Origin of the sequence: Vreelandella zhanjiangensis DSM 21076 (genome assembly GCF_000377665.1) — a bacterium.
Lineage (GTDB): Bacteria > Pseudomonadota > Gammaproteobacteria > Pseudomonadales > Halomonadaceae > Vreelandella > Vreelandella zhanjiangensis.
Map to the genome: position 1 here is coordinate 176,572 of NZ_KB898647.1, position 230,686 is coordinate 407,257.

Annotated in this window: 206 protein-coding genes, 3 tRNA genes, 2 pseudogenes and 1 riboswitch (2 of these 212 running past the window's edge); of the genes and pseudogenes, 135 read left to right on the forward strand and 76 right to left on the reverse strand. The window is 54.3% G+C overall.

Annotated elements, in window-relative coordinates; genetic code table 11:
* Window positions 1-2,504, reverse strand: partial view of an ATP-binding protein gene (locus D467_RS0105025; RefSeq protein ID WP_018916419.1) — the 5' portion only. The gene continues 109 nt to the left of window position 1, outside the view; the window shows 2,504 of its 2,613 coding nt (coding positions 1-2,504); its start codon is at window positions 2,502-2,504; its stop codon lies beyond the left edge, outside the window.
* A 66-nt stretch (window positions 2,505-2,570) separates the two neighbouring features.
* Window positions 2,571-3,926, reverse strand: coding sequence for an aldehyde dehydrogenase family protein (locus D467_RS0105030; protein ID WP_018916420.1), 1,356 nt, complete (start codon window positions 3,924-3,926; stop codon window positions 2,571-2,573).
* Between the two features lie 174 nt (window positions 3,927-4,100).
* Between D467_RS0105030 and D467_RS0105035 the strand changes: the two genes are divergently transcribed.
* The 12 genes from D467_RS0105035 (at window position 4,101) to lpxL (ending at window position 14,783) form a co-directional block, all read left to right on the forward strand.
* Entirely contained in the window at window positions 4,101-5,246 is a 1,146-nt protein-coding gene (locus tag D467_RS0105035) for a GNAT family N-acetyltransferase (RefSeq protein ID WP_018916421.1), read from the forward strand.
* Window positions 5,247-5,357: 111 nt separating this feature from the next.
* Window positions 5,358-5,699, forward strand: a complete 342-nt coding sequence (gene ftsB, locus D467_RS0105045) for a cell division protein FtsB (protein ID WP_018916423.1) — start codon at window positions 5,358-5,360, stop codon at window positions 5,697-5,699.
* Window positions 5,700-5,760: 61 nt separating this feature from the next.
* Entirely contained in the window at window positions 5,761-6,459 is a 699-nt protein-coding gene (gene ispD, locus D467_RS0105050) for a 2-C-methyl-D-erythritol 4-phosphate cytidylyltransferase (RefSeq protein WP_026285616.1), read from the forward strand.
* Window positions 6,460-6,468: 9 nt separating this feature from the next.
* Entirely contained in the window at window positions 6,469-6,957 is a 489-nt protein-coding gene (gene ispF, locus D467_RS0105055) for a 2-C-methyl-D-erythritol 2,4-cyclodiphosphate synthase (protein ID WP_018916425.1), read from the forward strand.
* The gene (gene truD / locus D467_RS0105060) at window positions 6,950-7,990 is read left to right on the forward strand and encodes a tRNA pseudouridine(13) synthase TruD (protein WP_018916426.1); all 1,041 of its coding nucleotides are present in this window, start codon (window positions 6,950-6,952) and stop codon (window positions 7,988-7,990) included. Before ispF ends, truD begins: the two co-directional genes overlap by 8 nt.
* Before the next feature lie 36 nt (window positions 7,991-8,026).
* Window positions 8,027-8,773, forward strand: a complete 747-nt coding sequence (surE, locus tag D467_RS0105065; RefSeq protein ID WP_018916427.1) for a 5'/3'-nucleotidase SurE — start codon at window positions 8,027-8,029, stop codon at window positions 8,771-8,773.
* Window positions 8,760-9,437, forward strand: a complete 678-nt coding sequence (locus D467_RS0105070) for a protein-L-isoaspartate(D-aspartate) O-methyltransferase (RefSeq protein ID WP_026285617.1) — start codon at window positions 8,760-8,762, stop codon at window positions 9,435-9,437. The genes surE and D467_RS0105070 overlap by 14 nt, the downstream gene beginning before the upstream one ends.
* Entirely contained in the window at window positions 9,434-10,402 is a 969-nt protein-coding gene (locus D467_RS0105075) for a DUF368 domain-containing protein (RefSeq protein WP_018916429.1), read from the forward strand. Before D467_RS0105070 ends, D467_RS0105075 begins: the two co-directional genes overlap by 4 nt.
* Before the next feature lie 7 nt (window positions 10,403-10,409).
* Entirely contained in the window at window positions 10,410-11,504 is a 1,095-nt protein-coding gene (locus D467_RS0105080) for a peptidoglycan DD-metalloendopeptidase family protein (protein ID WP_018916430.1), read from the forward strand.
* A 162-nt stretch (window positions 11,505-11,666) separates the two neighbouring features.
* Window positions 11,667-12,641: an RNA polymerase sigma factor RpoS gene (rpoS, locus tag D467_RS0105085; RefSeq protein WP_018916431.1), complete on the forward strand. Its 975-nt coding sequence runs from the start codon at window positions 11,667-11,669 to the stop codon at window positions 12,639-12,641.
* 117 nt (window positions 12,642-12,758) lie between these two features.
* Window positions 12,759-13,859: an alanine racemase gene (gene alr / locus D467_RS0105090; RefSeq protein ID WP_018916432.1), complete on the forward strand. Its 1,101-nt coding sequence runs from the start codon at window positions 12,759-12,761 to the stop codon at window positions 13,857-13,859.
* Window positions 13,860-13,868: 9 nt separating this feature from the next.
* On the forward strand, window positions 13,869-14,783 hold the full coding sequence (gene lpxL, locus D467_RS0105095; protein WP_018916433.1) for an LpxL/LpxP family Kdo(2)-lipid IV(A) lauroyl/palmitoleoyl acyltransferase: 915 nt from the start codon (window positions 13,869-13,871) through the stop codon (window positions 14,781-14,783).
* Window positions 14,784-15,036: 253 nt separating this feature from the next.
* Here the strand turns inward: lpxL and speD are convergent, their stop codons facing one another.
* The 4 genes from speD to D467_RS0105115 all read right to left on the reverse strand — a co-directional run bounded on the left by speD (window position 15,037) and on the right by D467_RS0105115 (window position 18,263).
* Entirely contained in the window at window positions 15,037-15,831 is a 795-nt protein-coding gene (gene speD, locus D467_RS0105100; protein ID WP_018916434.1) for an adenosylmethionine decarboxylase, read from the reverse strand.
* Between the two features lie 238 nt (window positions 15,832-16,069).
* Window positions 16,070-16,489: an OsmC family protein gene (locus tag D467_RS0105105; protein ID WP_018916435.1), complete on the reverse strand. Its 420-nt coding sequence runs from the start codon at window positions 16,487-16,489 to the stop codon at window positions 16,070-16,072.
* A gap of 107 nt (window positions 16,490-16,596) precedes the next feature.
* A complete protein-coding gene (gene murU, locus D467_RS0105110; protein ID WP_018916436.1) occupies window positions 16,597-17,256 on the reverse strand; it encodes an N-acetylmuramate alpha-1-phosphate uridylyltransferase MurU in 660 nt (219 codons plus the stop codon).
* The gene (locus D467_RS0105115; RefSeq protein ID WP_018916437.1) at window positions 17,253-18,263 is read right to left on the reverse strand and encodes an aminoglycoside phosphotransferase family protein; all 1,011 of its coding nucleotides are present in this window, start codon (window positions 18,261-18,263) and stop codon (window positions 17,253-17,255) included. The genes murU and D467_RS0105115 overlap by 4 nt, the downstream gene beginning before the upstream one ends.
* Window positions 18,264-18,333: 70 nt before the next feature.
* Between D467_RS0105115 and D467_RS0105120 the strand changes: the two genes are divergently transcribed.
* Genes D467_RS0105120 through apaG form a run of 5 tightly spaced genes read left to right on the forward strand, consistent with a single transcriptional unit; the run spans window position 18,334 to window position 24,142 of the window.
* On the forward strand, window positions 18,334-20,781 hold the full coding sequence (locus tag D467_RS0105120; RefSeq protein WP_018916438.1) for an LPS-assembly protein LptD: 2,448 nt from the start codon (window positions 18,334-18,336) through the stop codon (window positions 20,779-20,781).
* Between the two features lie 35 nt (window positions 20,782-20,816).
* The gene (locus tag D467_RS0105125; protein WP_018916439.1) at window positions 20,817-21,842 is read left to right on the forward strand and encodes a peptidylprolyl isomerase; all 1,026 of its coding nucleotides are present in this window, start codon (window positions 20,817-20,819) and stop codon (window positions 21,840-21,842) included.
* A complete protein-coding gene (gene pdxA, locus D467_RS0105130) occupies window positions 21,842-22,894 on the forward strand; it encodes a 4-hydroxythreonine-4-phosphate dehydrogenase PdxA (protein ID WP_018916440.1) in 1,053 nt (350 codons plus the stop codon). Before D467_RS0105125 ends, pdxA begins: the two co-directional genes overlap by 1 nt.
* A 43-nt stretch (window positions 22,895-22,937) precedes the next feature.
* Window positions 22,938-23,768, forward strand: coding sequence for a 16S rRNA (adenine(1518)-N(6)/adenine(1519)-N(6))-dimethyltransferase RsmA (gene rsmA, locus D467_RS0105135; protein ID WP_018916441.1), 831 nt, complete (start codon window positions 22,938-22,940; stop codon window positions 23,766-23,768).
* Window positions 23,765-24,142 carry a Co2+/Mg2+ efflux facilitator ApaG/CorD gene (gene apaG / locus D467_RS0105140; RefSeq protein WP_018916442.1) on the forward strand — a complete coding sequence of 126 codons (378 nt, stop codon included), beginning with the start codon at window positions 23,765-23,767 and terminating at the stop codon, window positions 24,140-24,142. Before rsmA ends, apaG begins: the two co-directional genes overlap by 4 nt.
* 21 nt (window positions 24,143-24,163) lie before the next feature.
* Here apaG and D467_RS0105145 read toward each other — a convergent pair whose 3' ends face one another.
* Window positions 24,164-25,609 carry a GMC oxidoreductase gene (locus D467_RS0105145; RefSeq protein ID WP_018916443.1) on the reverse strand — a complete coding sequence of 482 codons (1,446 nt, stop codon included), beginning with the start codon at window positions 25,607-25,609 and terminating at the stop codon, window positions 24,164-24,166.
* A complete protein-coding gene (locus tag D467_RS19655; RefSeq protein WP_026285618.1) occupies window positions 25,609-25,800 on the reverse strand; it encodes a hypothetical protein in 192 nt (63 codons plus the stop codon). Before D467_RS19655 ends, D467_RS0105145 begins: the two co-directional genes overlap by 1 nt.
* Before the next feature lie 308 nt (window positions 25,801-26,108).
* Here D467_RS19655 and D467_RS0105155 point away from each other — a divergent pair, with 308 nt between their 5' ends.
* On the forward strand, window positions 26,109-26,927 hold the full coding sequence (locus tag D467_RS0105155) for a symmetrical bis(5'-nucleosyl)-tetraphosphatase (RefSeq protein ID WP_018916445.1): 819 nt from the start codon (window positions 26,109-26,111) through the stop codon (window positions 26,925-26,927).
* Window positions 26,927-28,051, forward strand: a complete 1,125-nt coding sequence (locus tag D467_RS0105160) for a tRNA nucleotidyltransferase/poly(A) polymerase-related protein (RefSeq protein ID WP_018916446.1) — start codon at window positions 26,927-26,929, stop codon at window positions 28,049-28,051. The genes D467_RS0105155 and D467_RS0105160 overlap by 1 nt, the downstream gene beginning before the upstream one ends.
* Before the next feature lie 18 nt (window positions 28,052-28,069).
* Here the strand turns inward: D467_RS0105160 and folK are convergent, their stop codons facing one another.
* Together folK and folB are read right to left on the reverse strand one after the other, a co-directional pair.
* Window positions 28,070-28,615 (reverse strand): 2-amino-4-hydroxy-6-hydroxymethyldihydropteridine diphosphokinase, encoded by a 546-nt coding sequence (folK, locus tag D467_RS0105165; RefSeq protein ID WP_018916447.1) that lies wholly within the window; start codon window positions 28,613-28,615, stop codon window positions 28,070-28,072.
* A complete protein-coding gene (folB, locus tag D467_RS0105170) occupies window positions 28,612-28,992 on the reverse strand; it encodes a dihydroneopterin aldolase (RefSeq protein WP_018916448.1) in 381 nt (126 codons plus the stop codon). Before folB ends, folK begins: the two co-directional genes overlap by 4 nt.
* A 78-nt stretch (window positions 28,993-29,070) precedes the next feature.
* Between folB and plsY the strand changes: the two genes are divergently transcribed.
* Window positions 29,071-29,643: a glycerol-3-phosphate 1-O-acyltransferase PlsY gene (plsY, locus tag D467_RS0105175; RefSeq protein WP_018916449.1), complete on the forward strand. Its 573-nt coding sequence runs from the start codon at window positions 29,071-29,073 to the stop codon at window positions 29,641-29,643.
* On the opposite strand, the gene tsaD is transcribed toward plsY, so the two are convergent.
* Window positions 29,640-30,698: a tRNA (adenosine(37)-N6)-threonylcarbamoyltransferase complex transferase subunit TsaD gene (tsaD, locus tag D467_RS0105180; RefSeq protein ID WP_018916450.1), complete on the reverse strand. Its 1,059-nt coding sequence runs from the start codon at window positions 30,696-30,698 to the stop codon at window positions 29,640-29,642. The two genes, plsY and tsaD, sit on opposite strands and share 4 nt — an antisense overlap.
* Window positions 30,699-30,903: 205 nt before the next feature.
* Here tsaD and rpsU point away from each other — a divergent pair, with 205 nt between their 5' ends.
* The 3 genes from rpsU to rpoD all read left to right on the forward strand — a co-directional run bounded on the left by rpsU (window position 30,904) and on the right by rpoD (window position 35,213).
* Window positions 30,904-31,119: a 30S ribosomal protein S21 gene (gene rpsU, locus D467_RS0105185; RefSeq protein ID WP_008956349.1), complete on the forward strand. Its 216-nt coding sequence runs from the start codon at window positions 30,904-30,906 to the stop codon at window positions 31,117-31,119.
* A gap of 175 nt (window positions 31,120-31,294) precedes the next feature.
* Window positions 31,295-33,133 carry a DNA primase gene (gene dnaG, locus D467_RS0105190; protein ID WP_018916451.1) on the forward strand — a complete coding sequence of 613 codons (1,839 nt, stop codon included), beginning with the start codon at window positions 31,295-31,297 and terminating at the stop codon, window positions 33,131-33,133.
* Between the two features lie 223 nt (window positions 33,134-33,356).
* On the forward strand, window positions 33,357-35,213 hold the full coding sequence (gene rpoD / locus D467_RS0105195; protein WP_018916452.1) for an RNA polymerase sigma factor RpoD: 1,857 nt from the start codon (window positions 33,357-33,359) through the stop codon (window positions 35,211-35,213).
* A gap of 142 nt (window positions 35,214-35,355) precedes the next feature.
* Here rpoD and D467_RS0105200 read toward each other — a convergent pair whose 3' ends face one another.
* The 3 genes from D467_RS0105200 to D467_RS0105215 form a co-directional block, all read right to left on the reverse strand.
* Complete coding sequence (locus D467_RS0105200) at window positions 35,356-36,927, reverse strand: AbgT family transporter (RefSeq protein WP_018916453.1); 1,572 nt, start codon at window positions 36,925-36,927, stop codon at window positions 35,356-35,358.
* Between the two features lie 183 nt (window positions 36,928-37,110).
* The gene (locus D467_RS0105210) at window positions 37,111-37,755 is read right to left on the reverse strand and encodes a hypothetical protein (RefSeq protein WP_018916455.1); all 645 of its coding nucleotides are present in this window, start codon (window positions 37,753-37,755) and stop codon (window positions 37,111-37,113) included.
* Between the two features lie 174 nt (window positions 37,756-37,929).
* Window positions 37,930-38,826 (reverse strand): LysR family transcriptional regulator, encoded by an 897-nt coding sequence (locus D467_RS0105215; protein ID WP_018916456.1) that lies wholly within the window; start codon window positions 38,824-38,826, stop codon window positions 37,930-37,932.
* 159 nt (window positions 38,827-38,985) lie between these two features.
* Between D467_RS0105215 and D467_RS0105220 the strand changes: the two genes are divergently transcribed.
* The 3 genes from D467_RS0105220 (at window position 38,986) to mtgA (ending at window position 41,864) form a co-directional block, all read left to right on the forward strand.
* Window positions 38,986-40,095, forward strand: coding sequence for an S-(hydroxymethyl)glutathione dehydrogenase/class III alcohol dehydrogenase (locus D467_RS0105220; protein WP_018916457.1), 1,110 nt, complete (start codon window positions 38,986-38,988; stop codon window positions 40,093-40,095).
* A gap of 187 nt (window positions 40,096-40,282) precedes the next feature.
* Complete coding sequence (gene fghA, locus D467_RS0105225) at window positions 40,283-41,137, forward strand: S-formylglutathione hydrolase (RefSeq protein WP_018916458.1); 855 nt, start codon at window positions 40,283-40,285, stop codon at window positions 41,135-41,137.
* Window positions 41,138-41,147: 10 nt separating this feature from the next.
* Complete coding sequence (gene mtgA, locus D467_RS0105230) at window positions 41,148-41,864, forward strand: monofunctional biosynthetic peptidoglycan transglycosylase (RefSeq protein ID WP_018916459.1); 717 nt, start codon at window positions 41,148-41,150, stop codon at window positions 41,862-41,864.
* A 1-nt stretch (window position 41,865) separates the two neighbouring features.
* On the opposite strand, the gene D467_RS0105235 is transcribed toward mtgA, so the two are convergent.
* Window positions 41,866-42,774: a DMT family transporter gene (locus D467_RS0105235; protein ID WP_018916460.1), complete on the reverse strand. Its 909-nt coding sequence runs from the start codon at window positions 42,772-42,774 to the stop codon at window positions 41,866-41,868.
* A 173-nt stretch (window positions 42,775-42,947) separates the two neighbouring features.
* Between D467_RS0105235 and D467_RS0105240 the strand changes: the two genes are divergently transcribed.
* The 3 genes from D467_RS0105240 (at window position 42,948) to D467_RS0105250 (ending at window position 46,218) form a co-directional block, all read left to right on the forward strand.
* Window positions 42,948-43,340, forward strand: coding sequence for a DUF4168 domain-containing protein (locus D467_RS0105240; protein WP_018916461.1), 393 nt, complete (start codon window positions 42,948-42,950; stop codon window positions 43,338-43,340).
* Window positions 43,341-43,580: 240 nt separating this feature from the next.
* Complete coding sequence (locus tag D467_RS0105245; RefSeq protein ID WP_018916462.1) at window positions 43,581-45,491, forward strand: DUF294 nucleotidyltransferase-like domain-containing protein; 1,911 nt, start codon at window positions 43,581-43,583, stop codon at window positions 45,489-45,491.
* Window position 45,492: 1 nt separating this feature from the next.
* Window positions 45,493-46,218 (forward strand): 3'-5' exonuclease, encoded by a 726-nt coding sequence (locus D467_RS0105250; RefSeq protein ID WP_018916463.1) that lies wholly within the window; start codon window positions 45,493-45,495, stop codon window positions 46,216-46,218.
* 66 nt (window positions 46,219-46,284) lie between these two features.
* On the opposite strand, the gene D467_RS0105255 is transcribed toward D467_RS0105250, so the two are convergent.
* The 4 genes from D467_RS0105255 to D467_RS0105270 form a co-directional block, all read right to left on the reverse strand.
* Complete coding sequence (locus tag D467_RS0105255) at window positions 46,285-47,925, reverse strand: BCCT family transporter (protein WP_018916464.1); 1,641 nt, start codon at window positions 47,923-47,925, stop codon at window positions 46,285-46,287.
* Between the two features lie 177 nt (window positions 47,926-48,102).
* Window positions 48,103-48,975, reverse strand: a complete 873-nt coding sequence (locus D467_RS0105260; protein WP_018916465.1) for a glycine betaine ABC transporter substrate-binding protein — start codon at window positions 48,973-48,975, stop codon at window positions 48,103-48,105.
* Window positions 48,976-49,109: 134 nt separating this feature from the next.
* Window positions 49,110-49,940: an ABC transporter permease gene (locus tag D467_RS0105265; RefSeq protein WP_018916466.1), complete on the reverse strand. Its 831-nt coding sequence runs from the start codon at window positions 49,938-49,940 to the stop codon at window positions 49,110-49,112.
* Entirely contained in the window at window positions 49,940-51,142 is a 1,203-nt protein-coding gene (locus D467_RS0105270; protein ID WP_018916467.1) for a quaternary amine ABC transporter ATP-binding protein, read from the reverse strand. Before D467_RS0105270 ends, D467_RS0105265 begins: the two co-directional genes overlap by 1 nt.
* A 378-nt stretch (window positions 51,143-51,520) precedes the next feature.
* Here D467_RS0105270 and D467_RS0105275 point away from each other — a divergent pair, with 378 nt between their 5' ends.
* Entirely contained in the window at window positions 51,521-51,919 is a 399-nt protein-coding gene (locus tag D467_RS0105275) for a Clp protease/crotonase-like domain-containing protein (protein WP_018916468.1), read from the forward strand.
* 267 nt (window positions 51,920-52,186) lie between these two features.
* Complete coding sequence (locus D467_RS0105280) at window positions 52,187-52,402, forward strand: hypothetical protein (protein WP_018916469.1); 216 nt, start codon at window positions 52,187-52,189, stop codon at window positions 52,400-52,402.
* Window positions 52,403-52,476: 74 nt separating this feature from the next.
* Here D467_RS0105280 and D467_RS0105285 read toward each other — a convergent pair whose 3' ends face one another.
* From D467_RS0105285 to D467_RS0105315, 7 genes are all read right to left on the reverse strand, one after another.
* Window positions 52,477-53,877 (reverse strand): sigma-54-dependent transcriptional regulator, encoded by a 1,401-nt coding sequence (locus D467_RS0105285; protein ID WP_018916470.1) that lies wholly within the window; start codon window positions 53,875-53,877, stop codon window positions 52,477-52,479.
* Window positions 53,878-53,888: 11 nt separating this feature from the next.
* On the reverse strand, window positions 53,889-55,334 hold the full coding sequence (locus D467_RS0105290; protein ID WP_018916471.1) for a sensor histidine kinase: 1,446 nt from the start codon (window positions 55,332-55,334) through the stop codon (window positions 53,889-53,891).
* Window positions 55,335-55,384: 50 nt separating this feature from the next.
* Window positions 55,385-56,560: a PQQ-dependent sugar dehydrogenase gene (locus D467_RS0105295; RefSeq protein WP_018916472.1), complete on the reverse strand. Its 1,176-nt coding sequence runs from the start codon at window positions 56,558-56,560 to the stop codon at window positions 55,385-55,387.
* A 147-nt stretch (window positions 56,561-56,707) separates the two neighbouring features.
* Complete coding sequence (locus D467_RS0105300; RefSeq protein ID WP_018916473.1) at window positions 56,708-57,583, reverse strand: AEC family transporter; 876 nt, start codon at window positions 57,581-57,583, stop codon at window positions 56,708-56,710.
* 77 nt (window positions 57,584-57,660) lie between these two features.
* The gene (locus D467_RS0105305; RefSeq protein WP_018916474.1) at window positions 57,661-58,575 is read right to left on the reverse strand and encodes a LysR family transcriptional regulator; all 915 of its coding nucleotides are present in this window, start codon (window positions 58,573-58,575) and stop codon (window positions 57,661-57,663) included.
* Window positions 58,576-58,755: 180 nt separating this feature from the next.
* On the reverse strand, window positions 58,756-60,813 hold the full coding sequence (locus D467_RS0105310) for a TonB-dependent receptor domain-containing protein (RefSeq protein WP_018916475.1): 2,058 nt from the start codon (window positions 60,811-60,813) through the stop codon (window positions 58,756-58,758).
* A 344-nt stretch (window positions 60,814-61,157) separates the two neighbouring features.
* Window positions 61,158-63,368 (reverse strand): TonB-dependent receptor domain-containing protein, encoded by a 2,211-nt coding sequence (locus tag D467_RS0105315; RefSeq protein WP_018916476.1) that lies wholly within the window; start codon window positions 63,366-63,368, stop codon window positions 61,158-61,160.
* 244 nt (window positions 63,369-63,612) lie between these two features.
* On the opposite strand from D467_RS0105315, the gene D467_RS0105320 reads away from it, so the two are divergent.
* From D467_RS0105320 to D467_RS0105335, 4 genes are read left to right on the forward strand one after another with little or no spacing between them, the layout of a single operon-like run.
* Complete coding sequence (locus tag D467_RS0105320) at window positions 63,613-64,536, forward strand: ABC transporter substrate-binding protein (RefSeq protein WP_018916477.1); 924 nt, start codon at window positions 63,613-63,615, stop codon at window positions 64,534-64,536.
* On the forward strand, window positions 64,533-65,546 hold the full coding sequence (locus D467_RS0105325; protein ID WP_018916478.1) for a FecCD family ABC transporter permease: 1,014 nt from the start codon (window positions 64,533-64,535) through the stop codon (window positions 65,544-65,546). The genes D467_RS0105320 and D467_RS0105325 overlap by 4 nt, the downstream gene beginning before the upstream one ends.
* A gap of 8 nt (window positions 65,547-65,554) precedes the next feature.
* Complete coding sequence (locus D467_RS0105330; protein ID WP_018916479.1) at window positions 65,555-66,703, forward strand: FecCD family ABC transporter permease; 1,149 nt, start codon at window positions 65,555-65,557, stop codon at window positions 66,701-66,703.
* Complete coding sequence (locus D467_RS0105335) at window positions 66,700-67,509, forward strand: ABC transporter ATP-binding protein (RefSeq protein WP_018916480.1); 810 nt, start codon at window positions 66,700-66,702, stop codon at window positions 67,507-67,509. The genes D467_RS0105330 and D467_RS0105335 overlap by 4 nt, the downstream gene beginning before the upstream one ends.
* Window positions 67,510-67,528: 19 nt before the next feature.
* Here D467_RS0105335 and D467_RS0105340 read toward each other — a convergent pair whose 3' ends face one another.
* Window positions 67,529-68,119 (reverse strand): hypothetical protein, encoded by a 591-nt coding sequence (locus tag D467_RS0105340; RefSeq protein ID WP_018916481.1) that lies wholly within the window; start codon window positions 68,117-68,119, stop codon window positions 67,529-67,531.
* A gap of 112 nt (window positions 68,120-68,231) precedes the next feature.
* Here D467_RS0105340 and D467_RS0105345 point away from each other — a divergent pair.
* A tRNA-Ile gene (locus D467_RS0105345) sits at window positions 68,232-68,308 on the forward strand.
* 172 nt (window positions 68,309-68,480) lie between these two features.
* Here the strand turns inward: D467_RS0105345 and nadS are convergent.
* The 3 genes and pseudogenes from nadS to D467_RS0105360 form a co-directional block, all read right to left on the reverse strand.
* Window positions 68,481-68,765, reverse strand: a pseudogene (gene nadS, locus D467_RS20135) (NadS family protein).
* On the reverse strand, window positions 68,762-69,091 hold the full coding sequence (locus D467_RS0105355) for a type II toxin-antitoxin system RelE/ParE family toxin (RefSeq protein WP_018916484.1): 330 nt from the start codon (window positions 69,089-69,091) through the stop codon (window positions 68,762-68,764). The pseudogene nadS and the gene D467_RS0105355 overlap by 4 nt, the downstream one beginning before the upstream one ends.
* A 106-nt stretch (window positions 69,092-69,197) precedes the next feature.
* Complete coding sequence (locus D467_RS0105360) at window positions 69,198-71,228, reverse strand: NADH:flavin oxidoreductase (protein ID WP_018916485.1); 2,031 nt, start codon at window positions 71,226-71,228, stop codon at window positions 69,198-69,200.
* 143 nt (window positions 71,229-71,371) lie between these two features.
* On the opposite strand from D467_RS0105360, the gene D467_RS19055 reads away from it, so the two are divergent.
* The 4 genes from D467_RS19055 (at window position 71,372) to D467_RS0105390 (ending at window position 78,263) form a co-directional block, all read left to right on the forward strand.
* Entirely contained in the window at window positions 71,372-72,058 is a 687-nt protein-coding gene (locus D467_RS19055; protein ID WP_018916486.1) for a TetR/AcrR family transcriptional regulator, read from the forward strand.
* On the forward strand, window positions 72,021-72,806 hold the full coding sequence (locus tag D467_RS0105370) for a pyrroline-5-carboxylate reductase family protein (RefSeq protein WP_018916487.1): 786 nt from the start codon (window positions 72,021-72,023) through the stop codon (window positions 72,804-72,806). Before D467_RS19055 ends, D467_RS0105370 begins: the two co-directional genes overlap by 38 nt.
* A gap of 1,294 nt (window positions 72,807-74,100) precedes the next feature.
* Window positions 74,101-76,995 carry a DUF8426 domain-containing protein gene (locus tag D467_RS20070; RefSeq protein WP_018916490.1) on the forward strand — a complete coding sequence of 965 codons (2,895 nt, stop codon included), beginning with the start codon at window positions 74,101-74,103 and terminating at the stop codon, window positions 76,993-76,995.
* Entirely contained in the window at window positions 76,992-78,263 is a 1,272-nt protein-coding gene (locus D467_RS0105390) for an McrC family protein (protein WP_018916491.1), read from the forward strand. Before D467_RS20070 ends, D467_RS0105390 begins: the two co-directional genes overlap by 4 nt.
* Before the next feature lie 284 nt (window positions 78,264-78,547).
* Here the strand turns inward: D467_RS0105390 and D467_RS0105395 are convergent, their stop codons facing one another.
* From D467_RS0105395 to D467_RS0105400, 3 genes and pseudogenes are all read right to left on the reverse strand, one after another.
* On the reverse strand, window positions 78,548-80,113 hold the full coding sequence (locus D467_RS0105395) for an endo-1,4-beta-xylanase (RefSeq protein ID WP_244147804.1): 1,566 nt from the start codon (window positions 80,111-80,113) through the stop codon (window positions 78,548-78,550).
* A 274-nt stretch (window positions 80,114-80,387) separates the two neighbouring features.
* A pseudogene (locus tag D467_RS20235) lies at window positions 80,388-80,480 on the reverse strand (hypothetical protein); the annotation flags it as partial.
* Between the two features lie 57 nt (window positions 80,481-80,537).
* Window positions 80,538-81,461 (reverse strand): LysR family transcriptional regulator, encoded by a 924-nt coding sequence (locus D467_RS0105400; protein WP_018916493.1) that lies wholly within the window; start codon window positions 81,459-81,461, stop codon window positions 80,538-80,540.
* Between the two features lie 283 nt (window positions 81,462-81,744).
* Between D467_RS0105400 and D467_RS0105410 the strand changes: the two genes are divergently transcribed.
* Together D467_RS0105410 and D467_RS0105415 are read left to right on the forward strand one after the other, a co-directional pair.
* Window positions 81,745-82,551 (forward strand): aldo/keto reductase, encoded by an 807-nt coding sequence (locus tag D467_RS0105410; RefSeq protein ID WP_018916495.1) that lies wholly within the window; start codon window positions 81,745-81,747, stop codon window positions 82,549-82,551.
* A gap of 38 nt (window positions 82,552-82,589) precedes the next feature.
* Window positions 82,590-83,384 (forward strand): SDR family NAD(P)-dependent oxidoreductase, encoded by a 795-nt coding sequence (locus tag D467_RS0105415; protein WP_018916496.1) that lies wholly within the window; start codon window positions 82,590-82,592, stop codon window positions 83,382-83,384.
* Between the two features lie 218 nt (window positions 83,385-83,602).
* On the opposite strand, the gene D467_RS0105420 is transcribed toward D467_RS0105415, so the two are convergent.
* The 4 genes from D467_RS0105420 to sstT form a co-directional block, all read right to left on the reverse strand.
* Complete coding sequence (locus D467_RS0105420) at window positions 83,603-83,941, reverse strand: AzlD domain-containing protein (RefSeq protein WP_018916497.1); 339 nt, start codon at window positions 83,939-83,941, stop codon at window positions 83,603-83,605.
* On the reverse strand, window positions 83,938-84,660 hold the full coding sequence (locus D467_RS0105425) for an AzlC family ABC transporter permease (protein WP_018916498.1): 723 nt from the start codon (window positions 84,658-84,660) through the stop codon (window positions 83,938-83,940). The genes D467_RS0105420 and D467_RS0105425 overlap by 4 nt, the downstream gene beginning before the upstream one ends.
* Window positions 84,657-85,187, reverse strand: a complete 531-nt coding sequence (locus D467_RS0105430) for a helix-turn-helix domain-containing protein (protein ID WP_018916499.1) — start codon at window positions 85,185-85,187, stop codon at window positions 84,657-84,659. The genes D467_RS0105425 and D467_RS0105430 overlap by 4 nt, the downstream gene beginning before the upstream one ends.
* A 145-nt stretch (window positions 85,188-85,332) precedes the next feature.
* A complete protein-coding gene (sstT, locus tag D467_RS0105435; RefSeq protein WP_018916500.1) occupies window positions 85,333-86,553 on the reverse strand; it encodes a serine/threonine transporter SstT in 1,221 nt (406 codons plus the stop codon).
* Between the two features lie 257 nt (window positions 86,554-86,810).
* On the opposite strand from sstT, the gene D467_RS0105440 reads away from it, so the two are divergent.
* The gene (locus tag D467_RS0105440) at window positions 86,811-87,140 is read left to right on the forward strand and encodes a hypothetical protein (RefSeq protein ID WP_018916501.1); all 330 of its coding nucleotides are present in this window, start codon (window positions 86,811-86,813) and stop codon (window positions 87,138-87,140) included.
* Window positions 87,141-87,204: 64 nt separating this feature from the next.
* Here D467_RS0105440 and D467_RS0105445 read toward each other — a convergent pair whose 3' ends face one another.
* Window positions 87,205-87,516 (reverse strand): hypothetical protein, encoded by a 312-nt coding sequence (locus D467_RS0105445; protein ID WP_018916502.1) that lies wholly within the window; start codon window positions 87,514-87,516, stop codon window positions 87,205-87,207.
* 189 nt (window positions 87,517-87,705) lie between these two features.
* Window positions 87,706-87,885, reverse strand: a complete 180-nt coding sequence (locus tag D467_RS0105450; RefSeq protein ID WP_018916503.1) for a hypothetical protein — start codon at window positions 87,883-87,885, stop codon at window positions 87,706-87,708.
* Between the two features lie 521 nt (window positions 87,886-88,406).
* Here D467_RS0105450 and D467_RS0105455 point away from each other — a divergent pair.
* The 6 genes from D467_RS0105455 (at window position 88,407) to D467_RS0105480 (ending at window position 96,715) form a co-directional block, all read left to right on the forward strand.
* Window positions 88,407-90,047: a DASS family sodium-coupled anion symporter gene (locus tag D467_RS0105455; RefSeq protein ID WP_018916504.1), complete on the forward strand. Its 1,641-nt coding sequence runs from the start codon at window positions 88,407-88,409 to the stop codon at window positions 90,045-90,047.
* A 195-nt stretch (window positions 90,048-90,242) separates the two neighbouring features.
* On the forward strand, window positions 90,243-90,752 hold the full coding sequence (locus D467_RS0105460; protein WP_018916505.1) for a CinA family protein: 510 nt from the start codon (window positions 90,243-90,245) through the stop codon (window positions 90,750-90,752).
* A 78-nt stretch (window positions 90,753-90,830) separates the two neighbouring features.
* Window positions 90,831-91,655, forward strand: a complete 825-nt coding sequence (nadE, locus tag D467_RS0105465; protein ID WP_018916506.1) for an NAD(+) synthase — start codon at window positions 90,831-90,833, stop codon at window positions 91,653-91,655.
* An 80-nt stretch (window positions 91,656-91,735) separates the two neighbouring features.
* Complete coding sequence (locus D467_RS0105470) at window positions 91,736-92,884, forward strand: exonuclease SbcCD subunit D (protein WP_018916507.1); 1,149 nt, start codon at window positions 91,736-91,738, stop codon at window positions 92,882-92,884.
* Window positions 92,881-95,943 carry an AAA family ATPase gene (locus D467_RS0105475; protein ID WP_018916508.1) on the forward strand — a complete coding sequence of 1,021 codons (3,063 nt, stop codon included), beginning with the start codon at window positions 92,881-92,883 and terminating at the stop codon, window positions 95,941-95,943. The genes D467_RS0105470 and D467_RS0105475 overlap by 4 nt, the downstream gene beginning before the upstream one ends.
* Window positions 95,944-95,995: 52 nt before the next feature.
* Window positions 95,996-96,715 carry a tellurite resistance TerB family protein gene (locus tag D467_RS0105480; protein ID WP_018916509.1) on the forward strand — a complete coding sequence of 240 codons (720 nt, stop codon included), beginning with the start codon at window positions 95,996-95,998 and terminating at the stop codon, window positions 96,713-96,715.
* Window positions 96,716-96,819: 104 nt separating this feature from the next.
* Here D467_RS0105480 and D467_RS0105485 read toward each other — a convergent pair whose 3' ends face one another.
* Together D467_RS0105485 and D467_RS0105490 are read right to left on the reverse strand one after the other, a co-directional pair.
* Window positions 96,820-98,202, reverse strand: a complete 1,383-nt coding sequence (locus D467_RS0105485; protein ID WP_018916510.1) for an NAD-dependent succinate-semialdehyde dehydrogenase — start codon at window positions 98,200-98,202, stop codon at window positions 96,820-96,822.
* A 236-nt stretch (window positions 98,203-98,438) separates the two neighbouring features.
* A complete protein-coding gene (locus D467_RS0105490) occupies window positions 98,439-99,335 on the reverse strand; it encodes a LysR family transcriptional regulator (RefSeq protein WP_018916511.1) in 897 nt (298 codons plus the stop codon).
* Window positions 99,336-99,464: 129 nt separating this feature from the next.
* On the opposite strand from D467_RS0105490, the gene D467_RS0105495 reads away from it, so the two are divergent.
* The 10 genes from D467_RS0105495 to D467_RS0105540 all read left to right on the forward strand — a co-directional run bounded on the left by D467_RS0105495 (window position 99,465) and on the right by D467_RS0105540 (window position 112,296).
* On the forward strand, window positions 99,465-100,976 hold the full coding sequence (locus D467_RS0105495) for a CoA-acylating methylmalonate-semialdehyde dehydrogenase (RefSeq protein ID WP_018916512.1): 1,512 nt from the start codon (window positions 99,465-99,467) through the stop codon (window positions 100,974-100,976).
* Between the two features lie 37 nt (window positions 100,977-101,013).
* On the forward strand, window positions 101,014-102,669 hold the full coding sequence (locus D467_RS0105500) for a GMC family oxidoreductase (protein ID WP_018916513.1): 1,656 nt from the start codon (window positions 101,014-101,016) through the stop codon (window positions 102,667-102,669).
* Between the two features lie 208 nt (window positions 102,670-102,877).
* Window positions 102,878-103,084, forward strand: coding sequence for a cold-shock protein (locus tag D467_RS0105505; protein WP_018916514.1), 207 nt, complete (start codon window positions 102,878-102,880; stop codon window positions 103,082-103,084).
* A 192-nt stretch (window positions 103,085-103,276) separates the two neighbouring features.
* Window positions 103,277-105,046, forward strand: a complete 1,770-nt coding sequence (locus tag D467_RS0105510) for an SLC13 family permease (protein WP_018916515.1) — start codon at window positions 103,277-103,279, stop codon at window positions 105,044-105,046.
* A 92-nt stretch (window positions 105,047-105,138) separates the two neighbouring features.
* Entirely contained in the window at window positions 105,139-105,804 is a 666-nt protein-coding gene (locus D467_RS0105515; RefSeq protein WP_018916516.1) for an alpha/beta hydrolase, read from the forward strand.
* 121 nt (window positions 105,805-105,925) lie between these two features.
* Window positions 105,926-106,558 carry a Na(+)/H(+) antiporter subunit B gene (locus D467_RS19530; protein ID WP_018916517.1) on the forward strand — a complete coding sequence of 211 codons (633 nt, stop codon included), beginning with the start codon at window positions 105,926-105,928 and terminating at the stop codon, window positions 106,556-106,558.
* Window positions 106,555-108,045 (forward strand): complex I subunit 5 family protein, encoded by a 1,491-nt coding sequence (locus tag D467_RS0105525; protein ID WP_018916518.1) that lies wholly within the window; start codon window positions 106,555-106,557, stop codon window positions 108,043-108,045. The genes D467_RS19530 and D467_RS0105525 overlap by 4 nt, the downstream gene beginning before the upstream one ends.
* Window positions 108,042-109,547, forward strand: a complete 1,506-nt coding sequence (locus D467_RS0105530; RefSeq protein ID WP_018916519.1) for a proton-conducting transporter transmembrane domain-containing protein — start codon at window positions 108,042-108,044, stop codon at window positions 109,545-109,547. Before D467_RS0105525 ends, D467_RS0105530 begins: the two co-directional genes overlap by 4 nt.
* Entirely contained in the window at window positions 109,544-111,313 is a 1,770-nt protein-coding gene (locus D467_RS0105535; protein WP_018916520.1) for a proton-conducting transporter transmembrane domain-containing protein, read from the forward strand. Before D467_RS0105530 ends, D467_RS0105535 begins: the two co-directional genes overlap by 4 nt.
* Complete coding sequence (locus D467_RS0105540; protein ID WP_018916521.1) at window positions 111,313-112,296, forward strand: YihY/virulence factor BrkB family protein; 984 nt, start codon at window positions 111,313-111,315, stop codon at window positions 112,294-112,296. Before D467_RS0105535 ends, D467_RS0105540 begins: the two co-directional genes overlap by 1 nt.
* Window positions 112,297-112,396: 100 nt before the next feature.
* Here the strand turns inward: D467_RS0105540 and D467_RS0105545 are convergent, their stop codons facing one another.
* Window positions 112,397-113,806 (reverse strand): PhoH family protein, encoded by a 1,410-nt coding sequence (locus D467_RS0105545; protein ID WP_018916522.1) that lies wholly within the window; start codon window positions 113,804-113,806, stop codon window positions 112,397-112,399.
* 179 nt (window positions 113,807-113,985) lie between these two features.
* Window positions 113,986-114,855: a LysR family transcriptional regulator gene (locus D467_RS0105550; protein ID WP_018916523.1), complete on the reverse strand. Its 870-nt coding sequence runs from the start codon at window positions 114,853-114,855 to the stop codon at window positions 113,986-113,988.
* 126 nt (window positions 114,856-114,981) lie between these two features.
* Between D467_RS0105550 and D467_RS0105555 the strand changes: the two genes are divergently transcribed.
* Together D467_RS0105555 and D467_RS0105560 are read left to right on the forward strand one after the other, a co-directional pair.
* Window positions 114,982-115,848, forward strand: a complete 867-nt coding sequence (locus tag D467_RS0105555) for a cation diffusion facilitator family transporter (protein WP_018916524.1) — start codon at window positions 114,982-114,984, stop codon at window positions 115,846-115,848.
* Window positions 115,849-115,973: 125 nt separating this feature from the next.
* Complete coding sequence (locus D467_RS0105560) at window positions 115,974-116,243, forward strand: hypothetical protein (RefSeq protein WP_018916525.1); 270 nt, start codon at window positions 115,974-115,976, stop codon at window positions 116,241-116,243.
* Window positions 116,244-116,330: 87 nt separating this feature from the next.
* On the opposite strand, the gene D467_RS0105565 is transcribed toward D467_RS0105560, so the two are convergent.
* Window positions 116,331-116,516: a DUF3008 family protein gene (locus tag D467_RS0105565; RefSeq protein WP_018916526.1), complete on the reverse strand. Its 186-nt coding sequence runs from the start codon at window positions 116,514-116,516 to the stop codon at window positions 116,331-116,333.
* Between the two features lie 122 nt (window positions 116,517-116,638).
* Here D467_RS0105565 and ybaK point away from each other — a divergent pair, with 122 nt between their 5' ends.
* From ybaK to D467_RS0105595, 6 genes are all read left to right on the forward strand, one after another.
* Window positions 116,639-117,106, forward strand: a complete 468-nt coding sequence (gene ybaK, locus D467_RS0105570; RefSeq protein WP_018916527.1) for a Cys-tRNA(Pro) deacylase — start codon at window positions 116,639-116,641, stop codon at window positions 117,104-117,106.
* 93 nt (window positions 117,107-117,199) lie between these two features.
* Entirely contained in the window at window positions 117,200-118,597 is a 1,398-nt protein-coding gene (dbpA, locus tag D467_RS0105575) for an ATP-dependent RNA helicase DbpA (RefSeq protein WP_018916528.1), read from the forward strand.
* Window positions 118,598-118,748: 151 nt separating this feature from the next.
* Window positions 118,749-119,624, forward strand: coding sequence for a PA4780 family RIO1-like protein kinase (locus D467_RS0105580; RefSeq protein ID WP_018916529.1), 876 nt, complete (start codon window positions 118,749-118,751; stop codon window positions 119,622-119,624).
* 93 nt (window positions 119,625-119,717) lie between these two features.
* Entirely contained in the window at window positions 119,718-120,755 is a 1,038-nt protein-coding gene (locus tag D467_RS0105585) for an AbrB family transcriptional regulator (protein WP_018916530.1), read from the forward strand.
* A gap of 37 nt (window positions 120,756-120,792) precedes the next feature.
* Complete coding sequence (locus tag D467_RS0105590; RefSeq protein ID WP_018916531.1) at window positions 120,793-122,661, forward strand: ATP-binding cassette domain-containing protein; 1,869 nt, start codon at window positions 120,793-120,795, stop codon at window positions 122,659-122,661.
* A 60-nt stretch (window positions 122,662-122,721) separates the two neighbouring features.
* Window positions 122,722-123,729 carry a zinc-dependent alcohol dehydrogenase family protein gene (locus D467_RS0105595; protein ID WP_018916532.1) on the forward strand — a complete coding sequence of 336 codons (1,008 nt, stop codon included), beginning with the start codon at window positions 122,722-122,724 and terminating at the stop codon, window positions 123,727-123,729.
* Between the two features lie 77 nt (window positions 123,730-123,806).
* Here the strand turns inward: D467_RS0105595 and D467_RS0105600 are convergent, their stop codons facing one another.
* A complete protein-coding gene (locus D467_RS0105600) occupies window positions 123,807-124,073 on the reverse strand; it encodes a hypothetical protein (protein WP_018916533.1) in 267 nt (88 codons plus the stop codon).
* Window positions 124,074-124,228: 155 nt separating this feature from the next.
* Between D467_RS0105600 and D467_RS0105605 the strand changes: the two genes are divergently transcribed.
* Both D467_RS0105605 and D467_RS0105610 read left to right on the forward strand, forming a co-directional pair.
* Window positions 124,229-125,416: a hypothetical protein gene (locus tag D467_RS0105605; RefSeq protein WP_018916534.1), complete on the forward strand. Its 1,188-nt coding sequence runs from the start codon at window positions 124,229-124,231 to the stop codon at window positions 125,414-125,416.
* Between the two features lie 8 nt (window positions 125,417-125,424).
* Window positions 125,425-126,270 (forward strand): mechanosensitive ion channel family protein, encoded by an 846-nt coding sequence (locus tag D467_RS0105610; RefSeq protein WP_018916535.1) that lies wholly within the window; start codon window positions 125,425-125,427, stop codon window positions 126,268-126,270.
* An 84-nt stretch (window positions 126,271-126,354) separates the two neighbouring features.
* On the opposite strand, the gene D467_RS0105615 is transcribed toward D467_RS0105610, so the two are convergent.
* On the reverse strand, window positions 126,355-127,086 hold the full coding sequence (locus tag D467_RS0105615; RefSeq protein WP_018916536.1) for a YebC/PmpR family DNA-binding transcriptional regulator: 732 nt from the start codon (window positions 127,084-127,086) through the stop codon (window positions 126,355-126,357).
* A gap of 203 nt (window positions 127,087-127,289) precedes the next feature.
* Here D467_RS0105615 and D467_RS0105620 point away from each other — a divergent pair, with 203 nt between their 5' ends.
* Complete coding sequence (locus tag D467_RS0105620; RefSeq protein ID WP_018916537.1) at window positions 127,290-127,913, forward strand: LysE family translocator; 624 nt, start codon at window positions 127,290-127,292, stop codon at window positions 127,911-127,913.
* Between the two features lie 108 nt (window positions 127,914-128,021).
* Window positions 128,022-128,507 carry a glutathione peroxidase gene (locus D467_RS0105625; protein ID WP_018916538.1) on the forward strand — a complete coding sequence of 162 codons (486 nt, stop codon included), beginning with the start codon at window positions 128,022-128,024 and terminating at the stop codon, window positions 128,505-128,507.
* 21 nt (window positions 128,508-128,528) lie between these two features.
* On the opposite strand, the gene D467_RS0105630 is transcribed toward D467_RS0105625, so the two are convergent.
* Window positions 128,529-128,915: a DUF7079 family protein gene (locus D467_RS0105630; RefSeq protein ID WP_018916539.1), complete on the reverse strand. Its 387-nt coding sequence runs from the start codon at window positions 128,913-128,915 to the stop codon at window positions 128,529-128,531.
* A gap of 160 nt (window positions 128,916-129,075) precedes the next feature.
* Between D467_RS0105630 and fabV the strand changes: the two genes are divergently transcribed.
* The 12 genes from fabV to astB all read left to right on the forward strand — a co-directional run bounded on the left by fabV (window position 129,076) and on the right by astB (window position 142,323).
* On the forward strand, window positions 129,076-130,272 hold the full coding sequence (gene fabV / locus D467_RS0105635) for an enoyl-ACP reductase FabV (protein WP_018916540.1): 1,197 nt from the start codon (window positions 129,076-129,078) through the stop codon (window positions 130,270-130,272).
* Between the two features lie 219 nt (window positions 130,273-130,491).
* Window positions 130,492-130,743 carry a hypothetical protein gene (locus D467_RS0105640; RefSeq protein ID WP_018916541.1) on the forward strand — a complete coding sequence of 84 codons (252 nt, stop codon included), beginning with the start codon at window positions 130,492-130,494 and terminating at the stop codon, window positions 130,741-130,743.
* A 33-nt stretch (window positions 130,744-130,776) separates the two neighbouring features.
* Complete coding sequence (locus tag D467_RS0105645) at window positions 130,777-132,273, forward strand: FAD-dependent oxidoreductase (protein ID WP_018916542.1); 1,497 nt, start codon at window positions 130,777-130,779, stop codon at window positions 132,271-132,273.
* A gap of 96 nt (window positions 132,274-132,369) precedes the next feature.
* Window positions 132,370-132,933, forward strand: a complete 564-nt coding sequence (locus D467_RS19535) for a PRC-barrel domain-containing protein (RefSeq protein ID WP_018916543.1) — start codon at window positions 132,370-132,372, stop codon at window positions 132,931-132,933.
* Window positions 132,934-133,176: 243 nt separating this feature from the next.
* A complete protein-coding gene (locus D467_RS19980; protein WP_018916544.1) occupies window positions 133,177-133,743 on the forward strand; it encodes a hypothetical protein in 567 nt (188 codons plus the stop codon).
* Between the two features lie 201 nt (window positions 133,744-133,944).
* Window positions 133,945-134,769, forward strand: a complete 825-nt coding sequence (locus D467_RS0105660) for a PRC-barrel domain-containing protein (RefSeq protein ID WP_018916545.1) — start codon at window positions 133,945-133,947, stop codon at window positions 134,767-134,769.
* 204 nt (window positions 134,770-134,973) lie between these two features.
* Window positions 134,974-135,948: a GlxA family transcriptional regulator gene (locus tag D467_RS0105665; protein WP_018916546.1), complete on the forward strand. Its 975-nt coding sequence runs from the start codon at window positions 134,974-134,976 to the stop codon at window positions 135,946-135,948.
* A 151-nt stretch (window positions 135,949-136,099) separates the two neighbouring features.
* Window positions 136,100-137,314 carry an aspartate aminotransferase family protein gene (locus D467_RS0105670; protein ID WP_018916547.1) on the forward strand — a complete coding sequence of 405 codons (1,215 nt, stop codon included), beginning with the start codon at window positions 136,100-136,102 and terminating at the stop codon, window positions 137,312-137,314.
* Window positions 137,315-137,352: 38 nt separating this feature from the next.
* A complete protein-coding gene (gene astA, locus D467_RS0105675) occupies window positions 137,353-138,435 on the forward strand; it encodes an arginine N-succinyltransferase (RefSeq protein WP_018916548.1) in 1,083 nt (360 codons plus the stop codon).
* Window positions 138,435-139,463 (forward strand): arginine N-succinyltransferase, encoded by a 1,029-nt coding sequence (astA, locus tag D467_RS0105680; RefSeq protein ID WP_018916549.1) that lies wholly within the window; start codon window positions 138,435-138,437, stop codon window positions 139,461-139,463. The genes astA (D467_RS0105675) and astA (D467_RS0105680) overlap by 1 nt, the downstream gene beginning before the upstream one ends.
* 17 nt (window positions 139,464-139,480) lie before the next feature.
* The gene (gene astD, locus D467_RS0105685; RefSeq protein WP_018916550.1) at window positions 139,481-140,953 is read left to right on the forward strand and encodes a succinylglutamate-semialdehyde dehydrogenase; all 1,473 of its coding nucleotides are present in this window, start codon (window positions 139,481-139,483) and stop codon (window positions 140,951-140,953) included.
* Window positions 140,950-142,323 carry an N-succinylarginine dihydrolase gene (gene astB, locus D467_RS0105690; RefSeq protein WP_018916551.1) on the forward strand — a complete coding sequence of 458 codons (1,374 nt, stop codon included), beginning with the start codon at window positions 140,950-140,952 and terminating at the stop codon, window positions 142,321-142,323. Before astD ends, astB begins: the two co-directional genes overlap by 4 nt.
* A gap of 64 nt (window positions 142,324-142,387) precedes the next feature.
* Here the strand turns inward: astB and D467_RS0105695 are convergent, their stop codons facing one another.
* Window positions 142,388-143,314 (reverse strand): DMT family transporter, encoded by a 927-nt coding sequence (locus D467_RS0105695; RefSeq protein WP_018916552.1) that lies wholly within the window; start codon window positions 143,312-143,314, stop codon window positions 142,388-142,390.
* Window positions 143,315-143,422: 108 nt separating this feature from the next.
* Between D467_RS0105695 and D467_RS0105700 the strand changes: the two genes are divergently transcribed.
* Window positions 143,423-143,911 carry a MarR family winged helix-turn-helix transcriptional regulator gene (locus D467_RS0105700; protein ID WP_018916553.1) on the forward strand — a complete coding sequence of 163 codons (489 nt, stop codon included), beginning with the start codon at window positions 143,423-143,425 and terminating at the stop codon, window positions 143,909-143,911.
* Window positions 143,912-143,947: 36 nt separating this feature from the next.
* Here D467_RS0105700 and D467_RS0105705 read toward each other — a convergent pair whose 3' ends face one another.
* Window positions 143,948-144,826 (reverse strand): LysR family transcriptional regulator, encoded by an 879-nt coding sequence (locus tag D467_RS0105705; RefSeq protein ID WP_018916554.1) that lies wholly within the window; start codon window positions 144,824-144,826, stop codon window positions 143,948-143,950.
* A gap of 88 nt (window positions 144,827-144,914) precedes the next feature.
* Between D467_RS0105705 and D467_RS0105710 the strand changes: the two genes are divergently transcribed.
* Window positions 144,915-145,667: an NAD(P)H-dependent oxidoreductase gene (locus tag D467_RS0105710; RefSeq protein WP_018916555.1), complete on the forward strand. Its 753-nt coding sequence runs from the start codon at window positions 144,915-144,917 to the stop codon at window positions 145,665-145,667.
* A gap of 128 nt (window positions 145,668-145,795) precedes the next feature.
* On the opposite strand, the gene D467_RS19075 is transcribed toward D467_RS0105710, so the two are convergent.
* The 4 genes from D467_RS19075 to D467_RS0105725 are packed head-to-tail and all read right to left on the reverse strand — an operon-like array spanning window position 145,796 to window position 150,467.
* Window positions 145,796-146,767 (reverse strand): YncE family protein, encoded by a 972-nt coding sequence (locus D467_RS19075; protein ID WP_208596462.1) that lies wholly within the window; start codon window positions 146,765-146,767, stop codon window positions 145,796-145,798.
* Window positions 146,768-146,787: 20 nt separating this feature from the next.
* Window positions 146,788-147,171: a COG1361 family protein gene (locus tag D467_RS19985; protein WP_208596463.1), complete on the reverse strand. Its 384-nt coding sequence runs from the start codon at window positions 147,169-147,171 to the stop codon at window positions 146,788-146,790.
* Window positions 147,172-147,216: 45 nt separating this feature from the next.
* Complete coding sequence (locus tag D467_RS0105720) at window positions 147,217-148,224, reverse strand: alpha/beta hydrolase (protein WP_018916556.1); 1,008 nt, start codon at window positions 148,222-148,224, stop codon at window positions 147,217-147,219.
* An 11-nt stretch (window positions 148,225-148,235) separates the two neighbouring features.
* Window positions 148,236-150,467, reverse strand: coding sequence for a TonB-dependent siderophore receptor (locus D467_RS0105725; protein ID WP_018916557.1), 2,232 nt, complete (start codon window positions 150,465-150,467; stop codon window positions 148,236-148,238).
* A gap of 259 nt (window positions 150,468-150,726) precedes the next feature.
* Here D467_RS0105725 and D467_RS0105730 point away from each other — a divergent pair, with 259 nt between their 5' ends.
* Both D467_RS0105730 and bluB read left to right on the forward strand, forming a co-directional pair.
* Window positions 150,727-151,185 (forward strand): GNAT family N-acetyltransferase, encoded by a 459-nt coding sequence (locus D467_RS0105730; protein WP_018916558.1) that lies wholly within the window; start codon window positions 150,727-150,729, stop codon window positions 151,183-151,185.
* A 27-nt stretch (window positions 151,186-151,212) separates the two neighbouring features.
* Window positions 151,213-151,902 (forward strand): 5,6-dimethylbenzimidazole synthase, encoded by a 690-nt coding sequence (gene bluB, locus D467_RS0105735; protein WP_018916559.1) that lies wholly within the window; start codon window positions 151,213-151,215, stop codon window positions 151,900-151,902.
* Between the two features lies 1 nt (window position 151,903).
* On the opposite strand, the gene D467_RS0105740 is transcribed toward bluB, so the two are convergent.
* Window positions 151,904-153,394, reverse strand: a complete 1,491-nt coding sequence (locus tag D467_RS0105740) for a sensor domain-containing diguanylate cyclase (protein WP_244147805.1) — start codon at window positions 153,392-153,394, stop codon at window positions 151,904-151,906.
* Window positions 153,395-153,592: 198 nt separating this feature from the next.
* On the opposite strand from D467_RS0105740, the gene D467_RS0105745 reads away from it, so the two are divergent.
* The 4 genes from D467_RS0105745 (at window position 153,593) to D467_RS0105760 (ending at window position 156,870) form a co-directional block, all read left to right on the forward strand.
* A complete protein-coding gene (locus D467_RS0105745) occupies window positions 153,593-154,081 on the forward strand; it encodes a GNAT family N-acetyltransferase (RefSeq protein WP_018916561.1) in 489 nt (162 codons plus the stop codon).
* 9 nt (window positions 154,082-154,090) lie between these two features.
* On the forward strand, window positions 154,091-155,002 hold the full coding sequence (locus tag D467_RS0105750) for a LysR family transcriptional regulator (protein WP_018916562.1): 912 nt from the start codon (window positions 154,091-154,093) through the stop codon (window positions 155,000-155,002).
* A 154-nt stretch (window positions 155,003-155,156) separates the two neighbouring features.
* On the forward strand, window positions 155,157-155,384 hold the full coding sequence (locus D467_RS0105755) for a hypothetical protein (protein WP_018916563.1): 228 nt from the start codon (window positions 155,157-155,159) through the stop codon (window positions 155,382-155,384).
* Entirely contained in the window at window positions 155,377-156,870 is a 1,494-nt protein-coding gene (locus D467_RS0105760) for a sodium:solute symporter family protein (RefSeq protein WP_018916564.1), read from the forward strand. The genes D467_RS0105755 and D467_RS0105760 overlap by 8 nt, the downstream gene beginning before the upstream one ends.
* A gap of 36 nt (window positions 156,871-156,906) precedes the next feature.
* Here D467_RS0105760 and D467_RS0105765 read toward each other — a convergent pair whose 3' ends face one another.
* The 3 genes from D467_RS0105765 to D467_RS0105775 all read right to left on the reverse strand — a co-directional run bounded on the left by D467_RS0105765 (window position 156,907) and on the right by D467_RS0105775 (window position 160,685).
* Window positions 156,907-158,760: a diguanylate cyclase gene (locus tag D467_RS0105765; protein WP_018916565.1), complete on the reverse strand. Its 1,854-nt coding sequence runs from the start codon at window positions 158,758-158,760 to the stop codon at window positions 156,907-156,909.
* A gap of 369 nt (window positions 158,761-159,129) precedes the next feature.
* Entirely contained in the window at window positions 159,130-160,188 is a 1,059-nt protein-coding gene (locus D467_RS0105770) for an SPFH domain-containing protein (protein ID WP_018916566.1), read from the reverse strand.
* A gap of 2 nt (window positions 160,189-160,190) precedes the next feature.
* On the reverse strand, window positions 160,191-160,685 hold the full coding sequence (locus D467_RS0105775; protein ID WP_018916567.1) for a nodulation efficiency, NfeD-like protein: 495 nt from the start codon (window positions 160,683-160,685) through the stop codon (window positions 160,191-160,193).
* A 271-nt stretch (window positions 160,686-160,956) separates the two neighbouring features.
* On the opposite strand from D467_RS0105775, the gene D467_RS19080 reads away from it, so the two are divergent.
* On the forward strand, window positions 160,957-161,673 hold the full coding sequence (locus D467_RS19080; RefSeq protein ID WP_018916568.1) for a trimeric intracellular cation channel family protein: 717 nt from the start codon (window positions 160,957-160,959) through the stop codon (window positions 161,671-161,673).
* A 12-nt stretch (window positions 161,674-161,685) separates the two neighbouring features.
* Here the strand turns inward: D467_RS19080 and D467_RS0105785 are convergent, their stop codons facing one another.
* Window positions 161,686-164,646, reverse strand: coding sequence for a translocation/assembly module TamB domain-containing protein (locus D467_RS0105785; protein ID WP_018916569.1), 2,961 nt, complete (start codon window positions 164,644-164,646; stop codon window positions 161,686-161,688).
* A 108-nt stretch (window positions 164,647-164,754) separates the two neighbouring features.
* On the opposite strand from D467_RS0105785, the gene D467_RS0105790 reads away from it, so the two are divergent.
* Window positions 164,755-165,462 (forward strand): DUF3581 family protein, encoded by a 708-nt coding sequence (locus D467_RS0105790; protein WP_018916570.1) that lies wholly within the window; start codon window positions 164,755-164,757, stop codon window positions 165,460-165,462.
* Between the two features lie 73 nt (window positions 165,463-165,535).
* Here D467_RS0105790 and D467_RS0105795 read toward each other — a convergent pair whose 3' ends face one another.
* Together D467_RS0105795 and D467_RS0105800 are read right to left on the reverse strand one after the other, a co-directional pair.
* The gene (locus tag D467_RS0105795) at window positions 165,536-167,275 is read right to left on the reverse strand and encodes a potassium/proton antiporter (protein ID WP_018916571.1); all 1,740 of its coding nucleotides are present in this window, start codon (window positions 167,273-167,275) and stop codon (window positions 165,536-165,538) included.
* Between the two features lie 88 nt (window positions 167,276-167,363).
* Entirely contained in the window at window positions 167,364-167,753 is a 390-nt protein-coding gene (locus D467_RS0105800; protein WP_018916572.1) for a hypothetical protein, read from the reverse strand.
* Between the two features lie 227 nt (window positions 167,754-167,980).
* Here D467_RS0105800 and D467_RS0105805 point away from each other — a divergent pair, with 227 nt between their 5' ends.
* Window positions 167,981-169,480: a CoA-acylating methylmalonate-semialdehyde dehydrogenase gene (locus D467_RS0105805; protein WP_018916573.1), complete on the forward strand. Its 1,500-nt coding sequence runs from the start codon at window positions 167,981-167,983 to the stop codon at window positions 169,478-169,480.
* A 165-nt stretch (window positions 169,481-169,645) separates the two neighbouring features.
* On the opposite strand, the gene D467_RS0105810 is transcribed toward D467_RS0105805, so the two are convergent.
* Window positions 169,646-170,338 (reverse strand): hypothetical protein, encoded by a 693-nt coding sequence (locus tag D467_RS0105810; protein ID WP_018916574.1) that lies wholly within the window; start codon window positions 170,336-170,338, stop codon window positions 169,646-169,648.
* Between the two features lie 316 nt (window positions 170,339-170,654).
* Window positions 170,655-170,758, forward strand: a riboswitch (TPP riboswitch).
* Between D467_RS0105810 and D467_RS0105815 the strand changes: the two genes are divergently transcribed.
* From D467_RS0105815 to D467_RS0105835, 5 genes are all read left to right on the forward strand, one after another.
* Entirely contained in the window at window positions 170,748-172,133 is a 1,386-nt protein-coding gene (locus tag D467_RS0105815; protein ID WP_018916575.1) for an SLC5/6 family protein, read from the forward strand. (Overlaps the previous riboswitch by 11 nt.)
* Window positions 172,134-172,188: 55 nt before the next feature.
* Window positions 172,189-173,592, forward strand: a complete 1,404-nt coding sequence (locus D467_RS0105820; protein ID WP_018916576.1) for a sensor domain-containing diguanylate cyclase — start codon at window positions 172,189-172,191, stop codon at window positions 173,590-173,592.
* A 49-nt stretch (window positions 173,593-173,641) separates the two neighbouring features.
* Window positions 173,642-174,610, forward strand: coding sequence for a magnesium/cobalt transporter CorA (gene corA / locus D467_RS0105825; RefSeq protein WP_018916577.1), 969 nt, complete (start codon window positions 173,642-173,644; stop codon window positions 174,608-174,610).
* A gap of 80 nt (window positions 174,611-174,690) precedes the next feature.
* Complete coding sequence (locus D467_RS0105830; RefSeq protein ID WP_018916578.1) at window positions 174,691-175,872, forward strand: alcohol dehydrogenase catalytic domain-containing protein; 1,182 nt, start codon at window positions 174,691-174,693, stop codon at window positions 175,870-175,872.
* The gene (locus D467_RS0105835; protein ID WP_018916579.1) at window positions 175,869-176,924 is read left to right on the forward strand and encodes a proline racemase family protein; all 1,056 of its coding nucleotides are present in this window, start codon (window positions 175,869-175,871) and stop codon (window positions 176,922-176,924) included. The genes D467_RS0105830 and D467_RS0105835 overlap by 4 nt, the downstream gene beginning before the upstream one ends.
* Here D467_RS0105835 and D467_RS19670 read toward each other — a convergent pair.
* The 3 genes from D467_RS19670 to D467_RS0105845 all read right to left on the reverse strand — a co-directional run bounded on the left by D467_RS19670 (window position 176,921) and on the right by D467_RS0105845 (window position 178,567).
* Window positions 176,921-177,106, reverse strand: a complete 186-nt coding sequence (locus D467_RS19670; protein ID WP_081621229.1) for a DUF1289 domain-containing protein — start codon at window positions 177,104-177,106, stop codon at window positions 176,921-176,923. The two genes, D467_RS0105835 and D467_RS19670, sit on opposite strands and share 4 nt — an antisense overlap.
* 26 nt (window positions 177,107-177,132) lie before the next feature.
* Window positions 177,133-177,549: an alternative ribosome rescue aminoacyl-tRNA hydrolase ArfB gene (gene arfB / locus D467_RS0105840; protein ID WP_018916580.1), complete on the reverse strand. Its 417-nt coding sequence runs from the start codon at window positions 177,547-177,549 to the stop codon at window positions 177,133-177,135.
* A 70-nt stretch (window positions 177,550-177,619) separates the two neighbouring features.
* Entirely contained in the window at window positions 177,620-178,567 is a 948-nt protein-coding gene (locus tag D467_RS0105845; RefSeq protein ID WP_018916581.1) for a D-2-hydroxyacid dehydrogenase family protein, read from the reverse strand.
* Window positions 178,568-178,671: 104 nt separating this feature from the next.
* Here D467_RS0105845 and D467_RS0105850 point away from each other — a divergent pair, with 104 nt between their 5' ends.
* The 9 genes from D467_RS0105850 (at window position 178,672) to D467_RS0105890 (ending at window position 188,314) form a co-directional block, all read left to right on the forward strand.
* On the forward strand, window positions 178,672-179,286 hold the full coding sequence (locus tag D467_RS0105850; protein WP_018916582.1) for a flavin reductase family protein: 615 nt from the start codon (window positions 178,672-178,674) through the stop codon (window positions 179,284-179,286).
* A 369-nt stretch (window positions 179,287-179,655) separates the two neighbouring features.
* Window positions 179,656-181,791 carry a methyl-accepting chemotaxis protein gene (locus D467_RS0105855; protein ID WP_018916583.1) on the forward strand — a complete coding sequence of 712 codons (2,136 nt, stop codon included), beginning with the start codon at window positions 179,656-179,658 and terminating at the stop codon, window positions 181,789-181,791.
* A gap of 318 nt (window positions 181,792-182,109) precedes the next feature.
* Window positions 182,110-183,264, forward strand: a complete 1,155-nt coding sequence (locus D467_RS0105860) for an ABC transporter substrate-binding protein (protein WP_018916584.1) — start codon at window positions 182,110-182,112, stop codon at window positions 183,262-183,264.
* Between the two features lie 39 nt (window positions 183,265-183,303).
* Entirely contained in the window at window positions 183,304-185,418 is a 2,115-nt protein-coding gene (locus D467_RS0105865; protein WP_026285626.1) for a methyl-accepting chemotaxis protein, read from the forward strand.
* Between the two features lie 138 nt (window positions 185,419-185,556).
* The gene (locus D467_RS0105870) at window positions 185,557-186,186 is read left to right on the forward strand and encodes an SDR family oxidoreductase (protein WP_018916586.1); all 630 of its coding nucleotides are present in this window, start codon (window positions 185,557-185,559) and stop codon (window positions 186,184-186,186) included.
* On the forward strand, window positions 186,170-186,673 hold the full coding sequence (locus D467_RS0105875; RefSeq protein ID WP_018916587.1) for a metallophosphoesterase family protein: 504 nt from the start codon (window positions 186,170-186,172) through the stop codon (window positions 186,671-186,673). Before D467_RS0105870 ends, D467_RS0105875 begins: the two co-directional genes overlap by 17 nt.
* A 124-nt stretch (window positions 186,674-186,797) precedes the next feature.
* The gene (locus D467_RS0105880) at window positions 186,798-187,367 is read left to right on the forward strand and encodes a DJ-1/PfpI family protein (RefSeq protein ID WP_018916588.1); all 570 of its coding nucleotides are present in this window, start codon (window positions 186,798-186,800) and stop codon (window positions 187,365-187,367) included.
* A gap of 147 nt (window positions 187,368-187,514) precedes the next feature.
* Window positions 187,515-187,877 carry a ribbon-helix-helix domain-containing protein gene (locus tag D467_RS0105885; RefSeq protein ID WP_018916589.1) on the forward strand — a complete coding sequence of 121 codons (363 nt, stop codon included), beginning with the start codon at window positions 187,515-187,517 and terminating at the stop codon, window positions 187,875-187,877.
* A 95-nt stretch (window positions 187,878-187,972) separates the two neighbouring features.
* Window positions 187,973-188,314 (forward strand): hypothetical protein, encoded by a 342-nt coding sequence (locus tag D467_RS0105890; protein WP_018916590.1) that lies wholly within the window; start codon window positions 187,973-187,975, stop codon window positions 188,312-188,314.
* A 2-nt stretch (window positions 188,315-188,316) separates the two neighbouring features.
* Here the strand turns inward: D467_RS0105890 and D467_RS0105895 are convergent, their stop codons facing one another.
* Window positions 188,317-188,535, reverse strand: coding sequence for a DUF3820 family protein (locus D467_RS0105895; protein WP_018916591.1), 219 nt, complete (start codon window positions 188,533-188,535; stop codon window positions 188,317-188,319).
* A 143-nt stretch (window positions 188,536-188,678) separates the two neighbouring features.
* Between D467_RS0105895 and mqo the strand changes: the two genes are divergently transcribed.
* Entirely contained in the window at window positions 188,679-190,382 is a 1,704-nt protein-coding gene (gene mqo / locus D467_RS0105900; protein WP_018916592.1) for a malate dehydrogenase (quinone), read from the forward strand.
* A gap of 95 nt (window positions 190,383-190,477) precedes the next feature.
* Here mqo and D467_RS0105905 read toward each other — a convergent pair whose 3' ends face one another.
* Window positions 190,478-191,353 carry a LysR family transcriptional regulator gene (locus D467_RS0105905; protein WP_026285628.1) on the reverse strand — a complete coding sequence of 292 codons (876 nt, stop codon included), beginning with the start codon at window positions 191,351-191,353 and terminating at the stop codon, window positions 190,478-190,480.
* Window positions 191,354-191,483: 130 nt separating this feature from the next.
* On the opposite strand from D467_RS0105905, the gene D467_RS0105910 reads away from it, so the two are divergent.
* Window positions 191,484-191,909 (forward strand): VOC family protein, encoded by a 426-nt coding sequence (locus D467_RS0105910; RefSeq protein ID WP_018916594.1) that lies wholly within the window; start codon window positions 191,484-191,486, stop codon window positions 191,907-191,909.
* A gap of 20 nt (window positions 191,910-191,929) precedes the next feature.
* On the opposite strand, the gene D467_RS0105915 is transcribed toward D467_RS0105910, so the two are convergent.
* On the reverse strand, window positions 191,930-192,823 hold the full coding sequence (locus D467_RS0105915; protein WP_018916595.1) for an AraC family transcriptional regulator: 894 nt from the start codon (window positions 192,821-192,823) through the stop codon (window positions 191,930-191,932).
* 204 nt (window positions 192,824-193,027) lie between these two features.
* Here D467_RS0105915 and D467_RS0105920 point away from each other — a divergent pair, with 204 nt between their 5' ends.
* Both D467_RS0105920 and D467_RS0105925 read left to right on the forward strand, forming a co-directional pair.
* The gene (locus D467_RS0105920) at window positions 193,028-194,080 is read left to right on the forward strand and encodes an NAD(P)-dependent alcohol dehydrogenase (protein WP_018916596.1); all 1,053 of its coding nucleotides are present in this window, start codon (window positions 193,028-193,030) and stop codon (window positions 194,078-194,080) included.
* A 178-nt stretch (window positions 194,081-194,258) separates the two neighbouring features.
* Complete coding sequence (locus D467_RS0105925) at window positions 194,259-195,941, forward strand: methyl-accepting chemotaxis protein (protein WP_018916597.1); 1,683 nt, start codon at window positions 194,259-194,261, stop codon at window positions 195,939-195,941.
* Window positions 195,942-196,031: 90 nt separating this feature from the next.
* Here the strand turns inward: D467_RS0105925 and D467_RS0105930 are convergent, their stop codons facing one another.
* The gene (locus D467_RS0105930; RefSeq protein WP_018916598.1) at window positions 196,032-196,799 is read right to left on the reverse strand and encodes a class I SAM-dependent methyltransferase; all 768 of its coding nucleotides are present in this window, start codon (window positions 196,797-196,799) and stop codon (window positions 196,032-196,034) included.
* A 347-nt stretch (window positions 196,800-197,146) separates the two neighbouring features.
* Here D467_RS0105930 and D467_RS0105935 point away from each other — a divergent pair, with 347 nt between their 5' ends.
* From D467_RS0105935 to D467_RS0105960, 6 genes are all read left to right on the forward strand, one after another.
* A complete protein-coding gene (locus D467_RS0105935; RefSeq protein WP_244147806.1) occupies window positions 197,147-197,944 on the forward strand; it encodes an IclR family transcriptional regulator in 798 nt (265 codons plus the stop codon).
* A 5-nt stretch (window positions 197,945-197,949) separates the two neighbouring features.
* The gene (locus tag D467_RS0105940; protein ID WP_018916600.1) at window positions 197,950-199,239 is read left to right on the forward strand and encodes an NAD(P)/FAD-dependent oxidoreductase; all 1,290 of its coding nucleotides are present in this window, start codon (window positions 197,950-197,952) and stop codon (window positions 199,237-199,239) included.
* 33 nt (window positions 199,240-199,272) lie between these two features.
* Window positions 199,273-200,679 carry a Na+/H+ antiporter NhaC family protein gene (locus D467_RS0105945; RefSeq protein ID WP_018916601.1) on the forward strand — a complete coding sequence of 469 codons (1,407 nt, stop codon included), beginning with the start codon at window positions 199,273-199,275 and terminating at the stop codon, window positions 200,677-200,679.
* A 189-nt stretch (window positions 200,680-200,868) separates the two neighbouring features.
* Window positions 200,869-201,135, forward strand: coding sequence for a DksA/TraR family C4-type zinc finger protein (locus D467_RS0105950; protein WP_018916602.1), 267 nt, complete (start codon window positions 200,869-200,871; stop codon window positions 201,133-201,135).
* A 113-nt stretch (window positions 201,136-201,248) separates the two neighbouring features.
* Window positions 201,249-201,980 carry an oxygen-insensitive NADPH nitroreductase gene (gene nfsA, locus D467_RS0105955; RefSeq protein ID WP_018916603.1) on the forward strand — a complete coding sequence of 244 codons (732 nt, stop codon included), beginning with the start codon at window positions 201,249-201,251 and terminating at the stop codon, window positions 201,978-201,980.
* A 131-nt stretch (window positions 201,981-202,111) separates the two neighbouring features.
* On the forward strand, window positions 202,112-202,690 hold the full coding sequence (locus D467_RS0105960; RefSeq protein WP_018916604.1) for a hypothetical protein: 579 nt from the start codon (window positions 202,112-202,114) through the stop codon (window positions 202,688-202,690).
* A 20-nt stretch (window positions 202,691-202,710) separates the two neighbouring features.
* On the opposite strand, the gene D467_RS0105965 is transcribed toward D467_RS0105960, so the two are convergent.
* Window positions 202,711-203,235 (reverse strand): helix-turn-helix domain-containing protein, encoded by a 525-nt coding sequence (locus D467_RS0105965; protein WP_018916605.1) that lies wholly within the window; start codon window positions 203,233-203,235, stop codon window positions 202,711-202,713.
* Between the two features lie 287 nt (window positions 203,236-203,522).
* Here D467_RS0105965 and gltX point away from each other — a divergent pair, with 287 nt between their 5' ends.
* The 3 genes from gltX (at window position 203,523) to D467_RS0105980 (ending at window position 205,303) form a co-directional block, all read left to right on the forward strand.
* Window positions 203,523-205,001: a glutamate--tRNA ligase gene (gltX, locus tag D467_RS0105970; protein WP_018916606.1), complete on the forward strand. Its 1,479-nt coding sequence runs from the start codon at window positions 203,523-203,525 to the stop codon at window positions 204,999-205,001.
* A 129-nt stretch (window positions 205,002-205,130) separates the two neighbouring features.
* Window positions 205,131-205,206, forward strand: a tRNA-Ala gene (locus tag D467_RS0105975).
* A gap of 21 nt (window positions 205,207-205,227) precedes the next feature.
* Window positions 205,228-205,303 (forward strand) — tRNA-Glu (locus tag D467_RS0105980).
* Between the two features lie 618 nt (window positions 205,304-205,921).
* On the opposite strand, the gene gltA is transcribed toward D467_RS0105980, so the two are convergent.
* Window positions 205,922-207,208: a citrate synthase gene (gltA, locus tag D467_RS0105985; protein ID WP_018916607.1), complete on the reverse strand. Its 1,287-nt coding sequence runs from the start codon at window positions 207,206-207,208 to the stop codon at window positions 205,922-205,924.
* Between the two features lie 536 nt (window positions 207,209-207,744).
* On the opposite strand from gltA, the gene sdhC reads away from it, so the two are divergent.
* From sdhC to sucD, 9 genes are all read left to right on the forward strand, one after another.
* On the forward strand, window positions 207,745-208,122 hold the full coding sequence (sdhC, locus tag D467_RS0105990; RefSeq protein ID WP_026285629.1) for a succinate dehydrogenase, cytochrome b556 subunit: 378 nt from the start codon (window positions 207,745-207,747) through the stop codon (window positions 208,120-208,122).
* The gene (sdhD, locus tag D467_RS0105995) at window positions 208,116-208,463 is read left to right on the forward strand and encodes a succinate dehydrogenase, hydrophobic membrane anchor protein (RefSeq protein ID WP_018916609.1); all 348 of its coding nucleotides are present in this window, start codon (window positions 208,116-208,118) and stop codon (window positions 208,461-208,463) included. The genes sdhC and sdhD overlap by 7 nt, the downstream gene beginning before the upstream one ends.
* 3 nt (window positions 208,464-208,466) lie before the next feature.
* Window positions 208,467-210,239: a succinate dehydrogenase flavoprotein subunit gene (gene sdhA, locus D467_RS0106000; RefSeq protein WP_018916610.1), complete on the forward strand. Its 1,773-nt coding sequence runs from the start codon at window positions 208,467-208,469 to the stop codon at window positions 210,237-210,239.
* A gap of 27 nt (window positions 210,240-210,266) precedes the next feature.
* Complete coding sequence (locus tag D467_RS0106005) at window positions 210,267-210,977, forward strand: succinate dehydrogenase iron-sulfur subunit (RefSeq protein WP_018916611.1); 711 nt, start codon at window positions 210,267-210,269, stop codon at window positions 210,975-210,977.
* 323 nt (window positions 210,978-211,300) lie between these two features.
* On the forward strand, window positions 211,301-214,135 hold the full coding sequence (locus D467_RS0106010) for a 2-oxoglutarate dehydrogenase E1 component (protein WP_026285630.1): 2,835 nt from the start codon (window positions 211,301-211,303) through the stop codon (window positions 214,133-214,135).
* A 39-nt stretch (window positions 214,136-214,174) separates the two neighbouring features.
* Complete coding sequence (gene odhB / locus D467_RS0106015) at window positions 214,175-215,755, forward strand: 2-oxoglutarate dehydrogenase complex dihydrolipoyllysine-residue succinyltransferase (RefSeq protein WP_018916613.1); 1,581 nt, start codon at window positions 214,175-214,177, stop codon at window positions 215,753-215,755.
* 119 nt (window positions 215,756-215,874) lie between these two features.
* Window positions 215,875-217,311: a dihydrolipoyl dehydrogenase gene (gene lpdA / locus D467_RS0106020; protein WP_018916614.1), complete on the forward strand. Its 1,437-nt coding sequence runs from the start codon at window positions 215,875-215,877 to the stop codon at window positions 217,309-217,311.
* A 145-nt stretch (window positions 217,312-217,456) separates the two neighbouring features.
* Window positions 217,457-218,623 (forward strand): ADP-forming succinate--CoA ligase subunit beta, encoded by a 1,167-nt coding sequence (sucC, locus tag D467_RS0106025; protein WP_018916615.1) that lies wholly within the window; start codon window positions 217,457-217,459, stop codon window positions 218,621-218,623.
* Window positions 218,623-219,495, forward strand: coding sequence for a succinate--CoA ligase subunit alpha (gene sucD / locus D467_RS0106030; RefSeq protein ID WP_007111115.1), 873 nt, complete (start codon window positions 218,623-218,625; stop codon window positions 219,493-219,495). The genes sucC and sucD overlap by 1 nt, the downstream gene beginning before the upstream one ends.
* Window positions 219,496-219,584: 89 nt before the next feature.
* On the opposite strand, the gene gpgF is transcribed toward sucD, so the two are convergent.
* Together gpgF and gpgS are read right to left on the reverse strand one after the other, a co-directional pair.
* Complete coding sequence (gpgF, locus tag D467_RS0106035; protein ID WP_018916616.1) at window positions 219,585-220,628, reverse strand: glucosaminyl phosphatidylglycerol flippase; 1,044 nt, start codon at window positions 220,626-220,628, stop codon at window positions 219,585-219,587.
* Window positions 220,612-221,730, reverse strand: coding sequence for an N-acetylglucosaminyl phosphatidylglycerol synthase (gene gpgS, locus D467_RS0106040; protein ID WP_018916617.1), 1,119 nt, complete (start codon window positions 221,728-221,730; stop codon window positions 220,612-220,614). The genes gpgF and gpgS overlap by 17 nt, the downstream gene beginning before the upstream one ends.
* A 342-nt stretch (window positions 221,731-222,072) precedes the next feature.
* Between gpgS and D467_RS0106045 the strand changes: the two genes are divergently transcribed.
* Window positions 222,073-222,489, forward strand: coding sequence for a ribbon-helix-helix domain-containing protein (locus D467_RS0106045; RefSeq protein WP_018916618.1), 417 nt, complete (start codon window positions 222,073-222,075; stop codon window positions 222,487-222,489).
* A gap of 23 nt (window positions 222,490-222,512) precedes the next feature.
* Window positions 222,513-223,691: an extracellular catalytic domain type 1 short-chain-length polyhydroxyalkanoate depolymerase gene (locus tag D467_RS0106050; RefSeq protein ID WP_026285631.1), complete on the forward strand. Its 1,179-nt coding sequence runs from the start codon at window positions 222,513-222,515 to the stop codon at window positions 223,689-223,691.
* An 82-nt stretch (window positions 223,692-223,773) separates the two neighbouring features.
* Here D467_RS0106050 and D467_RS0106055 read toward each other — a convergent pair whose 3' ends face one another.
* Complete coding sequence (locus D467_RS0106055; RefSeq protein ID WP_040460202.1) at window positions 223,774-225,714, reverse strand: exoribonuclease II; 1,941 nt, start codon at window positions 225,712-225,714, stop codon at window positions 223,774-223,776.
* Window positions 225,715-225,874: 160 nt separating this feature from the next.
* Here D467_RS0106055 and D467_RS0106060 point away from each other — a divergent pair, with 160 nt between their 5' ends.
* Window positions 225,875-226,684 (forward strand): Cof-type HAD-IIB family hydrolase, encoded by an 810-nt coding sequence (locus D467_RS0106060; protein WP_018916621.1) that lies wholly within the window; start codon window positions 225,875-225,877, stop codon window positions 226,682-226,684.
* Window positions 226,685-226,700: 16 nt separating this feature from the next.
* On the opposite strand, the gene D467_RS0106065 is transcribed toward D467_RS0106060, so the two are convergent.
* The 3 genes from D467_RS0106065 to D467_RS0106075 form a co-directional block, all read right to left on the reverse strand.
* Entirely contained in the window at window positions 226,701-227,756 is a 1,056-nt protein-coding gene (locus tag D467_RS0106065) for a YcjF family protein (protein WP_018916622.1), read from the reverse strand.
* Window positions 227,753-229,141: a YcjX family GTP-binding protein gene (locus D467_RS0106070; RefSeq protein WP_018916623.1), complete on the reverse strand. Its 1,389-nt coding sequence runs from the start codon at window positions 229,139-229,141 to the stop codon at window positions 227,753-227,755. The genes D467_RS0106065 and D467_RS0106070 overlap by 4 nt, the downstream gene beginning before the upstream one ends.
* Before the next feature lie 82 nt (window positions 229,142-229,223).
* Window positions 229,224-230,093 (reverse strand): D-hexose-6-phosphate mutarotase, encoded by an 870-nt coding sequence (locus tag D467_RS0106075; RefSeq protein ID WP_018916624.1) that lies wholly within the window; start codon window positions 230,091-230,093, stop codon window positions 229,224-229,226.
* A 129-nt stretch (window positions 230,094-230,222) separates the two neighbouring features.
* On the opposite strand from D467_RS0106075, the gene D467_RS0106080 reads away from it, so the two are divergent.
* Window positions 230,223-230,465, forward strand: a complete 243-nt coding sequence (locus D467_RS0106080) for a GlsB/YeaQ/YmgE family stress response membrane protein (RefSeq protein WP_018916625.1) — start codon at window positions 230,223-230,225, stop codon at window positions 230,463-230,465.
* Window positions 230,466-230,657: 192 nt separating this feature from the next.
* Window positions 230,658-230,686, forward strand: the 5' portion of a protein-coding gene (locus D467_RS0106085; RefSeq protein ID WP_018916626.1) for a DUF1266 domain-containing protein. Its footprint extends 2,437 nt past the window's final position; only the first 29 of its 2,466 coding nucleotides appear in the window; it begins with the start codon at window positions 230,658-230,660; its stop codon lies off the right edge, out of view.

Here is a 230,686-nt window from a genome sequence, read left to right on the forward strand (position 1 = left end):
TTTTTAATATCGCGCTCCATCGCGTTGGCCGATAGCGCAATGATGTAGATGCCGCGGAACTGCTTATCTTTTTGAATGATATCCAGTGCCTGGAAGCCATTCATGCCGGGCAGATGTATATCCATTAATACCACGTCGGGCGGCGATTGGCGCATCAACTCTAAACCAATTTCGGCACTGGAAGCGATCACTAGCTGAAGCTCTTCAAATTCCTCAAGGACATCTTCCATAAGTCGCTGGTTAGTCGGATTATCTTCGATATAAAGCAACGTATAAGCACGTTGGTTATTGATCGCGAAGCTGGTATCACCTGACATATGGCGCGCATTGTTGCATGCCGAAGGATCAGCTATGGGTAAGGTGAACCAGAACGTGGCACCGCTGCCCAACTCGCTTTCCACACCCACCTGCCCGTTCATGCGCTCAATCAGTTGGCGTGTAATCGCCAGGCCTATGCCCGTGCCTTCAATGGCTCCGTATTCAGCATCCAGGCGATTAAAGGGTTCGAACAGCTCATGATGACGATGCGGCGGAATCCCAAACCCAGTATCGGTAATGTTAATACGGATACTGTCACTACTCTGTTCGACGGTAATGGTAATTTTGCCCGCCTTGCAGTTGTACTTAATTGCATTGGATAGCAGATTCAAAAGGACCTGTTTAGCTCGCGTATAGTCTGCAATGACCCGGCAGGTCGCTGGCAGAGGCGTGCGAATCAGGGTGATATTGGCCGCCTCCATCGTCGCTTCCAAGGTGGAGCAGGCGTCGTCTATGACGTTCTCGATCAGCATGGGCTCAATCGATAACGCCATTTGGCCAGCCTCGATTCTGGCTAAGTCGAGCACTTCATTGATAAGGCTAAGCAAGTGTTGACCGCTTTTTTCAATCTGATTGATCTGGCGCTGCTGTTTACTGCTCAGCGGGTCGCGGCGAGCCTTGCCCAGAAGCTGTGAGAAACCAATGATAGCGTTGAGCGGGGTGCGTAACTCGTGGCTCATCGACGACAGAAATTCGCTTTTACTTCTATTGGCTTTTTCAGCCTGATCGCGGGCGGCGGCCAGGTCATGCATTACCTGTTCGCGCTCTGCCATTTGGCTATAAAGATTAATTAATAGGGCGCAGGTATCGGTAAACGGCTGAAGCCAGTCGAGCAGTCCCTGATTGAGAGGCTGCTTGCTGTTGGCAATCGCGTACATGCCAATAAGCTTTTCACCACTGAAAATCGGCACGCCCAGGTAGTTGGATAACGTCGGATGTCCCAGAGGAAAGCCGCCCCGCAGGGTGTGGGTATAAACGTCGTTGGTCATGACGACTTCGCCAAAGGCAAACACGCGACCCAGAAGCGAATTAGGGTTGGTCAGCATCATATCGCCGCTGCGCAGGCGCTCCATCAGCTGACGTGATTCATCGTTCCAAGAAAGATCGGTAATCGCATGAATTTTAAGCGCATTGGTTTTGTCGGTAGGTAGCACTTCGCCAATCAACGCATAGTCGCTGTTGGTCAGCTCGCGCAGTGCTTCCATTAGAAACGTCCATAAGCGCTCGCCCGACATCAGCGCCTGATAGTCGGTTATGCCGTGGTGCAGCACTTTAAGCAGGCCCTGCTCTTTGTTGATGCGCTGATTGGCCGCGTGCATGTCACTTAAATCGGTCAAGATGCCTAAAAATTCGACGACCTCTTCCTGGTCATTGGTAATGGCGTTAATCGCCAAATGTACAGGAATGTAGCGACCATCCTTATGCTGGGCATTCACTTCACGGCCTCGCCCGATCACCTTAGGCTCGCCGCCAGCAAGATAGCGGGCGATAAAATCGTTATGTAGGGCTGCAATATCGGGAGGTGTCAAAATGGCAACGTTTTTGCCAATCAATTCATCTTCGCTATAACCGAGTAAACGCAGGGCAAACGGGTTAACGGCAATGATATTGCCAGCCCGATCAATACGCACTTTGCCGGTCGCGCTTTTGGTAAACAGTGCTTCAAAGCGACGCGCCGTACTGGTTAATGCATCTCTCATCGTGCGCTGGCGCAGCAGCTCTTCAACCTGCTGCGCGAGGCCTTGCAGAATTTTTTGTTCGCGCGCTGAAAAGCTTCTGGGCTTTCGATCAATCAGGCAAAGAGTGCCCACGGGCAGGCTGCCGTTGGGGCGTAACGGATGGCCTGCGTAAAAGCGGATAAACGGGGCATCACTGACCAGGTCGTTATCATCAAAGCGGAGATCGTTGTACGTATCTTCCACCACGAGAGGTGCATTGTGGGCAATAGCGTGAGCGCAAAACGAGACGCGGCGCTCTGTTTCACAGGCATCAATGCCTTGGCGTGATTTAAACCACTGACGGTCTTTATCGACTAAAGAGACAAGCGCAATGGGAACATCAAAGATTTCCCTGGCCAGCTGAGTGATGCCGTCAAACGCTGCTTCAAGCGGGGTATCGAGAACATTCAGAGCCTGCAAGGCCGCGAGACGTTGTGCTTCGTTATGGGGCGTATCGGCGGCTTGCATAAGCTTCCTAAATGAAGAGCAGGTAAAATTAATATATTTCTATTATCGGTCGCTGGTGGGCGAGCTTTAACCAAGTCGAAGTAATTTTATTAACCAGCGTCGGTAGGGGGGATGTAGAAAACGGCTTGTGGTACGCTTTGCCTGATAAAATACACTACGCAAATGGCTAAAACGATCAAATCCGCTACGTCCGTGATAGGCACCCATACCGCTTTCGCCCAAGCCCCCAAACGGCAGGGTGGGAACGGCGTGATGTAGCAGCGTTTCATTAAACACCAAGGCGCCGGAGCGCGTGGTTTGTAGTAGCCGCGATTGTAGCGCTTTATCGTCGGTAAAGGCATAAAGGGCGAGCGCATGCGGGCGCGCATTAATAAAGTTAAGTGCCGCGTCGATGTTTATAACACTGATTACCGGCAGGCCGCGGCCAAAAACCTCCTCGCGCATGATGTGAAGATCCTGAGTTGGATCTATGACCAAAGCGGGTGCGTAGTTACCATGATCGATAACACGGCAGCCGTGGTCACGCGCTTCTGCCAACATTGCTTCAATGCGCTGCTGGTGTGCTTCATTGATCGGCTGGGTTGCCTCGCGGCTATCCGGGCGCTGCTGCAAAATAGCGCGGTTTAGGGCGCTAATCAGTGCCTCCAAATGACGGCTTTCCACCAGCACATAGTCCGGCGCTAGGCACGTTTGACCACCGTTAAACGCTTTGCCGAAGATAATCGCGGCGGCGGCTTTATCCATATCAGCATCGCCTGCCACCAGCGCAGGCGATTTGCCGCCAAGCTCCAGGGTGACCGGGGTAAGGTTTGCCGCTGCGGCGCTGGCTACCTGGCGCCCCACGCTGGTCGAACCGGTAAATACCAAGTGATCAAAGGGCAGCGCACTAAATTCCTGCGCGATTGATGCGTCGCCCTGGATCACCGAGAGTTCATCCTGGGTAAAATATTGCGCGACCAAGCGTGCAAGCAAAGCGCTGGTGTGCGAAGACAACTCACTGGGCTTCAGCATCACCACATTACCTGCCGCAAAGGCGTCAATGACGGGCATTAATGCCAAGCTCCACGGGTAGTTCCAAGGCGAGATAACCCCCACCATGCCTAGCGGTTGAGGTGAAATGCGCGCTCGGGCGGGCAGTAAGCGCCAAGGCATGCTGGCGCGCCACGGTCGCATCCAGTGCCACAGGTGACGGCGCGTATAGCTAATCGCTTGTAACACGCTATTAATTTCTACCAGGCGAATTTCAATGGCACTGCGCTGACCGAAATCTGCCTGAATGGCGCGAACAATATCGTGCTGATGCCGCTTGGTCATTTGCGCTAAGCGCGCCAAGCGCTTGCGCCGCATGCTTAACGTTGGGAAAGGCGTCTGATTAACAGCATGTCGCTGGGCATTAAAAATGCCTGTTAAATCGTGCGTCATAGCCTCTCCTTATTTGTACCTGTTTATTCGTGCCTGGATGTCATGGGCTAAATAACCGCTGCTGGTAAGCGTCAGATTAACTGTATTTAGCGTCTGTATTAAGCGTAAAACAGGGTTGATGATAAAGTAACGCCAGACGACAAGAGGCGACCACCTCGCATTTCGGGAGATACCATGCCTGCATGTCCGCTAAAGCTCTCTAGTTTATCTGCCATGAGCGATATTAAGGCAAGCCAGTGGGACGCCTTGGCTGGCGATCAGCCTTTTTTGCGCCACGCCTTTTTAAATGCGCTGGAGGTCAGCGGCTCTGTAAACCGTGAGACGGGATGGGAGCCATGTCATGCCTGTGTTTGGCAGGGCGACCAGCTGGTCGGCGCACTGCCAATGTACCGTAAGCATCATTCATACGGTGAATACGTATTTGATTGGGGGTGGGCTGAGGCTTTGGAAAGGGCTGGTGGGCAGTACTACCCTAAGGTGCTCAGCGCTATTCCGTTTACTCCCGTTCCAGGCGTGCGCACGTTGCTGGCCAAAACGCCCAAGGCAGATGCGATTCGCGCGCTGCTGGCCTCCGCTTGGCAGTCACTCTGTGAACAACAGTCGCTCTCCAGTTGGCATTTACTGTTTGCCGATGAGCACGACGTGGCGGCCTGGCAGGCCCAGTTCCCCAAGCTCATTGCCCGTGAAGGCGTGCAGTTTCAGTGGCGGGATGCAGGCTTTGGCGACTTTGATGGCTTTTTGGCAAGCCTCACCTCCAAGCGGCGCAAAATGATCAAGCGCGAACGACGTCTGGTGGCTGAGCAGGGCCTCACCTTGGTTCGTCTGGAAGGCGAGGACATTACGTCGGAGGCGATGACCCACTTTTATCGCTGCTATTCGATGACGTACCTCGAGCGTGGTCGCTCTCCCTATCTGAACAAGGCATTTTTTGAGCAGTTGCGCCAAACCATGCCTGAAGCGCTGATGCTGGTACAGGCGTGCCTGGATGGTAAGCCGGTCGCGTCTGCCCTTTACTTTCGCAGTGAAAAAACGCTTTATGGCCGCTACTGGGGCAGTGAGGTGGTCGCAGACTGCCTGCATTTTGAAGCCTGTTACTATCAGGGCATTGAGTACTGCTTACAGCGGGGATTGACACTTTTCGACCCAGGAACCCAAGGCGAGCATAAGTTAATACGCGGTTTTGCGCCCCAGCGCATACGTTCGCTGCACTATTTGGCTCATCCTGGCCTCGCGGCGGGCGTTGCCCAGTTCTGTCAGGAAGAAGGCGTGCATATCAACGCTTATCGGGAAGCGGCCTATCAAGCATTGCCATTCAAATGATGTGTGGCTCGCTGATGGTTCTGCATAATGGCATAATGCGCGCCGTTACCGTGGGTGGCTGTACCTTCTTTAACCCTTATATCATTTAGCCTTTATGTCAGGAGATCGGTGATGCACAAATGGCTGGTGGTTGCGCTACTTGCCGTGCTGGGCTTGCTCCAATATACGCTGTGGTTGGGCAATGGTGGCTTACGTGATCTGCAAGTAGTGGAACAACGCGTTGCGATGCAAGAGGCCGATAACCTGCCCATGCGTGAACGTAACGCCCGTCTGGCGGCCGAGGTCACCGATCTTAAAAACGGCTTGGATGCTATCGAAGAGCGTGCCCGAAGCGATATGGGCATGGTGCGCAGCGATGAGCAATTTTTCTGGGTACCCGGTGTGGCGATCGCGACCGAGCTGATAGGCATTAACGCAGGCTTGGTGACCCAGCCTCGGCTGAACCGAGAGTAATCTGCACAGTGAATGCATTTGCGATGAGTCAGCACGGGATGAGTAAGCTCGGAGAGTGGCGGTGAGCCGTGCATTGTGGTTAGTAGTGCCCGCTGCGGGCCAAGGGCGACGCATGGGCGCCGATAAACCCAAACAGTATTTGACGTTGGATGAGCGACCCATCCTGGCGCACACTCTAGCGAGGCTTTATCAGGCGTTTCCTGACGCCACGCTGGTGCTGTGCCTGGATGCCGATGACCGCTGGTTTCAGCCTGACTGGGTGCCCTTTGCCCACTGGCAGCGCGTGCCCGGCGGAACGGAGCGTATGGACAGCGTATTGAATGCGCTGCATGCCATGCAGGCACGCGACAATGACATTGTGATGGTGCACGACGTGGCGCGCCCGTGTATTACCCCGGGGGATCTGCGGGCGCTTTATCAGGCCGCATCAACTCACGCAGGCGGTGCGCTATTGGCGATGCCCGTGGCCGATACTATGAAGCGGGCCAATGCCGAGCAACTGAGCACCCATACCGAACCCCGCGATGGGCTTTGGCATGCTCTGACGCCTCAGGGGTTTTCCTACGCGCTGCTGCGTCAGGCGCTCGAGAGCGCCCGGCATCAAAAGCGTGTAGTGACCGATGAAGCTTCGGCGGTCGAAGCGCTGGGCCATCAGCCACGCTTAGTCAGCGGGCGGCGGGACAATTTAAAAGTCACCCATCCTGATGATCTTGCCCTTGCCGCCGCTATTTTAGCAGCACAAACAGACCCGCTTATTTAGGAGCGCCTAATGCGAATTGGCCATGGATTTGACGTTCACCGCTTCGGACCCGGCGACCATTTAATGATCGGTGGCGTTAAACTGCCGTTTTCGCAGGGCTTTGTAGCCCACTCCGATGGTGATGTGTTGCTGCATGCGATTAGCGACGCGCTTTTAGGCGCCTGCGCGCTAGGCGATATCGGTCACCACTTCCCTGATACGGACGCCGAATGGGAAGGCGCGGACAGCCGAGCGCTGCTGCGCCACGTCATGGATCTGGTTCAGGCAGAAGGTTTTGGCATTGTTAACCTGGACGCCACGCTAATGGCTCAGGCGCCTAAAATGGCGCCGCATATTGAAACAATGCGCCAAACCATCGCTGATACGCTGAGCGTATCGCTGGGTCAGGTGAATGTTAAGGCGACCACTACCGAGCGGTTAGGGTTTACCGGGCGTGGGGAAGGGATTGCCGCTGAAGCCGTGGTATTGCTCGGCCGGCTTGAGGGATCCAATGAGTAAGCTTCCTAGCTGGCAGCGCCGTCTGGATGACGCCTTTGGGCCGCCCAAGCCCGGCCAGTATCGTGCCCAGCCTGAAGATTTTCTGGTTGATGAACACTTGGACTTTACCCCGGAAGCGCACGGAGAACACCTTTGGCTGCGGCTTGAAAAGCGCAATCAGACCACGTTGGATGTGGTGAAAAGCTTAAGCCGACTGTGTGGCGTTACCCCGCGGGATATCGGCTATTCGGGCATGAAGGATCGGATTGCCGTTACGCGCCAGTGGCTAAGCGTGCATTTGCCTGGGCGCGAAGCGCCTGACGATCTGGCTGCCTCGCTTGCGGCGCTAGGTATTAAGGTGTTGGAGCAGGCCCGCCATCCGCGCAAGTTAAAGCGTGGCGTTCATCGCACTAATGGTTTTACGCTGCGCTTAACGGGTGAGGCCATCCAGGCTGATGATTTTGAAAACCGTTGGCAGGCGCTATGCAGGCAGGGAGTACCCAACTATTTTGGCCCCCAGCGCTTTGGCCCTGAGGGGCGCAATTTACACCGCGCCGAGGCACTGCTGGCGCGCGGTTGGCGTAAGCGCGATGATCGACAAGGAATGCTGCTTTCCACCGCGCGAAGCTTTCTGTTTAACGAACTGTTAAGCACCCGGCTGGCGGACGGTACCTGGGATCAGCCTGTTGCAGGCGATACGCTGATGTTAGACGGTACGCAAAGCGTGTTTAACGTGGATTCAGTGGATGAAAGCCTGATATCCCGCGCCGCTGAGCTGGACGTGCATCCAACCGGCGTGCTGTGGGGCGTGGGTGACAAAGACTCTGAAGATGCAGCGAGCTATGAAGCGCAGCTATCCCAGCAGTATCCTGCGCTGTGTGCCGGTTTAGAACAAAGCGGTGTGAAGCGAGCGCGCAGAGCCTTGCGCATGCGATTAACCGCGCCCCAGCTCACCTGGGAATCCGATGCCGTGCTACTCTCGTTTGCGTTACCGCGAGGCAGCTTTGCTACTGCCGTCATCGGTGAGTTAATTCACCACCCCGATATGGCGTGATAGACACGGCTACGCTTGATTAACAAGGAGACTTCCATGCGGCGACTGCTGCTTTCCAATGACGACGGCGTCCATGCCCCTGGGCTTAAAGCGCTGCATGACGCGCTGCAGGCGCATGCCAATCTGCGTGTTGTAGCGCCGGATCGCGATCGTAGCGGGGCAAGTAACTCCTTGACGTTATCGCGGCCGCTCTCGTTGACGGCGCTGGATAATGGTTTTTATAGCGTTGACGGCACGCCCGCTGACTGCGTTTATTTAGGCGTTAACGGCGTTTGGGACGAGCATCCCGATCTGGTGATATCAGGCATTAATCATGGCAGTAATCTAGGCGATGATGTGCTTTACTCAGGCACCGTTGCCGCCGCCATGGAAGGGCGTAATCTGGGCATGACCGCGATTGCCATGTCGCTATGCGGTGAGCGCTACTTTGATACCGCCGGTAAAGTGGCTGCCAGCCTGATCGGCGCGGCCGACAGGCTCTCCCTACCCCCCAGAACACTGTTGAACGTTAACGTACCGGATGTGCCCTGGTCATCCATCAAGGGCGTCAAGGTGACGCGTCTGGGGTATAGGGGGCCGGCTGAAAAGCCGCTGCCCGTTGAAGACCCTCGCGGACGTACACGCTACTGGATTGCGCCGGTGGCTGCTAATGCCGACGATGGCGAAGATACCGACTTTGCAGCTATTGAAGCCGGTTACGTGTCGATTACCCCGTTGCAAACCGATTTAACGCGCCATCCAGCGCGCCGTGATGTACAGGACTGGTTGGATGCCTTTGCCTGAGCTTTCACTCACTGAGCGTCTGGGACGAGGGATGACCTCCCAGCGCACACGAGACCGTATGGTTGATCGCCTGATTGAGCAGGGGATTCGCCACCCAAAGGTGTTGGACGTGATGGCCAGCGAACCTCGCCATCTGTTTGTCGATGAGGCCCTGGCTCATCGCGCCTATGAGGACACTGCGCTACCAATCGGGTTTGGGCAGACGCTCTCCCAGCCGCTTACGGTTGCCCGTATGACCGAGCTGGTGGTGAAAGCCGAGCCGCGTCGCGTGCTGGAAGTCGGCACAGGCTCTGGCTATCAAACGCTGATTTTATCGCGCTTAGTGAAAGAGCTTTACTCGATTGAGCGTATTTATGCCCTGCACGAGCGGGCAAGCGAGCGGTTGTGGCGGCTGGGCGCTGAGGCCAGATTGACCGTGGCCGACGGCGGTGAAGGGTGGTCAGCGGCGGCTCCCTTTGATGTTATTTTGTTGACCGCCTGTGCTCAGACGCTGCCAGAATTGCTGCTTGAGCAGCTCAGCCGTGATGGGGTCTTAATTGCCCCACTTGAGGAATCTGACGGCAGCCAATGGCTTACCCAAATAAAGCGCATTGGCGGTGCCTTTGAAAAGCGGCGGCTTGAGCCCGTTCGCTTTGTACCCCTATTGCAAGGAGTGGTGGATTGAAGCGTAAAGCCTTGGGAATCTTTTTAAAAGGCGCCGGGATGGGCGCCGCTGATGCCGTACCCGGGGTATCTGGTGGCACGATTGCCTTTGTGACCGGTATTTATGAAGAACTGATCAATACCATCAAGCAGTTTAGCCCCCGTGCGCTGGTGGTGTGGCATCGCAACGGCTGGCGCGCCTTATTTCAGCATTTAAACCTGGCTTTCTTGATCCCTCTGCTTGCGGGTGTCGGGATCAGTCTGGTGAGCGTGGCGCACCTGGCGTTATGGCTGATGGAAGAACACCCGCTACTGCTCGATGGATTTTTCTTTGGTTTGGTCGCCGCTTCGGCGCTTGTCGTGGGGCAAGCCGGGAAGCGCTGGCGGTTCTGGTTTGTGATTCCACTGTTAGCAGGCCTGGTGCTGGCCAGCATGTTGCCGAGCTTAATGCCGCTGGTACTATTGATCGGCAATGAAGCGCTCGTTGTCATGGTGGCCGGCTGTATCGCGATTAGCGCCATGCTGTTGCCTGGCGTCTCAGGCAGCTTTTTGTTGCTCACGATGGGACTCTACGGCACGATTATGGGAGCTATTCGCAGCTTCGATATCACGATCATTGTGCTGTTTGGTATGGGATGTGTGGTTGGCTTGGCATCGTTTTCACGTCTGTTATCCTGGCTGTTAAAACGCCATCATGACTTTACCATGCAGCTACTTTTAGGGTTTATTATCGGCTCATTGCCAGTTCTCTGGCCGTGGCGTGAGCTGTTACGCTATCAAATAGGCCCTAGCGGGCAGATGATTCCATTGGATTATCGTTATTTGCTGCCGAGTGATTATGCGATGTTGACCGGCACTTCAGCGCAGGTCATTGGCGTGGTGGCGCTAATGGCTATTGGCGCACTGCTGGTCGTATTGTTAAATCGTCAGGCAGGGCAGGCGACCACGTCTGATTCAAAAATACCGCGCAGCGCTGAAAAGGAGTAGGGTTTGCATGCGTAAAATCTTCATGATGTCAGCGTTAGTATTGGCGATTAGCGGGTGTGCCAATCAGCAGCATGGCGCTCCACAGGTACGTGATTTAAGCGAAGCGCGCAGCGCCGTGGAAAATTCGCCTCAATATACTGTAAAGCCCGGCGATACCCTGTATGGCATTGCCTGGCAGCATAATCTGGATTATCGGCAGTTGGCCGCGATGAACAATATCGAGGCACCCTATCAGATTCGTCCTGGGCAGATGATTGCCTTGCGTGATGGGGGCTCACGCTCTAATAATTCACCGTCCAATAATGCTCAGCCTAATAATCAGCCGCAAAATGCCCGCAGTGAATCGCGGGGCGTAGTGGCGACGGGGTTAAATCCCCCGACGACGGCGGTAGCCAGTAATGACCAGGAACTCGATTGGCTGTTGCCTGACGAGTCGGCGATTGAGCGCAATCAACGTTTAAACGCTGAGGGTCAGACACAAGAGCGTGCTAATCGTCAGGCCGTTGAGAGCGCTGAGCAGGTAGCTGCTAGCAGCAATACGCCGCGTGAAGAGCCGGCCAAGCCAGAGGTCGTCGCAGCGGCTGAAGTAGAAGAGCCAAAACCTGAACCAGAGCCGGCGGCAGCGCCTGTACGCGAACCGGCGGAACAGTCCGTTGCCCAATCCGCGACACCTGCTGCCACGCCTCCGGCACGTCCAGACCGTTCATCGCGTACTTTCACGCCTGCAGAGACGATAAACTGGCAGTGGCCGACCGATGGTCAGGTCACCGGCAAGTTTGGTGAAGGAGACTCGATTACCGCCGGGATTGATATCGCCGGACAAAAGGGGCAACCTGTTAAAGCGGCTGGTCCTGGAATTGTCGTTTATGCAGGCAGCGGCGTACGTGGATATGGCAACCTCATCCTTCTTAAACACAATGATCAGTTCTTGAGTGCCTACGCGCACAACGACAGTTTAAGCGTTAAAGAGAATGATGTAGTGGAAGCGGGCGAGGTAATTGCCACCATGGGTAATAGCGATGCAGGAAGTGTCAGGCTGCATTTTGAGGTGCGTCGCGATGGACAGCCTCAGGACCCATTGGACTTTCTCCCCTCACGTTAATCACGGCCTGCAGTTAGGCAAATGAATAACGGCAAGCTTTTTTGAATCAGCGTTAAGTCGCTGATTCAACATAATAACAATAATGGTATTGCGCACCGACAGTGCGACTACCTTTTAATTTTTTGGAAAAAGGCGGGCAGGCGATACTACGGGGGTAAGACCATGAGTATGCTGGAGAAGGATCTACAGGAGGTTGACCTGGATGCTGCCGAAGAAGCGTTGGATGACGCTGACGATGATGCCGCAGTGGAAGAGGATGCCTTTGAAAAAGCATTGGGGCGCGAGGATCGGCAGTCAACTCAAAGCTTAGATGCTACGCAAATCTACCTCAATGAAATAGGGTTTTCGCCACTATTAACGCCAGAAGAAGAGGTCTACTACGGCCGCTTGGCACGCAAGGGAGATGCGCTGGGTCGTTCACGAATGATCGAGTCCAACCTGCGGCTGGTGGTTAAAATTGCACGGCGCTACCTTAACCGGGGGCTAACGCTGCTTGACCTGATCGAAGAAGGTAACTTAGGCCTTATTCGTGCAGTTGAAAAGTTTGACCCTGAACGTGGGTTTCGCTTTTCAACGTATGCAACGTGGTGGATTCGTCAGACTATCGAACGTGCGCTGATGAACCAGACGCGGACGATTCGTTTGCCGATTCACGTTGTTAAAGAGCTTAATATTTATCTGCGCGCAGCACGAGAACTGACCCAAAAGCTTGACCATGAAGCAACCGCAGAAGAAATTGCTGAGCATCTCGACAAGCCGGTTGATACGGTTAAGAAAATGCTGGGCCTCAACGAGCGTGTCTCCTCGGTCGACTACCCGATGGGTGGCGAGAGCGATAAACCGCTGATCGATACCCTGGCCGATGACGATGTACAAGGCCCCGAAGGCAGTCTGGTCGATGGTGATGTGCGTGAACACGTGGATCACTGGCTGGATGAGCTAAGTGATAAACAGCGCGAAGTCGTTGTGCGGCGTTTTGGTTTACGTGGGCATGAAGCGGCAACTCTTGAGGAAGTGGGGGCAGAAATTGGCCTGACCCGTGAGCGTGTTCGACAAATTCAGGTGGAGGCGTTAAAGAAACTGCGCCGCTCGCTTGAGAAGCAGGGCCTTTCATTAGAGGCTATTTTCGAAAGCTAGCCGATACGACCCATTCAGTAGGCACTGCCTTGACGCACCGAGTTTATGCTCGGTGCGTTGTCGTTAGGGCTAGGGTTTATTGAGCATTTATTATGTTATGTATAAGCGAGATATGTGATGCGCCCGCTCGTGGCCCATATTGATCTAGACGCGCTGCGTCACAACTATCAGCTGGCGTGCCGCTGCGCACCGCAAAGCCGCTCTGTGGCGGTTATCAAGGCCGATGCTTATGGGCACGGTGCCGTAGAATGCGCTCGCGCACTTGAAAGCCAAGTGCCGGCCTTTGCGGTCGCGTGTATCGAAGAAGCCATTGCCTTGCGTGACGGCGGTATCAATAAGCCCATCGTGCTGTTGGAAGGCATTTTTAGTGCTGATGAGCTGCCGCTGGTAGACCGCTATGGGTTGTGGACGGCCGTGCATAGCGCGTGGCAAGTTGAAGCGCTGATGGCATTTTCGCCTAGCCAGCCGATTCCCGTTTGGTTGAAGGTTGATTCGGGCATGCATCGACTGGGGTTTGATGTAGATAAAGCTCAGGCTGTCTGGCAGCGTTTGGTCAATGCGCCTCAAGTGACTGCGCTGCACTTGATGAGCCATTTTGCGACGGCGGATGCGAGCGACGGGCGCTATTTCAACCAGCAGATGCAGCACGTGCAGACGCTGGCAAAAGCGCTTGATGCGCCCTTATGCCTGGCTAATTCACCTGCCACACTTGCCTGGCCTGCCGCGCATGGCGACTGGAATCGCCCTGGAATTATGCTGTACGGCAGCGACCCGCTGGAAGCTGCCAACGACATCACCCGGCAGTTGCGCCCAGTGATGAGCTTGCGCTCGGAAATTATTGCCCTACGTGAGCTGGATGAAGGCGAGCAGGTAGGTTATGCGGGACGCTGGCGCGCCAAGCGTCGTTCGCGTATTGCCGTGGTCGCTGCGGGCTATGGCGACGGCTATGATCGTCACGCGGTGGATGGTACGCCGGTGCTGGTCAATGGGCAGCGCTGCGCTATCGCCGGTAAGGTGTCGATGGACATGCTGACCATCGACGTTACCGATTTGAAAGAGGCTGACATTGGCAGTGAGGTAGTGCTCTGGGGTACCGCAAGCACAGGTGAACTGCTGCCAGTCGACGAGGTGGCAGGCTACTGCGATGCGATAAGTTATACTTTGCTGGCCGGGGTGTTGCCACGCGTACCCAGACGTTATCAAGAGTCCTTAGTGTAGGTGGTACGTATGTCGAAAAAAGAATACCCACGTTCGTTTGCCCATCCGCGCTACTGGGGCACCTGGCTTGCCATCGGCGCAATGTACGTAGCCGCCTGGTTGCCTTGGGGCGTCAAACTTTGGGTGGGAAAGATCATCGGGTTACTCGCGTGGCGCTTTGCCAAGCGTCGGCGTGATATTACTGCCACCAATCTGGCGCTGTGTTTTCCAGAAAAAAGTGCCGATGAACAGCGCAAACTAGTGAAAGATACCTTTATTGCTAACGGTATTGGCCTGGTCGAAACGGCCACCGGCTGGTGTCGCAAAGCCGAAGGGTTTCGTCATCGCGTGGCTTATCATGGTCAGGAGCATCTGGCGCATGCCAAAGCGCAGGGAAAGGGCGTGCTGGTCGTTGGTATCCACTTCTCCACGCTAGATTTGGGCGGAGCGCTGCATTCGCTGTTTTTCCCTGCGGATGTGGTTTATCGGCCACACAATAACCCACTTTTTGAGCGCTTCATGACCCGCGCTCGGTCACGCATTTTCGGTCAGGCGATTGATCGGCACGACCTGCGAGGCGTGGTGCGGCGTATCAAGGCCGGACATATTGTCTGGTACTCACCGGATCAGGATTTCGGTCGCGATGTCAGCGTGTTTGCACCGCTGTTTGGTCAGCAGGCGGCCACCATCCGTCTGACATCAAAAATCGCCAGGATGACCGGGGCGCCGGTAGTGCCGTTGATGTTTCACCGTAATCCCGATAACCGCACCTATACCATCGAGTGCTTGCCAGCGTTCGAGAACTTCCCAAGTAGGGATGAAGTGCTGGACGCCACTCGGGTGAATCAGTTTATCGAGCGGGCGATTCGCAAGCACCCTGAACAATACCTGTGGCTGCACCGGCGTTTCAAGACCCGTCCTGAAGGGGAAGAGGGGTTCTATTAACCCTTGTATGAAGCCTCTCACTAATCGAGAGGCGGTCTTGAGCAACCCTACGCGGGGGCACTGTTAATACCTCCTTGTACGCTACTTTCGCCATCTGACCGCCATGGATGGCGGAAATGCCGGAAATGTCAGGAACTGTTTTCCGGCCTTGGCGAAAGACCCCCGCTACGGGTTACTCAAGACCACGCTACCTGTGACAGGTACTATCAGCAAAAAGCCGACTCGCGTCGGCTTTTTTTCGTCTACTCGGCGATTAGTCGAGGTTGCGCGAGTAGAAGATTTCCAGCATCTCTTTACGCAGACGGCTCTCGATGTCGCGGGCCTCTTCAAAGGTAATATCGCGACGCGAAGTGCCGAACAGGTAATTATCGAGTTCGAAATCCTTGAGCAGCATCTTGGTATGGAACATGTTGTCTTGATACACGTTCACATCCATCATTTGATACGCTTGCTTGGTATCTTCTGCCAAGTAGTCCTGGATCGAAGCAATATTGTGATCGATAAACAGCTTTTTGCCATCCACATCGCGTGTGAAGCCACGCACACGGTAGTCCATGGTCACGATGTCGGAATCAAAACTGTGGATCAGGTAATTAAGCGCTTTCAGCGGGCTGATATGGCCACACGTTGAAACATCGATATCCAGGCGGAACGTACTGATGCCGTTATCGGGATGCGACTCCGGATAGCTATGTACGGTGACATGGCTTTTATCCAGGTGGGCAACCACGGTTTCAGGCAAGGGGCCCGGGCCTGGTTCCGTTTGCTCTGGATTGGCCTCATCAAGCTCATGCTCAGCGATGAGGATGGTGACGCTCGCTCCGTGAGGTTCATAATCCTGACGGGCGATGTTTAGCACATGCGCACCGATAATATTGGTGACATCTTTCAAGATCTGCGTCAGCCGTTCGGCATTGTAAAGCTCATCGATATAGTCGATATAAGCTGCACGCTGCTCTTCGGTTTTGGCATAACAGATGTCGTAAATATTAAAGCTCAACGAGCTTGTCAGGTTATTAAACCCGTGGAGTCGGAGATTATCTGTCATGTCCGAACCTCCCTATGGCAGATGAAAATACCCCGACGAGCCAGCGCCGGAACCGAAAAGTACCTATTGCTACCCTCGCAACACCGCTTATATAAACGCGTAGGCAAGACAGTAGGGGGTAATACAAGCCGGCGTATTATGCCCGGCCCTGACGCGCTATGCATCCGACCGATGCATTTTTTTAACTTATCAGGCGTGACGGGCCGTAAGGGCAGGCGCTGGGCGCTACTCGCGTGGCTCAAGCTTCTTTGATCTCAAACGAGTGGGTAATCTCAACACCGCCTTTAACCAGCATGATGGAAGCGCTGCAGTATTTTTCTGCGGAAAGCTCTACCGCGCGTGCAACCTGCTTCTCTTTTAGCGCCCGGCCAGTGACCACGAAATGCACATGAATCTTGGTAAATACCGCAGGCACTTCGTCAGCGCGCTCAGCGTCGAGTTCGGCAACGCAGTCGGTGACATCCGCGCGCGCTTTATCCAGAATATTCAGGATATCAAACGCGGTGCAGCTACCCATGCCCATCAGCAGCATTTCCATAGGGCGCGGGCCCGTATTGCGGCCGCCGTGGTCGGGTGGGCCGTCAATGATAACGCTATGCCCGCTACCTGACTCCGCGACAAACTGACGACCATCTGTCCATTTTACCTTTGCTTTCACGTAGCTCTCCTCATCTAGGCAACGACAGGTAAGTCGCGCAGCATAACATTTCTATGCCGGGGCGCACTGCTTGAATCCTCGCCCCGGCGTTCTTTGATAGGTGATGGTTATGGGCTTAAAAAGTGCTCCAGAGCGGCAAGGCGCTCAGGTGTGCCTACATCCACCCAGTGCCCGGTAAAACGCTTGCCGCTAACGCGCCGTTCGTTCATGGCGTGTTTAAACAGCGGTGCCAGTGCAAATGCTCCTGTGGGTTGGCCTGCCAGTAAAGCAGGATGAATAATGCTCACTCCTGCGTACGTGTAGCGCGGTGTGCCGTGAGTTAACGCGCGGCCATGCTCAAGGGCAAAGTCGCCATCTACATGATGTGCAGGGTTATCTACCAGCACCAGGTGTGCCAGGTCGTCGCCTTTGAGCATGGCCTGGGAAGGCAGGTAGTCACACCAGATATCACCGTTGACCAGTAAAAAAGGCGCTTCGCCCAGCAGCGGTAGGGCGTTTTGAATACCCCCACCTGTTTCAAGCGGCGTGGATTCCTGGCTCCAGTGAATGCGTAGGCCGTAAGTCTGCCCATCGCCCAGCGCTTGAATGATCTGCTCTGCGCGGTAGCTAACGTTGATCACTACCTCTTTAAAGCCTGCCTTTTGAAGCCGCTCAAGGTGATGAACAATCAGCGGCTTACCTGCCACAGGCAATAACGGTTTGGGGCAGTGATCGGTTAAAGGGCGCATCCGCTTACCTAACCCGGCCGCTAAAATCATGGCTTTCATTGTGTGCTTTCCGCCAGACGTTGGGTAATCGCGGGGCGCAGGGTGTGGTTGACCCATTTTGCAAACGCTGTGTGCTCGGGCAGTGCGGCCAGGCTGTCTTCCAGGTGATCTAGAAAATGCGGCAGGCGTTCCAGATAGCCCTGTTTATGATCGCGTATGGTCAGGCGGCAAAAGATCCCCAGTACTTTGAGCGAACGCTGAGCCGCCATGGCGTGGCACTGGGTTATAAACGTAGCCGCTGTCAGCGAGCCTGGAAGGCGGCCGTCGCGGCGTGCCTGCGCATAAAAAGTGTTGGCTAGCTGGGTAAATTGAGGCTTGGTAAATCGCCAGTAGCGGCCGCACAATAACGAAATGACGTCATAGCTGATCGGGCCAGCCACGGCGTCCTGAAAATCAATCATATACAGGCGGTCGTGACTGACCATAATGTTCATGGCGTCAAAGTCGCGGTGTACACTCACGAAGGGCTGCACAAGCGCTTGCTCAATAAGCGCCGCACGTAGTGGCTCCCAGCTGGGCGGAGTGGGTAGCTTCAGCCAACTGCCCAGGCACCATTCGGTAAAAAGATCGAGTTCGCGGGCGAGTAGCGGTGCATCATAGGCAGGCAGTGCGGTGGGGCCGGCTCGATTTTGCAGCTCGGCAATCAGTGCCAGCGCTTTTTCGTGGTAGTTAAGCACGCTAGCTTCATCGCTAAACAGGTCTTGCATAGGCGTGCTGCCCAAGTCGTCCAGCAGTAAAAAGCCGTCATCTAGATTGACGGCATGAATTTTGGGCACGGGCAGCCCTGCTGCATACCAGCGGTTGCCAATGGCTACAAAAGAGGAAGAATCCTCTTGAACAGGGGGCGCATCCATCACAATCTGTGTGCGGCCATCAGGAAGCGTTAGACGAAAATAACGCCGGAAACTGGCGTCGCCACCCGCCGGTGATAGAGTAATAGCGGCCTGATTCAGGCTATTTTGTTCAGCGGCCCATCGGGTGAGGGCATTTATCCGGGAAGAGGACATGCAAGCTCCTTGCTGGTCGGGCATCATGCGGGCTGTATAATACCTATTCTGGATGCCAAGGATAACGAACATGGGCAAGCGATTTTCGCGCACTTTACCGGTTGCGCATACGCTGATGGGCAGTTTGCTCGCGGGCGCCTCGTTTTCGGCGGTGGCGCAGGATCAAACGCTGCCCGCCGAAGCACTCGACTGGCAGGCCTGGGAGCAGGGGGAAGCGTCACAACAATTATGCCGTGGGCGCTATGTGATGCCCGGCTACCGGTTGCCCGCTGAGCAAGACCCGGAGACGCTGTCGGTTGAAACGCAAGAAGCGGATTATGCCTCCGACGGTGAAGCACTGCTACGCGGTGATGTGGTATTAAGGCGCGCCAACACCGAGCTTGAAGCCGACCGCATTTTTCTACCTGCCAACCGCGAGCAGGTAGATGCCGAGGGAAACCTTGCGCTGCGCGATGGTCAGGCCCTGCTGCGTGGCGATAGTGCGACCCTGATGCTCAACGAGGACCGGGGCACTATAAACAATAGCCACTATGTGCTGTATGAAGCGCATATGCGTGGTCAGGCAAACCAGCTTGAGCAGACGGGCGAATCCCAGTATCGCCTGCATGATGCGTCCTTCACGGCGTGTGATCCCGGTGCTAATACCTGGCAATTGGTGAGTAGCGATATCCGGCTGGATCAGGCCAAAGGCTTCGGCACCGCACGACATGCACGCCTGGAAGTAAAAGACGTGCCTATCTTTTACTGGCCGTGGCTGCGCTTTCCAATTGATGATAATCGCCATACGGGCTTGCTGGCACCAGCGATCGGTTTCTCCTCGGATGGCTTTGATTACGCCCAGCCGTTTTACTGGAATATTGCCCCTAACCACGATGCCACCATTACGCCGCGCTGGATGACCGATCGTGGTTTGCTGCTTAACGGTGAATACCGCTACCTGTTTTCCGAGAGTGCCGGCACCGTCGAGGGCGGTTACTTAAGTAGTGATGATGGCGGTACCAGCGGCGATAACCGCTTTGCCGGTCAGGATCGCTGGTATATCGATGCGCAGCATGCCGGACGTATCAATAACCGCAGTAATTACCGTTTGCGCTATGGTGCAGCCAGTGACGGCCGCTATTTTGATGATTTCGGCGGCCAGTTCGGAGATAGTGACCGGGTCAGTATGGAAAGGCTTGCCCAGGTAGACTATCAAGGCGAGCGCTGGCAGCTGGACGCCCGTGCACAGGGCTTCCAGCGCCTTGAAGACCCGCTCAATGATACCGACAAGCCGTTTTATCGCCTGCCCAGTTTGACCGCCAATTCCAACTGGCAGCTGGGTAGCGGAATCTATAGCGAATGGCGCTCCAATGTTACTTACTTCTGGCGGGATGTGGATGAGCGCCGCGTACCCGAACAAGAAGCCGCGACCGGTAGCCGTTTGCACTTGACGCCCGCGGTCGGCTGGCGTGCCGAGAACAGTTGGGGGTATGTAGAGCCGCGTACCGAGCTTTGGCATACGACGTATGATCTGGATTATGGCGAGCGGGAAACCGATCGGGGTACGACCCCCAGCCGCAGCATAGCGGTTACCTCGGTGGATAGTGGCCTGGTATTTGAGCGCGAACTGGAGCTGGGAAGCCGTGATTATCGGCAAACTCTGGAACCGCGCCTCAACTACGCCTATGTGCCGCGTACCAACCAGACCCAGCTACCCGATTTCGATAGTCGTGAGCGTGCGTTCTCCTGGGATCAGCTGTGGTCACCTCACCGATTTTCCGGAGCCGACCGGGTCGGTGACCTGAATCGCGTATCGTTGGGCGTGCAGTCGCGCTTGATTGAAGACAGCAGCGGTCGGGACCGTTTGACGTTCGGGGTTGGGCAAAGCGTCTATTTTGCCGAGCGCCGCATCGATAGTGAAGGGGACCCGGACACACTGCCTGCGCGTCCCGAAGAAGACCCTAACGTCAATCCGCAGCGCTACTATCAGGCCACGCGTGATCGCTCGCCGCTGGTCACCCGGCTGGACTGGCAGATCAATGACCGCTGGAGTACGGGCTACGAGTGGCTTTACGATGACCATCGCGAACAGACCGAGCGCTCAAGCGTTGACGTCAATTATCGCCATCCGGCAGGCCATGTAGTGAACCTTGGGTACCGTTGGGAGATCGAAGGGTTTGATCCAGATTCGGTACCTGGCGATGACGGCTTTCGCAATTACAACCGCGAAGAGTGGGATCTGTCGTTCGCCTGGAAAGCCAATACCAGGATTGATTTGATTGGCCGCTACCTTCACGATCAAACCAACGACCGTGCGCTTGAACAAATGGCCGGCGTACAGTGGAACGACTGCTGCTATGGTGTGCAGCTTGTCTGGCGTGAGTGGGTAGATGATAACGATACGGCACGCATTGAAGATGACTTTAACGATCGCGGGCTATTTTTACGCTTTGTATTCCGTGGCTTAGGTGGCGTTGGCCAGCAGGCCGATAGCTATTTTGAACGGACCATTCCGGGTTACCGTCCTACGCCTTTGTAATGACGTTCTTGAATGGCGACTGAAAGAGACCTTTTATGAAGACCAGAAATACGCTGCTAGCCCATGCAAAAATCGTATCGGCCACGGGTGTCATGGCCCTTTGCATTGGTGCCGGTGCGCTCGTTACGCCGCTTGTATCGCAGGCGCAAGATTTTGCGTCTACCCAGCGCCAGCCGATCGATAGCGTCGTCGCCGTGGTAAACGAGGGCGTTATCATGCGTAGCGAGCTTGATGGCCGGGTTGCCCAAATACAGCAGCAGGCCCAGGCGCAGGGCGGCTCGCTTCCGGCGCGCTCAGCGCTTGAAGCCCAAGTGCTTGAGCGGATGATCATGGATGAAATCCAGATGCAGCTAGCCCGCCGCAGCAACTTGAGCGTTGATGATACTGAGCTTAACCGTCAGCTACGCACGATTGCTGAATCCAACGATATGACCTTGGAGCAGTTTGCTGACGAGGTGGAATCTGAAGGCATGACGCTTGCCGACGTACGTGAAGATATCCGCCGTGAAATGCTGATGCGCCAAGTGCAGCAACGTCAGGTAGGTCAGCGCGTATCGGTAAGCGACCGCGATGTGCAGCGTGTGCTGGAACAGCAGGGCAGCCAGGCGAGCGATCAGGCATTTGTCGAAGAAATCCGTGCGCGCCACATTCTGATAGAGCTGACGCCGACGCGCAGCGAAGATCAGGCCCGCGCGCGTGCCCAAGAAGCTCGCCAGCGTCTACAGCAAGGCGCTGATTTTGCGTCAGTGGCGCGTGAGTTTAGCGATGATCGCGGCAGCGCCCTCAACGGCGGCGAACTTGGCTGGGTACGGCCTGGTCAAACCGTTCCAGCGTTTGAGCAGGCGATGCAGTCACTGAACGTTAACCAGATTTCTGAGCCCGTGCGTTCTCAGTTTGGTTATCACGTTATCGAAGTAGAAGAGCGTCGTCGTCAGAATGTCACCGAAGAGAGTCGTCGCGAGCAGATTCGCCAGGCGATTTTCCAGCGCCGTGCCAACGAAGAACTGCAAACCTGGCAGCAGGAAATTCGCTCGGAAGCCTTTGTGGATATTCGTCTCTAATGACTCAAAACGCTGGCCTGCCGCTGCTGATCACTACCGGCGAACCCGCGGGCGTTGGGCCTGAACTGGTGCTGATGTTAGCGTCGCAGGGCAACCTGCCTGAACAGACCGTGGCGATCGGCGATGTAGATATGCTGCGCCAGCGTGCGGCTGAGCTTGCGCTTGATGTAACGCTGGTGGAAGCCCGTCCCGGTGAGCCGGTCAAGGCATCGGCTGGCAAGCTTCCGGTATGGCCGGTCGCACTCAAGGAGCCTGCGATGCCGGGAGTACTTAATCCGGCTAACGCAGGGTACGTGCTGGCAACGCTCGAACTGGCTGTTAACGCATGTATGGCCGTTCAGGCGGCGGCTATCGTTACGGCGCCGCTGCATAAGGGCGTAATTATCGAAGGCGGCTATCCAGACTTTACCGGGCATACGGAGTGGCTGCGCGATGCCTGTGGCGTCGATGAGGTGGTCATGATGTTGGCAACCGATGCGGCACTTCATGCACAGGCACCTGATTGGCAGGGCAGCGGTGATTTGCGCGTTGCCTTAGTGACTACGCACCTGCCGCTGCGCCACGTCGCCGATGCGATTACCTTTGATCGGGTGACGCGTATTAGCCGTCTGCTGGCGGCCGACCTGAAACGCCAGTTTGGTATCGCATCGCCACGTATTGCAGTGTGCGGTTTAAACCCCCATGCGGGCGAGGACGGTCATCTTGGTCGTGAAGAGCTGGACACTATTATTCCAGCGCTTGAAGCCCTGCGTGCGGATGGACTTAAGATCGAAGGGCCACTGCCCGCTGATACCCTGTTTACCCCACGCCATTTGGCGGGTGTGGACGCCGTGCTTGCGATGTATCATGACCAGGGCTTGGCAGTACTTAAATACGCTGGTTTTGGCCAGGCGGCCAATATTACCCTGGGCTTGCCGTTAGTGCGCACTTCGGTAGATCATGGCACGGCGCTTGATCTGGCCGGTAAAGGTGTGGCCGACCCCGGTAGTCTGCGTATCGCGCTTTCGCTTGCACGACGCCTTGCCACTCAGCGGGCCAATGCTGCCTGCTAGTCTTATGCTTCACGTTTGAAAAACCTCCAAGGAACTCTGTTAGATGTCTCAAGTGCCCCAGCAGCACCGTGCTCGCAAACGCTTCGGTCAAAACTTTCTACGTGACCTGGGTATCATCTCGCGTATTGTGCGCTCTATTGGGCCGCGGGAAGGCGACCGGCTGGTTGAAATTGGGCCAGGGCAGGGCGCGTTAACCGCCCCTTTGCTTGAGGCCGCAGGGGGGCTTGAGGTGATTGAGCTGGACCGTGATTTGATTCCCGGTCTGCGGGTGCAGTTTTTCAACTATCCCGACTTTATTATTCATGAAGGCGACGCGCTGAAATTTGATTTTGCCGCGCTTAAAGGCGATGGCCCGGCCCTGCGCGTGGTCGGCAACCTGCCCTATAACATTTCAACGCCGTTGATTGTGCATTTGCTAACTGCCGGTAATGCCATCGCCGATATGCACTTCATGCTGCAAAAAGAAGTTGTCGAACGGCTCGCCGCTGAACCGGGCGGTACCGATTGGGGGCGGCTTTCGGTGATGGCGCAGTACTACTGCCAGGTGGATCAGCTGTTTATCGTCCCGCCCGAGGCCTTTGTTCCGCGTCCGAAAGTCGACTCAGCCATTGTGCGCCTCACGCCCCACGCTGCCTTACCGCATGTTGCCGATGACCCGGCGCTACTTTTTGAGCTGGTAAAGCTTGCATTTGGTCAACGGCGCAAGACCCTGCGCAATAATTTCAAAGGCCGCGTTAGCCCGGAAACCCTGGAAGAACTAGGGATTGATCCGGTGCGTCGTCCGCAAACGCTAACCGTGGCCGAATATGTGGCCATTGCCAACCGCGTCGCGGCGGATGACGCGCTAAACGCTGGCGGGAGTGATATCGGGTGAGTGGTTTAGCCATTGAAGTCAGCGTGACGCCGGAATACTGTGCGGCGGAGTCTAGCGATGTTGAGACGCGCTACGTCTTCAGCTACACCGTTACCGTACATAATCAAAGCCCACACAGCGTACAGCTGATGGCCCGCTACTGGAAAATCACCCAAGGCGGTGGCGATAGCCAGGAAGTGCGCGGCAAAGGCGTGGTAGGGCAGCAGCCGCTTATCGGGCCCGGTCAGCGCTTTCGCTATACCAGCCGCGCCATTCTACAAACGCCGGTTGGGGTGATGGAAGGCGCCTACACGCTGCTCAATACCTATAGCCAGCGTGCGTTTGAAGTGTCGATCGCTCCCTTTCGTCTGGCCGTGCCGCGCCAGCTGCACTGAACGCGGCTATGACGCTTAGTCCTACGCCTGAGTTAAACGCTGGTTCAAGTGATCGCATAAGCGAAGGGCAAGCTGAACCAGCGTCAGAGTCGGATTGGCGTGCCCGGCGCTGGCAAACACGCTGGAACCTGCCACGTACATATTATCCTGGGCAAACAGTCGGCAATCGGCGTTGACGATGCCTTGCTCAGGGTGATGGCTCATGCGCGTACCGCCCATATGATGGCGACCCGCGAGCTCGCCGTCGGTGGGCAGCGTGACAGGAAGTTCAGCAAGCCAGTCCGCCAGCTGTACCCGGCCAATATCCGTGTCCACTAGGTACTCGCCCAGCAACAGCAAGCTTTCGCGAATAGTGTGCCGGTCAAGCGCGGACTGTTGCCATACCAGTCGGCTACGCGGAATACCCAGTGCATCAAGCTCATCGGAAAGCTCGATGTGGTTTTCAAAGCGCGGCTCCTGCTCCCAGGCGGCTCTTAACATCGCACCATGCAGCACACGGCCTTGGGCTTGCCACTCGACAATACGCTCCCCCAGTGAAGGCGCCTGCAGGCTAAGCTCATCGATTAGCGCCTGGGACGCCTCAGGATTCATGCGGTGTAAACGCAGGCCGCAGTTGAGTATCTCCCGGTTTGCGAGTGCCTGCTCATTGGGGGATAGGAAAACGTTGTAGGTCTCATCCAGCCCTAACGCCTCCGGCTCAAAGATAAGCGCCTGGCCGACCGTTGCGTGAGGATGCTCCATCCAGTAGCGCCCCAACGTCTGGGCCTGAGGAATCAACTGGCCGCCCGCCTGTTGATTGCACCAGAGCAGTAAGCGGGCATTATCAATGCCTCCACAGGCCAGAATGAAGTAGCGGGCGCGAACCTGGTGCTGCTCGCCCTGGTAGTTAGCAAACGTCGCGCTGGCAACTCGGCCGTCGGTCGTTTCCAGTGCGACGAGATTGGCGTTTAAGCAGCACAGCAGATTGTCTGACTCACTCAGCGTATCGGCGTACTTCAGCTGTACGCGAGTGGGGCCTCCCAGCGAGAAGTAGATACGGCTAAGCGCGGACGACTCAATGGGCTCATCCGCTGGGATAGGGTCTAAATCAAGCAGATCAGCCGCGGCGCTAAAGTAGGGCGTAAGCTCCGTATGGCTAATCGGCCAGGCGGTCTCGGGAGCGGCGGTTTTGGCGGTGAAATCATACGGATCAAGCGGGCGACACACACCACCCCAATGGTTCGTCGAGCCACCCAGCTGACGCAGTCGGCTGGCTTCAAGAGGAAGATACGCATCACCGACGACCTCGCCACGGTAGCTATCCTGGGAGCGTTCGCTAAATACTTCATCGCCCCCTTCGCACATCAGAATGCGGTGCCCCTGGCGGGCAAGCGTTACACCAATCGATACGCCTGCGGCCCCGCTGCCAATAATGCACACATCCACTGTACCGCCCAGCTCAGCGAGCTTATCGAAAGGCAGGTACATTAGCGGTCACTCGCGCGTAGCAGCCAGCCGTTAACCATAATGCTGTCTGGGGTATGGCGTGAGGGTGACGCGGGCGGTTGGCTCTGTGCGCTGGCAGCCGGGAGCAGAGCGCTAACCGGTACGAGCACTACACCCATGCCGGCAAGCGTTGCAGCTTTTAATAGCCGACGCCGTGTATAAGTAGGCAGCATAATCGTTATATTGTCCCTGGCCTTGGATGGTTTACTTTGCAAGGTGTTATAAGCGTTATGAAAAGCAGCATTCTGAAAAGTAACCGCGCCTACATTACCGACGCTTAATTTATATTGATGCAAATTTGCCCATCCCACCAGAGCAAATTTGCGAATACTGCTAACGTACAATAAGTAGTAGGTTTTGATGAGTAGCACGTTTGGGTTAGTGCGATATGGGGTATTTTTCATGCTGGTTATTTTTCAACACTCTTTATTTTCAATAGTGTTTTGCAGCACTCTTTTTTATTCAACATAAGGCCCCGCGCATGAGTACCTACGCGATTGGCGATCTGCATGGCTGCTACGCCGAGTTTGTGGCGTTGCTTGAGAAGCTCAATTTTAATCCCACCCAAGATACCCTGTGGCTGGTGGGGGATGTGATTAACCGTGGCCCCGGCTCGCTTGAGTGCTTGCGTGAAGCACAGGCGCTAGGCGGCGCAGTACGCTGCGTGCTGGGTAACCACGATTTTCACCTGTTAGTGGTGGCGCGTGGCGGTGGCAAGCAGAAAAGACACGATACGCTCAGCGAGATTTTAGCCGCGCCCGACCGCGAACCAATGCTTGACTGGCTGCAAGGCCAGCCACTCGCCGTATATCAGGGCAATACCTTGATGACCCACGCCGGATTATTGCCCCAGTGGAGTGTCGAACAGGCGGTGACCTATAGCCGTGAAGTCGAGCAGGCCCTGGCCGGCGAGCAGTCGGGGCGTTTTCTAACCGAGCTGTTTGGTAATCAGCCTGATCGTTGGCGGGAAGACCTTGAAGGAATGGATCGGCTGCGCTTTATCGTTAATGCCATGGCACGCATGCGTTTCATCAACGCTCAGGGGCAGCTGGATTTTGCAGCGAAAGAAGGGCTTGAAAGTGCCCCGGCAGGTTTTGCACCGTGGTTTCAGTACCCGCGTGACGATGACCCGCATCTACTGTTCGGCCATTGGGCGGCTCTGGAAGGCAAAACGCCTGACGCCAAGGTGCGTGTCGAAGCACTGGATACCGGCTGCGTATGGGGAGGGGCGTTAACCGCGCTTGATCTGGACACCGGTGAGCGGGTCAGCGTACCCAGCCAGCAGCAAGGAGCGCGCTAGTGGCGGCGAGTCCCAACGATCCGTGTATTGCCGGGCTGGACGTTTACCGCGTAGGTGGTGCCGTGCGTGACGCGCTTTTAGGTTGGCCTGTTTTTGATAACGACTGGGTCGTGGTCGGCGCGACGCCAGATGCCATGCGCCAGCGGGGCTTCAAGCCAGTGGGGAGAGATTTTCCGGTATTTTTACATCCTGAAACCGCCGAGGAGTACGCCTTGGCGCGTACCGAGCGCAAGTCCGGCTACGGCTATTCAGGCTTTGAGGTGCACGCAAGCCCCGATGTCACCCTGGAAGAGGACTTGCTGCGTCGCGATCTTACCGTTAATGCGATTGCTCAGCGGGTAGATGGGCCGCTCATTGATCCCTTTAACGGTCAGCGCGATATCGAAAAGCGCGTGCTGCGGCATGTTTCCCCGGCATTTAGCGAGGACCCGCTGCGTGTACTGCGCACGGCGCGCTTTTTAGCCCGCTATAAGCCGCTGGGGTTTTGTATCGCCGATGAAACGCTGGCGCTGATGACGCAGGTGAGCCGTAGCGGTGAACTTGAACATCTGGCGGCTGAGCGAGTGTGGGTGGAAACCGAGAAGGCGCTTGGCGAGCCGGACCCGCAGGCCTACTTTACGACGCTAATGCAGTGCGAAGCGCTGTCGGTATGGTGGTCGGCATTAGCGGATGGCAGGCTTGAGCAGGGGCTCGCAGCAATGCACAGCGCCCCAGGCGATAGCCAGACGCCGCAAGCCCACTGGCGCTACGCATTGCTCGTCAGCGTGCTTGAGGATGCTGAGCGTGAGACGCTGGCTAAGCGACTACGACTGCCCAACGCTGTGGCTCAGCTGGCACGCTATGTAGCCTTGACCCTGCATCTGCTAAAAGCGCCATTGGAACCAGCCGCCGTACTTCACTGGCTGGAGCGCCTGGACGGTTGGCGCAAGCCTGAGCAGGTCGAAACCCAGCTTCAGCTAGTGGGGGGCGTTGCCAAGGCAAGCGTGGCGCCATTAAGCGCTGCCTGGGAAGCTGCGCGTAACGTAAGCCCGCAGGCATTGATAGCTCAGGGTTTCAAAGGAGCGGCGTTAGGCGAGGCGTTGCGTGAACAGCGCCAGCAGGCGGTGATGAATGCACTGGGATAGGCTGTCAATTGGTCTGGCTTATCTTCCCAACGCCTTTTGCGGCATGGTGTCTGCATGGGATATCCAGGCACCGCCCCAAGTGAAGTCAATTGGCCAAAGGCGTTGGCTGCCCAGCGTGAAGTTATGCCAAAGCGCCGCGTAAGGCGTATCGCAAGCGGGGTGTCGTTCATCGGGGAGTAGCTCAGCCAGGGGCTGTAGCACAAAGGCGTTATAGGTGATTTCGTCGCGGGGCAGGGAAATGCCATTCACAACGCCACACAGGCTGCCGACGGTTAACAGGTCGATATCCAGCACCTTGGCGCTATATTTGGTCATGCCGGGCTTGCGGCCGTGAAGGATCTCGACGCTTTTAGCCCACGCCTGTAGCTGGCGCGGTGACCAGTCGCTTTCAAACGCAACGACCAGGTTATAAAAGTTGTGTTTATCGCTAAACCCCACGGGCTCACTTTCAAACACGCGCGAGACCTGTAAAGGTCCAAAAGTGTCAAACAGGGCGTCAAGGCACGAGCGTATATGGCGCACGGGGTTAACATTACTGCCTAAACTAACGGTAACCAGGCTCATAGGGTAACGTCCTTGGTGGCCTCCGGTAGCTCACCGCGGGTAATCTCAAGGCCTACGCTGGTGGCCTGAGGGACTGCGCCGGGTTTGCGCACTCTTAAGCGTAACCATGAAATTGAAAACTCGCTGCGCAAACATTCCGCCAGACGCTCTGCAAAGGTTTCGACCAAGGCAAACTGGTGGGCGTCGGCAAAGCGCTGGATCCGCTGGCAAATGGCGGCATAATCCAACGTCAGGCTTAGATCATCGGTGGCAGCAGCCGGGCGAATGTCAGTCGCCAGCGTTAAATCCAGGCTAAGCGACTGTTGAATGGTGCGCTCCCAATCGTACACACCGATAACGGTGTCTACTTTTAACGCTTCGATCAAAATGCGATCCACGAGCTTTTCCTCAGCGGCAACAAGCCGGCGATTGTACGTTAGGATGAGATGAAACGACAGTAAGACGGGAACAGCGCCATGACATGGGTAGTAATCGGCTATTTAAGCGGTAGCTGGCTGGCAGCGATCAGCGTTTGCCGGATGGCTGGCGTGCGTGACCCGCGTCGCTGTGGTTCCGGTAATCCTGGGTTTTCCAACGTGCTGCGCCTTTACGGGCCGCGTCTGGCCGGCGCTACGCTGTTTCTTGATGCGCTTAAAGGCATGCCCGTGGTGCTGGCAAGTAAAATGCTGGCATTGCCGGTTAGTTGGCAGGGGCTTATCGGGTTGGCCGTGCTCGTCGGGCATAGCTATCCCGTGTGGTACGGCTTTCGAGGCGGTAAGGCCGTGGCCTGTGCGCTGGGTGTACTGCTGGTGCTAGTGCCCGGAGTGGCCTTGTTGAGTGCCGTGACGTGGGCGCTGCTGGCATGGCGGTTAAAAACCGCCGCGATAGCCTCATTGGCCAGTGCTTTGGTAGCACCCCTTGCGTGTATCTGGCTGGCGCCTGCCTATATAGGCGTGGTGGGTGGCTTGAGTCTGTTAGTGGTTTTACGACACGGGCTTAATATTCGCAGGCTAAGACGCGGCGAGGAGCCGCGCCTGCGAAAGCCTTAATCGTTAAGAGGTGCCTTGGGTGGCGCTAGGCGATCCAGCGGCCAGCGCGGTGTGGCCTGCATGATGCCATCGCTATCCTGCTCGCCGGCGGCCAGCCGTTGTGCGCCGACATAGGCAATCATGGCGCCATTGTCCGTACAGAAACGGCCACGCGGATAATAGGCTTTTGCCTGACGTTTTTGGCATTCAAGTGCCAGACGTTCGCGCAGCCGGTGATTGGCGCTAACACCACCCGCTACCACTAGGCGCTTGAGCCCAGTTTGATCCAGCGCCCGGCGGCATTTAATGACCAGCGTATCGACCACGGCTTCTTCAAAAGCGCGGGCTACGTCAGCACGCGCCTGTTCGTCAAGCTCACCGGCGTTTTCCAGCTGGCGGATCGCGGTTAACGTATGCGTCTTTAAACCTGAAAAGCTGAAGTCCAACCCAGGGCGGTCGGTCATTGGGCGGGGGAAACGAAACCGTTTGGGGTCACCCTGCTCGGCAAGCTTGGCCACCAGGGGGCCGCCTGGGTAAGCCAGCCCCAGCATTTTAGCGGCTTTATCAAAGGCTTCACCCGCAGCGTCGTCCACGGATTCGCCCAAGAGTTCATAGCGACCCAGCCCCTGAACTTCCACCAGCTGGGTATGGCCGCCGGATACCAGTAGCGCCACAAAGGGGAACTCCGGTGCATCATCTTCAAGCATCGGCGCGAGCAGGTGGCCTTCCATATGATGGACGCCCAGCACGGGGATCTCTAACGCCCGCGCCATGCCGTGAGCTGTGCTTGCGCCCACCATCAGGGCGCCCACCAAGCCAGGGCCTGCGGTATAGGTGATGCCATCCAGATCGTGCCGGGTCAGGTTGGCATCTTTTAATACCTGCTCAATGAGCGGTAGCAGCTTTCGCGTATGGTCTCTCGACGCCAGTTCAGGTACTACGCCGCCGTACTCAGCATGCATGGCAATTTGGCTATACAGCGCGTCGGCCAGCAGGCCGTCGCCGCCTGAACGGGAAGTGTCATACACAGCGACGCCGGTCTCATCGCAAGACGTTTCAATGCCCAATACGCGCATAACGGGAAAACTCTTTGGAAAAAATGGTAGAGCGCTCAAGTCTAACACTGTCCCTCTTGGAGGGCGTAAGCATTTGCAAAGATGGTTATTCACGACTAAACTATCGTGCGCTGTAAAACTGGGTCGTACACTGTAGCCGCAATAATGCGCTAGAAGCTGTACGTACTATCCGAACTCAAGACTCCTTAAGGTAGGTGAGTGCTTAATGCCTTCTGTAAAAGTACGTGATAACGAGCCGTTTGACGTCGCCCTGCGTCGCTTCAAGCGTTCTTGCGAAAAAGCCGGTGTTCTTTCTGAAGTACGCCGCCGCGAGCACTATGAGAAGCCGACTGCTGAGCGTAAACGCAAAGCGGCAGCTGCCGTAAAACGTCACGCTAAGAAAGTTCAGCGTGAGCAAAAGCGTTTCGAACGGCTCTATTGATCCGTACCTGGGGAGAGCCAGAGTAGTTAGCTGGTTGTCTCAAGAGGGATGCCAAACGGCCGCCACTAGGTGGCCGTTTGTTTTTCAGGTTTTTGCGCTGTTCAAGGCCATTGGGAAAATTGCCTAATGACGTTAAACAGCCGCCCAGCGCACTGCGCGAGGATGCTCGTCGTTCATGGCAGGCCAGATTCCACAGCGTTTTATTGACGACCTTCTCAGCCGCGTTGACGTGGTGGAAGTGGTTGGTGAGCGCGTGCAGCTTAAAAAAGCTGGCCGGAATTACTCAGGTCTTTGCCCTTTCCATCAGGAAAAAACACCGTCTTTCACCGTGAGCGCTGACAAGCAGTTTTATCACTGCTTTGGCTGTGGAGTACACGGGAATGCGCTACGCTTTCTGATGGAGTACGACAAGCTGCCGTTTCCTGAGGCAGTCGAGCAGCTGGCGGGGCGTTTAGGGCTTGATGTACCGCGTGAAGGCGCCGATGACCCGCGTGCCCAGCAGCGAGAAAAAAAGCGCAAAGAGGGCGTTAACCTGCTCGAACTTGCCGCTAGTTTTTATCGCGAGCGGCTAAAGATGCGCGAGGGGCAGAGCGCTCAGCGCTATCTGGAAAATCGCGGGCTGTCTGCTGAAGTGATTCAGACCTACGGCATAGGCTATGCGCCGGGAGGTTGGGAGGCGCTTAAGCAGCACCTGAGCGAGCGTGAAATTTCAGAGCCTGTTCAGGTTGAGTATGGCCTGCTGATCCATCGCGAAGATACCGGGCGTACCTACGACCGTTTTCGTGATCGAGTAATGTTCCCGATCCGTGACTTGCGTGGGCGGACTATCGCGTTTGGCGGTCGAGTGATGGGCGACGAGCAGCCTAAATACCTCAACTCGCCGGAAACGCCGGTGTTCCATAAAGGGCGTGAGCTTTATGGCCTTTATGAAGCGCGCCAAGCGTCAAGCAAGCTTGAACAGCTGGTCATGGTTGAAGGCTATATGGATGTCGTTGCGCTGGCGCAGTATGGCATCCATAACGCTGTCGCTACCCTGGGTACTGCGACGACCGAAGATCATCTGAGCCGCTTGTTTCGCCTGGTTAGCCGGGTGGTATTCTGTTTCGACGGCGACCGGGCTGGCCGCCAGGCCGCGAGCCGGGCGCTTGAAACCGCGCTGCCGTTGATGATTGATGGCCGCGAGGCGCGTTTTCTGTTTCTGCCGGAAGGCGATGACCCCGATACGCTGGTACGCCGTGAGGGAAGCGAGGCTTTTAAAGACCGCGTAACCTGTGCGATGCCGCTTTCGGAGTTTTTGTTTGAGCAGGCCGCGCAAGGGCGTGACCTGAATACGGTGGAAGGGCGCGAACGTTTTGCAAGCCAGGTGCTCGAAGCATTGAACAAAGTGCCTGACGGGATGCTCAAATCATTGCTGCTTGAAGCCTTGGCTAAGCGCAGTGGTTTGGCGCAACAACAGCTTCAAGTGTTGTTGGAAAAGCGCGCAGCGTCACCCAAAGAGCAGGCGTATTGGGAACCCGTCGCGGAACCTATGGTTGAAGAGGATATAGGTCAGGCAACTCCTCAGCCGCCCAAGCCGCGGACGCGTAGCCAAGTGCTTACTCCGGTGGGGCGCATTGTACAGCTGCTGCTTCACGAACCGAGCGTTGTGTCAGCCGTACCCGAGAGCCTGGATTGGTTGCCGGAAGATGATGATACGCCGCTATGTCGCGATTTGATCGCGCTTTTGCAGGCCGGGCGTTATCGCAGTCCGCAGGTAGTATTGGCGCATTTTCAGGGCAGTCCGCAAGGTCAGGTCCTGGCAGTGTTCGCCAAGCGGGAGCTGCTGATTCCCAAGGCCGCACGAGAAGCAGAGTTAACGGGGTTGATTGAGCATTTACAGCAAAAGCAGCGTAAACGTTCGCCCCAGGAAGAGTACGAGGCGTTGTTGGCTCAGGAACGTGCCGGGCAGAAGCTCGATAAGCAGCAGCGTCAGCGCTTGGCCAGTTTGGTAGTCGAATTGGCTCAGCGGTTTTAAGCGGTGTTGAAAGCGGGGGGTTGAATTTTGCCCTTGCCAACACCAGATATAGGGTCAGTCACCAAGTGCTGGCCTAACCGAACAACCTAACACACCTGAATGACCGCGCAAATACGTTTCGCTGGAAAAAATACAGCAATTTACGCTATACTGTTCGGCTTGTTGAGTTTAATCGATTCAGCGCTCCAGGTGTTTCATTCTTCTTCGTCGAGATAGGGTTTCTATGGCTGGAAATGCGCAGCAGCAGTCACGTCTGAAGGAGTTGATCGCGCGCGGCAAAGAGCAGGGTTACCTGACTTATGCCGAGGTCAACGACCATCTACCCGAGGATATCGCCGACCCGGATCAAGTGGAAGACATCATTGGCATGATCAACGACATGGGTATCCGTGTTGCTGAAGAAGCGCCAGATGAAGACACTTTGATGATGTCGGATCACTCCACGGATGAGTCCGCTGCGGAAGAGGCCGTTGCGGCACTCGCCGCCGTGGAAAGCGACGTGGGTCGCACCACAGACCCTGTACGCATGTATATGCGTGAAATGGGTACAGTAGAACTCTTGACCCGTGAAGGCGAAATTGAAATTGCCAAGCGGATCGAAGAGGGCACCCGTGAAGTGATGTCGGCGCTGGCGTACCTGCCGGGAGCCGTCGCCTCAATTCTGGATGCCTACGACGCCACTCAGGATGAAGAAGCTCCTGGTCGTTTGTCGGATCTCTTCTCGGGGTTTATCGACCCGGATGAAGGTATCCCCGGCGTTGCCGAAGCGGATGTGCCTGAACCTGAGGTAGAGACCGAGCTAAGCGACGACGAAGACGCTGAAAGCGATGGCGATGAGGACGACGAAGACTCCACCGCCAGCGAAGGTGGCCCGGATCCGGAAGAGGCGCGCGCACGTTTTGAGCAGATTCGTGAGCAAAACGCGTTAGCCCAGGCGGCACTTGCCAAGCATGGCCGCGGTAGCGCTGAGCTGAAAGCCGAGCAGGCACGTCTTGCCGAGCTTTTCTCGCCGATCAAACTGGTGCCGAAACACTTTGAGCGTCTGGTAGGCCAGGTGCGCATTAGTGTTGAGCAAGTGCGGGCCCAGGAAAAAGCGGTCATGCAGCTTTGTGTCAAAAAAGCTAAAGTGCCGCGCAAGACGTTTATCAAGTCGTTCCCGGGTAGCGAATCTAACCCCAAGTGGTTGGATGCTTTCCAGGAAGCGCAGCCCAAGTACGCTGATCGTCTTGAGCCGCTACGTTCTGATATCGCCCGTTCGCAGCGTAAAATCGCTTTCGAAGAAGACATGGTGCAGCTCACCGTGGCGGATTTGAAAGAGGTGAACCGCAAGCTGTCTATTGGTGAGGCGAAAGCGCGTCGTGCCAAGAAAGAGATGGTTGAGGCTAACCTGCGTCTGGTTATCTCGATTGCCAAGAAGTACACCAACCGTGGCCTGCAGTTCCTGGATCTGATTCAGGAAGGCAACATCGGTTTGATGAAGGCGGTAGACAAGTTCGAATATCGTCGGGGTTATAAGTTCTCTACTTATGCTACCTGGTGGATTCGTCAGGCGATCACCCGCTCGATTGCCGACCAGGCACGGACTATCCGTATTCCGGTTCACATGATCGAGACGATCAACAAGCTTAACCGCGTGTCGCGCCAGATGCTGCAGGAAATGGGCCGCGAGCCGACGCCGGAAGAGCTGGGCGAACGTCTGGAAATGCCGGAAGACAAAGTACGCAAGGTGCTTAAAATTGCCAAAGAGCCGATCTCCATGGAGACGCCGATTGGTGATGATGATGACTCGCATCTGGGTGACTTTATCGAGGACGGCACAATGCTGCTGCCCATCGATATGGCGACCGGTGAAGGTCTTATCGAAGCGACCCGCAACGTACTCGGCGGCCTGACAGCGCGTGAAGCCAAGGTACTGCGCATGCGGTTCGGTATTGATATGAATACCGACCATACGCTGGAAGAAGTTGGCAAGCAGTTTGATGTAACCCGTGAACGGATTCGTCAGATTGAGGCCAAGGCTCTGCGTAAGCTTCGCCATCCGTCGCGCTCTGAGCCACTGCGCTCGTTCCTTGATGAGTAAGTAGTTGCTGAGTAAGTAACGTGTAGTCAGCAGGCGTTAGTTGCCTAGCGTAAAAAAGCCCGCCGTTTAAAAACGGCGGGCTTTTTGCTGTCTGAACTATACGGATCTTAACCGTTGGGTCTGTGCCACAGTGTGTAGTGCGTCACAGAGTATAGTACGTGGCGGAACCTGGGCCGACGGGCAGGCCAAATACGAATACCCAGATAAAGAACAGCAAGGTCCAGCCGATCAGCATAAACAGTGTATAGGGCAGCATTAAGGCAACCAGCGTGCCGATGCCCATGTCTTTGCGGTAGCGAGTGGCGACGGCCAAAATCAAGCCGAAGTAGCTCATCATCGGAGTGATCAGATTGGTGACTGAGTCACCGATACGGTAGGCGGCCTGGATAACCTCTGGGGCGTAACCCATGAGCATCAACATGGGAACGAAGATGGGCGCCGTCACTGCCCACTGAGCCGATGCGCTTCCGAGCGAAAGGTTAACGAAGGCGCACATAAGAATGAACAGAGCAAACAGGCCAGGCCCACGTAAGCCAAGAGAATCAAGCAAGTCAGCGCCTGCAACAGCGGTGACGGTACCAAAGTTGCTCCAGTTGAACAGCGCTACAAACTGGGCGGCAAAGAAAACCAGTACGATATAAAGCCCAAGGCTGCTCATACTTTTGGCCATGGCGTTTACTACGTCACGGTCGTTATGCATCGTGCCTGCCAAGCGTCCGTATATGAAGCCCAGCAACGTGAAAGCAACCGCTACGATAACCACAATGCCGCGCAAAAACGGCGATCCACTGACTAAACCGGTTTCTGGATTACGCAGAATACCGCCTTCGGGCACCACCATGACGGCGATCACAGCCGCCAGAGCAAGGGCCGCTAAACCAGTGCCTTTTAATGCACGCTTTTCGCTGTCTGAAAGTCCTTCCATGCGCTGCTGGTCAATACTGCTATCAGCATAAGAGGCGTCAAACTTACCTAACTTTGGTTCCACAACACGCTCGGTGACCAAGCCGCCAATTAATGTCACCAGGAATGTGCTGGCAAACATGAAGAACCAGTTCGCCTCGGCACCTACTATGTAGGCTGGGTCCAGTAGCCGGGCAGCTTCTTGCGTAATACCTGAAAGCAGAGGATCGACGGTACCAATCAAAAGGTTAGCGCTATAGCCGCCGGATACCCCACAAAAAGCAGCCGCAAGGCCCGCCAAGGGATGGCGGCCCAGTGAATGAAAGATCATCGCCGCGAGAGGAATGAGCACCACGTAGCCAAGCTCGGCCGCCATATTGGACATGATGCCCGCAAATACGACGGCGTAGGTAACGATGCGCGGCGAGCGATTAAGCACTAGAGCGCGCATGCTTGCAGACAGTAGCCCTGAGTGTTCAGCCACCCCAACGCCCAGCATGGCTACCAAAACGGTACCTAGCGGCGCAAAGCCTGTGAAGTTCGTCACCATCTCGGTCACTAAGCGACGTAAGCCTTCCGCGTTAAGCAGCGAATTAACCGCAATCAGTTCGCCCTCATTGGCGGGTCGCGGATCAGCCACCGATACGCCTAAAGCCCCGGCGATACCGCTGGCAACCACCACCAGCACGCATAGAATGGCAAACAGGGTAACCGGATGCGGAAGTAGGTTGCCTAGCCACTCCACGCTATCAAGAAAGCGAGTAAAGGCACCACGCTTCAGGTGTTCTTCGCGATTTTTGGAATTTGTCATATGTTTTATATCGTCAGTAGGTGGTTTTTTAGTAAAAAACGCCCAGGGGGCCTGATGGGCGACACTACGTTGAAGCGTCAAGCGGCGCAAACGGCTTTGCGTATAGCGGGATTTAAAAAATGAAACGCCGCCTGAATAGGCTTCAGGCGGCGTTTATCCACATGCGGGAATTAGCAGGTGTTGCTAGACGCTAGACGCTTTGCGAATGCGTAGGGCGAGAAGTAGAAGCTCAATAACGGCAAACAGAATCAGGCTATAGCCTAAAAGCTCGATCACCTCTTCAGCGACATCTTTAAAAATGCGTACGTAGTTATCTTCAAGCACGGCACGCCAAAAAATCTGGCGTCCATAGAGACGCGAGAAGATGTAGGTAGTCAGCACGCCGCCCGCAAACAGGCCAAATGAAAAGGTGTTGCTGTAGTGGGCAAACTCAGCGATAAAGCGTCGACGTTGATATACCACCCAGCCAATAGAGGGCAGGATGATTAATGCAACAAGGACCTTCCAGCTATTATCGGCCACAAACTCATCGAAAAAATAATCCTGCTCGCGGATTAGCGAGGCTGCAACAAAGGCCAGCATAAGCAGAGTGACATTGGGCCATACCTTGAGCACCTGACGAATATAGATCAACAGCCCGCAGCAGCTGGCAAGCGTGAGCGTTTGGGAAAATTCAGTAAAACCCAGCTCGGTAAAGCGTACCGAAGGTAAATACACAGCTTCCAAATAAGCGCCTTGAGCTATGCCGCCAATAAACAGCACATAAAGAGTGGCCCGCAGTAACGTAGTGCGAAAATCGATAGGCCAGTTAGGTGGGGGAAGTTGCATGCCTTATCCTTCAGGGTCGTGGGTCACGGTTTTACTGACAGAAACATTCAATTCTGAATGTTCATTATATCGTCACCTTTGTGTGCTCGCCCACTACCCTTGTTAATAATCTTTCGACGAATGGACTATAGCGCTGTGCCATGAGTGCTGAATGAGCAGTCAGCGCTAAAATCGTTAATGCGGTTGAGTGTTTGGCAACACCTGGGCGATATTGGCCACCAGGTAATCGACCAGCTGGCGAATCTTGGGAGAAAGATGGCGATGGCGGGGGTAAACTGCCCAAACCGCCGTATCATAATGTTGAAAAGGCTCCAGCACTGCCACAAGCTCGCCGCTTGCCAGGTGGGGCGCTACGTAATAATCGGGCAGCTGGGCCAAGCCTAATCCTTTAAGCGCTGCATCCAGCAGGGCAGGGCCGGAGTTACCGGTCCAGCAACCTTCCACTCGTACTTCACGGTGCTGGCCGTTTACATCAAACAGCCAGCTTGGCCGTGAGCCCACCAGACAGCGGTGTTGGCTAAGTTCGGCCAGCGTATGCGGGGGCGGTGTCTGGCGAAAGTAGGCCTGCGAACCCACAACATATTCGCGCCGCTCGCACAGACGCCGGGCAATCAAGCTTGAGTCCTTTAAAACTCCCATACGAATGGCGATATCAAAGCCTTCCTCAATCAGCTCGACGGGCCGATTGGTAAAATGCATATGCACTTCAAGCTCCGGGTGCAGGCATTGAAAGTTATTAACCAGTGGCGCTATATAACGTTCGCCAAACGTCGTTGCAGAGGTAAGCCTGAGCATGCCACGTGGCTTGGCCTGTAGCTCACTGATGGCTTGCTCGGCATCTTTCAAGCCATCAAACAGGTGCTGACAGTGCTCAATATACAAGGCACCCGCATCGGTTAAGCGGATCTGGCGCGTGGTACGGTATAAAAGTTGAATGCCCAACTGGTTCTCGAGCTGGCTTACCAGGCGACTAATATGCGAAGTGGAAACTTTAAGATGACTGGCCGCGGCTGAAAATGTGCCTAGGCGAACCACTTCAATAAAGGCTTCGACGCGATCCCAACGCTGCATGGCTATCCTATAGTCGGTGATTGTTGCTCAGCGGCAATAATATTATGAGTATATCCCGCTTTTTCTCGAGCCCCTAGCTGCCTTACACTGGCAGCACCAAGGTTATTTAGCTATTCGTTTAGGCGGCCTATCGCCGTTGCTGTATTGAGGAATCAACTGATGAAATCACGTGCTGCCGTTGCATTAGAAGCGGGTAAACCTTTAGAGCTGGTTGAAATTGATGTCGAAGGCCCGAAAGCGGGCGAAGTGCTGGTCAAAATGGCCGCCACCAGCGTCTGTCATACCGATGCATATACGCTTTCAGGCGCTGACCCGGAAGGGCTGTTTCCCTCGGTGCTGGGTCACGAAGGTGCCGGTGTGGTTCAAGAAGTCGGTGAAGGAGTTACCAGCCTTAAGCCGGGCGACCACGTTATTCCGCTGTATACCGCTGAGTGTGGTAAATGTAAGTTCTGTCTTTCCGGCAAAACCAACCTGTGTGGCAGCGTGCGCGCCACCCAGGGTAAAGGCGTGATGCCTGACGGCACCTCGCGTTTCTCGCTGGATGGCAAAATGCTTCATCACTATATGGGCACGTCGACATTCAGCGAATATACCGTACTGCCGGAAGTCTCCCTGGCGGTGGTTTCCAAAGAAGCTCCGATGGATAAAATTTGCCTGCTGGGCTGCGGCGTAACCACCGGTATCGGCGCGGTACTCAATACCGCCAAAGTAGAGCCAGGCGCCACCGTTGCTGTATTCGGTTTAGGCGCGATTGGTTTAGCGGTTATCCAGGGCGCAGTGATGGCTAAAGCCGGCCGGATTATTGCGATTGATGTTAACGCAGATAAATTTGAGTTGGCCAAGCAGTTTGGTGCGACTGACTTTGTAAATCCCAAGGATTACAGCGACTCCATTCAGCAGGTCATTGTTGATTTGACCGATGGCGGCGTGGACTACTCGTTTGAATGTATCGGTAACGTCAACGTCATGCGCTCAGCGCTTGAGTGCTGCCATAAAGGCTGGGGCGAGTCGATCGTTATTGGCGTTGCCGGTGCGGGCGAGGAAATTTCCACACGTCCGTTCCAGTTAGTGACCGGACGCGTCTGGAAAGGATCTGCGTTTGGCGGCGTTAAGGGGCGTAGCGAGCTTCCAGGCTATGTTGAACGTTATATGAACGGTGAAATCAATATTGATGATTTCATTACTCACGATATGCCGTTTGAAAAGATCAACGAAGCGTTTGAGCTGCTGCATGCCGGTAAGAGTATTCGTACCGTCCTGCATTACTGAGTACTATCTTTTGAGTGCTATCTTTTGAGTACTATCTTTTATAGATCAGCGTTTATAGATTTGCGTTTATAAATTAGCACTTACAGATCAGCGCTGATTGACCATCGCGAATAGTATGTTGTTAATCGTATGTTAAAGCGCGGCAGGCAGCTCTGCCGCGCTTCTCTTTTCGCAAGGAGCCTGCCCCATGAGCATGAGTGAAACCTTAGAACTGGTGTCTGCTAACCGTAGTTTTGGTGGCTGGCACAAGCGCTACCGCCACTACTCCCGGGCGCTGGATTGCGATATGGAGTTTGCGGTTTATCTGCCGCCTCAAGCTGAAAGCGAACGAGTACCGCTTTTATGGTGGCTGTCCGGGCTTACCTGTAACGACGAAAACTTTATGCAGAAAGCGGGCGCGCAGCGGATAGCCGCTGAGCTGGGTATTGCCATCGTTTGCCCTGATACCAGCCCGCGTGGCACGGACTTACCGGGCGAGCACGAAAGCTACGACCTGGGGTCGGGGGCAGGGTTTTACGTCAATGCTACCCAGGCTCCGTGGAAGTCGAACTACCGTATGTACGATTATATTATCGAAGAGCTGCCGTCGGTGGTGCGCCAGCATTTTCCGGTTAACGGCCGCGAGTCGATTAGCGGTCATTCGATGGGTGGCCACGGCGCATTGATTCTTGCCTTGCGCCATCCCGGGCGTTTTAGCTCGGTCTCGGCTTTTTCACCGATCGTGAATCCGATGAACTGCCCCTGGGGGCAGAAAGCATTTACCAGCTACCTTGGGGATGACCCGTCCAGCTGGCGCCAGTATGACGCCTGCGAACTGGTTGCCAATGGCGCGTCGCGTCAGCGGCTATTTATCGATCAGGGGGAAGCGGATCAATTTTTGGAAGAGCAGCTCAAACCCGAGCGCTTAGAGGCTGTATGTGAAGAGCATGATCATCCGCTAACGCTACGTCGTCAGCCGGGTTACGACCATAGTTACTTCTTTATTGCCTCGTTCATTGAGGACCATCTGCGTTATCATGCGGAACATCTCATGAAGCGTTAAGGATACCGAAATGCTCAATCGCGCGCTGCGCCGCTTTCTTCGTCAGCTATGGCGTCTTGTGTGGCGCGGCGCGCTGTTGTTTGCGCTTCTTTCTGTGGCGCTGGTGCTGCTATTTCGTTTCGTTCCACCGCCTGGGTCAATGGTAATGGTGGAGCGCAAGATACAGAGTTGGATCAATAGCGAACCGATTACGATACAGCGCCAATGGCGTAGCTGGGACAACCTTTCCAGCAGCGCCAAACTTGCCGTTATTGCTGCCGAAGACCAGCGTTTTCCAGTACACCGTGGCTTTGATCTCGTCGAACTGCGTCGTGCCTGGCAGGCAAGCCAAGACGGTAGCCGCCTACGTGGGGCGAGTACGCTGAGTCAGCAAACCGCCAAAAACGTTTTCCTGTGGAGCGGGCGCAGCTGGGCCCGAAAAGGCCTGGAAGCCTGGTTTACCCTGCTGGTGGAAACGTTCTGGAGCAAGCAGCGCATTCTTGAAGTGTATCTTAACGTGGCGGAGTGGGACCGCGGCGTGTTTGGCTTGGAAGCTGCGTCCCAACACTATTTTGGGGTATCGGCAAGTGCGCTTTCTGAGCGTCAGGCAAGCCTTTTGGCCGCTATTTTGCCCAGCCCACGAACCCGCAGTGCCTCGCGGCCGGATGCCCAGGTCGAGAGACGCAGTCAGTGGATTCTTCAGCAAATGCGCAACTTGGGCGGTGTCGGCTATATAGAGCGGCTTTAGGCTAGTCAGCCGGGGCCGCTTTTTTGGCACTGCGAACCACCATCAGCACGCCCGCCAGCGCAATCACCATGCCCGCTATCCCCAGCAGGGGAAGTCGCTCATCGAACAACCACCAGGCTTGAAGAGCGGTAACCGGAGGCACCAGGTAGAAAAGGCTGGCGACGCGCGATGCCTCGCCTTTTTTGATTAACGCCATGAGCAGCAAAATGGCCGCAATCGATAATACCAGCACCAGCCAGCCCAGGGTCATAATAAACGTGCTGCTCCACTCGATCTGGCGCGTTTCAAACAGCATCGCCCCGCCACCCAGCAGCACGCTTGCCCCCAGATATTGAATAATCGTCCCTGACAGTAACGGCATGTGTGTGCAGTAACGCTTTTGATAAAGCGTTCCCAGCGAGATGCCCAATAGAGCCGCGAATACGCACAAAAGCGCCTCACCGCCAAACCCTGCAAACAGGGCGTCACCTAGTTCAAGCTTGCTGCCCAGCACCAGGCAGATACCGATCAAGCCCAGCGCCAAACCCAGCCATTGGCGTTTGGATAAGCGCTCGCCCAATAAGGGGCCCGCACAGGCCGCCGTTAATAGCGGTTGCAGGCCAACAAGCAAAGCGGCGAGCCCTGCGGGCATGCCCAAGTAAATACCGTAGAACACGCCGCCTAAATAGATGCCATGTACCAATATGCCTGACAGCGCGATATGGCCCCATAACGTAAGCGGCGATGGCCATGGGATTCGCATGACGAGCACCAAAGGCACCAATAGCAGCAGGGTGAGCGCAAAACGGATGGATAAAAAGCTGAACGGTTCGGCGTAAGGAAGACCAAATTTTGCGCCGATAAACCCAGTGCTCCATAAAAGTACAAAAATTCCTGGCATTGCTGCTCGGCTAAGCGAAGATCCGCTCATTTTTTCATCTCCTTGAAAATTTTGAATAATTGTAGATTTTAGACAGCTGGCGTAAGCCGGAAAAATTAACGTTATCGAATTTTTTACATTCTTTTACTTAAAAAATTTGAACCTGTGCTGAATCATCGCGTCACACTTCACACATTCACAACGCGTCAATGAGGTTTCTTTCTATGCAACGTTTAACTGCTTTGTTCTCAGCTGCCCTACTCGCTACTGGTTTAATGGCAACTACGGCCAACGCCCAGCAAGCACAGGATCCGGCTCAAGATCCAATGGCCACCCAGCAAGCCGCACCGGCCCAGGATTTTTCTGATGAGCAGCTACAGCAGTTCGCCGATGCTTCCCAAGAAATCGCCGTGATCTCGCAAGAGTTCACACAGCGTCTGCAGGAAGCAGAAGACGAAGCTGCACAACAGGAAGTTCGTGAAGAGGCTAATGACCGCATGATTCAGGTTGTTGAAGACAGCGGCCTTGATGTCGATACCTTCAATGCTATCGGTCAGTCCATTCAGCAAGATCCGGAAATGATGCAACGTGTTCAGGAGATGGCAAGCGAGTCTTAAGTTATTAGGCGCTACGTTATCAAATCCTACGTCATTAACAGGATTGCTAAACCCGCCTAACGGTACTATCAGTTATCTTAGCTCTGCTTAATAGCTGAAAGATATCCCACCGGCGGGGGATAACCACTCGAAGCCCGGCACATCATGTGCCGGGCTTTTTATTGCCTGCAGGGTTTACGGTGGAGGTGAACCCATCCAAACTCTACGGACTTGCTTACCGAGTTCATCTTAGGAGATCGCATGGACGTTGAGCTACTCGAAATACGCCAGTTTATGGGCCAGTTTCCTCCCTTTGATGGGCTCTCTGACGAGCTGCTCGATGCGATTGCTGAACGGGTAGAGGTCAGCTACTTCAAAACCGGGAGCGACATCCTGGTGGTAAATGACACCATTAATGAACTGTGCTTTATAAGAAGCGGCGCCGTTGAAGTTTATCGCCGCAAGGGCGAGCTTTATAACCGGCTGGGGGAGGGCGATATTTTTGGCCACTTCAGCTTGCTGCGTAATCATAAAGTGCGCTTCCCCGCGCAGGCGATTGAAGACACGCTCATCTACTTTATCCCCAAGGATGTGTTTCAACGTCTGTGCGAAGAGGACGATGACTTCGCTGACTTTGTCGAGCTTGAACGCCCCCGGCTTGAGACGGCTGCCGAGCAGCAAAAAAAATCCAACGACATGATCGTCACGCGAATCCGCAAGCTGGTGACCCGCTATCCGGTCATGGTCGAAGCGACTACCAGCCTGCAGCAGGCGGCTCAGCAGGTCAGCGATGCCCAGGCGTCCGCCGCGATTGTGATCAAGCAGTATGCAGGCAATCCGCGCTATAGCTTTCAGGATAGCGAAGGCAAGACATGGCATATGGTGGGGATTTTTACCGATAGCGATTTTCGCACGCGCGTCGTGGCAGAAGGACTGTCTTCTCAAACGCCGATTGGCGATGTGGCGTCGCCACACCTGATTACCGTCCAGTCGGATGCCTCGGTATACGAGGCGATGCTCACCATGCTGCGTAATAATGTCCACCACTTGCCGGTGCTTTACCGCCAGCGCCCTGTTGGGGTTGTGCATCTTTCCGATATTATTCGCTATGAAACGCATAGCGGACTTTATCTGGTCAGCAATATTTTTAATCAGTCCAGTGTCCAGGGGCTTGCTCGCCTGGCGCCGGATGTCCGCGCATCGTTTGTCAGGATGGTGCAGGAAGACGCTAACTCACAAATGGTGGGCAGTGCGCTTTCAACGATAGGGCGAAGCTTTACCCGGCGCCTGCTGGAACTTGCCGAGGCGGAGCTTGGCCCGCCTCCCGTGCCTTACTGCTTTATGGTCAATGGCTCAATGGCGCGCAATGAGCAAAGCATTGTGACCGACCAGGATAACGCGCTGATTCTGTCGGATGACTTTGTACCCGAAGAGCATGATGCTTACTTCTATGCGCTCGCCAAGTTTGTCAGCGATGGGCTAGATGCCTGTGGCTATACCTATTGCAAAGGCGACATCATGGCCACCAATACGCAGTGGCGTCAGCCACTGAGTGTCTGGAAAAGCTATTTTGAAGACTGGATTTCAAATCCTACGCCTAAAAAGTTGCTGCAAAGCTCGATCTTTTTTGATTTAGACAGCATCTATGGCGAGGATCATTTTGTCGAAACCCTGCAGGATTTAATTGCCAGTCGCGCGGCGGAATCCCCGCTATTTTTGGCGGCGATGGCGCGTAATGCGCTGGGCCGTACCCCGCCACTTGGATTTTTCCGCACCTTTGTGATGGAAAAGGATGGCAAGCATAATAACTCGATTAACTTAAAGCGGCGGGGTACTGCGCCGATGGTAGATCTGGTTCGCATTCATGCGCTGGCCTGCGGTTCCAAAGCTCAAAATACGTTTCAGCGCTTAAATGACATCAACCATACACAGCTGCTGGCGACCGGGGTCAGCGACAAGCTGAGCTATGCGTTTGAGTTTTTATGCATGTCACGGTTACGTCATCAAATGATTGATATTCAGGAAGATCGGGCACCCGATAATAATATCGAGCCTGAGAACGTGGAAGACAGCGAACGGCATACGCTAAAAGATGCCTTTCAGGTGTTGAGCAACGCCCAGAAGTTTTTGAAGTTCCGTTATCCTATGCCCGCCCAGCGGCAGAGGACGTAATATGCGAGGTATTCGTCCACGTCAAAAAGTGACCCAGGCCGATTGGGCCGGTTATATGGCGCAACGCGCGGGCAGTGCAAAAGACCCTGATATCAAGCGATTTTTCTCTGCGCCTTTGCCCGCACCCGATACGCCGATTGCCGATGTGCCTATGGTGGCGCTGGATGTAGAAACCACCGGTTTGGATGAGCGACGCCATGCGATTGTGAGTATCGGCGTGGTGCCGTTTACACTTAATCGTATAAAGCTTGCAAAACGTCGTTACTGGGTTGTTAATCCCTCACGCCCGCTGGCAGAGACCTCCATTGCTTTTCATCATATTACCCACTCCGAAGTCGCTGAAGCGCCCGACCTGGACGTTGTTCTCAATGAGTTGCTGGAAATGCTGGCAGGCCACTTGGTGGTCGTTCACTTTCGCAATATCGAACGCCCGTTTCTAGACGCCGCTATACAGGATCGGCGTGGGGAAGGGGTAATGTTTCCGATGATCGATACGATGTCGCTTGAAGCAAGAATGCATCGTCAAACGCTATGGGCGCGGTTTCGACGCTGGCTGGGACGGCCGCCTGTTTCAATACGCTTGAATGCGAGCCGCGAGCGCTATGGGTTACCCAGCTATCAAGGTCATCATGCCTTGACTGACGCACTAGCGACGGCAGAGCTACTGCAGGCGCAGATTGCGACCCATTACCGGCCAGATACGCCCCTGAAGGATATATGGTGTTAGTGCCTCGCTAAACAACGCAAAACGGGCAGCCTAAGGCTGCCCGTTTTAGTCGTACGCGTAGATTTATTACACCGCTTTGGGTTCGCTCATCAACCCTTTGATGATCGCGTAGCACGCCACCAGCAAGATTATGGTGAACGGGAACCCGGTGGAAACCGCCATGGTTTGCAGTGCCGTCAACCCGCCACCCAGCAGCAGGGCAATGGCAATGGCGCCTTCAATAATCGCCCAGAACACGCGTTGTGGCGTTGGAGCATCCACTTTGCCGCCCGCCGTAATCGAGTCAATGACGAGAGAGCCTGAGTCGGATGAGGTCACAAAGAACACAATTACCAACAGGATTGCGATGAAGGACGTGATTTGTGACAGCGGTAGCTGCTCCAGCATGATGAACAGCTGCAGGTCGACGCCCGCATCACGCACGGCGTTAATACCCTGGCTCACATATTGATCGATCGCCGTGCCGCCAAACGTGGTCATCCACAGAACTGATACCATTGACGGTATAATAAGTACGGAAATCAAGAACTCACGAACCGTGCGGCCACGTGATACGCGGGCGATAAACATGCCGACGTACGGTGACCAGGAGATCCACCAGGCCCAGTAGAAGGCTGTCCAGCCTTGGCTGAAGTTAGCATCTTCGCGACCAAACGGATTTGAAAGCGCGGTGAAATTAGCCGCATAGCTCCATAGGTTTTCAAAGAAGCCCGTCGCAATGAACAAGGTCGGGCCAACAGCAATCACAAAGAACAACAGCAGCGCCGCCATGGCGATGTTGATCTTGGAGAGCAACTGCACGCCCTTATCGACACCGGCAACGATGGAGGCGATAGCCACCAACGTAATACCGACAATCAACAGGATCATCGTGATGTCGCCTTCCGGCGCGCCAAACAGATAAGTTAGGCCCGCAGCCGCCTGGCTAGCGCCCAGCCCCAATGACGTGGCCAAACCAAATAGCGAAGCGAATACCGCCAGAATATCAATTACGTGGCCAGGCCACCCCCAAACGCGCTCGCCCAGGATAGGGTAGAACACCGAGCGCATGGAAAGCGGTAAACCCTTGTTGAACGAGAACAGGGCTAGCGAAAGTGCCACGATTGCGTAAATCGCCCAAGGGTGAAGGCCCCAGTGGTAAATAGTCGCTGCCATGGCAAGTGATGTGGCTGCTGCCGCATCGCCTTCAGCACCCCCCAGTGGTGCCCAGGCACCGCCTTCAAGCGAGGTTCCAAAGTGAGTGAGCGGCTCGTTCACGCCAAAGAACATTAAGCCAATGCCCATGCCCGCGGCAAACAGCATCGAGAACCAACCCATATAGGTATAGTCGGGTTTGGCGTCGGCGCCCCCAAGACGTATTTTACCCAGCGGGGAGAAAATCAGACCAATACATAAAATAACGAATATGTTGGCAGCTGCGATAAAGAACCAGGATAGATTACCGGTCAAAAAGCTAAAGATGGCGTCATATATGGGCGCGATAGTGTCTTGCAGCGCCAGCGTTAACACTACAAATATCAGTACAACAACCGCAGAAATGCTGAATACCTTGCCATGCAAATCAAGGTCAAAGCCCATTTTATTGGTCGTAATATTATCCTGACCGATCACATAATCGGTATCGATCAGATTTGCTGCCCCCTCAGGAGCAGGAATGCCCTCTGAGCCCGGTTCATCCGGGGAGTGATTAGGTTCTTGCTTATCCACGAGTGCCTCTCCGTTTTGATTAGAAAACACGCGCGTATGCGTCGTGTAGCTTTTGATTAACTATATATTAACAAACGTTGTATTGCCGTTATCTTGAGATTGTTTTTTGTAGAACTTTCTTAAAACAAACGTGCCGGCCACAGCGTTTACTGGGGCCGGCACACGATAGACAAGCGCTTAGCTATTTAGCCACTGCTCTACAACATCCTGATTATCTTCTACCCATTGCTTGGCATTTTCATACGGTTCGCTGCCATCTTCCTGATTCATAAGCATAATTTCGCCCATTTGTTCCGGGGTCCATTCAAAGGCCTCAAGAATTGCATAAGCTTCCGGCATATCGTCTTCTAGGCCATTGCGCACAACGGTGTGGATCTGCTCTGCACCGCCAAATACGTTTTCGGGGTCTTCGAGGTACTTAAGATCCCAGCGTGCAAACATCCAGTGCGGCGTCCAGCTGGTGATCACGATATCTTCTTCGTTATTAATGGCATTGCTAAGAGCAGCTACCATGGTGGCGTCACTGCCGCTACGTAAACGAAGATCAAGATCATAGGTATCCACGACTTCTTCGGTCAGTCCCATCAGACCTGCACCGGGGTCGATACCGATAATCTCGCTATTGAATATATCTGCATTGTCATTCAGCTCAGCGATCGAATCGACCTCTGTATAGGAAGGAACGACAAGGCCAAGCTTTGTACCGTCAAGATTAGCGCCTAAATCCTCGACCGTATCGCCAATGCGTTCCATGTATTCAGCATGAGTCGTGGGTAGCCAAGCTGCCACAATGGCATCGGCATCGCCGGTGGAAAGCGCCTGGAACATGGCCGCCGCGGAAAGTGAGGTCATTTCTACGTTATAACCTGCCTGTTCAAGCACGGCGGCTATCACATTAGTAGAGGCTACCTCTGACGACCACTCGACATAGGCGAGGTTAATCGTTTCCTGATCTTGCGCCTGGGCTGCGCCACCAATTGCCAAACCAGTGCCGGCAATCAGCATTGCCGAGGCTAGGCGAATACGACGATTCAACGTTTGGGTTTTCATTCACTTGCTCCCTTTTATAGTAAGTGCCTTTGCAAAAGGCGGTTTCAGCATGGTCGTGAAAATCTAGCTAATCAAGTTATCTGCGTTAACGCACCCTTCAACCAATCTTAATTGCGTATTATGGGCTGCCTAGGTTACTTAGAAGATCTGCGCAGTGACTGAGTTAAGCGATCCAGCAGCATGGCCAGAATAACAACGGCAATACCTGCTTCAAAACCATCGCCTGGGCGCAGTCGCTGAATGGCGCGCCACACTTCGCTACCCAAGCCATCAGCCCCAATCATCGCCGCAATAACCACCATGGAAAGTGCCAGCATAATCGTCTGGTTGATGCCCGCCATCACGGTGGGTAGTGAAAGCGGCAGCTGTACCTTGAACAACTTTTGGCTGCGGGTAGCGCCATACGCATCGGCGGCTTCAATAAGCTCGACGGGTACCTGGCGAATCCCCAGCGTTGTAAAACGGATTGCCGGCGGCATGGAAAATATGACGGTGGCAAAAATCGCCGAGACAGAACCGATTCCGAAAAAGGGAATCGCCGGTATCAGGTAAACAAACGCAGGCATCGTCTGCATAAAATCAAGTAGCGGCATGATTACCCGATAAAGCCGCTCTGAAAGCGCCGCCGCAATACCCACCGGCAGCGCAATGATGACGGCCACGAGCGTTGCAATTACCACTAGCGTCAGGGTTTCGATCATCGGGTTCCAGAGACCCAGGTTCCAGATTAGCGCAAGGCCAGCAGCGCCGCCTATGGCTAAACGAGGGCCCGCGAGCTTCCAGCAAATCAGAGCAATAATCGCCAGTAGCGCCCACTCGGGCAGCCACATCAACCCGTCGTTAAGAGTATTGATACCAGTTTGTGTAAAGCGCGAAATACCGCGGGTAACCACGGAGTATTCGCTTGTCAGCCAAGTCAGGCCGCCTTCAATCCAACTGCCCAGCGGGATACGAGGAATGTCCATTACTGCTCTCCTGCTCGTGCCAATTCATCCAATACCGCACCTTTCACCACAACGCCCAGTAAGCGTTGTTCTTCATCTACCACGGCGATCGGGAAGCTTTTTTCACTAAACATGGCAAACAGGTTCTGCAGCGGCTCCTGAGGGGAGACTTTGCGAAAGTCCTGCGTCAGGTGGCCGGTGATTTTCTCAGTCCCAGCCTGGATAGCGGCATTGGCGGCGTCGGCTTCAAGTAAACCAAGCAGACGACGGTCTCGATCAGTGACATAGATAGAGTCGATGGCGTGTTCGCGCATGCGGTGTAGCGCTGTGCGCGGACCGTCGCTCTCGCGTGCGGTGGTGCGCAGTGGGCGCATGGCGCTTGCCGCGGTTAATATCCGGGCCCGGTCGACCCCTTCGATAAAGCGGCGCACATAGTCATTGGCAGGCTGGGTGAGGATTTCTTCAGGGGTTCCGATCTGAACCACTTCGCCATCTTTAAGCAGTACGATCCGATCGCCAATATTGAGCGCTTCATCCAGGTCATGGGTGATAAACACCGTCGTTTTTTGCATCTTGGTCTGAAGCTGCAAAAGCTCTTGCTGCATATCCTTGCGGATCAATGGATCAAGAGCTGAAAATGCCTCATCCATCAACAGTACGCTGGAGTCGTTGGCAAGCGCGCGCGCCAAGCCGACGCGCTGCTGCATACCACCCGATAACTGGTTGGGGTAGGCGTCTTCCCAGCCCTCCAGGCCCACTTGCTTGAGCGCGGTATGGGCGATCTTCTGACGTTCAGTCTTATCGATACCGCGGATTTCCAGTCCAAACTCTGCATTCTGCTGAACGGTTCGGTGAGGGAAAAGCGCGAAATTCTGAAAGACCATGGAGAAATGACGGCGGCGGCACTCCAGTAAAGCCTTTTCTCCCAGGGTGGGAATATTCTCGCCATCAATGATTATCTCACCTTCTGTTGTATCAATCAGGCGGTTAAGGCAGCGAATAAGGGTCGACTTTCCAGAGCCCGAAAGGCCCATGATGACGAGTAGCTCACCTTCATAAACATCGAAAGATATATTGGAGAGGCCTAATGTCTGGCCTGTTTTTTCTAGAATGTCAGGACGTTTAAGACCTTGATCGCGTAGCTCCAAGGCTCTTTTAGGTTGTTTACCAAATACCTTGCTTAAGCCGCGTACTTTAATTTTGACAGGACGTTGCTCATCCATCGTGATCCCTTTTATTTGTATGAGGTGCTTTGTCTCAATGCTCTCTTTTTATTGCCGATCTTTCCTCATCTAAAGCAGTCCCACAAAGCAGTTATAAGAAAAAAAGAGAATATGTTTAGTTATTTATTAAAAATTATTATACATAAATGGGGTGATTGTGTCACAACGCCCCTTTCAACGCGGCCATAAACTGCCACATGTGCCATTTTGCACCCAGCTAGTCTTTCGCTTAAGGTGGTTTTTGTTTTCTATAAGCTATTGATATATAGGTTTTTTTATTTTTAATTGCGCGATTGGCCTGCTAGATGCAAGGTTTAGGTAGAAGCGAAGTTAGGCAAAATGAAATGTTTTGCACAAGTATTAATGGAGGTGGATTTTATGGATAGCCAAGTTAGTGTGAAAATGAAACGTCCGCGCATTATGACATTGTGCATGGCAGCCACGGCGGCGAGTGTCTTACTCCTGGCTGGTTGTGGTGATAACGAAGATGATATGCCCCCGGCACAACAGCCTGAGTCTATGGAACAAGGCACTATTGCTCCTGAGCAGGATGCAGCCGTTACTCAAGAGCCTACTGAGTCTTCTCCTATTGAACAGTCATCAGATGAGGCTGGTTCGGCGATGGATGAAGAACCAGTTGTGCCTCAGGAATCCATGCAACCAGAAGATGAAGCGCGTACTCAAGACGTGCAAGAGGATCCTGGTTTTGGTGAAGGTACCGACCCCATGCCCGGTGCTAATGAAGAAAATGACGATGAGTTAACCAATAGTCAGTAAGCAGTAAGTGTAATGAGTAAGTAAGTAGTTACCGCTCCCTACGATGATAAGCCGCTTCAGCTGTTCGTTCCCTGCGGCTGCTCCATACGGTTTATCATCCTTCCCCCCGCGCCCGCGGGGGTTTTTTTATCTTTAATTTAATGCTCGTTTAATATCGGCTAGCGGCTTGCATCGTCGATAGGCTTGGCTATGTTGATAGGGCGAGGATACGTTTTTGATTGGTAACATCAGGACTTATATCCACTGTGATATGCAAAGGAGAGCAACATGGTGACAATGAATAAACTGAGTATGGATAAGCACCGCATAAAAGCGCTGCTATTAGCAGCTATTTTTGCGTTAAGCACGCTGGGATTGGCTGGCTGTGGCGAGGATAATCCTCCTAATGAGAATGCTCAGCCCGAGCCTGAAGAGCCTCTAAACCAAGGGCCAATGGCCAATGATGATGCCAACGGCGTTCCCCCTACAGAAGATGGCACCTGATCCATTAGCCAGATCCATTAAGAAAAATGGCCAAATTAGCGATGGTTAATTTGGCCTTTGAGGTAGGAGGAGTATTACTCCTCGGTATCTTCAAGACGCCGATACAGTGTGCGTCGGGCAATCCCCAAAAGCTCTGCTGTACGGCGTTTATTTCCGCCCGTTGCTTCAAGCACTTTACGTATATAGCGCTTTTCTACTTCCTCAAGGCTTGGCCAGCGGGTAGGTGAGGGGGCCGGAAGCTGTGTGCCAGGAAGTATCTCACCGCTTAATGTAGGCGTGATTTCCACACTGGTTTCTTGGGAAGCGTGTTCACGCAGTCGCTCAGGCAGGTCTTGGTGCTGCAGAATGCCGTCTTCGCTAAGTGTGACGGCGCGCATCACCGCGTTTTCCAGCTCGCGCACGTTACCGGGATAGGTGTAGTTCAGAAGGCTATTTAAAGCATCGGGCTCAATTTGTTCAATCTGCTTGTTCTGCGCTTCTGAGTGCTTATCAATAAGCGCAAAAATCAGATGTTCAATATCGGTGCCCCGTTCACGCAGGGGCGGAATCCGCAAAGAAAAGGTTTCCAGCCGGTAAAAAAGGTCGCTACGAAAGCTTTCCTGCTCGATTTCTTTATCCAGATTACGGTGCGTGGCGGCAATAATGCGCACATCCACCGGCTCTTCGCGCTCGCCGCCTACCGGGCGTACGGTTTTTTCCTGAAGCGCACGGAGCAGCTTTGCCTGCAGATTAATCGGCATTTCTCCGATCTCATCTAGAAACAGGCTCCCCCCCTGGGCGGTATGAAACAGTCCTTTACGCGCTTCGTTAGCACCTGTGAAGGCGCCTTTTACATGACCAAAAAACTCGCTTTCCATTAGATCAGCAGGAATGCTGGCGCAGTTGACCGCTATAAAGGGAGCGTCATGGCGAGGGCTTTCCTGATGGATAGCACGCGCCAGTAGCTCCTTGCCGGTACCGCTTTCGCCGAGAATCAAAATGGGGGCATTGCTTTTAGCCAAGCGTGAGGCGTCATGAAACAGCGACTGCATGACATTACTTTTGCCCACAATGCCATGAAAGTGGCTGAGCTCCGTATCATGAGAGAGCGACAGGCGCTGGCGCTCCAGCACCCGAAAGACGGCTTCACGAATAGCGTCAAGATCAAGCGGCTTGGTCAAAAAATCATCCGCGCCCAGCTTGAGTGCTTCTACCGCCTGGTCAATCGTGCCAAAGGCCGTAATCACGATAATGCCCAGCTCGCTGCCACTTTGGCGGAGCTGTTGAAGCAGCTGAATGCCGGTCATTCCGGGCAGGCGCACATCGGTAATCATCATGGCCACTGGCGTATGGCTTAATAGTGCAATTGCCTCTTCAGCGCTAGGTACGCCAAGCGTTTGATAACCCGCATCGTTCAACTCTTCTTCTAATAACTCTCGTATCGCGGGGTCATCTTCCACTACCAACAACGGTAAAGGGTGTTCCTGATGGGTCACAAATGTTGTCCTCAAGCGGATGCGGTTTCACTAAGGGGTAGCGTGATTTCAAACCCAGCACCGCCAAGAGTACTGTCAAATACGCCAATCGTACCGCCGTGATCATTGATAATACGGTGCACCATAGAAAGTCCTAAGCCGCTGCCTTGGCCCACCGGCTTGGTGGTAAAAAAGGGATCAAAAACATGCTGATGATTTGCGACGGGAATCCCGGGCCCGTTGTCTTCCACCCAGAGCGTTAGTTCATGCTCATTCTTGCGCGCTCGAACGCGAACGTGGGAAACCTCAGGCGCCTGCGCGGCATTGCGCAATAAATTGGTAAGCACCTGAACGATTTGCTGACCATTCGCTAATAAATGGGGGGTGGGAACGGGGAGATCAACATCCAGTCGAATATTTCTTGGCTCCAGCTCCTCTTCCACTAACTCGCTGGCGTTTTGAATAAGTTGATCTAATGCCAGTTCGCCTTTTTCGACATTGTGCTGGCGCCCTAATTCCATCAATTGGCGCACGATTTCAACAATGCGCTCAACTTCATTGCGAATACGCCCCAGTTTTGCTCGCTCATCGTCGCCAATCACATCACGGCGCGCTAAGCGCTGGGCCTGTCCGTTGATCACCGTCAGCGGCGCCCCGATTTCGTGGGCAACCCCCGCGGCCAAAACGCCTAGCTCAGCTAGTTTCTTGGATTTGCGCAGGCGTTTTTCAAGCTCGATCTCTCGGTGTTGCCTAACTTCGATATCGCGATCTTTTTCTGCCATGGCGTCCAGCATGCCGTTTAAGCCTGAGGCCAGCCGACGATACTCCGCAGGTCCGTCTATGGTAGCACGCTGGCTCCGATCACCGTCTTCCACCAAAAGCATAACGTGCAATAGACGGTTAAGCGGACGCTCTATATAGCGCCTGAACCCCCACCAGATGCTGAACACGATACCGGCCGCACCAATCACAAACACAAGAACCGCCACAATACTGATGAACCCAGTGTAGTTCTCGATACCGGTATTCAAACGGTTTACCTGGAGTACGCCGTGTACCGTGCCGTCTTGGGTGCGCAGCGGCGTGATGGCTGAGTAATAAGTCCAGCCCTCTTGCTGTCGGTAATTGCTGTAAAGGTCGTCACGTTCGATAACCTGACGAATCTCCTCGGGTGTGAAGAGATCCTTGCCTAACCCCAGCCCGTAAACTTCACGCCCCTGCAGATCAAAAACATAGGCGCCATAGATACGGTGAAAAGAGAACGCTGACTGTAGCGCCTCTTCCAAAGGGGTCGGGCTTTCCCGCGTGACGGCATAGCTTAAAGAGGTACTCAGCGCCCGAGTAATAATTTCAACTTCGGTTTGCAGTTTGGAACGAACATTGTCTTCCAACGATTTGATGGCGACGATGCTGAATACCACCAATACAACAAACAGCGGTACGATAACGGTTAATATAATTAAATTACGAAGTCGCATGCTGCTTCCGTATGGGTATCAAGCCTTTCATCAATGAAAAGCACAGTGTTTTAAGGTTGCTCTGTGGGCAGAAGACGGTAAAGGCTGCCTTGGCTCTCGTCAGTTAGCAAGTAAATTGCACCATCGGGGCCTTGGCGAACATCGCGAATACGGCCGATCTGACCATCCAGGAGGCGCTCGTTTTCCGTCACTTCCTCGCCGTCAAGACGCAGGCGCAGCAGTTGCTCACTACTTAAGCCACCGGCGAGTAAATCACCTTCCCAGTCGCTAAAGCGCTCGCCACTGACTTCCGCCAAACCTGAGGGCGCAAAGCGGCCTTCAAAAGGGTAGTGCGGATCGATCATGTCGGGGTGCGAATCTACCCCTAGCGGCTCATTGGTAGCGTAATCGTTGCCCAGCGTGACTTCCGGCCAGCCATAGTTAAGGCCTGCCTGAATATGATTCAGCTCATCGCCGGTAAGCGGGCCATGTTCTGTTACCCATGCCTCGCCGTTGCTGCGTACGATCATGCCTTGAATATTACGATTCCCTATGGAGTAAATCTCATCCAGGGTATCGGCATCGCCGACAAACGGGTTATCTTCTGGCACACCGCCGGTTTCCGTCAGACGCAGCGTAGAGCCCGCATGATCGTCGCGTGCCTGAGCTCTTGACGGGTCGGAGCCGCGATCGCCAATGCTCATCAACAGCGTGCCATCGGTTAACCAGGCAATACGTGAACCGTAATGGCGGCCGGGGCCGGATGCGCGGTCCTGTTCAAACAGGTGTTCCACATCGCCCAGCGCATCACCCTGCCATTTTACCCGGGAGAGCGCGCTGCGGCTGCCATTGTCGTCTGGCTTGCTCCAAGTGAAGTAAATCCAGTCGTGCTCGCCGCTGGCGTCACCAAACCCAGGGTGCAGCACAACATCCAGCAGCCCGCCCTGACCGTGATGGTTGACGCGGGGCATACCCTCAAGCGTCCGTGATTGGCCATCTTCATCAACCAGATTCAACTGGCCGTTACGCTCGCTGACCAGAAAACGGCCATCCGGTAAAAACGCCACCGCCCAGGGGTGTTCAAAATCTCCGGCTACCCGCTCAATCGTAAAATCAAGATACTCGCTCTGGACCACCTCACCCACGGTTTCTGCGTGGGCGCTATTTATGCTTGCAGCTAGGCAGAGTGTGGTAAATCCAGGCGCTAGCCAGCGGGGTAGCGCATAAGCCTTGTTTGCATCTTGCATAAAAGAGCTCTCCGGTAATGAAGTGACCGCACTGAAACCGTCGTTGAAACCTTTATTAAAACCGTTTTCGTAACGGTCAGTGTAGCGATAGTTGCCAGACTTTTAGTTTAGCAGTGACGCATTGCCTTTCGGGAAGGCTCTTCCAGACTACATCAATAGAGCCAATAGAACAGGAAGATAAAACAGTGCTAATAGGGTAGAGCAAAATACCAGACTCGCTACATAGGCAGGCTCACGCTGGGCGCGCTGGGCAAACAAATAGTTGAACACGGCCACTGGCATGCACATCTGCACGACCAAAATACTCTGCGCGAGCGGCGGAAGTCCCAGCCAACCGGCAATTAGCCAAGCGGCACCAGCCGCCAGGGGAATACGCACCAGGCTAAAGCCAAGCCCTGAGCGTAGGTTTTTGACCTGAATACTTGCTAGAGAAACGCCTAGGGTAATCAGCATCAACGGTACGGTAAAACCGGACATGAGGCCCACGGTGTTGGCGAGCCAGGGCGGCAACGAGGTATTGGTCAGCAGCAGCACCATAGACATTAATATGGCGTACACCGTGGGCGTCTTGACCAGGGTTTTAAGCGGATTGCCCCGGCTTTGGAGGGCGGCGCCCAGAGTGAACTGAAACAGCGATACGGTAATCATCGCCGTGATGCCATATGCAAAGCCAGCGCTACCAAACGCATAAAGCACCACGGGAAGGCCCATGTTGCCGGTATTGGGGTACATCATGGGCGCCAATAGAACTCGCCAATCACGGCGCAGCAGCTTGGCAACACCGAACGTTGCTATCCCCATCGTGATGATCACCAGCGCGGTGGCAAGCATGGTGCGACCAAAGGTACTGGCATCGATGTCGGCACCCGCTAATGAAGCGAGTACAAGCGAAGGGGTTCCGATGTTGAAAACCAGGCGGGTCACGAAATCGACGGGGTATGGATGCCCTAGGCGAATCCATAAAAATCCCAGCCCCGCGCCAGCAAGTACGGGGGCCATGACGGCAAAAAGTTCGGCAAGCATTGATGATCCCTGGCAATCGTTCGTTGCCCATTGTCGTTAATGAGCAGACTAACTGGCAAGGTAAATAGATAAATTGATTAAGTAGCGCTTACCGGTATACGCCACTGCTTTGGTGCGTGCTCGCGCAGAAAATCAAGCAGTGCGTTGGTGCGCCGAGACTGATAGCCATAGGCATAAAGTAGCGTGATAGGCAGTGGCGCTGGCTCCCAACCCGGCAGGCAGTTGATTAAATCGCCGGGATGATGTTGCTCCCGCCTTTCTACCAGCCAATGGGGCAGCAGCCCTATGCCCTGGCCACTGGCAATCGCATCAATATGCAGTGCGGTTAAATCTACCCGCAGGCGCGAACGGGGCGGAGTGAACAGGTACTCGCCATGTTCTGAATGGCTTAATAACAGCCCATTGGGTGCGCTATCTAGTAAATCAACCCATGCATGGTGTTCAAGCTCATCTGGGTGGGTTAGCGCGCAGGCCCCGGCTAAATAGCGCGGGCTGGCATATAGGCCGCGGGTTAAATGGCCGAGCCGTTCCTGATTAAGGCCGCATTCGTGCGTATGGCCAAGCCACACGTGCACGCTATTGCTGTGCATCTTGGAGGGCGGGGTTTCGCGTGTATGAAGGGCCAGCTCTACCTTTGGGTAACGATTTAAAAACGCGTTGACGGTTTCTGACATCCAGCTGCGTGCCAATGCGCCATGCGCCTCAAGCGTAACGAGACCGCTGATCTCTTCGCGCAGCTCCGCCAGGGCTTCTTGGCTGTGATTTGCCATTGCCAGCAGTTCAGTACAGTACGTATGAAACAGTAGGCCAGCTTCAGTAGGAATCAGCCGGTTAGCCTGGCGCCTTAATAGCGGTTGATTGAGCCGCGCTTCCAATTGGCTGATGCGGCGGCTCAGGGTCGATTTGGCTAACCCCAGCTTTTGGGCACTGCGTGTCAAGCTACCGGTTGCCATTACGTCAGCGAAAGCAGCGAGTTCGTCAAAGTCGTACATCGTCAGATCACACAGCAATTAAGGATGGTCTATTGTGCCACTTAACATCGGGGATGCAAATAATATGCATTTCAGGCTTGGCGGTTAGCTATATTTTATAATTAAAGTTGGATAAAAATGAAAAGGCCCCGTGTTGAGCGGGGCAAAAGAACCGAGAATGTCCTGCCAGTTAAGCAGCCCTTAGAAGTCAAACGTAAGGCCCAGGTTGTACTGACGGCCATCCAGTACAACGCCATACTCATCGTTGGTTACTTCTTTGTTGGCAATGTTATAGATGCCGGCTTTAACCTGCGCGCGGTCAGTCAGGCTATAAACCAGGCCAGCATCGACAAAACCATACCCTGGCGTGCCGTCGTCCATGCTGGTGCGTGACAGGTAATCGCTCGTGGAACCGCGATAATTACCTTGGGTCCACAGATTCAACTCAGGGGTTGCCTGCCAATTCACCGCGAGATTGAACATATGCTCGGGGATCTTGTTCAAAGGCTCGCCAGCAAACTCACCTGATTTCTGTTCTGAGTCGGTATAGGTATAGCTGGAGCTCAGGCGTACATCCTGGGTAACGTCGTAATCGAATGTGAACTCTACGCCCTGCATTTGCGCTTCGTCGATATTGCGGTAGGTGCTGATGAACACATACTCGTTACCGGCGTAGGGGCACTCCCAGGTGGATGGGTCGCTGCGATCGGCATTCGCCGTGTTGCAGTAACGGTCTTCCGCGATCTTGTCCTCAAACTGGGTATGGAACAGCATCATGCTTGAAGTAAGGCGACGATCATCGCTGGTAAAGACAAACCCGGCTTCATAGTTGGTGCTGGTTTCAGGATCGAGATTTTCATTACCGATAATCAGCGCGCGTGCATGGGGGGCCGGAGAACCACCACCACCGGTGCCTCGACCAAAGCCCTCAGTGGCCGCGGCAAGGCCAGGCTGGGAGTAGCCGGTAGATACACCGCCCTTGAACGTCCACTCGGGCGTCAGGTGATAGTTGGCATAGATACGTGGAGAAAGATGGCCGCCGAAGAGCTCGTCGTCGTCGTAACGCATACCGGTTGTGACACTGAAGGCATCCGTAAGACTCCACTCCATCTCGACGAACAGCGCGGCAATCCAACGGTCAACGCTGCGCATGGCGTTAGGACTATTACCGAGGAGCCCGTTGGTGTCGTCGACCAGATCTTCTACCCGGTACTGACCGCCAAAGGTCAGCATATGGTCGCCCCAGAAGTAGGTCGACTGGTTATTGAATGTGGTGACTTGTTCGCGCTTCTCATCGGGAGTGGTGTTTACCCGCTCTGAAATATCATGCTGCAGGTAGGTGTCTGACATAAAGGCGCCATACGTGCCTTTATGGCCTAACGTAAATACATCCTTGTCATAGCGATAGGTGCTAGCGCTGGCAGGATTGCCTCGGCTGTCAATTTCCGGAACGCTTCGCCCAGGCGTGTGGGTGAATTCTTTGGTGGAAGCGGTATAGCCGAAGCTGTATTCGTTCAGCTCATCTGGGGTCAAAACGAGTTCGGCGCCGATCTGGCGCGTATCGCTGTCCGGCGTGCTTTCAGCGTTGTCACCTCCGCCCTCGTAATCACTCTCTTCCGTGCCGCGCCAGCTACCATGCACGCGTAAGCCGAGCAGTCCTTCGATCAGAGCACCCCCAGTATAGAAGCTGATCTGTTGCGAGTCGTTGTTGATATCGTTGAGCGAGTGGGTATATTCAGTCGTCACCTGGCCCGACCATTCATCCGGCACGCGTTTGGTGATGATGTTGATCACACCGCCCATTGCCTGCGAGCCATAGAGCGAGGACATGGGGCCACGGATGACTTCAACACGTTCAATCATTGAGATGGGCGGAAGACCGATCTGTTTGCCTCCGTCCTGCCCATTGGTATTGACGGCTCGTCCGGCCGAAATGGGGCGTCCATCGATCAGGTACAGCGTGTAGCTATTGTCCATTCCGCGAATGCTGATGTCCTGCGCTTCACCCCCACCGGTCACATAGACGCCCGGAATATTTTTAACCGCATCGGTAATATCGCTATAGGACTGACGGTTCAGTTCTTCAACGCTGATCACCGAAATACTCGCAGGCGCATCCGCAATGGACTGCTCAAAGCCCGAGGCAGTGACCACAACCGGATCGAGCGAAGTGTTTTCCTGAGCGATAGCAGCGGCAGTGATGGCCATCGAAGACAGGCTGACAGCCTTAGCCAAAGCGCGACGTGAAAAATAAGCCATGTTTTTCCCTTGAGATGATATTGCTTTGTGCTTTTATGAATAGCGTTAACATATGGTATTTATTCTCATATGAGATTTGTATTCTATTGTTAAGAATTCCATAAATCGAGGGGGAAACCATGAACATGGCGTTGTTATGTACGCAACTGTAATAAATTCGTAAATTTTTAGTGACGGTTATGTAATGGTGCGTCGCGGTCTGTGGAGATGACGGTTGGGTCGTCTAATTAAACAGCCCATAAAAAAGCCCCGGTACTAGGCCGGGGCATCCAATCAGCATTGAAACAATAAGTGGAACGTTGCGAGCGATTTTCGAAGAGCGATTTCTAGTGAACTATCGACGGTTAGAAGTCATAGGTTGCCGAAACCCACAGGCTGCGGCCATCAAGTGCCACGCCGTCAGTGGCACGGCCTGTCTGGGTATATTCATAAGCAATGTAAGTATCACCGTCGTATTGATAAGTGTCGTACGCGGAGAAATCCTTATCAAAGAGATTATAAATGGTGCCGGCCAAACGAACGTTGTCAGAAACCTGGTAGGAGCTGCGCAGATTAAACAGTGTGTAGCCATCCAGGTTATTGCCCAGTTGATCGACCAGGGCAGCCGATGAGCCAGATACACCACTGCTAAAGCGTTCGCGTGAAGAGTAGTACTCTCCTTCCAGAGCAGTGCTCCAACGATCGTTGATTGCCCAGTTAAGATCGGCCGTCAGCTTGTGCTTGGGCGCATTGGTGAGCGCCTGGCCTTCATTCTCACCAGATGTGATTTCGGTATCGGTGTAAGTATAGCCACCGCTGATGCTCCAGGCAGGTGCAAACTGGTAGCTACTGGTCAGTTCGATGCCGCGGGTTTCCGCCCGATCAACGTTGATAGACTGACCGAAGCTGTCCTGCTGGGTAAAATTACCCACGCTCAGACAGTTAGCGACATTGGCAAACGGCTGATTACCATTGGAATCGATGAATTGGCAGTTAGGCAGTTCGTCACCGTCGGCGATGCGATCACGGAACTGAGTGAAGAAGGCCGTGGCACCTACAGAAAAGCCATCGAGGTTGTCGTAAATGGCGCCCAGCTCATAGTTGGTGCTTTTTTCAGGCTTGAGGTCGGGAGAGCCGAGGCTGATCGACTGACCCTGATTAGTGAAGCCATTAATGCCATTGTGAAGCTGGTTGAGCGTAGGCGTTTTGTAACCTTGGCTAACGCCGCTTTTCAGTGTCCAGTTATCCGTGGTTTCCCAGACCAGATAGCTACGTGGGCTAAAGTGACCCCCAAAAGCATCATGGTGCTCGTAACGCCCACCCAGCGTTAGTGCCAGGTCGTTACGCAGAAACCACTCATCTTCAAGGAACATTGCCCAACTTGACTGGGAAAATGTTTCGTTACCTGCCGTGCCATCCTTGAGTTCGGCATCAATGTACTGGCCGCCGATGGTGACCATATGGTCATTCAGCGGCGCAACAAATTTGCTGTCGACCACGATATCGCGATTTTCCAGAAGGCGTGATTCGCCTCCTTGGGCGACATAACCGTAGTCGGGAGCGTCACCCGCAGGCAGAGTGCGCCCAAGCGATTCGGTAAAGTTGTGAGTAACGCTACTCTCCAAGGTGCCTGCGGCGTATCGGCCGGTGTGGCCTACGGCAATCTGGTCGCGGTTAAAGCGCAGTTCATCTTCATAGCCGAAAACCTCGCTTGGTTGAGGAGTTGAGCAGTCATTACGTCTCAAACCGTCCAGGCTGCCCAGACGGCAATCTGAATTGTCGTAAACCTGGCGGGAGCGTTCGGCATCCAGCCACAACTCATTGGTATCATCCGGCGTGATGTTCAAGCGCCCGCCAATCGAGTAGATGCGTGCTTCAGAAGGACGCGGGTCGCGCCCTACACTGTTTTCCACCATGCGCTCAGAGCTGTCGCGATCATATACGCGGCCACGGAGCTGTAGGCCCACAGTGTCTTCGACTAGCGGACCTGAGGCATAGAGATTGATCGCTGAGTCGTTGCCCGCATCGCGATCCTGTTGAAAGGTGTTCTCTACCGTGACGGAGCCTGCCCAGTCGGTACCCACGCGGCGGGTGATGATGTTGATAACACCGCCCATGGCATCCGAACCGTACAAGGTCGACATTGGGCCGCGAATCACTTCGATACGCTCAATTGCTGAAAGCGGCGGCATAAAGCTTGTTGAGGTTTCACCAAAACCGTTGGGCGTAACATCGCCGGAGGTATTTTGGCGACGGCCATCAATCAGAATCAGCGTATAAGCACTTGGCATGCCGCGGATGGAGATGTTGTACCCGCCGGTTTTACCCGTGCCGGAACGCACATCGACACCTGGTACATCGGCAATCGCCTCAGCGATATTGGAGAACTGCTTTTGCTCTAATTCTTCTCGCGTTACCACAGAGATACTCGCAGGGGCGCTATTCAGCGACTGCTCATACCCAGCAGCGGTAACCACCATATTATTAAGCTGAGTATTTTCCTGGGCATTGGCCGCTCCGGCAGCAAACCCAAGAGCAACAGCGCTGGCTAAAGCATTACGAGTAAAGCGTGGCATAGCGATCCCCCATGTTTATAATTTACTTGCTAATGATATTTATTATCAAATAAGGCGGGGATTCTAAGAAGAAAAGTTCCCATACGCGAGTCAATACCAAGGAACAATTTGTTGCAATAATAGCAACGCTTTCAGTAATGTTTGGTGTTGCTATAAATGGAACAAACTATTCTATGAAATAGTACTGCATTTGCTTTTGAGAATCGTTACTATTAAAGAAATAAATTAACAGTAAGGGTACACAATGCTGCGTACAGTACTGCGCCTTAGCCTGACCGGTGTGTTATTAAGTAGTTTGGCTGCCAATGCGCAAGCGCGGGAACTTGATACCGCGTTCGGCGAAGTGGCAGTGCCCGACACGCCAGAGCGTATCGTGACGCTCTACGAAGGCGCACTGGATGCATCAGTCGCGGCGGGTGTCACGCCGATTGGCGCAATTGCGACGCGTGGCGGCAACGAAGTGGCGACTTACATGGGTGAGCACATCGATACCAGCCAGTTGGAAATGGTAGGCGTTGCCCGTGAAGCCAACATTGAAGCTATCCTCCGCCTGCAGCCGGACCTGATTCTTGCCGCTCCCCAGCTTCCTGAAGAGCAGTACCGTCTACTTTCCCGCATTGCTCCTACTGTTGTGCCCAACAGCACAGGTCTTTCCAAGGAGGGCTGGAAAGATGAATCACGCATTTTCGGCCAGGCTCTGGGTAAGGACGCTGAGATTAATGAGGCGCTTGAAGCCGTTGAGCAGCGCGCCGCTGAACTTAATCAGCGCCTTAGTGAAGCCAAGGTTGGCGGCACCGCTTACATCGTACGCTGGATGCCGGCAGGCCCGATGGTCATGTCGTCAGAACTGTTCTCGACCGGTGTTCTTGCCTCTGCCGGATTAACGGTTGATGACCAGGGTCTGGTTAAAGAGGACAGTGCACACAGCGATATTTTGAGCCTTGAAAACCTTTCGCTAATTGATGGTGACTGGCTGTTCCTTGCCACGCTCAACGAAGAAGGGCAGCAGGCTTTAGACGCCGCCAAGCAAAGCAGCGCCTTTACTCGCCTGAACGTGGTGGAGCAGGACCACGTGGTGCCCGTCAATGGTCAGGTCTGGAGCAGCGCATCGGGCCCCTTGGCCGCGCAGGCACTTCTTGACGATATCGAAGAAGCCTTATTGCCGTGAAGGTTGCGCTGATAACGCGGCGTCTTGAACAACGAACGCTGCTCGCATTACTACTCACCGCCCTTGTGGCGGTGAGTGTCGTTAGTCTACTCGTTGGCGCCGGCACCGTTTCGCCTTCTCAGGCGCTTTCGATGCTGCTGGGCAGTGATGACAGTGAGGCGTATTTCGTGGTCTGGGAGCTGCGTGCGCCGCGTACTCTGATTGGCATTGCTGTGGGTATGGCACTGGGTGTATCCGGAGCACTGCTTCAGGCGGTGGCGCGCAACCCGCTTGCCGAACCTGGCCTATTGGGAGTAAGCGCAGGCGCCGCTTTTGCCGTGGCGCTGGCGTTGGTGCTGGGTGCCAGTGCTGCTACGCTGCGAATTTCCGTCGCGCAGTTAGGCGCGCTTGTGGGATGCCTGTGCGTATTGGGCGTCGCCCGCTGGCGCGGGGTCGGTAATGATCCCATACGCCTTGTACTGGCCGGGGCTGCCTTTTCTGCACTCCTGGGTGCAATGACATCCATGATACTGCTGTTCGATCAGCGCTCGGCCGATGAAGTGCGCTTCTGGGTCATTGGAAGCCTGGCCGGGCGTCGCCTGGAAGACCTGTGGGCCGTTTTACCTTCCATGGCGTTTTGTACCGTGCTTATCGCCCTGATTGCCCGGCCTCTTTCGGCGCTGGCGCTGGGTGAGCGCATGGCTTCAGGGCTTGGCCATCATCCCCAGCTTATCCGTGCAATGGTGGTTCTTTGTGTTGCCCTGCTGGTGGGCGCGGCAACGGCGATTGCCGGGCCAATCATTTTTGTGGGCCTGGTCGTGCCGTTTATCGCCCGCGCCTTTGCCGGACCGGATATCCGGCGTACCCTATGGTTCTGCCTGCCGATTGGTCCCTTGATTATTTTGGCGGCTGACATCATTTCGCGTGTAGTAGTGTCGCCTTCTGAGCTGCCGCTCGGCGTGCTGACCGCCTTGTGTGGAGCGCCTGTGCTGATCGCCGCCGTACGTGCCCGCCGGTTACCCATGTTATGAGCTTGCCTATGACGCTGCGCTGGTTAAAACCTGCCTTCCGAAAACAGGGCGCTGCCGCGCTGGTATCTAAACACTCTTCCATAGGAATAGCAGCGCATGATGACGTGCCGGTAAAACCACCCAGCGGTTACTGGCGGTTGGGGGAGCGTAGTGGCAGTGGTGTCAGTATCCTGATTGAGCGGCGCGCGGTTTGGGTCAACAGTGTACTAATACTGGCGCTGGTTTTGGCCGGTATTACCTATCTCTGCCTTGGCAGCCTGACCCTCGGTCCGCGTGAGGTGATCAGCGCATTGGCTGGGCAGGGCGATATGATGACCGGGTTCATGGTGCAGGAGCTGCGCCTGCCGCGGCTTATAGCGGCGTGTCTCACCGGCGGAGCATTCGCGCTGGCGGGTATCCTTATGCAGACCCTGGCCCGCAACCGGCTGGCGACACCGGGCATTATTGGAATCGATAACGGCGCCACTGCGTTTGCGGTGGCCTCTGTGGTGGGGATGAGTGTTTCATTGGCGCCCTCTGCCATGGCCTTGACCGGCGCGGTTACCGCCGCCGTACTGACCTTTGGGTTGGCGGCAGGCAGTGGCACCCAGGGCTACCGTTTTATTGTCGCGGGTATCGGCGTGGGGGCCGTTTTTGGCGCGATCACTCAGCTGCTGCTGGCGCGGGTAGCGATTGATACCGCCAACGCCGCTTATCCCTGGACGGTCGGTTCACTGAATGCCCGTTCCGGTGGCTCGGTTCAACTGCTGGGTATTGGCTTGGCGCTGGGTTTTGTGGCGGCATTGGCGCTGGCCCGCTCGCTGACGGTTTTACGCTTTTCAGAAGCCACGGCCAGCGGGTTAGGCATCAATACCGGCGCACGACGTATTCAAATATTGCTGCTCTCGGTGGTTCTCACGGCACTGGCTGTAGCCGTGGCCGGGCCTGTGGGCATGGTGGGGCTAATCGGCCCTGAAATTGCCCGGGCGCTGTCTACTCCGCGCCATGTGCCGGTGGTCGCTGCTACGCTTGCCGGCGCGTTAGTGATGGTACTGGCAGATCTGGCCGGGCGCACGCTATTGGCGCCCATTGAGCTTCCGGTAGGGATTGTCACCGCAATTATTGGTGGCCCCTGGCTTTTATGGATTTTGATGCGCCCGCAACGGAGTCACGCATGAACAATTTTCGAACCCCGCCGACCCTTGCCACCGAGGCGCTGGATATGGGCTATGGCACGCGGCGGGTTATCGACGGCCTAGACGTGATGCTGCCCAGCGCTAAAGTGACGGCGATTGTCGGGCCTAACGGATGTGGAAAATCGACCCTGCTGGCAGGGCTCGCGCGCCTACATAAACCCGATGGCGGAAACGTATTGCTTAACGGTGAGGATATTCAGCGCCTGCCGTCGCGCCAGCTTGCCACGCAACTGGCGTTACTGCCCCAGGAAGCCGTTGCTCCCGAAGGGCTGACGGTCACCGAACTAATTCGTTTTGGACGCCAGCCGCACCAGGGCTGGCTACGCCAATGGTCGGCGGAAGACCAGCGCGTTGTACAGCATGCGCTGACCGCGGCGGGGCTTGAAAATTTGGCTGATCGGCCCATCGATGCGCTTTCTGGCGGCCAGCGTCAGCGCGCCTGGATCGCCATGACCATCGCCCAGCAAACCCCGCTTTTGCTGCTGGATGAACCTACCTCGGCGCTGGACCTGGGCCATCAGATTGAAGTGTTCGAGCTGGTGCGCCACCTGGCAGGGCACGGGCGCACCGTAGTGATGGTACTACACGATTTAGCCAGCGCCTGTCGTTACGCCGATCATTTAATCGCCATGTGCGATGGCAAGATTATCGACCAGGGCGCACCCGCCACAGTGGTTACCCCTCAGCTGGTACGCAAGCTATATCAGGTGGATTGCACGCTGCTGTCTGACCCTGATACCGGTAGCCCGTTACTCGCAAACGTGCGCCGGGCTACCGAACCTGCTTGAAGGAGTGGCGCGCAGAAAACTAGCGGTTGATCAGCAGGGCGTCCAGCGTAATGGGAACGTGGTCATCAATTTGCTGATAACCCAGCATGGTAAGAAGTGTGCGAACCGTACTGTTAGCCATTAACGCCTTGCCATCCAGCGCCATCGGTTCTGCGTGAGTCACCCGCACCTGATTCAAACCTTCACGAGTAAAGCGTAAGGGCACCGACTCCTCCTGATTCACCATATCGCTCTGTACGCGAAAGTTAATGGTCTCGACCAGCGACTCATTAATATCCAGCGCATCTAGCCGCTCCGGTGACATCTGTCCAACCAGAGTGACCAGGGTAGTATTGGAAAGCAAAGCGACCCACGGCGGCAGGTCACTAAAACGCGAAAGCAGGTCGGTCTGGCTGAGTTTCAGCGGCAAGCGCAGTGTGCCATCCGGCGAAATATCCCCCTGTAGATCGCGCACCTGATGATGATGCGTTTGGGGCGTCGCCCCGTTTAACTGGGTAATTGCCGCCTCAACGCGCGACTGACCAGGATCGAGCTGCCAATCTGCCTGAACAGGCACCGTTAGCAGCAGCGGGAAAAGAGCAATCAAAGCTTTCAAGGCGCGTCTCCGCATAAAGGACTTCCTTCAAGACCCACAATACTGCAAAAAGTGCCATTAGTGCGCCAAGATACGCGCGTAGGGGTAGCCTCGCCCCGCCACATTCGCTATTATATGCACGCTTTTCGGGCCTATAGCTCAGTTGGTTAGAGCAGGGGACTCATAATCCCTTGGTCGTAGGTTCAAGTCCTACTGGGCCCACCATTTCTATGTTATCTGCTTCTTCAAAGCAGGGGATTATGAGTCCCTTGGTCCTTGGCTCCCCGCCGCTTGTTTTATCTATTTATTGTTTGCATCTCTTTTGCGCATGGCTGACGCTGAAGCAGCGCCTCCGGATATGTATGATATCTACCACTTATTAGATTTTTTTAATATGCTAATGCGAAGCCTGTTCATTGAAAAAAGCGGGGCTGCCCTGAATCGTCGCTAGTACCTTCGCTGCCAACCCAGTAGGGTTACGGCGCTTGGTTGCCCAGCTTTTAATGGTGTCCACACTGGTCCCAATAGTCTCTGCAAACTATGCTTGAGAGACGTGCAGCTCGGCTCGAATGGCTCTAATATCGGCTACTTCATGGCGTGTGATGCGGCTCGCTTGCGCTTTGCCTTGTTTAATTTCAATGGCTTCCTGCAGCGATGTTTGGAGTTCGTCAAAAATGCTCATTTGGAAACCTCCTCTTTTAATTGGTGGGTCAGTGTTTTCAGTGCGGCCTTTTCAGCGAGCGTTAAGCTGTCCTTCACGCTCTTGGGGTGGGCCTGTATCAAGTAGACTCTTTCTACCGTTGCTAAGAAGTAAATAACTTTAGCTCCACCGCCTTTTCCTTGGTTGCCCAACGCTATACGGATCTTTCGCAGCCCGCCAGTGCTCTGAATAAGGTCACCTTTATCGGGTTGAGCAATAAGGATACGTTGCAGTTCCTTCAATTCATCGTCAGTGGCAATGGTCTGAATCTGGCGCGTGAGCATTGGGGGCACGGTCAGCTTTGTCATACCCCATCTTCTAAGTATTTTAGCGAAGCTACAGCGTTATGCGACTGGCTGCTACGCCTTCCAAATTAGTTAGCTGCCAACGGCGGCTAACTCTCGCGCCAGGCCCTTACAGATCTTTGATGATGCGCAGCGCATCATAAATTGCGGCGTGGGTATTGCGGTGCGAAATGGCATCCCCAATTCTGAACAGCTGGAACTTGCCTTCGGTAGCGATAGGCTGTGGCGTGCCCACAATGAGGTTGTCATAGTTGACGGCCCCTTGGTTGCTCGACAGCGGCTTCAGCTCTTCATATAGATCGGCCATGGGCAAGGTGCCGAAATTGACGACGACTTGGTCTACGCGCCGCTCTTTAGCAACGTTTGTGTAATCGCTGCTGACCGAGGCAACTAGCTCACTGCCGTCACGTTTGATGCCAGTTAGACGGAAGGTGGGGGTGAACGTGGTATCCAGCATTTGTAGCGTACGCATGTAAGGCACCAGGTTCATGGCCATGACTTCCGGCGCCAAGGCGCGGTCGGCTGTCATGTATTCGACCTTGCCGCCTGCTTTGGCAATAATCTCAGCCGCTTGCAGAGCGGTATGGTCGCCTGCATCGTCATACACCAGCACGTTGTTGCCTGGCGTCACATGACCTGAGAGCAGATCCCAGCCTGTGACGGCCAGCTCGTTGCCCTCTTGAAGTGCCTCTTCATTAGGCTGCCCGCCCGTTGCCACAATGACCACGTCCGGTGATTCGGCGAGCACTTCATCCTGTTCGGCAAAGACATTGAAGTGAAACGTGACACCCATGGTCTGACAGCGCTCAAAGCGCCAATCGATGATGCCCATCATTTCTCGACGGCGCTCGCTCTGTGCCGTTAAACGAATTTGCCCTCCGGGGGCATCTGCCGCTTCGAATACGACGACTTCATGACCGCGTTCGGCAGCCACGCGGGCGGCTTCTAGTCCGCCGGGGCCTGTGCCAACGATCACCACCTTACGTTTGGTATTGGCAGGGGAGATGGTGTGGGGCATGGTGGTTTCGCGCCCAGTTGCGGCGTTGTGAATACAGTATGCAGCGCCGCCCTGATAAATGCGGTCCAGGCAATAGTTGGCGCCCACGCAGGGGCGGATCTCTTCTTCCCGGCCTTCGATGACTTTCTTCATCAGGTGCGGGTCGGCCATATGGGCACGGGTCATGCCGATCATATCGACCTTACCGGATGCAATCGCATGGCGAGCCGTCGCAACATCCTGAACTTTGGCCCCATGGAAAGTGGGGAAGTCGACTTCGCGCTTAATATCACCTGCAAAATCCAGATGTGGCGCGCTGGGCATGCCTTGGATAGGAATTACGTCCGTTAGACCTGGGTCGGTATCGATATGCCCTTTAACGATATTAAGGAAGTCCACCAAGCCGCTGTCTTTCAATCGGTGCGAAATGACCATGCCATCCCGGGCATCGAAGCCGCCGGGTAAGCACTCGTCACCGGTATAGCGCACGCCAAGTAAGAACTTCTCACCGACACGCTCACGGATGCTTTGGAGCACTGCAAAGGTGAACCGTAGTCGGTTATCCAGGCTGCCGCCATACGGCGCATCAAGCTCGTTGGTCAACGGCGACCAGAACTGATCCATTAAGTGGCCGTACGCCTGAATCTCCATGCCGTCCAAGCCTGCTGCGTACATACGCTCGGCGGCGTCGGTGTAATCCTTGATTAATCGCTCAATATCCCAAAGCTCGGCTTTTTTCGGATAGGCACGGTGAGACGCTTCCCTATGATTGGAGGCTGATACCGCAGGCAGCCAATCGCCTTTGTCCCACCGGGTGCGGCGGCCCAAGTGTGTTAGCTGAATCATTACCGCCGTACCGTGTTCGTGGCACGCCTCGGTGAGGTCGCGCATCCACGGCACCACTTCATCTTTATAAGCCAGAATGTTGTTAAACACCGGCGGGCTGTCTCGGGAAACCGCTGCCGATCCGGCAGTCATGGTCAGGGCAATACCTGCCTTGGCACGTTCAACATGATAAGCCCGGTATAGCTCTTTAGGCATGCCATCTTCGGGGTAAGCCGGTTCGTGAGAGGTCAGCATTACCCGGTTTTTCAGAGTTAAATGTTTGAGTTGTAACGGCTGGAGCAAAGGGTCGTTTTTCACGGTCGTCTTCCCTTGTTGTTTTGATGGTTGACACAAGCTAGCCTTCACTGTACATATTTGTCAACCTAGTTGACAGTGTTGTACATAAATATGACAAGCTTGCTGTATGATCGATTGCATCGCCATGGCAAAGAGAGAAATACGTGAAAAACGGACACGCCTCGATTAACCAAACTGCTTGGATTGATGCTGCTTACGAGCTGCTGATTACCTCGGGAGTCAGTGCAGTCAAGATCGTACCGTTAGCTAAGAAATTAAAAACATCGCGCACCAGTTTTTACTGGCTATTTAAAGATCGTGAAGAGGTGCTTGCTGCCTTGCTGGAGCGGTGGGAGCGACAAAATACTCAGGCCCTAATTAAGCAATCAGAAAAATATGCATCTTCCATCGTGGAAGCCACGCTCAATATCTTTGATTGTTGGTTTGACCCGGCGGTATTTGATTCTGAGTTCGAGTACGCCATTAGAAGTTGGAGCCTGCAGGATCAAGCGGTTGCTACGCGTGTCAGCCAAGCCGATAGCCTGCGGCTACAAGCGCTCCAAGATATGTTTATTCGCTATGGCTACGACACACTGGAAGCCGATACCCGTGGGCGTACGGTGTATTTGATTCAGATCGGCTACATCTCGATGCATACCCAGGAGACGCAGGATACGCGGATCGCTCGAGTAGCTCAGTACATCAATATTTTTACTGGGCAGATGTGCACCCATGCCGATCTTGAGCGGTTTGCTGCGCGGCATAGAGCGCGGTTTACGCCCGAAGAGATGGCGGCTCAACAGGAGATGACAGATGAAACCGACATTAACGCTCGGCATTATCGGGGGTAATGGCTGGCTGGGGAGTGCGCTGGGTCGTTGCGTATTGGCTAGTGGGCTTATCGCGCCAAGCCAGCTGGTGGTAACGGCCAGTCGGCAGCATAACCGCTATCAGGATTGGCCAGGCGTAACCTGTGTTGAGAGCGCTGATGCACTGACTGAAATTGCTGAGATCATTGTGGTGTCTGTTCGGCCTGAGCAGTTTTCCCAGCTTACGCTTTCGCTTGAAAACCAGCTGGTGATTTCGCTAATGGCCAAAGTGCCAATGGTAGCGCTTGCTTCAATAACAGGCAGTGATCGAATCGTGCGTGCCATGCCCAACGCAGCAGCAGCGGTAGGGCGCTCCTATACCCCGTGGTGCGCAACGCCAAGCTTGAGTGCGGCTGATCGAGACTTCGTTCAGCGTCTGTTTTCTGCCTGTGGCGTAAGCGATGAAGTAGAAAACGAATCGCAAATCGATTATCTGACTGCGCTAACGGGCAGTGGCCCTGCGTTTCCTGCGCTGTTAGCTGATGCGCTCATCCATCATGCCATCAAGCAAGGAATTTCTCCGGAGGTAGCCCAGCGCGGCGTACTGCACACGTTGTCAGGCGCTAGCCAACTGATGTTGGAAGAAAACGCGTCGCCCACGGAGATGGTTGCCCGCTTTCTGGATTACAACGGAACTACCACCAAAGGCTTGAATGCCATGCTGCAGCATGGTTTTCGGGAGGCGGTACAGCAGGGGATTGAGGCCGCCTACGGTGCCGCCAAGTCCTGACCGAATGACGCGTAACAATAAATGCTTTAGCAAACGCCCAGCCATGTAACGCATTCAACACATTATAAAAAAGGAGAGGGTATGAATCTTCAAAAATAAACGCCAAGCAGTGTGGGGTCCTTCAGATAAGCCGACTAAACGACGATGGGGTTAATAAAGCCCCTGATTGAATAAACGGCCCCTTATTAATAATAAACCGTAGCGCTATCGCGTGCTGTCAGACCTGCTTGGTGTTTAAAAGGAGACAGTTCCATGCTGGATAACAATAACGCAGTCGTGATTACCACATTTGCTCTTTATTTTGTCTTGATGCTTGTCATTGGTGCCCGTAACGTTGTCCCCCTTAGTGCCAAGGCAATTTCGGTACATTGCCGATCTTCCAAATTTTTCGTTAGTTTCCTCAATGTCTCTTCTGAAAGCTGATAGACCGTTATTCTAAGATCGGCAGTTTCACTACTGCTAAAACCTTTTGTACCAAACGTGATGCCTAATACTGAATACGCCGCACTGAAGATGAAAGGGTAGGCGGTTTTATATTCAGCTTAGTGCTCCAAACGAATGACGCTTGAAGCAGCGCTAAAGCGCTACTTGGCCGATATAATCCCTACCAAGAAGCCCTGCAGCCAGAAAAGCGAACGCCATGCGGCGAATACGCTTATAAAACATTTGGGAAAATATTCTTTAGCAGTCCTCACGCCAGAGCGTATCGCTATCTACCGCGACAAGCGTTTAAACAGTTTGGGACGCCGAGGGGAGCTAATCAGCCCCAATACCGTGCGCCCACTCGACTGCTGCAACTTGGTGTTTTTCGGTGAGCCTGGCAAAGAAGGCAAACAGAGTCCTTAGGTTTATACGAAGGTTTGGAATCAGGCCAAGAGAATGGTTTGATGTCGAGCTTGATACCATACGGCAAGTGGTTACCAGAATTGTCGATGGCAGCATTACTAAGCATCGGATGGATAAAACCATTGGACGATTGGTTTTGAAGAAAGGTGGGGAGTGACTGCATATCTTGCCAGTGTGCTTATGAAAAACGGAATTGATGTACGCAGCGGCTTAGTACGCACGAAAGTATGCGCGGAATTAAGGATTATGGTAGGGAGCCAGCGCCGAAGTTACCAAGGTGGTTACCACATAAACTTGGGTTTGAACGCGTAGGTGCCGGCAAAGAAATATGGCGTCATTCAAGCGTGGTATCCACGGAAATCAAGGTAAAACATGAGACGCTCTGCACGAGTCCTGAATCTGCTAGCTCTAGTAATTTACTACTTTAAAGAACAAACGAGACAATGATATGAGTCGAATCACCCCAGCCGAAGCTTATCAAATATGGGATCGTTTCCTGGAGCAGTGGCCATTAGAGCACCTCGATAAAATGAGCCTTGAGGAGTACACCTTCGCAGGCGATACCAGTACCTTCACTTATTGGATAGAGAGTGAAACTGAAGCATTGGGCTCAATTTGGGGAGGCTCTGCTTTTAAGTTTGGAATTTATTCACGACGAAACAAGTCTCCGCGCACAAACAACGCTCGTGCAACTTATAACGATATTTACGGCTGGGGAACGAAGTACGGTGCAACCCCGGATGTAGCGTTTGAAGCGGTACGCACAACTGTCGCTGAAATAGCTAGAGCGGCTCGTTCCGGTGATTTAAACGCAATCGACCAAGCTAATCTTGGTGTAGCTACAAAATGGAAAATCGCATTTCTCTATCAAGATCGTAACAACCCCTGCGTTTTGCCTTTGTATCGAGAAGAGTCATTGCGCATTGTCAGCGGGGCCGTGAAAACAGCCTCTCCTGCGAGCATGCATAAAAGCTTGCTAGCCGATCGGAATGATAGTGACATTTTTGAATACGGTCGGCAGGTTTGGGAGAAGGCCTCGAAGCTCCTTGCAGAGCAGTGGTCAGGGCAAAGAGCGCTACAAATCCTGCAGGAGCATGAGGACCTGGTTCCCTATAAAGAATCGACGGACAAAATTGCTGGTTTTAAGCTGGACGATGACCGTCAACTGGCTTTGGACCTTTCGGCAAAAACACCTGCGCTTTATCTTCAGCCAGGTAACTGGTTAGAAATTGCTAATCACTTTCAATCCAAAGCAAAGGAATATGCTCCGGAAGATAGCCGCAACAGCAACCTACAAGCTAATGCTCCACAATTAGCGCAGGGAAATGCTGCAATAAAAATATCAGTATCTGATGAAGAAGCTCTTTACGACTTGCTTGCTGCTTACCTCGAGCTATCAAGCAAGCATTCGTCTTCTAGCTCATCTGGTAGTGGCTCTTTAGTTTTGTCCAAACAACCTCTTAACCAGATCCTTTTCGGTCCTCCCGGAACAGGTAAAACGTACAACACTGTTAATAAATCATTAGCCATTCTCGCGCCTGAGTATTTGGCCCAACATAACGATGACAGAGCAGCCTTAAAGGAGCGTTTTGATCAGTTACTTCAACAGGATCGCATTAGATTCATAACTTTCCATCAAAGCTTCAGCTATGAAGATTTTGTGGAAGGTTTAAGTGCAAGTGTCGATAAAGATAGTAAACAGCTTAACTATGAAGTCGTAGATGGTGTTTTCAAATCGTTCTGTATCGCTGCGGCTGCAAAAGTAACGCAGCGCGCGGAGGCGCCCACGGATTTAGGTAAGCGCAGGGTATGGAAGATGTCTCTTGGCAACACTTTGGGAGAAGATGCTTCAATTTATGATGAGTGTATTGCAGGCGATTATGTGCTACTGGGGTATGGCGACGGTATTGACTTTACAGGCTGCAAAAGCCGACAAGATGTTCAGGAGCGCTTTGCTGCCGCTGGTGTCATGCCCGAAAACCCCAGCGTTGATTACGGTATTACGAGTGTTACGACCTTTTCAACCCGAGTGGCGAAAGGGGATCTAGTAGTTGTAACAGATGGGAATTTTAAATTCCGAGCCGTGGGTGAGATAACCGGCGACTATGAGTTTAAGGCCCATGCAGATTATGAGGATGGCTACTCACAGCTGCGTTCAGTCCGCTGGCTACGCCAATATCAGCCGTCTCTGCCTCATACGGAGTTGATGAATAGTCAATTTAGCCAGATGACACTTTATGAGCTTCGTAGCCCTGCTTTAGACAGGGAAAAGTTGCATAGACTTCTGAGTGAAGAAGAACATCTGGCCACTGAGGATCCAAGCTCGGCAACATCGTTTCAAATAGGCCAGGTTTTCGGCAAAGATTATTCGGTGCTCAGTGTAAGTAGCGATATTCTGGAGCTAAAGAAGCCAAACGGGAAGCAGATTGGGCTGGCCATGAATATGCTGCGCACACTGGCAGCGTACGTCCGAGAAGGCAGAATCGATATCGAAGATATTCGGGCGAAGAAAGTCTTCGAAAAGGTTCCTGAATCATTATTAGAACCTTACCTTGTTCATGGATATAACAATGTTTTACCACAACTTGTGGAGCACCTGCTCCAGCCGTCCAAGATATTAACTCCATCAACAGTATCAGAAGATATTTCTCACCCTGTTGATGCCCGTGTGGTAATCATCGACGAGATCAATCGTGGCAATATTTCGCGAATCTTTGGTGAGCTGATCACGCTAATCGAGCCCTCAAAACGGGCTGGTGGGGAAGAGGCTCTTTCGGTCACGTTGCCCTACTCCAAGAAGGCCTTCACCGTTCCCTCAAACGTTTACATTATAGGCACCATGAACACGGCTGATCGCTCTCTGGCAGGTATGGATATAGCTCTCAGACGCCGATTCATGTTCAAAGAAATGCCGCCTAGGCCCGATCTCCTGGTCGATATACATATAGAGGGCGTGAGCATTCACAAGCTGCTTCAAGTAATGAACCAACGCATTGAGGTTTTGCTAGACCGAGACCATTGCTTAGGGCACTCATACTTTCTGTCACTCCACGAAGATAGAAGCCTGACACGCTTAGCAGGTATTTTTCGAAATCAAATTTTACCTCTGCTACAGGAGTATTTTTTCGAGGATTGGCAGCGCATCAGCTGGGTTCTGAACGACCAAGCGGCTATTGCTAAAGGAAGTCACCCTTTCATTCAACGCCCACCGAGCGAACAAAGTCTGCATAAGCTTTTTGGTAACGAAGTTGCTAGCCAGCTAAACGACCAGCGGTGGCAATTAAATGAAGTGGCATTCACCAGTATTGAGAGCTATAGGAATATTCTGGATGAGATGCCGTGAATAAACGGCTAATTACTATTCGAGAGTACGCCCGGCTGACGACCGAGACGGTTACGTCATCTTTGGACCTTGCTCAGGTGCCTTCCTCTGCATTTGACTGGCTCTGTGATGTAAGCTCGAACTTCTCACGCCGTGGTGCCCAACTACTGCAGATAGAGGGGCACCGTAGTCTTATTTGGGATAGCTATGTAGGTGTATTGGAAACACCTTGCGGAATCATCCTGGAGATTTTACCTAAGCATTTTGAGCATGAGGATTGCGTTCAACAAAGCCGAGCCTTACTGCGCCGGATGATTCAATCTGCTTTGTACTTGAAGCCGCGCCAAGTTTCAGTCACCGGGCTTGAACTCTTTGAAGCACCACTAAGCGAGTGGGTGATGAGTCAGTACCTTTCGGAACTCGACCGCTTAGTAAAGAGAGGCCTCCGTTTTGATTACCGACGTGTTGAGGAGGAGCAGCGTTTTCTTCGCGGCCAGCTCAATGTAGCAGCACAAATACGCCAACCGCCTGGCCGGCAACATAACTTCCAGATTCGACACGATATCTTCTCACCAAATCGACCAGAGAACAGACTACTAAAGCTCGCACTTGAACGAGTTAGTAAAGCGACGCGCGATAGTAATAACTGGCGTTTGGCCACAGAATTGCGCGCTCGGCTTCAAGATGTACCTCGTAGTATCCAGGTTGAGCTCGACCTAAAGGCTTGGCGCCGTGATCGCTTGATGAGCTACTACCAAGCCGTGAAGCCTTGGTGTGAGGTGATTCTTAATCAGGAAATGCCACTTGCAGTGACCGGAGAATGGCAGGGGATAAGCTTACTATTTCCTATGGAAAAGTTGTTCGAAAAATATGTTGAAAATTGGCTGCGCAATCGGCTTGGAGATGGGTGCCAAATCAAGTCTCAGGCCTCAAGTTTTTCCCTATGCAAGCACAATGAAGAAGACATCTTTTGTTTAAAGCCTGACATCTTATTGGAGCGCGGAGGTCAGCGCTGGATTTTAGATGCCAAGTGGAAACGCTTGAATCAAAGTGATCGAAAGAAAAACTACAATCTGGATCAAGGCGATTTCTACCAACTTTATGCCTACGGACAGAAATATATGGATGGCAAAGGGAAGCTTGCACTCATATATCCTAAGCACCGGAATTTCAGTTACCCACTTGAGCCTTTCGACTTTGACGAGAGCCTGCAGTTGTGGGCACTACCGTTCGATTTAGAAAAGGATCAGCTAGTCGGCGTTTCTCTGCCTCTTCTTCCGCTGCTCTAGTCGCTCCGGTGAACTCAAGGCCGATATAACCCCTACAAGAAGCCCAGCAGCCAAAAAAGCGAACGCTATAAGGCGAATGCGCTTATAAAGCATTTGAGAAATATTCTTTAGCAGCCCTCACGCCAGAGCGTATCGCTATCTACCGCGACAAACGTTTAAACAGTTTGAGGCGCCGAGGGGAATCGACGCTGGTCGATGATCTTCTCACGCTCAGCTACCTGAATATCAGTGTTCTAGATATTTCACCCGAAGCGATTCAGGCGATGTTCTTAAGATCATTCCTTTCAGAGGCGGGTAAGAGAACTTGCCATCTCGTCCAATTTATTGGAAAGCGCTTGGTAGGACAGCTTGGGTCGATACTGGGCATCGTAAATCAGCCCGTTACCATGCCCGCAATAGTTATACCACTCGTTAAGCGATGACCAGCGATCAGTGAAGCCCCACATGGTAAATGAGTGCGCCCCTGCTTCGATGCACGCTTCCAGGTAGGTCGCGTACCACGCCGCTACCGCTTTCGGAGTGGTGGCAAAGATCTGGTGCTGGTTGATATCCAACTCTGATACCCGTACCTCAATGCCAATGGCATGGAAGCGAGCGATCGCTGAGGTCAAGTGCGTCTTGCTGACCGACGTACTATCCGCATCCCAGGAGGCCTGGTACTCAGCATTCACGTCTTCGTGCATCTGCAAGCCAATGCCATGAATGGGCACGCCGGCGGTTTGCAACTCGACCACGAGATTGAACAGGAAGTCCTGTTTGTCACCCGCTTCTTCACAGCCCCACTCGTTAATGAACAGCAATACGTCCGGATCCACTTCATGAGCTTTACGTAATGCCCGTTCAATGTAGCCACGTCCTAATGCCTGGAACCAGACGGAATCACGGAGCTGGTCTGTCCAGTCCAGGAATGGCTCGTTGATCAAATCGAAAGAGACCATGCGGCCCTTATAGCGACCGAACAACATCTCGATATGCTCATCGAGGATCTCACCTACTTCGGTAGCGGTGATGGTTCCATCGAGCCAGCCATCCCACAGCCATTGCGGGGTCGCTTCGTTCCACGCCACCGTGTGACCATGCACGTCCATGCCATTACGTTCGGCGTAGTCGATCAGCTTATCCGACTCATAGAAGTCGTAGACCCCACGGGCAGGCTGGATGAACTGGAATTTCATGCAGTTCTCAGGGGTGATCTGGTTAAACTCATTGCCCAGAATCGTGCGGTACTGCTCATCGAACACCATCGGGTAGGTGGCCACCGCGGTACCCATGCGGAACTTACCGGCCTTGTCACGCAAGGTGCCCGCTGTCTTAGGCACACTACGCACAGGAGTCTCTTCCACGGTACCGGTAGTGGTGATCTCGGTGACAAGAAACGTCGCACCCACGTTCGCTTCATCCAGGCTTAGATAAACCACCCCATCGTCAAACAAACCCAGGTCCGACTGGCGGGTAACTTCCATACCGTTGGTCAGGAACACAAGCTCGGTGCCCTCACGCTTGAAGGTATAAATCACATTGGTACCCACACTGGCAGCAGCATTCCCCCCCTCGGTATTGTCAGGATGGGACAGCGACCAGTAACACCAGTCACCATTGACGATTTGGGCCTTGAAGGTACTCAGCGCGTAGTACCACTCATCCTGCACCATCGGGATAACCCCGTGGAACATGAAGTAAGTAGAGTTGGCGGCGGACAACGTAGCGGTGATATTGATCTCAAAGTCCCCCGCCATCTGAAAACGCATCGCCAGGTTAAGAGAGGGGTTGTGTACCGGTGCATTCTCAGAGTCAGGCAACGGCGACAGCTTACGGTCTAGGCCTTCAAACAGCACACCATTAGATTGCACGATGGCCCCAGAAAAGCCTTCCCACAAAGTTAATGGAGAAGAAGTCACGGGAATACCTCCAAAGAAATGAACCAGTGCGTAGTAGGTCGTATAACATTGAGACGCTAGGTGGCTTTGTGGCTCAATTCCGCTACCCACCGCCCGCCATTACGATATTTCTTATCGTGATGACCCTCAGTTTGATCTTAATCTCGCCACATAAGCAGCCTTTATTGTTTAACAACAAAATTACAAATGCGTCTTCGGCCGGGTCTTCGCCAATAGCACTGCTTGATTAGCCCATTGCTTTATACCACCGCGCAGTATCCTCGACACTCGCTATGTCTTTACCCCTGCAATGGAGGATATCAAGGGTGACCAACAGTTCTAGCCGTAGGCACTATGTTTGATGGTTCGGGAGAGTGAGCAAACCTTAAGTTTCTTCCTAAACGGCATTCAGCTCCCTACGGACGAACTCTCGAAAGACACGCACTCGCGCCGGTGCCTTCTGGCCATTCAGACTGATCGCATAGAGTTGGCCTTCCGATAGGCTCCAATCCGCCAGTACTGGTACTAGAGCTCTGGAGGCAACATGGGCCGCTGCCACCAAGTCGGGAATGGGGCCAATCCCGGCACCCGCTATCGCCAAACGCAACACACTGGCATAGTCACTGGTACGAATGCTCGGGCGGATCACCACCTCGTGTGTGCGGCCTCGGGGGCCCTTCAGCATCAATTGTGCGGCCCCCGTAAACTCACGTGAGATGACAAAATGATGCTCTGCAAGCGCGGCGGGTGTATCACCTGACCATCCGTTCGCCTCGAGATAGTCCGGGGAGGCATAAAGCCCCACGCGCAATTGAGCTACCGATGAGGCACGGTAAACCATGTCCGGAAGGTTCCCGTCTTGCGCTCTCAGGGCCAGATCGATGCGGTTGGCTGCAAGATCCAGCGGTGTGTCTGTCAACAGAAACTCAACGGTAATCTGGGGATGAAGTGTCCGGAATTTTGCCACTATGGGGGGCAACAACTCTATTCCGATATCCACCGGGGCTGTCACACGCAGATGCCCCTGCGGAACGTCCTGGGATTGGCGTGCGCCTTCTGCGGCATCGTCCAGCCACGCCAGGGCTTCTCTCGCCTTGATATAAAAGGCGGTGCCTTCCTCCGTTGGAGAGACCGCCCGAGGAGCGCGTGCCAGCAAGGCCACGCCAAGCCGATGTTCCAGCCGTGATAGTCGACGACTGATACTTCCCTTGGTCTCGCCCAGCTGTCTTGCTGCGGCCGAGACCGTTCCAAACTCGGCTACCGCGCAAAACGCGCGGATGTCTTCTAATGCCCCGCCAATAGTTTCCAATTCATCAACCATGGGTTCCTCTTCTCGTGTCTTACGCTTATATAGAAACTACTTCACACTATTAGCATGGCCTAGTCAAAGCGCTTGGGTGATCGTCGGTATGGCCCAGCCGCTATCAAGTTTTTTGGATGAGCGAGACGGTCAATCTCGAACATACCAAAATCGGTTACTACATTAATACTGCCCTTAACCCGGCGCTTGTCGTGCCACGGGGCCCTGAGCTGGACCTTGAGCGAGCGCATGATTGAGATAATCTGTCCGGAAAAGGGATATATAAACGCACTGGAGCGGCTTGATGAATACCTTACTTCCCCCGATTGGCTTTGGTCTTGATGAGCTAGACGATCAACAGGTCGCCCAGTTGATTCCCGCCGCCTGGCAGGCAGGTTTTCGTGCCTTCGATACGGCCCAGCTTTACGGCAACGAGGCCGCGCTCGGCCGTACCCTGCGCGGCATCGGCATGGATCGCGATGCGGTGTTCGTCACCACCAAAGTGATGAATAGCAATTTCTCTGAAGCGCGTTTTCTACCTTCGATTCAGGAAAGCCTCGAAAGGCTTGAGCTGGATACAGTCGATCTGCTGTTGGTACATTGGCCCGGTCACGGCATGCCGATCGAGCGCCAGATTGAGCTATTGAATGAAGCCCGCGCACGCGGTTGGACGCGCCATATCGGCGTCAGCAACTATAACGCCACCCAGCTTGCCCGCGCAGTCGAGATAAGCAAAGCACCGATTGCCACAAACCAGGTCGAGATCCACCCCTATCTTGATCAATCTACGCTTCGCCAGCAGGCACATAAGCTTGGCGTGCCGCTGACTGGGTTCTTCGTGATGGCGATGGGGGCGGTGCCGCGTGATCCGGTGCTTGCCCGGATCGGCGCGGCGCATGGCAAAAACGCGGCACAAGTGGTCCTGAGATGGGCGCATCAAAAGGGCGACGTGCCCCTTACCCGCACCACCAAGCCCACGCGCATCGCGGAGAATATCGCCATCTTCGATTTTGCCCTGTCACCCGATGAGATGGCCATGATCGATGGTCTCGCGCGTAGGGGCGGCCGCATCCTCAGTCCGGGCAATCTTGCCCCTACGTGGGACCAGTAACATCAGCCTCATATAAAGACGAAATAAGGAGACAGTTCATGCAGATCGACTTGAAAGGAAAGCGCGCCATTGTCACCGGATCAACCGCCGGAATCGGCTTTGCCATTGCCGAGGGGCTAGCGCGGGCCAGCGCCGAGGTGGTGGTCACGGGGCGTAAGCAGAATACCGTGGATAGCGCCGTCGAGAGCATCGGCAGGGCTGTGCCCGGGGCGCGCCTATCGGGCGTTGCCGCCGATCTTGCCACTGCCGAGGGTGCGCAGGCATTGATGGCCGCCATACCCGATGCAGATATCCTGATTAACAATCTGGGCATCTACGGCGGCTGCTCCTTTTTCGACATTGATGACGCCGCTTGGGAGGAAAGCTTTCAGGTGAATGTGATGAGCGGCGTGCGCTTGGCGCGGCACTATGCCAGAGGAATGCAAGAACGTGGCTGGGGTCGCATCCAGTTCATTTCCAGCGAATCGGCACTCAATATCCCTACAGAAATGGTGCACTACGGTGTCAGCAAAGCAGCTATGCAAGGCGTCTCCCGCGGGCTGGCCAAGGTGCTGGCCGGAAGCGGTGTGACGGTCAATACCATCCGGCCCGGCCCGACTCGCACGGAAGGGGCCATGACGATGCTTACAAAGCTCGCTGAAGAGCGTGGCGTCTCGGTCGATGAGGCGGAAATCCTGTTCCTTGACGAGAACCGCCCCTCGACGCTGCTCAAGCGCTTCGCGACGCCGGAGGAAGTGGCTAACCTATGCGTCTATACAGCTTCGCCCCAGGCCAGCGCCACCACCGGAGCGGCGCTGCGCGTCGAGGGCGGCATCGTCGAGAGCATTGCCTGATTAGCTGACCGGCACCGAATAGCAAGCGGGGGAGCACTGGATTGGACAAGGTGAGATTCAGGCCGGGACCATCTCCGTGCGGCGCCGCCTGTCCAGCTACTCCCTCAATCAACGACCTAGCTTTTTGTGGCTCAAATAGTGAACAGCCTGCCCCTAGAGTTCATGATCGTAGGTTCAAATCCTACTGGGCACACCATTTTCTCATGTCTTCTGCAACATCACCCTGCTAGCGCTACCCCTATTAGTACTAATCCAAACACCGCTACACCCGCTGCCACAGGCAGGCCCATTGTGCGTACGCGCAGCCATACAAGCAGCGTCACGAATAGTCCGATGGCCGTTGCCACCCATGAAATAACGCCAGGATTAACGGGAACGAGTGATACGCCGAGCACCGCCGCGATCATCAGCGGGCCTAAAATGCTGATCCATTGAGGAATGCTGTTTAGGCCGGTTTCACTTCCCAGGCGGCGCTGCATCCAAAGAAACGGCACAACGCGTATGAGTAGCGTACCCAATGCTGAAGCGATTACGGCTAACCACAGTCCTGTGCTCATAATGTGCTCTTCCTGGGATAAAATCTCACCATATAAAAACTGATAGCGCCACAGGCAGCCGCCAGCGGGATGGCAACATTGCTCCAGCCGTAAAGGGTAAAGAAGAGGGCGGATGCAATCGTGCAGCCCAAGGCTAATGCCCAGCGTTTATCCGTGACGCGTGGCGCTACCATGGTTAAAAAAAGCGCGGGTAGGGCAAAGGGCATAATCTCGCCCAAAAGCGGCCAGTAGGCCGTTAACGTTTCTCCGGCTGTGGCGCCTACCACGGTACCCACGATCCACACGCCCCAGGCAAGCAGCGCTACTCCCAAAAACCAGCCGAAGCGTTCAGATTCGGGAAGCTGAGGTAAGCGCGTATGCGCCAGAGCAAAGACCTGATCGGTAAGGCCGTGCATAAGCCAGGGCCAGTGGCGACTGCGGGGTAGCCAGGCCGCGATGTTCGGACCGTAAACCACATGGCGCACATTAATCAGTAGCGTCAACACGACCACCAGCCATAGCGGCGAGCCTGCGGCGACCATGCCGACAAACAGAAACTGTGAGGCTCCTGCATAAATTAACAGCGATATGACCGCCGCTTCCCAGGTGCTAAATCCTGCCTGTGTCGCTACCAAACCAAACGAAAGCGAGACAGGTATATAGCCGCCTAGTAAAGGAATCGCTTCGCGTACGCCACGCAGTGTCGAACGACCAGAAGTAGAGTTGGTAAGCTGGTTCATGGCGTATCGCCTTTTTCAGCGTAAGTAATGGTTAATATCAGCGTCGCTTCTGCTGCCTGTGTGCGGTAAAGGTGTGGCTGGTCGGCCGGGAAGGTGAGAGTTTCACCAGGCATAAGCGGTTTGGTGTCGCCATCCGGCCCAGCTTCCAGCCAGCCGCTGATCAACGTGAGGGATTCCTGCGCGCCCGGCGTATGCGCCTCGGCACGGCGCAGGGTGTTCGGTGCGCAGCGCATCCAGTAAGCATCTACCTGGGGCGAGTCTTTACCCTGATCAATAAGCCGGACCTGCACGCCATCTTCACCCAGCGGCACGGTGATCGGTGCCACTAACGTGCCAAACGGCACGTTGAGCTGAACGGCCAGCCGCCAAATAGTATCCAGGGTAGGGTTGCCATTGCCCTGTTCAAGGCGGCAAAGATTGGATTTGGCGATGCCCGCTTCATTGGCCAACTGCGACAGCGAAAGGCCCCGCTCCGTACGAAGCGTTTGCAGGTGATGGCCCAATGTACTCAGTGAAAGCTTATCCATAACGCACTCAAGTGTTCTTTATATAGAACGTTCTATATAAGGAACGGGAGCGTGTCAATGTTTACTATTAATAGACGGGAAGAACGACAGAAGGAGCTGGGAGCGCTGGCTAATAAGACAATAGCGCTCCCATTTTTATTATGAGTTAGAGAGTATTGCTACGCGCACGGCATGCAGCGGCAGTAAACAGCACGTCGGTGGATGAGTTAAGCGCGGTTTCTGTGGAGTCCTGCACTACGCTAATCACAAAGCCAATCGCGACTGCCTGCATGGCCACTTCAGTTGGAATGCCAAACAAATTAGCGGCCATTGGGATCAACATCAAAGAGCCACCGGCTACGCCGGAAACGCCGCAAGCTGCCAGTGCAGAGACGATACACAGCAGTAAGGCAGTGGGGAAGTCAACATTAATGCCCAGCGTATGGGTGGTCGCCAGCGTGATCACGGTGATGGTGATTGCCGCACCGCACATGTTGATCGTCGCACCTAAAGGAATAGAGATGGAGTAGGTGTCAGCGTCCAGCTTCAGGCGTCGACAGAGCTCAAGGTTGACCGGAATATTGGCCGCCGAGCTGCGTGTAAAGAAGGCGGTAATCGCACTGCCGCGCAGGCAGGCAAATACCAGCGGGTAGGGGTTCTGGCGGGTGGCGATGTATACCAGCAGCGGATTGCTCACCAGGGCAACAAACACCATGCACCCAACAATAACCGCGAGCAGTTGGGCATAGTTAACCAGCGACTCAATGCCTGATTCTGCGAGCGTACCGGCCACCAAGCCTAAAATACCCAGTGGGGCGAGACGAATTACCAGCGCAACAATACGTGAGATGGCGTCAGAAAGATCGCTAAGGGCAAGGCGGGTCGTGTCACTTGCCTGGCGCAACATCAGGCCAAGGCCAACGGCCCAGGCAAGAATGGCGATAAAATTACCTTCCATTAGCGCACTGACAGGGTTGGCTACCGCGTTTAGCAGCAGGTGGCGCAGGATCTGGAAAATATCGCCAGGCGGGTTGCCCTCCGCTTGGGGGGCGTTAAGCGCAAGCTCCGTTGGAAACGCAAAGCTTGCCGCAACGGCAATCAGCGCCGCCACCAGCGTACCGACAATATAAAGCACCAGTACTGAGCGAATATGAGTGGGCTGCCCTTGCCGATGAGCAGAAATGGCGGCAGCCACCAGAACAAACACCAGAATAGGCGCGACGGCCTGAAGTGCAGCAATAAATAGCTGGCCTAATAGCGCTATGTCGCCAGCAATCGAAGGCGCGAATACTCCAAGCAGGACACCTATCGCGATACCGATGAGAATCTGAGGGATAAGGCCCAGCTGTAAAAGGGGGCGGAACAAGCCTGTGGCGGTTGTAATCATCGCGCGTCACTCAGGTAGTAGAATGTAGTTAGCGCCATAGACGCTTCCTGAAAGGGGCAGCATTCTATCACTTGCGGTTATCGCGCGGGCTTTTTGGCGGGTAAGTTTCTCTACGTGGCCAAAAAGTAAGAAAATTTTGTATTTAGCGGGCAGTATTCTCAGGTGGGTATTTTATAATCGCTTAGCCAAGCGGGCACAGTGCTAAGTAAAAGCCAATATTGGCTTGCTAATATTAAAAAACTAAAGGGAACAAGCGGATGCATATCACATTAAGGTTGGTAGCATTGATAATGCTGTGCCTGTCGACAGTGGCTAGCGCCTCTGACTATTACGTCGATGTTACTAATCGCACTGGCTATACCATTTTTTATATGTACGTGAGCCCGGCGAGTTCAAAGACGTGGGAAGAAGATGTGTTGGGAGAAACAGTGCTAGAGAATGGCGAAACCCAGCGGGTTACCTTGACTGGTTACACAAATCCATACTTTGATATACGTCTGGTCGATCAGGACAACGATAGCTACACATTCTGGACGATTGATGTGTCAACGCAGGATATCGTGGTAACGCTTGACCATCTCGATTGATGCTTGCTTCCCTTGCCGTCGTATTGCAACGGCAAGGGAAGCATCAGGAAGGGTTAAGACCTAATTAAGCAGCGACCATCGTTTGGCGTGTCGCTTGTCGTACAGTGCTGTGCGGGGCTGGTGTTGCAACGTTAGCGCTCATGGTAGCCACCATGGCATACCCTTTTTCAGTCAGTTCCACGACGTCTGGTGAAGAGCCCCATTTCAGCAGCATATCGTCAAGCTGACGTTCTGCGGCTTCAAACTGGCTGCAATGACACAGCAGTTTAGCGATGGTGTAATCGCATTCCGGGGTATCGAACATTTCATCCTTGATCTCCTGAATAGCAAGTTGAAGACCGGCTTGGGAAATCTCTGCTAAATGGATATGTTGCATGCCACTACTCCTTGTGAATGCTGGTTTATTTGTACGTAAATTGTACTCTTGCAGGGTAATATAGCTTTTTTTCAGATGCAAACCCGAATTGGTCGAATGGCTTCAACGGACTCATAAAAAAATCCCTCTACTGAAAGTAGAGGGATTTCGCTGCACTTTTTTCATGCGGCTACTATAGGGTTCATGCGGCTACATGGGTAGCATCGCGAGCACGGTAACCACACAGCCTGCTAAAAAAGCGAGAGAAGCAAGCTTGATAATATCTGCTTCTTGGTTTTTTGAGCGTCTATGCCGCTGTTCCATAAGATATTTTTCAAGGTGTTCGCGGCTGCCTGGTTTTGCTCCATTGAAAAGATGTTGGCGTATCATCTTGACTCCTTGAGCGTTGCGGTTAGTGATTTCCTCGTTCCCGCCTATAAAATCCCTGCACTCGAGCGTTTCACTGTATTTTTTAACTAGCGTTGTAAATATCGTTCGAAGCCTAAGCATAGACCAAAACCAGAAAAACCAGGCAGAAAAAGCTATACAAAAACTTAATCAACTTGTCATGCGTGTGTCACTAATACTCGGTTGGTGTTCTATCGGACGGCAATGATAACAGTTAACGTTTAGTTTTTTTCAGCTCTTTCAAGCGGTAACTGCCGCAATATAAAAAATCACAAAATGGTGACCGTCAGCATAAAGTATGCTGAACCATTACAACCAAAGTTGTTAGACTTTGGTCGCAATTTTAGGTGATTTACTGGACTAATGTTCTATTGCAGTGAATAAAGGGCGCCAAGAAACAGTTGGGCTCTTGCTGAGTAGAAAAGTGAGTTGCCAGCTATCCTTCTAAGATATTTCGTTTACCTGACAAGAGCGGTACCTTTCCAATGCGCAGAACTGCCACGATGACGCTCTGGGATCAGCTTTGGCATTCCCACGATCAAGTCAAAAACCTACTCATGTGCGCGCTGCCAATATCCGGCACGCCGCGTGCCCCTACGTCCACGAATGACACAAAAGGGGGGAGTGGTTCGGAGCCGCCGCGACCACCGGCCTATACCACCCCTCAGAAGATTGGCTTGATTCTAGGGCCGTTGCTGTTTGCGTTCGTATTGATGTTTTTCCACCCGGCTGACTTAAGCATCGAAGGCCGTATGGTACTGGCTACCACGCTGTGGGTTGCCGTTTGGTGGATTACCGAAGCGATACCTATCCCCGTTACATCACTACTACCCATTGTGTTGCTGCCAATTACCGGTGCCTTGGAAAGTAATGCGGTTACGGCGGCTTATGGCAATCCGATTATCTTTCTTTTCCTGGGCGGTTTCATGATCGCACTGGCCATGGAAAAGTGGGACCTGCATAAGCGCATTGCCCTGACGATTATTTCCATACTGGGCACGAGCATTAATAGCATCGTGTTTGGTTTTATGGCGGCTACCGGCTTTTTATCGATGTGGGTATCAAACACCGCCTCGGTAATGATGATGCTGCCTATTGGTACGGCGATTGTTTACCAGGTGACCCAGGAGCTTAATAAAAGCGAGGGGGATCACAGCACCGAGATTGACAAGTTTAGTAAAGCGCTCATTTTTGGTATCGGCTATGGCGGCACTATTGGTGGTTTGGGCACCCTGATCGGTACGCCACCCAATATTATTCTTGCGGCTGTCGTCACGCAGCTTTTTGACGTCGAGATTTCCTTTGCCAGCTGGATGATGTTTGCCTTCCCGGTTGTCGTGATATTGCTATTAATAAGCTGGTTGTTGCTGACCCGGGTTATTTACCCGATCAACTTCAACAAGCTGCCGGGCGGCAAGGAGATGATCAGAAAAGAGAAGGCCGCACTCGGTAAGATAACCTTTGAAGAGAAGGCTGTGCTGGGCGTTTTCCTTTTCGCCGCGTTCATGTGGATTACCCGTTCGTTTTTATGGCAGGGTCAAATTCTCAATATCCCTGGCATCAATGACACCATGATTGCGATTGTCGCGGCGATTCTACTGTTTTTGGTACCTTCGCCCAATAAAGGCGGTTGCCTGTTGGGTTGGGATGTCGCTAAAGACGTTCCCTGGGGCATTCTGCTGCTGTTCGGGGGTGGCCTGGCGATTGCTGCGGGCTTTGGCTCTTCAGGCTTGGCAACCTGGATCGGCGAACAAATGAGCGTACTGGAAGGAGTTAACTTCCTGCTCGTGATTCTGCTTGCCACCGGCATGGTGCTTTTCCTTACCGAAATCACCTCAAATACCGCTACCGCAACGATGATTTTGCCCGTATTGGCCTCGTTGGCGCTGGCGCTTAATATCCATCCTTTCGTGCTGATGGTGCCTGCAGCCATGGCAGCTAACTGCGCTTTCATGCTGCCGGTCGGTACGCCGCCCAACGCGATTATTTTTGCCACAGGCAAAATCAAGATCATCGAAATGGTGCGCAATGGGTTCTGGCTTAACATTGCCGCCATGCTGCTGATCGTGGCTGCCGTTTACTTCCTGCTGCCCATGCTGTGGGGCGTTGATCTAACGGTTTATCCCGACGCCTTCCGCAACTAACCTGATAGCTTAACCGCGTTTCATCGAAGTCCTTATCAACAGCCCTTATCAACGATAAGGGCTTTTTTTATGCGCGCCTAAGCACTCTATTAACAAATAGTGAAGTTGGTAACCAAGCCTTTAACCCCCTGTAAGAAGGACTACATTTCAATAGGAGTGCAAATAAAAGGACATCGTTTGGGTAGGAGTAATGCAATGGAATTGCTTAAGCAGATTACTGATTATCTACAGCAGCAAAAGCTCAAATTGGCCACCGCCGAATCATGCACCGCGGGGTTGATTGTCTCTGAACTGGCTAGTGTACCCGGCAGTGGGCAATGCATTGACTGCGGCCTGGCGGTTTATTCGCCAGAAGCGAAAAATCGCTACCTGTCGGTCAGCTTTGATACGGTTGATACTTACGGGCTTACCAGTGAAGAAACGTCCCGAGAAATGGCTTTGGGCGCGCTTAATAATAACGATGCCAACGTCACCGTGGCCAATACCGGCATTGCAGGCCCTGAACCGCAAGACGGCATCCCGGTAGGTACGGTATGTTTTGCCTGGGCATTTCGACATGATAAGCAGGTTTACATGATCACGGAGACGCGCCGCTTTTCCGGAGATCGTAACGAGGTACGCCTAGCTGCCGCACACTATGCATTGGAGTGTATTCCTCGACATCACAGCAGTGTACTGGAAGGTAGCGCACCACTGGATGAGTAGAACCGAATCCATTTCTGCTCTAGCCTGAATCATATGCTATCCGCTATGGATTAACGTTCGACCCGCAAGGAGGCCAAGATGGTAGATCGGCAGGCAACCCAATCGCATATTCAAGCGGCTTTACAGGTAAAGCCGCGTATTGACCCTCAGCAAGAGGTTGATAAGCGCGTTGATTTCTTATGTCGTCAAATGATCGATACAGGGCAGCACGCGCTCGTATTGGGCATTAGCGGCGGTGTGGATTCCACGGTAGGCGGCCGTTTGGCGCAGCTGGCGGTTAATAGGGCGCGTGAGCAGGGTGTAGATGCTTCTTTTTACGCAATGCGGCTGCCTTATGGTACCCAGCAGGATGAAGACGATGCGCAGAAGGCGCTGTCGTTTATCGAACCCGACCATGTGCTGACCGTTAATGTTAAACCGGCAAGTGATGCCCTGTTGGCCGCACTGGAAGAGGGCGGGCTAACGTTTAGAGACGACGCTCACCGCGACTTTGTGTTGGGCAATATCAAGGCGCGGCAGCGCATGGTGACGCAATATGCGGCGGCCGGGGCGCGAAGCGGCCTGGTGGTCGGCACGGATCAAGCCGCCGAAGCGCTAATGGGCTTTTTTACCAAATATGGCGACGGTGCCTGTGACGTTGCGCCACTCACCGGGCTAACCAAAAGCCAGGTTCGTGAAGTCGGTGCGGCGCTGGGCGCTCCTGCCGCTTTGGTTGAAAAGCAGCCCACTGCTGATCTGGAAACGCTCAAACCCCAGCTGGCGGATGAAGTGGCGCTAGGCGTGACCTATGTCGATATTGATGCCTTCCTGGTCGGCGATGCCATCAGTGATGAGGCGTACACCACCATTATTGACACCTATACCCGCACCGAGCATAAACGCCAGTTGCCCAAGGCCCCCTAAGTGTTTCTCACCAGTAAAGGCTAAACGCCGTCAGGTTAGGTTGTTATGATGCTACAACCTAACCTGCTGTTGAGCCTGCCATGCGTCTACTCCACACCGCCGACTGGCACTTGGGGAGGTTGTTTCACAACATCTCACTGCTTGAAGACCAGCGCCACGTTTTAAACCAGCTGATCGAGATCGTCGACCGCGAAGCCGTAGACGCTGTGCTGATTGCAGGCGATATCTATGACCGCTCGGTGCCGCCTGCCGCGGCCGTCACGCTACTCGATGATGTGCTGGGTGAGCTTTGCGAAGCGCGTGGTTTGCCGGTAGTGATGATTTCCGGCAATCACGACGGTGCCGAGCGCTTGGGCTTTGGCGCACGCCATTTGCGTCAGGCTGGGCTGCATATTCTTTCTGACTTGAGCGCATGCGATACCCCTATTACGCTCGCCATCAGCGGCGTTGAGGTCGATATTTTTGGCGTGCCTTACGCAGACCCGGAATACGTACGCAGCCAGTTCGGTGAGCCGGTCCGCGATTTTGATAGCGCCCACCGTTACCTGCTAAAGCGTATTGATGGAAAGCGTCACGCTACCCGCCCGACCATATTGATGAGCCACTGCTTTGTAGATGGCGGCAGCGCATCCGATTCCGAGCGCCCGTTAACCCTGGGCGGTGCAGAAAGCGTTGCCTGGGAGCCCATGCAGGGCTTTGACTATGTCGCGCTTGGCCACTTGCACGGCCCGCAATACCGCGGCGGCGAACATATTCGCTACAGCGGTTCGCTGCTTAAATACAGTTTTTCAGAAGCTCGACAGCGTAAAGGCGTTACGCTTGTAGATATGGGCAAAGAGGGAATTACCCGCATTGAGCATCGCCCGCTGGTGCCCAAGCGAGAAGTGCGCGTGCTGGAAGGCGAGCTCGATGAGCTGTTGAGGCAGGGGCGCGAGGACCTTTGCGCTGATGACTACCTGCTGGTTAGGTTGACCGACCGCCACGCCATTTTAGATCCCATGGGCAAGCTGCGCGCGGTTTACCCCAACGTTTTGCACCTCGAAAAGCCCGGCATGCTGGGTGGGCAACAGCGCCAGCAGCTGGACCGCGAACGGCTTCGCTTTAATGCCTTGGATATGTTCAGCGACTTTTTCGAACAAACCAGCGGTGACGCCATGAGCGCTGAGCAGGCGCGCGCCATGGGTGATTTGATTACCTCCCTCAGCCGCGATGAAGAGGGCCAGCCATGACGCCGCTCGTACTCACCATGCAGGCCTTTGGCCCCTTTGCGGCCGAGGAGACCATCAACTTTTCTCAGCTGGGTAGAAGCCCGCTGTTTTTGATCAACGGCCCGACAGGCGCCGGGAAAAGCTCGATTCTGGACGCCATCTGCTTCGCGCTTTATGGCCAGACCACGGGAGAAGAACGCTCGGGCACCCAGATGCGCTGCGACCAGGCCGCGGATACGTTGCTAACCGAAGTAACGCTGGATTTTTACCTGCGTGGAGAGAGCTATCGGGTGCGTCGCGTGCCTCAGCAGGAACGCCCCAAGGCGCGAGGCGAAGGGACGACGACGCAAAATGCAGAAGCCCAGCTGTGGCGGATAACCGCTGAGGGGAAGGAAAACGAATGTCTCGTCGCGCGTAGCGTTAACGATGCTACCGCTCAAGTGCAGGCGCTATTGGGGTTGGATGCCAGCCAGTTTCGTCAGGTGATGGTGCTGCCCCAGGGAAAATTCAGAGAGCTGCTGCTGGCGGAATCAAAAGATCGCGAAAAGATTTTTTCCCAGCTGTTTCAAACCCAGATTTTTCAACGCATCGAAGAGCATCTGCGCACGCAGGCCAATCAGATAGAGCGGGCGGTGAAAGATCACCAGCACCGTGTGCAGGGCATCCTGGATGCAAGCGACAGTGAAAGCGAAGCGGCGCTTATTGAAGCGCTGGAAACGCTGGCGCCAGAGTATCAGGCTGCTGAACAGGCGTTAGCCATTGCTAAACAGCAGCGTGAACAGGCAGAGGCTGCCGAGCGCCAGGGGCAGGAGTGCCAAGCGCTTTTTGATCGCCATGCGGCTCTGGGCGCAGAAAAAAAACAGCTGTTACACCAACAGCCGGAAATAGAACGCGCTCAGCAGCGACTAAGTGCCCATGAACAAACCCAAGCGCTGGCCGAACCCTTTCACCGTGTGCAAACGGCGCGGCAAACGGCAAGCGCTATCCAGGAAGAGCGCATTCAGGCTCAAACGGCTGTCGAAAAACAGCAGGCGGCACATCAACATGCTCAGCAAGCGTTACATCAGGCACAAACCCGCTACCAGCAGTTGCCGGAACGCCGTGAGCAGGCGGGTCGTTTACAGCAAGCGTTGGAGCAATTTCAGGCGCTCACTGGTGTAGAGCAGGCGCTACAGCAGGCGCAACAAACATGGCACAGCCTGCATCAAAAGCTTGACCAACAAACGCAGCAGCGCAACACCATCGCCGAGCAGGGCGAGGCACTTGCCGCCAAGCTAAAAGCGGAACAGGTGGAGCGCAATAACCTCGCGGGCAGCGATGAGGTGCTAAAAAGCCGCCAGGCGCAGCACGCGCAGCGGAAATCACTGGCCGGGCTTGAATCTCAGCGGGTTGCCTTGGCTGAACAAGTGGCTCAGGCGGCAAGCGATGTTGATTGTCATCAGCAAACGGTTGAACGCTATAAGCGTCGCGCCACCGAGCAGGAGATGTACTGGCACCAGGGGCAGGCCGCGTTACTCGCCGCTCGGCTGCAAAACCAGCAGCCCTGCCCGGTATGCGGCAGCCGTGAACATCCTGCGCCAGCCATACAGGAACAGCCCCCCGTTACTCAGGCGGATGTGAAGCGCGCACGCACGGAGCATGAACAGGCGCACCAAGCGCTGATGCAGGCTCAACAGTTGCAGCAGCGTTTGGCCCAACAGCTTAAGTATAACGATGAGCAGAGCGAGTACTTGCGCCATACGCTTGGCGAGTGGGGAGCCAAGCCGCTAAGCGCGCTGGAGGCTGCCTGCCAGGAAAGCCAGCAGCATGTTGAACGCTATCAAGTGCTTACCCAAGAGCTTGCGTCGCAGGAACGTACGCTTGAACAACAGCGCAGCGAATGGAAAGCGCTGGATAGCCAGATAAAGGCGCAACAGCCTGAGTTAGAAGCGGCCCAAAAGCGCTGCCATCAGTTGGAAGCCCAGTGTGAACAGCTGCGAAGGACGTTGCCCGAGACGCATGGGTCACTTGAAGCGCTGCAAGCAGAGCTTCGCCGTGTGCAAAGCGACATTCAGCAGTCTGAGGCGGCGTGGCAATCTGCTCAGGAGAGTGCTCATCACGCACAAACGGCGCTGGCCCGCGCTGAAACCACGTTGTCAGATATTGTTCAGCGCGCTGGCGCCGCTACTCAGGCGCTAAGCACGGCCCAAAACGAATGGCAGCTGGCGCTAAGCGGTAGCGCTTTCGACAGCGACACTGACTTTCTTCAGGCCCGATTGGAAGCGCCTGAGCGTCAAGCGCTAATTGAAAGCGTTACCCACTTTCAGCAGGTATTGGCCAAGCTGGATGGTCAGCTTGAGGCAAGCCAGGCACGCCTTGAGGGGCTAACGCCGCCTGATTTGACAGCCTTGGCTGAGCAAGTGACTGCCGCGCAGGCGCATGAGCAGGTTTGCGATCAAACCTACCAGCGCTTGACGGCGCGAATTACTCAGCTAACCGCTACTCAGCAAAAGCTCAAGGCTGCCCACGCTGCCGAGGCGGAGCTTGAAGCCGAGTATCGGCTGTGGGGAACGCTGAGCGAGATTGCCAATGGACGCACCGGGCATCGCATTAGCCTGCAGCGTTTTGTGCTTGGGGTACTGTTGGACGACGTACTTATTCAGGCATCCGAGCGGCTGGTGCGGATGAGCCGGGGGCGTTATCAGCTGGTACGCCGTGAAGACCCTTCCAAGGGTAACAAGGCGTCTGGTTTGGAGCTTGATGTTGCTGATACCTATACCGGTAAAAATCGGCCCGTTGCGACGCTTTCGGGCGGTGAATCGTTTATGGCCGCATTGGCACTGGCACTGGGACTTTCTGATGTGGTGCAGGCGTATGCGGGTGGCATTCAGCTCGATACGCTATTTATTGATGAAGGCTTTGGCAGCCTGGACCAGGATGCCCTCGATCAAGCCATCGCCATGCTGAGCGAACTGCAAATGGGCGGGCGCATGATCGGAATTATTTCGCATGTCAGCGAACTCAAAGAGCAAATGCCGGTTCGTATAGAGGTACGTGCCAGCCGCCAAGGCAGCACGGTGCAAGTACAAGGCGTTTTATAGCGTTTTAAGTGCACTAAACTCAGTTCTGTCTATCAGCTCAAGGAGTACAGGGATGAACGCAAGTAAAATTCTTCAGCAGCTTATGCAGCAAGCTGGCGGTAGTCAGAAAAGCGGCAGTGGTGTCGATGTTAAAGGCATCCTCGGTGGGCTTTCTAAACAGTTAGGTGGCAGCAGCCAGGGTGGTAGCTCCTCTAGTGGTTTTGATGTTAAGAGCCTCTTGGGCGGCGGCGCCATGGGCATGCTGGTCGGCTCCAAACGTGGCCGTAGCATGGGCGGGAAAGCGCTTAAGTACGGCGCCATTGCAGGCGTTGGCATGCTGGCCTGGAAAGCCTGGCAGAATTCACAGGCGGCTAAAAACCAGCCAGCCACCAGCAGTAAAGCAGAAGGCGAGCGTGTTGATGTATTAAGCGGCGAGATTCAAGAGCGCCGTAGCCTTGAGCTGTTGCAGGCCATGATAATGGCGGCCCGCGCCGACGGGCATATTGATGAGCAGGAACAGGTGCTGATTACGGAGCAGATTGATGCGCTAGGGGCCGACCAGGAAATGCATAACTGGGTCGAAAGACAGCTAAAGGCTCCGCTGGATGCCGAAGCGCTTGCCCGTGAAGCCGACTCACCCCAAGCCGCCCGGGAAATGTATTTGATGAGTGTTGCAGTGACTGATGACCAGAACCCCATGGAGCGCGCCTGGTTGGATCAGCTGGCGCAGGCGTTAAAGCTTACCCCGGATATTACTCAAGAGCTTGAACATCAGGCTCAGCAGGCGGGCTGATAGCATTTTTATTTTCACACTAACATTTTCACACTAAAAAGCGCCGCCAGGATGCTGGCGGCGCTTCGTTTTGCAGGTGGCAATCGCCTAAACGGCGTTACCGATTATTCCTGAACGACAATAACGGATTTCGCATTGACGAATTCGTGCATACCAAAGCCGCCGTGTTCGCGCCCATAGCCTGAGTCCTTGACGCCGCCAAAGGGCATCTCCGGGGTGGCAACACCAAAGCCATTGATAAACACCATACCGGTATCGAAGTACTTGCTGGCAAGCTCCGTGGCACGCTTGGTGTCTTTGGAGATGATCCCGCCGCCCAGGCCATAACGGCTGTCGTTGGCGATGCGCATGGCATCTTCATCGTCCTTGGCACGAATCAGCGCCGCTACCGGGCCAAACAGTTCGTCATCGTAGGCGGGCTGCCCGGGAGTGACGTTATCCAGCACGGTCACCGGATAGAAAGCGCCTTTACCGGTTGGCTTTTCACCGCCGCAGAGTATTTTGGCGCCTTTGCTGACACTTTGTTCTACCTGCTCGTGCAGCGCATCGCGCAGATCTACGCGTGCCATCGGGCCAAGATCGGTGTCGCTAGCGTTCGGATCACCGACTTTTAGTGATTTCATTTTCTCTACAAAGCGCTCTTTAAAGGCTTCGTAGTTGGCATCTGTGACCACAAAGCGCTTGGCTGCCACACAGGTCTGGCCGCCGTTGAATATCCGGCCCTGGACACAGGTATTAACCGCGACCTCAAGGTCAGCGTCATCGAGTACCAAAAAGGCGTCATTAGAGCCCAGCTCCAGCACCGTCTTTTTCAGATGCTCAGCTGCCTTGGCCGCCACTTTACGGCCTGCGCCGTCGCTGCCCGTGAGCGTCACGCCGCGTACGGCTTTGTGAGCGATCACTTCATCAGACGTATCGTGGGATATGACCAGCGTACGGAAGACGTTTTCCGGTAGACCCGCCTCACGATAAATCTTTTCGAGCAGCAGGCCGCTGCCGGTCACGTTTTCAGCATGTTTTAGCAGTACGCTGTTGCCCGCCATGATATTGGCGATTGAGTAGCGCACGACTTGGTAAGCCGGGAAGTTCCAAGGCTGAATGCCGTAAATAACGCCCATTGGCGAGTAGGTAATAAAGCCGCGCTCACCGTTGCCTGGCTTGCGCTCTTCATCGGCCAGTTTGGTCGGGCCGTTCTCTGCCGTGTAGTCGCAGATTCCGGCGCACAGGTCGACTTCCTGGCGGGCTTGCTCAGGTGGTTTGCCCATCTCTTTGACCATTAGATCGGCCAGTTCATCTTTATGGGCTTTTAACGCTTCGCCGATCGCTTTAACAACCTTGGCGCGCTGCTCAAGAGATTTTAAACGCCATTCAAGAAATGCCTGATGACTTGCTTCGACAACCTGCTTCGCCTGGCTGGAATCCATCAGCGTATAGGTATTTAGCGATTCACCGGTAGTCGGGTTAACGGTCGTGATGCTGTTGCTCATAAGATCTCCTATCTTTAGATCAACGCGTATCTTTAGATCAACGCTTCAATGTCCATATCGGTTAAAACCGACTGGTCTAATTTAGCTGACTATCTACCTTAGTAGACAATCAGCCTTTATGCGTAATAGTGGGGCAGTAACATTTTTAAAGAGTTCGGAAAGCGCTAATAAAAAGCTAACAAGCTCTATATCAATTGTTGCGTGACGTATTTATCGCTAGTGGCCTAGCCCCGCTTTTAAAGCGAGGGCCATACTTCGCCCAGCGTACGTAGAGCTGCATCAATGGTTGGTTCTTCTGCGCGATCATGGCGCCAGATCAGGCTAAGTGCGCAGGGCAGGCGAATATTATTGGCAACGACAAGGCCACTTTCCTGACGCTGGGTCATGGCAAGAGCGTCGCGTGCCAGGCTCAAGCCAACGCCCGCGCGGACTAAATCGAGCATGCAGGCTTCTTGATCGACTTGGGCAACGCGGTTGGGCGTGGCGCCACTGCTGGCAAGCGCGTGGTGTAAAAGGCGGTGATGGGCTGAGTCCTCGGGCGTGACGATCCAGGGCAACCGGGCCAGGGCCTCCCAACGTGTATCGGCCAGCTGAGCATCCCAGCCCATTGGGGCAACAACGTAATAGTGAAAATGAGTCAACTCGCGCCAGTCAAGCGCTTCATGGTTGGTACCCAGGCCGGGCGGCGCCAGATAAAATCCTACATCCAGATCGCCTTGCTCAACACGTCTTAACGTACTGCCGCTCATTCCGTGATGAAGCTCGGTTTCAAGCTGCGGTGCCTGTGTCATTAAGCGGCGCAAAAAAGCGCCCAGGCGAATAAATTCCGGGTCGACAATCGTACCTATCTTGAGCTTGCCTCTTGGTGTGCTGTGCAGCGTATTGGCCGTTTGCTCAAAAGCATAGGCGCTGGCCAGGGCTTTCTCGGCAGAGGGGAGGAGGGCATGGCCATCGGAGGTTAACGCTAAGCCCTGTGGGCGGCGTTCAAACAACGTAAGCCCCAGATTTAGCTGAAGCTGCTTCAACTTTAGGCTGATAGCAGGCTGGGTAAGGTGCAATTGTTCCGCCGCGCGTGAGACGCTGCCTAGCCGGGCCACGGTCACAAATGCCCGTAGCGTCGCGTATTCGTACATATCGGCTCCTCGTTATTATTTTGTTATTAGCAGAGCTTATATCCCAATTTAAATTTACTCAATTGATCATAGAAGCAATCACGCTAGTCTGGGGAGATCTAATTTGCCCTGCTTATAAAGGTAGCCGTGATGACAACAACAGCAATTCAGCACTTTATTAATGGCCAAGTCAGCGAAGGGTGCGCAGGCGATGCTCAGGATGTGTTCAATCCGGCCACCGGCCAAGTAACCGGCCGCGTTACCCTAGCGTCGTCAAGTGACGTGGATGTGGCCGTAAAAGCAGCCAGTGCAGCGTTTACTGCATGGGCCGATACGCCTCCCATTCGTCGGGCCCGGGTATTATTCAAGTTCCTGGAATTATTGAATACCCATAAAGATGTCTTGGCCGAGGCGATCACTCAGGAGCATGGCAAGGTATTTACCGATGCCCAGGGCGAGGTGGCGCGTGGGATCGATATTGTCGAGTTTGCCTGCGGCATCCCTCAACTGCTTAAAGGTGACTACACCGAGCAGGTGAGTACCGGTATTGATAACTGGACTGTCCGCCAACCGCTTGGCGTTGTGGCGGGTATCACGCCGTTTAACTTCCCGGTCATGGTGCCGATGTGGATGTTCCCAATCGCTATCGCCACGGGTAACACCTTTATTCTCAAGCCCAGCCCGCTCGACCCTAGCGCTTCATTAATGCTGGCAGATCTTCTAAAGCAGGCCGGTTTACCCGATGGCGTGTTTAACGTGGTGCAGGGAGGAAAAGAAGCTGTCGAAGCCTTAATCGATCACCCCGAGGTAAAAGCGCTCTCGTTTGTCGGCTCTACACCAATTGCCAACCTGATCTATGAGCGGGGCGCCAAACACGGCAAGCGGGTACAGGCGCTGGGCGGGGCGAAAAACCATATGGTCGTCATGCCCGATGCGCATCTGGATAAAGCGGTGGATGCATTAATCGGCGCCGCCTACGGCTCGGCGGGCGAACGCTGCATGGCGATTAGCGTGGCGGTACTGGTTGGCGACGTGGCCGATAGCGTGGTGGCCAAGCTTGCCGAGCGTGCCAAAACGCTAAAAGTAAAAGATGGCATGCAGCTGGACGCCGAAATGGGGCCGATCGTGACGCGCCAGGCCCTCCAGCGTATTACCGGCTATATCGAAAAAGGCGTAGCGGAAGGCGCTGAGCTGGTTGTGGATGGCCGCAGCTTTGATACCGCCCAGGCAGGTGATGACTGTGCCGACGGCTTCTGGATAGGCGGAACGCTCTTCGATCACGTCACGCCGGAAATGACGATCTATAAAGAGGAGATCTTTGGTCCGGTGTTGGTATGTGTGCGCGTGCCGGATATCGCCACGGCCATTCAGTTAATCAACGATCCCGAATTCGGCAATGGCGTTAGCTGCTTTACCGAAAGCGGCAGCGTGGCAAGAGAGTTTGGGCGCCGTATTCAGGTCGGCATGGTGGGGATCAATGTACCTATTCCGGTGCCGATGGCGTGGCATGGCTTTGGCGGTTGGAAGCGGTCGCTGTTCGGCGATACCCACGCCTACGGTGAAGAGGGCGTACGTTTTTATACCAAGCAGAAGTCGATTATGCAGCGCTGGTCAGAGTCGATCGATAACGGGGCTGAGTTTGTGATGCCAACTGCCAAGTAATAAATAAGCAGTAATAAGTTGATGCGGAGCAAGGCAAATGACACAACAACAAACCTTGGCATTTGACTACATCGTGATAGGCGCAGGCACCGCAGGGTGCCTGATGGCCAACCGGTTAAGCGCCGACCCGAATAATCGGGTGCTACTGGTCGAGGCGGGCGGCCGCGACAACTACCACTGGATCCATATTCCGGTGGGGTATCTGTACTGCATTAATAACCCGCGCACCGACTGGCTGTTTCGTACCGAACCCGAGCAGGGCTTGAACGGCCGCTCGCTGATTTACCCGCGCGGTAAAACCCTGGGCGGCTGTTCGAGTATCAACGGCATGATTTATATGCGCGGCCAGGCGCGCGACTACAATCACTGGGCAGAAATCGTGGGTGATGATGACTGGCGATGGGAGAATTGCCTGCCGGACTTTATGCAGCATGAAAGCCACTACCGGCTGGATGAAGGAGGCGATGCGGATGCCGAACAGCGCGACTTTCACGGCGATAGCGGTGAATGGCGGGTTGAAAAACAGCGCTTGAAGTGGGACGTGCTGGACGACTTTGCCGAGGCGGCCGTACAGGCCGGTATACCCCGCACCCAGGATTTTAACCGCGGCAATAATGAAGGCGTTGCCTACTTTGAAGTAAACCAGCGCAATGGCTGGCGCTGGAACACGGCCAAGGCGTTTTTGCGCCCCGCGCTTAAACGTAAAAACCTGACGCTTTGGCACTCTACCCAGGTGAATCGGCTCTGCTTTGAAGATGATCAGGGCAGCCCACGCTGTAACGGAGTAGACGTTACCCAGCGCGGGAAAAACCTGAACGCCCGCGCCAGCAAAGAAGTAATTTTGTGCGCCGGCGCCATTGGCTCGCCGCATCTTTTGCAGCTATCGGGTATCGGGCCTAAAGCGCATCTTGAAGAACACGCCATTGAGGTGGTGCATGACCTGCCGGGGGTAGGTGAGAATCTGCAAGATCATCTCCAGATCCGCTCAGTGTATCGTGTCACCAATGCAAAAACGCTCAATGCAGTAGCAGGCACTTTGCTGGGTAAAGCAGGTATTGGCTGGGAGTATTTATGCAAGCGCACCGGCCCCATGAGCATGGCACCGTCACAACTTGGCGCTTTTACGCGCAGTTCTAACGAGTATGAGTACCCTAATATTCAGTACCACGTTCAGCCATTAAGTCTTGAGGCGTTCGGACAGCCGCTACATCCTTATCCGGCCATTACCGCCAGTGTATGCAACTTAAATCCCACCAGCCGCGGAACGGTGCGTTTAAAAAGCCGCAACCCTTCCCAGGCCCCGGCAATTGCGCCCAACTATTTAAGTACGCCTGAAGACCGCAAGGTAGCCGCAGATTCGCTCAGGATGACTCGCCGGATTGCCGAACAGCCCGCGTTTGCCAAATACGCGCCGGAGGAGGTGAAGCCTGGCCCTGCGTATCAAAGCGATGATGAACTGACGCGTTTGGCCGGCGATATTGGCACCACCATTTTCCATCCGGTAGGTACTACAAAAATGGGCCGTGCAGATGATCCCTTGGCTGTGGTAGATGCAAAATTAAGAGTACATGGAATCAAGGGGCTACGCGTTGCTGATGCGGGTGTCATGCCGACGATTACCAGCGGAAATACCAATTCTCCGACCCTGATGATCGCCGAAAAAGCGGCTAAATGGATATTAAATGAGATTTAGAATAAAACTTGTTGCATAAAGTTTTTTTTTCAGCATAGTGTTGACGTGCGGCTGAGTTAAGCGCATGCTTCACGCAGTTGGTTAGCAAGTCGAACGTTGTCAGCAGTATCGAACGCCTAAGCGTGAGTCTGGTGAAAGTTTCTTGTTCTACCCACTGCAATTCGGGTATTTCCCGGCTTTACATTAAGCTACATCGAGGATTTCGATCATGGCAACTGGTACCGTTAAGTGGTTTAACGACACTAAAGGTTTCGGCTTCATTTCTCCGGACGACAATGGCGACGACCTGTTCGCGCACTTCTCCGAAATTCAAGCTGACGGTTTCAAAACTCTGCAAGACGGCCAGAAGGTTTCCTTCGACGTTACTCAGGGTAAAAAAGGCCTTCAGGCTTCTAACATCAAAGTTGTGAACTAAGTTTCACTGTTGATGTTTGCAGCTAGCGGTTAACGCTAGTTGGCTTAAGACCCCGCCATGTGCGGGGTTTTTTGTGCGTTAAAGAAAAACTTTTTATTCTATTTCGATATTTAAATGTTTCTAAAAATAACTTTTTAGAATATGTGGTTGGCGTCACAATAGCGCATGCTTTTTTGTTAGGGATGCTGCGTTATGACGCTGGATGCTTGGATTGCGGTCGCTGTTGTTATCACTATTTTTCCGTTAATGAGCGTATCGCGGTTAGGGCCGGATATTATTCTGCTGGGTGCCGTTATTCTACTGATGACGCTGGGGGTGATTGATCCCGCCCAGGCGTTAAGCGGCTTTTCCAATAGCGGTCTGTTCACGGTCGCCTTTATGTATGTGCTGGTGGCCAGCATCCGCGAAACGGGCGGCATCGATCTGATTATTCGTTATGTTCTGGGGCGGCCGAAAAGCGAACGCGGCGCATTGGTTCGGCTCCTGCTACCGGTTGCCTCGTTAAGTGGTTTCTTGAATAACACACCCGTAGTTGCCACCTATATACCGGCTGTGATGAGCTGGAGTCGTCGGCTGCGGCGCTCACCTCAACGGCTACTCATGCCGTTGAGCTTTGCCTCCATTCTGGGTGGCACTATCACGCTGTTCGGTACCAGTACCAACTTGGTGGTGCATGGGCTGCTGGTTGACCGTTACCCTGATTTAACCATGGGGCTGTTTGATCTTGCCTGGGTGGGGATCCCTGTAGCCGTGGTGGGGCTTACTTACCTGATCCTGTTGGGGCCGCGCCTGCTGCCTGCCCGTGAGGGCTTGGGGAATGCCTTTGCCAATCCGCGTGAGTTCACCATTGAAATGGAAATCGATCGGGAGGGCGTCCTGGTCAATCGCACGGTCGAAGAAGCAGGCTTGCGCCATCTCCAAGAGCTTTTTCTGGTTGAAATCGAGCGCGATGGCAACGTGGTAAGCGTCGTGGGGCCTGGGGAGCAGTTAAAGGGCGGCGACCGGTTGGTGTTTGCCGGTACCAGCGATGCCGCCGTGGAGCTTCAGCAGATTCGTGGCCTGATACCCTCGCGCGATAGCGCTTCAAGCCTGGAAAAAGAGTTTAAAGAGCGCCGCCTGGTCGAGGCCGTAGTCTCCAATCAGTGTCAGTTTATCGGTCAGCGCATTCGCGACGGGCGCTTTAGAACGCTTTACGGGGCGGCCGTACTGGCGATTTGCCGAGGCGGCGAGCGGGTCACCGGTAACCTTGGGCAGGTACGTTTGCAGTCCGCTGACGTGCTGCTGTTGGAAGCTCGCCCGCCGTTTATCGAGCGTCATCGACAGTCAAAAGACTTCTTGCTGATCAGTGAGTTGAACGGCTCTGCACGGCCGGTTCATGAAAAGGCGCCGCTGGCCTGGGGAATTTTATTAGGTGCGGTGCTGCTGGCGGCATTCGGCGTGGTGAGCATGCTGAATGCCGCCATGCTGGGCGCGGCACTGGCGCTTGTTACCGGCTGCTGCTCGGTAGAAGCGGCCAAGCGCGGGCTGGATAGTCAGGTGCTTTTAACTATTGCTGCATCGTTCGGGGTAGGGGCGGCACTGCAAAGCTCGGGAGCGGCTGACGCTATTGCCGGTGGCGTCCTGAATATTGTGGGCGGTAATCCGTGGCTACTCTTGATAGGCACTTACTGTGTGGTCGCGCTATTGACTGAGCTGGTGACCAATAACGGCGCTGCCGTGATTATTTTTCCCGTAGTAATGGCCGCCGCCGAGAGCCTGGGAGTAAACCCCATGCCGTATGTGGTCGCCGTTATGTTTGCCGCTTCGGCCAGCTTTTTAACCCCGATCGGCTATCAAACCAATTTGATGGTGTATGGCCCCGGCGGCTATCGTATCAGTGATTTTCTACGCGTAGGCGGTGGTTTAAACGTCATTACCGGGGCAATCGCGCTAGCTCTGATTCCTCTGGTGTGGCCCTTTTAAGCTCGGATGTGGACCTTTTAAGCGCAAGTGCTCGCCGCCACTGCCGGTTTGCGCTAGGGTGCTTTTTTAATTAATACGTAAGGATGAGTAACATGACCGAACCTGGCGAACTGATTATTGAGCCGCAAAATGGGCAGCCCGCCGATGCCTGCGTGTTTATTATTCATGGCTTGGGCGCTGATGGGCATGATTTCGAGCCGCTGGTACCCGCGCTTAACCTTCCCAAGGATGCCAGCGTGCGTTTTATCATGCCTCACGCGCCACGGCTGCCGGTCACCGTTAACGGCGGGATGGTCATGCCTGCCTGGTACGATATATTAGCTATGGATTTAGGCCGTAGGGTGGATGAAGCGCAGCTCAAACGCTCTGCTGAACGTATTCAGGCGCTGATTCAGGAGCAGATCGATCAAGGTATCGACAGCCAGCGGATTATCGTGGCGGGCTTCTCGCAGGGTGGGGCGGTTGCCTATCAGGCGGCGTTATCGTTTCCGCTGCCGTTAGGCGGGCTGTTGGCCATGTCAACCTACTTTGCCACGGCGGACAGCATTGAAGCCAGCGAGGCGAACCAGCACATTCCTATCGAAGTACATCACGGCAACTTTGACCCGATCGTGGCGGAGAGTTTAGGCCGTGCGGCGCTTGAGCGGCTCAAGACGCAGGGCTACACAGCTAACTACCGTCAGTACCCGATGGCTCACGCGCTTTGCCCCCAGCAGGTAGGCGATATTGGCCGCTGGCTAAGTGAGCGTTTAGCGTAAGGCTGCGTCGACAAGTGATCAAAAGGCAGGCACAGTAACCTATCGAAAAGCCGGGGCAAGGATAGCAAAGGCAGTGATAGCGTCCCTTGATGTAATAGAAGTCCTATTAGCGCTTTGTCTTATGACAACAGCGCTGTTGTGTTTATTTGATCGCCATTTGGTGCGTGCCTGCTGTTGCTTTGGGGTGTTTACCCTGAGCATGGCGCTTGCCTGGCTGACATTAGGCGCGCCTTGGCTAGCGATTGCAGAAGCAATCATTGGCGCGCTACTCACAGTACCCTGCTTTTTTTACGCGTTAGGCATCTTTCCCGCCAGCTCGTCTGCTTTACCACGCTACGATCACTTTAAAGAGCCGCTGACACGGGGCATGACTCGCACGCTGTTGGCGCTTGCCTGGTGTGTCATGGTTGGCACAGTCATCCGCTTTGTACTCCCCGCCATGGTTTATTCACCGCTTGAGCATCCGCTGCTATTCGTTGGTGTGGTGATCGTTGCCACTGCGATGGGCGCTTTTGCCTGGCATCGGCATTTATTACGCCGTCTGCTGGCGTTTAATGTGATGGGTTCCGGTGTATTTTTACTCTTGGCGGGAATGGCAGGCACGAGCGTGCAAGGCCAGGCGCTGATTACCATTGGGCTGGTGGTCGCTTGGCTTGGCTCCTTGCTGAGCGCCTTGTTGATTCGAACGCTCTATCTGCGCGAAGGGCCAGCGGCGTTACTGGGTGCCAGCGAGCCACAGGAGTCGAAGCAATGATGTGGCGATTTGGTCTAGCAGACAGCACGTTTGAGCCGCTGTTAACCAGCCACTGGGCGTTGGCCATTGCCTTGTGTCTGCCGCTTGTATTGGGTGGTTTGGCGGCGGTATGGCCTCCAAAGCGCATGTGGGTAGTGGCCCTGGCATGTGCTCCACTGCTGACGTCTGGGCTTTTATTATTGGTCGACTTTACGCAGATAGGGTTGCTGCGTTGGCAAGGGGAGGTGCTGGGAGTCAGCATTGGGCTGCGCCTTAATGGGGTAAGCATACTGCTGTTACTCTTGACGCAATGGCTGGGCGCGGCATCGGCGCTCTATACGCCTGGCCTGCTAAACGTTTCGCCGCCAGAACGTCTAGCCCGCTGGCTGTGGCCGCTGATGGGCGTGGTAGTTAGCGCGCTTTCATTGGTTTGGCTTGCGACAGACCTTATTACGCTCTACCTCGCATTGGAGCTGATGGGGTTGGCAGCCGTCGGCATGTTGTTGCTGTCAGGTAAGACGCCAGCGCTTTTTGCCAGCATGCGCTATTTACTGCTCACCCTGGTGGGATCGCTCGCCTACCTATTAGGAGTGGCGCTGCTGTTGGGTTACTGGGGGCAAGTTGATTTAGCCGGGCTTGCGCAGGTGGTTGAGCCTGGCCCGGTTACCTGGGTGGCGGCGGCGTTGATCGGTGGTGGGCTGGCTTTAAAGGCTGCTCTGTTTCCGCTGCACGCCTGGCTTTCCCCGGTACATGCCAGTGCCTGGACACCGGTAAGCGCGCTGCATGCAGGGCTTGTAGTTAAAGCCTCGCTGTTTGTGTTGCTGCAGCTATGGAGCATTTTGCTACCGGATACTTTTTGGGCACCTCGTCTAGTCGCCTGGATGGGGATGCTGGCGATTATTTGGGGCGGGTTAATTGCCTGGCGCGCCGAGTCGCTTAAAACGCTGGTGGCTTCATCAACGGTTGCCCAGCTTGGTTACTTGATGGTGGTATTTCCGTTGTTGTTAGGCCCAAACGTCGGGCCGCTTGCCAAGGCGCTGGCCTGGGAAGGGTTTTGGCTGCAGTTAATGGGTCATGCGTTAGCCAAAGCCGCCATGTTTCTGGCCGCCGGCAATTTGATTCTGGCAACCGGTGAAACCACGCTGAAGGGGCTTGCAGGCTGTAGCCGCAAGCTGCCGCTTTCGTTATTAGTGTTTGGCATTGCCTCGGTCACATTAATGGGGCTGCCGCCTAGCGCAGGCTTTACGGCCAAATGGCTGCTGTTGCAGGCCATGGTGATATCCCAGCAGTGGTGGGCGGTGGCCGCGCTATTAATCGGCACGCTGTTAACGGCTGCGTATGTTTTTCGGTTTTTCCGCTACTCCTTTATGGAAACTGCCCCGCGCCACCACTATCAGCCGCTTTCCCCAGGTATGGATATCATCGCGCTTTGCCTGGCATTGGCAGCCTTTGTCTTGGGACTGCTCGCTCACTTTCCGTTAGAACTTCTCCATGGGGGTAGCTTATGAACGCCGCCTGGCTACCTTTAACGGCCATTGCCGCCTCCCTGTTGGCCGCCGTGATTATTTTCTCCCTACCTGAAGAGTCAAGGCGGCTGCGTACCAGCATTAACCTGCTGGCCGCCGTGATTAAAATCACGCTGGTCACGCTGATGATTCAGCGGGTAGTGGCGGGCGATGAGGCTATTTTCAGTTTTCAGATAGTGGGCAATATTGATTTTGTCCTGCGTGCTGATGCGTTGGGGGTGATGTTTGCCGGGCTGTCATCACTGCTTTGGCTGTGCACGACGGTTTACGCTATCGGCTATCTGGAAGGTACTGCGAACCGTAAGCGCTTCTTTGGCTTCTTTAGCCTGTGTGTGGCGAGTACGTTGGGCATCGCGCTTGCGGGCAATCTATTTACCTTTCTGATTTTCTACGAAATGCTGACGCTTTCCACCTATCCGCTGGTGGTCCATTCCGGCACTGATAAAGCGCTGAATGCGGGGCGGATTTATCTGCGCTATACGCTGACCGCCGGTGTCGTGCTGCTTTTCGGCGTGGTGCTGTTATATAGCGTAACGGGCGAGCATTCGTTTGCTTCTGAACGAGGCCTGGGTGACTACCTGGGCGATCACCGTACTTTACTCACGTTTATCTTTGCCCTGCTGGTGGGCGGGTTTGCCGTGAAGGCCGCCATGGTACCGCTGCATGGCTGGCTGCCCAGGGCGATGGTGGCGCCTGCGCCGGTCAGCGCGCTGCTGCACGCGGTAGCCGTGGTAAAAGCCGGCGCCTTTGGGATCTTGCGGGTTATTTATGATCTTTACGGTATCGAGCTAAGCGTTGAGCTGGGCGTGACCACAGCCCTTGCCGTGGCGGCCTGTATCACCATTATTTATGGCTCGGTACGGGCCATCGCTCAGCACGAGTTAAAGCCTCGGCTTGCCTTCTCTACCATCAGCCAGGTGTCGTATATCGTGCTTGGCGTAAGCTTATTTGGCCCCTTTGGAACGATCGGCGCGCTTGCCCATTTGTTGCACCAGGGGCTTATGAAGGTGACGCTGTTTTTCTGTGCGGGCATCTATGCAGAAGAGCTGGGCATTCACCGTATTGATGAGATGGACGGGGCTGGTAAGCGCATGCCGCTTACCAGCCTGGCCTTTACGGTGGGGGCGCTAGGCATGATTGGTTTACCCCCCTTCGCTGGGTTTATCACCAAATGGTATTTGGGCATTGGCGCCATCCAGGCTGAAATGTACTGGGTCATTGCCGTACTTGTTGCCAGTAGTGCGCTGAATGCTGCCTATTTTCTGCCGATTGTGTATCGCCTGTGGTTTCGTGTGGGGCCTGCCCACGGCCATGGCAGCTGGCCAAACGAGCAGCGCCTGGGGCGTTTGGAAACCCATGGTTGGCTGCTTTGGCCGGCGGTGTTTACCGCGGTGATCAGTTTGGCAGCGGGGCTGCTTGCCGGGCTGCCGTTTAGCCCGCTGGACTGGGCAACCCGGGTAGCAGTAGGGGAGTATTTACAATGATAACGCTGCTGCTGGTAAGTGCACTCTGCTGGCCGCTGTGCGTAATGCTGCTGGGGGTATGGCAGGCCTATCGTACTCCCGCTGTTCAGCGGCGTTATTTCTCATGGTGGTGGTTAAGTGCGGCGTGGCCCGCGCTCTTGCTAGCTTACGCAGGCGAATCCCAGTGGATAATCGATGCCTGGATGCTGGGCGGGCAGTGGTCACTGAACGCGCTTAGCCGCCCATGGCTTGCATTCACGGCGCTGCTCTGGAGCTTCGCGGCCTTTCATGCCCGGGGTTACTTTGCCAAGGAGCAGGCAAAGGCTCAGACGGGCGATCATGCCGCCGAACGCCGCTTGCTGCGCCTGGCCCTGCTATGGCCGCTGACGTTTGTGGGCAATGTTTTGCTGATTATCGCCCAGGATATCGCCAGCTTTTACCTAGGGTTCGCGGTGATGACGTTTGCCGCCTATGCCCTGGTAATACATAACGGCACGCCTGAGGCGAAGCTGGGCGCGAAAGCTTATCTGATTCTGGCGGTCATCGGTGAAAACTTGATTTTGGGTGGCCTACTCTGGGCGGCGGGCAGTGCGGAAACGCTGTTGCTAGAGGGCGTGCGCGAGGAAATCGCTACCGCCGAGTACGGCGCTCTGATGGCGGGCTTGCTGTGGCTGGGGCTGGGCATTAAAGCGGGTGTCATCGGCCTGCATGTGTGGCTACCGCTGGCGCATCCCGCTGCCCCGGCACCGGCCAGCGCCGTATTAAGCGGGGCGATGATCAAGGCAGGGTTGCTCGGCTGGATCTATGTACTGCCCCTTGGGGAGCCCGCCATGTCAGAAGCGCTAGTCCGTCTGGGTGAAATAATCCTGATAGCGGGATTAGCCGCGGCTTTTGGAGCGGCGCTATATGGCGTGTGGCAGCGTCATCCCAAAGCCATACTTGCCTACTCCAGTATCAGCCAGATGGGCATGCTCACCGCGATGATTGCCATGGGGCTGGCGGCACCAGACGTATGGCCTTTGCTGTTACCGGGCGTTGTGCTGTTTGCTGCCCATCACGCGCTGGCGAAAGGGGCGCTGTTTATGGGTACCAGTATTAGTGAACACTTACCTCGCTGGCCGTTAGCGGTCGTGTGGATATTGCTGGCACTCCCCGCGTTATCGCTTACCGGGGCGTTTGGCGCGGGCCTGATCAGCAAGTGGACCGTGAAGAGCGCTCTGTATGAGATGCACCATGAGCAGTTGATTACACTGTTAACCTGGGCAGCCATTGGTACGTCAGCACTGGTAAGCGTTAGCTTATGGCGCCAATGGCAGCAGCGTAGCGCAGGCGGTAGCCATCCGGGCCAGTGGGGCGCCTGGCTTGCGACATTGGTCGCTGCGCTAATGACCCCGGTGTGGCTGCCACTTCCCGAGGCAAGCGTTGCCATCCCACCGCTGAAAGAATGGGTTAGCCTGATGTGGCCGCTACCTGCTGGGGTGTTAATGATTGGGTTTGGCTTGCTATTAACGCGCCGCCTGCGTATCGGCACGCCACCTGCCGGTGATTTGTGGTGGCTTTATGCACCGCTCGGTTACACAGTGGTGAATGCGCTGCGTTTAAGCGGCGCGTGGCTGAAGAATGCTAAATCGACATCTGTTGATATCACTCTATTAATTGAAAAGCAGGTAATGAGGCGCTTAACTCAACTAACGGGCATGGAAGGCTGGATGCGGCACCATACGAGCGGTTTGATGATGGCGCTCGCTATCACACTGGCACTGTTACTAATCTGGGAAGGGGCGTAATGAGTCACGAAAATGCACCGAACCATCGGGGACGGGATGCCGAGAAGCCAGATGAAATTACGCGCCGGGGTTGGTTTGACATCGTGTGGCGCGTGCTGCGTGCCGCCAAGCGTGACCGTCTTACCATGCTGGCCGCCGGCGTGGCTTTTTACGCACTGCTGGCGCTGTTTCCGACCATTGCCGCAGTGATCTCGCTGTGGGGATTACTGTTCGACCCGGTTGAAGCGGGGCGGCAGCTTTATGAGATAAGCCGCTTTATGCCGCCTGATGCTGCCAACCTTATTGATCAGCAGACTCAGGCCGTGGTTGAAAGTACCGAATCTGGCAGCGTGATGGCGGTGCTTGTGGGGCTTTTAGTCGCGATGTATATCGCCTCCAAAGGGGTGGGCGTGCTCGTAGTGGGACTCAATGTGGTTTATGGCGAAAAGGAGCGGCGTAACGTCTTTCTTCGTGGCGTTGTATTAACACTGCTGACGTTTGGGCTGATCGGCATGACGCTTATATCGCTTGGCTTTATCGCTATCGTGCCGGTGTTGGTCGATGCCTTGACCGTGGAGCCACCTTTTGATCAGCTATTTAAGTGGCTGCGCTGGCCCGCATTATTGATCATCATGAGCTTTTTAATTGCCTTGTTGTATCGGTTTGCGCCCTATCGACGAGCAGCGCAGTGGCGTTGGTTAAGCTACGGTACGCTGTTGGCCACCATATTATGGCTACTGGGGTCGGGTGGGCTTTCCCTTTATGTGCGCTTCTTCTCAAGCTTCAGCGAGCTCTACGGCTCACTGGGCGCGGTGGTGGTGTTAATGATGTGGTTTTGGCTTTCTGCCTTTGTGGTATTGCTTGGCGCAGAAGTGAACAGCGAGATGGAGCGCCAGACCTATAGGGACACCACCATAGGTGAGGATCGACCGTTAGGTGAACGCGAAGCCTTTGCCGCCGATACGTTAGGGGTTGAAAACCCTTGGAACGGTGATAAAGAATAAACCCGCCAGTAGCTAGCTGGCGGGTTTCCCGTATGCTTACCGAGGATATTTACCCTCGCTATAAGAGCGCTATATAAGGCTCTTTACACAATAAGACCCTTTACAGAAGTTCTTCAGCCGCCAGCGCCAGACGCGAGCGCTCAACGCTTTTAAGCGTAATGTGCCCGGCATGCGGCCAATCACGGAAACGCTCGACCACGGCCGCCATGCCGCAGGTATTGGCGGTCAGGTAAGGCGTATCGATTTGTCCCACATTGCCTAAACAGACAATCTTGGTATTGCGCCCGGCTCGGGTCACCAGCGATTTAAGCTGTTTAGGAGTAAAGTTCTGCGCCTCATCGATAATCAAAAAGGTGTCGTTTAAGGTGCGCCCGCGCATAAAACTGGGCGAGCGAATTTGCACCCGCGAGCCGATCAACTGCCGTGTGGCGCCGTTATCCCAGGTGGATTCTCCTTCCTCGTTGCGCAGCAGGTTATCCATATTGTCGTGGAAGGCACCCATCCACGGCGACATTTTCTCCTCTTCAGTACCGGGTAAAAACCCGATGTCCTCGCCCATGGGAATAGGGGCGCGGGTAAACACGATGCGTTCAAACTGCTTGGTATCCAGGGTCTGTTGAAACGCTGCCGCCAGGGTCATGAATGTTTTACCCGTGCCCGCATTACCGGCAATCGTCACCAGGTCGATGTCTGGGTCCATCAGTAGGTTAAGGGTAAAGTTCTGACGACTATCGTGAGCGTGAACCCCCCAAACGCCGGAGTGATGGCGGTAGTTGGTTAAGAGCTGCAAGCGGGCTGATGAGGGGGAAAGCTCACGGATAATGGCTTCAAACTCGGCGCCGTTCTCGCTATCGGATACAAGCATCCCCAAGTGCCAGTGGCGGGGCATATCGCCACTTAATTGATAAAACGTATGATGGTCTACCCGTTCAACGGTGACATCGACATTGAGCGCTTCCCAAAGCGTGGCGCCATCATGCCCGGCATCGGCATAGATCTGCGCGCCTTCGATCATCGCGTCACTATCTGAGAATGCCCGGTCGTTAAAGTAATCTTCTACCGGTACCTTCAGTGCCGCGGCCTTTACGCGTAGGTTGATGTCTTTGGTGATCAGAATGACGGACGCGTCAGGACGTTCGTCACGCAGGCGACAGGTTTCAGCCAAAATGCGGTTGTCGGGGCTATCGTCTAATGCATCGAACGGTTTCAGGTCGTTGTAGCACAAAAAGTGCAGACGCCCGGTTTCCCCACTGATTCGGGGGATGGGAATGCCGCGTTGAATTTCGTCAAAAGTGACTTGGTTGGTAAGGTCAGAGAGCGTACGGCTAATTTGCCGCGCCGTACGGGCGATTTCTCGAATTCCGTTTTTGTGCTTATCCAGTTCCTCAAGGACAGTCATGGGGATAACCACGTCATGCTCGTCAAAGTGATAGAGCGCAGCGGGGTCATGGATCAGGACATTGGTGTCCAGGACATAAAGCCTAGTCGCTTTCTTATCGAGTCTTACCATCGGTGGAATAACTCCTTGGTTGACGGCAACATCGACACTGGCAGTTACATCTTACGCCTAGATGACACTTGCCTGTGTCGTTTCTCTGGCGTGTCCTTAAGTCTCCTTCTGTAGCACTTTTTTATAGCGTGGAAGGCAATCGCGTTTTTTTCCACTGCTATATTTCAACGAAGTGACCGCTAGCGCGTATTACCTAGAAAACGCGCCACATTATTTAGTAGCGCGGTGGCCACTACACCAAGGTTTTCGCCCTCAACGTAACGGTAATAATGGCTGTCGAGCGCAAGATCATGATTAAGCGCGCAAAGCGTTTTTTTCTTGAGCGCCTCCTTCACCAGTGGGTGTGGGAGTAGCGCCCAGCCCGTCCCGTTAATGACCGCGTCGCGTATGACCTCAAACATGGTGAACCCAAGGTAGTTAGCCGAAAAAAGTGCCTCGCTGACCAGCTTGTCGTCCTGAATATGGGTTAAGCACACCTGGGTGTATTGCGCCAAATCATCACGATTAACGCTGGGTAGCCGACTAAGCGGGTGCTGAGGGGAGGCGACTAAGCGCATTCCCACCGGCGCTAAGTTAGCCGCGTTAGTAACCACGCCTTCAGCAGTATATAAACCAAAAGCGATATCTACCGTTTGGCGCAAAATAAATTGGCTGTGCTCTTGCGGAGGGACGAGATAGACGGATATGGCCGTTAACGGAAACTGCTGCTTTAAATCGTGCATTACCTGGCGCCAGAATCGCTCAGGCAACGCATCGTCGCGGGCAATGCACAGCTGGTTTTCAACCCCTTGCAGGTGCTGGTGGCAGTGCTTTTTGATGCGGCTGGCGCTGGTCAGCAGTCGGTAACAATCGGGCAGTACACTTTCACCTACCGCCGTTAGCGTCAGGCTATTGCCTGAGCGCTCAAACAGCGCCACGCCCAGGCTATCTTCCAGGGCATGAACAGCGGCACTTAACGTGCTTCGCTTTATGCCTGATTGCCGGGCAGCGGCGGCAAACGAGCCGTGCTCGGTGACCTCAACAAACGCTTGAACTTGTTCAGCACGCATAACGGAGCCTTAAGGGATGAGCGCTATTTTTTTTAGCACTGAGCGATTCGTTTAACGTTAGCACAAGCGCTACCATGCGCCACGATTTCCTATTGGCTTATTCCACCTTGATATGGAGTTTTTAGCGTGACCCCCTTTATTGCCGAGCGCCGTGCGCTAAGATTTTCCGCCATTTCGGCAAGCCTTTTTGCGTTGTCTGGCCTAGTCCTGGGATTAGCCAGTGGCTCGATCACTATCTTGTTTGATAGTGGCTATTCGCTTTTAAGCCTTGTCCTTGCTTCACTTTCATTACTCGCTTTACAGCATGCCCGCAAACCTGCGGATGATCACTACCCCTTTGGGCGGCTAACCGTAGAGCCGCTTGCCGTGCTGCTCAAAGGCGTGGTGATCGCACTGGTGTGTCTGTTTTCATTGGTATCGGCGGTGTGGAGCCTGCTTCAGGGCGGGCGTTTGGTAGTGCTCGATCTTGCCATGTGGTTCAGTATCGTGAATGTCATCGGCTGTTTATTGACCTGGCGGTGCTTGAAGGGCTACGCCCGAATTGCCCGCTCATCGCTGCTCGCGGCTGAACTGCGCCAGTGGCAGATGGACACCGGGCTAAGCACGGCGGTCATGTTCGGTTTTGCCCTTACCTGGCTTTTAACCCTGACGCCCTGGGCCAGCTACGCGCGGTTTGCCGACCCGGTGATGGTGCTGATCATCGCCGGCTACTTTTTGCCCATGCCGATTCGTATGATACGCGGAGCGCTGCGCGAGCTGATGTTTGGTGAGCCCATGGGCAGCATACGCCAGGACATGGTGGAGGAAGTCGCTGATTTTGATATCGCCAGTGGCGATGTGCGCCTGGTTCAGGTGGGCAGTTTTCTGATGGTGGATATCCAGCTCGACAAGCAGCAGATCGATGACGCAGAAGAAATCGTGGAGAGCGTTGAACAGCACTGCCTACAGCGTAATTTACGCCCTATTACCAGTATTACCCTGGTGACTACTTAAGCCACCACTTAAGACACTACGTAAGCCTTCAAGTAAAAAGATTGACGCTATACAAGCGGGATGATATCTAGCGCTACCGACAAACGGTGTCGGCCTAATATCGTACCTTTGAGGGTTTACAAAACATGCCACTGCGCCGCTGTTTGCCCGTGCTGCTAGCAACTGCTCTGATTGCTGGCTGCGCAAGTTCCACCGTTGCTCCGCGTTACACTACCGCTAATCCGGACGTAATGCGTATTGGCGGAGAACGTCCTGTTAGTGCTGACCCACGCACTGAAGATGCCGGTTCTTTCTGTATGGAAACCACCGAGCGTTGGAATGAGCATGGCCGCACGCCCGATGGCCAAACCCTATGGGCCAAAGACACGCTACGTCGCGTCGTTCCCTGTCAGTAATAGCCTGTCAGTAAGAACTAGCCTTTAGTTAGCATAACGCCAGCTCGATAAGCTGGCGTTATGCTGTAAAGCGAGTACCCGCAGCGTTCAATCGCCTTTTTTGTCAGGCTTGCCTTTGCGCTCGGTGCTTGCCATCTCTTCAAGCTCTTCTTCGCTCATTGAGTCGTACATTTCCTTGGAAGCATCATAAAGCTCGCTTGGCTTGGTTTCTCCACGCTTGGCAGAAAGGGCGGCGCCTGCAGCTTTTTGCTGTGCTTTCGATGTCGCTGGCATAATAAGCTCCTGTCAGTTGACTTCCCCTTAAGGCTTACGCTATTTAGCCTAGCAGGCAGGAGTAGGCTTTCCAGAGCCCTCCCGTTACATTAGCTATCTTTATTAATAATTAAGAGAGCCCCATGACACCGGCCATTGATACGGCAAAAAAAGCGGGTATTGCGTTTGAAATTCATGAATACCATCACGATGCGGCGGCGGAGTCTTACGGCCTGGAAGCCGCTGAAAAGCTAGGAGTTACTGCCGATCAGGTATTTAAAACCCTGGTGGTGAAACTTGATGGCAAGGCGCTTGCGGTGGGCATTGTGCCAGTGACCGGGCAGTTGGGCTTAAAGCAAATTGCCAAGGCGGCGGGCGCTAAAAAGGCCGTTATGGCTGTACCGGCGGAGGTAGAGCGTACCACCGGCTACGTATTGGGCGGGGTAAGTCCCTTAGGCCAGAAAAAACGCCTGGCCACCTATATCGATGCCTCGGCACAGGAATTTTCTAAGGTGTACGTTAGTGCCGGGCGGCGAGGGCTTGAAATTGAGTTGGCACCTGACGACTTGGCCACCCTATGCCAGGCCGGTTTTGCGCCCCTTGCGGTATGACAGACACGCAGGGCGCGGCACTTTCTGGTATGGTGCTTCACTTTATAGTAATTACCTTTTTACTGGCCGTTAAACGGCCCTGCAGGTTTTATTGTGTCAGACGCCTCCTTCTCGTCGCTTGCCTTGCCGGCAGCGCTGCTTACTAACCTTGAATCACTGGGTTATCACCAGATGACGCCCGTTCAGGCACAAAGCCTGCCGCCTATGTTGGCCGGGCGTGATGTGCTCGCTCAAGCTAAAACGGGGTCGGGTAAGACGGCCGCGTTTGGCTTGGCGTTATTGGCAGAGCTGCGCGTTGACGCGTTTGCCGTGCAGGGCTTGGTGCTTTGCCCTACTCGGGAGCTTGCTGATCAGGTGGCCGAAGAACTGCGTCGGCTGGCGCGGGCCATGGCCAATGTGAAAGTGTTGACGCTTTGCGGCGGTGCTCCGTTCGGCCCTCAGTTGGGCTCTTTAGAACACGGCGCGCATATTGTGGTGGGCACGCCTGGGCGTATCGATGAGCACTTGCGCAAAGGTTCGCTGACCCTGGGTTCGCTAAGTACCCTGGTGCTGGATGAAGCGGATCGCATGCTGGATATGGGCTTTCAGGCCACCATTGATGCCATCATTGCCGAGACGCCGGCTGATCGCCAGACGCTGCTGTTTAGCGCAACGTTCCCTGATGAGCGCGAAGCTGGCGGTTTGGCAGCCATGACGCGCGGCGTGATGGTTGACCCCGTCACCGTCAAAGTGGCCGAGTTGCATGACGCCACCACCATTGACCAGCACTTCTACGAAGTGCCCAATGAAGACGCTCGCTTTGCTGCGCTTAAACAGCTTTTATTGGTCAATCGTCCGACCACCAGCGTGGTGTTTTGTAATACCAAGCGTGAAACCCAAGCGGTCGCCGATAGCCTGGTGGATGCAGGTTTCAGCGCCGTAGCGCTGCACGGTGACTTGGAACAGAAAGACCGTGATCGTATCCTGATACTCTTTGCTAACCAAAGCGCCTCGATTCTGGTGGCGACCGATGTCGCCGCCCGTGGGTTGGATATCGCGCAGCTGGACGCGGTCTTCAACTATCAGATTGCCCGTGAGCTGGACGTTCACGTGCACCGCGTCGGCCGCACCGGGCGGGCAGGGGCTAGCGGTATTGCCTGCACGTTGGTAACACCCCAGGAAACTTACCGCCTTGGGCGGCTGGCCGAGCTTTTAAGCGAGCAGTTAACCACTGAGCCGCTGCCCAAAGCTAAGCAAACCACACCGTTTGAGCCGCCCATGGCTACCCTGCAACTGGCAGGCGGCAAAAAGGATAAGCTACGCCCAGGCGATATTCTGGGCGCGCTTACCAGCGAAGGCGGGCTGCGCGGTGATCAGGTGGGTAAAATCAAAGTGCTGGCTCGTAGTGCCTATGTGGCCGTGGAGCACTCTGTGGTCCAAAAAGCGCTCGCCAAGCTTGAGCGAGATAAGCTGAAAGGGCGGGCTTTCCGCGTTCGTCGGATCCGGTATTAGATGCTGCTGGTAAAGAGACAGCGTTAAAAATAATTGGTATTAAGAACGCTGGTATTGAAAAGCGTTAGTATTTAAAACATGTGTATTAAAAACGTTAGTATTCGATATCGTTGGCCATGTCCATTCATTAAAGGAGCCATTACCGCTAACCATGAAGACACCCAAACGATTACAGCCCCTGGTCGATGACGGCCTGATCGATGAGGTGCTGATGCAGTTGATGAGTGGCAAGGAAGCGCAGGTTTACGTTGTACGCTGCGGTAATGACGTGCGCTGTGCCAAGGTATTCAAAGAGGCCAAACAACGTAGCTTTAAACAGGCCGTGCAATACCAGGAGGGCCGTAAAGAGCGCAATAGTCGCCGTGCCCGCGCCATGTCGAAGAAAACCCGCTACGGTCAAAAAGAGCAAGAGCAGGCGTGGTTGACCGCCGAGGTGGATGCGCTTTACCGGCTGGCGGCAGCCGACGTGCGGGTGCCCAAGCCCTACGGCTTTGTCGATGGCGTGCTGCTGATGGAAATGATCACAGACGCTGAAGGCGATGTGGCACCGCGCCTGGACGATGTCACGCTGACCCATGAACAGGCGCTGCGCTACCACGATAAAGTCATCACGGATGTAGTGCGTATGCTGTGCGCTGGCCTGATCCACGGCGACTTGTCGGAATTCAACGTGCTGGTGGATGCCGAAGGCCCGGTCATTATTGATTTGCCCCAGGCCGTTGATGCCGCCGGTAACAATAGCGCCGCCGCCATGCTTGAGCGCGATGTGGATAATATGCGTGCCTATTTTGGCCGCTTTGCACCTGAACTCTTAACCACTCATTACGGTAAGGAGATGTGGGCGCTATATGAATCGGGCGAGCTGCATCCGGATAGCAAACTGACGGGCCACTTTACGTTCGCAACCCACATTGCCAATGTGGATGAGCTGATGGAAGTGATCGACGACGCCAAGGAAGAAGAGGCCGAACGTCAGGCGCGCATGCGCGATGACGGGGATGATGACGAGATCCCTCAGCCGTACTGAGCCCACTATCAAATACGGTTAGTGTTAAACTGACCGTACGTTTAGCAGGTTAATGATTTGACCGCTTGGGATGGGGCTTAGCAAGGAGTGGCTGTGAAAGGTATCAAGATAAGCTCAGGGACTGCAAAAGGGTTGTTAACGTCGCTGACCGTTGGCGCTATTGGTGGCACGTTTTTTCAACTCACCGGTTTACCGCTTGCCTGGATGCTTGGCCCTCTGATTGCCAATTTATTGGTGTCCTCTCAAGGCATTAACGTGGTGGTGCCGGAGCGGCTGCGCAATATTTTTCTGGCTGTCATGGGTCTGGTGCTGGGCAGTCAGGTGACCCCGGAGCTTGCCCAGCGCGTAGTTGACTGGCCGATTTCGGCGATATTGCTAATACTTGGCATTGGTGCCTCAACCGCCGCGGCCTCCGCATGGTATCGGCGCTGCGGGTTTGATTCGGTAAGCGCCTGGTTTGCAGCCGCCCCCGGTGCCATGACCGCGATGATTATTCTGGGGGATAAATGCGGTGGCGATCCTCAACGCATCGCGATTGCTCAGTCGCTACGCGTTATCCTGGTCATCCTGTTTTTACCGCCGCTCTTTTGGGCTTATGAAGGCGGCGGAGCGGGCGCGGCACCTCAGACAAGCGGATTTGAACACGCCTGGATGTTGCTACTGATTCCTGTGTTGTTGCCGCTAGGCCGTTGGCTACGCTTTCCTACTCCCGCCTTGCTGGTTCCCTTACTGACGGCCGCACTGCTTTCAGGGTTTGATATTGCAAGCCTGGCGCTACCCCCGTGGGGCATGAACCTCATGCTTTGGGTACTGGGCAGTGCCATTGGCTCGCGCTTTAAAGGCATGACGCGGCGGTTATGGGGCCGTTATTTATGGCAGTCGGGCGTTGCTACGCTGCTTGCCTTAGCTGTATTGGCCTTGTTCGCCGAGCTGATTCATCAGTTCGTGGGCGTGGGGCGTGATGTGGCACTGCTGGCGCTGGCGCCAGGTGGAATAGGCGAAATAGCCATTTTAGCGGTGGCGCTCAATATCGATCCTGTATTTGTCGCTTTTCACCATCTACTGCGCATGGTGGTGCTGATGGCCTTTGCACCGTTTTGGGCACGCTGGCTTTTACGCCGCCAGGCTTAACCCTCTTAATGATCGATGAGTAACGTAAGGAATCTCCATGTTTTCTCGTGTGCTGCAGCCGCTGTTTCGTTACTTTGAAACCCGTGTAGACCCTTATCCCATGGGAGACGTGCAAACGCCTCCCCAGGGGTTAATACCCTTTATCAAGCACTTCTCACGCCCGGTATTGCCGCTGCTGATTGTCATGACGCTATGCACCGCGCTGGTATCATCGGCTGAAGTGTTTTTCTTTAGCTACATGGGGCAGCTGGTTGATTGGCTTGGCAATGTCGAGCGCGAAGGCTTTTGGGCCGCAAATGGTCTTTGGCTTGCTGGGGTTGGGGTGGCGATCCTTATCGGGCTACCGCTTTTGGTGTTGGCCCAGTCGTTGATTACGCATCAAAGCATTTTTGGCAATTATCCTATGATTGGCCGCTGGCTATCGCATCGCCACATGCTCAATCAGAGTCTGGCCTTTTATCAGGATGAGTTTGCCGGGCGCGTGTCCCAGAAAGTAATGCAGACCGCGCTGGCCATCCGCGAAACGGTCACCAAGGTAATGGGCCTGTTGGTCTACGCCATTGTGTACTTTACCGGGGCTGCGATTCTCTTGGGCCGAGCCGATTTATGGCTATTGCTGCCCTTGGGGCTTTGGCTGATTGGTTACTTGGCCATCATGCGCTTTTTCGTGCCCCGGCTGCGTGATGTATCCATGGCTCAGGCAGACGCGCGCGCCCAGATGACCGGCCGCGTGGTCGACAGCTACAGCAATATTCAAACCATCAAGCTATTTGCCGATACAGAGCGCGAGCAGCGCTATGCCCGTGATGCCATGGAAGGTTTCATGGACACGGTGCACCGCCAGATGCGCCTGGTCACCATCATGAGCGTCTGCTTGACCCTGCTGAATACCGCGCTATTGGTGGGCACGGCCGGGATGGCGATTAGCACCTGGTACTTTGACGCCATATCGCTTGGCGTATTGACCGTCGCGATTGCGCTGGTAATGAGGATTCGGTTTATGTCCGACTGGATCCTATGGGAAGTGGCGGGGCTGTTTGAAAATATCGGCACTGTGCAGGATGGCATGAATACCATCGCCCGCGAACCTACTATCCGCGATGTGCCTAACGCGCCTGAGCTTAAGGTACCTGCTGGCGAAATCCGGTTTGACGATCTGCGCTTTAGCTACGAGCAGGCCAAGGGTGAAAACCGCACGGTGTTTGATGGCTTGAATTTGACCATCGCACCGGGTGAAAAAATTGGCCTGATTGGCCGCTCCGGAGCGGGTAAATCGACCCTCGCCAACCTGTTGCTGCGTTTTTACGATGTACAGGGCGGTCGCATTCTAATCGACGGGCAGGATATCGCGCAGGTAACGCAAACCTCGCTGCGGCACCAAATTGGCATGGTGACCCAGGATACCTCGCTGCTTCACCGCTCGCTGCGCGATAACATTCGCTACGGCACGCCCCAGGCAAGCGATGAGGATGTATGGACCGCCGTATGCCGCGCCCATGCCGATGCGTTTATCAATGACCTGGTCGACCCCCATGGCCGCCGCGGGTTAGATGCCCATGTGGGCGAGCGAGGCGTCAAGTTATCCGGAGGTCAGCGTCAGCGGATCGCCATTGCCCGCGTGCTTTTGAAAAATGCGCCTATCCTTGTATTGGATGAAGCTACGTCAGCGCTGGATTCTGAGGTGGAAGCCGCTATTCAAGAGCAGTTGGATACGCTGATGGAGGGCAAGACCGTGATTGCGATCGCGCATCGGCTCTCCACCATTGCCATGCTCGACCGGTTGATCGTAGTGGAGCAGGGGCGCATTGTTGAAAGCGGTACTCATACTGAGCTGCTCGCACAAAACGGCATTTATGCCGGCCTGTGGAAGCGTCAGTCGGGCGGCTTTCTTGGGGTAGATGTGTGAGGAGTTCTATCCTCTGCTAACGTATTTTCCAAGGAATGATGGAATAAAGGAGATCGCGCCATGCAAGTCGTAACGCTCTCGGCCCCCGGTGGGTTAGATAAGCTTAAGGTACAAGACGTATCGCCCCCAGGTGCCCCTGGGCCAGGGGAGATTCGTGTTCGTGTGCACGCAAGTTCGCTCAATTTCCACGACTATGGCGTAGTGGCCGGCAAGATGCCGACAGCCGACGGACGTATTCCTATGTCTGACGGCGCAGGCGTGGTTGAGGAAGTGGGTGATGGCGTTAGCGAGTTTGCGGTAGGTGACCGCGTTGTCTCGACGTTTTTTCCTTACTGGCTTGAAGGCCCCGCCCGGATCGCCGATTTTACGACGACCCCAGGCGACGGCGTAGATGGCTATGCTTGCGAGCAGGTCGTTCGCCCGGCGCAGTGGTTTACCCGTCAGCCGAAGGGGTATAGCCACGCTGAAGCCGCAACGCTCACCACGGCTGGCTTAACGGCCTGGCGCGCTTTAGTGGTGGATGGTGGTTTAAAAGCGGGCGATACGGTGCTGGTATTGGGCACCGGCGGGGTATCCATGTTCGCGCTGCAGTTTGCGCGCATGATGGGCGCACGCGTCATTGCCACGTCCTCTTCCAATGAGAAGTTGAAGAAGCTAAGACAGCTGGGTGTGGCACACACCATTAACTATAAAGAAGAGCCTGAGTGGGGCAAAAAGGTTAACGCGCTGACCAACGGGCACGGTGTCGACCATATTGTGGAAGTCGGTGGACCCGGCACGTTGCCACAATCCATTGAAGCGATCAAGATTGGTGGGCATATCTCGCTAATAGGCGTATTGACCGGACGCCAGGGTGATATTCCCACTGCTAAGTTAATGGCCAAGCAGGCGCGCTTACAGGGGTTGATTGTAGGCAGTCGCCGTCATCAGGTTGAGATGATCAAAGCGATTGAGGCTACCAGCATGCGCCCGATCATTGATCGTGAGTTTGTGCTAGCCGATATCGCTGAGGCATTCCGCTATCAAGAGGCGGGCAAGCACCTGGGTAAAATCTGTTTAACGTTCTGATGTATGCATGAAATGGCTTACCAGCAATGTCCAAAAGGGCAATGCTGGTAGTCATTAATACTTAACTACGCTGATATTTATTCGGCCAGACGGCTATACACGACACCTTTTATTTCAAGCTCCCAAATATGGTCATAAGGTACGACGATGCTATCTACCTCATCCGAGTCATCATGGCTTTTGCGAAGCTGGGATTCGGGAATGACGGTTGCATCCATTCCTCGGGCCTGTTGAACGCGCGCACTGAACCGATTGCCTTCCTGGTCGATGAGTACGCGTTCTCCCGCCATACACTTCTCAAGCTTGGCGTATAGCTCCTTCTCGCTAACATGAACAATGCTCATGGTCGCCTCCTCCTACACTCGATGTTTGCGGGCAATGGATATCCCTATAAAGATTTCATTTTAGACGATAAGTTCGCATAGCCCCGCAGCGACTATCGCCAGCATGCTAACCTTAATCTTGTTTAGTTTAATTACGATAGCTTTTAGGACGGACTATGGCGCAGCGCTCAACAGAAACCGCTTCATCGCCCTGGGCGGTGGTCGCGCTCGATAAGTTTTGTACGCCCGAGCACACGCAGAAAAGTCAATGGCGGCGCAGCCGCCGGACGATGTTGACTTGGCTAACCGGCAAGCGCGCCGCCGAGCAGCAGGCGAAAGAAGAGCACGAACTGCGTCTGTTGCCAGAAGTGAAATTGGCGCACTTGGTACCCAACATCGATTGGTCGCCGGTTGCGGATAGGTTGGCTCAGGCGTTGCGTGAGCAGGAAGTCGCCAATGAACCAGTGGTGTTTTTTATTACTCCGCCTTACGGCGGCCATGCCGCGGTGATTAGCCACTGGGCCAAACAGCAGAGTGTTCGCTGCTTAATGGCGCCCACCCATCAAGAGCTTACCGAAGGTAGCCTTGACTGGGTAGAGCGCTGCGGCCATCTAGACCGCTGGGCGCTGCCGGCACTTGAAAGGCATATGCTACGCCATACCCAAGGTCTTCAAGGCGTACGCGAGTTTCTGGAGCGTGCCTTAAGTGGCCGTTTGGGGCGCGGAGTGATTGGCTGCGATAGTTGGACTTACGCCTATTTGCAACAAGCGGTGGGCATCGAGGGGGCGCCAGCTTTTACCCTTCAGGGCATGGAGGGTAAGCAGCTGGCCGACTACTTTGCCAGCATTGCCTATAACGGTCAGAACGGCCTTACGGTCTACAGTACGCGCACGGGAAGGCAGGTGTTAACCAGTCAGCCTTCCGCTCAAAAGGTAGCGCAAGAGGCTGAGCGTAAAGCCTCTACCCATAAGGAGCTACAGCGTCTGGCGGCGCACTGTCGGGGCCATTTAGGCGTGGCGTGGCACTATTGGCGTAAACGTTTGCGCGAACCCGCTCAACAAGATGACCCCGATGCATCAGAGCTGTGGCTGCTTGATGCGCTGGCAGATGCCGAACTGCCCGCAGACACCGGCGATGTGGCCCTGCTGGTATTGCACGCGTTACTGCTGCATGGCGGCTTGGAGGATCAGGCGCTTGGCGATGTGCTTCCGTTTTCTCACCATGAAGCATTGAACGCCCGTCTAGCGTTGGCCCGTCAGGGAATACTTTCGCGTGAGGACGGGCGCTGGCAGGTGGCAGCGTTAAGCTACGCCAGCGTCCGGCAGCTATTGGCGTCCCGCAACTATCTTGTCGACCCGCTGTAGGAGCCGTGATGGACGATCAAAAGCAGTACGCCAGGCTGTTTAACGATATGGACAGCCAAACGTTTATTACCTTGGGCATTATTCTGGCAAGCGTTATTCTGCTGATCATTGCCAGCCAGCGGGGATTGAACTGGTTGGCCAATCGGCTGCATGGGCAGGTTCGCTTTCGGATATTCGCGCTGGTGCCGCTAACGCGCTTACTGATACTGCTGACCGCGCTGGCTATCGCGGTGCCTATCGTGATTGAACCATCGCTTCGCAATATGGTTACGCTTCTAGGCGCTATCGGTCTGGCGATCGGTTTTGCCTTGAAAGATTACGTGAGCAGCCTGATTGCGGGAGTAGTGTCAGCCATAGAACTACCGTATCGGCCGGGTGACTGGGTGGATATCGAAGGAACTTACGGGGAAGTAAAGCATGTAGGAATGCGCACCGTCGAAATCCAGACGCCGGACGATGATTTGGTCGCGATGCCGCATTTAAAGCTATGGGACTCCGCCGTTTACAATGCCAATAACGGAGGCACAAGCTTACAGTGCGTGGCGAATTTTTATCTTCACCCGGAGCATGAAGCAGATGGGGTACGTAAAGCGTTGCGGGATGTGGCCCTGACCAGCGCCTACCTTAAATTCGACCAGCCGATTATTGTGGTGGCCGAAGAGAAGCCCTGGGGGACGCACTACCGTATTCGCGCTTATCCCGTAGATCCGCGTCAGCAGTTTCTGTTTATTACTGATCTGACCGTGCGGGGTAAGCAGGTACTCAGCCGAGCGGGCATCAAGCCTGCGCTGTTGCCGCCCGATGCCGCTCTGGATACGCCGAAAGGCGTGCCTGATATACATCGGCGCCGCTAGCTCTTGATAACTATCTGGCTGCAAGCGTAGGGCTTGCAGCCAGGCCACATTGGGGGCAAAAGCTAATGCTGAGATAGAAGATTGCTATTCGCTCGCTTCAGGCAGCTCGGCGCTATGGAAGACGTTTTGGACGTCGTCCAGATCGGTAAGCATGCCCAGGAATTTTTCGAACAGCGCCACGTCATCGCCTTCAAGAGGCGTGGTGTTTTGCGGCAGAAACTGAATCTCATCGATTTCAAAATCGAGCTCGCCGAACGCATTCAGCAGTGCTTGTTTGGCTTTGGCATACTCGGTGTGTGGCGCATAAACCGTAATACGCGCTTCTTCCTGCTCGATATCAGTCACATCGACATCGGCTTCCATCAGCGCTTCAAGCACCGCGTCTTCTTCTTGCCCTACAAATGCAAAAATCGCGCAGTGATCGAACATGTGGCTAACGCTGCCGGGCGTACCGATCTTGCTTTTCGTCTTGGTAAAGCAGCCGCGTACATCGCCAAAGGTGCGGTTAGGGTTATCGGTTAAGCAGTCGACAATTACCATGGCGTTGCCGGGACCAAAGCCTTCGTAGCGTGCTGGCGAGAAGTCTTCACCACCTGCGCCGCTGGCCTTGTCTAACGCTTTATCGATAACGTGCGAGGGAACCTGATCTTTTTTCGCACGTTCCATTAAACCGCGCAGTGCAAGGTTGCCATTCGGGTCTGATCCGCCGGCTTTTGCAACGACGTAAATTTCACGCCCGTATTTGCTGTAAACCTTGGTTTTTGCGTCGGCCGTTTTGGCCATCGATTCTTTACGGTTTTGAAACGCCCTACCCATATTGGAGTCCTTTATTAGCCGTGCCACGCCTGTCTTGACAGCAGGCGTCATTTTCATCGAAAAGGGGCAAATTTTACCCAACAGCGTACCATGCTAACAGCGTTATTTAAGTGAGGTGACGTTATACAATGGGCAACCCGGCCGGTAACGGCACTGATGCATTTGGGCGATGAGTAAATAACAATGAAAGTAAGAGGAAAAAAATGCCGTTTTCACTCTGGTTGTCATTAGCCGCTATCTGCGCCATGGGGGCAATGTCGCCTGGGCCCAGTCTTGCCCTGGTGCTGAAACATACCCTGGGCGGTGGTCGGTTGCCAGGCATTACCGCGGCTGTATTTCATGCAGCCGGGGTCGGGTTTTATGCGCTTTTGACCGTTTGGGGGCTAGGCGCGTTAATCACTCGCTCGCCGGATGTCTTTCAACTGATTACCTGGACGGGGGCGTCCTATTTGGCTTGGCTGGGTATCAAGGCGTTGCGGGCCGGCAGGGCCGGGGTAATGAATCAGCAGGGGGTAGCAACCACTAGCCGACAGGCGGCCAGGGAGGGCGTGCTGGTAGCGCTGGGTAATCCTAAGCTGATTATCTTTTTTGTGGCGCTGCTGAGCCAGTTTGTTACCCCAGGTATGAGTATTATGGCAAAGATGATCGTCGTCTTAACCGCTATGCTTATTGATGGTGGTTGGTACGTGCTAGTGGCGGTCGGTTTGTCGCATTCGCGGGTCCTGCCGTGGTTGCAGCGCCATGCGCACTGGGTCAATCGATTGACCGGTGTCTTGCTGATAGCCCTGGCGCTACGAGTCGTTGCCGGGCCAATCACCTTTGGTTAACCGGACGGTGTTAAGCAGGCTCATCAGCACTGTTGCGGGGCGCTGGTGTCAGCATGATGGTCATGGCAAAGTAGCGTTTATATTGCCTCGAAGGTTTAAGGCTCCATAATGACGATTTACGATCAAGACTGTTATAACCATCAAGGTCAGCCGTTTAATCTGCGCGCGCTGCGTGGCCAGGTGTTGCTGGTGGTCAATGTGGCCAGCCAGTGTGGTTTTACGCCCCAGTTAAAAGAGCTTGAGGCGCTGTATCAGCGCTATCGCGACCGCGGATTCACCGTGTTGGGTTTTCCCTGCAACCAGTTCGGCCGACAGTCGCCGGAAAGCGCTGAAGCGTTTTGCACGTTTGGCGAGCAAACCTTTGGAGTCAGTTTCCCGTTGATGGAGAAGGTCAGCGTCAATGGGAGCAATGCCCACCCGCTGTTTGTGCTGCTTAAAAAACAGGCCCCCGGCGTATTGGGCACCAAGACTATCAAATGGAACTTCACCAAGTTTCTGGTGGGGCGTGACGGCCAGGTAATTGCGCGTTTTGGGCCGCGAGACCACGGCCCCCCGTTGCGCCTGGCACTGGAAGCTGCACTTGATCGCGAATAAGAAGTGGTTAGTCGGAGGCGTTCAAGGCTCTTGGCCTTTGGCAACCTGAACCCGGTTCATAAGCTCAACCCAGCGGTGGCGTACCATCATGGTGGTCAGGCCCGAGAACAGCGCCCAGCTTTTGCGCCGCCAGCCTTTTAAGCGCAGATTATGGCTGACCAGCTGCTGCATCAGTTTACGGTCATCGAATTGACGCCACTCGCTGGCAATCGACAGCTGGTGGCGCGACATCACCGGGGCAAGCTCCAGTCGAAACATCCATTCGAGCTCTGAGAGCGTCATATTATGCTCTTGAATGACCTCCACCATATGGGCGTAGTCGCGTTCGCGCGGTTCGCGGTCTAACCATAAAGGGGCTAGAACAAGCCAAAGGTCGCCGCGCTCATCGACAAGCTGCTGTGCGTTCATGGGGGCCTCGTGGGCATTGAAAAAGAGAGGGACACTATCCTGCCGTGAAAGCCAGGCAAGCTCAAGAGCGGACAGCGCCCGCTTAGCCCGCTAGAATAGCGCTCATAGCGCAAGGCATAGCAATGCCGATAATGAAATCAAGCTGATAACGAGGTCCGATGTGATTATTAAACCCAAGGTACGCGGTTTTATCTGCACGACTACTCATCCTAAAGGCTGCGAGCAAAACGTTCTTGAGCAGATTGAGGCGACAAGAGCCCGTGGTTTGGATAAAAGCGCCGGCCCGAAGAAAGTTCTGGTGATCGGGGCTTCCAGTGGTTACGGCTTAGCCGCTCGGATTACCGCAGCCTTTGGTTATGGTGCCGATACGCTGGGCGTGTTTTTTGAAAAGCCCAGCAGTGAAACCAAAACCGGCACTGCCGGTTGGTACAACAGCGCGGCATTCGACAAGTTTGCCAAGCAGGAAGGTCTTTACAGCAAGTCGATCAACGGCGATGCGTTCTCTCATGAGGCGCGTGAAAAAGCCATTGAGCTGATCAAGCAGGATATGGGCGAAATCGATCTGGTGATCTACTCACTGGCATCGCCCGTGCGCAAACTGCCGGATAGCGGTGAACTCAAGCGCTCAAGCCTGAAACCGATCGGTGAGACCTACCGCGCCACGGCCATTGATACCAATAAAGATCGGATCATCGAAGCGGAAGTAGAGCCTGCAACCCAACAGGAAATCGACGATACCATCACCGTGATGGGAGGCGAAGATTGGGAGCTGTGGATGGACGCGCTGGATCAGGCAGGCGTGCTGGCCAAAGGCGCACGCAGCGTGGCGTTTAGCTATATCGGCACGGAAATTACCTGGCCGATTTACTGGCACGGCGCATTGGGTAAAGCCAAGGAAGACCTGGACCGTGCGGCTACGGCTATCGATGACAAGCTTAAAACCAGCGGCGGCGGTGCAAACGTCGCGGTACTTAAGTCCGTTGTTACCCAGGCCAGCGCGGCCATTCCGGTGATGCCACTGTATATCGCCATGGTGTATCGCATCATGAAAGAGCAGGGCGTGCATGAAGGCACTATCGATCAGTTGAATCGCCTCTTCGGCGAGCGCCTTTACGGTTCAGACATGAGCACCGACGAGAAAGGCCGCCTGCGTTTGGACGACTGGGAGCTGCGTGACGATATCCAGCAGGCTTGCCAGGATCTGTGGCCGGAAGTGACCACTGAAAATCTGTTCGATATCACTGATTACGCTGGTTATAAGCACGAGTTCTTGAAGCTGTTTGGCTTTGAGCGTGACGATGTTGATTACGAAGCCGACGTGAATCCCAACGTTGAGTTCGATGTGGTCAGCTTGTAAGCAGGATGCTTTAAAGCACTATGCTTTGAAGCACCATACTGCTGGTTTTCTCAATTGCCGGGCCTTTGCGCCCGGCAATTTGCGTTAGGCGCCTTAAAGGCCGTTTGCGGAAGGCGTAAAATCAACCGCTGTTAAACTTTTACCGCGGGGTACGCAAGCCATTGAAGGTTCTGCCATGGTTAAGAGCAGGGTGTTACGTGCTTTTGCCAAGGAGGAAATATGACCCGTACAGCACGAGTCGAGCCGATTAGTAGAGAGCAGAAAGACGCGATTATCGTATCTGGATGGCGCGTTGTTGATGTTACCGAACCCGATGCCCCCCAAGAAATATCCCAGCACGAAACCGAGCCGCAAGCGATCGAAGCGGCACGTCGCTTTGAAGCCGAAACCTCACATGAGCCTGGTTCAGCGCCTGACGACACTCAGGATTACGATGCGTCTGACCCAAACGCCGGTAAACGCTTCCCATAACAAGATCATTTCAATTTCTGGCCAGGAGGCGTCATGAAATCGATTTGGCAAGCAGGTGTGGATGATCCCTGCCATTTTCCCGCGTTGGCTGACAGTATTGAAACGGACGTAGTGGTCGTCGGAGCGGGTATTACAGGCCTCACGACGGCACAGCAGTTAATTGAAAGTGGTAAACGCGTGGTGATCTTGGAGGCTCACCGCGTAGGTAGTGGCTGCACAGGTGGTGCGACCGGTAATTTGTACAGTTTAGTATCGGCAGGCTTGGCGCAAACGGCGGTCAAGTGGGATGACGATACCATCCAGACCATCGTTGACGCGCGCGCAAGCGCCATTGATTTAATTGAGGAGACTATTCAGCGCTTTAATATCGACTGTCAGTTCAAGCGGGTTCCGCTTTATCGGCTGCTCACAGAAAATGACCAGAAAAGCGCCGATAAATTGGAAGCCGAGTGCGAAATCATGGTGCAGGCCGGGCTGAATGCTAAATTCTGTTTAGACATGCCGGTGCCGTTTCCAGTCACTCAGGGTATTAGCGTTGGCCATCAGGCGCAGTTTAACGCTTTTTACTACGCTCAAGGACTTGCCAAAGCGCTTAGCCAGCGTGGCGTGAGTATTTATGAGCAAAGCCCGGTACGTGAGATCGATTACCAGCACTGCATCGTTAAAACTGATAACGCTGAGGTTCAAGCCACCGATATCGTTTTAGCAACGCATACCCCTAAGGGGGTGAACATGTTGCAAACCGGTATGATTGCCTCCCGTGAGTATGGCGTCAGTGCCAAGCTTAACGCCGGATCTTTTCCTGATGGCATTTTCTTTATGCTCGACCCCTTCCATTCCATACGCAGCTATCACCTTAATGGGAAAAACTACGTTATGGCGATTGGGGAAAAGCATCAAACAGGAGAGGAGCAGTCGGAGCGCAAACACTACCAGGCGCTGCATAGCTATTTAAACGCACATTTTGATGTGGGCGAGATCGAGTATCAATGGTCTGCCCAGCAGTACAGCTCGGGCGATGGTTTGCCCTATATTGGACGAACCTTTGCCAGTGACCATGTGTATGTAGCAACCGGCTTTGCCGCTGACGGCCTGACCTGGGGCGCGGTCAGTGGAAAGATAATCGCTGATACCATCCACGGGCGGGATAACGCCTGGTACCGCTGCTTTGACTCGCAACGCTTTACGCCGGTTAACTCCGCCGAGCACTGGCTAAAAGAAAATATCTCCGTGGTGAAGCACTTTATTAAAGATCATTTTGGCACGAAAAAGCTCAAGGAGCTTGATGATGTAGCGCCTGGCCAGGCAAGGGTCGTTACTCTGCATGGTGAAAAATTGGCTGTCTATCGCAACGAGGCCGGTAATTTATCGGTGCTTTCGGCCATTTGTCCGCATTTAAAATGCGTGGTGCACTGGAACGATGCTGAAACAACCTGGGATTGCCCCTGCCATGGTAGTCGCTTTGATATTCAGGGCGAAGTGATAGAAGGGCCTTCTCTGCATCCGCTCGAGCACCGTCACTCGGGTTAAAGCGATCATGCCAAGAAAGTAAGCGTTTGCTTGATATTGGTTATTTACAGCCCGGTCGTCTAACTTGTAAGGGTGAGCTTAACCAAGGAGAGCAACATGAAACGGACTACATTAGCTATCGCTATTACTGCACTTTTTGCCGGAATGTCAGGCAGTTTGTACGCGCAGGATGCCCAAACAGAATCAGATGACAAGACAGAGGTCATGGAGGAGCAGGATGGCGCTTTAGAGGAAAAGCAAAAAGCTGATGATGAGCGGCCCGCCGCAATGCAGGGAAGTGGCTATCCTCGGTCTTCTGACGACACTGGCGACGAAGAAGATGATCCGAATAATCTAATGTCTCATCAGATCAGGGATATTGAAGGCAAGTCAGTGGTTAATCAGCAGGACGAAGAGATCGGTGAAATCCTGCGTATTGTTGAACATAAAGCGTCTGGCGATCTATATGCCGTTATCTCTATCGGTGGCATATGGGGCATCGGTGATGATGAAGTTGCTCTGCCGTTGGAAAACATTGAAATGCAGGATGACCAATTGGTTACCAATACCACGTATGGTAGCGATGAAATAAAAGCATCAGCAGAAAAGTATGATAAAGAAAACTATAGCCAGATAGACAACAATATGACGCTAAACCAAGCTCAACAGCATCCTAATTGAGTGGGCTAAATGACGTGGCTAGCTAAAAGATACGCTAGTCGCTTATAACTAACCCAGGTTAATAAAGGCGCCTTGTTTTATTCTTTCGAGAATGAAATAAGGCGTTTTTTATTGGCTCATTTAACTATCAAATAGTTAGCTATTAACTTTCATTCAAGTTTTAAGAATGACCATTTTCAGACTGTGTTATCTCTCATTCGTTAACTAACTTCAAAGAGTAAGACAATCCAAGGAGGACATCATATGAAGCGGACAATACTAGCCATTGCCATTGGTGCGATCTGTACGGGCGTCTCAGCAGGCGTTTTAGCCAATAATGATACGTCTGGTTCCAGCAGCGGTGGTCAAATGACCCAGAATCAGGATGCAGGCCAGCAACAAAGTACTGATACGCTCAATAGCCAAGGGCAAAATAATACAGAGCCTCGTACCGGTACTCAGGGGCCACAACGCGATTTAGGCGACGGTGATCTGGATATGCAGGATAGAGAAAATCCTGATAGCCAGGAAGAGCAAGGCGAGCCCAGAAGTTCCCAGGATCGGCTGGGTGCAGGTAGCACTGGAGGAGATAGCACCGGAGGAGATAGTACTGGCGGTGCAGACGCAGGCAGTCCGGGCAGTGGTGATACCGGTGGCACAGGCACGGGTAGTACCGGTGGTGGTGACACTGGCGGCACAGGCACGGGTAGTACCGGTGGTGGTGACACTGGCGGCACAGGCACGGGTGGTGCCGGTAGCGGTAACACTGGCGGCACAGGCACAGGTAGTACCGGCGGTGGTACCGGATCAGGCGGCAGTGCCTCGCAATGATATAAATTGTAATACTAACGCTCTACTTCGCCTAATTAGGCGGGGTAGGGCGTTTACTCCTTAATGGCGGGGTTAAATATATAAACGGATAATCGTTAATTAATAATTATTAACTTTTATCATAATTTCACTTTAGCTTTGCTCTATAACGCTCACGTCTACTAGCCTTTTTAAGTGTAAGCCAAACCAAGGAGAGATATTATGAAACGGACAACATTAGCAATTGCAATTGGTGCTATTTGCACAGGGCTTTCAGGTGGCGTTCTGGCTCAGGATAATAACCAGAATGACACGGATGCTTCTGAGCGCATGACCCAGCAGCAAGATGCGACGGCGCAAACTCAGCAGCAAGGCTCAAACAGCACAAACGCACAAGGTCAGGCTAACGACGATGAAACTATGGACGTTCAAGTCGACCAAGAGCCTGCAGAAGTGAAGGTGCAGCAAGAATCACCTGATATTAAAGTGGAGCAGTCTCAGCCTGAGGTGACGATTGAGCAGCCCGAGCCTGAAGTCACCATTGAACAGCCCGAGCCGAACGTAACGGTTGAAGAGGCTGAGCCCAATGTTACCGTTGAGCAAGGCGGCGAGCCTGACGTTAATGTCGAGCAAGCTGACGATGCTCAGGTCGACGTTAATAACGACGACGAGCAGGACCGCCAGCGCGCCGATCAGGATAATCAGGGTCAAAACGATTCGCTAATGACACAGCAGGTTAGCGACCTGGAAGGCATGACCGTGGTTAACCAGGAAGGCGAAGAAATTGGCGATATTCAGCACATCGCTCAGCATAATGATTCAGGTGATCTGTACGCCATCATCTCGATAGGCGGTATCTGGGGCTTTGGCGCAACGGATATTGCCTTGCCTGTTGATGAAATGCAGTTCGAAAATGATCAGCTGGTGATGAATACCAATTATGGTAGCGACGAGATCGAACAATCCTCAGAAGATTACAACGAGGACAGTTATACGCAGGTCGATAGCGATATGACTTTATCTGAAGCGCAGCAACAGCAGCAGTAATAGCGTTTTAAACTGCTGAGCATTGTTGAATGCTGCCAGAGGGCAAGGCGTTTTCGCCTTGCCCTTTTATGTATGCACGTGTTTGCTGAATGTCTTGGTAGGCAATAGGTAGCGCGACGTCTTTTTCCATATAGAGCCAACAGGCGCTGCCCAAAACCGTGCAATTGGGTAAGATGGAGCCTCATTTCCTGACGGCGATTTGGCATGCAGTCCAACCCCTTAACCTCATCATTAACATTTGCGCGCCAGCGCATCGGGGTATTGCTGCTGCCTGGGTTTTCAATGCTTTCGCACGCCAGCGCCGTCGAGCCGCTGCTGATGGCCAATCAGTTGAGTGGGCAGGTTCTTTATCAGGTTTTTACGCTAAGCAATGATGAACAGCCTGTACGAAGCAGCGCCCAACTCACCTGCAATGCTGATTACAACCTGAAGCATGCGCCGCCTGACCTGGATATGGTTCTGGTCTGTGCTCCCTCTCCGCTACCTTATGCACTCCCGGCAAGTTTGGTGGAATGGCTGCGCCAGCAGCATGGGCGCACGCTATTAGGAGGCTTGGCCGGTGGGGCCGAGGTATTGGCGCGTGCGGGGTTGTTAGAAGGCTACCGTGCGACCTTGCCCTGGCAGCGTTTTGCGGCCTTTTCCCAGGCTTACCCTCAAGTAACGCTCTCACAGCAGCTGTTTGAAATCGACCGCAACCGGCTTACCTGTGCCAGTGGCACGGCCGCGCTGGATATGATGTTGACCGTTGTTCGCCAACAGCAAAGTGACCACTTGGTTGAACAGGTATCCGAGCATTTTATGTGCGAGCGCATCCGCATGGCCGACGAGCGCCAGCATGTGCCGCTGCGTCATCGCCTGGGCCATGCCCCGCAAAGTTTGGTTGATGCGGTTACCCTGATGGAAGCCAATATTGAAGAGCCGCTTTCTACTCTGGAGCTTTCGGAACATTTAGGGATTTCCCGCCGCCAGCTTGAGCGGCTATTCAAAAAGCACCTTCAGGCAGTGCCTAGCCGCTACTACCTTAACTTGCGCTTGCAGGAAGCGCGTAAGCAACTGCGCGAAAGTGACCGCCCCGCAGGCGATATCGCCTTTGCGACGGGCTTTTCCTCGGGCGCTCACTTTTCTACCGCCTACCGCAACCATTTTGGTTTAACCCCAAGAGAGGAGCGTTTGGGGTAAGCGCACTAAGTGATGTTAAGCCGTATTACCGCTGAAAAAACTTGAAATAAATGCGGCTTTTCATAATTTACCGTCCCATTACTGAAAGCGGGCGGCCTCGTTAGCCCCGTATACTGATTCGACTGATTATTTCTATTGGAGAGTTTGCCCCATGAGCACGACCCCGACTCGGCAGGATTTTGATCACTACATGACCCCCAACTATGCACCGCAGCAGATTATCCCGGTGCGCGGAGAAGGTAGCCGATTATGGGATCAGCAGGGGCGTGAATATATCGACTTTGCGGGCGGCATTGCGGTGAACTCGCTGGGTCACTGCCACCCTGTATTGGTTAACGCGCTGAAAGAGCAAGGTGAAAAGCTCTGGCACCTCTCCAATATCTATACCAATGAGCCCGCCCTTAAGCTGGCCAAAAAGCTGGTCGAACGCACCTTTGCCGACAAGGTGTACCTATGCTCTTCCGGCGGTGAAGCCAACGAAGCGGCGCTGAAGCTGGCACGCCGTTACGCTGTAGATAATTACGGTGAACAGAAAGACAAGATCATTTCATTCAACCAGTCCTTCCATGGCCGCACGCTGTTTACCGTGAGTGTGGGTGGCCAGCCCAAGTACTCCCAAGGTTTTGGCCCAGTGCCTGGCGGCATTTTGCACGCTGAGTTTAATGATCTGGAAAGTGTGCGCGCCTTAATGGGCGATGACACCTGCGCGGTGATGGTCGAGCCCATGCAGGGCGAGGGCGGCATCTTGCCCGCCACTCCAGAATTTTTGAAAGGCCTGCGCGAGCTGTGCGATCAGTACAATGCTCTGCTGGTGTTTGATGAGGTTCAGACCGGCGTTGGCCGTTGCGGTACGCTTTATGCCTACGAGCGCTATGGCGTGACGCCGGATATTCTCACCAGTGCCAAATCGCTGGGTGGTGGCTTCCCCGTCGGCGCAATGCTGGCAACCGATAAAGTCGCCAAATCCCTCGCCTTTGGAACCCATGGTTCTACCTACGGCGGTAACGCCTTGGGTTCAGCGATTGCGCTGGCTGCTCTGGAATTTATCGATACGCCTGACGTGCTGGAAGGCGTGCAAAAGCGCCATGACCTTTTCCGTGAACATCTGGAAACCATTAATCGCAAGCACGGCGTATTTAAAGAGATTCGCGGTATGGGGCTGCTGATGGGCGCCCAGATGTCGGATGCCTATGAAGGCCGCGCCAAGGACATTCTGCCGTTGGCAATCGAGGAAGGTGTAATGGCGCTGATCGCAGGCCCTAACGTGCTTCGCCTGGCGCCGTCACTGGTAGTGCCAGAGGCAGACATCGCCGAAGGCATGGCCCGTCTGGAGCGTGCGATTGAGCGCCTTGTTGCCAACGCATGAATTCGCCCACGGCGACATCGAGAGAGGGGGCGTCAAGAATGCTGGTCATTCGTCCGGTAGAAATGGCGGATTTAGAAGCGCTGGTCATGTTGGCAGAGCACGCGACTCCCAAGCTCACCAACTTACCTGCTAATCGTGAACGTCTGGAGGAGCGCATTACGCGCTCCCTGGCGTCGTTTAACGACGATATCGAATTTCCGGGTAACGAGCACTATACCTTCGTTTTGGAAAACAGCGCGCAGGTGGATGAAGCGGGTAATGGTGAAGTACTGGGAACGGCCACCATTCGTGCCCAGGCGGGTGCCAGTGAAGCCTATTATACCTATCGTCAGGAAACCCTGATTCACGCCTCGCAGCAACTAAACGTACGCCGCGAAGTACAAACCCTGGCCCTCTCCCATGAGGTGTCTGACGCCACGTTACTTTGCGCCTACTCGTTAAATCCGCGCTATAAAGGCACCAGCGCTGAAAGCCTGCTTCGCCGTGCCCGGCTGATGTTTATTGCCCAGTACCCCGAGCGTTTTTCGCGCATATTGGCCGTGGCGTTTCCCGGTTACCTGGATGCCCAAAACGAATCACCTTTTTGGGAAAGCGTGGGCCATCACTTTTTTGCCCGCAGTTTTCACGATATCAATCATATTGCGGGAGTGCGCTCCAAAAGCTTTATTGCCGAGGTAATGCCGCAGTTTCCGTTGTATCTGCCACTGCTTACCCCACAAGCCCGGGCCGCGATTGGCCGGGAGCATCCCGCCCACGAGGACGCCTTGCAAGAGATGCTGGCGGAAGGGTTTGTGCGCTCGCGCCATGTGGATATTTTCGATGCAGGCCCGATTGTCAAAGCCGAGCGCGAGCGTCTCGCGACCTTTTGCCGGGCCGCCTGGCACCCGGTACGAATTCGTCCGGAAAGCGCCTTGCCGGATGCTGAGCCTGCCTTGATTGCCAATCAGGCGCTGGATAACTTCCGCTGTATTGTGACGCGCTACGCGCTTTCGCCCACTGGCCAGCTGATGCTTTCACAAGCGGATGCCAAACGTCTCGGCGTGGAAGAAGGCCGGGCTGTATTTGCCGCGCCGCTCACCCTGCCTACGGCGGTGGATGCCTTTGATGAAGGAGAGCTATGATGCGCATTCGACCGATTGCCCGGGCTGACGCCGATGGGCTGCTGGCGCTTGCGCAGCAGGCGGGGGTGGGGTTTACCTCGTTACCTAGCAATCGCGAGTTTCTCGCCGGCAAAATTGAATCTTCCGTTCGCGCGTTCGAAGAGCGCACCCCCGTCAACGACCGGCTTTACTTCTTCGTATTGGAAGATGAAGACAATGGCGAGCTGGCCGGCTGCTGTGCGATTGAAGGTCAGGTAGGCCATGAAGTGCCTTTCTATAACTATCGGCTGGGCACGCTGGCCCATTCGTCGGTACAGCTGGATTTGCACCGCACCATCGATACGCTGTTTCTAAGTTCTGACCATACCGGAGATGCAGAAGTCTGCTCGCTGTTTTTGCGTCCGGAATACCGCGGTGAGGCAAACAAGCATCTGCGCAACGGTGCGCTGCTCTCCAAAGCCCGCTGGCTGTTTATTGCTCAGTTTCGTGACCGCTTCCCCGAAAAAGTGCTCGCCGAAATGCGCGGCGTGTTCGATGAGCAGAACCGTAGTCCCTTCTGGGAAAGTCTGGGCAAGCATTTCTTCCCCATGGACTTTAATGAAGCCGATCGGCTAACGGGGTTGGGGCAGAAAAGCTTTATTGGCGAGCTGATGCCGCGCTTTCCCATTTACACCACCTTTATGGCCGAAGAGGCGCGCGCGTGTATTGGCCAAGTACATCGTCATACGAGACCCGCGCTTGAAATGCTCAAAAAAGAGGGGCTGCGCTGGGAAGGCTACATCGACATTTTCGATGGCGGCCCGACGGTTGAAGCCTACATTGATGATGTGCGGGCCGTGCGCAATTCACAGCTTTATCAAGTCGAAGTAGCCGCTAATGCCCCTGAAGAGAGCGTTAGCCGTTGGCTGGCAGCGACCATTTCCATGCAGTCCTTTACTGCCGCATGGATAGGCCGCGCGCCCACCCGTGACACGATTGTTTTAAGCAGCACAGAAGCGCAGCGTCTTGGGGTTACCTCGGGCGATACCGTTCGGCTTCTGGAAACCTAAAAGACGAGGAGAATACGATGCACGCCCAACAGCAGCAGCTTATCAACGGCGTCTGGATGGACGGCGCTGCAGAATCGCTAAACAAGTACGATCCTGTGTCAGGCGAACTGCTCTGGCAAGGGGTGTCGGCCAGCCGTACTCAGGTCGAGAGCGCGGTGAAAGCTGCCCGCAACGCTTTTCCCGCGTGGGCAAAAATGCCCTTTAGCAAACGCCAGGCCCTCGTCGAACGCTTTGCCGATGTCATCAAAAGCCGCGGTGAAGCGTTAGCGACAGCGATTGCCAGTGAAACCGGCAAACCGCTTTGGGAAGCACGCACCGAAGTAGGCGCGATGGTCGGCAAGATAGCGCTTTCGATTAAAGCCTACACCGAGCGCACCGGCGAGCGTGAAAAACCGGTAGGCAGCGCCAAAGCGGTCCTGCGTCATCGACCTCACGGCGTCATGGCCGTATTCGGCCCGTATAACTTTCCAGGCCATCTGCCCAATGGTCATATGGTGCCTGCCCTGCTGGCGGGCAATACCGTGGTCTTCAAGCCCAGTGACCAAACACCGCTGACCGCCGATTTAACCCTGCAGTGCTGGCTGGAAGCCGGGTTGCCCGAGGGCGTTATCAACCTGGTACAGGGCGGTGTGCCGGTGGGGCAGGCGCTTTCCGCGCACCCCGGTATTGATGGCTTGCTGTTTACCGGCAGCGCCAAGGTCGGCGGCATGTTACAGCAACAGTTTGCAGGCCAGCTGGATAAAATTCTGGCGTTAGAGCTGGGCGGCAATAACCCGCTGGTAGTCAAAGACATCGAAGACGAACGCGCGGCCGTGCTCACCATTTTGCAGTCGGCTTATCTTTCCGGCGGCCAGCGCTGCACCTGCGCGCGTCGGCTTATCGTCCCGCAGGGCGACCAGGGCGACCGGCTTATCGAGGCGCTCTCAGAAGCGATTGCCAAACTACATGTGGCGGGACCGTTTGAAAATAATCCCGAGCCCTTTTATGGCGGCTTGGTAAGCGTGGCCGCAGCCGATGGCTTGCTGGATGCTCAGGAATCATTGGAAGCTTTAGGCGGCACGGTGATCAACCGCATGCAGCGCCTCAAAAAAGGCACCAGTCTGCTCAGCCCGGCGTTAATTGATATGACCGGCCTGGACGTCCCTGATGAAGAGTATTTTGGCCCGCTGCTTAAAATTCATCGTTATAGCGATTGGGATGAAGCGCTCAAGCTTGCCAACGATACGCGGTACGGGCTTTCGGCCGGGCTAATTGGCGGTGATCAAGACGATTGGGATGATTTCCTGCTGCGCATTCGCGCGGGCATCGTGAACTGGAACCGCCAAACTACCGGTGCCTCCGGCGATGCGCCGTTCGGCGGTGTGGGCGACAGCGGTAACCATCGCCCCAGCGCCTACTATGCAGCAGACTACTGTGCTTATCCGGTGGCTTCCATGGAGGCCGAGTCTCTGGAAATGCCTGAGACATTGCCGCCGGGAGTTAGCCTATGAGTGGGGCGACGAACAGCGCGTATGGCGTGCGCGAAGTCAATTTCGACGGTTTGGTAGGCCCGACACATAACTACTCGGGGTTGGCGGTAGGTAACGTGGCTTCCATGAGCCATGGTGGCCTGGTCTCCAACCCCAAAGAGGGCGCGCTGCAGGGGCTTTTAAAAATGAAGTCGCTGATGGAAGCGGGCTACGCCCAAGGCGTACTGCCGCCCCAACAGCGCCCGGATATCGGCGCGCTGCGCGAATTGGGTTTTAGCGGCAGCAATCATGACGTGCTTACTCGTGCCGCCGCTGATGCCCCGCAGCTGCTGCGTGCCGTTTGCTCGGCTTCCAGCATGTGGACGGCCAATGCAGGCACCGTTACACCCAGCATCGACGCGCCGGATCGCCGGGTGCACTTTACCCCGGCCAACCTGCAGTCAAGCTTTCACCGCTTTCTCGAGCCGCAAACCACGGGGCGCGTGCTGCAGGCCATTTTTCACAGTGAACAGCACTTCGCCCACCACCCGGTGTTGCCCGCCACGCCTGCATTTTCCGATGAGGGGGCAGCCAATCATACTCGTTTGTGTGGTGAGTACGGTGAGCCGGGCGTGCATCTGTTTGTGTATGGCCGTCAGGCATTTGGTGACGTGCGTAGCGGTGAGCGCGAACCCAAGCGTTATCCCGCCCGCCAAACGTTAGAAGCTAGCCAAGCCGTTGCCCGCCAGCATGGGTTGAGCGAAGCCCAAACGGTGTTTGCCCAGCAGCACCCCGACGCCATTGATGCAGGCGTATTCCATAACGACGTCATCGCCGTGGGCAATGGCCCTGTGCTGCTGTATCACGAAATGGCGTTTTTGGATGAGGAGGGCACGCTCGATGAGCTGCGCCGCAAGATGACAACGCCCTTGATTCCCGTTCGCGTACCGATTGAAGCGGTAAGCCTGGAAGACGCGGTGGCGTCTTACCTGTTTAACTCGCAGCTGCTTTCCAACCCGGATGGCACCATGACACTGGTCGTACCCAGCGAATGCCAGGAGCGTGAGGCGGTCTGGCGCACCGTTCAAGACTACCTGCTGGCAGGCAATAACCCGATCAGTGACGTAGTGGTGAAAGACGTCAAGCAAAGCATGCGCAACGGCGGCGGCCCCGCCTGCCTGCGCCTGCGCGTCGCGCTATCAGAAGACGAGCGCGCAGCCCTCACCGGCCGTGTGTTGCTCACCAATGAGCTTTATGAAGATCTCACCACTTGGATCAATCGTCACTACCGCGACCGTCTCGGCACACAAGACCTCGCCGACCCGAAGCTTGCAGAAGAATCACTCACCGCGTTGGACGAACTAACGCAGCTGCTTAAAATTGGTTCGGTTTATCCGTTTCAGCTGGGGTAGGAAAATAGTGATGTGACGCCGCTCATTCAGCCGACTAACAACAAGATTTTGCAGAGCAGCTTATCTAAGGAAGCTTTCTGGCTTTGCCAATATTCAGCAGGGCGATGCCTGTGCCTATCAGCATGGCGCCGGGTAGTAAGCCCTCGGGTGCGGTTTCTCCCTGTAGCAATATCGCAACGGGTACACCAACTACCGCTCCGACGGAACCCAGTAGGCTAAGAAGCACCGGGCCGCCCGTTTTTTGAAGTAGAAAAAGGAGTAAAAACTGGCCTGCAAACACCGCTGATTGAATGGCGATCAACAGAAGCGGAAGACGCTGCTCGGTTGGAACCTCAAGCGAAAAACCAGGCAGCAGGCCGACACTGAACAGCAGGGCGGCCGCGGCTACTAGCATACCGGGCGCCAGCGCCTCGCCTGACACACCCGCTGGCCAGCGCAGCGTTCGGTAAAGATTGCCGATGGCGAGCAGCACCGGACCCGTCAACGCCAGCAAAATCCACACATAGTCGGCATCAGGCGCGGAAAGCTTGTGAGCCGCCAAGGTGACGGCACCCGCGAGTGCGGACATAACACCCACTGCACGCATCATCTGAAAGCGTTCCAGCTTTAATATCAGCGCGCCAACGTAGGTAAGCAGCGGCGGCAATGTAATCACAAGGGCGACAAAACCTGCACCGATATGCGGAATAGCCGAGAAGAAAATCAGGTTAGAACCCGCCACGCCCACAAAGGCCGAAACAGGGTAGTACTCAAGCGTGCGGCCAGTGACGGGCGGCAAATTGCTGCGTAACGCTGCCACCACCAGCAGAATTAAAGCCGCGCCGGCAATCGACCAAAATAGAAAGGCGAGTGGCGACAGCTGTGCTTCCCCGGCCAGTTTAGCCAAGTTGGTTGAGAGACCAAGCAGCGCACCACCGGTGACAAGATAGATAAATGCGGCAAGCCGCGTATGTTTGGGAAGTGCCCCTGTTCTTGTCTTGGATGAATGCATAGCGTGGCTCTTTTAGTTGCTCTTAAAACGATTTTTAAAATACCTTGATATCAAGGTATATGGCTTTTTACCTTGACGTCAAGCTAAAAGTCGGCAAGCATAAGCGCCATGGATCACGTCGATAAAATACTCGCCCAGTGGCAAAAAGAGCGCCCCGACCTGGATGTCGCCCCTATGGGCACGCTGGGCCGGATCAAGCGGCTGCACCAGAGCCTGATGCGTCGCATGGAGCAGACCTGGGCAGCGTATGGCCTTAACGACTCAAGCTTTGATGTACTGGCCACGCTGCGCCGCGAAGGCCCGCCTTATGCGCTTTCACCCAGCGACTTAATGGCCTCCACCATGGTGACATCCGGCACCATGACGCATCGGCTTCAGCAGTTGGAAAAAGCAGGATTGATTGAGCGTGTCAAAAACCCCGCCGACGGGCGAGGCTTTCTGATTTCGCTATCGGATAAAGGATTTGCGTTAATTGACGAAGTCGTTGCTGCCCATGTGGCGACACAGGCAGAGCTGGTCAGTGGCCTAAGCGATGAACAGCGGGCGCAACTTGATGCGTTGCTTAAGCAGTTTTTGGCAGAATTTGAGCCAGCATAAGACGTATCACGTCGGCTTGGCATATTAGCGGGTGGGTTAATCTGCTTGCTCGCATACTGCTTTCGTTATCGCTTTCATGAAAACCTGCACTCTGGCCGCATAGCGTAAATCGGGGTGAGTCAGAAACCAGAGCTGGGTAGTAAGTTCTTCCACTGGCTTGGTAAGCCGGATTAGCTCCTCGTCATGATCCCCAAGGTAGCAGGGAAGTACCGCAATGCCTGCTCCCTGGCGCACTGCCAGCTGTATTCCCAGCATGCTATCCAATTTGTAGCCCGTGCTTTTACCCATCATCCATTTCTCGAGCGTTGCATCGCCCATATGCGTATCTGGGCCTATCCAGCTTTCACCGTCGAGCGACGTAGGATCCAGCGGTACAGGCGTCGTTTGCCAGCGCTTTTTCTGTCCGTAAATGGCTAAGCAGATATCGCTTAGCTTGCGGCCCACAAGAGTTTCCGGTGGGCTGAGTGTCGGTCGAATGGCAATGTCCGCTTCTCTTCGCGATAGGCTTTGCAACTGGTTTGAGATCACCACTTCCAGCGTAATATCAGGATACTGTTGACGAAACTTTGTTAACAGAGGACATAGCCATCCTGCAAAAAGCGTGTCGGTAGTGGTGATGCGAAGGCTTCCACAAAGCTTCAGGTCTTGCCCAATAAGGCGGCGCTCAGCGCTATCAACCTCTATCTGAACACGCGTTGCCGTTGCCGCCAGATCTTCTCCTGCCAGTGTCGGGGTATAGCCATGCCGATGACGCTCAAACAAAGTGACGTTCAGGCGTTTTTCGATCCCGTTGAGGCGACGAAATACGGTGGCATGGCTGATTCGCAGGTACCGGCCGGCGCCGGATAACGAGCCTGTTTGAGCGATAGCCAATATCACTTGAAGGTCATCCCACTTTAACTGCTGTTCATTCATGCAAACTTCGTTCTCTTTTTTGGGGAATGTTGGTGCAAATATGAGCAGGGTAGCCTGTCATTCAATCCAGCGACAGGTATGAAAGTTCATGAACGTATTGATTGTCACGGCTCATCCAGAGCCACATTCGTTTAATGGTGGGTTGGTCGATACCGCCATTAACCAATTGAAAAAAGCAGGGCATTCGGTTGATGTGGATGATCTTTATGCTGAACGCTTCAATGCGATAGAGCACGCCGAACACTATTCCCAACGAGTTGATCAAGACTATTTCGCACCACTAGATGAGCAGCGCCATCATCACAAAAATGCAGCACTGCCCGCGGATATCCAGCGCGAGTTGGCAAGGCTGGAGTGGGCCGATCTGGTGATCTTTCAGTTCCCGCTATGGTGGCATGCACAGCCTGCTGTACTAAAAGGATGGTTTGATCGGGTATTGGTGTATGGCGGGCGCTACACAAGCCGCATGCGTTACGATCAAGGTTACTTTAAAGGCAAACGCGCCATGCTGTCGGTGACCGCAGGCTCACCGGAAGCCGCTTTTCAACCCTTTGGCCGGGCGGGCAATATGGCGGCCTGGCTATGGCCCATTCACTCATCGCTTTATTACGTAGGGTTTGACGTACTGGCGCCTCAACTGAGTTACGGCGTGCAGGGTGGCGGCATTAAGTATCAGAATGAGGAAGCTCTACGCAAACATCTCAACGTCTGCAAACAGCGCTGGGCCGAGCGTCTAACGCACTGGGAGCGTGAAAAGCCGATACCGTTTGCCGGATGGGAAGACTGGGATGAAGAAGGCATGCTAAGTCAAACGGCACCACTTCGCTGGCGGCTAGGCTAAGGCTGCCTGAGTAAGAAAGTAAGAAAGACAGAAAGGCCGATAGCAGGGAGGTTTTGCCTTAAGGTTTAGGTTTACCATCGCCACCGGCCCAAGCCGGTGACGTTGGTTAAAGACTTGCCAATCGTTTACTAATTGATCGCTTGAATGCGCCGCACGTGGTCGCCCCGAGGGTCATTTTCGCCGCGGGCCTTATTGACCGCGAATATATGACCTTGGCCATCGGCGTGAACGTGATTGGGGTAAGTGCCGCCGTCGATATTGGCGACAAGTTCACCCTCGCGGTTGAGGATGGCGAGCGTACCGGAGGCGCGGTTGCTCACATACGCCAAGCCACTATCGGCTTCAAACGCCACATTGAGCGGGCCAGCGCCGACCGGTACGTCGTGGACGATATCGCCAGATGCGATATCCACGTAAAGCAGATTGTCAGAGCCTTGCGAGGCCACCAGCAACTGTTCACTTTGCGCATCAAAAGCAACGCCGGAGGCGCGGTTGGCGTTGGTCAGCGTAATCACCTTTTCAACACTATCGTTTTGGGTATCGATGACTACCGCCTCGGGAGTGCTGATACTCACGGTAAACAAACGACCAGAGGCTTCATCCAGCGCCAGGCTCATGGGTGTGAATTGCTCACCACGTACGGATGATGAAATCTCGATCTGCCCGAGAGGTTCAAGGGTTGATGCATCGAACACCGATAGATAGTTTTCACCGGTCGCCGAGACATACGCCTTGGCGCGCTGGCTATCGATAATTACATCGCGGGAGTGGGGCACCGTTTCTGCGTCGAACTGTTTAACCAAAGATAAGTCGTCCTGACGATAGACCGCAACGGTATTTTCGCGGGTATTGGTCACCCAGACGTTGCCGTTGGCATCATCCACCCCCACGCCATACGCTGCAAAGACGCGTTCATCATCGTAATCGGGCACCTGGTGTGGCGTCACTCGAGCAATTACTTCAAGGGTATCAGGATCGACTTTAAGTAGTTCTGACTGAGTGACCGGCGGGCGTCCTACTGCGCGGGTGACGAACAGCGCACTGTTTTTAGCGCTATAGGCACTTTGATAGAGACCGGCAGGCAGGGCGGTATCAACCACATCAAAGGCGTCATCGCCGTTTAACGCAATGGGCGGCGAGATTTTAAGCTGGCAGCATAGGGATTTTCGGCGATCAACACCAACGGGTGACGGCCGGGAGCGGCGTCTTCGGGCAGGGTAATGGTCGCGGTGAAGCTGCCATCGTCATCGGCCGTGTAAGCAGTATCGTTAAGTGGCGTATTGCCACGTGAAAGCTCCACGGTCTGGCCGGGGTTGAAATCACGACCCACAAACTCAACATCGCTGCCGGGAAGAATAAGTGGCGTTGTGGCGTAAACGCTGCCCTTAAAATCGGTGTCGGGCTGGTCAAAGACCTGAGCCGATGCCACTGAAGGCAGGGTACATAAAGCGATGATAACGGCCGCTAAAGGCTTGAGGCGATAACCATTGGAAAGGCGTTGCATAGCGTTTGCTCCTTTAAACGTTGGGTAAAAAAGGGTGACGTATCGTCATCGGATGGTGCCGCGGGTGTTGCTGTGATCCGGTATGCCTACCACTTGATGAAGTGCATCCATCAGCGATGCACGAAACGTCAGGCCATGGCTTAACTCTGGAAATTCGCGGTAGCTGGCCTGTATGCCGTGAACCAGTTGAAGCCGTTCGGCAAGCTTTTCGGTTGAATCGGTGGGAACACTCGCGACGCGCCGCAGATGTGCCTGCACCCGTGGGTTACTCATATCGCGGTGGCGGGTATCGCGTGCGCGTTCGCCGCCGCCCATGCTTAACAGAACACGCGCTGGACGAGCGGAGTTGTTAGCAGTGAACCGGCGCTCGGGTTCACCCAGCAGGGCGCCATCGGCCCACCAGAGCGAAGGGCTGCCCGCGGCATAAGTACTGAATGCGCCGGTACGGGTATACAGTGTATGCAGTGCAAAAAGCCCGCCCAGTGAATGGCCCCACAGCGTTTGCTGCGTTGTATCCGTTTTGACACGCGTGGCGATTTCCGGGCGTATCTGGCGCTCAATCGTTTCTAAAAAGGCATTCGCACCGCCGCCTCGGCGCTCTGGTGGTGTCTCGGCGTTATCATCAGGTAAAGCGCTAAAGGTGTAATCCCGCATGCGCGCCGGATCGATGCGCAGGTCATTGGCGTAGCCCAAAAATACTAAGACAGGCGGGGCCGTTTGCAAGGCAAGCTCTTTGAGCAGGTCCGTATCGAACTCCATCAGGGCAGCGTTGCCATCCAGCATCCAGAACGCCGGAAAACCGGCCTCGGGGGCAGCCCCCGTCGGGATGGCGAGCGTCACGCGCCAGTGGCGTTCATCATCTGCGCTTGCAACGCTAAAGCGCTCAAAACGATACTCATCAAGCGATTCATCCAGCACGGTATGCGCTAGCGACATGGTAGGCTCACGTTGCTGTGCCAATGCAGCGGTACTCCCAAAACAGATAAGTGCCAGGGTAAGAGCCGCCCCTAACAGGTGCGGCAAGCGATAGGTTTTGTAAGGGGTTAACAACATACGCAGCCCGTTTAGAAATCCATATTCAGCGACATGAAGTAGGCCCGTCCCGGCTCGTTATAGGTGGCAGCACCAGAGCCAAGGCCCGTGTTTTCACGATAGAGGCGCTCGTTGAATAGATTCTCAACCCCTGCGCCCAGGCGTAGGTCATTGGTCAGATAGTATTGGGCGCTCAACCCCCAAACGCTGTAGGGGCCCCTTACGCTAAGCTCTTCGCCTGATTGCGGGGCCCCGCTGATGCTGCGCGTCGGAGGCGTCTGTTTGCCATACCAAGTGCCCTTGAATAGCATGGAAAGGTCGGCGGTTGCCCACCAGTCAAGCGAGGTATTGAGCGTGTACTCGGGAACAATGGAAAGCGGCTGGCCGGTTTGCTGGTTTTTATTCTCTACCATATAGGTAAAGTTGTTGTTCCAGCTGAGCGTGTTGCCATTGTCGCCTATCAAGGGGACCCGCAGGTTGCCTTCCAGGCCGCTTACCACCGCCTTGGAAGCGTTCTGCCACTGGAAAACACCGCCATTGTCGGACACCGTTCGGCCCACTTCATCCAGGCCTGCCTGAATACGATTGTCGTAATCGTTATGGAAGTAGGTCAGTGACGCGTGGTAGCCGTTATCGGCCCACTCAATGCCGATCTCCTTGTTCAAGCTGATTTCCGGGTCAAGGTCACTGTTGCCCTGAACGTAACACCCGCCGCCGCTGTTGCCCGTGTAGCCAAAGGGGCAGCCGTTACCACGGGTATAATAGAGATAGTTATCGTTGGCCTGATAAAGATTGGGCGCTTTAAAGGCTCGCGCAATACCGCCTTTCAAGGTGACGGTATCCGTGGCGTGAAACTGAGTATTCAGGCTGGGGCTCACGTGATTGCCGAACTGGCTATGGTGATCCAGACGTACACCGGGCGTTACGATCCAGCGCTCGCCCAGGTAGATATTGTCTTCTACAAAGACGGCGGTTGTCTGGGCGTCCGCTTTGCCATCCTGATTGCTTGAGTCGATTCCTGGCACCGAATCGCCCCAGTTGACGGCGCCTTGAACAGCGTACGCGTCTTCAAGGCGACTATCTTGATGCTCGAAACCCACGGTCCAGACGTGTTCATTGCCAGCTAACTGGGTTGGAAGATTCACCTCGCCATCGAGCCGGTAATTGCGCAGCCTGGAGGTCGACCAATCCTGATCGTTGCTGATACTCCCTTCCGGGCCCCCGGCTAGGCCTTCGTCCAAACGTGCATTATTGGTGCCTTCAAAGCCGAGCGTTAAGCGCGATGTATTCTCGCCCCAGTTACCTCGGTGAGTGAGTGAGGCGGTATTGCGATACATCCGGTTGGTTTCCGCGCCGCCATTGGCAAGCTCGGTGAGCAGCTCGGTGCCATCGACTCGAACGGCGCGGTCTCCTGCGTAAATATTACCCTGGCGGCTAGTGCCAGCCTCAAGCTCGATCACATTAGCGTCGTTCACATCCCAGCGTAGAAGACCATTGATATCGCGATTTCGAACGCCTTCGCGTCCGGCTGGCGGTGTGGCATCCGGGGTTGAGGCGAAGTCAGCGTTAACATCCAGCGAGTCGGCATCGGTGCGTGCGACGTTGCCATAAAGTCGAAACGAGAGGTTCTCCAGCAGCGGCCCGGTCAGAACGAATCCCGCACGCTGCGTGTCGCCTTCGGCACTATCTTCCGGCAGGCGCCCATACAGATTTACAGAACCGCTGAACGTATCAGAGGGCTGCTTGGTAATAATGTTAACAACACCGCCAGAGGCGCCAGAGCCATAGCGGGCAGCGGCTGGCCCGCGCAGCACTTCGATGCGCTCGACAGCCTCTGCGGGCACCCAGTTGGTGTCGCCACGGGTGTTGCGTTCACCGCTGCGGCCCATGCGCACTGAGTTACGCGAGCCGACCGGTCTGCCGTCGATCAGTACCAGAGTGTTTTCAGGCCCCATGCCGCGCAAATCGATTTGACGGTTGTTGCCGTACTGGCCTGAGGCGGTATTGCCGGTTAGGTTGACCCCTGGCATGGTTCTTATCAGTTCGGAAAGGTCGTTGGCGGGTGGGCGTTGCTCGATATCGTCGGCGGTAATCGTCGATGCTCCCAATGCCTGGCTTGCAATGGCTTCAGCGGTCACATAGAGCGTGTCGAATGCCTTTTCGTCACTAGTGTGTTCCTGGGCGAAAAGCGGGTTTGAAAGGGCCAGGGCAACAGCAAGGGAAAGCGAAGAAAGCGCATATGGCGCCGACAAAGTGCGAGGCATTGAGGGTAACTCCCTAAAGCGTGGATATAGGCTGAAGCAAGCAAAGCGAATACGGCGACGGCTAAACGCAAAATGTAATGCTAATTTAAATGATAATCGTTTTCAATATCGAATTGGTATTTACTAATGCCGTGACCAGTACTGCCGGAGGTAGCTGCAGAAAGGGATGCTCATCTGCCTCGCTGTGATAGCCCGTCACTTACTTGTCTGTATAATCGGCTTTTAATAAACGACATCCTGTTCAAGAGAGAAGGCCGGTATGCCGCTATGTTTTCACTGGGCGCGATTTGATGAGCTGAGTACCCGCGCGTTTTACGAGATCGTCAAAGCGCGTGTAATGGTGTTTGTGGTAGAGCAACAGTGTGCCTACCAGGAAGTAGACGAACTGGATCCTCTAGCCTGGCATCTTACCGCTACGGTTGAGGGGGAGCTGGCGGCGTATATCCGTGTGGTGGGGCCGGGGGATAAATTCGCCGAGCCTTCCATTGGCCGAGTGATGACCCTTAACGCTTTCCGAGGCTGTCAATATGGCCGCGAGCTGATGGCGGAGGCGATTCGTTTTACCGAGCAAACCTATCCGGGCCTGGGTATCAAGATTGGCGCACAAGTCTATTTGAACGCTTTCTACGAGTCGTTTGGGTTCGAGCGCATCAGTGAGCCCTACGATGAAGACGGCATACCGCATATTGATATGGTCAAACCCGCCCCTCACGCTTAAACCACAACGCAACTGGAGTTGATCCCCGTGACCGCCTCAGATGACTCCTTTACAGAGAGTGAACGCCACGGGCTTTATCGCGCCATTTATGAGCGTCGTGACGTGCGCTCCCAGTTTCTTTCCGACCCGATTCCAGCTGACGTGCTGGCGCGTCTGCTGCAGGCCGCCCACCACGCACCTTCGGTTGGATTCATGCAGCCATGGGATTTCATTGTCATTGAAAGTCGTGAGGTCAGGGCATCGATTCTGACGCTGTTTGAGCAGGCCAATGAAAAAGCTGCCGAACGCTTTACCGGTGAGCGCAAGAATCTTTATAAAGGCCTCAAGCTTCAGGGCATTCTGGAAAGTCCGCTCAATCTCTGTATTACCTGCGATCGCAGCCGTGGTGGCCCTCACGTGTTGGGGCGCGACAGCATCATGGAGACCGATCTGTTCAGTACTTGCCTGGCGGTGCAGAACCTGTGGCTGGCGGCGCGGGCAGAAGGCGTCGGGGTAGGTTGGGTCAGTGTTCTTGACCAAACTCAGTTGAGCGCAGCTCTCAACCTGCCTGAACATGTTTATCCTGTGGCGTATCTATGCCTTGGCTATGTCAGCGAGTTTCTGGATCAGCCGGAGCTTGAAGCAAGGGGCTGGCGCTCACGCTTGCCACTCAGTGAGCTGGTACATGGAGATACCTGGGGCCAGCCTTTTGCTGGCACTTTCGAAAGCGGCAGTTGAGCTAGCGATTGCCCTTTTGGCGACGCTGGCGTTTGTCGGCATACATGCGCTCATCCGCCAAGCTAAATACGTGTTGTGCACGCGCTTCCTGAGAGCTTGCGCAGCCAAGACTCACACTTATTTCCATGGTTTTGTGGCCATTGTCGGCGGTGGTGATAACGCAGCTCTGCCCCTTGAGGTCAGTTCTAATAAGGTGGGTGAGTCGATGCGCTTCTGTAAGGCCGGTAGTAGGCAGTAGTGCCACAAACTCGTCGCCGCCGTAACGCGCCAGTATGCCGCCTTCCGCGATATAGCTCGCTAGATATTCGCCCACGGTGGTGATGAGTTGGTCCCCCGCTGCGTGCCCGTAGCGGTCGTTGACCTCCTTGAGCCTATCGACATCCATTATGATAATGGCAAAGTCCTGCTTGGGAGCCTGCGTTTTGGCTTCTATCGTCAGTTTCAGCGCCGCTTCGAAGTAACCACGATTGTAAAGTCCCGTGAGCACATCGCGCTCGGCAGCTTCCTTTAGCGCAAGATGCAGCAGCTTGTTTTCGGCAGCGGCCGCCAGGTGGTCGGCAAACACGGGAAGTATCTGTTCCAGGCCGTCGTACAGCCGGGGAGCCTTTACCATTAGCCAGCCTTCGTAAAGACTCAGACGTCGGCCCATGGAGGAGACATAGAGCGTTTCGCCTTCACCGGTTTGCAGCAGGGTGACCGGCTGCTCGGCCTGGGTATTAAAGCTTGTCAGCAGGCGTCTAAGACGCTGTTTGTGCGCTGTGCTCAGGCCTGCACCCTCCGCGTAGCGCGTTACTTCCGGGCGCTTGCGCTCCTGCAGGAAAACGGCAAAGCCATAGTCGGGAAAATGCTTGTGAAGATGGTTCAGCGAGTCGTTTAGTAGTGAGGAAATAGTGGCGGCGCGATTCGCTACCATGCCCAGGCCAAGCAACGCCTGAAATACCCTGTTCTGAAACCTGATCTCGCCGATGCTGCGGCCTATCTGCCGGTTCTGGCTGTAGGTCACGCGGCCCATGGTCAAAAAATAGACAATCGCCCCTGCCCATTGGTAAGTATCAAGCTGGGTACTTACGTAGGGCCGAAAATCAAACCCCGACAGGGCACTGCCGACCAAGGCAGCCCCTATAAACAGAACAGCGGAGGTGAGCATGCGCGATAGCCCGCCAACCACCAGATTGTTCAACAGACAGGCAAGCCCGATAGTGATAGTGGCCAACAGATAAAAATCCAGCACGCTGCACCAAAAGCCGAACAGTAGGCTGTCGAAAAGCAGGTTTCTAAACTCGGCTCGCTTGGAGTTCCGAGCGTTTGCTGCGAGGGCATAAGCGATACCAGGCCACAGCAGTAGCAGGATACCGGGAAGTATCAGCGTCCAACCGCTGCCCTCCGCCTTGGCAATCCATACCGTCAGTCCAAAGGTATGGGCAAAGGCAAAGAAACGCGGTGCGGTTGTTGCCAGGGCAAGACGATGCGTGCGTCCAGATGAAAGCTGCATGCGTGAGGCTGCGCTCAAGGCCATTTGTTACAGACTAGCACTTAAGCGGACAGGACGTCCTAACAGAAACTCAGACCGCACGGGGGCGTAGTCGTACCTTATGATCAACTCTTTATCACCTGCCGATAGGGGATTCGCTGGTAAGCTTTTCGCGATGTCGTTACTGTATTCACCGTTGCTAAACAGGGTGGAAAGATCATGCAAGAGGCGTTTACTCTTCAGCGGTTAAACGCGGATAGCCCCCATGTGCCCGTCGTAGCAAAATGGACGTTCGAGACCTGGGGGCAGCAGCTGCACCCGGGGCGTACGTTTGCCGAAGCGGTGGAAGAGACCCGCCAAGAGTGCGGCAAGCGGGGCGTACCGTCGCTGTTCGTAGCGCTTGAAAACGGCGTGGCGGTGGGCACGGCCAGCCTGATTGCCGAGGATATAGCGAGTCGGCCTGAGCTTGCGCCCTGGCTTGCCTCTGTGTTCGTGCTGCCTCAGTGGCGCGGGCGGGGAATTGCATCACAGCTGGTCCAGCGCGTGGAACAGGAAGCACGCGAAAACGGTATCGAGTGTTTTTATCTGTATACCCCGGACCAGCAGGCGCTCTACCAACGTCTGGGTTGGCAAGAACAAGAGCGAATTGCCTATGGTGGGGAAACGGTAACGATCATGTCCCGCCAGTTGAGTGCAGACATTGACTAAGGAGACATTATGATCAGCGGCCGCGCGCTGCACTATTTCGATACCGTGGCCCGCTGTCGCTCGCTGCGCCAGGCAGCGGCGAGACTCAATATTGCCCCCACGGCTATCAGCCGCCAGATCGATCTACTGGAAGAGCAGCTGGGCGCGCCTTTACTAGAGCGCGGCCCTAGCGGCATCAGCCTGACTGCCGCAGGCGAGCTGCTCGCCGCCCAGGCGCAGCATACGTTGCGCGACCTGGAACGTGTCCAAGAGCATATTGCTGACTTGCAGGGCTTGCGCACAGGGCGCGTGCGCCTTGAAGCCGCCGAAGGCGTGGTAGCAGGGCTCTTGGCGCCTACACTTGCCGATATGGGGCGGCGCTACCCACAACTGCGTTTTAATATAAGTATCGCGAGCGCCGGGCAAATAGTGGAGCGGCTGCGCCTGGGAACGGCGGATATCGGGCTTTCATTTTTCATGCCACGCCACGACGATATCGTCATCGTGGAAAGCGCCCGGCTTGAGCACCACGCGGTAATGGCACTCGATCATCCGCTGGCCGGCGCCCGAGAGGTTTCGCTTGAGTGTCTGGCCAAGCATCGCATTATTTTGCCGGGCGAATCTTTTGGGGCGCGTCAGGCGCTTGAACGCAGCGCTCACCGCGCCGGTATTACACTGATACCCGCCTTTGATACCGCCTCGCTCGAAACCCAGAAAGCGCTGGCGCTGAACGGGGCGGGCGTGTTGATTCTGCCGCCCATGGCAGTCGCGCGGGAGTGCCTACGCAATGAGCTTATCAGCGTGCCGCTAGCCCCCGACGAGCTGGAGCCGGCGCGCATTGATCTGTGCGTTTACCGCCACCGTATAAGAAGCTTCGCTGTCGATGCATGTCTCTCCCATCTTTCTGAGTCCCTGCAAACATTGGATAACCCGCCAACATAAAGGTGCACACAAAAAGTGGACACCATGGCTTTAAATTGGAATAGTGTGTGTCACCTGCGCACGCTATCGAGGCTTACACGCTGCGCTGGCCATCTTTCCAATAACTAACGCTTGTACCGATCGCGACTCGCGAGCGCGCAAGTAGGGAATCGCAATGCGACGTTTGTTCGTTCTGCCCACTTCACGTGCCGGGTGGGGGCTTTTAGCTGCCTTCATCTGTTTGGTCGTAGCGGGCACCTGGCCGGTGATCGGCCTGCTCAATCGAGCCATGCTGGTGTTTGGCATACCGCTGATGATCGTGTGGAGCTACGCAATCATCTTTGCCTGCGTGGGCGTCATGCTTCTCGGCAACCGCATCGTGGAGAGGGACGATCATGAGTAGCGTCTGGCCGTTAGTCATTACCTTGGGGTACGTGGCCATCACCATAGTGATTGGCTTGAAAGCACGCGCCGGGCATCGCATGGACACCCTGGAGCAGTGGGGTGTGGCCGGACGCAGCATGGGGCCGGTGACGCTGTATCTATTGATCGCGGCGGGTAGCGTGAGCGCGTACACCTTCATGGGTGCGCCGGGCTGGGCCTACTCCAAGGGGGTGGCGGTCTTTTATGTGGCGATCTATTTAGCCTATCTGGCGCTGGTGGCCTGGTACTTTGGGCCGAAAGTGTGGCAGTTCGGCGAGCAGTTCGGTCACGTAACCCAGGCAAGCGCCATTGCCGACCGCTACCAGAGCCCCGCACTTGGCGCGTTGGCGGCTCTTGTCATGGCGGTGGGCTCCATTGCCTATGCGGTGCTGCAAACCGTGGGCTCGGCGTACATCCTCTTCGTGATGAGCGGCGGTGCTATTCCCATCTGGCTGGGCGTCATCATCGTACTCGCTTGCATTGCGGTGTATCTCTACATTAGCGGCCAGCGCGCGATTGGGCGCACCAATGCTTTCCAGGGCGCGCTGATGCTGGTGGTCGCCTGGGCGGTGGGGCTCTGGGCGGTACATAGCGCGACCGGCGGGCTCGACATGGGCGCGGTGTTCGAGCGTATCCAGACGGATCACGCCGAGTTTTTAACGCTGCCAGGTGCGCGCGGCGACATGAGCTTCAGCTTCTGGACTACCTCGATCATCGTGTCGATGTTCTCCTTCATGCCGCCGGTGTGGACCCAGTGGATGTGTGCAAGCTCGGCGCGCACGATTCGCCGCAGCGCCACCTGGCTGCCCACTTACTACATCGTGATTTTACCCATGGTGGTGGTCGGGTTTATCGGTATCTACTCGCTGCCGGGGCTGGCCCGCGCCGATACCGTGGTACTGGAGTACGCGATGGCCAACCTGCCGGTCGTGCTGGTGGGGCTTTTGGGCGCCGGGACCCTAGCTGCGTCGATGTCATCAAGCGAGCCGTTCATTCACTCGGTAGCGCTATCGACCACAAAAGACGTGCTTCAGCCGCTGTTCAAGCTATCGGACGCGTTCACCGCGAAGCTTGCGCGCTGGCTATTGCTGCCTATCATGGCGCTGGTAATCGCCCCGCTGGCCATTGCCGAGCCAGGAAGCCTGGTGATGATTCTGCTGGTGGGCCTGGGGTTTGCCTCGCAAGTGCTGCCGGCGTTTATCGGCATGTTCTTCTGGCCGCGGGCGTCAAAGCTTGGCGTCATGGCGGGCATTGTGGCGGGGTTTCTGGTCACCGTGGCGTTTACCACCGTGTGGTCGCATCCGCTGGGCATTCACGCTGGGTTCTGGGGACTGATGCTCAATCTTCCGGTGTTCGTTGCGGTGTCGCTGATCACCCCCGCGACGGAGGCGAGTGTGGTCGAGCGGTTTTTCCGTATCTCGGCGCCGCGTGGCTTGACCCGTCTTGGTAAAGGCACATTAAAGTAGTAAAAGCCGGTTGAGTTAAGTATGGGTAGGCAGTGTTTATAGCTTACGTTCTGATGTTTTATGCATCTTAGGCGATAGCCTGGTGATAGCACCTGCTGGGCTGTGGCTGCCCAGCATAAATTCTTGTGTCTGAGGTGATTCTGCCCACACGATGCAGCGATTGCGGCCGCCGTTTTTAGCCTGATATAGCGCCTCATCAGCCAGTTTCAGTAGCCTGAATGGATCCTGGGTATGGTCTGGATAGGTTGCCACTCCGCAGGAAAACGTCACGTTTCTTAGTAACGTACCCTGGTGCGTTAGAGGGAGTTGGGATGCCAGTTCCAATAGTGCCTTAGCGCGCGCCTCAGCAGCGTTAACTGACGTACCGGGCAACAGGGCAATGAATTCCTCCCCGCCAAATCGGCAAACGATATCGAGTCCGCGAAAGTAATGTCTCAGCAGCGCGCCAATGGCCACCAGCACGCTATCACCGGCATCATGGCCAAAGTGATCGTTGATCTGCTTGAAGTGATCGATATCCAGCATAAGTAGCGATAGTTGACCGACATTTTGCTGTACGCGTCGGCACTCATGAGCAAATACCGTATCAAAATGACGCCGGTTATGCAGGTTAGTGAGGGAGTCTTTAAAGGATAGGCTCTCTAGTTCCTGAACGAGGCGATCAAGTTCCTTTGTACGCGATGATACCTGATGTTCGAGCGTTTCATTAGCCAGCGACATCTGCTGTTGGGTATGACGATAGTGCCATAGAAAGATGGCGGCATTAGCCAGCGAAAAAATCAGTGTACCGTAGCTTAAGGATATGGTGCGCCAGGCAACGAAACCATGGGCTACCAGCATATCAGCCAATAACAGCGGTATGAAAAAAGTGAAGCTAAGCGCCAGTAAGCGTTGCTCGGTACTCAATTCGCGAAACCGAAACAGGGCAAGCATCAGCATGGCAGGCAGCGTAACGACTAGCAGCGCATCAAACACGGGAAACGTGAGGGAAAGACTGACGATACCCGTTTGAACCAAGCCAATTGAGATGGCGAGATAGGCTAAGTGTAGCGTCCAGATTCGTGTCAGCCATCGTTTAGTGGTGCCGTTAAACCAGTGGCTTAGCAGCAGCCCCAGCGCAACCGGTAGCGTGTAATAACTTCCTGCGCGCAACGTATCCCACGCCAAAGCGTTATCAGCAATTAGCTGGCGAGCAGGCGCCTCAGCCAGCAGCATTAGCCCTGAGGCATAGGCAAACAGCGCAATAGCTGCAAAACCGCGCCGCTCGGGGCCCATCAAAGCGAATATGCTGGCTATAAACGCTAAGACGAATACCAGAGCGCCCACTGCAAAATCTTGCACGGACATTTGGATGACGCTTTTCAGCACATCCAGGCGTTCCATTACCTTTACTTCGCCCCACAGGCCGATATTGGTGTAATAGGAAAAAACGCGGATATTGAGCGTCTTACCGGAAAAATCTTCAGGTAGATCGATCATATGCCAGGGCCAGCCAGCAAAATCACCACGCCCCTTGGCATCGAATTCACCATATTGGTAGATCAGTGCATCATCCAGATAGACTTGGCCGATCAGATCGATACTGGTGATATAGAGTACCGGGTCGCTCCAATTACCTTCCGGTAGTACACCGCGAAACCATACGTGTTGCTGGCCGTCTCTTCCCGGTGGATTGGCAGGAAAGCTGATGGGGTTCCAGGTGATCGTTGTATTGTATTGCTGAAAAAGAGTGCCTTGAGAATTAAGAGGAAGATCTCCCCAATGATACTCCCAGCTATGCAGAGGTTGGGGCGCTGTGTCGGCCTTTAAGGCACAAGAAAGAAGCACACCAATACAAAGTGTGATGCCACACAGAATAGCTTTATAGATGCCATACCCACGCAACAACAAAGTTCTGTTCCTGGTCGCTGTTAGGCGGCTGTTAAATGCATCATCACTGGATAATCCGTAGCGATGCTAAAACCCGGCAGGCCAGCCATGACCCGCTAAATAAAAGCGGCTGATGATGCTCGGCTTAGCAAGGGTCAACGAGATCCTGAGGAATTAAAAGCCAGCTAATAAACTTCGCCTACACGCGGTAAAAGAAGTTTGTTTCCCTGCGGCCTGTTTAGAATGGGATGTATCAATATTTTATTATTGGGTAAAGTAAAGCAGTTATATGTCACGTTGACTACAAAAAAAAGTCGGGCTTATCATCACCCGACTTAGTTTGATTTAATTTAAATTAGCGTTGTCTGCTTTTGCATTAGTGATTTTTATTTAGTTGCTGGTGGCTCCGCCTACCACGCCGCTACGAAAGCTGCCGGACTGACCGTTATTGCCCGTACGGTTTTTCAGATGCTCCCCCACGGCATCTTCCGGTGAGCCAGCTAGCTCGCGGAACATGCCCATCGAACCCAGCAGGGCGGAGGACTCATAGGGCACGAAAACGCGCTCGCCATTCTTGGCCATGTTGGGCAGCACCTTGATATAGCTCTGCCCCAGCAGGTAGCCAACCACGGTACGCTTGTCTTCTTCGCTTTCACCGATTGCGTTAAGCACCAGCTTGATGGATTCCTGCTCGCCCTGGGCGCGTAAGATGGCCGATTCCTTGTCGCCCTGTGCGTTAAGAATGGACGACTCGCGCTGGCCCTGCGCCATGGCAATGGCCGCGGATTTTTCACCCTCAGCCTCGGTCACCGTCGCGCGGCGTTTACGTTCGGCGGCCATTTGAAGACGCATGGCCGTTTCCACCTCTTCGGGCATGGCGATATCCTGTACCTCTACACGAGATATCTTGACGCCCCATTTGGAGGCGGGTTCTTCCATGGCCGCCTGAATCTCATTGTTTACCTCGGCGCGCGACTCAAACAGCTTGTCCAGCTCCATTTTACCAACCACCGAGCGCAGCGTGGTTTTGGCCAGAACCTCGACGGCCTGACTCATGTTGACGACTTCGTAAACGGCGCGCTTAGGATCAATAATTTGATAATATAGCGCGCCATTGATACGTACGGTCACGTTGTCGGTCGTGACTACCGGCTGGCCAGGGAAGTCCATAACCGTCTCGCGGCGGTCAATGCGAATCTCATCGGTGGTAATTGCCTGGTACTCCTCACCCATTTTGCGATAGCGCAGCATGGTGATGGCACGGGGCTGCTCGATAAAGGGGACGATGATATTGATCCCGCTTTCGAGTACGCGATTAAACGAGCCGAGGCGCTCAACCACCATGACTTCAGACTGGCGAACAATCACCAGACCTTTGGAAATGATCACGATGCCGATAACGACAACAATCAAGCTAATCAGTAAACCGGGGCTAATAGGTAAATCCATTCTCAAGGCTCCTTGTGTATGACGGTATCGTCTTGCAGAGGGTTAGATGCTGACGAGGGTAGGGCGACCAGCGCTGTCGTGCCTTCAAAACGCTGAAAAATAACGGAGGTATCGGGAGGGAGTTCGGTCGTGCCTGTATCGATCACGCGCACACGGTAGAAATCACCGTTGATCTTGATGCCCGTTGCATCGTCAAAGTCGCGCCGCAGCGTGTGGTAATAGTTGCCCTTTTCCACACCCGTGCCGGTGGTGCCATAGGCAACGCCACGAGGTGAAAAGCGCGGGCGGATCACCCAGATACCTATCGGCACCAGAACACCGGTAAAGATACCCATGCTTAAAAGCTGCCAGGGTAGCGATAATCCCAACGCAGTAACGGCCGCAGTCAAGGCGGCGGCGATGCCAAGCGCCAACAGCACCATGGCGCCTGATGTTAACTCCCCCAAGCTGAGAAGGAGTGCCAGCACTAACCACGTATAGGCAGGATTCCAATCCATAGTGCCTCCTTTTAAAGTTATCATCAGCCTACCTTAAGCTACCGCGTTAAGTCTGCTTAATTCACACCTAAGTAAGCGATAAACGTAAACTGCTTTAGTGCTATTCTGCCCGCTTTAAGAGCTTGCTTTTAAGAACCTGGTTTTAAGAACCTGGTTTTAAGAACCTGGTTTTAAGAACCTGGTTTTAAGAGCCTGTTTTTAAGAACTTGGCTTTAAGAGCCTAGCTTTAAGAACCCGGTTTTAAGAACCATAGCGCATAAAGGGGAATCGCGTGACAGGTGTGGTGTACTGGCTGGATATGACAGGGGTGATTGTCTTTGCGCTGTCGGGCGTGATTCTGGCGTGTCGGTCCAAAATGGACCCGTTTGGCATGCTGGTGCTTGCTGCCGTCACCGGTATTGGCGGCGGCACCCTGCGTGATTTAGTGCTGGGGGTGCGCCCTGTCTTCTGGATCACTGACGCTACTTACTTGTGGGTTATTCTCGCGACCGTTAGCGTGTCGCTGGTCGGCTTTCATTATATTCATCGCCTGTCGCGGGGTTTTCTGCCTATCGCCGATGCGTTTGGCCTTGCGCTGTTTACGGTTATCGGCACGCATAAAGCGCTGTTGCTGGGAACCTCAGGCGTGGTGGCGGTTTTGATGGGCATGATGACTGGCGTGGCGGGCGGCATGATTCGTGACATGCTGGCCCAGCGCGTACCCATGGTGCTGCGCGAAGAGATATATGCCACTGCCGCCATGGCGGGCGGGAGTGCCTATGTCACGCTGCAAGCCCTAAATGCGCCGCTGAGCGTCAGTATTACTATGGCGCTAGGCATTACGCTGGGTCTTCGGTTGGCAGCGATTCATTGGCACTTGGCTTTACCGGTCTTTGCCTGGGTGACTCTGCCTCCAAAAGAGGTCGATCCGGCAGCGCCGCTCTCGACTCCTGCCAAAGCCAAAGAGCGGGTGAGAATGATACGCCGCGAGCGCAAAACAAAGCGCTAAGGGCATGACCGGTTATTGGTGCTCTTGAAGGGTCGTGGATTGGGCTTGCTGCCAGCGTTCAAACCAGCGGCGCGGCTGTAAAATATGCAGATCAGGCTGGTTATCAACTAGCTCCACCGCGACACCCAATGCGCCGAGTCGAGCGTAGAGCGCGCCATTGGCACTGCGCTCAGCCATGGTGATATCCGCCAGTAGCCGTAGCGGCCCACCGGTTAGAATAAGGTTGTTGAGGCTTGCGCGATCACCATTAATAGCAAGCTCGGCAGAGCCGCTGATATTGCGTACGCTGAGTAGCCGGCCTAGCCACTCTTTTTCACGCGCCCGTTCCAGAAAAAGCCGGGCAAGCAGCCCTGTGTCGCGCATTTCAAGACCTACTTGGCTCACTAAACGTACCGGGTCCGCCCATTCGAGCTGAGCCTCATTCATGGAAAGCTGCACCCACCAGCCAGCATCCGCCGAGACGTTTTCGCCTGGGCGGATAATGTTTTCCAAGCGTAGAAAGGAGTTGTCGGCTGTAAAGCGGCGTGTTTCCAGGGCACCCTGCGTAAGAGTCAGGGAAAGGTGTAAATCCCCCCGCAGGCGCTGATCAAGTAGCGCCATATCGGCGCCAAACGCGCGCAGCGATAGCTCTCCCTGCGCGGTTAAACCATCTAACAACCATTCGCTGGTAAGGCTTGCCTGCCCACCTAATAGCGTAATTCCCGCGCTTTCGGGCAGGTAGCGGTTATAACGGGTAAAGTCCGGCACGTCGGTAATCGGTAGGGCGATTCGGGTAACGAAATGCTCCGCTTCCGGCGATGTCAGCACCTTGCTGAGCTGGTTGGTCTGGGTGGTCAAGGCGAAGTGACGCCCCTCCACGTGAGGGCTGTCATCGTCTTTTCGCTGCAGCGAAAAACGCGGAATCCCCAAGGAAAGTTGGGCCTGTTCAGCGCTATCGACTTGTGCGGTTAGCTCGCCACGCCCCGTCGCCAGGTAATCCAAAAACGCGACTTCGAGTTGATTGGCGTTTATGCGTAGTCGAGTGGGCGCCAGCAGACGATTATCCCGAAACGACCCTTGGGCAAATAGCTGGCCGTTACCTGAAAGCGATACGCCATGGGCATCGGGTAAAAAGGTGTTTAAAAAGCCTAGGCGCTGCACGCTGCCTTCAAGCTGAAACTGCCCGCTGGGCGTATTGTCACGCCGCTGAAAACGACCATCGCGCAGCACCAAAATACTTTCCAGACGTTCGTCGGGCTGAGTGTCATCGGCGACCTGCCAGCGTAAACGGCTGCCGCTTATATCAATTGACGTGCCGTCGGTCGTTGCCTGCTTAAGTGAAAGTGAAAGCTGCATGTCACTGGTTAACGTTGTGCGCTGCTCATCGCGCTGCCAGCGGGTGGTAAGTGCGTTACCCGATAAAGAAAGCTCTCCACTTAGCTGCTCGGAGGTAATGGCAAGCGCTCCATTGCTTTGCGCTTGACCGCTAATCAGCTGAAACGGCGCGGGATCCGGCAGGTAGGTGGCTAAATAGGGTTGCAGCACATTGATGCTGGGCATGCGTGCATCTTGCCAAGTCAGGGTCGCCGTCGCCTGCTCATGGGCTAGCGCGGTGTCGATGGGGCTTTGAGCGGTCAGATCGATCGTAGCGTCGCTAAGTAGCGTTCGCTCATGGTGGTTAAGCATTGCCTGGGTAAATTGAAGCGTGGCGTCAACACTCGCGGCATCCGTTAGCTCGGCATTAAGAGTGCCGCTACCTTGCGCCTTGAAATCCAACGCTTCAGCCGCCAGCATTTCGGCGTCAATAAATAGATGGGCGTTATAGAGCTGGGTATCACGCACACTAACATCGGCTTCTAGACGGCCATTGCCTGATAAGCGAATCCCCTGGCCCTGTAACGTATCGGCCAGGTAACGGTCCAGCATGTCCAGCCGTGTGATAGTGCCTTTCAGAGTGAGTTCGGCGTCCGTAGGAGCGCTTAAGTGATCCAGTCGCTGATTGGCGATCTTACTGGTCAGGCGTAGCGCGGTATCAGTGGCGTAGGCTTGAGTATCTGCCAGAGTGACGCCTTGTAGCTGGGTTGCAAAGTGAAGCTGATTATCGCTCACGCTAAGTTGAACGTTTCCCTGGCCTGTCGCGGTATGCCGGGGCGGTGGGGCGTCCGCGATCACCCAGGTGGTCGGGGCCGTTGGCTCAAGAAGCTTACGCTCGTCTAGTGTTAAGCGTAACTCCGGCGCCTCCAGGGACAGGTGGCTGCCTTCTTCAAGCGTGCCTGACGCTAGGGCAATACGGCCGGTCAATTCGCCCCGGCCATTTAGAAATAGCCAGGGAAGGGCATCCAGGTAGGGCATGAACACGTCCCAGGCATCTGCCTGGGCATGTAGCTCAAGCGTTGCCGAAAGGGCGGCGAGTAGCTCAGGGTTAAGCTCGCCCGTGGCCGGGTCGGTCGGTGTGACCTCATCAAGCGATGCCGTTGCCTCAAGGTTAATCGCATTAACCAGCGTCATTTGGTCGCTAAGCCGTACCAGGCGGCCTTCAGTGATGGCAAGGGTTGCTTCGGGGACGGCTAGGCGCTCACGGCTAAGCGTTGTGTCCGATACACGCAATGTGCCTTGAGCTTCAAGAGCAATATCGCCTATGGTTAAGCGGCGAATGCCTTCTGCGTTCATTGCCTGAATATGTAGTTCACCGCGCAGTAGCGATAATAAAGATAGCGTAAGCGTGGCGCGTTCGGCCTCAATGCTAATCGGTAACGCCTCATCTTCACGTGAAAGGTACAGGTTTTCTACCTCCCAGCGCCCAGGGTGGCGGCTGGCACCTTGGCTCCAACGAATCTCAACGCCTTCGAACTGGGAGATTTTGTTGGGTAGCCACTGGCTATTAAGCAGCCAATAGCTGCCTATCAGCCAAATGACGACGATAAATAAGGCGCCGATCAGCGTTGCTAATGCAAAGCGTGGTAAGCGTTTTTTGGCAATATTCGTGTTTGGCATACTCGCTTCCTGGCCGATGACTCCTGTTAGCGCGTGTTTTATGGCATTATGCGCGACGTTGGGCAGTTATGGGTTTTCGATTTCAACGCTAGGCAGGCAGCAAACGCCATGTTCAAGGATTTTTACGCGCAACGCGGAGAGTACATCGTGATCTCTGCAGAGCAGGCCAGCCGTTTCGCTAAAGGCGTGGCTGGCGATTACAACCCCATTCATAATCCGGATGCGCGTCGTTTCTGCGTGCCTGGTGACTTGCTATTCGCACTGATACTCGTCAAATTTGGGTTGTCGCGGCAAATGGAATTTCGCTTCACCAATATGGTGAGTGCTGATACGCCGCTGCTGTTTAGTGAAGCAGATAACGGTGAGCTACACGTATCTGACGAGAGCGGCAAGTGCTACCTGCAGGTGGTTCGCAGTGGTGAAACAACCTTTGATGAAACCGCTATTGAAGCATTTGCGCGCTGCTATGTGGCTTTTTCTGGGAAAAACTTTCCTCACTATTTAAAGCCGTTAATGGAGCAGCACGGGGTAATGTTTAACCCCAAACGTCCGCTGGTAATTTACGACAGCATGGGATTCTCGCTGGAGCGTTTAGATGGGTTTAACCCTAACCTTGCGTTAACGCGATCATCGCTGGATGTTCAGGGTAAACGGGCGGATGCGCTGCTTGAGTTTTCCATTGAGTCGGCGGGAGATGCGGTAGGAGTCGGCTCTAAAAAGTTGGTGGTTAGCGGCCTATGTCATTACGACGCCAGCGAAATGGCGGCAATCGTCGATGAGTTCTACCGGCTTAAAGCGGCTTACGAAGTAGCCTGAACAATTCTTGCGATGCGTTTCTATTCAAGCCAATAGCCACCTGCACCGAGCAGGTGGCTATTACGCATAGCGGTTAGCCTGGCATGTTTGCCGGCGCCAGCGTTGGTTGGATGTGCGTTACGCCTACGGTGGTAATACGCCCCTCGAGTACCCCCAATACAGATAACACCACATCGCCTAGTACTAGTTCATCGCCTTCGCTTGGGCTATCGGGCAGGCGTTCATGCAGTAGCGTATCCAGCGTGCAGGCCATATCACCATCCAACGTCAGGCCATACGAGTGAAGGACTTCGCCGACACTGGTGCTTCCCTTAAGGCGTAAGGTTTGATCAGGAAATTCGCCGTTGGGAATACTTGCGCCCTCAGCAAACACGTAGTTCACAAAAGGCCGAATGTCAGGACGTAACACGACAAACAGATGATCGCCTGGCTGAAGTAGCGTTGAGCCACGCGGCGGGATGACATCCTTGCCGCGTGTGACCATCGCCACCACCGTGCCATCCGGTAGCGCAATTTGCGATAACCGTCGATTGGCGGCCCTTGCGGTATCGCCTAAGCGATACTCCACAATATCAGCATCAACATCTTCCAGTGCCGTAATTTCAAGGCTCGCGGCAGGCATAATGGGCGGTGCGACGGTAAGACCTAATTTACGCGCCACATAGGGAAGGGTTGTGCCTTGAAGGGTAGCGGAGATTAACACCACGAAGAAAACCACGTTGAAGATAAGCTCCGCGCCTTCCAGACCAAAGATCAGTGGAAATATAGCCAGAATAATAGGCACTGAGCCACGTAGGCCTACCCAGGCAACCAACCCGGTTTCACGGTTGGTAAAGCCAAACATTTTAAGAATGGGCGTAACCGCAAGCGGGCGGGCCACCAGGATTAAAATGGCCGCGATCATCAGGCCTTCAAGCCATACGTCCAGCAGTGACATGGGATTGATAAGCAGGCCGAGCACAACGAACATGACGATCTGGCTCATCCACGCCAAGCCATCATGAAACAGGAAGGTACTGCGCTGAAAAGCGATGCGACGGTTACCGATCATCACCCCCGCCACGAAGATCGCCAGAAAGCCGCTACCCCCAAGATTAGCTGCGACACCAAAGGCAAATAGGCCACAGGCTGCCACCAGCACGGGATAAAGCCCTGAGGTTACCAGTTGGATGCGATTGATTATTTGAACCGATGCCCAGCCCACTAGTAAACCTACGACGCCGCCAACCCCGATCTGCATCACGAACAGCTTCAATAAGCCCACGCCAAGCGGCATATCGTTAACCAGAACTTCAAGCAGTCCAATGGTCAAGAAAATCGCCATAGGGTCGTTCGAGGCGCTTTCGATTTCAAGCGTCGATTTAAGCCGTTTGTTGATATGGATATCGGCATTACGCAGCAGCGAAAAAACGGCCGCCGCATCGGTCGACCCCACGATGGCGCCCAACAATAACCCATCGAGCAGCGGCAGATTAAGAATATAGGCCGCTGCTGCGCCTGTAATCATTGATGTAATGAGGACCCCAACCGTTGCCAGTAAGGATGCGGGTTTCCAAACCATGCGAATTGAAGCCATCGGCGTTTGTAGACCGCCGTCGAATAGAATCATGGCCAGTGCCAAGGTGCCCAGGGCGTGTGCCAAAATAGGGTTATCAAAGCTGATCCCGCCAATACCCGCTTCCCCAGCCAGCATGCCGGTTCCCAGGAACAGAACCAGCACAGGCATACCCAAGCGGGCCGAGAGTTTGCTTGAGATAATGCCGATCAGCAGCAGGATAGCTGCCATTAAAATAAGTTGATCCACCTGAAACATACGCGCTTCCTAGCAAACGATATAAATGGGCGCCGCGTTTAAACCGTGGTGCCATGCAGTAATGAAATTCTGGGAGTACGCTAATCGGTTAGGCAGCCGGAGGCGCGCGGCTAGGTGGAAGGCATCTGGATAGGCTATCTGCCCGTGGCGTAATTGAACGCGACAGAACACAACTGCCTGAGCGGGCGAGGACAACCTGTGCTGCATAAGCAGGCAAGGCCGCATCGCCCGTCTCCCCGTCATTAGTCTCGGCGGTCAGGGGCTTGCTGCTGCGAATTCGTAATGAATGGCTCTGCGTTGCCAGCGGCAGTAGCGCTTCGCGCTGATCGGCATGCGTGGGTGAAGTGTTGACGCCGGTAGCAATAGCGGCCGGAGAAGATGGAGTGGCGCACCAGAGCAGCAGGGTCAGAATGCACAGACCGGCATGGCTCAGCTTGTGGGTAATCACCGAAGTGAAGGCTTGTTTCTGATAAGGCAAAGCGCCATCTCCATAGTCGTACGCTTTATCATCCTTTATTGGCAAGGCAGGTCAAGCGGTTAAGCGCACGCTCGCGATTTCTTTTTTTGCTGTGTCATTGCCAGTCAGCAATTGCATTAATAGCTAATTGACGTTTACGTCAACTTGCTGCTATACCCTGTTCACACCGCAAAGGCAGTGATAATGACTGTCTCTACAACGAACAATCATAAGACAGGAGCAACGCAATGGCCGTTCGCGAAATTTCCATGATCATTGATGGTCAGGCCGTCCCGTCACAGAGTCAGGAATGGCGTGATGTGGTTAATCCAGCGACTCAGGAAGTGGTGGCCCGGGTACCTTTTTGTACTGCAGAAGAGGTAGAGCGCGCGATTGCCAGTGCGCAGGAGGCCTTTAAAGAGTGGCGCAAAGTCCCGCTTGGCAAACGTATGCGTATCATGCTGACACTGCAGGCGTTGATTCGTGACAATACCGATGAGCTGGCCGCTTTAATCACTGAAGAGCATGGCAAAACACTGCCAGATGCTAAAGGCGAAGTGGGGCGCGGTTTAGAAGTGGTTGAGCATGCCTGCTCGATTACCTCGCTTCAGCTAGGTGAAGTGGCGGCAAACGCCGCAAGTGAAGTAGATGTCTATACGCTTCACCAGCCGCTAGGTGTTGGTGCGGGTATTACCGCATTTAATTTTCCCATTATGCTGCCCTGCTTCATGTTTCCGCTGGCCATTGCCACGGGCAACACGTTTGTCTTGAAACCCTCTGAGCAGGATCCGAGCTCTACCATGCGCCTGGTGGAACTGGCCCATGAGGCTGGCGTGCCGCCGGGCGTGTTAAACGTTGTGCATGGCGGCCCCGAGGTTGCTAATCAAATCGCTGATCACCCAACGATCAAAGCCCTGTCATTTATTGGTTCAACCCATGTGGGGTCGCTGCTTTACAAGCGGGCGGCTGATGCGGGCAAGCGCATGCAAGCCATGATGGGCGCGAAAAATCACTGTGTGGTGATGCCTGATGCGAACCGCAGCCAGGCGATCAATAACCTGCTGGGGTCGGCGTTTGGCGCCGCTGGACAGCGCTGTATGGCCAATTCCGTCTTAGTGCTGGTAGGTGAGGCGCGCCAGTGGATTGACGATATCGTGGAAGCCGCGCGCCAGATGAAAGTCGGCCCAGGCACTCAGCAGGATGCCGATTTAGGACCACTCGTATCACCCGCTGCCCGGGATCGTGTGCTGCGTTTAATTGAAGCGGGTGAAAAGGAAGGCGCCAATCTGCTGGTCGATGGGCGCAACTGCCAAGTAGAGGGCTACCCAAATGGCAACTTTGTCGGACCGACGCTCTTTACCGACGTGACGGCGGAAATGACAATTTACCGCGAAGAGATTTTTGGCCCCGTACTCTGCGTCGTCAATGTGGAAACGCTTGATGAGGCGATTGCGTTTATCAATGCCAACCCTAATGGTAACGGCACTTCTATCTTTACTAACTCCGGCTGGGTGGCGCGCCGTTTTGAAACGGATATCGATGTAGGGCAGGTGGGAATTAATGTGCCGATTCCGGTGCCCGTTGCTTACTTTAGCTTTACCGGCTCGCGGGCCTCAAAACTGGGCGATCTAGGTCCTAACGGTAAGCAGGCTATTGCGTTTTGGACACAGACCAAAACAGTAACCGCGCGCTGGTTCGAGCCTGAAAATGTTTCCAGCGGTATCAATAGCACTATCTCATTAAGCTAGTAACCGTGTTTTAAGACCTTGTTTTGAAACTTTTTTTTGAAACTATGTTTCATTACGTCAGAAGCCATTGAGATTGTGATTGCGCTGAAGCTTCAACCGACCCTTAACGCGTTTAACTAACCACCACGGGCCCCTCTTTAGGGGCCCGTGGTGGTTTAGAGCGTATTAAAAGTCCTGCAGCATGTTGAAGCTTTCCTCGAGCAGCTTTTCAATAGGGTTAAGCTGACTCTCATGCAGAACAAGTAGCGAGGGCGATGCTTTTACCTGCCCGCTAAGTGGCACCAACAATGCGAACTCACCCTCCTCCAGATGAAACTCATGGATTTCACGCGGACCATGCGGTGTTTGACACTGTGAGCAGCGATAAACGTCGTCTTCCCCATATACCAGGCGGTGATACATTTTAAACAGCGTATAAAGGGCGAGCCCACCTTCAAACGCGGGCCAGCTTGCCGGCGTTTTTTGTATATCATCGGCTAACATTTGCCCTTCAGCCTTGGCATCGGCGATGGCATGGGCAAGAGGATCCGCTAAAACGGTCGGGTTTTCTGACGGAAGTGGAGTATTTTGTTTAGCGGCTTTCTCAAAGTATTTTACGATGCGCTTAAAATCATCCAGATCATGCAGAGCGTAGTCGGCGTGCTGCAGATCATCGGGTTCAAAGCCGCCGTTTTCCCAGCCATGAATGACGCGAAGCGTCATATCCCCGCGTGCCATGGGGCGCGCCAACAGCATATATAGCATCACACGAACATGAAGCTGGCGCTCATCGGTATTGTTTTCAAATGCACGATAAGGGGCAGCAAACAGAACATGGAGTCGACCTGGGGTATGCTCTTTGGCTTCGGTATACGACATGGCAATTTTCCTATGCGCGCGCCACAGGTATATCCACACGGCGCTCTTGGCATTGTTAGTTTTTAATAGCGCGAACGGCGGTAAACCGGTTTTATCCTGCAATGCCGCTATGAGAGTAATGCTCTAAGTTTTTATTAGTTTAAGCAACGTTATAGCTAATGAATAGGAGAAGTAAGCCCGTTTCCTTTGAGCTATTTAGCGCATAGCATTAATAGCCGCAGCGGCGAGAGGGTGTATCGCTATTCAGTTCTTAAGGCCAGTTTTTAAGATCAGCTTTGACGATTCGCTTTATTTCACTCAGCATACGCTCTCAATTCACTGTCGCCAGGGGAGCCACATGGGTGGCTGAGAATGCTGTTAGGCAGACCCTGGAACCTGATCCGGTTAGAACCGGCGGAGGAAGTGCGACATGCCATACCTTACGTCAGCCGTGCTGGGCGCGGCGCTCTGCTGCTTTGCATTTTTAGGTCTTAACGCCCGCGGGCGAAAAGATTCATTGGATGACTATGTCACCGCGCGAAACTCACAAACCAGCACTACGCTTGGGCTGTCTTTTGTTGCCTCTGGGATGGGTGCATGGATATTGTTTGCGCCGCCAGAAATTGGCGCCTTTGTCGGCCCGCTGGCACTCGCGGGCTATGCTCTTGGTTCTGCGCTCCCGTTTATCGTCCTGGGCATTTATGGCCCGGCTATTCGTCGCGCCTTACCTGAAGGGCGCAGCATTGCGGAGTTTGCCGAAGCTTGCTATGGCCGGGGCGTACGCCACTGGGTAACGTTGGTTTCAGTGGTTTATATGGCGTGCTTCTTGGCCGCTGAATTAACCGCCATCGGGGCCATTACATCACTGCTTTCTGATGTGCCGCCGAGCTGGGTGATTATTGGCGTTACCCTCGCTACGCTGCTTTACACGGTAAGCGGCGGGCTGCGCGCAAGCCTTGCGACCGATCGCTGGCAGGCATGGCTACTGGTTGCCCTATTGGTGATCGTTTCAAGCGTCACCCTGTGGCGCCTGCCTGCAATGCCCAGTGGTTCAGTGCTGCCTTCTATTCCCACTTCCAGTGCGCTGAGTGTGGCGTTAACGCTGGTGATTGCGGTCACTGCGGCCAATCTTTTTCATCAGGGCTATTGGCAGCGGGTATGGGCCGCGCGTGATAATCAAAGCTTGGAACGGGGCGCCTGGGTGGGAGGAATTGCTACGGTCGTTATCGTAATGGTGATTGGTGGTTTGGGCATGATGGCCGCCATGAGTGGAATAGCGCTTGGTGAACCGCCAATGCCTTTTTTTGCGCTATTGAATAACGCACCATCTTGGGTAGCCATGGCAGCCTTGGTGCTGGCGGTCACGCTGGTGGCGTCCAGTGTGGATACACTGCAAAGTGGTATCGCCTCGCTGATTGTGTCGCGCAGTGAACAGCCTGGTGTTTCCATAGCCCTTACGCGCTGGATGACCGTCTTGCTCATGGTGCCTGTGGTGGTTATCGCGCTTCAGGGACTGTCAGTCTTACGCCTTTTTTTAATCGCCGATTTATTATGCGCCGCCATTGTTGTGCCTGTTCTGCTGGGGTTATGGCGACGCATGACGCCGCTTGCTGCTATCGGCGGCGGCTTGGCTGGACTACTTGGCGCCATCTTGCCAGGATGGCTCAGCCAGCAAAGCCTAAGCGCCGGGGTAATGGCCGCAAGCTTTCCGGGAAGTATTCCTACCCTAGGCCCGTTTTTAGGAGCATTGTTAGCCTCCACCTTGGTAAGCGTGGTGCTTGCGTATGTCACGAGCAATAAGGCGGTTGGGCAGTAAGAATTATTTCACGCTATGATGGACAAAACACCTAACGACCTGGGTGAAGCATTTAATGAGTTATCCCATACCGTCAAATGAAAAAGCACGCTTAGAGGCACTTTATGAGCTTAAGCTGCTCGATACGCCCAGCGAGCCAGTGTTTGACCGTATTACCCGGCTTGCCGCAAAGCTGCTTGATGTACCGGCCGTCACGGTTACCCTGATTGATGCCAAACGTCAGTGGTTTAAATCACGTGTGGGGCTGGATATTCATGAAACGCCGCGTGATATCGCCTTTTGCGCCTACCCGGTGGCCGAGTCTGCCCCCTTGGTCGTGGAGAATGCCTGCCTTGATAGCCGGTTTGCGCATAACCCTCTGGTGGCCAAGCCCGACGGGATACGTTTTTACGCGGGATTACCACTCAAAACCACTCAGGGATTGGTGCTAGGCACGCTCTGCACCATAGATAACAAGCCACGAACGCTTAGCAAAGATGAGTTTTCCACGCTGCAGGATCTTGCCGATATTGTGACCGAGGAAGTTCAACTCCGCGAGCGGCTCAACCGTGAGAAAAAAGATAAAGAGGCCTCTCAGAAGGCCTTAGCTAAGCTTCATCATAGCCTTGAACAGCAAATCGAACAGCGTACTCACGAACTCAAGTTGGTCATTGAAACGGCTTACGACGCCTATGTGAGCGTTGATGCAAACGACTGCGTATTGGACTGGAATCTGGCGGCCACTACCATGTTTGGCTGGTCACGCGAGCAGGCGTTGGGCAAGCCAATTAGCCAGTTGATGCTGCCAGATGGTTTACCCTGTGGGGCCGAGAATGTGCCGGTGACTCACTTTGCACACCGATCAGATGGCAGCCGCTTGCCGGTTGAGATTCGCTTTAAATCGCTCTCCTTTCACGGCAGACAATGGCGTAGCCTGTTTATCCACGATATTAGCGAACGCCAGCAGCTTGAACGCTTGCGTGACCAGCAGGCGCGCGAAGATGCACTAACCAAGTTGGCCAATCGCCGGGCGCTGGATGAACGCTTGCCTGACGCCATGGCTCGCGTGCGACGCTCACAAAAACCGTTAGCCGTACTGTTTATGGATCTGGATAGCTTTAAGCAGGTTAACGATAATTACGGCCATGCGGTTGGCGATGAGCTGCTACGCGAAATAGCCAAGCGATTAACGGCCTCCGCCCGGGAAACCGACTTTGTTGTACGTTGGGCCGGGGATGAGTTTGTCCTGCTGCTTGAGAGCGTTGCGCTGGATGCGATCGAACCTATAGCGCAAAAGCTCATTCATACTATTGAACAGCCGCTGCTCATTGGTGAGGCCGTGTTAAACGTAAGTACCAGCATTGGCGTTGCGGTTTATACGCCGGGCGCAGATGAAACGGCGCCAGAACTCCTTAAACGTGCCGATGTTGCGATGTATGAAGCAAAACGCGCGGGTAAAGCACAGGTTCGTATAGCATAGTTACGTATAGCGTAAGCTGCGTATTACTCTAAAGAATTCAAGGAAGATTATGATTCGCAGCATTGTGACAACGCCCGATGGCACTGCTTACGAAGGCGATGAGCAGCTGTTTGCTACGTGGCAAGCAATATCCGACAGCCATATCTGGATAGATATGCAGGGCGAAGACGAAGAAACCGTCGAGCGTCTGCTCGCAAAATTTGAGTGCCACCCACTGGCGATACAGGATGCTCATAAAGAGCGCCTGCCGCCTAAAATCGAAGAATTCGATAATCATACGCTGCTTATTTACCGGGGTATTTCCTCGTTTGATGCCCAGCTCAATTTCGTTCCTCAGCAGGTGTGCTTTTTTATCGGCGAGCGCTTTTTAGTCACGCTGCATTCGGGCCTTGCCATGAGTGTTGAGCGATTATTAAAAGAGCATGGCAAGGCGCTTTTAGCTAAGTCGCCCGAGCAGGTAGCCTTGAAGATCATGTATACCTCAGCCGGCTACTATATCGATAGCCTGCTTGAGTTTGAGGCGGAACTGAGCGATTTAGAGGATGAGCTGCTCGAAAACGGTAACGACGTATTGATGCGTAAAATTACCACCTACCGTTCTCGATTGGTCAAGATGCGCCGCGTGTTTAACTATCATAAAGGGATTACCCAAGAGTTAACGGCCTACGACTATCAGCATCTTCCCCGCGAGGAAAGCGAAACGCTGCATGCCATTAACGATGTGGCCGAGCGTTTTGAACGGCTCTATACGCTGACCCAGATGTATTACGATATTTGCGGCGATCTGGTCGACGGCTATATTTCCATTTCATCGCACCAGCTTAATATCACCATGCGTGTTCTAACGGTGATTACCGCGATCTTTGTCCCCCTAACGTTTATTGCCGGTGTTTACGGGATGAACTTTGAGTACATGCCGGAGCTTGGCTACCGCTACGGCTACTTCTTTGTATGGGGCGCCATGATTGGCATGGCCGTCGTGCTGATTTGGCTTTTCAGGCGAAAGGGCTGGTTCTAGTTCAGTAGGCTTTTAAGCAGCGGCCAGAGTTTGTTATGGTCGAACAGTCATCTTATTCCTTTGTATCAGGGAGCCTGTCAATGACTGAATCTGCTACTGCTGTTCCTGCCACGATGGCTGCCATGCTCTTGACCGGGCATGGGGACATCGAAAAGCTGCATTATCGAGAAGACGTCAAGACTCCCAAACCTGGGCCGGGTGATGTTCTGGTTCAGGTGACGGCGACTGCTAAAAACAATACCGACCGCAAAGCCCGTGAAGGCCTTTATCCCACCAAAGAGAAGGGCGACGTTACCTCCTTCGCCATGGGCGGCACGCCAACGTTAACTTTCCCGCGTATTCAGGGGGCTGATGTAGCGGGACGGATTGTAGCGGTAGGCGAAGGCGTGGATGCCGGGAAAATCGGCCAGCGGGGTCTGCTTGATTTCAATATTTATGCCGATGAGCGTCGGGATATCAATCTGACCCCGGATTACTATGGCCATGGCGCTGACGGTGGTTACGCTGAATATGTTGCCGTACCGGCTGACCAGTTTCATCATGTCGATAATCCTAAGCTGCGTGATGCCGAGCTTGCGTCCATGGGCATGTGCTCTTACCAAACGGCCTACCATATGATGACCTCGGCCCACGTCGGGGCGGGTGAGCGCGTGTTGGTAAGCGGTGCAAGTGGCGGTGTGGGCACCGCATTGATTCAGCTTTGCCGGATTGTCGGGGCCATTCCATATGCGGTTAGCCAGCCCGATAAAGCCGATGCGCTGCTGGCGCTAGGCGCCGAAGCGGTGATTGACCGCGGCGACCTGCCTACATTTGTGGATCGAGTGTTGGCGGCCACCGGTGGTCAACCAATAGACGCGGTGATGGATCTAGTCGGTGGAGAAATGACCGACCGGTTCATCGATACCATGATTGTCGATATGCAGAGCCGCCAAACCTATCCGCGCCTTTCGATTGCAGGCGCGAGTGGCGGTAACCTTAGCGAAATCATGTGGACGCGTATTTACCTTTATCAGGTCCAGATATTTGGTGTGTCTCACGGTACCCGGGAAGAAGCCGAGCAGCTTATTGACTGGATTCGTCGTGGTGAGCTCAAGCCGGTGCTTCACGCTGCTTTCAAACTTTCAGAGCTGCATGCCGCCGAACGCTATTTTGTTAATCGGGACAGCAATTACCTAGGCAAGATCGTTATCGTGCCTGATGCGCAGTGGGATGCCCATGGCGCTCCTTTTGCCCTAACGAACGCTCAGGAGCAACGCCCTTGAAAAATATCCATACACTTCAATTGATGGATACCCATGCAGGCGGCGATGTTAGCCGGATTGTAACGGGAGGGATTGACGCCCTGCCGGGGGCGACCGTACGGGAACAAATGGAGTACCTGCGCGACGATGCCGATGGCCTGCGCAGGCTGCTGTTGGAAGAGCCTTACGGTATTCCAGAAATGTCGGTCGATCTGCTGGTACCCGCTACACATCCTGAGGCAGCGGCAGGCTACATTATTATGGAAGTGATGGGCTATCCGATCTATTCAGGCTCCAATACGTTATGTACCGCTACCGCCGTGCTTGAAACTGGCATCGTGCCCAAGCAGGAAGGTATCCAGCGCTTTGCTCTGGAAGCGCCGGCAGGCCTGGTACACATTGAGGCACGCGTGCATAACGGGGTGGTGGAGTCGGTTACCTGCGAAGGGCTGCCAAGCTATATTGATACCTACCGCGATACGATTCAGGTGCCGGGTATCGGCGCAGTGACGTACTCCATCGCCTATAGTGGCGGCTTTTACGCACTAGTGGATGCCACTGAGCTTGGCTTTAAGTTGATTCGCGAAGAAGAGCAGGCACTTTCAGCCTGCGCGCATAAAATCGTGGAAGCACTGCAAGCCCAACGCGGTTTTTCACACTACACGCTGGGCGATGTAGGCCCGCTGCCGTTTTTACACTTTATGGGGCCTGAAGAGCAGGTGGGTGAGGGCTATTTTCGCTCGCGCTCAACAACCTACGTGCACCCAGGCGTGATTTGCCGCAGTACCACCGGGACGGGTACTTCCGCCCGGTTAGCGCTGATGAACTACGAAGGCCGCCTCAACGTAGGCGATAAGCTTGAAACAGTATCGCTGCGTGAAACCGGGTTTATTGGCACGTTTATCGGAACGCATCAGGAAGGCGCGTATCAGGTCGTTGAAAACACAATTACCGGACGCAGCTACGTGCTTGCCCAGTCGGATATCGTGATTAACTGTGATGATCCATTGGTGGCCTGTGGTGAGTTGCACCATCTTCTAAGCGATCGCCACTCCGCTAAATCGAGTAACTAATCTCGGCTTTCTACATACCCCTTCGCTTCTAAGCGCTCCCATACCGGGGCCTTTTCGGCCTCGGTCATTTGGCCCCAATAGGTAATTTCATCCAGCGTACGCCCGCAACCCTGGCATATGTTTGCCGGGTCTAGCTGGCAGTGTTGAATACATGGGGAAAGCGGTCGGGAAACGAGTGTCATGCAGGGCTCAATGTACTTTGTGGTGCTTATGAGGTGGAAACCTTACCACGTAGCGATTTGATTTTGCCTTTGCGGGTTTTATGGTCAACACGGCGTCGCTGGGAGCCTTTTGTCGGCTTGGTAGGGCGGCGCACTTTCTGCTGCTTGGTCGCACTGATGATCAGTTCTTTCAAGCGCGCAAGGGCGTCTTCTTTATTAAGCTCCAGCGTGCGATAGCTTTGCGCCTTGATAATTACCACGCCCTCTTTACTGATGCGCTGATCATTAAGCGCCATCAAACGTTCCTTATAAAACGCAGGCAACGTAGAGCGCAAAATATCAAAGCGTAAGTGCACCGCTGACGCCACTTTGTTGACGTTCTGGCCACCAGCCCCCTGGGCTCGGATTTGGCTAATATCGATTTCCCAGTCGGCTAGGGCAACATGGTTGGAAATAGTGAGCATCCAGTCCTCTGTGTCACACGTGAGTTATAAGGCTAGCACAGTTGACACAGAGGAGGGTGCAACCAGGGGATCAAGAGGCGAGGTTAGTGACCGGCTCGCCGTTATTAAATGCATTTAGATTTGCAAAGGCATCGCCGAAATAGAGCTCATAGCTATCTTTTTCGACATAACCCAAGTGAGGGGTCGCCACGCAGTTGGGCAGTTGAATGAGCGGATCATCATGCGCGGGTTCACTGTCGAAAACATCGACCGCCGCACGCCCCGGCCTGCCTGCCTTGAGGGCGCTGACCAAAGCGCCCGGGGCGACCAACGGTGCGCGGCTGGTATTGACCAGAAGAGCGGTGGACTTCATGCGGGCAAGGTGATCTTCGGTGACTATACCGCGGGTCTCATTGTTTAGGCGCAGGTGCAGGCTCAGCACATCGGCGCGTTGAAAAAGATCGTTCTGGCTCTCGGCAACCGTTAAACCTGCCTCAAGCGCGCGTGCCTGGGTGCCTTCGCGTCCCCATATCAGCACGTTCATCTCGAATGCCTGGGCGTAGCGGGCCACCAGGCTGCCTATTTTTCCGAAACCGAAAATCCCTAGTGTGCGTCCCTTCAGCCCGGTACCTAGCGTTTGTTGCCAACGACCAGCCTTAAGGTTGGCGACCTCTTCGGGTAAGTGACGCATGGCTGACAGAATCAGCCCCCAGGTCAGTTCAGCCGCCGCGTAGGGCGAGCCTTTACCCGCCATTACCGTGATGCCATGACGCTGACAGGCCTTGAGATCCACATGAGCTGCGCCGCCGCCAGTTTGGCTAATTACTTTTAAATTAGGCAAGCGTTCCAGGAGCTCTGCGGTGATAGGAGTACGTTCACGAATGAGCACTAAAGCATCCGCTGGCTGAAAACGCTCGACCAGCGCCTCCAGGTCGGTCAGCGTATCGTGATAAACCGTTACGTCATGCCCGCTCAGTGCAGCAAAGGCATCCAGGTGACGCACACAGTCCTGATAATCATCGGCAATCACGATCTTCATTGGCAGGTCCTTGGTCGGTGTAAAATCATCAAAAAAAGGCAGCGCCGATAGCGTGCTGTTATAAAGTGATACTACTCTCACGCCTGGCAATCAAGGAGCAACGAATGAGCGACTATTTATTAGAGGATTCCCCGTTAAGCGCTGGGATTATTTATCGTCTGCTCTCAGGAAGTATCTGCCCACGCCCGATTGCGTGGGTAGCTACTCAGGATGCCCGTGGAAAGGACAATCTTGCTCCCTTTTCGTTTTTCAATGTGGCAAGCGTAACCCCGCCTGTCTTGGCCTTTTCGCCGCTTCTAGATGGCAGCGGGCAGCCGAAAGATACAATACGCAATCTAGAGGAATTACCGGAATGCGTGGTGCATATTGGCAGTGAAGCGCTGATCGAGGCGCTGAACACAACCAGTGCCAGCCTGCCCAGAGAGGAAGATGAGTTTACGCTTGCAGGGCTTGAGAAAGCGCCAATGGCTGGTGTCTCGGTACCACGTATCGCAGCATCCCCGGTTGCCTTTGGTTGCAAGCTTTATGATTTGATTCGCTTTGGCGACCAGCCTTTGGCGGGTACGCTGGTGTTGGCGCAGATAGTGTCTATTCATATCGACGACGCCGTATGGGATGGTCGTCATGTAGATATCGATTTACTCAAGCCTATCGGCCGGCTAGCGGGTAGTGACTACGCTCGTGCAACCGACCGCTTTGCTATTGAGCGCCCGGCTTAGTTAGCAAGTCTGCACCGGGCTATGTTGGGCGCTATGTCAAAGACAATGTCAGAGACAATTTAGGAAAAACGACTGCCCGGTGCTTGGGTTGGCAACGGATTCAACAAGATTTTTACAAAACAATGCTAATTTAAGTTAGTTGTAAATAAGCTTTAGTTAAACTATTTCCTGCCGATACTACCCCTGTGAGATCCGTTATTGAAAAGAACGTCGTAATGGCGCTCAAGGCCGCCATTTATATCGACTTTTTTGGAATATGAATACCGGATTCCTGCTCTAAACGGTTATCCTTAGCCGCCTTATTAGATGTGCTTTTTCAAAAAAAGCAGACGTTACCTGCATAACTTCTGACACAAGCGAACACCCATAATGAAAAAGACTTTCAGTATCCGCGCCATGTTAATTAGCCTTTTTATCATGGCAATGCTGGGCGCGGTTGCGCTTGCCGTTACCGGTTGGTTTACCAACCAGCGGCTTATCAACTCTCAGCACTATATTACCGGTGAGGTGCTTCCCCTTCAGGATGCCAGCCGTCGTTTGGTGCTGACCATGGCCGCCTTTGGACAACGCCATAACGAGCTGCTTGCCGCAGAAAGTGAGTCTGCTCTGGAAAACATCGTCTCTGAAGAGGCGCTTAATCAACGCTTTATGGATGCACGCGAAGCGCTGGAAAAGGACGGGGCTCAAGCGCAGCTGGCAACCCTCGATAGTCATTATAATGCGTTATTGGACGGTGATGCTGAGCTTGAAATGGTGCGTCAGGTTGAGCTTAACCTGAAGGCGGAAATGGACGCCCAACTGGGCAACATGGAAATGTTTGTGAGTAGCGCCATGAGTAGCGCTGAAGAGATCGCTAACGTTTCGGTGCTTAACCAGCAGCGCTACCAGCGTGATCAAAGAGATCTTATGGAGGCGTGGCGTGAAGATGACATGACCACGCTACCCACAACGATTCTGGATGGTTTGTTTGTTCAGGGTGCGAATATAGGGCGTTATAGTGCCGATGTGCGCACGGCCCTGGCGATGTTGGCAGGTTATGGCCATCAAATGGTACAGGCGCCCAATAGCGGTATGCTTTCCATGTTGCGTCAGCAGTTTATTGAAACGCAGTTTAGCCAGGTACGTGATTCGTTAGCCGCTATTCTCGATGCGCCTAATTCCGATAGAAATCAGGCGCGCATGGTTAATGCGCTGTCTGAGGTAGTCGATGAACTTGAAAGCATCATGGTAACCGGCCCTATGTCGGTATCCATGCTGCGTGAACAGCAGCTAGAACTCAGCGAGCAGGTTCAAATAGCGCTTACGAATGTCGCAAGCGCCATGCAGGCAATGCAGCAAGCGCTAGGCGAGGTAGAAAGCTATGCCGTTGCTCAGGCGGATAGTGCCGTTAATCGGGCTGAAGCCTTGGCGGCTACCGGTTTAACGCTGCTCATCAGCGTAACGCTTGGGGTTGTTGTGCTACTGGCCATCTTTGGCTGGCGCACGCTGGTACGTGTTCTAGGCCCGCTGGTCGCCATGCGCCGTCAGATGGAAAACATTAGCGGTGCCGCCGGTGAAAATGCCGACCTTTCACAGCGCCTGACGTTACAGCGCAATGATGAAGTGGGCCAAACCGCCCAGGCCTTCAATCGTATGATGGATACGTTCGAGGGCATGGTTGCACAAATTCGGGAAAGCGCTGAGGCCATTGCTGCGAGTAGCCGACAGATTGCCAGCGGTAATGAAAACCTCTCCCAGCGTACCGACCAACAGTCCGCTTCGCTTGCGGAAACGGCGTCGAGCCTTGAGCAAATCACCTCGACAGTGAAGCAAACCGCCGACTACGCATATCAAGCGAAAGATGCCAGTGGCAGTGTCGATCAGCGGGCACGTTCGGCAGGCGATGTCGCCAAGCGCACTACGGCCGCGATGAGTGACATCCGTGAAGCGAGCGAGAAAATCACCTCAATCATCAAAGCCATTGACGATATTGCCTTCCAGACCAACTTGCTGGCGCTAAATGCCTCCGTTGAGGCCGCTCGGGCAGGCGAACAGGGGCGTGGCTTTGCAGTGGTGGCCCAGGAAGTGCGTAAGCTTGCCGGGCGCAGTGCGGATGAGGCAGCACAAATCCGCCATCTGGTCGATGATAGCGTGGCCAAGGTCAGCGAGGGTGAGCAGTTGGTAAATGCTTCCAGCACGCATCTCCAGGAAATTATCGATAGCCTCTCTGAAGTCACGCGTTACGTGACCGAGATCGCCGACGCAACGCAAGAGCAGTCGACGGGGATCGAGCAGATCAACCAGGCGATTTCCCAGCTAGATCAGGTAACCCACCAGAATGCCCGCCTGGTACAGGATGCTTCAAGCGCGAGCCAAGAGCTTGATGAGCGTGCCGGCGATATGCATACGCTGGTTAGCCGCTTCCGGGTTAGCGACAGCGCGGGACAGAACCACTTAGCCTTACCTTCACAGGCCCGCTCCAGCCAGCCACGTAGGCTTGCCGAGCCAGAAGCAGAAACCTTCTAAGCAGGGCTTTAGGTTTAGCTGTTAGCTGAACCTCTTTTTTAAAGCGAACTCATTGAGTTCGCTTTTTTTATAGGTGCCTATTAAGCGATTTTTCTTATGAGTATCAAGTATTAACAAGAAATAGCATTTTTCCCAAAAGAAAATAGTTATTTAGTCGTATGCTTTGCGGCCGATATGCCTGTAGGCGAATCGATTCAGTGCAAAGCGGTGAGTAGATCAAACCTTCTTCACCTGCGCGGGCGAGCATGTAAATACTGAGCAGTGAAAGCCATTGCAGCTCGAGAAAACTACTTAAGCTATACACTTGAAGGAAGGGCAATGCGAAAGCTGAAAATACTGATTTTGATGGGAGTGTTAGCTTCGCCCTTAGCTCAGGCCGAGCTGAAATTCGGTATTGTGGCACCGGAAACGGGCGGTGCCGCCTCTATGGGACTGGGAATGCAGGAAGGTATCAATGCCTATTTTGCTGAAATAAACGCAGCTGGTGGTGTCAATGGACAGCCCCTGACGCTGGTTGCACGTGATGACCGGTACAATCCTTTACTGGCCGCACAGCATACGCGGGAACTAAGCGCCGACGAGAGCATCCTGGCCGCTATCGGCAACGTGGGAACGCCAACGGCTGCCGTAACCGTTACGGTTCATAATCAACAGCAAATGCTGTTATTCGGTGCATTCACCGGGGCAGGACTGTTGCGCCAGTCTCCTCCTGATCGCTATATCATTAATTATCGGGCGAGCTACGCAGAAGAAACCGCCACGATGATTAACGGACTATTGGAAGCCGGGATAGCGCCAGAAGAGATTGCGTTCTTTACCCAAAACGATAGTTTTGGCGATGCGGGCTATTATGGCGCGATAAGCGCTCTGCATGGGGAAGGGTTTGAGGACACGGATCGCCTCGTGCATGGCCGATTTACCCGAGGCACACGCAATATCCATCAAGGACTTGCCACCATTCTTCAGGCGCCGGTCCCTCCACGCGCCATTATCATTGTCAGTACGTTTGGCCCCGCTGCCGACTTTATCCGTGAGGCCCGCAAGGACCTTGAAGATGTGCTCTTTCTGAACGTTTCCTTTGTCGGTAGCCAGGCACTGGTTGATGAGCTGGGCGATATGGCCGAGGGCGTCATGGTTACCCAGGTGGTGCCACCGTTGGAATCAACATTGCCCGCTGTTGAAAGCTACCACGCAGCTTTAAAGCACTACGCAAGCGACGCCGAACCTAGCTTTATTTCGTTAGAGGGGTATTTGGCGGCCAAGCTGTTCGTTGAAGGACTTAAATCTGCCGGAGAGCAGCCGGATAGAGAAAGCATTGTTGATGGATTACTCAGTTTAGGAAACATCGACATTGGATTGGAAGAGCCGTTGATGCTCAACCCCGACAATCATCAAGCCAGTCATGCCGTTTGGCCCACCATCATTCGTAATGGACATTTTGAACCGGTGAACTGGTCGTCGCTTACCCCTTGAGCGACAAATTTCGACTCCTCCCCTGACAGCGAAAAAAATATGAAAAGATCTTTGAGTATCCGCGCCATGTTGATCGCGCTATTTCTTGCTGCGGTCGTCGGCGCCTTAGTGCTGGCCGTGACTGGGTGGGCGACCAACCAGCAACTGATTAACTCCCAGCGCTACATTACCAATGACGTCATGCCGTTACAAAATACCAGCCGCAACCTTGTGCTGACGATGGGGGCATTTGGTCAGCGACATGCCGCCTTACTGGCCGCCGACGCAAGCAACATCGATCAAGTTACGGCCCAAGCGTTACTTTCATCGCGTTTTGATAAGGCATTCGACACTTTGCGCAACGGCAAAACCGCTATTGAGCAGCGCGACCAGTTAGCGACTATTGATACTGACTATCAGCAATTGATCGTGAGCGATACGGTGCTGGAGCAGGTTCGCCGAGAAGAGCTTTTGCTGACCGCGCAGATGAAGGAGCGCCTGGCGCAGATGGAGGAAATGATCGATAAAGTGATGCTGAGCGCTGAGGATATTGCAGGGCGTACCGCCTTGGCTCAGGTGCGCCATAAGCGCAATCAGCGTGAGCTAATGATGGCGTGGCGCGAAGATGGTATGACCACGCTGCCGACGCAGCTACTTGATAACATGTTTGAAGGTCAGGCCGATATCGGCCAGCTTAGCGGTAATGTACGCATGGCGGTTGCGCTGCTTGCCGATCTGGGCAGGCAGATAACCCTGGCGGAGAGCCAGGATGCCCTGATGCATCTGCGTGCTAACGAGATTGCCCAGCAAGTCATGCTTGCCCGCCAGTCGCTTAACGCCATTGCCAATGCGTCCAGTACTGAAGTTGAGCAGCGTGTCCTGATTGGCGAGCTCGATCAGATTATCGTGGATCTTGAAAGCTTGATGGTGGGAAATGCGGATTCAGTTTTCATGCTTCGCGAACAACAGCTGGAGATGGCGTTACGCGTTCAGATAGCGTTGGGCGAGGTGGCCAGCGCGATGGATAGCATGCGCGCTCAGCTGCACAATATAGAGATTTACGCAGTTGAACAGGCGGATAGCGCCGCGGGGCAAGCTGAAACGTTGGCGAATGCAGGCCGTACGCTGCTGATTAGCGTCACACTCATCGTGATCGTATTGCTGGCAATTTTTGGCTGGCGCACGCTGGTTCGCGTTTTAGGTCCGCTGGTCGCCATGCGCCGCCAGATGGAAAGTATTAGCGGAGCTGCCGGTGAAAATGCCGATCTTTCCATGCGGCTGGCACTTCGTCACAACGATGAAGTGGGCCAAACCGCTCAGGCCTTTAACCGGATGATGGATACGTTTGAAGGTATGGTCGCACAGATTCGGGAAAGCGCTGAGGCCATTGCTGCGAGTAGCCGACAGATTGCCAGCGGTAATGAAAACCTCTCCCAGCGTACCGACCAGCAGTCCGCTTCGCTTGCGGAAACAGCGTCAAGTCTTGAGCAAATTACCGCAACGGTTAAGCAAACCGCTGACTATGCCGACCAGGCCAAAGATGCCAGTGGCAGTGTCGATCAGCGGGCACGTTCGGCAGGTGATGTCGCCAAACGCACCACAGCGGCGATGAGCGACATCCGTGAAGCGAGTGAGAAAATCACCTCGATCATTAAAGCCATTGACGATATTGCCTTCCAGACCAACTTGCTGGCGCTAAACGCCTCCGTTGAGGCCGCTCGTGCGGGAGAGCAGGGGCGTGGCTTTGCGGTAGTTGCCCAGGAAGTTCGTAAGCTTGCCGGGCGCAGTGCGGATGAGGCGGCGCAAATCCGTCATCTGGCCGATGATAGCGTGGCCAAGGTCAGCGAGGGTGAGCAGTTGGTGAATGCCTCCAGCATGCATCTTCAGGAAATTATTGATAGCCTCTCTGAAGTCACGCGCTACGTCACGGAAATTGCGGAAGCAACGCAGGAGCAGTCGACGGGGATCGAGCAAATCAACCAGGCGATTTCCCAGCTAGATCAGGTAACCCATCAGAATGCCCGCCTGGTGCAGGATGCTTCAAGCGCGAGTCAGGAGCTTGATGGGCGTGCCGGCGATATGCATACGCTGGTTAGTCGCTTCCGGGTCAGCGATAACGCAGGGGAGCCTACGCTGTCATTGCCACAACACAAGGCACCTACGCGATTAAACTAACCGCCACCGCAGTACTTTCTTTCAGCGAGCGTGCCCTGGGCACGTTCGCTGTTTTGCGTTCTAAGGGTTGATTTATAGACGAGGTGCCTGCACTCATTAATAGATAGCCATGGAATGTAAGCCAACCAGGGAGACGAAATGACGACATTAGTGATTGGTGCCAACGGGCAGATCGGTAAACAGTTTTGCGAGCTGGCCAAACAGGCTGATGTGCCGATCAAGGCCATGGTGCGCAAGGATGAGCAAGCTGCCTGGTTTACTGAACGCGGCATCGAAACGGTGGTTGCCGACCTTGAAGGTGAGCTTGAACACGCCTTTGAAGGCTGCAATCAGGTGGTGTTCACCGCTGGTTCTGGACCACACACCGGCCCTGATAAAACGCTCATGATTGATCTGTTCGGTGCCATCAGAGCTGCCGACATTGCCAGTGAAAAAGGGCTTGATCGCTATATTATGGTGAGCGCTATTCGCGCAGAGCGCCCTTTGGATGCACCCGAAAAGATGCGCCCTTACATGGCTGCCAAGTTTGCAGCCGATAGCCACCTACGCTTTGCCAAAGTTCCCCACGTCATCCTCAAGCCGGGCCCCTTGACTGATGAGAAGGCAACGCACGGATTTGCCGGAACGTTGGAGGCATCTCCTGAACAATCCATTACCCGGGCAGATGTTGCTCATGCCTTACTGCACGTTGTAAAAACACCTACGTTGAAAGATAAGGAGTTCACACTCTTGAACGGTAAGGAATCCATTAGTGACCTCGTGCGCTAAGCCCGAGCCCCTATTGACGCTCGACGCGCCTGTCGGCGTGATTGCCGACACGCATGGGTTGCTACGCGACGAAGCCCTCACTTACTTAACGGGGTGTGGGCTCATTCTTCATTTAGGCGATGTCGGCCAAAAGCAGGAAAATCAGTCCATTCTTGATCGCCTTGAGCAAATAGCGCCGCTGTTTGTGGTTAAGGGCAACATCGATACCGCTCCATGGGCCGAGTCATTGTCGCTAACCCATTCGCTTGACGTAAATGGTTGGCGGCTGCATCTGGTACATCGCCTTATCGATTTCGATGAAGCGACGCCTTGTGATGTGGTGTTGCATGGCCACTCTCACAAGCCGCGTAACGAGTGGCAAGAGGATCGCCTGCTATTTAACCCCGGCGCGGCGGGCAAGCGTCGCTTTAAACTACCTATTACGCTTGGCAAATTATGGCTTGAAGAGCACCAGATAAAGCGCGCGATTATTCACTTACCGCTTTGAAGGCGCGTTCTTGGCCATAAAAACAGTGTAGTAATGACGTACTACCCCTGAAGTAAAAGCGCTTGTTAGGCTTGTGTTACACACTCAGCGTGTGCTCGATGATAAAACAATAAGGAGTGCGGAGATGAGCAGCAAGCGTATCTTGATGATTACTGGCGACTTTACTGAAGATTACGAAACTATGGTTCCTTTCCAGGCATTGATGGCAGTTGGCCATCAGGTCGATGCTGTTTGCCCTGGCAAGGCATCGGGTGACACCGTGGCGACGGCGATTCATGATTTCGAAGGTGATCAAACCTATTCTGAAAAACCTGGCCACCGATTTGCGCTCAATGCCGATTTTGAGCGTATCGATCCCGCTGATTATGATGCCCTGGTGGTACCCGGTGGGCGTGCTCCGGAATACCTACGTTTGAATCAGGATGTGTTAACGATGGTTCGGCACTTTTTTGAAGCCAACAAGCCTGTCGCCGCGATTTGCCACGGCGCACAACTGTTAGCCGCTGCAAAAGTGCTCGAAGGAAGGCAGTGTTCTGCATACCCCGCTTGCCAGCCAGAAGTTGAGCTTGCGGGCGGGCATTTCGCCAGCATCGACGTAAGTGACGCGGTAACCGATGGCAACCTGGTAACGGCGCCCGCTTGGCCAGCACACCCGGCTTGGCTTGCTCAGTTTATGGCGCTGCTAAACAAGTGAGCACTGGATCGTTATCGTAAGCATATAAAGCGAAGCCTACGCGCCTAACCGGCATGCACCTACCAGACATGCACCTTCAGACATTAGGCGCGTAGCGTAGTTGCCCGCTATGCTAACGACTCATCTGAACGTTAAGAGATCACACCCATGTGCAAACTCTTTATTCACGCCAATCCTGAGCTGTGGTCCAGCGCGACGCATTCACTGCGTATTGATGGCATGGTGACGAGCGTGCGAATGGAGCACTACTTCTGGCTCATTCTGGAAGAGATCGCCACGCGTGACGGTATGAACACGGCTCAGCTGATTACTCGCCTTTATCATGAATCTATCGATGCCGGACACGACCTAGGTAATTTCACCTCGTTTTTACGCGTGTGTGCGTTACGCTACCAGGCGCTTCAACTAACGGGAGACATTCCCGCTCAGCATGAGGTACCCATTGCGACTTTGGATGCTGAGAAGATACTCATGCGTGAAAGTCGATCCAGGCACAGCCGGTTTCACTAATCCCTGGCCCTTTCTGCGTTATAGTAAGTAGCGATTACGACAGCCATAAGGGCCATCGCTGGGTAGTGATGGAGAGGGTCATTAACAGGACTTTTATGACAGATGTTGCCACTGCCGTGCGTCAATTACTCGCCACGGCACCGGAAAAAACATTACCGATGACCTATCAACAAGTGGCAGCGGCATTGGGCCTGACGCCTCCACGTACTATTCAGCGGGTAGCGCAGGCGCTGGAACAGCTTATGCGCGACGATGCCGCTTCCCATCGGCCGTTTATCGCTGCATTGGTGGTCAGCCGCCGAGGCGAGAATATGCCCGCCGCTGGTTTTTTTGAGCTAGCCGTGGCGCTGGGGCGCTTTCCTACTGACCCCACACAGTATGCCGAAGCTTATCGCACTGAATACCAGCAGGCGCTGGCATTGCGCTCAAACGTATAACCTTATTGTGAGGGCTTGCGTAAGGGGTCAAGCAAGTCGCTTAATCCGTTATGGTCAATCTCCTGCATCAGTTGCAGCAACTGGCCAATTTCTCCCGATGGAAATCCCTCCCGCGCAAACCAGTTAAGGTAGGGCCCCGGCAGGTCGGCAATCAGCCAGCCCTGGTGTTTGCCGAATGGCATTGTACGGGTTACCAGTTTTTCAAGATCTTCCGGTCTCATGTCTTACTTTCCTTTGGGCTTATCTGCCGCGCTGGTTTCCGAAAAGAAGTAATTTTGTTAGACTTTAGTCGACAAATTATACCCCCCTCGATGCCGGGCGATTATAGCTTCGGTAAGTTATTTATGTATCGTCTGGATATGACATGCACAAACGTTTTAGTTTTTTACTCTGCACACCGCTTCTGGCGATGGCAGCGATGCCCGTTTCGGCTGATGAGCCTGTTGATGTTGTATTAATTGGTGGCGGTATCATGAGCGCCACACTAGGTACCTATCTTCAAGAATTAGAACCTGATTGGGATATCCATCTTTACGAGCGCCTGAGTCAGGTTGCTGAAGAGAGTTCCAACGCCTGGAACAACGCAGGCAGCGGCCACTCTGCCTTCATGGAAATGAACTATACACCGGGCGATGGCGATCACGTTGAAATTGAGCGTGCAGTTAACGTTACCGAGCAGTTTGAGGTTTCCCGCCAGTTCTGGGCCCATCAGGTTGATCAGGGCATCCTGAGCGACCCCAAAGCCTTTATCAACTCAGTGCCGCATCACGCGTTGGTGTGGGGGCAAGACGACGTCGCTTTCCTGCGCGAACGTTACGCACGCATGACTGAAAACCCGCTGTATGAAGGCATGGAATACTCGGAAGATCGCCAAGAGATTGCTGAGTGGATGCCGCTTGTCATGGCCGGTCGTGATGAAAACGAGCCGGTTGCCGCGACCCGCATGCAGATGGGTACAGAAGTTAACTATGGTGCTCAGACTCGCCAGATGATTGAAGGATTGGGTGATAGCGATAACTTCACACTCTCGCTTAACAGTGAAGTGCGCGGCCTTGAGCGTAATGACGACGATACCTGGCACGTAACGATTAAAAACCTGGAAAGCGGTGATGAGTCTACCGTTGACGCCCGGTTTGTGTTTATTGGTGCTGGCGGCGCAGCCTTGCCACTGCTTCAGGAATCCGGTATTCCCGAAGCGGATGCCTATGCCGGTTTCCCGGTGGGTGGCCAGTTCCTGTACACCACCAATCCTGACGTTGTCTCTCAGCACCAGATCAAGGTGTACGCCAAAGCGGGTGAAGGTTCTCCGCCGATGTCAGTGCCACACATGGATTTCCGTAACCTGGATGGCCAACCTGCACTGTTCTATGGTCCGTTTGCCACGTTCTCAAGCAAGTTCTTGAAAGAAGGCTCCTGGACTGACCTGTTTGGCTCCATCACGTTTGACAATCTTTGGCCGACTACCCAGGTAGGTCTGCATAACTTCAACCTGGTACGCTACTTGGTTGGTCAGGTAATGATGTCTGACGATGACCGTTTTGAGGCGCTGCAGGGCTTCTATCCTGAAGCAAGCGCCGACGACTGGAAACTGTGGACCGCCGGTCAGCGGGTTCAGATCATCAAGAACGACCCTGAGCGTGGTGGCCTGCTGCAGTTTGGTACCGAAGTAGTAAGCTCTGAAGACGGCTCAATCGCCGCACTTCTGGGGGCTTCACCGGGTGCATCAACCGCACCACCCATCATGCTGCATTTGCTGGAAAACGTTTTCGCTGAGCAGGTGCAAAGCGATGCATGGCAGGAAAAACTGACCCAGATCGTACCGTCCTACGGCCAGCGCCTTTCCGAAAATCCGGAGCTACTGCGTGAAATGCGTGTGTATACGGCAGAGGTGCTTAAACTGAATGAGCCGATGAATGCTGCTGAAACAGACACAGACGTTCAAACGGAAGTTGAAAACGTACAGCCTGAATCAGAAGCCGCTGATGCCGGTGAAGAAAGCAGCGCTGACGAAAACGTTGATACACAAAGCGAAGAGCAGGACGCCGAAACACAAGAAGTTGCTCTGTAAGGTTTTGCTTACTCAAACCTGAATGCAATAACGTGCCATATCAGGTGCGCTCGATAACGCTAGCCCCTTGAAAGGGGCTAGCGTTTTTTTTGGCTTCAATAATGAGGATTGGCAGCTTCACAAATCAGTTGGGCAAGGGCGCGCGCTGGAGCGCTCAACTGACTACTGGCGCGATGGATCAACCCTACATCGCGATGAAACGTATGCTCGCCGAGTGAGATGGCGCGTACCGCGGTTGGCCAGGGCTGCAGTGCGGTCACTTCGGGTACCAGAGCAATGCCCACGCCGTTGGCAACCAGCTGAATAATGGTATCCAGCTCGTCCACCTCACACAGTTCACGTACGTGGCAATGCTGGGCGCGTAAAAAGCGGTCGACCTGACGACCACCAAACGAGGTACGGTCGTAACGCACAAAAGGCTCGCGGCTGAGCAGCTCGCGCCAGCCATCATCCTCAATAAAAGCCGGGACGATCAGCCGGTAAGGTTCATGGGCCAGCGGTGTCCAGCGTAAATCGCTGTGCAGCGAGAAAGACGGGCGAATAATGGCCGCCATATCAAGCTCGCCTGCATCCACCTGATTGACCAGCGCCATGGAAAGCCCCGGCAGCACGCGGCTTTGGCAGTCTGGATAGGCTCGGTGAAAGCGAGCCAGGGCACTGGGCAGTAGCGAGCGCTGAATGGAGGCGATAGCGCCAATGTTCACCGGCGTGCTGGCAGGCTTACCGGTATTGGCTTCGCCAAGCGTCCGGTAAAGGGCTAATAGGGTATGCGCCTGTTGAAGGACTTCCTGGCCTTGCGCCGTTAATACCGCCGCGCGACCTTTTCGGGCAAACAGGGTAACGCCCAACTGCTCTTCCAGCCGTTTCATCTGTGCGCTGACAGCCGCTTGCGTCAAGCCGATCTTTTGGCCTGCTGAGGCAAAGGTGCCTTCTTGAGCGACGGCCGTTAAGGTTTTCAATTCTCGTATCATTGATAAATAATATTTGTGAGTTAATGAAAAAGATATTGATTTTATTTTTATATGGCTCGGCCTAGGATGACTAATACAGGTTGGCACTCTGTGCCACGCATTACAAAACGATAGCGAACAGGAGACCACCATGAGCCTTTCCCCTTTCCATCTGGCCATCCCGGTTTACGATGTGGCATTAGCCCGGGCTTTTTACAATGACGTTTTCGGCCTGGAAGAAGGGCGTTCCAGTGACAACTGGGTCGACTTCAACTTCTTTGGTCACCAACTTGTGATTCATGGGCATCCTAAAACGCCCAGCCAAGAAAATGCCCATACCAATCCTGTAGATGGCCACGACGTACCAGTGCCGCATTTCGGCGTAATTCTGGAGTGGGATGAGTGGGAAGAGCTTGCTGAGCGCCTGAAGTCGCGCAATACCGTTTTTGTAATTGAGCCCTACGTGCGCTTTAAAGGCGAAGTGGGTGAGCAAGCCACCATGTTCCTGCTCGACCCCTGTGGTAACGCGCTAGAGTTCAAGGCGTTCAAGGACAAGAGCCAAATCTTTGCCAAGTGAGCTAGCCAAGTAAGCGATCATTACCCCTGCAGCATTTGCTCCTGGCGGCGATGTTGCAGGGGAGATTCGCCGAAGTAGCGTTTATAGTCGCGGCTAAATTGCGGCACGCTGCGATAGCCCACCGCCAATGCCGCCTGATTGACGTTATGCTCCTGCTGCGACAGAAGCTGCTGAGCTTTTATTAGCCGCAGCCGCTTAAGATACTGGGCTGGGGAAGCGCGAGTAATCTGCTTGAAATAATGATGAAACGTCGAAACGCTCATACTGGCCTGCTGGGCCAACTGCTCGACCCTAAACTCATCAGCGAAGCTTACATGAAGCTTCGACAGCACCTGCACTATTCGTGAGTAGTGCCCTTGGCCGTTTACTAGTGCTCTAAGCGCTGGCCCTTGCTCCCCTTTCAGCGCCTCGAAAACCACCTCACGAATGCGTGCTGCTCCCATGATTGCGCATTCTGTTTCGCAAGTCAGTGTACCGGCTAGCCGATCCACCGCCTCCTGCATGCCTGATGTCATGGCAACCGACGCCATGGGTTTCGGGGAAATAGTCGGTGCGCTGATATTGCCCATGGCCATGACCATTTCACTTAACAGCGCCGGGTCTAGCTTTACCGAAATACCCAGCAGCGGCGCTTCGGGTGAACCATGGGTTTCACACTCAAACGGCAGAGGTAGGGTCTGTACCAAGTAGTGCCCGGGGTTATAGTGAATTTCACGATCGCCCAGATAGCCCACTTTTCGGCCCAGGGCAATAACGGTCAGACTGGGCTCGTAGAGTAACGGAGTGCGCGCTTGATGGCGCCCCAGACACAGCAGTGAGACGCCGGGTAAGTGCGTCTGGGTGATGCCGTCTGCCTTGGTTAGCGCTTCAATAATGCGTGCTAAGGGCGGGTAGGTAGGTAGCAGCGTGCTCATAAAGACCTGCCAGAAATGTTTAAAATGGGTGGATTTGGATAATAATGCCAAAATATTGGTTATTTTTTGTTATTTTATCACACTAGTGTGGAGGAATAGGCAAAAAATACGGAGCTTCGCTCATCGTTATTACTGCTCAATCGGCGAATAATGGTTAGGCATCCTCGTGGTCAAGAGGATCACCGATTTAAGGAGTTTTATCTGATGAGCCAAGCCAAATCCTATGCTGCCTTTGCGGCGGATAAACCGTTAGCGCCTTTTTCATTTGAGCGTCGTCAACCGCGTGCTGATGATGTCGCCATTGAGATTCTTTATTGTGGGGTTTGTCACAGCGACCTGCACTTTGCCCGTAACGATTGGGGCATGAGTCAGTACCCGGTCGTGCCCGGCCATGAAATCGTGGGCCGTGTCACCGCAGTAGGCGACAAGGTGAGCCGCTTCAAGGAAGGCGACCTGGTGGGTGTCGGCTGCATGGTCGACTCCTGCAGGACCTGCAGCGCCTGCAAAGATGGCGTGGAGCAGTACTGCCTGGAGGGGTTTACTATGACCTACGGCAGCCCTGATCGACAGGACGGTACTATTACTCAGGGCGGTTACTCGGACGCCATCGTTGTCAGCGAGCACTTCGTGCTGAAAATGCCGGACGGTATTGACCTTGCCTCCGCCGCGCCGATTTTGTGTGCCGGTATTACCACTTATTCACCGCTTAAGCATCACGGCGTAGGTAAGGGGCACAAGGTAGGTGTGATTGGCATGGGCGGCCTTGGCCATATGGGTGTGAAGCTTGCCAAAGCGCTAGGAGCGGAAGTTACCGTATTTACCCGCTCTGATGCCAAGGTGGAAGAAGCCAAGCGCAGCGGCGCTGATCACGTTGTGGTATCGAGCGACCAAGCACAAATGGATGCGGTGGCGGAAACCTTCGATTTCATGCTGGATACCGTACCGGTACAGCACGACCTGAACCCTTATCTTACGTCACTCAAATACGATGGCACGCATATCATAGTTGGCCTTTTGGAGCCTATTGAGCCAGCTATTGAAGCCTTCAATCTGGTATTCAAGCGCCGAGTAGTAGCGGGCTCGCTGATCGGCGGCATTGCTGAAACCGAGGAACTGCTCCAGCTGTGCGCTGAGCAGAATATTACCTGCGATATCGAAATGCTGGATATCAACAACATTAACGAAGGCTTCGAGCGCATGGAGAAAGGCGGCGTGCGCTATCGCTTTGTTATTGATATGGCAACGCTTAAAGATTAAAAATACCGCCGCTTACACAAACGGTGATGTAAACCACCCACCCCGGCTTAGGCCGCGGTGGGTTTTTTATGTGCCGCCTTATACATAGGTCGATAGCCCGCCATATTCTGCTCCAGCTTGGTTTACTCTTGCCGATACTTCCTCAAACGACTTATAAAAAAGCCAAGGGATCAATAGCATGAAGCATTTATCTATTAAATGGAGTTTGACTGCTGCGCTAGCCTTGATGGTACTTATGATTGGGCTAATCAGCGGGCTAGGATTTTATGCCAACCACATAAGCTCCCAAGCCCTGGAGGAGCTTGCTGACATCAACGTGCGCTTAACTAATTTGGCTAACCGCACGCAGGTAAATGCACTCAGAGCACAAACCTTTTTAGATCGCTTTGCCAGTTTGAGTACTCAAGGCAATCCTGAAAAAGGGCAGGAAAGTTTGCAGCTCGCCTCCGAAGCCTTAGCGGCGGCTCAGGACAGGTTTGAAGAGTTCCAGACCTTGCCCGTGCCAGCGGGCAGTGAGCTTGCCACTTATCGTGACGCCATCGTCAGTGCCTATGAGGTGTTTGTCACCGAGGGCATGTTGCCGTTATTGGAGGCGCCGCCGTTTCAGGTGCAGCGGCGCCAAGAGGCCGTTGGCGAAAGTGGCGCGCAGTTGGATGAGGCGATGGAACGCTTTATCACTTATACCGAGGCGCGAGGCCAGCGCGTGATTGATCAGGTTGACCAACTGACCCAAACCATTGGAGCTATTGCGATTGCCTTACTAATCATATCGTTAATCGCCGCTGTTGTTATTCGGATTGCCATGATGAAAGGCGTTGTGAACCCGCTTAACCAGGCGATGGCGCATTTTTCTCACATTGCCGATGGGGATCTGACCGGCCATATCGATGCTGGAGGACGTAACGAGATAGGGCGACTATTTAGCGCGTTGGCATCCATGCAAACCAAGCTTAAAGCACTGGTGCTGGCGTTAAGAAGCAGCAGTGAAAGTGTCTTTAGCGGTGCAGGTGATATCTCGGTTGGAAGCCAGGATCTCTCTTCACGAACCGAGCAGCAAGCATCGGCGCTTCAGCAGACGGCTTCGAGTATGGAGGAGATGTCGACCACGGTGAGCAAAAACGCCGAAACGGCTGAAACTGCCGACCAACTGTCGGTGGCGGCTTCGCAGTCTGCCAAGGCGGGTGGTGAAGAGGTTCAGCATACGGTGCAGTTGATGCGCGATATTGCGGCCAGCGCGAATCGGGTTAACGATATTATCGGTGTGATCGACTCGATTGCCTTTCAAACCAATATCCTGGCGCTTAATGCGTCGGTTGAAGCGGCGAGAGCCGGCGAGCAAGGGCGAGGGTTTGCGGTCGTTGCCAGTGAGGTTCGTTTACTTGCCACCCGTAGTGCGGAATCCGCAAAGGAAATTCGTGGCTTAATTGAGCAAACGACGTCGCAAATCACAGGGGGCGCCGCGCAGGCCGAACGCAGTGGCCAAACCATTCAGCAAACGGTTCAGGCAATCGGCCAGGTAACCGCGCTGATGAGCGAAATCTCAACGGCAAGCCGTGAGCAAAACGGTGGTATCGAGCAAATAAATGCGGCGCTGACTGAAATGGATTCAGTCACTCAGCAAAATGCCGCACTGGTGCAACAAACCAGTGCCGCCGCTGGGGCGCTTGAGAATCAGGCGCGTCAATTAGCCGAACTCATGGCAACTTTTCGCCTTGATGAGCAGGCAAGTAAAACACCAGTACATTCGGCGTCTTCTGTATTGCCCACATCATGGTCTAAGGAGACTCGCTCCTCTACTAAAAAGCCTTCCCGAGAGGTTGGCGTTAAAGAAACGACCGCTGATGATTGGGATGAGTTTTAAATAAACGCTTTAGTATTTCGCCTGACCGGGCTGTTACGAAGGTTAACAAGCCTGGTCAGGGTGCTGAGTAGAACGTCTTCTCAGTAAAAATTAGACGTGGGCTGATACCCGCAAGCGCACGTAGTCAGCGGTCCAGTTGCCCTGGCCATCGTTTAAACTATGGCTCAGCAGCATAATGGTGTTATCAATTATGGAGTGGCGAAGATCCTCTTCCAGCCCATGTAAAAACGGGCTGGCGAAGGTTTCAATCCATCCTGCCATGCCCGTAGGTAGCGCAGTAGGGCGGGGAATTAGCTCAATGGAATCCACCTGAAACCCAACGGTTTGTAACAAATGAGCGTACTCTTCGGTGGTTGGGAAATACCATGGATGCCGCCCGCGAGCGCTAACCCCGCGAAACTGAAGCGACGCAATCAGCGCGGTGCAAATGGCCGCAACGTTGCCGTGTCCACCAAACTCAGCGACAAACCGGCCGCCTGGTTTCAACGCGCGCTTAACGCCAGACAGTACCGCCTGTGGGTCAAGCATCCAATGCAGAGCAGCGTTACTAAAAACAGCGTCGAATTCGTGGTCAAACGGAAGATCATGCGCATCAACCTGGCGCGCGGTAATGCCGCGCTGGCGGGTGGCTTCCACCATTTCCTCTGAAGTATCAACGCCTAACACATCAGCGCCGAGTTGCACCAATCGCTCGGTTAAGGCGCCGTCACCGCAGCCAAGATCTAAAATACGCTGGCCCGGTTGAGGCGAGAGCAGCTTAACGACATCACTACCCAATTTGGGAACAAAATCAGCGTTTTTAGCATATTGGCCAGCATCCCACTCCTGACCAGGTGCATTCGACGTAATGTTATTCATGGCGGCTTCCTAGCATCGTTATATTTCAAGGGGAGTACAAAGAGTATAGCCTGCGGCGGTATAACGTCTTTGCCAATCAGAAACAGAGCTTATTTTTTAAGCGTATGGCCGTTAAAACAGATGGGAATATTTGGCCGTCTTTCCTTCGTTATCGAGAACCTTCAAGTTAGTGACTCGCTATCTGAGCCATCTTAGAACTTAGCCGCTTTTAATTACTCTCCGCATTGGACCTGTCGCTAAACAAAAAGTCTCTTAATTTATTAATGCCTATGTCTCACTATGTGAGATGAATTGGATGTTTTGTCTTGTTATGTTCTAAAACAAAGAAGCCAATAATGATAAAAACGATGTCTACGTACGATCAATCTCATGGTGCCGGTCCCTCCACTCTTATCCATGCAATGCAGATACTAAAAGTGACTGCGCATGGTGGGTACCGAGGTGCAAGCATCGACGACTATTTAACGGCGCTTGATTTCAGTCGACCTACACTTTATCGCTTGCTTAAAAGCCTTAAGCAACAAGGTTTTTTACGCTCATCTCCTGTTCGGGGCCGTTATCTATTGGGTTATGAACTACTGGTGCTAGGCGCTCAGGCGGGTAATGGGGCGGGGCTTCGTGACTTGTCTCGCCCCAGGCTATTGGCGCTAGCTCAACGGCTTGGGGATAGCTTTTATTTGTTCGCTCAGGACGGTGTTAATGCAGTCTGTCTGGAAGTTCAGAACGGCGCTTACCCGGTGGGTAGTTTTGTACGAGCAACCGGTGGACGTGTACCGCTAGGCGTAGGGCAGGCTTCTATTGCGCTACTAGCTTACCTTCCTGTTGAAGAGCAACAAGACATATTAAGCCGCAATGCAGAAATTCTTCTGAATGAGTATGGAATTTCCATTGCGGCAGTCAACGTTGAAATTACCCACCTAAAAGAGCACGGGTTTGCGCGGGGCGTTGAAGGCTCTTTGCTGCCCGAGTACGCCGGGCTAGCTATTCCTATTCTTGATCATAGCGGGCACCCGTTGGGCGCGATGAGCTGCTCAATGCTCAAGTCGCGCATGACGGACACTCACCGCAAAGAGGTTCTGGAAAACATGCACTCTGAAGTTTGCGAAATGATCAATCAGGCCCACGGATTACTTTATCTGGAATAATTACCATGTCACGACCCACTCACCCTACTCATCAGCGCAGCTGTGGCTGGAACGATCGGTTACCCACGCGTCAGGAGCAACCATCTCTTCAAGGCTCTGACATCGCCGACGTGGTGATTATTGGCGCTGGTTATACGGGTGTGGCTGCGGCGATGGCGTGGCAAAAACATCATCCCCAAGACCGCATTACGTTACTTGAAGCCGATAGCGTCGGTGAAGGTAGCCCTGGGCGAAATTCAGGCTTTATGCTTGAAGTGGCGCTGGCGAATGACGCACATCCCAATGAATTGGCGCGTATGGCCAAGTTGAACGCGCTCAGTCGCCAAACGATGGCGCTATTGCGGGAGCGAGTTGAGGAGCATGGCATCGATTGCCAGCTTCATCACAGCGGAACCTACCGAGCAGCACGTAGTGATATTGGACTGAGTGCACTACACCAATACCGTGCGTTTCTCGAAGGGGCTGGCTTAAGCTATCAAGCGCTTAATAAGGCTGTACTTGCTGAACGACTGGGCACTAATTACTACCAGCAGGGGCTTTATTCGCCAGACTGTTATCTGGTGCAGCCGGCTGCGCTGATTACCGGCTTGGTGGATAACCTTGACCCTTCCATTCAGCTATTTGAACGCTCACCGGCCATCGGTGTTTTACCTAATGGCGCTGGCTGGCGCGTAATAACCCCTGAAGGGGAAATTAAAGCTAATAACGTCATCCTTGCCAACAATGCGTTCTCGCGTGCATTAGGTGCTGACACCTCGCGGTTAACGGCTATTTATACCTATGCAGCATTAACGGCGCCTCTCTCTAGCGCCGACCAGCAGCGCATTATCAGTGAGCAATGGGGGCTACTGCCAGCGCACCGCCTGGGTTGTACGCTGCGAACCACCAGTGATGGACGGCTGATGATTCGCTCACGCTATAGCTACGAAAAAGAGGCTGACAATGCACTTATTGAGGCTGAGCTGAAAGCCAGTCTTGAGGCTCGCTATCCTGAGCTTGGCCCTGTGCATTTCGACAAGATGTGGGGTGGAACCACGGGCCTGACGTATAACGGCGCCCCGCTTTGGGGTGAACTGCAGTCAGGCCTGTATGTCTCGGCTGGGTGTAACGGTGGGGGAATCGTCAAAGGCACCTATTTGGGGGATGCCCTGGCGCGCCATGCGTTAGGTTTACCGGTTGAGGATATTGCATCGCTGTTTGGTAAAGCCAGCTGGATGCCCCCGAGCCCGATACGCAAGCTGGGGTTCTATTTAAAAAGCGGTATCGAGAGTCGTAAAGCAAAACGTGAAACTTGAAAGCTCCTTCCTTATAAAAACAGAGAGATTCCTATGGATCCCCAAGCGCATATCGGATTGCTGTCCATTCTTCCTGCCACGTTAGCTATTATCCTGGCATTTATTACGCGTAATACCGTTTTCTCATTGGCAGTGGCGTGCTTTGTCGGTGTGATTACATTGGGGAATGGCTTGATGGGCTTTCCCACCCTGTTAAAGGAAACGTTGGGCACGACCAGCTTCTCCTGGATACTGCTTCTCGAGTTATTCATTGGTACGGTCATTGCTTTCTTTCAGCGCACCGGAGCCATCCAAAACTTTACGGCTTGGGTTGAGCGCCGCGCTTTAACACGTGTCCGCGTTCAGCTCATTGCCTGGCTAATGGGGATGTTTGTCTTCTTTAGCGACTATTTCAGCCCCTTGTTCGTGGGTAGTACGATGCGCGGTTTGACTGACCGCTACAGGGTCTCCCGTGAAAAGCTTGCCTATATTGCCGACTCAACATCCGCACCGGTCAGCGTATTGATTCCGATTACCGGGTGGGCCGTATTTATCTCTGGCCTGCTGATTGGTATGGGGCCCATTGAGACTGCCGGACAGGCGATGGGCGTATTCCTCAATGCGATTCCTTTCAATCTCTATGCCTGGCTTTCTGTACTTATGGTGGGCCTGGTGATAATTGGCATCATTCCTCTATTTGGGCCCATGCGTCAGGCCGAAAAGCGTGCACAAGAAGAAGGAAAAGTGCTTCGCGATGGTGCCGAGCCCCTTGTTGGTGAGGAGTTAACGGAAATTCCCGCCTATGAAGGCGCACGTACGGGGCTTCTGTTAAACTTTTTTGCCCCGGTAATGATTGTTATTGGTGTCGCGGTAGGAACTTTCATCGTCATGGGTTCTGCTAAAACCATGGAGGCTTTTTTGGCCGCTGCGGTATTCCTGGGCATTGTAATGCGCCTGCAAGGTATCCCCTTTAACGACATCATGAAAACAGCGATTTCAGGTATGAAAGGGGTGATGCCAGCCATCATTATTCTTGCGCTGGCTTATTCACTTAATCAGCTTTCCAAGGATATGGGCACCGCCAGCTATATCGTGGAGATTTCTTCGGGCTGGCTTACGCCATCGCTATTGCCCGCCATGACGTTTCTAATTGCGGCACTGGTGGCTTTTTCGACCGGCTCATCCTGGGGTACGTTTGCGATTATGATGCCGCTGGCAGTACCGCTCGCGTTTAATTTCAGCAGCGATGCGCTTACCCCGCTGATATATGCCACCGTCGCTGCCGTAGCCGGTGGTGGAGTGTTCGGCGATCACTGTTCGCCGCTATCGGATACTTCGGTTCTTGCTTCCACAGGGGCGGCCTCCGACCACATTGACCATATTAAAACCCAGATTCCGTTTGCATTGGCCGTTGCTCTGTTCTCTCTGGCTGCCTATTTGATCATTGGGCTGACACTCTGATCTCTAAGCAAGCTCCACCTTCTTATCAATCTGCTTTACTGTAGCAGTCAAGCCCACTGTGGTTATAAGCAGTAGGACTTATTGCTGCTACCTTGATAGGTAGGCTAATCAATATGTAGATCAGTAAATAGGAATACCAATAAATCGGTAGACCAATAAACAGGTAGACCAATAAACAGGAGACCGACCATGGCAGGCGGGTGGGCAAAGGATGGTGCCGAACAAGAGCAAATCGAAAGAACGCTGGACGATGCTGTTGAGCTTGCCCGCAGTCGGTTGCCGCGCGGTGAAAGCCGTAAGCATTGCGAAGAGTGCGATGACTTGATTCCTGAGGCGCGCCGTATGGCGGTTCCTGGTGTTCGACTATGCGTTGCTTGTCAGAACGAGCACGACAAAAAACAGTCGAACGTTAGCAGCTATAATCGCCGGGGTAGTAAAGACAGCCAGCTTCGCTAGTAGGCCTATCCACTTATCCTTATCTGATAAAGCGTTTAGCGGTAGGCTAACGACGATGTGCTGTGCGATTCTAGCGCTCGATAAGCGATCCTGATCCATATAGGCGAGGAACCATGAACGACGTTATTAAACTCTTGAAATCCCACCGTTCCATTCGAAAATTCAGTGACCGCCCCATTGCGCACGAATTACTGATCGAGCTTATCCAGGCGGGGCAGGGCGCGGCAACGTCCAGTCATGTTCAGGCGTACACGGTTATTCACGTCAAAAACTCAGCTAACCGCGAGCAGATTGCTGAGCTGGCGGGGGGGCAGTCCTATATTGCCAGCTGTGCAGATTTTCTGGTCTTCTGTGCCGATATGAAACGCCCAACCGAGGCGTCTGAGCGAGCGGGTTCCAACGTCGTACGTGGAATGACTGAGCAGTTGCTGGTAGCCACGGTAGACACCGCTTTAATGGCCCAGAATGTTGCGACAGCTGCTGAATCAGCAGGGTTGGGTATCTGCTATATCGGCGGGATTCGCAACAACCCTCAGGCTATCAGCGATCTTTTAAAGCTGCCTGAGCATGTTTACCCAGTATTTGGTATGTGCCTTGGCTACCCGGCCCACGAGCCAGAAGTAAAACCCCGCCTGCCGGTTGAAGCAATCTTGAAAGAAGACTACTACAGCGACGACAGCGCGCAGGTGCAAGCGTTTGATGACACCATGCAGGAATATTACCAGTCGCGTAGTAGTGCTAATAAAGATTCCGACTGGTCGCAAAACCTGAAGCCGCTGTTTGATAACAAGCTGCGTCCGCATATGCGTGACTTCCTGATTGAGCGTGGCTTTGAAATGAAATAAAAGCGTGAGCTGCTCAACGCAACGGCAAGGGCTACTGTTGAGTGACTTAATTTACTTCGTGAACGGCCTAATTCACTGTGGCCTTGGGGCTGCAGTGATAACCTGTAAGCTGCCGTTGTCGAGGATGTCTTATGTATAAGCTACAAGCGGGTATGGGTTTAGTACTGGCCGCGTCGCTATTGATCGCTGGTTGTGGGGGCGAGGAAAACGAACCGCTTCGTGAACGCCCTGAGCCAGCATCTAGCCGCGCTCAACCTGTCGATGCACCAACTGACGCTGAGCAGGCATCGGTCGCGCCTTTAGAGGTGACGATCTCAACCTCTGTTTCCCTGCGAACTGATCGGCGTTTAATGGTGGAAGGCGAAACCAATCTACCTGACCAGGCACAGGTGCAGGTAATTGTAGAGCGTGAAGTAAGCCGGGTTCGCTGGCATACGCGCGCCAACGTAAACGATGGTCGCTTCAGCGCTGGGCCGTTTGGTTCGGGAAGCGGTTTGCCGGATGGTACTTATATAGTAAGGGTGCAGCTTTCTGAAGCGAGCGTACAGCCTGAAATTGTGCAAGAGCGCATTGGCCGTCGTGGAGAGCATTTGGCAGGAGAGCTGGTAAGTCAATCCCGCCATGGGTTGGGCCAGATGGCCACCTACTCACGCCGTTTCTTGGTGGGGGATGAACCAAGACGAACACGTGACCAGGTGGAGATACATTAAAAATTATGGGGAGAGATGCTTTAGACAGAACGCCAATGGGCGAGTAGTACAGCGTGAATAGCGGTGTCAGAGGGCGCTTTTGCAAAGTGCTCAAGGACAAAGCGATCATCACGTTTTACAAGGTAATGCCCTGCTTTATGAAACACGTGTGTCGGACCCAGCAACAGAAGATCGTTCGCTGCAACGGGGGCGAAGTCTGTGTCTGGACCGGGAGTTGCCATAACGCATGGCGCTTTCCAATCGATGTTTAAAGACAGGTGGTGCGGCACGGTGATTGTCGTTGCCTGTACCTGTTCCCAGGGGAGGGGACCAGTGTGCGTCAACGTCAATAGTTGAGGAGCGGTGTCGCCTTCTAACAGGGTGGCAAGCGAGCAGTCGAGCGCCTCGGCAAGTGCGACTAAGCGCTCATGGCCAATTTGCTTGATTGCGCCCGATTCCCAGTAAGAGATAGTGACATCCGACACGCCAACGTTACGTGCTAAGGCAGCTTTATTGAGCTTGGCCCTAAGCCGCAATTGCTTGATACGTGAGCCTAGCGATTCCATTTCGTTTTCCTATAAATGAGCTTTATCAGCTCGTTCTGGTTACTTTCACCACAAGTGCGGTGATGTGGGCATGCTTGGTGCGTTTAAACACTTTTTATCAGCATGATCGCCGATCATAGGCGCCGCGACATACTAAGCGATTGTGCAATATCGCGCATCTTGTAATCTATAACCTTATGACTTTTTATATGACGCTTTTATAAGCCAGTCGTTCCCTTTATGACGCTGTTGGTTGCGCGTAGGGTAGGTATAATATCGCCACGCTTTCTCGCTATAAGGATGTCTTGATGACCGTACGTACTCGCATTGCACCTTCCCCGACAGGGGACCCTCACGTTGGTACGGCCTATATTGCGCTGTTCAATTTATGCTTTGCGCGTCAGCATGGCGGACAGTTTATCTTGCGCATTGAGGACACGGATCGCGTGCGCTCGACGCCTGAGTCAGAGCAAATGATTCTGGATTCCTTGCGCTGGCTAGGCCTTGAGTGGGATGAGGGTCCTGATGTTGGCGGCCCGCACGGCCCCTATCGCCAAAGTGAACGTGGCGATATCTATGCGAAGTACGCTCAGCAGTTGCTGGATGCCGGGCATGCCTTTAAATGTTATCGCACCGCTGAAGAGCTGGATGAACTGCGTGAGTCCCGTAAGGCAGAAGGCTTGCAGTTGGCACTGAAACCAAATGACTTGGCTTTGGATGACGCAGAAGTAGCTCGCCGCGAGCAGGAAAACTGGCCCTATGTGGTGCGCATGAAGGTGCCGAGTGAAGGCGTCTGCGTGGTTAACGATATGCTGCGCGGCACAATTGAAGTGGAGTGGGCTCAGGTCGATGCCCAGATACTGCTCAAGTCCGACGGAATGCCTACCTACCATCTGGCGAACGTCGTCGATGACCATTTAATGGGTATTACCCACGTTTTACGTGGTGAAGAGTGGATTAACTCGGCCCCGAAACATCAGCTGCTGTATGAATACTTTGGCTGGGAAATGCCCGAGCTATGTCATATGCCGCTGTTGCGTAACCCCGACAAGTCCAAGCTTTCCAAACGTAAAAACCCCACGTCGATTAATTACTATCGCCGTATGGGCTTTTTACCTCAGGCGGTTACTAACTACCTGGGCCGCATGGGCTGGTCCATGCCCGATGAGCGCGAAAAGTTTAGCTTATCCGATATGATGACTGAGTTTGATATCCAACGCGTATCGTTAGGCGGGCCGGTATTTGATCTTGAGAAACTCACCTGGCTAAACGGCGTTTATATCCGTGAGGACCTGGATGACGATGCGCTGCTTAGCGCGCTGCGCGAATGGGCGTTCAACGACGCCTATGTGAAGCAGATTCTGCCGCAGGTGCGCCCTCGGGTAGAAACGCTTTCACAAGTAATGCCGCTGGCCGGGCATTTCTTCTCCGGTTTGCCTGCGCTGAGCGAAGATGATTTTGATAGCGTAAAGCTGGATAAAGAAGAACTGGTAAAACTGCTGCAGTTTTTGGTATGGCGCCTTGAAGTCGTGCCTGCCTGGCATAAAGAAGCCTTGCTGGAAGAGGTGAAAAGCCTGGCTGGCCACTTTGAGCTTAAAATGAAAGCGTTCCTGGCGCCCGTCTTTATCGCCATTACGGGAAGTACCTCAAGCACGTCCGTTATGGATGCCATGGCGATTCTGGGTTCGGATGTAACCCGTGCGCGTCTGCGCAGTGCCATTGATGTACTGGGCGGCGTTTCCAAGAAGCAGGCGAAACGCTTCGAGAAAGAGTATCGCGACCTGTAAATCGTTAAGTTGATCGCTGCAGAAAACGCCATCCTTATGTAGCTACTCAGAGGGTGGCGTTTTCCTGCGATTGAGAGGTTGACGAAGGCAAGCGTAATCAGTACTATACGCTCCGTCTTCAGGACATGTGGGGCCTTAGCTCAGCTGGGAGAGCGCAACACTGGCAGTGTTGAGGTCAGCGGTTCGATCCCGCTAGGCTCCACCAATTAGTTAGATTTGTCGTAACGTCCCATTCGTCTAGTGGTCTAGGACACCGCCCTTTCACGGCGGTAACAGGGGTTCGAACCCCCTATGGGACGCCATCTCTTTTTATACTCTCCTATCCCGGATATTGATGTGGCAATGAATCATTCATTTGCTGCGTTTTTTGCTTGCCTGTTATCCTACAAAACCGCTAAATCCTCACTTTATTTGAGGTTTTTTTGCTTGACTTGTCCACTTTTGGTGATCCTTCGTTCAGGTTGTGCACAACCCCTTGCTGCACCCGCGAAAAATATTAAAATTAGCTTATTTTCTTTAAAAACAATAACTTATAAGAGGTTAAAAAATAACCAATCTAAGGCTAGGTCACTGTTCATGGCGATTGTGGGGCATTCACGAGAGGTTATGAACAAGCTTATCCACAGATAGTGTGGAAAACATTTTTCTATCCTGGCTCCTTAAAAAGTCAAGCGCTATTACGGCCTCTTTCTAGCGTTTTAGCTGGTGCTTTCGTCTATTGGCAGGGAGCGGTTATAACGCTTTGAGCAGACCCAGGTGGATATCGTGTTAAGGGGCGCAGCGTGCTCGTCTGATGCATGCTTGCATAAGGTTCATGTATTAGCTTGCATAGTAAAAAGGCGGCTATACAGAAGTAGAAGACGCCTAAAAAAAAGAAGGCCACCCAAGGGTGGCCTTCTTTGAGATTAAGCCGTTGAAAATTATTTCTTCGGATAATCGCGTTGGTCATGACCAATGTAAAGCTGGCGCGGACGACCGATCTTGTAGCTTTCGCTCAGCATTTCGTTCCAGTGGGAAATCCAGCCAATGGTGCGCGACACGGCAAAGATCACCGTGAACATATTGGTAGGAATGCCCATCGCCTTCAAAATGATGCCTGAGTAGAAGTCGACGTTCGGATAAAGCTTACGCTCGACGAAGTATTCGTCTTCCAGCGCAATTTGTTCAAGGCGTTTGGCAATTTTGAGCTGCGGGTCGTTAGCCATGCCCAGTTCGGCAAGCACTTCGTCGCAGGTCTCTTTCATCACCTTGGCGCGTGGATCGAAGTTACGATATACGCGGTGGCCAAAGCCCATCAGCTTGAACGGGTCTTCTTTATCTTTTGCCTTATCAATAAAGCGCTGGATGTTCTCTTCAGAGTCGTCGCCAATCTCATCGAGCATCGCCAGTACGGCTTCATTGGCGCCGCCGTGTGCCGGGCCCCATAGGGCAGCGATACCCGCGCTGATGCACGCAAACGGGTTGGCACCGGTAGAACCTGCCAGGCGTACGGTAGAGGTGGACGCATTCTGCTCATGGTCGGCATGCAGCATGAAAATGCGATCCATCGCTTTCGCGTAGACCGGGTTGATTTTGTACTCTTCGCACGGGTTGCTGAACATCATGTAGAGGAAGTTCTCTGCATAGCTCAGGTCGTTGCGCGGATAGTTAAACGGCTGGCCAACATTATACTTGTGCGACATGGCCGCCAGAGTAGGCATTTTGGCAATCAGACGAATAGCGCTGATAATCCGGTCTTCTTCTTTGGTGATGTCCATGTGGTCATGGTAGAAGGCCGCCAGGCCGCCAACGACACCACAAAGAATCGACATGGGGTGCGCATCACGGCGGAACCCTTTGAAGAAGTTGTTGATCTGGTCATGCACCATTGTATGGTTGCGGATGCGTGCTGCGAAATCCGCATACTGCTCATCGTTAGGCAGCTCGCCAAACAGCAGGGTGTAGCTTAGTTCAACAAAGTTGGACTCTTTCGCCAGTTGGTCAATGGGGTAACCGCGGTGCAGCAGTACGCCCTTGCCGCCATCAATATAGGTAATGGCAGATTGGCAGGAAGAGGTGGCCATAAAGCCGGGATCGTAGGTAAACAGGCCTTCAGCACCTAGTCCACGAACGTCGATAACGTCAGGGCCAAGTGTGCCGGAATACATGGGTAGCTCGATCGATTTATCGAGACCGTCTACCGTCAATGTTGCTTTCCTGTCAGCCATGCTGGCCTCCTTTCGGATTCGGGTTGGACGTAAAGTCATTGTTTCGCATACCGCGCCGGCGAAAAGGCTTGCCCACTATAGAAGCGTGCGACATTTTGTCAATTAGTCAAAACGCTAGGCGTCGTCGCTGCAAAACGTCATATGAAAATTTCATACATATCAAACGTGAAAACATAGTTATGCAAAATTATTATTGTGAACAATACTTGTATATAGTTGCTGCCCGCTATATTAGCGAAGTGTCAGAGGTTTGACGACTCCTTAACAGGCTTATCAAAACATCACAGCTCTGTCACTATATCGATGCTGCAACGCAAAATCGACTCGGGTTGATGGCTTTTTTTTGCTCCATAGTCGAGTTAGGTCCGAGTTCGGTTTGTCAGCAGGGGCGAAGGTTCTTATAATCCTCGGCGCGCGACCGGCAGGTAGGTGGTCGTGCCAGACTTGGCAAACGGCCGAGCCCCTTCCAGCAACCACTGCCCGCTCGGGCTATGCCCGACCTGTCGCAGAGCGGGCCAAGAGAGTGTGTATAAGCCGTGAATAGCAAACGACCCGTAAATCTAGATCTAACAACGATACACTTCCCACTTCCGGCACTGACGTCGATTACCCACCGTGTTACGGGGGTTATTCTGTTCGTGGGCCTGATTTTCGCTTTTTGGGCGCTGGGTAAGTCACTGTCATCTCCGGCAGGCTTCGATGCTGTTAGCAATGCGCTGGCCAATAACGTACTGGCCAAGTTTATTGCTTGGGGTCTGCTATCTGCTCTGGCGTTCCATTTTGTAGCAGGTATCAAGCACCTGTTAATGGATGCAGATATTGGCGTGACGCTAGAAGGTAGTGTGCAAAAAGCACAGATCACCGTAGTGGTCAGTGCGGTTCTGATTATTCTGGCAGGAGTTTGGGTATGGTAACCAATATCACAAGTTTTGGCCGCAGCGGGCTGTCTGACTGGCTGATGCAGCGCGTTTCTGCGGTTGTGCTGGCCGTTTATACGGTCTTTATGGTGGCCTACCTGCTGTTGCACCCAGACCTTGACTACTACACCTGGAGCGGTCTGTTTAACCAAACGTGGATGCGGATCTTCTCGCTGTTAGCCTTTATCTCTATCGCAGCGCACGCCTGGATTGGCCTGTGGACCGTAACCACCGATTACCTTAAGTCCACTCTACTGCGCGTAGGTGCCCAGACGCTGATCATTCTGGCCATCTTCGTATACCTGGTGTGGGGCATTCAAATTCTGTGGGGAGCTTGATCCATGTCTAACCTTCGTAGCCTGACGTTTGACGCCATTATCATTGGTGGCGGTGGCGCTGGCCTGCGTGCTGCTTTGGAACTGGCGAAGTCCGGTAAAAAAACAGCCGTTTTGTCTAAAGTGTTCCCGACACGCTCCCACACGGTATCTGCTCAGGGTGGTATTACCTGTGCAATCGCGTCATCAGATCCAGACGATGACTGGCGCTGGCACATGTACGACACCGTTAAAGGCGGCGACTATATCGCTGACCAGGACGCGTCGGAGTACATGTGTTCTGAAGGCCCTAAAGCCGTATTTGAGCTTGAGCACATGGGCTTGCCGTTCTCACGCTTTGATAATGGCCGTATCTATCAGCGTCCGTTCGGTGGTCAGTCCAAGAACTTTGGTGAAGGTGGTCAGGCAGCACGTACCTGTGCAGCAGCTGACCGTACCGGCCACGCACTGCTGCACACGCTTTACCAGAACAACCTGAAGAACAACACGACGTTCTTGAATGAGTGGTACGCGGTTGATCTGGTTAAGAATGCCAGCGGTGACGTGGTTGGCTGTATTGCCATGTGTATTGAAACCGGTGAAGTCGTTCACGTTAAATCGAAAGCGACCGTGCTGGCGACGGGTGGTGCAGGCCGTATCTACGCCTCTACTACCAACGCGCTGATCAATACGGGTGACGGTATCGGTATGGCACTGCGTGCCGGCTTCCCGATGCAGGACATGGAAATGTGGCAGTTCCACCCGACCGGTATTTACGGTGCGGGCACGCTGGTCACCGAAGGTTGCCGTGGTGAAGGTGGCTACCTGATCAATAAAGACGGCGAGCGCTTTATGGAGCGTTACGCGCCCAACGCGAAAGACCTGGCGGGTCGTGACGTTGTTGCGCGCTCCATGGTGATGGAGATTCTTGAAGGCCGCGGCTGTGGCGAGAAGGGCGATCACGTCTTCCTGAAGCTTGATCACCTGGGCGAAGAAGTTCTAAGCAAGCGTCTGCCGGGTATTGTTGAGCTTTCCAAAACCTTCGCCCACGTTGATCCGGCGAAAGACCCGATCCCGGTCGTGCCGACCTGCCACTATATGATGGGCGGTATTCCGACCAACATTCATGGTCAGGCGATTCTCCAGGATGAAAGCGGCAACGATCAGATCATTAATGGTCTGTTCGCCTGTGGTGAAGCAGCGTGTGTATCTGTTCACGGTGCTAACCGTCTGGGCGGGAACTCTTTGCTTGATTTGGTAGTCTTTGGACGTGCGGCCGGCATGTTTATTGAAGGCGCGCTAAACGAAGGTATTGAGTACCTGGACGCTTCCGAGTCTGACATCCAATCAGCCATGAAGCGCATCACCCGTTGGAACGAGTCTGAAGGTGGTGAGAGCATTCCTGCGCTGAAAGCGGAGCTTCAGGACATCATGCAGAACTCTTTCGGTGTATTCCGTGAAGAGAAAAACATGGTTGAAGGCGTTCAGAAGCTTGCCGACCTGCGTGGTCGAATCGCCAATGCTCACCTGCCTGACAAATCCAACGCTTTCAACACCGCCCGTGTAGAAGCGTTAGAGCTTGATAATCTAATGGAAGTGGCCGAAGCGACGGCAATTGCTGCCCTTGAGCGTAAAGAGAGCCGCGGTGCCCACTCGCGTTACGACTACCCGGATCGTGATGACGTCAACTGGCTGAAACACTCGCTCTACTTCCCGCTCACCAAAGAGTTGAAGCAGCGCGATGTTAATTTTAAGCCAAAAACAGTTGATACGTTCGAACCCAAGGTTCGTACCTACTAAGCTCCGTATTGACGAGAGGGAGTTATAATGTCCAATCTTCAGGTATCCGTATACCGTTATAATCCGGAAACCGACTCCGCACCTTATATGCAGGAGTTTCAAGTTGATACCAAAGGGCGCGACATCATGGTGCTGGATGTACTGCACCTGATGAAAGAGCAGGATAGTGGCCTGGCGTTCCGTCGTAGCTGCCGTGAAGGTGTTTGCGGCTCTGATGGTATGAACATGAACGGCAAAAACGGCCTGGCGTGTATTACGCCGCTGTCAGACGTTGTGAAAAACAACAAGCTGACTCTGCGCCCGCTGCCTGGCTTGCCGGTTATCCGCGATATGGTTGTGGATATGGGGATTTTCTATAAGCAGTACGAGCGTATTCAGCCGTATCTGCAAAATGAAACGCCAGCTCCCGCCATCGAGCGTCTGCAGTCGCCCGAAGACCGTGAAAAGCTGGACGGCCTGTACGAGTGTATCCTGTGCGCCTGCTGTTCAACCTCATGCCCGTCGTTTTGGTGGAACCCCGATAAGTTTGTCGGACCTGCTGGCCTGCTGCAGTCTTACCGCTTCCTGGCAGATTCGCGTGATACCGCAACACGCGAGCGCTTAACTGACCTGGAAGATCCGTTCTCGGTGTTCCGCTGCCGCGGCATCATGAACTGTGTAGCAGTTTGCCCGAAAGGCTTAAATCCGACGCGCGCCATCGGTAAAATCCGTGAAATGCTGCTTGCGGATGCAACGTAAGTACCCTTTGAGCAAATAAAATGCGATTGCCACGCAACTTGTATCGCTTTGCTACTTAAATCGTGGCGCTTCGCTTGTTATCATAGGGTTTGTCATAAGGTGCGGCGACGCGTCGCAGCTTATGACCAGACACGTTTAAAAGCCGGTGCTGTACGTACCGGCTTTTGAGCATGAACTGATTAAGAAATACTAGATAAGTAGGGCTTCCGGCTTTGAGCCGACGCCGCCGGCAAATGTTCCGCCCCGCCGGCAGGGCAATAGCGATGTCGTTGCGTTTTTGCAGCGATGCCGATACCACCCCATCAGTGCAGGGTGACCGAGAGATGCAACAAGGCATAATGGAGTTAATGTGGCGTTCCTCACACGTTAGTGGTGGCAATGTCCACTACGTGGAAGCGCTTTACGAGCAGTACCTCGCCGATCCTGATGCTGTTCCTGAGGAATGGCGTAGCTATTTTGACCAGCTACCCAGCTCCGAAGGCAGTGCCTCCCACGATGTTCCACTAAGCCCCGTTCGTGATCAGTTCTACCAGCTAGGCCGCGAAAGTCGTCCTGGCCGGGTAGTCGCCGCTGCCGATAGCGGTGAGAACAAAAAGCAGGTTAAAGTCCTGCAGCTGATCAATGCGTATCGCTTTCGTGGCCATCAGAAGGCCGATATCGATCCGCTAGGACTGCGCAATCCCACCCCCGTCCCTGACCTCGATTTGTCATTTCATCAGCTTACCAAAGCTGATCTTGACACAGAGTTCCAGACCGGTTCATTTTTCCTGGGTATTGATAAAGCCCCGTTGCGTGACATCGTGGAGGCGCTGGAGCTAACTTACTGTCGCTCCATCGGCTGCGAGTTCATGCACATTGTGGACACCGAAGAGAAACGCTGGCTGCAGCGTCGCTTCGAATCAGTACGCAGTGCTCCCAAATTTAGTGACGATGTTCGCAAGCATGTGCTTGAGCGTCTGACCGCTGCGGAAGGTTTGGAAACTTACCTGGCTTCTAAGTACCCGGGCACCAAACGCTTTGGTCTTGAAGGTGGTGAAGTCTTTGTACCGATGATGGACGAGCTTATCCAGCGTGCTGGCGGTTATGGCACTAAGGAAGTCGTTATCGGTATGGCGCACCGCGGTCGCCTTAACCTGCTGGTCAATATCCTGGGTAAAAACCCCGCTGATCTGATTGACGAGTTTGATGGTAAAAAGGTGATCGAGCGTGGTTCTGGTGACGTGAAATATCACCAGGGCTTTAGCTCCAACGTCATGTCACCGGGTGGTGAAGTCCACTTGGCCATGTCGTTCAACCCGTCGCACCTGGAAATCGTAGCGCCGGTGGTTGAAGGGTCGGTACGTGCTCGTCAAGACCGCCGTAAAGATCCCGCTGGCGATAAAGTCTTACCCATCAATATTCATGGTGATGCTGCCTTTGCTGGTCAGGGCGTGGTCATGGAGACATTCCAGATGTCCCAGACGCGTGCCTATAAGACTGGCGGCACGATTCATATCGTCATCAATAACCAGGTAGGCTTTACGACGTCCAACCCCATGGACGCTCGTTCAACCGAGTACTGTACTGACATTGCCAAGATGGTCCAGGCGCCCATCTTCCATGTTAATGGTGATGATCCTGACGCCGTTATCCATGCTACTCAAGTGGCGCTGGACTACCGTCAGCAGTTCAAAAAAGACGTCGTTATTGATCTGGTCTGCTACCGTCGCCGTGGGCATAACGAAGCCGATGAGCCGTCCGGTACGCAGCCGCTGATGTACGCCAAGATCAAAGACCATGCGTCAACGCGTACGGTTTACGCAAAGCGTCTGGTTGAGCAAGGTGTTTTATCTGAAGACGACGCTAAAGCGATAATGGAAACCTATCGCGATGACTTAGTCGCAGGTAACCACGTTGCCAATGCGCTGGTGCAGGAGCCCAATAAATCCCTGTTTGTGGATTGGGCACCGTACCTGGGGCATGAGTGGACTGGCGATGCCGACACGTCGTTTGACATGAAGCGTCTGCAGCAGCTCGCCGCGAAAATGTGCGAGATCCCGGACGGGGTCGAAGTACAGCGTCAGGTTGCCAAGATTTACGAAGACCGCCGTAAGATGCAGGCCGGTGGCATGTCAATGAATTGGGGCTTTGCTGAAACGCTGGCCTACGCCACATTGCTTGATCAGGGCCACCCCATCCGGATTACCGGTCAGGATGTGGGTCGCGGCACGTTCTCGCACCGCCATGCCGTGGTACATAACCAGAAAGATGGTTCTACTTACGTGCCGCTGCAAAATATGGCCGATAGTCAGCCGACGTTCACGATTCATGACTCCTTCCTGTCGGAAGAAGCCGTGCTGGCGTTTGAATACGGTTACTCGACCACTGCGCCGAATGATCTGGTTATCTGGGAAGCTCAGTTTGGTGACTTCTTCAACGGCGCACAGGTTGTCGTTGACCAGTTTATTTCATCAGGTGAAAGCAAGTGGGGCCGTCTGTGTGGCCTGACGATGCTGCTACCCCATGGCTATGAAGGCCAGGGTCCAGAGCACTCGTCTGCCCGCTTGGAGCGATTCCTGCAAATGTGCGCTGAGCACAACATGCAGGTGTGCGTACCCACAACGCCCGCACAGATTTATCACCTACTGCGTCGTCAGGTTATTCGCCCGCTGCGTAAGCCGTTGATCGTTATGTCACCGAAGTCGCTTCTGCGTCACAAGGAAGCGGTATCGAGCCTTGAGGATCTTGCCCACGGCAAGTTCCAGATGGTGCTGCCGGATCAAGCGGAGCTGGTCGGTGAAGAGGTAACGCGTGTTATTCTGTGTTCAGGCAAGGTCTACTATGACCTGGCTGCTTGGCGCACAGAGAACGAGCGTAACGATACGGCGATTATTCGTCTTGAGCAGCTCTACCCCTTCCCGAAAGAAGAGCTTCTGGAAGTGCTCCAGGCGTATGCCAATGTGGAAGATATTGTCTGGTGTCAGGAAGAGCCATTGAATCAAGGCGCCTGGTATTCAAGTCAACACCACATGCGTACAGTGGCCGATATGCTTAAAGATGGCCTAGGACGCGAGTTGAAATTTGCAGGACGTCCTGCCTCTGCCGCACCGGCAGCGGGCTACATGTCCGTTCACACTGAACAGCAGCGCCAACTGGTGGAAGACGCTTTTAATCTATAAAGCGCCCACCGGATTTAGAGAACACATAAGGGAAACGACATGGCTACTGAGATCAAAGCGCCAACCTTTCCGGAATCCGTTGCCGAAGGTACTGTGGCTGCGTGGCATAAAAAGCCGGGTGACAGCGTCGAACGTGACGAACTGATTGTTGAAATCGAAACCGACAAGGTGGTGCTGGAGGTCGTTGCACCGGAAGCAGGTACCTTGACTGACGTGATGGCCGAAGAGGGCGAAACCGTCGAGTCCGAGCAGGTGCTTGGCAAAATCGGTGAAGGCAGCGCCTCAGGCGACAGCGGCAAAAAAGAAGAGAAATCTTCTGATGAGCCGAAAGCCGAGAAGTCTGATCAACAAGACGAAAAGAAAGACGCCAAGCAGGAAGAGAAGCAAGCCAGCAGCGGCGGCAAGCAGCACGACGTTAAGGCGCCGAGCTTCCCTGAGTCCATTCAGGAAGGCACGGTCGCTACCTGGCACAAAAAAGTCGGCGAAGCGGTTAAGCGCGATGAAGTGCTGGCCGATATCGAAACCGATAAAGTTGTGCTCGAAGTCGTAGCCCCGGCTGACGGCGCTTTGGCTGAAATCAAAGCCGAAGAGGGCAGTCAGGTAGAGTCCGAAGCGATTCTTGCGGTCTTCACCGAAGGCGGCGGTAGCGACGTAGCGACAGCGGCTGATAAAGAGCCAGCCGCCTCTGCTGACGATGGCGCCAGCGATGAGAAGATGGGCGACAAGATCGTTGCACCGGCTGCACGTAAGCTGATTGCTGAACACGACCTTGACGTTGCCAAGATTGAAGGCACGGGTAAAGGTGGTCGCGTCCTGAAAGAAGACGTGCAAAAAGCCGTGAAAGATGGCTCCGCCAAGAAAGGTGCTGCCAAACCTGCTGCACCGGCTAAATCAGCGGCGGCGCCTGTGGCTGAAGGCGAGCGTACTGAGAAGCGTGTACCTATGACCCGCTTGCGTCAGACCATCGCCAAGCGCCTGGTACAGGCGCAGCAAACGGCGGCGATGCTGACGACGTACAACGAAGTGGACATGACTGAAATCATGGCCCTGCGTGCGCAGTACAAAGATACCTTCCTGAAAGCTCATGATATCAAGCTGGGCTTCATGGGCTTCTTTGTTAAAGCGGCCTCTGAAGCGCTCAAGCGCTTCCCGGACGTTAACGCTTCTATCGACGGTACCGACATCGTTTATCACGGTTACCAGGATATCGGCGTGGCGGTATCTACTGACCGCGGTCTGGTCGTACCGGTACTGCGCGACACGGACAATATGAAAATTGCTGATGTCGAAAGAACGATTGTCGACTTTGGTAAGCGTGGTCGTGACGGCAAGCTGGGCATGGACGACATGATTGGCGGTACCTTTACCATCACCAACGGTGGTACTTTCGGTTCGCTGATGTCGACGCCGATCATCAACCCGCCGCAGACCGCTATTCTGGGCATGCACAAAATCCAGGATCGCCCGATGGCGATTAACGGTAAGGTCGAGATCCGCCCCATGATGTACCTGGCGCTCTCCTATGACCACCGCATGATCGACGGCAAAGATGCCGTTCGCTTCCTGGTGACCATTAAAGAATTGCTGGAAGACCCGGCACGTCTGCTGCTGGACGTCTAAGATACAGGCACTACGTATCTTCGCGTATTTATACGCGCCACATTCTAATGCAATCGCACACAGCCCTTCGCCCGGCTAATGTCAAAACGGGAGAAGGGCACCAAGCTAAAGGAGCCAACATGGCTGACAAGTTTGATGTGATCGTTATCGGCGCTGGCCCTGGCGGTTACGTTGCGGCTATTCGCGCAGCGCAGATGGGCCTGAAAACGGCCTGTGTTGAGAAATGGGTCAATAAAGAAGGTAAAACCGTTCATGGCGGCACGTGCCTGAACGTTGGCTGTATTCCTTCTAAAGCGCTGCTTGAAACGTCGCATAAGTTTGTTGAAGCGCGCGACCACTTTGCTGAAGTAGGCATCGAGATCGACGCGCCGAAGGCTAACATCGCCAAAATGCTCGAGTTCAAGAACTCGGTCATTAACAAGAACGTTGGCGGCATCAGCGCGCTGTTTAAAGCGAATGGCGTTACTTCACTGGAAGGTAAGGGCAAAGTTACTTCTTCCACAGAAGTTGAAGTAACCGACCACGATGGCAATGCCACTACCTACACCGCTGACAACATCGTTATCGCCGCGGGCTCCGTGCCGGTTGAAATTCCGCCGACGCCGCTGACCGACGATCTGATTGTTACTTCCACCGGCGCGCTCGAGTTTACCGAAGTACCCAAGCGTTTGGGCGTTATCGGTGCCGGTGTTATCGGTCTGGAGCTAGGCAGCGTTTGGAAGCGTTTAGGTTCTGACGTTACCGTTCTTGAAGCCATGGACAGCTTCCTGCCGATGGTTGATGGCGCGATTGCCAAAGAAACCCAGAAACTGCTCAAGAAACAGGGCCTGGACATCAAACTGGGCGCGCGCGTAACCGGTTCTGAGGTCAAGGACAACGAAGTTGTCGTTAAGTACACTGATGGTGACGGCGAGCAGGAAATGACCTTCGACAAACTGATTGTTTGCGTGGGTCGTCGTCCTTATACGCAAGGCGTGATTGCCGATGGCGTAGGTGTTGAGCTTGACGAGCGTGGCTTTATCTTCGTTGATGATCAGTGCCGTACCAATGTCCCGAGCGTCTATGCAATCGGTGACTGCGTACGTGGTCCGATGCTGGCGCATAAAGCATCTGAAGAAGGCGTTATGGTGGCCGATATTATCGCCGGCCATAAAGCTGAAATGAACTACGATGCCATCCCCAGCGTTATCTACACGTCGCCTGAAGTGGCATGGGTAGGTATGACCGAGCAAGATGCCAAAGCAAAAGGCATCGAAGTTAAAACGGGCTCTTTCCCGTTCTCGGCCAACGGTCGTGCGCTTGCCAACAATGCACCTGAAGGTATGGCGAAGATTATTGCCGATGCTGAAACAGACCGCATTCTGGGTATGCATATCGTCAGCCAGCACGCGGGTGAGCTGATTGCCCAAGGCGTTATCGCGATGGAATTCGGCTCCAGTGCCGAAGACCTGGCGTTGACCTGCTATGCCCACCCGAGCACTTCAGAAGCGATTCATGAAGCGGCTCTCGCGGTGGAAGGCCATGCAATTCACATGGCGAATCGTAAAAAGCGTTAATAAGTTCAGCGGTAACAACCAGGCGCCACCATAAGGTGGCGCATCACTTTCGGGCATGTTGTAAAATAGCGCGCGAAAGTACGGGGATGGCCCGTTTTTAAAACGGGTTGTCGTTCGAGTCACATGCAACCAATGGCATGAATCGATGAACCTTCACGAGTATCAAGGCAAACAGCTGTTTGCTGATTATGGTCTGCCAGTGTCCAAGGGCTTTGCCGTGGACACTCCCGAAGAAGCAGTAGAAGCGTGTAAAAAAATCGGCGGCGACATGTGGGTGGTTAAAGCCCAGGTTCACGCTGGTGGCCGCGGTAAAGCGGGCGGCGTTAAGCTGATCAAAGACCCCGCTGAAGCAAAAGCATTTGCTGAGCAGTGGCTGGGCAAAAACCTGGTGACTTTCCAGACTGACGAAAAAGGTCAGCCGGTTGCCAAAATCCTGGTTGAAACCTGCACCGATATCGCTGATGAGCTGTATCTGGGCGCCGTTGTCGATCGTACTACCCGTCGTGTGGTCTTCATGGCCTCGACTGAAGGTGGTGTAGAGATCGAAACCGTTGCAGAAGAAACACCGGAAAAGATTCTTAAAGCTGAAATCGATCCGCTGGTCGGCGCGCAGCCGTACCAGGCGCGTGAACTGGCGTTTGCTCTGGGCCTGAAAGGCGACCAGATCAAACAGTTCACCAAGATTTTCCTAGGCCTCTCCAAGCTGTTCCATGACAAAGATCTGGCGCTTTTAGAGATCAACCCGCTGGTTATTACTGACGAAGGCAATCTTCACTGCCTCGACGCCAAACTGGGCCTCGACAGCAACGCGCTGTACCGTCACCCGGACCTGCAGGCCATGCGCGATCCTTCTCAGGAAGATCAGCGTGAAGCCGATGCGGCGAAGTGGGAACTGAACTACGTTGCTCTCGACGGCAACATTGGTTGCATGGTTAACGGCGCAGGCCTTGCCATGGGTACCATGGACATCGTCAACCTGAGCGGCGGCAAACCGGCTAACTTCCTGGACGTTGGCGGCGGCGCGACCAAAGAGCGCGTTGCAGAAGCGTTCAAGATCATCCTGTCTGACGACAATGTTAAAGCCGTTCTGGTTAACATTTTCGGCGGTATCGTTCGTTGCGACATGATTGCTGAAGGCATTATCGGTGCCGTTGAGCAAGTCGGTGTCAACGTACCGGTTGTCGTTCGCCTGGAAGGTAACAATGCCGAGCTGGGTGCTGAGAAACTGGCATCTAGCGGTCTGAACATCATCGCTGCTACCAGTCTGACCGATGCGGCTCAGCAGGTCGTTAAAGCGGCGGAGGGCAAGTAATGAGTATCCTGATCGATAAGAACACCAAGGTCATCTGCCAAGGTTTCACCGGTGGCCAGGGCACGTTCCACTCCGAGCAGGCGATTGCCTATGGTACGCAGATGGTCGGCGGTGTAACGCCGGGCAAAGGCGGCCAGGAGCACTTGGGTCTGCCGGTTTTCAACACCGTTAAAGAAGCGGTTGAGAAAACAGGCGCGGAAGCCAGCGTTATCTACGTTCCGGCACCGTTCTGTAAAGACTCGATCCTTGAAGCTGCAAATGCAGGCATCAAACTGATCGTGTGCATCACCGAAGGCATCGCCACGCTTGATATGCTCGAAGCAAAAGTAAAATGCGACGAGCTGGGCGTACGTCTGATTGGCCCGAACTGCCCAGGTGTTATCACCCCGGGCGAATGCAAAATCGGCATCATGCCGGGTCATATCCACCAGCCGGGCCGCGTAGGTATCGTATCGCGCTCAGGCACCCTGACCTATGAAGCCGTTAAGCAGACCACTGATCACGGTTTCGGCCAGTCTACTTGTGTAGGTATCGGCGGTGACCCGATTCCGGGTTCCAACTTTATCGACATCCTGGAGATGTTCGAAAAAGACCCGAAAACCGAAGCGATCGTCATGATCGGTGAAATCGGCGGCACGGCGGAAGAAGAAGCAGCGGCTTACATCAAAGCCAACGTTTCCAAGCCAGTGGTTTCTTACATTGCCGGTGTTACTGCACCTCCTGGCAAGCGTATGGGCCATGCCGGCGCGATCATCTCTGGCGGTAAAGGTACTGCTGACGAGAAGTTTGCTGCCCTGGAAGACGCCGGTGTTAAAACCGTTCGTTCTTTGGCAGAAATCGGCGATGCACTGAAAGAAGTGACTGGCTGGTAAGTCACGCTCTATCTTGCATGTCAAAAAAGCACCCTTCGGGGTGCTTTTTTATTGCCTGGCATTTATTGGCTCAAGGACGATCAGTCGCGTTATCTAAAGCGGCTAAGCTTGGCCTCATGCGCTGAAGCCTGCTGCCCGAGACGCTTAAAGCCGAACCATAGCAGAACAGGAGCGCCTGCGAGTATGTAAAGGTGATACGACACCAGCCGCCAGATCAATACCGCCGCACCTATTTGAGCCGTCGTTAAAAAAGGCATTAACAACGCGCTAACGCCTACCTCGGCAGTACCCGCACCGCCTGGCAGAAAGCTGAATTGGCTAGCAGCCATGCCCAGCATCTGAGTAAAGAATGTCCAGAGCCAGTCGATATTGCCACCCACGCCCATCACCGCCAAATACAGCAGGCTGTAACGAGCGCACCAGTGCATTACTGTGAGTACCCATACCGCCCCCAGTATCCGTTTAGGAAGTTTGAGCGTACGTAAAAATGCCTGGCGACAACGTAACGAACGACGAAGCAGCGTGCGCTGCCAAGTGCGCCTAAAAAAACGGCTGTTGGTAAATATGCCAAGCCGCCAGCGCGGAAACGTCCACAGACACAGTGACACCAGCACGATAACCGTGAGTAGCCCCAACAGGGACCACTGAATTAAGGTTTGATAGGGCCAGCCGGTATCGACGGTCAGGGTATAAGCTGCCAAGCCACTCAATAAGCTGATGAAAAATAGCGAATCGAACCCCTGGTCGATCAAAAATACACCGGCCCCTTTCGCGGGCGACAGGTCACGCCGGGCCAGCAGTGTGAGCAAAACTGCAGGCCCTCCGCTTCCTCCAGGCGTTGCGCAAAGTGCACACTTGGTGGCTAGTTCAATACCTAAAGCGCTACGTTGATTCATGGGGCCTGCACGCCCATTCAATAAAAGGCGCAGCCTTAAGGCATTCAAATTCCAGCACAGCACGGCTAACGCCAGCATGCCCAGAAAAATTGAGAAAGGAAACGCTGCCAGCTCGCTCCAGGCGGCATCCCCACCTATCCAATGGGTGAGCAGTAACGGTGCTGACAACGCCAAAGTAATGAAAAGTAGATGAAGCAACCACTTAGACTGGATAAGGTGTTTAACCGTTTTTGGCATGAAATTGCTGCGTTTCGGGTTGATGGAGCGCCTGATAATGCTTTAAAAGATCAAGAATAACCTTATCCCAGTTAAAGTGGCGTTCAACATGGCGGCGAGCGTAGCGCCCGCTGGCCGCGATATCGCGGTTAAAAAGTGCGTGGCAGGCATCCGCCATCGCATCAGGATCAAGGGGCTTACAAAGAACACCGCCCCCCAGAGGCACGTTTTCAGCCAGGGCGCCGATATTGGCAGCAATAACCGGTAGGCCGCACGCCATTGCCTCCTGTGCAACCAGCCCAAACGTTTCCCGAGTGCCTGCATGAAGCAGTGCGTCGCTACTGGCTAATGCTGTGGCAACCTCATGAGCATTACAACAGCGATCCACCACCGATACATTGCTGGGAACCTGGCGCGGCATGCCCGGCCCGATTAACAAAAGATGGTACTGGCTACCCAGCTTGCGCATGGTGGCAAGCAGCACATCAATATTTTTTTCGCGTGAATAGCGCCCAACGAAAATCAGCAGGCGCTTGTCTGGAGCAATACCCAGCGTGCTGCGCATATGCGGGTCATGGGCGCCGGGATGGAAACGCTCAAGATCAACGCCCAACGGCTGCACGCGTACATTAGGCACACCCCATTCAAGTAGCCGATCAGCTATCGTCTGAGACGGGGCTAAAACACTATCGAAGCGCGAGTAAAGATCCACGACGTAGCGCTCAAGACGCTTGCACACCCGTTTGCCGAAACGATCACCCATTAGACGCGGCAGATCGGAATGATAGAAGCCGGAGACCGGCACCCCCAGTTTTTGACCAGCGGAAAGAGCTGACCATGCCGTCACATAGGGGTCACCCGCTTCGATCAAATCCGGGTTTAGATCTATCAATCTTTGCCGCCAGGGCGCGCCGCGCACGGGAAAACGATAGCCTTGACCCAACGGCAGCCTTAGCGCGGGCAGGGTATGCAGATCGCCGAGACTATCGCGCTCGGCGCCAGGCACAAGCAGGCTCGCACGAAAGTCGGGATAGCGACTCATGACGCGATGCTTGGCCTGTAAATAAGTGCGGACTCCGCCGCTGGCGGGCGCATGAAACATGGTCACATCGGCAATATGCAAAGCAACCTCCGAGCCATCAAAGTGTCATCGGTTTATCATAATGCAGAGATAAGTCAGTTATACGACAGTTATCGCCAGCTGACCAGTTTGGCCAGCTCAGAGTACCTGAATATTCAGTACTTACCTGCGTTTTTGCCTTGTTAAGCCCCCTTGTGCTGGTAATGCTCATAGAAATTCCCATCTTTGTTAAAACTTCTGGGTATTCACTCTTAGCCTGATCTGTCGTCTTGACTATAACAACGCTTAATCTATTCTAACATCCATGTGGATGGTTTCTGGATTCCATAAGGATGGTTTTTTAGCCTTATCCTGCATTGTGATAAGGCCACTGAGGAAGTAAACATGAGCGTGCATGAATTACGCCGTAAGCCTGGCGACTCCAGCGAAAAGATCACGATTAATTTGGGAGTCATCGATCTGGGGCAGATCGACCTGCTGGTTCAGGAAGGGTTTTACTCCAACCGAACCGATTTGATTCGTACGGCTATCCGTAATCAGTTGGCAACCCATGCCGAGGTGGTTAAAGAAACCGTATCGCGTAAATCTTTCGTACTCGGGCTGGAGCACTACAGTCGCTCGGATTTAGAAGCCGTTCAGGCGGCGGGGGAGATGCTGCAGATTCAGGTTCTGGGCATGGCCAGCATTGCAAACGATGTTACCCCCGAGCTTGCCGCCGCTACCATCGAATCGGTAGTTGTGCTCGGCGCCTTAAATGCCAGCGCTGCGGTGAAGGCTGCGTTGGCAGACCGCATCCACTGAATCCTTGAAGAGGGGCATTGATAATGATCGACGCCACTATGAACCAACGAATGCAAGAAGCGACGCGGCTTACCCGCGCCGGAAAATTGAAGGAGGCCATGGCGCTGCTTCTGGGCGATGGGGGTGGTTGCAAGCGTCAGCAGGCACCAAAAGCCTCTTCTCAGCCCGGTAACGTATATGAAAGTACCTGTCAGTTTGTGAAAGAAGAAGTTTCAAGCGTAAAGCCTGAGGCAGAATCTCCCTCTTTTGGACGTAACACCCGTACCCAAGAGGCACCCGATTGGCGCAGCAAATGGACCAGCTTTCAAGGCATGGCGCAGCCTGGTCATACGCCTGGTCGTTCTGAAGAAGCTAAACCCGGAGCCTTTACCGCAGGCAGTTTCAGCAATCGAGCGGGCGCGCGGGATTACAAAATTTTTCTGCCGAGTAGCTATCACGGACAGGCGATGCCGCTGGTAGTCATGCTGCATGGCTGTACCCAGAATCCGGATGACTTCGCGGTAGGAACCCATATGAATCAACTGGCCGAAGAGCAGGCGTTTTGCGTGCTTTATCCGGCCCAGCCGATAAGTGCCAACAGCTCCAGATGTTGGAACTGGTTCAAGGCGAGCGATCAGCAGCGCGACGGCGGTGAGCCCGAGATACTGGCGGGCATGACGCGCGAGATACTCGATACCCATAAGCTTGACGCTACACGGGTATACGTCGCCGGGCTCTCCGCCGGCGGCGCCATGGCGACAACCTTGGCGATGACCTATCCGGAACTTTTCGCCGCCGTAGGTGTGCACTCCGGGCTGCCTCACGGCGTGGCCAAGAGCCTGCCTGACGCGCTGGCCGCCATGCAGGGCGGCGCACCCGGGGTAAAAGGGCAGGGGAGTCATCCGGCATCCAGCGTGCCGGCGATCATCTTTCACGGTGATCGCGACACTACCGTTCACCTGAGCAATGCCGAACGCGTAGCGGCGCAGTACGCCATCACACAGGGCAAGGGGGATGTTGATGCAGGACGCGTGGCAGGCGGCCATGGCTACACGCGCACGGTCTATCGCGACGCCATGGGTGAGGCGCGCCTGGAGCAGTGGCGCATTCACGGGGCTGGCCACGCCTGGGCCGGGGGTAGCTCACTAGGAAGTTACACTGACCCCAAAGGGCCGGATGCTTCCAAGGAGATGCTGCGCTTTTTCATGCAGCACCATCATTAAGAGCACCGTCACAAATAAGGAAGCGATCAAAAAAACGGCGGCGCCCCAGGGCGCCGCCGTTTTATGTGCCTGCCTTGCCTGCTTATTCGGCGGGCTTGGCTACCAGCGAGCGGGTCTCTTCGCGCGCTTCCACCAAGGCTACGCGCAAGCTATCGCCCAGCTTGTAGCGTTCTTCGCCTTCGATCTGGATACGGCCTTCTTTGTCGTCGATCACGACTTTATCGCGATCGCTATGCATCAAGGGCGCTGGAACGAACGCGGTGGCACCATTCGCTAACAGGCGTACGCGCATACCGCCACGGTTGATCGCCATGATATCGGCATCAAACGTGTCCTGGTTCTGCGCGGCCGGGGTCAAAAAGCGTACATAGAGCCAGTCTTTTACATCACGCTCGGCCATACGGTTCAAGCGGCGACGCTCGGTGAGCTGCTCGGTGAGCTGTTGGCTCGCTTCAGCCGGTGCCTGCTCGCTTTTTAGCACACGCTTGATCAAGCGGTGGTTGACCATATCGCCGTACTTACGAATCGGCGAGGTCCAGGTAGCGTAGGCGGGTAACCCAAGGCCAAAGTGCGGGCCGGGCTGAGCGGACATGCTGGTAAAGCCCTGGAAGCGGCGCAGGCGAGCATCCAGCCAGGCATCGTCACGGCTCTCAAGCGCACGCTTGAGCTCTTTGTAATGGGCAAGCTCGGTCAGCGCTTCGCGATCAACGGCGATTTCCTGAGTAGCCAGGAACTCCTGAGCGGCTTCGGCTTTTTCCGGTTCAAACGCACGGTGCACGTTAAAGATACCGTGACCGATATGGCTTGCCAGGAAGTCCGCACAGCAGGCATTGGCCGCAATCATCGACTCTTCGATCATGCGGTTGGCAATGCGCCGCTCTTCGGTATTAATGGCTAGTACATTACCCGCCGCATCCAGCTCGAATACGTAATCCGGGCGGTCTTTGAACACCAGAGCGTGCTCGTTACGCCATGCGGTACGCGCTTCGGTCATGTCGCGTAGCGCGGTCAGCTGCTCGGCAATGTTGTCGGCAGGTGCCCAGTCGCCTTGACCTTCAATCCAGTCGGAAACGCGGTCATACACAAGCTTGGCGTGGGACTTAACATTGGCTGCGAAGAAGCGGTAGTCGCCCAGGCTGCCGTCGGCATTGATATTCAGCGTACAGGCCAACGCCGGGCGCTCTTTGTCTTCCCAGAGCGAGCACAGGTCGTCGGCCAGTTGCTCGGGCAGCATAGTGACGTTCTGGCCCGGCAGGTAAACCGTAAACGCGCGGGTGCGGGCTTCCAGATCCGCCGCATGGCCTTCTTCCACATAGGCTGTTGGGTCGGCAATCGCCACGCTCATCTGCCAGCCGCCTTCCGGGCGGGCACTTATGTGCAGCGCGTCATCCATATCGCGAGTTTTTTCACCGTCGATAGTGAAAAAAGGCTGTTGGGTAAGGTCTTCGCGGGTCAGACCTTCATCGTGCAGCGGCCATTCGGTGCCAGCATCGGGGCAGTCCTGTTCCAACGCGTGACGCGCAAGGGTCACGCGCCATGGAACGGCGGGATCATCCGCCTTGGCGACCAACTCGTCGATCTGGGCAAAAAAGCCGCGGTCGTTTTCTTTGAGCGGGTGGCGAACCAGGCGGGCAACGACCCAATCGCCATCGGCAATGCTGGCTTCGTCCAGGCTGTTCTTGATCCGTGACTTGAGCACATTGCGGATAGAAGGGTGGTCGGGCACCACGGCCAAACGGTCTTCGCGCTTTTGCACGCGAGCCACAAAGCGGTCAAGACCCGCCTCGATCAGCTTTTCAGGCTCGACCGACTTTTTGTCACCGTTTTCGTGGATCACCGCTTCCACACGGTCACCGTGAATCACCTGCTTCATCGCGGGGGGCGGCACGAAGTAGGATTCACCGTTGTCGGTTTCGAGAAAGCCAAAGCCCTTCTCGGTAGCTTTAATCACCCCTTCAGCGCGCGGGGTGGTATCACGAATTTGTTGCTTGAGCTGAGCAAGCATAGAATTATTCTGAAGCATGAGGTCAATCAGTTGGCGAGAGTAGCTTGCCACTATACGGATTCCCGAAGGCCGCGCCAATTATCCGCCGTGGAAGTTGATATTGGTTATTCACGATCAGCGCTTTACATCGCCTTAAAGGGATCGGTTAAGCTAGCGTTTCATTGACAGGGAGTATGCTATGACACCGCGGCTGATTGTTTCTGATCTGGATGGCACGCTGTTGGGGCGTGATCATCGTTTGCACGCAGATACCATCGACGTATTGAGAACGCTGGTGAACCACGGCCATCACCTGGTGCTGGCATCCGGTAGGCACTATGCCGATATGCGTGTTTTCAGAGATCAGCTCGATGTGCCGATCCACCTGATCAGCAGTAACGGTGCCTATACTCACGACCCTGAGGATCAGTTGCTGGATGCCAATCATGTCGCTCCTCAGCAGGCTGCCGAACTGATTCAATTACCGCGCCCGGACAGCGTTCGCCTGAGCCTTTATCTGGACGACGCCTGGTATATCGATGCGGAGTCGCCTCGCCACCTGGAAATGCATGCCGCGACAGGCTTTGTTTACCAGGTCGTCCCGCCTGACCAGATGCCCAGCGAAGGCATTGGCAAGATACTTTACGGCGGAGCCCCTGAAGAACTGATCAAGATCGAGGCGCTGATCCGTGAAAGCTGCGACGACACTTTGCATGTCACCTACTCGACAAGTGATTCGCTGGAAATCATGGCCGGAGGTGTTAACAAAGGCGTGGCGCTTTCAGCACTGCTCAAACGGATTTCCGTCGCGCCTGAAGACTGTTTGGCCTTCGGGGATAACCTGAACGATGTCGAAATGCTCAGCCTGGTAGGCGAGCCACACTTTATGATCAACTCGCACCCAGAGATGGCGGGACGATTAAGTGCCGCGAAGCAGATAGGCCACCATGGTGAAGCGGCAGTGGCGGTACTGCTGCGCGAGCGGTTTGGTTTGCCGGTCAGCGCTTAGGTTGGGTTAGATTACGTTAGCGCTCTTGATGAGGCCGTGCGGCAGGGGCGGGTTCTTTGTCCAAGCGTTTGATCTGCCGCCACAAGTCCTGGCGTAAATCGGCCAGTTTAGGCTGCTCTTCAGGCGTAAACGCCACCGGGCGACACAGCCGCTGGGCACGTAAGCCCAGGCGTGCACTCAGTAACCCGGTGGCAAGCCCCTGGCCCGCTCGGGCCGAAAGCCGGCCGGCTAAATGTAGCGATAGCATATCCATACTGGCATCAGTGGCAAGCTCACTGGCGCCGGCAAAGGCCATATTGCGTAGCACGTTGCGAAAAAGACGCAGGCGGCTGGCATAGCCAAGCTCCAGCCCGTACAGGCGGCATAGCCTATCCACCATGACCAGGCTGCGCCATGCTACCAGCGCCATGTCGACCAGCGTCAGCGGGCTAATCGCCACCATGATTGCGGTTTCTCCCGACATGCGTGTGACCAGACGCTGGGCTTCGCGGTCGCGTGGTGCCAATAAATGATGGCGCAGCAGCATTTGAATTTCTTCACCGTTATGGTGCGGCTGACAGGCACGCTGAAAGGCCTGCCAGTGCGGGTCGTCGTCTGAGAGTTTGAGTTGTTGGCGCAGCTGCTCGGCCATTTTTCTGGCTTGGCGGGGCGAGCCTTGGGGCAGTTCAGCCAGATCGCTGCGCAGCCGGTCATGGCGCTTTAAACGGCCGAGTCGGCCGAGCTCTTTGAGTACTGAAATGCCGCCAATACCAATCAGGCCGATGCCAAACAGCTGCCACGCCATGGTCATCCACTGGGACTGGGAAAGCGCCTCGGGAATACCGGTGACTAACTCAATAGTGCCAAGCGTTGCGCCACCCGCCAAGGCAAACATCAACCCCCAGCGTCGCTTGCGCGGCGCTCCCAGGCTAGTCTCCGGCAGGGCCTGCTCCTCGGCTGCGGTGGTGATTAGCGGCTGATGGGCGTCGGTTGCTTCAAAGCGCTGGCGCTGGCGCAGGCTGGCTTCCTGTTCGGCAGGGGCTTCAGGCGTATCGTTGAGACGAAAATTGCGCCGTGGCTGAGGGTCGGTCATACGAGTTTATCTCCAATCAGCCAGTCTATGGCGGCATCCATCCGGATATGGGTTAACGCATCCGAGGTGGCGGGCATGGGGCGGAAGCTGGGAAAGTCGAATCCCTGATGTTTCCAGAAATCGGCGTTGGGTAAACGGCTCGGTACATCGCCGGGGTAAACCAGCGCCTCTTCGCCTTCAAGCGTTGTGCCGCGCAAGGCGGCGGAGCGTTTACCATCTTGAAGTACCTCGCGCGCCTCGGTGGCGCGGATGGCAGCAATTGACAGCGCTTTTACCGGCACGTTGGCAAAGCGTAGGTCTTTAAGCGGCTCGGCCAACAGCGCTTCGAGTAGCTGAACCACGTTGCCATGCTGGTCAGGGGTGACGTGATCCGCTTTCGTGGCTGCAATCGCCAAACGATCGATTTTAGGCGCGAATAGCCGCGACAGCAGGCTGCGTTTGCCGTAATCAAAACTTTGCATCAGTTGGCGCAGCGCACGGGATAGATCCTCAAACCGCTCGGGCCCGGCATTGAGCGCGCCAAGCACATCGACCAGCACAATCTGGCGGTCAAAGCGACGAAAGTGGTCCCGGTAGAAAGGCCGTACCACCTGCTGCTGATAGTAGCGAAAGCGTGCTGCAAGCGTGGCATACAGGCTGCTGTCAGGCAGGGTGTCGAGCATCTCTTTGGGTATATCAAGATGAGACAGCGGAAAAAACTGCAGTACCGGTGCGCCATCAAGCTCACCGGGAAGTAAAAATCGCCCTGGCTGAAGGTCTGAAAAGCCCGCCTGCTTGGCACGGCGCAGCCCCTGGGCGTAGGCCTCAGCCAAGTGGGCCAGCTGCGCTTCGTCGGCCTCAGACGCTGGGTCCAGCGATTTAACAGCGTCTAGCCATTCGCTAAACAAAGCGCGCCGTTGTTCGCCTTCCAGCAGAGGCTGGGCGTGGCACCAGCTATAAAAATCGTGCTGAAGCAGCGGTAAATCGAGCAGCCACTCGCCTGGGTAATCGAACAGATCCAGCGTCAAGTGGGCGATGTCCGGTGCAAACCAGCCGGTTTGGGCCGGGCGGTAGCGCAGCTGCAGGCGCAATTCGCTGATGCCGCGCGTAGGCTCCGGCCAGCGTGGCGGCGTATCGCGCAGCGCCGCCATACCCGGGTCATAGGGAAAGCGTGGGATGCCCAAGTCCGGCTGATTAAGCCGCTGCGCGCCCAGTAAGCGGCCTTCGCGGGCTGCGGGCAAAAGATCCAGCTGCGCTTCCACGCCTGCGTGGCGCAGCTGATTCACCAGCGACGTTAAAAACGCCGTTTTACCCGCTTGCGATAGCCCCGTTACCGCTAAGCGAAGCTGACGGTCCCGGCCTCGCTCCAGTAGATTACTCAGTTCGCGGCTTAACGGCTGGCGCATCTGGCATTCCCTTTATCTGATTATTAAGCCGTAAAGCGGCTTGCCTAGTGAACAGCATAGCGAAAGGTTAATGAACCGTTCATTAACCGCGGCTAAGGGTTGTTCCTAACAGGTGCTGCGCGCCAGGCACCAGCCATACCGGATCAAGGCGCGTATTGGCTGATTCAATGCACACAAAATGGCGTGCCGCATCGGCTGGGGTGTCGCTGGGTAGTTCGGTATTGGGATGCCACACGACCGTTGAGTCGCTTGACTGTTTGGCAACGCGCAGGCTGCGTACGCCATCATTAAGCATCACGGCTTCATTGCTGTGATAAATCCGGTCAATGGCGCCATGGATGGCCAGGGTACCTTGCTGTTCGGATTCGGCAAAGTCTCGCAGTTTATCCAGATAGCGTGCCCCCGCCAGCCCTTCCAGTCGACAGTCGTGAATGTCGTTAACGGCTAAATAGGTATGCAGCGCGCCGCTGGTTTTTACCGGCGCATCGCCGATGTTTTCACTGATAAGCTCAACGTTTAGGCGCTGCGCATTAGCCTGAATGACCACGCGCGCGGTGAGCTGGCTATGTAAGGGTTGCGCTGGGGAAAGGTGCACTTCAATGCCTTCAGCGTGCTCATCGACGGCGTCCAGCCGCCAAGCCGCCTGACGCGCCAGGCCATGGAACGGGCCATTGCGATCAGGGCTTTCATCAGCATAACGTTCGTCGGCAAACCAGGGCCAGCATAGTGGGATGCCGCCACGTATCACGTCTGGCAAAGGCTGCGGTGTCGGGGTTGTCCACAGCCAGCCGGTGTCGTTCGCCGGACGAAAATGCAGCACCTGAGCGCCTTGCAGGCTGATCGCCAGTTCACCCCAGGGCATATTGAAAAGCGCTACGTCACGTCCCTCCCAGTTAGCCGTTTGCTGGCCCTCTGCTTGGGCAATGAGGTTAGCGAGTGAATCAGGAGTCATCGGCGTTCCTTAAAAGGGTTTGCATCAAAGTAGGCAGAATTGTCGCGCTGTGTGCTATGGTAGGACAAGCAAGACTTGTAGGTAAAACACGTACGTAAAACCCTGGTAAGTGGATATCAAGGAGGCACTATGGGCTTTATTGCTTGGTTAATCATTGGTGGTTTAGCTGGCTGGATTGCTGGCAACATCATGCGCGGCGGCGGTTTCGGCATTCTAGGTAACATCGGCGTAGGTATTGTAGGTGCTGTGCTCGGCGGCTTTATGTTTAGTTTATTAGGTTTGCAGGCGGGCGGTTTTATTGGCTCACTGGTCACCGCGACGGTAGGGGCGGTGGTGCTGCTCTGGGTTATTAGTAAGGTTAGAAAAGCTTAGCATCGACTAGCTTACATGGTTACTGCTGCCCGGCCCTGTGCCGGGCAGCGTCGTTTTAGGCCAATAGGTTTTAGACCAATAGGTTTTACGACAATAGATAGGTTTAGCTATCGGTCTTGGCACCACTTTCCGTTACACTAAGGCGCTTTGTTCTAGCGCATTGCTGGTAGATTTTTGCTTTCGAGGTGTCTCTTGGTCGACGCGTTAAACGCCTGGTGGGC

Excerpts from the sequence above, each read along its gene's own strand:
- D467_RS0105440 (WP_018916501.1), top strand. The coding sequence starts at position 86,811 with ATGCATATCACATTAAGGTTGGTAGCATTGATAATGCTGTGCCTGTCG.
- D467_RS0105240 (WP_018916461.1), top strand. The coding sequence starts at position 42,948 with ATGCAACGTTTAACTGCTTTGTTCTCAGCTGCCCTACTCGCTACTGGT.
- D467_RS0105610 (WP_018916535.1), top strand. The coding sequence starts at position 125,425 with ATGGACGATCAAAAGCAGTACGCCAGGCTGTTTAACGATATGGACAGC.
- D467_RS0105885 (WP_018916589.1), top strand. The coding sequence starts at position 187,515 with ATGTGCAAACTCTTTATTCACGCCAATCCTGAGCTGTGGTCCAGCGCG.
- D467_RS0105590 (WP_018916531.1), top strand. The coding sequence starts at position 120,793 with ATGTTTTCTCGTGTGCTGCAGCCGCTGTTTCGTTACTTTGAAACCCGT.
- D467_RS0105930 (WP_018916598.1), bottom strand. The coding sequence starts at position 196,799 with ATGAATAACATTACGTCGAATGCACCTGGTCAGGAGTGGGATGCTGGC.
- D467_RS0105725 (WP_018916557.1), bottom strand. The coding sequence starts at position 150,467 with ATGCCTCGCACTTTGTCGGCGCCATATGCGCTTTCTTCGCTTTCCCTT.
- nfsA (WP_018916603.1), top strand. The coding sequence starts at position 201,249 with ATGAACGACGTTATTAAACTCTTGAAATCCCACCGTTCCATTCGAAAA.
- D467_RS0106055 (WP_040460202.1), bottom strand. The coding sequence starts at position 225,714 with ATGCTTCAGAATAATTCTATGCTTGCTCAGCTCAAGCAACAAATTCGT.
- D467_RS0105475 (WP_018916508.1), top strand. The coding sequence starts at position 92,881 with ATGACGCCGCTCGTACTCACCATGCAGGCCTTTGGCCCCTTTGCGGCC.
- astA (WP_018916549.1), top strand. The coding sequence starts at position 138,435 with ATGCGCATTCGACCGATTGCCCGGGCTGACGCCGATGGGCTGCTGGCG.
- D467_RS0105265 (WP_018916466.1), bottom strand. The coding sequence starts at position 49,940 with ATGGACATTCCTCGTATCCCGCTGGGCAGTTGGATTGAAGGCGGCCTG.
- sdhA (WP_018916610.1), top strand. The coding sequence starts at position 208,467 with ATGTCTAACCTTCGTAGCCTGACGTTTGACGCCATTATCATTGGTGGC.
- D467_RS0106050 (WP_026285631.1), top strand. The coding sequence starts at position 222,513 with ATGATCGACGCCACTATGAACCAACGAATGCAAGAAGCGACGCGGCTT.
- lpdA (WP_018916614.1), top strand. The coding sequence starts at position 215,875 with ATGGCTGACAAGTTTGATGTGATCGTTATCGGCGCTGGCCCTGGCGGT.
- D467_RS0105750 (WP_018916562.1), top strand. The coding sequence starts at position 154,091 with ATGATCAGCGGCCGCGCGCTGCACTATTTCGATACCGTGGCCCGCTGT.
- D467_RS0105640 (WP_018916541.1), top strand. The coding sequence starts at position 130,492 with ATGACCCGTACAGCACGAGTCGAGCCGATTAGTAGAGAGCAGAAAGAC.
- D467_RS0105320 (WP_018916477.1), top strand. The coding sequence starts at position 63,613 with ATGCTGCGTACAGTACTGCGCCTTAGCCTGACCGGTGTGTTATTAAGT.
- ybaK (WP_018916527.1), top strand. The coding sequence starts at position 116,639 with ATGACACCGGCCATTGATACGGCAAAAAAAGCGGGTATTGCGTTTGAA.
- gltA (WP_018916607.1), bottom strand. The coding sequence starts at position 207,208 with ATGGCTGACAGGAAAGCAACATTGACGGTAGACGGTCTCGATAAATCG.
- D467_RS0105155 (WP_018916445.1), top strand. The coding sequence starts at position 26,109 with ATGAGTACCTACGCGATTGGCGATCTGCATGGCTGCTACGCCGAGTTT.
- D467_RS0105310 (WP_018916475.1), bottom strand. The coding sequence starts at position 60,813 with ATGGCTTATTTTTCACGTCGCGCTTTGGCTAAGGCTGTCAGCCTGTCT.
- D467_RS0105235 (WP_018916460.1), bottom strand. The coding sequence starts at position 42,774 with ATGAGCGGATCTTCGCTTAGCCGAGCAGCAATGCCAGGAATTTTTGTA.
- D467_RS0105515 (WP_018916516.1), top strand. The coding sequence starts at position 105,139 with ATGACCGAACCTGGCGAACTGATTATTGAGCCGCAAAATGGGCAGCCC.
- D467_RS0105595 (WP_018916532.1), top strand. The coding sequence starts at position 122,722 with ATGCAAGTCGTAACGCTCTCGGCCCCCGGTGGGTTAGATAAGCTTAAG.
- D467_RS0105200 (WP_018916453.1), bottom strand. The coding sequence starts at position 36,927 with ATGACAAATTCCAAAAATCGCGAAGAACACCTGAAGCGTGGTGCCTTT.
- D467_RS0105485 (WP_018916510.1), bottom strand. The coding sequence starts at position 98,202 with ATGAGCAACAGCATCACGACCGTTAACCCGACTACCGGTGAATCGCTA.
- D467_RS0105905 (WP_026285628.1), bottom strand. The coding sequence starts at position 191,353 with ATGATACGAGAATTGAAAACCTTAACGGCCGTCGCTCAAGAAGGCACC.
- D467_RS0105890 (WP_018916590.1), top strand. The coding sequence starts at position 187,973 with ATGACAGATGTTGCCACTGCCGTGCGTCAATTACTCGCCACGGCACCG.
- D467_RS0105805 (WP_018916573.1), top strand. The coding sequence starts at position 167,981 with ATGGCCGTTCGCGAAATTTCCATGATCATTGATGGTCAGGCCGTCCCG.
- D467_RS0106080 (WP_018916625.1), top strand. The coding sequence starts at position 230,223 with ATGGGCTTTATTGCTTGGTTAATCATTGGTGGTTTAGCTGGCTGGATT.
- D467_RS0105030 (WP_018916420.1), bottom strand. The coding sequence starts at position 3,926 with ATGACGCACGATTTAACAGGCATTTTTAATGCCCAGCGACATGCTGTT.
- D467_RS0105070 (WP_026285617.1), top strand. The coding sequence starts at position 8,760 with ATGCCTTTGCCTGAGCTTTCACTCACTGAGCGTCTGGGACGAGGGATG.
- D467_RS0105910 (WP_018916594.1), top strand. The coding sequence starts at position 191,484 with ATGAGCCTTTCCCCTTTCCATCTGGCCATCCCGGTTTACGATGTGGCA.
- D467_RS19670 (WP_081621229.1), bottom strand. The coding sequence starts at position 177,106 with ATGACACTCGTTTCCCGACCGCTTTCCCCATGTATTCAACACTGCCAG.
- D467_RS0105495 (WP_018916512.1), top strand. The coding sequence starts at position 99,465 with ATGACAACAACAGCAATTCAGCACTTTATTAATGGCCAAGTCAGCGAA.
- D467_RS0105665 (WP_018916546.1), top strand. The coding sequence starts at position 134,974 with ATGCAGTCCAACCCCTTAACCTCATCATTAACATTTGCGCGCCAGCGC.
- rpoS (WP_018916431.1), top strand. The coding sequence starts at position 11,667 with ATGAGTATGCTGGAGAAGGATCTACAGGAGGTTGACCTGGATGCTGCC.
- folK (WP_018916447.1), bottom strand. The coding sequence starts at position 28,615 with ATGAGCCTGGTTACCGTTAGTTTAGGCAGTAATGTTAACCCCGTGCGC.
- gpgF (WP_018916616.1), bottom strand. The coding sequence starts at position 220,628 with ATGCCAAAAACGGTTAAACACCTTATCCAGTCTAAGTGGTTGCTTCAT.
- astD (WP_018916550.1), top strand. The coding sequence starts at position 139,481 with ATGCACGCCCAACAGCAGCAGCTTATCAACGGCGTCTGGATGGACGGC.
- D467_RS0105880 (WP_018916588.1), top strand. The coding sequence starts at position 186,798 with ATGAGCAGCAAGCGTATCTTGATGATTACTGGCGACTTTACTGAAGAT.
- D467_RS0105220 (WP_018916457.1), top strand. The coding sequence starts at position 38,986 with ATGAAATCACGTGCTGCCGTTGCATTAGAAGCGGGTAAACCTTTAGAG.
- D467_RS0106005 (WP_018916611.1), top strand. The coding sequence starts at position 210,267 with ATGTCCAATCTTCAGGTATCCGTATACCGTTATAATCCGGAAACCGAC.
- D467_RS0105830 (WP_018916578.1), top strand. The coding sequence starts at position 174,691 with ATGACTGAATCTGCTACTGCTGTTCCTGCCACGATGGCTGCCATGCTC.
- D467_RS0105260 (WP_018916465.1), bottom strand. The coding sequence starts at position 48,975 with ATGAAAACCCAAACGTTGAATCGTCGTATTCGCCTAGCCTCGGCAATG.
- D467_RS0105920 (WP_018916596.1), top strand. The coding sequence starts at position 193,028 with ATGAGCCAAGCCAAATCCTATGCTGCCTTTGCGGCGGATAAACCGTTA.
- murU (WP_018916436.1), bottom strand. The coding sequence starts at position 17,256 with ATGAAAGCCATGATTTTAGCGGCCGGGTTAGGTAAGCGGATGCGCCCT.
- D467_RS0105505 (WP_018916514.1), top strand. The coding sequence starts at position 102,878 with ATGGCAACTGGTACCGTTAAGTGGTTTAACGACACTAAAGGTTTCGGC.
- D467_RS0105415 (WP_018916496.1), top strand. The coding sequence starts at position 82,590 with ATGCAGATCGACTTGAAAGGAAAGCGCGCCATTGTCACCGGATCAACC.
- D467_RS0105695 (WP_018916552.1), bottom strand. The coding sequence starts at position 143,314 with ATGCATTCATCCAAGACAAGAACAGGGGCACTTCCCAAACATACGCGG.
- D467_RS0105445 (WP_018916502.1), bottom strand. The coding sequence starts at position 87,516 with ATGCAACATATCCATTTAGCAGAGATTTCCCAAGCCGGTCTTCAACTT.
- D467_RS0105500 (WP_018916513.1), top strand. The coding sequence starts at position 101,014 with ATGACACAACAACAAACCTTGGCATTTGACTACATCGTGATAGGCGCA.
- D467_RS0105815 (WP_018916575.1), top strand. The coding sequence starts at position 170,748 with ATGCCATACCTTACGTCAGCCGTGCTGGGCGCGGCGCTCTGCTGCTTT.
- D467_RS0105400 (WP_018916493.1), bottom strand. The coding sequence starts at position 81,461 with ATGGTTGATGAATTGGAAACTATTGGCGGGGCATTAGAAGACATCCGC.
- D467_RS0105120 (WP_018916438.1), top strand. The coding sequence starts at position 18,334 with ATGGGCAAGCGATTTTCGCGCACTTTACCGGTTGCGCATACGCTGATG.
- sucD (WP_007111115.1), top strand. The coding sequence starts at position 218,623 with ATGAGTATCCTGATCGATAAGAACACCAAGGTCATCTGCCAAGGTTTC.
- pdxA (WP_018916440.1), top strand. The coding sequence starts at position 21,842 with ATGACTCAAAACGCTGGCCTGCCGCTGCTGATCACTACCGGCGAACCC.
- D467_RS0105785 (WP_018916569.1), bottom strand. The coding sequence starts at position 164,646 with ATGCCAAACACGAATATTGCCAAAAAACGCTTACCACGCTTTGCATTA.
- D467_RS0105335 (WP_018916480.1), top strand. The coding sequence starts at position 66,700 with ATGAACAATTTTCGAACCCCGCCGACCCTTGCCACCGAGGCGCTGGAT.
- D467_RS0105525 (WP_018916518.1), top strand. The coding sequence starts at position 106,555 with ATGATGTGGCGATTTGGTCTAGCAGACAGCACGTTTGAGCCGCTGTTA.
- D467_RS20070 (WP_018916490.1), top strand. The coding sequence starts at position 74,101 with ATGAGTCGAATCACCCCAGCCGAAGCTTATCAAATATGGGATCGTTTC.
- D467_RS0105460 (WP_018916505.1), top strand. The coding sequence starts at position 90,243 with ATGGAATTGCTTAAGCAGATTACTGATTATCTACAGCAGCAAAAGCTC.
- mtgA (WP_018916459.1), top strand. The coding sequence starts at position 41,148 with ATGCTCAATCGCGCGCTGCGCCGCTTTCTTCGTCAGCTATGGCGTCTT.
- D467_RS0105355 (WP_018916484.1), bottom strand. The coding sequence starts at position 69,091 with ATGACAAAGCTGACCGTGCCCCCAATGCTCACGCGCCAGATTCAGACC.
- D467_RS0105545 (WP_018916522.1), bottom strand. The coding sequence starts at position 113,806 with ATGGTAAGACTCGATAAGAAAGCGACTAGGCTTTATGTCCTGGACACC.
- D467_RS0105315 (WP_018916476.1), bottom strand. The coding sequence starts at position 63,368 with ATGCCACGCTTTACTCGTAATGCTTTAGCCAGCGCTGTTGCTCTTGGG.
- sstT (WP_018916500.1), bottom strand. The coding sequence starts at position 86,553 with ATGATTACAACCGCCACAGGCTTGTTCCGCCCCCTTTTACAGCTGGGC.
- speD (WP_018916434.1), bottom strand. The coding sequence starts at position 15,831 with ATGACAGATAATCTCCGACTCCACGGGTTTAATAACCTGACAAGCTCG.
- D467_RS0105845 (WP_018916581.1), bottom strand. The coding sequence starts at position 178,567 with ATGAAGATCGTGATTGCCGATGATTATCAGGACTGTGTGCGTCACCTG.
- D467_RS0105270 (WP_018916467.1), bottom strand. The coding sequence starts at position 51,142 with ATGGATGAGCAACGTCCTGTCAAAATTAAAGTACGCGGCTTAAGCAAG.
- D467_RS0105700 (WP_018916553.1), top strand. The coding sequence starts at position 143,423 with ATGGATCACGTCGATAAAATACTCGCCCAGTGGCAAAAAGAGCGCCCC.
- lpxL (WP_018916433.1), top strand. The coding sequence starts at position 13,869 with ATGTCGAAAAAAGAATACCCACGTTCGTTTGCCCATCCGCGCTACTGG.
- ftsB (WP_018916423.1), top strand. The coding sequence starts at position 5,358 with ATGCACAAATGGCTGGTGGTTGCGCTACTTGCCGTGCTGGGCTTGCTC.
- D467_RS19655 (WP_026285618.1), bottom strand. The coding sequence starts at position 25,800 with ATGCTGCCTACTTATACACGGCGTCGGCTATTAAAAGCTGCAACGCTT.
- D467_RS0105295 (WP_018916472.1), bottom strand. The coding sequence starts at position 56,560 with ATGCAAGATGCAAACAAGGCTTATGCGCTACCCCGCTGGCTAGCGCCT.
- sucC (WP_018916615.1), top strand. The coding sequence starts at position 217,457 with ATGAACCTTCACGAGTATCAAGGCAAACAGCTGTTTGCTGATTATGGT.
- rpoD (WP_018916452.1), top strand. The coding sequence starts at position 33,357 with ATGGCTGGAAATGCGCAGCAGCAGTCACGTCTGAAGGAGTTGATCGCG.
- D467_RS0105410 (WP_018916495.1), top strand. The coding sequence starts at position 81,745 with ATGAATACCTTACTTCCCCCGATTGGCTTTGGTCTTGATGAGCTAGAC.
- D467_RS0105455 (WP_018916504.1), top strand. The coding sequence starts at position 88,407 with ATGACGCTCTGGGATCAGCTTTGGCATTCCCACGATCAAGTCAAAAAC.
- D467_RS0105940 (WP_018916600.1), top strand. The coding sequence starts at position 197,950 with ATGTCACGACCCACTCACCCTACTCATCAGCGCAGCTGTGGCTGGAAC.
- ispF (WP_018916425.1), top strand. The coding sequence starts at position 6,469 with ATGCGAATTGGCCATGGATTTGACGTTCACCGCTTCGGACCCGGCGAC.
- D467_RS0105280 (WP_018916469.1), top strand. The coding sequence starts at position 52,187 with ATGGTGACAATGAATAAACTGAGTATGGATAAGCACCGCATAAAAGCG.
- D467_RS0105850 (WP_018916582.1), top strand. The coding sequence starts at position 178,672 with ATGAGCGACTATTTATTAGAGGATTCCCCGTTAAGCGCTGGGATTATT.
- D467_RS0105450 (WP_018916503.1), bottom strand. The coding sequence starts at position 87,885 with ATGATACGCCAACATCTTTTCAATGGAGCAAAACCAGGCAGCCGCGAA.
- fghA (WP_018916458.1), top strand. The coding sequence starts at position 40,283 with ATGAGCATGAGTGAAACCTTAGAACTGGTGTCTGCTAACCGTAGTTTT.
- D467_RS0105210 (WP_018916455.1), bottom strand. The coding sequence starts at position 37,755 with ATGCAACTTCCCCCACCTAACTGGCCTATCGATTTTCGCACTACGTTA.
- rpsU (WP_008956349.1), top strand. The coding sequence starts at position 30,904 with ATGCCTTCTGTAAAAGTACGTGATAACGAGCCGTTTGACGTCGCCCTG.
- D467_RS0105480 (WP_018916509.1), top strand. The coding sequence starts at position 95,996 with ATGAACGCAAGTAAAATTCTTCAGCAGCTTATGCAGCAAGCTGGCGGT.
- rsmA (WP_018916441.1), top strand. The coding sequence starts at position 22,938 with ATGTCTCAAGTGCCCCAGCAGCACCGTGCTCGCAAACGCTTCGGTCAA.
- D467_RS0105215 (WP_018916456.1), bottom strand. The coding sequence starts at position 38,826 with ATGCAGCGTTGGGATCGCGTCGAAGCCTTTATTGAAGTGGTTCGCCTA.
- D467_RS0105810 (WP_018916574.1), bottom strand. The coding sequence starts at position 170,338 with ATGTCGTATACCGAAGCCAAAGAGCATACCCCAGGTCGACTCCATGTT.
- D467_RS0106075 (WP_018916624.1), bottom strand. The coding sequence starts at position 230,093 with ATGACTCCTGATTCACTCGCTAACCTCATTGCCCAAGCAGAGGGCCAG.
- mqo (WP_018916592.1), top strand. The coding sequence starts at position 188,679 with ATGCACAAACGTTTTAGTTTTTTACTCTGCACACCGCTTCTGGCGATG.
- D467_RS0106010 (WP_026285630.1), top strand. The coding sequence starts at position 211,301 with ATGCAACAAGGCATAATGGAGTTAATGTGGCGTTCCTCACACGTTAGT.
- D467_RS0105625 (WP_018916538.1), top strand. The coding sequence starts at position 128,022 with ATGACGATTTACGATCAAGACTGTTATAACCATCAAGGTCAGCCGTTT.
- D467_RS0105080 (WP_018916430.1), top strand. The coding sequence starts at position 10,410 with ATGCGTAAAATCTTCATGATGTCAGCGTTAGTATTGGCGATTAGCGGG.
- gltX (WP_018916606.1), top strand. The coding sequence starts at position 203,523 with ATGACCGTACGTACTCGCATTGCACCTTCCCCGACAGGGGACCCTCAC.
- D467_RS0105630 (WP_018916539.1), bottom strand. The coding sequence starts at position 128,915 with ATGAACGCACAGCAGCTTGTCGATGAGCGCGGCGACCTTTGGCTTGTT.
- D467_RS0105770 (WP_018916566.1), bottom strand. The coding sequence starts at position 160,188 with ATGGATTTACCTATTAGCCCCGGTTTACTGATTAGCTTGATTGTTGTC.
- D467_RS0105250 (WP_018916463.1), top strand. The coding sequence starts at position 45,493 with ATGCGAGGTATTCGTCCACGTCAAAAAGTGACCCAGGCCGATTGGGCC.
- D467_RS0105660 (WP_018916545.1), top strand. The coding sequence starts at position 133,945 with ATGAAACGGACAACATTAGCAATTGCAATTGGTGCTATTTGCACAGGG.
- D467_RS0105945 (WP_018916601.1), top strand. The coding sequence starts at position 199,273 with ATGGATCCCCAAGCGCATATCGGATTGCTGTCCATTCTTCCTGCCACG.
- D467_RS0105775 (WP_018916567.1), bottom strand. The coding sequence starts at position 160,685 with ATGGATTGGAATCCTGCCTATACGTGGTTAGTGCTGGCACTCCTTCTC.
- truD (WP_018916426.1), top strand. The coding sequence starts at position 6,950 with ATGAGTAAGCTTCCTAGCTGGCAGCGCCGTCTGGATGACGCCTTTGGG.
- D467_RS0105245 (WP_018916462.1), top strand. The coding sequence starts at position 43,581 with ATGGACGTTGAGCTACTCGAAATACGCCAGTTTATGGGCCAGTTTCCT.
- D467_RS0105035 (WP_018916421.1), top strand. The coding sequence starts at position 4,101 with ATGCCTGCATGTCCGCTAAAGCTCTCTAGTTTATCTGCCATGAGCGAT.
- D467_RS0105705 (WP_018916554.1), bottom strand. The coding sequence starts at position 144,826 with ATGAATGAACAGCAGTTAAAGTGGGATGACCTTCAAGTGATATTGGCT.
- D467_RS0105870 (WP_018916586.1), top strand. The coding sequence starts at position 185,557 with ATGACGACATTAGTGATTGGTGCCAACGGGCAGATCGGTAAACAGTTT.
- astB (WP_018916551.1), top strand. The coding sequence starts at position 140,950 with ATGAGTGGGGCGACGAACAGCGCGTATGGCGTGCGCGAAGTCAATTTC.
- D467_RS0105760 (WP_018916564.1), top strand. The coding sequence starts at position 155,377 with ATGAGTAGCGTCTGGCCGTTAGTCATTACCTTGGGGTACGTGGCCATC.
- D467_RS19535 (WP_018916543.1), top strand. The coding sequence starts at position 132,370 with ATGAAACGGACTACATTAGCTATCGCTATTACTGCACTTTTTGCCGGA.
- D467_RS0105430 (WP_018916499.1), bottom strand. The coding sequence starts at position 85,187 with ATGGATAAGCTTTCACTGAGTACATTGGGCCATCACCTGCAAACGCTT.
- surE (WP_018916427.1), top strand. The coding sequence starts at position 8,027 with ATGCGGCGACTGCTGCTTTCCAATGACGACGGCGTCCATGCCCCTGGG.
- D467_RS0105620 (WP_018916537.1), top strand. The coding sequence starts at position 127,290 with ATGCCGTTTTCACTCTGGTTGTCATTAGCCGCTATCTGCGCCATGGGG.
- D467_RS0105915 (WP_018916595.1), bottom strand. The coding sequence starts at position 192,823 with ATGAGCACGCTGCTACCTACCTACCCGCCCTTAGCACGCATTATTGAA.
- D467_RS0105745 (WP_018916561.1), top strand. The coding sequence starts at position 153,593 with ATGCAAGAGGCGTTTACTCTTCAGCGGTTAAACGCGGATAGCCCCCAT.
- tsaD (WP_018916450.1), bottom strand. The coding sequence starts at position 30,698 with ATGCGCGTATTGGGCATTGAAACGTCTTGCGATGAGACCGGCGTCGCT.
- D467_RS0105340 (WP_018916481.1), bottom strand. The coding sequence starts at position 68,119 with ATGCGGAGACGCGCCTTGAAAGCTTTGATTGCTCTTTTCCCGCTGCTG.
- D467_RS0105580 (WP_018916529.1), top strand. The coding sequence starts at position 118,749 with ATGAAGACACCCAAACGATTACAGCCCCTGGTCGATGACGGCCTGATC.
- D467_RS0105965 (WP_018916605.1), bottom strand. The coding sequence starts at position 203,235 with ATGGAATCGCTAGGCTCACGTATCAAGCAATTGCGGCTTAGGGCCAAG.
- D467_RS0105290 (WP_018916471.1), bottom strand. The coding sequence starts at position 55,334 with ATGCGACTTCGTAATTTAATTATATTAACCGTTATCGTACCGCTGTTT.
- D467_RS0105330 (WP_018916479.1), top strand. The coding sequence starts at position 65,555 with ATGACGCTGCGCTGGTTAAAACCTGCCTTCCGAAAACAGGGCGCTGCC.
- D467_RS0105530 (WP_018916519.1), top strand. The coding sequence starts at position 108,042 with ATGAACGCCGCCTGGCTACCTTTAACGGCCATTGCCGCCTCCCTGTTG.
- D467_RS0105425 (WP_018916498.1), bottom strand. The coding sequence starts at position 84,660 with ATGAACCAGCTTACCAACTCTACTTCTGGTCGTTCGACACTGCGTGGC.
- D467_RS0105820 (WP_018916576.1), top strand. The coding sequence starts at position 172,189 with ATGAGTTATCCCATACCGTCAAATGAAAAAGCACGCTTAGAGGCACTT.
- D467_RS0105470 (WP_018916507.1), top strand. The coding sequence starts at position 91,736 with ATGCGTCTACTCCACACCGCCGACTGGCACTTGGGGAGGTTGTTTCAC.
- D467_RS0105670 (WP_018916547.1), top strand. The coding sequence starts at position 136,100 with ATGAGCACGACCCCGACTCGGCAGGATTTTGATCACTACATGACCCCC.
- D467_RS0105720 (WP_018916556.1), bottom strand. The coding sequence starts at position 148,224 with ATGTTGTTAACCCCTTACAAAACCTATCGCTTGCCGCACCTGTTAGGG.
- D467_RS0105865 (WP_026285626.1), top strand. The coding sequence starts at position 183,304 with ATGAAAAGATCTTTGAGTATCCGCGCCATGTTGATCGCGCTATTTCTT.
- D467_RS0105560 (WP_018916525.1), top strand. The coding sequence starts at position 115,974 with ATGCCACTGCGCCGCTGTTTGCCCGTGCTGCTAGCAACTGCTCTGATT.
- D467_RS0105935 (WP_244147806.1), top strand. The coding sequence starts at position 197,147 with ATGTCTACGTACGATCAATCTCATGGTGCCGGTCCCTCCACTCTTATC.
- D467_RS0105645 (WP_018916542.1), top strand. The coding sequence starts at position 130,777 with ATGAAATCGATTTGGCAAGCAGGTGTGGATGATCCCTGCCATTTTCCC.
- D467_RS0105755 (WP_018916563.1), top strand. The coding sequence starts at position 155,157 with ATGCGACGTTTGTTCGTTCTGCCCACTTCACGTGCCGGGTGGGGGCTT.
- nadE (WP_018916506.1), top strand. The coding sequence starts at position 90,831 with ATGGTAGATCGGCAGGCAACCCAATCGCATATTCAAGCGGCTTTACAG.
- D467_RS0105510 (WP_018916515.1), top strand. The coding sequence starts at position 103,277 with ATGACGCTGGATGCTTGGATTGCGGTCGCTGTTGTTATCACTATTTTT.
- D467_RS0105535 (WP_018916520.1), top strand. The coding sequence starts at position 109,544 with ATGATAACGCTGCTGCTGGTAAGTGCACTCTGCTGGCCGCTGTGCGTA.
- D467_RS0105550 (WP_018916523.1), bottom strand. The coding sequence starts at position 114,855 with ATGCGTGCTGAACAAGTTCAAGCGTTTGTTGAGGTCACCGAGCACGGC.
- D467_RS19985 (WP_208596463.1), bottom strand. The coding sequence starts at position 147,171 with ATGCAACGCCTTTCCAATGGTTATCGCCTCAAGCCTTTAGCGGCCGTT.
- D467_RS0105615 (WP_018916536.1), bottom strand. The coding sequence starts at position 127,086 with ATGGGTAGGGCGTTTCAAAACCGTAAAGAATCGATGGCCAAAACGGCC.
- D467_RS0105855 (WP_018916583.1), top strand. The coding sequence starts at position 179,656 with ATGAAAAAGACTTTCAGTATCCGCGCCATGTTAATTAGCCTTTTTATC.
- D467_RS0105600 (WP_018916533.1), bottom strand. The coding sequence starts at position 124,073 with ATGAGCATTGTTCATGTTAGCGAGAAGGAGCTATACGCCAAGCTTGAG.
- D467_RS0106045 (WP_018916618.1), top strand. The coding sequence starts at position 222,073 with ATGAGCGTGCATGAATTACGCCGTAAGCCTGGCGACTCCAGCGAAAAG.
- D467_RS0105710 (WP_018916555.1), top strand. The coding sequence starts at position 144,915 with ATGAACGTATTGATTGTCACGGCTCATCCAGAGCCACATTCGTTTAAT.
- D467_RS0105305 (WP_018916474.1), bottom strand. The coding sequence starts at position 58,575 with ATGTACGACTTTGACGAACTCGCTGCTTTCGCTGACGTAATGGCAACC.
- D467_RS0105605 (WP_018916534.1), top strand. The coding sequence starts at position 124,229 with ATGGCGCAGCGCTCAACAGAAACCGCTTCATCGCCCTGGGCGGTGGTC.
- D467_RS0105370 (WP_018916487.1), top strand. The coding sequence starts at position 72,021 with ATGAAACCGACATTAACGCTCGGCATTATCGGGGGTAATGGCTGGCTG.
- D467_RS0106065 (WP_018916622.1), bottom strand. The coding sequence starts at position 227,756 with ATGACCGACCCTCAGCCACGGCGCAATTTTCGTCTCAACGATACGCCT.
- alr (WP_018916432.1), top strand. The coding sequence starts at position 12,759 with ATGCGCCCGCTCGTGGCCCATATTGATCTAGACGCGCTGCGTCACAAC.
- corA (WP_018916577.1), top strand. The coding sequence starts at position 173,642 with ATGATTCGCAGCATTGTGACAACGCCCGATGGCACTGCTTACGAAGGC.
- dnaG (WP_018916451.1), top strand. The coding sequence starts at position 31,295 with ATGGCAGGCCAGATTCCACAGCGTTTTATTGACGACCTTCTCAGCCGC.
- D467_RS0106070 (WP_018916623.1), bottom strand. The coding sequence starts at position 229,141 with ATGCGCCAGCCGTTAAGCCGCGAACTGAGTAATCTACTGGAGCGAGGC.
- D467_RS0105115 (WP_018916437.1), bottom strand. The coding sequence starts at position 18,263 with ATGTCCTCTTCCCGGATAAATGCCCTCACCCGATGGGCCGCTGAACAA.
- D467_RS0105795 (WP_018916571.1), bottom strand. The coding sequence starts at position 167,275 with ATGTTTCAGGTGGATCAACTTATTTTAATGGCAGCTATCCTGCTGCTG.
- D467_RS0105950 (WP_018916602.1), top strand. The coding sequence starts at position 200,869 with ATGGCAGGCGGGTGGGCAAAGGATGGTGCCGAACAAGAGCAAATCGAA.
- D467_RS0105490 (WP_018916511.1), bottom strand. The coding sequence starts at position 99,335 with ATGTACGAATACGCGACGCTACGGGCATTTGTGACCGTGGCCCGGCTA.
- D467_RS0105730 (WP_018916558.1), top strand. The coding sequence starts at position 150,727 with ATGCCGCTATGTTTTCACTGGGCGCGATTTGATGAGCTGAGTACCCGC.
- D467_RS0105860 (WP_018916584.1), top strand. The coding sequence starts at position 182,110 with ATGCGAAAGCTGAAAATACTGATTTTGATGGGAGTGTTAGCTTCGCCC.
- sdhD (WP_018916609.1), top strand. The coding sequence starts at position 208,116 with ATGGTAACCAATATCACAAGTTTTGGCCGCAGCGGGCTGTCTGACTGG.
- D467_RS0105960 (WP_018916604.1), top strand. The coding sequence starts at position 202,112 with ATGTATAAGCTACAAGCGGGTATGGGTTTAGTACTGGCCGCGTCGCTA.
- D467_RS19980 (WP_018916544.1), top strand. The coding sequence starts at position 133,177 with ATGAAGCGGACAATACTAGCCATTGCCATTGGTGCGATCTGTACGGGC.
- D467_RS0105275 (WP_018916468.1), top strand. The coding sequence starts at position 51,521 with ATGGATAGCCAAGTTAGTGTGAAAATGAAACGTCCGCGCATTATGACA.
- D467_RS0105300 (WP_018916473.1), bottom strand. The coding sequence starts at position 57,583 with ATGCTTGCCGAACTTTTTGCCGTCATGGCCCCCGTACTTGCTGGCGCG.
- D467_RS0105790 (WP_018916570.1), top strand. The coding sequence starts at position 164,755 with ATGTTCAAGGATTTTTACGCGCAACGCGGAGAGTACATCGTGATCTCT.
- D467_RS0105420 (WP_018916497.1), bottom strand. The coding sequence starts at position 83,941 with ATGAGCACAGGACTGTGGTTAGCCGTAATCGCTTCAGCATTGGGTACG.
- D467_RS0105895 (WP_018916591.1), bottom strand. The coding sequence starts at position 188,535 with ATGAGACCGGAAGATCTTGAAAAACTGGTAACCCGTACAATGCCATTC.
- D467_RS0105925 (WP_018916597.1), top strand. The coding sequence starts at position 194,259 with ATGAAGCATTTATCTATTAAATGGAGTTTGACTGCTGCGCTAGCCTTG.
- D467_RS0105145 (WP_018916443.1), bottom strand. The coding sequence starts at position 25,609 with ATGTACCTGCCTTTCGATAAGCTCGCTGAGCTGGGCGGTACAGTGGAT.
- D467_RS19530 (WP_018916517.1), top strand. The coding sequence starts at position 105,926 with ATGACAACAGCGCTGTTGTGTTTATTTGATCGCCATTTGGTGCGTGCC.
- astA (WP_018916548.1), top strand. The coding sequence starts at position 137,353 with ATGCTGGTCATTCGTCCGGTAGAAATGGCGGATTTAGAAGCGCTGGTC.
- plsY (WP_018916449.1), top strand. The coding sequence starts at position 29,071 with ATGACATGGGTAGTAATCGGCTATTTAAGCGGTAGCTGGCTGGCAGCG.
- D467_RS0105740 (WP_244147805.1), bottom strand. The coding sequence starts at position 153,394 with ATGCAGCTTTCATCTGGACGCACGCATCGTCTTGCCCTGGCAACAACC.
- D467_RS0105125 (WP_018916439.1), top strand. The coding sequence starts at position 20,817 with ATGAAGACCAGAAATACGCTGCTAGCCCATGCAAAAATCGTATCGGCC.
- odhB (WP_018916613.1), top strand. The coding sequence starts at position 214,175 with ATGGCTACTGAGATCAAAGCGCCAACCTTTCCGGAATCCGTTGCCGAA.
- D467_RS0106060 (WP_018916621.1), top strand. The coding sequence starts at position 225,875 with ATGACACCGCGGCTGATTGTTTCTGATCTGGATGGCACGCTGTTGGGG.
- arfB (WP_018916580.1), bottom strand. The coding sequence starts at position 177,549 with ATGCTCACTATTTCCAACCATGTTGCCCTAGCCGACTGGGAAATCGAT.
- D467_RS0105565 (WP_018916526.1), bottom strand. The coding sequence starts at position 116,516 with ATGCCAGCGACATCGAAAGCACAGCAAAAAGCTGCAGGCGCCGCCCTT.
- D467_RS0105540 (WP_018916521.1), top strand. The coding sequence starts at position 111,313 with ATGAGTCACGAAAATGCACCGAACCATCGGGGACGGGATGCCGAGAAG.